At 62.7% G+C, this 225542-nt stretch carries 230 protein-coding genes, 3 pseudogenes and 1 riboswitch (1 of these 234 running past the window's edge); of the genes and pseudogenes, 114 read left to right on the forward strand and 119 right to left on the reverse strand.

The window, feature by feature from the left end; genetic code table 11:
* The first annotated feature begins 469 nt into the window (after window positions 1–469).
* Window positions 470–2179: a trimethylamine N-oxide permease gene (locus NKH89_RS16795; RefSeq protein ID WP_352482684.1), complete on the forward strand. Its 1710-nt coding sequence runs from the start codon at window positions 470–472 to the stop codon at window positions 2177–2179.
* Window positions 2180–2437: 258 nt separating this feature from the next.
* On the opposite strand, the gene NKH89_RS16800 is transcribed toward NKH89_RS16795, so the two are convergent.
* The 5 genes from NKH89_RS16800 to NKH89_RS16820 all read right to left on the reverse strand — a co-directional run bounded on the left by NKH89_RS16800 (window position 2438) and on the right by NKH89_RS16820 (window position 11052).
* The gene (locus NKH89_RS16800; RefSeq protein ID WP_023716755.1) at window positions 2438–3925 is read right to left on the reverse strand and encodes an aldehyde dehydrogenase family protein; all 1488 of its coding nucleotides are present in this window, start codon (window positions 3923–3925) and stop codon (window positions 2438–2440) included.
* A 70-nt stretch (window positions 3926–3995) separates the two neighbouring features.
* Window positions 3996–7130: an efflux RND transporter permease subunit gene (locus NKH89_RS16805; RefSeq protein WP_352493975.1), complete on the reverse strand. Its 3135-nt coding sequence runs from the start codon at window positions 7128–7130 to the stop codon at window positions 3996–3998.
* A gap of 208 nt (window positions 7131–7338) precedes the next feature.
* Complete coding sequence (locus NKH89_RS16810; RefSeq protein ID WP_352909364.1) at window positions 7339–8490, reverse strand: efflux RND transporter periplasmic adaptor subunit; 1152 nt, start codon at window positions 8488–8490, stop codon at window positions 7339–7341.
* 62 nt (window positions 8491–8552) lie between these two features.
* Window positions 8553–9161 carry a TetR/AcrR family transcriptional regulator gene (locus NKH89_RS16815; protein WP_023716752.1) on the reverse strand — a complete coding sequence of 203 codons (609 nt, stop codon included), beginning with the start codon at window positions 9159–9161 and terminating at the stop codon, window positions 8553–8555.
* A gap of 250 nt (window positions 9162–9411) precedes the next feature.
* Window positions 9412–11052, reverse strand: a complete 1641-nt coding sequence (locus NKH89_RS16820; RefSeq protein ID WP_352493974.1) for an acyl-CoA synthetase — start codon at window positions 11050–11052, stop codon at window positions 9412–9414.
* 188 nt (window positions 11053–11240) lie between these two features.
* On the opposite strand from NKH89_RS16820, the gene NKH89_RS16825 reads away from it, so the two are divergent.
* Both NKH89_RS16825 and NKH89_RS16830 read left to right on the forward strand, forming a co-directional pair.
* Window positions 11241–12206 carry a sugar-binding transcriptional regulator gene (locus NKH89_RS16825; protein ID WP_352482687.1) on the forward strand — a complete coding sequence of 322 codons (966 nt, stop codon included), beginning with the start codon at window positions 11241–11243 and terminating at the stop codon, window positions 12204–12206.
* A gap of 85 nt (window positions 12207–12291) precedes the next feature.
* Window positions 12292–14346, forward strand: a complete 2055-nt coding sequence (locus NKH89_RS16830) for a bifunctional aldolase/short-chain dehydrogenase (protein WP_352482688.1) — start codon at window positions 12292–12294, stop codon at window positions 14344–14346.
* Between the two features lie 73 nt (window positions 14347–14419).
* Here NKH89_RS16830 and NKH89_RS16835 read toward each other — a convergent pair whose 3' ends face one another.
* The 4 genes from NKH89_RS16835 to NKH89_RS16850 form a co-directional block, all read right to left on the reverse strand.
* Entirely contained in the window at window positions 14420–15265 is an 846-nt protein-coding gene (locus tag NKH89_RS16835; protein ID WP_352909365.1) for an acyl-CoA thioester hydrolase/BAAT C-terminal domain-containing protein, read from the reverse strand.
* A gap of 156 nt (window positions 15266–15421) precedes the next feature.
* The gene (locus tag NKH89_RS16840; RefSeq protein WP_023716747.1) at window positions 15422–16477 is read right to left on the reverse strand and encodes a substrate-binding domain-containing protein; all 1056 of its coding nucleotides are present in this window, start codon (window positions 16475–16477) and stop codon (window positions 15422–15424) included.
* Window positions 16478–16523: 46 nt separating this feature from the next.
* A complete protein-coding gene (locus tag NKH89_RS16845) occupies window positions 16524–17519 on the reverse strand; it encodes an ABC transporter permease (RefSeq protein WP_352909367.1) in 996 nt (331 codons plus the stop codon).
* A gap of 83 nt (window positions 17520–17602) precedes the next feature.
* A complete protein-coding gene (locus NKH89_RS16850; protein ID WP_352909369.1) occupies window positions 17603–19114 on the reverse strand; it encodes a sugar ABC transporter ATP-binding protein in 1512 nt (503 codons plus the stop codon).
* A gap of 137 nt (window positions 19115–19251) precedes the next feature.
* Between NKH89_RS16850 and mtnK the strand changes: the two genes are divergently transcribed.
* The 10 genes from mtnK to dhaL all read left to right on the forward strand — a co-directional run bounded on the left by mtnK (window position 19252) and on the right by dhaL (window position 29961).
* Entirely contained in the window at window positions 19252–20523 is a 1272-nt protein-coding gene (gene mtnK, locus NKH89_RS16855) for an S-methyl-5-thioribose kinase (protein ID WP_352909370.1), read from the forward strand.
* Complete coding sequence (gene mtnA, locus NKH89_RS16860; RefSeq protein ID WP_352590250.1) at window positions 20520–21614, forward strand: S-methyl-5-thioribose-1-phosphate isomerase; 1095 nt, start codon at window positions 20520–20522, stop codon at window positions 21612–21614. The genes mtnK and mtnA overlap by 4 nt, the downstream gene beginning before the upstream one ends.
* 183 nt (window positions 21615–21797) lie before the next feature.
* Window positions 21798–22682: a helix-turn-helix domain-containing protein gene (locus tag NKH89_RS16865; RefSeq protein WP_352909371.1), complete on the forward strand. Its 885-nt coding sequence runs from the start codon at window positions 21798–21800 to the stop codon at window positions 22680–22682.
* A gap of 131 nt (window positions 22683–22813) precedes the next feature.
* Entirely contained in the window at window positions 22814–23473 is a 660-nt protein-coding gene (locus tag NKH89_RS16870) for a 2Fe-2S iron-sulfur cluster-binding protein (protein ID WP_023716741.1), read from the forward strand.
* A 3-nt stretch (window positions 23474–23476) separates the two neighbouring features.
* Window positions 23477–24463, forward strand: coding sequence for an FAD binding domain-containing protein (locus NKH89_RS16875; protein ID WP_023716740.1), 987 nt, complete (start codon window positions 23477–23479; stop codon window positions 24461–24463).
* A 71-nt stretch (window positions 24464–24534) separates the two neighbouring features.
* Window positions 24535–25005: a nuclear transport factor 2 family protein gene (locus NKH89_RS16880; RefSeq protein ID WP_352482698.1), complete on the forward strand. Its 471-nt coding sequence runs from the start codon at window positions 24535–24537 to the stop codon at window positions 25003–25005.
* 97 nt (window positions 25006–25102) lie between these two features.
* A complete protein-coding gene (locus NKH89_RS16885; RefSeq protein WP_352909373.1) occupies window positions 25103–27412 on the forward strand; it encodes a xanthine dehydrogenase family protein molybdopterin-binding subunit in 2310 nt (769 codons plus the stop codon).
* Window positions 27413–27539: 127 nt separating this feature from the next.
* Window positions 27540–27686, forward strand: a riboswitch (FMN riboswitch).
* A gap of 76 nt (window positions 27687–27762) precedes the next feature.
* Entirely contained in the window at window positions 27763–28236 is a 474-nt protein-coding gene (locus NKH89_RS16890) for a 6,7-dimethyl-8-ribityllumazine synthase (protein ID WP_352482699.1), read from the forward strand.
* Window positions 28237–28299: 63 nt separating this feature from the next.
* Window positions 28300–29313, forward strand: a complete 1014-nt coding sequence (locus NKH89_RS16895; RefSeq protein ID WP_352909374.1) for a dihydroxyacetone kinase subunit DhaK — start codon at window positions 28300–28302, stop codon at window positions 29311–29313.
* Window positions 29314–29322: 9 nt separating this feature from the next.
* Window positions 29323–29961 (forward strand): dihydroxyacetone kinase subunit DhaL, encoded by a 639-nt coding sequence (gene dhaL, locus NKH89_RS16900; protein WP_023716735.1) that lies wholly within the window; start codon window positions 29323–29325, stop codon window positions 29959–29961.
* On the opposite strand, the gene derI is transcribed toward dhaL, so the two are convergent.
* From derI to NKH89_RS16915, 3 genes are read right to left on the reverse strand one after another with little or no spacing between them, the layout of a single operon-like run.
* Window positions 29958–30401 carry a D-erythrulose-4-phosphate isomerase gene (gene derI, locus NKH89_RS16905; RefSeq protein ID WP_352547512.1) on the reverse strand — a complete coding sequence of 148 codons (444 nt, stop codon included), beginning with the start codon at window positions 30399–30401 and terminating at the stop codon, window positions 29958–29960. The two genes, dhaL and derI, sit on opposite strands and share 4 nt — an antisense overlap.
* A 26-nt stretch (window positions 30402–30427) precedes the next feature.
* Window positions 30428–31186 carry a triose-phosphate isomerase gene (locus NKH89_RS16910; RefSeq protein ID WP_352482707.1) on the reverse strand — a complete coding sequence of 253 codons (759 nt, stop codon included), beginning with the start codon at window positions 31184–31186 and terminating at the stop codon, window positions 30428–30430.
* An 11-nt stretch (window positions 31187–31197) separates the two neighbouring features.
* Window positions 31198–31962 (reverse strand): DeoR/GlpR family DNA-binding transcription regulator, encoded by a 765-nt coding sequence (locus NKH89_RS16915; RefSeq protein WP_031193326.1) that lies wholly within the window; start codon window positions 31960–31962, stop codon window positions 31198–31200.
* 262 nt (window positions 31963–32224) lie between these two features.
* Between NKH89_RS16915 and fba the strand changes: the two genes are divergently transcribed.
* Entirely contained in the window at window positions 32225–33289 is a 1065-nt protein-coding gene (gene fba / locus NKH89_RS16920) for a class II fructose-bisphosphate aldolase (RefSeq protein ID WP_352493967.1), read from the forward strand.
* Between the two features lie 46 nt (window positions 33290–33335).
* On the opposite strand, the gene NKH89_RS16925 is transcribed toward fba, so the two are convergent.
* The 10 genes from NKH89_RS16925 to NKH89_RS16970 all read right to left on the reverse strand — a co-directional run bounded on the left by NKH89_RS16925 (window position 33336) and on the right by NKH89_RS16970 (window position 45073).
* Window positions 33336–34274, reverse strand: a complete 939-nt coding sequence (locus tag NKH89_RS16925; RefSeq protein ID WP_023716731.1) for a sugar phosphate isomerase/epimerase family protein — start codon at window positions 34272–34274, stop codon at window positions 33336–33338.
* Window positions 34274–35791 carry a glycerol-3-phosphate dehydrogenase gene (locus NKH89_RS16930; RefSeq protein WP_352590270.1) on the reverse strand — a complete coding sequence of 506 codons (1518 nt, stop codon included), beginning with the start codon at window positions 35789–35791 and terminating at the stop codon, window positions 34274–34276. Before NKH89_RS16930 ends, NKH89_RS16925 begins: the two co-directional genes overlap by 1 nt.
* A 19-nt stretch (window positions 35792–35810) precedes the next feature.
* Window positions 35811–36851 (reverse strand): 2-hydroxyacid dehydrogenase, encoded by a 1041-nt coding sequence (locus NKH89_RS16935; RefSeq protein ID WP_023716729.1) that lies wholly within the window; start codon window positions 36849–36851, stop codon window positions 35811–35813.
* 7 nt (window positions 36852–36858) lie between these two features.
* Window positions 36859–38421, reverse strand: coding sequence for an FGGY-family carbohydrate kinase (locus NKH89_RS16940; RefSeq protein WP_352909376.1), 1563 nt, complete (start codon window positions 38419–38421; stop codon window positions 36859–36861).
* Complete coding sequence (locus NKH89_RS16945) at window positions 38421–39545, reverse strand: ABC transporter ATP-binding protein (protein WP_352909378.1); 1125 nt, start codon at window positions 39543–39545, stop codon at window positions 38421–38423. Before NKH89_RS16945 ends, NKH89_RS16940 begins: the two co-directional genes overlap by 1 nt.
* Entirely contained in the window at window positions 39542–40660 is a 1119-nt protein-coding gene (locus NKH89_RS16950; protein ID WP_023716726.1) for an ABC transporter ATP-binding protein, read from the reverse strand. Before NKH89_RS16950 ends, NKH89_RS16945 begins: the two co-directional genes overlap by 4 nt.
* Window positions 40661–40664: 4 nt before the next feature.
* Entirely contained in the window at window positions 40665–41522 is an 858-nt protein-coding gene (locus NKH89_RS16955) for a carbohydrate ABC transporter permease (RefSeq protein WP_023676025.1), read from the reverse strand.
* 9 nt (window positions 41523–41531) lie between these two features.
* Window positions 41532–42455: a carbohydrate ABC transporter permease gene (locus NKH89_RS16960; RefSeq protein ID WP_023716724.1), complete on the reverse strand. Its 924-nt coding sequence runs from the start codon at window positions 42453–42455 to the stop codon at window positions 41532–41534.
* Window positions 42456–42608: 153 nt separating this feature from the next.
* Window positions 42609–44054 carry an ABC transporter substrate-binding protein gene (locus tag NKH89_RS16965; RefSeq protein ID WP_023716723.1) on the reverse strand — a complete coding sequence of 482 codons (1446 nt, stop codon included), beginning with the start codon at window positions 44052–44054 and terminating at the stop codon, window positions 42609–42611.
* Between the two features lie 44 nt (window positions 44055–44098).
* A complete protein-coding gene (locus NKH89_RS16970; RefSeq protein ID WP_023716722.1) occupies window positions 44099–45073 on the reverse strand; it encodes a sugar-binding transcriptional regulator in 975 nt (324 codons plus the stop codon).
* A 228-nt stretch (window positions 45074–45301) separates the two neighbouring features.
* On the opposite strand from NKH89_RS16970, the gene NKH89_RS16975 reads away from it, so the two are divergent.
* From NKH89_RS16975 to NKH89_RS17005, 7 genes are all read left to right on the forward strand, one after another.
* Complete coding sequence (locus NKH89_RS16975; protein ID WP_352909380.1) at window positions 45302–46345, forward strand: LacI family DNA-binding transcriptional regulator; 1044 nt, start codon at window positions 45302–45304, stop codon at window positions 46343–46345.
* 38 nt (window positions 46346–46383) lie between these two features.
* Window positions 46384–47652: an ABC transporter substrate-binding protein gene (locus tag NKH89_RS16980; RefSeq protein WP_352845855.1), complete on the forward strand. Its 1269-nt coding sequence runs from the start codon at window positions 46384–46386 to the stop codon at window positions 47650–47652.
* 76 nt (window positions 47653–47728) lie between these two features.
* Window positions 47729–48574 (forward strand): carbohydrate ABC transporter permease, encoded by an 846-nt coding sequence (locus NKH89_RS16985; RefSeq protein WP_023716719.1) that lies wholly within the window; start codon window positions 47729–47731, stop codon window positions 48572–48574.
* Window positions 48571–49410, forward strand: coding sequence for a carbohydrate ABC transporter permease (locus NKH89_RS16990; protein ID WP_352493961.1), 840 nt, complete (start codon window positions 48571–48573; stop codon window positions 49408–49410). The genes NKH89_RS16985 and NKH89_RS16990 overlap by 4 nt, the downstream gene beginning before the upstream one ends.
* A gap of 21 nt (window positions 49411–49431) precedes the next feature.
* A complete protein-coding gene (locus NKH89_RS16995) occupies window positions 49432–50472 on the forward strand; it encodes an ABC transporter ATP-binding protein (RefSeq protein ID WP_352482714.1) in 1041 nt (346 codons plus the stop codon).
* 38 nt (window positions 50473–50510) lie between these two features.
* Window positions 50511–51791 carry an amylo-alpha-1,6-glucosidase gene (locus tag NKH89_RS17000; protein WP_352909382.1) on the forward strand — a complete coding sequence of 427 codons (1281 nt, stop codon included), beginning with the start codon at window positions 50511–50513 and terminating at the stop codon, window positions 51789–51791.
* 82 nt (window positions 51792–51873) lie between these two features.
* Window positions 51874–53289: an FAD-binding oxidoreductase gene (locus NKH89_RS17005; RefSeq protein ID WP_352493960.1), complete on the forward strand. Its 1416-nt coding sequence runs from the start codon at window positions 51874–51876 to the stop codon at window positions 53287–53289.
* A gap of 35 nt (window positions 53290–53324) precedes the next feature.
* On the opposite strand, the gene NKH89_RS17010 is transcribed toward NKH89_RS17005, so the two are convergent.
* The 13 genes from NKH89_RS17010 to NKH89_RS17070 form a co-directional block, all read right to left on the reverse strand.
* A complete protein-coding gene (locus NKH89_RS17010; RefSeq protein WP_352909450.1) occupies window positions 53325–54254 on the reverse strand; it encodes a pseudouridine-5'-phosphate glycosidase in 930 nt (309 codons plus the stop codon).
* 10 nt (window positions 54255–54264) lie between these two features.
* Entirely contained in the window at window positions 54265–55374 is a 1110-nt protein-coding gene (locus NKH89_RS17015; protein ID WP_352515636.1) for a carbohydrate kinase, read from the reverse strand.
* Between the two features lie 84 nt (window positions 55375–55458).
* Window positions 55459–56976: a zinc-binding dehydrogenase gene (locus NKH89_RS17020; protein WP_352909384.1), complete on the reverse strand. Its 1518-nt coding sequence runs from the start codon at window positions 56974–56976 to the stop codon at window positions 55459–55461.
* A 10-nt stretch (window positions 56977–56986) separates the two neighbouring features.
* Window positions 56987–57424: an SRPBCC family protein gene (locus tag NKH89_RS17025; RefSeq protein ID WP_023716711.1), complete on the reverse strand. Its 438-nt coding sequence runs from the start codon at window positions 57422–57424 to the stop codon at window positions 56987–56989.
* Between the two features lie 81 nt (window positions 57425–57505).
* Window positions 57506–59692, reverse strand: a complete 2187-nt coding sequence (locus NKH89_RS17030) for a flotillin family protein (RefSeq protein ID WP_352493957.1) — start codon at window positions 59690–59692, stop codon at window positions 57506–57508.
* A gap of 79 nt (window positions 59693–59771) precedes the next feature.
* Complete coding sequence (locus NKH89_RS17035; protein WP_352493956.1) at window positions 59772–62027, reverse strand: ABC transporter permease; 2256 nt, start codon at window positions 62025–62027, stop codon at window positions 59772–59774.
* Window positions 62020–62805: an ABC transporter ATP-binding protein gene (locus NKH89_RS17040; RefSeq protein ID WP_352493955.1), complete on the reverse strand. Its 786-nt coding sequence runs from the start codon at window positions 62803–62805 to the stop codon at window positions 62020–62022. The genes NKH89_RS17035 and NKH89_RS17040 overlap by 8 nt, the downstream gene beginning before the upstream one ends.
* A gap of 27 nt (window positions 62806–62832) precedes the next feature.
* The gene (locus NKH89_RS17045) at window positions 62833–64080 is read right to left on the reverse strand and encodes an ABC transporter substrate-binding protein (protein ID WP_352493954.1); all 1248 of its coding nucleotides are present in this window, start codon (window positions 64078–64080) and stop codon (window positions 62833–62835) included.
* 46 nt (window positions 64081–64126) lie between these two features.
* Entirely contained in the window at window positions 64127–65152 is a 1026-nt protein-coding gene (locus NKH89_RS17050) for a branched-chain amino acid ABC transporter permease (protein ID WP_352493953.1), read from the reverse strand.
* Window positions 65149–66150 (reverse strand): branched-chain amino acid ABC transporter permease, encoded by a 1002-nt coding sequence (locus NKH89_RS17055; RefSeq protein WP_023716705.1) that lies wholly within the window; start codon window positions 66148–66150, stop codon window positions 65149–65151. Before NKH89_RS17055 ends, NKH89_RS17050 begins: the two co-directional genes overlap by 4 nt.
* 74 nt (window positions 66151–66224) lie before the next feature.
* Entirely contained in the window at window positions 66225–67565 is a 1341-nt protein-coding gene (locus NKH89_RS17060; protein WP_352493952.1) for a metal-dependent hydrolase family protein, read from the reverse strand.
* A gap of 54 nt (window positions 67566–67619) precedes the next feature.
* On the reverse strand, window positions 67620–68399 hold the full coding sequence (locus tag NKH89_RS17065; RefSeq protein WP_352493951.1) for an alpha/beta fold hydrolase: 780 nt from the start codon (window positions 68397–68399) through the stop codon (window positions 67620–67622).
* Window positions 68396–69274, reverse strand: a complete 879-nt coding sequence (locus NKH89_RS17070; protein ID WP_352493950.1) for a fumarylacetoacetate hydrolase family protein — start codon at window positions 69272–69274, stop codon at window positions 68396–68398. The genes NKH89_RS17065 and NKH89_RS17070 overlap by 4 nt, the downstream gene beginning before the upstream one ends.
* 21 nt (window positions 69275–69295) lie before the next feature.
* Between NKH89_RS17070 and NKH89_RS17075 the strand changes: the two genes are divergently transcribed.
* Window positions 69296–70141: a FadR/GntR family transcriptional regulator gene (locus NKH89_RS17075; protein WP_245278491.1), complete on the forward strand. Its 846-nt coding sequence runs from the start codon at window positions 69296–69298 to the stop codon at window positions 70139–70141.
* A gap of 43 nt (window positions 70142–70184) precedes the next feature.
* Here the strand turns inward: NKH89_RS17075 and NKH89_RS17080 are convergent, their stop codons facing one another.
* Window positions 70185–71033, reverse strand: a complete 849-nt coding sequence (locus tag NKH89_RS17080; protein ID WP_023716700.1) for a MurR/RpiR family transcriptional regulator — start codon at window positions 71031–71033, stop codon at window positions 70185–70187.
* Window positions 71034–71249: 216 nt separating this feature from the next.
* Between NKH89_RS17080 and murA the strand changes: the two genes are divergently transcribed.
* The 9 genes from murA (at window position 71250) to NKH89_RS17125 (ending at window position 81885) form a co-directional block, all read left to right on the forward strand.
* Complete coding sequence (gene murA, locus NKH89_RS17085) at window positions 71250–72506, forward strand: UDP-N-acetylglucosamine 1-carboxyvinyltransferase (RefSeq protein WP_352493949.1); 1257 nt, start codon at window positions 71250–71252, stop codon at window positions 72504–72506.
* Entirely contained in the window at window positions 72503–73393 is an 891-nt protein-coding gene (locus NKH89_RS17090; protein WP_352493948.1) for a glucosamine kinase nucleotide-binding domain-containing protein, read from the forward strand. The genes murA and NKH89_RS17090 overlap by 4 nt, the downstream gene beginning before the upstream one ends.
* 186 nt (window positions 73394–73579) lie before the next feature.
* Window positions 73580–74485 (forward strand): N-acetylmuramic acid 6-phosphate etherase, encoded by a 906-nt coding sequence (gene murQ, locus NKH89_RS17095; protein WP_502896899.1) that lies wholly within the window; start codon window positions 73580–73582, stop codon window positions 74483–74485.
* Between the two features lie 99 nt (window positions 74486–74584).
* The gene (locus tag NKH89_RS17100; protein ID WP_352493947.1) at window positions 74585–76105 is read left to right on the forward strand and encodes an ABC transporter substrate-binding protein; all 1521 of its coding nucleotides are present in this window, start codon (window positions 74585–74587) and stop codon (window positions 76103–76105) included.
* Between the two features lie 34 nt (window positions 76106–76139).
* Window positions 76140–77099, forward strand: a complete 960-nt coding sequence (locus NKH89_RS17105; RefSeq protein WP_352482735.1) for an ABC transporter permease — start codon at window positions 76140–76142, stop codon at window positions 77097–77099.
* Window positions 77099–77938, forward strand: coding sequence for an ABC transporter permease (locus NKH89_RS17110; RefSeq protein WP_023716694.1), 840 nt, complete (start codon window positions 77099–77101; stop codon window positions 77936–77938). Before NKH89_RS17105 ends, NKH89_RS17110 begins: the two co-directional genes overlap by 1 nt.
* Window positions 77935–79683: an ABC transporter ATP-binding protein gene (locus NKH89_RS17115; RefSeq protein ID WP_352493946.1), complete on the forward strand. Its 1749-nt coding sequence runs from the start codon at window positions 77935–77937 to the stop codon at window positions 79681–79683. The genes NKH89_RS17110 and NKH89_RS17115 overlap by 4 nt, the downstream gene beginning before the upstream one ends.
* Window positions 79684–79753: 70 nt before the next feature.
* Complete coding sequence (locus NKH89_RS17120; protein ID WP_352482740.1) at window positions 79754–80755, forward strand: serine hydrolase domain-containing protein; 1002 nt, start codon at window positions 79754–79756, stop codon at window positions 80753–80755.
* A gap of 5 nt (window positions 80756–80760) precedes the next feature.
* Complete coding sequence (locus NKH89_RS17125; protein ID WP_352909386.1) at window positions 80761–81885, forward strand: anhydro-N-acetylmuramic acid kinase; 1125 nt, start codon at window positions 80761–80763, stop codon at window positions 81883–81885.
* On the opposite strand, the gene NKH89_RS17130 is transcribed toward NKH89_RS17125, so the two are convergent.
* Both NKH89_RS17130 and NKH89_RS17135 read right to left on the reverse strand, forming a co-directional pair.
* On the reverse strand, window positions 81886–82314 hold the full coding sequence (locus tag NKH89_RS17130) for a GNAT family N-acetyltransferase (RefSeq protein ID WP_352482743.1): 429 nt from the start codon (window positions 82312–82314) through the stop codon (window positions 81886–81888).
* Window positions 82315–82363: 49 nt separating this feature from the next.
* Window positions 82364–83545, reverse strand: coding sequence for an MFS transporter (locus tag NKH89_RS17135; protein WP_352493945.1), 1182 nt, complete (start codon window positions 83543–83545; stop codon window positions 82364–82366).
* 48 nt (window positions 83546–83593) lie between these two features.
* On the opposite strand from NKH89_RS17135, the gene NKH89_RS17140 reads away from it, so the two are divergent.
* The 3 genes from NKH89_RS17140 (at window position 83594) to NKH89_RS17150 (ending at window position 85749) form a co-directional block, all read left to right on the forward strand.
* Entirely contained in the window at window positions 83594–84133 is a 540-nt protein-coding gene (locus tag NKH89_RS17140) for an Lrp/AsnC family transcriptional regulator (protein WP_352482745.1), read from the forward strand.
* Between the two features lie 337 nt (window positions 84134–84470).
* Entirely contained in the window at window positions 84471–84809 is a 339-nt protein-coding gene (locus NKH89_RS17145; RefSeq protein WP_352909387.1) for a dihydrofolate reductase family protein, read from the forward strand.
* Window positions 84810–84831: 22 nt separating this feature from the next.
* Window positions 84832–85749, forward strand: a complete 918-nt coding sequence (locus tag NKH89_RS17150) for a sigma-70 family RNA polymerase sigma factor (protein WP_352482747.1) — start codon at window positions 84832–84834, stop codon at window positions 85747–85749.
* A 74-nt stretch (window positions 85750–85823) separates the two neighbouring features.
* Here NKH89_RS17150 and NKH89_RS17155 read toward each other — a convergent pair whose 3' ends face one another.
* Genes NKH89_RS17155 through NKH89_RS17180 form a run of 6 tightly spaced genes read right to left on the reverse strand, consistent with a single transcriptional unit; the run spans window position 85824 to window position 90197 of the window.
* A complete protein-coding gene (locus NKH89_RS17155; RefSeq protein WP_352482748.1) occupies window positions 85824–87083 on the reverse strand; it encodes an ABC transporter substrate-binding protein in 1260 nt (419 codons plus the stop codon).
* A 48-nt stretch (window positions 87084–87131) separates the two neighbouring features.
* Window positions 87132–87560: a DUF4440 domain-containing protein gene (locus NKH89_RS17160; protein WP_023716686.1), complete on the reverse strand. Its 429-nt coding sequence runs from the start codon at window positions 87558–87560 to the stop codon at window positions 87132–87134.
* An 8-nt stretch (window positions 87561–87568) separates the two neighbouring features.
* Window positions 87569–88624 (reverse strand): aldo/keto reductase, encoded by a 1056-nt coding sequence (locus NKH89_RS17165; protein WP_352482750.1) that lies wholly within the window; start codon window positions 88622–88624, stop codon window positions 87569–87571.
* The gene (locus NKH89_RS17170) at window positions 88621–88974 is read right to left on the reverse strand and encodes a TIGR04076 family protein (RefSeq protein ID WP_352482752.1); all 354 of its coding nucleotides are present in this window, start codon (window positions 88972–88974) and stop codon (window positions 88621–88623) included. Before NKH89_RS17170 ends, NKH89_RS17165 begins: the two co-directional genes overlap by 4 nt.
* A complete protein-coding gene (locus tag NKH89_RS17175; RefSeq protein ID WP_352909389.1) occupies window positions 88975–89463 on the reverse strand; it encodes a DUF3830 family protein in 489 nt (162 codons plus the stop codon).
* Window positions 89460–90197: a GntR family transcriptional regulator gene (locus NKH89_RS17180; RefSeq protein ID WP_084642406.1), complete on the reverse strand. Its 738-nt coding sequence runs from the start codon at window positions 90195–90197 to the stop codon at window positions 89460–89462. The genes NKH89_RS17175 and NKH89_RS17180 overlap by 4 nt, the downstream gene beginning before the upstream one ends.
* A gap of 125 nt (window positions 90198–90322) precedes the next feature.
* Here NKH89_RS17180 and NKH89_RS17185 point away from each other — a divergent pair, with 125 nt between their 5' ends.
* The 6 genes from NKH89_RS17185 to NKH89_RS17210 all read left to right on the forward strand — a co-directional run bounded on the left by NKH89_RS17185 (window position 90323) and on the right by NKH89_RS17210 (window position 95263).
* Window positions 90323–91120, forward strand: coding sequence for an ABC transporter ATP-binding protein (locus tag NKH89_RS17185; RefSeq protein WP_352482755.1), 798 nt, complete (start codon window positions 90323–90325; stop codon window positions 91118–91120).
* Complete coding sequence (locus NKH89_RS17190; protein WP_023716680.1) at window positions 91117–91866, forward strand: ABC transporter ATP-binding protein; 750 nt, start codon at window positions 91117–91119, stop codon at window positions 91864–91866. The genes NKH89_RS17185 and NKH89_RS17190 overlap by 4 nt, the downstream gene beginning before the upstream one ends.
* The gene (locus NKH89_RS17195; protein ID WP_352482758.1) at window positions 91863–92771 is read left to right on the forward strand and encodes a branched-chain amino acid ABC transporter permease; all 909 of its coding nucleotides are present in this window, start codon (window positions 91863–91865) and stop codon (window positions 92769–92771) included. Before NKH89_RS17190 ends, NKH89_RS17195 begins: the two co-directional genes overlap by 4 nt.
* The gene (locus NKH89_RS17200; RefSeq protein ID WP_352482888.1) at window positions 92768–93751 is read left to right on the forward strand and encodes a branched-chain amino acid ABC transporter permease; all 984 of its coding nucleotides are present in this window, start codon (window positions 92768–92770) and stop codon (window positions 93749–93751) included. The genes NKH89_RS17195 and NKH89_RS17200 overlap by 4 nt, the downstream gene beginning before the upstream one ends.
* Window positions 93748–95040, forward strand: coding sequence for an NAD(P)/FAD-dependent oxidoreductase (locus NKH89_RS17205; RefSeq protein ID WP_352482760.1), 1293 nt, complete (start codon window positions 93748–93750; stop codon window positions 95038–95040). Before NKH89_RS17200 ends, NKH89_RS17205 begins: the two co-directional genes overlap by 4 nt.
* A gap of 76 nt (window positions 95041–95116) precedes the next feature.
* Window positions 95117–95263 carry a hypothetical protein gene (locus NKH89_RS17210; protein ID WP_352465989.1) on the forward strand — a complete coding sequence of 49 codons (147 nt, stop codon included), beginning with the start codon at window positions 95117–95119 and terminating at the stop codon, window positions 95261–95263.
* A gap of 51 nt (window positions 95264–95314) precedes the next feature.
* Here NKH89_RS17210 and NKH89_RS17215 read toward each other — a convergent pair whose 3' ends face one another.
* From NKH89_RS17215 to NKH89_RS17240, 6 genes are all read right to left on the reverse strand, one after another.
* Window positions 95315–96151 (reverse strand): GNAT family N-acetyltransferase, encoded by an 837-nt coding sequence (locus NKH89_RS17215; RefSeq protein ID WP_352482761.1) that lies wholly within the window; start codon window positions 96149–96151, stop codon window positions 95315–95317.
* 5 nt (window positions 96152–96156) lie between these two features.
* Entirely contained in the window at window positions 96157–96897 is a 741-nt protein-coding gene (locus tag NKH89_RS17220) for an aspartate/glutamate racemase family protein (protein ID WP_023716674.1), read from the reverse strand.
* Window positions 96898–96899: 2 nt separating this feature from the next.
* Window positions 96900–97718 carry an ABC transporter permease gene (locus tag NKH89_RS17225; protein WP_023716673.1) on the reverse strand — a complete coding sequence of 273 codons (819 nt, stop codon included), beginning with the start codon at window positions 97716–97718 and terminating at the stop codon, window positions 96900–96902.
* A 4-nt stretch (window positions 97719–97722) separates the two neighbouring features.
* Window positions 97723–98634, reverse strand: a complete 912-nt coding sequence (locus tag NKH89_RS17230; protein WP_352909391.1) for an ABC transporter permease — start codon at window positions 98632–98634, stop codon at window positions 97723–97725.
* 197 nt (window positions 98635–98831) lie between these two features.
* Complete coding sequence (locus NKH89_RS17235) at window positions 98832–100121, reverse strand: ABC transporter substrate-binding protein (protein ID WP_023716671.1); 1290 nt, start codon at window positions 100119–100121, stop codon at window positions 98832–98834.
* Between the two features lie 36 nt (window positions 100122–100157).
* The gene (locus NKH89_RS17240; protein WP_352909393.1) at window positions 100158–101246 is read right to left on the reverse strand and encodes an ABC transporter ATP-binding protein; all 1089 of its coding nucleotides are present in this window, start codon (window positions 101244–101246) and stop codon (window positions 100158–100160) included.
* A 258-nt stretch (window positions 101247–101504) separates the two neighbouring features.
* On the opposite strand from NKH89_RS17240, the gene NKH89_RS17245 reads away from it, so the two are divergent.
* A complete protein-coding gene (locus NKH89_RS17245; protein WP_352845821.1) occupies window positions 101505–102218 on the forward strand; it encodes a GntR family transcriptional regulator in 714 nt (237 codons plus the stop codon).
* A 7-nt stretch (window positions 102219–102225) separates the two neighbouring features.
* Here the strand turns inward: NKH89_RS17245 and NKH89_RS17250 are convergent, their stop codons facing one another.
* Window positions 102226–103323, reverse strand: coding sequence for a lactonase family protein (locus tag NKH89_RS17250; protein WP_352909395.1), 1098 nt, complete (start codon window positions 103321–103323; stop codon window positions 102226–102228).
* Window positions 103324–103512: 189 nt separating this feature from the next.
* On the opposite strand from NKH89_RS17250, the pseudogene NKH89_RS17255 reads away from it, so the two are divergent.
* The 3 genes and pseudogenes from NKH89_RS17255 (at window position 103513) to NKH89_RS17265 (ending at window position 106392) form a co-directional block, all read left to right on the forward strand.
* Window positions 103513–104065 (forward strand): annotated as a pseudogene (locus tag NKH89_RS17255) (MaoC family dehydratase).
* A 3-nt stretch (window positions 104066–104068) separates the two neighbouring features.
* On the forward strand, window positions 104069–105229 hold the full coding sequence (locus tag NKH89_RS17260; RefSeq protein ID WP_352909397.1) for a CaiB/BaiF CoA transferase family protein: 1161 nt from the start codon (window positions 104069–104071) through the stop codon (window positions 105227–105229).
* A 20-nt stretch (window positions 105230–105249) separates the two neighbouring features.
* Window positions 105250–106392 carry an extracellular solute-binding protein gene (locus NKH89_RS17265; RefSeq protein WP_352909451.1) on the forward strand — a complete coding sequence of 381 codons (1143 nt, stop codon included), beginning with the start codon at window positions 105250–105252 and terminating at the stop codon, window positions 106390–106392.
* A gap of 218 nt (window positions 106393–106610) precedes the next feature.
* On the opposite strand, the gene NKH89_RS17270 is transcribed toward NKH89_RS17265, so the two are convergent.
* A complete protein-coding gene (locus NKH89_RS17270; protein WP_352909398.1) occupies window positions 106611–107447 on the reverse strand; it encodes an amidohydrolase family protein in 837 nt (278 codons plus the stop codon).
* A 67-nt stretch (window positions 107448–107514) separates the two neighbouring features.
* The gene (locus tag NKH89_RS17275; protein WP_352482774.1) at window positions 107515–108303 is read right to left on the reverse strand and encodes an IclR family transcriptional regulator; all 789 of its coding nucleotides are present in this window, start codon (window positions 108301–108303) and stop codon (window positions 107515–107517) included.
* A 158-nt stretch (window positions 108304–108461) separates the two neighbouring features.
* Between NKH89_RS17275 and NKH89_RS17280 the strand changes: the two genes are divergently transcribed.
* From NKH89_RS17280 to NKH89_RS17315, 8 genes are all read left to right on the forward strand, one after another.
* On the forward strand, window positions 108462–109781 hold the full coding sequence (locus NKH89_RS17280; protein WP_352715849.1) for a type 2 periplasmic-binding domain-containing protein: 1320 nt from the start codon (window positions 108462–108464) through the stop codon (window positions 109779–109781).
* A 142-nt stretch (window positions 109782–109923) separates the two neighbouring features.
* Window positions 109924–110820 carry a carbohydrate ABC transporter permease gene (locus NKH89_RS17285; RefSeq protein WP_352482776.1) on the forward strand — a complete coding sequence of 299 codons (897 nt, stop codon included), beginning with the start codon at window positions 109924–109926 and terminating at the stop codon, window positions 110818–110820.
* A gap of 2 nt (window positions 110821–110822) precedes the next feature.
* The gene (locus tag NKH89_RS17290; protein WP_352482777.1) at window positions 110823–111689 is read left to right on the forward strand and encodes a carbohydrate ABC transporter permease; all 867 of its coding nucleotides are present in this window, start codon (window positions 110823–110825) and stop codon (window positions 111687–111689) included.
* A gap of 1 nt (window position 111690) precedes the next feature.
* A complete protein-coding gene (locus tag NKH89_RS17295; RefSeq protein ID WP_023716655.1) occupies window positions 111691–112788 on the forward strand; it encodes an ABC transporter ATP-binding protein in 1098 nt (365 codons plus the stop codon).
* A gap of 4 nt (window positions 112789–112792) precedes the next feature.
* Window positions 112793–113905: a mandelate racemase/muconate lactonizing enzyme family protein gene (locus NKH89_RS17300; RefSeq protein ID WP_352909400.1), complete on the forward strand. Its 1113-nt coding sequence runs from the start codon at window positions 112793–112795 to the stop codon at window positions 113903–113905.
* Window positions 113906–113914: 9 nt separating this feature from the next.
* On the forward strand, window positions 113915–114244 hold the full coding sequence (locus tag NKH89_RS17305) for an L-rhamnose mutarotase (RefSeq protein ID WP_352482780.1): 330 nt from the start codon (window positions 113915–113917) through the stop codon (window positions 114242–114244).
* Window positions 114237–115313, forward strand: a complete 1077-nt coding sequence (locus tag NKH89_RS17310) for a Gfo/Idh/MocA family protein (RefSeq protein WP_352909402.1) — start codon at window positions 114237–114239, stop codon at window positions 115311–115313. Before NKH89_RS17305 ends, NKH89_RS17310 begins: the two co-directional genes overlap by 8 nt.
* A gap of 49 nt (window positions 115314–115362) precedes the next feature.
* Complete coding sequence (locus NKH89_RS17315) at window positions 115363–115794, forward strand: MaoC/PaaZ C-terminal domain-containing protein (protein ID WP_352482890.1); 432 nt, start codon at window positions 115363–115365, stop codon at window positions 115792–115794.
* A 239-nt stretch (window positions 115795–116033) separates the two neighbouring features.
* On the opposite strand, the gene NKH89_RS17320 is transcribed toward NKH89_RS17315, so the two are convergent.
* The 9 genes from NKH89_RS17320 to NKH89_RS17360 form a co-directional block, all read right to left on the reverse strand.
* On the reverse strand, window positions 116034–116990 hold the full coding sequence (locus NKH89_RS17320; protein ID WP_352909403.1) for a C-terminal binding protein: 957 nt from the start codon (window positions 116988–116990) through the stop codon (window positions 116034–116036).
* Window positions 116991–117002: 12 nt separating this feature from the next.
* Entirely contained in the window at window positions 117003–117761 is a 759-nt protein-coding gene (locus NKH89_RS17325) for an HpcH/HpaI aldolase family protein (protein WP_352493921.1), read from the reverse strand.
* A 43-nt stretch (window positions 117762–117804) separates the two neighbouring features.
* On the reverse strand, window positions 117805–118518 hold the full coding sequence (locus tag NKH89_RS17330; RefSeq protein WP_352482785.1) for a hypothetical protein: 714 nt from the start codon (window positions 118516–118518) through the stop codon (window positions 117805–117807).
* Between the two features lie 26 nt (window positions 118519–118544).
* On the reverse strand, window positions 118545–119855 hold the full coding sequence (locus NKH89_RS17335; RefSeq protein WP_352482787.1) for a TRAP transporter large permease: 1311 nt from the start codon (window positions 119853–119855) through the stop codon (window positions 118545–118547).
* Window positions 119856–119858: 3 nt separating this feature from the next.
* Entirely contained in the window at window positions 119859–120371 is a 513-nt protein-coding gene (locus tag NKH89_RS17340) for a TRAP transporter small permease (protein ID WP_023716647.1), read from the reverse strand.
* Window positions 120372–120450: 79 nt separating this feature from the next.
* A complete protein-coding gene (gene dctP / locus NKH89_RS17345; protein WP_352895233.1) occupies window positions 120451–121428 on the reverse strand; it encodes a TRAP transporter substrate-binding protein DctP in 978 nt (325 codons plus the stop codon).
* 91 nt (window positions 121429–121519) lie between these two features.
* The gene (locus tag NKH89_RS17350) at window positions 121520–122065 is read right to left on the reverse strand and encodes a flavin reductase family protein (RefSeq protein ID WP_352909405.1); all 546 of its coding nucleotides are present in this window, start codon (window positions 122063–122065) and stop codon (window positions 121520–121522) included.
* Window positions 122065–123159: an LLM class flavin-dependent oxidoreductase gene (locus NKH89_RS17355; RefSeq protein ID WP_023716644.1), complete on the reverse strand. Its 1095-nt coding sequence runs from the start codon at window positions 123157–123159 to the stop codon at window positions 122065–122067. Before NKH89_RS17355 ends, NKH89_RS17350 begins: the two co-directional genes overlap by 1 nt.
* The gene (locus tag NKH89_RS17360; RefSeq protein ID WP_352482791.1) at window positions 123159–123875 is read right to left on the reverse strand and encodes a GntR family transcriptional regulator; all 717 of its coding nucleotides are present in this window, start codon (window positions 123873–123875) and stop codon (window positions 123159–123161) included. The genes NKH89_RS17355 and NKH89_RS17360 overlap by 1 nt, the downstream gene beginning before the upstream one ends.
* Window positions 123876–124358: 483 nt before the next feature.
* Here NKH89_RS17360 and NKH89_RS17365 point away from each other — a divergent pair, with 483 nt between their 5' ends.
* Entirely contained in the window at window positions 124359–124589 is a 231-nt protein-coding gene (locus tag NKH89_RS17365; protein ID WP_352547441.1) for a hypothetical protein, read from the forward strand.
* 43 nt (window positions 124590–124632) lie between these two features.
* Here the strand turns inward: NKH89_RS17365 and NKH89_RS17370 are convergent, their stop codons facing one another.
* The 5 genes from NKH89_RS17370 to NKH89_RS17390 form a co-directional block, all read right to left on the reverse strand.
* Entirely contained in the window at window positions 124633–124851 is a 219-nt protein-coding gene (locus NKH89_RS17370) for a hypothetical protein (protein ID WP_352482793.1), read from the reverse strand.
* 3 nt (window positions 124852–124854) lie between these two features.
* A complete protein-coding gene (locus tag NKH89_RS17375) occupies window positions 124855–125034 on the reverse strand; it encodes a hypothetical protein (RefSeq protein WP_031193315.1) in 180 nt (59 codons plus the stop codon).
* A gap of 138 nt (window positions 125035–125172) precedes the next feature.
* Entirely contained in the window at window positions 125173–125460 is a 288-nt protein-coding gene (locus NKH89_RS17380) for a hypothetical protein (protein WP_352482795.1), read from the reverse strand.
* Between the two features lie 19 nt (window positions 125461–125479).
* Complete coding sequence (locus tag NKH89_RS17385) at window positions 125480–125917, reverse strand: GFA family protein (protein WP_352482796.1); 438 nt, start codon at window positions 125915–125917, stop codon at window positions 125480–125482.
* Window positions 125918–125944: 27 nt separating this feature from the next.
* Window positions 125945–126163, reverse strand: a complete 219-nt coding sequence (locus NKH89_RS17390) for a hypothetical protein (RefSeq protein WP_352547439.1) — start codon at window positions 126161–126163, stop codon at window positions 125945–125947.
* 145 nt (window positions 126164–126308) lie between these two features.
* On the opposite strand from NKH89_RS17390, the pseudogene NKH89_RS17395 reads away from it, so the two are divergent.
* Window positions 126309–128611, forward strand: a pseudogene (locus NKH89_RS17395) (FdhF/YdeP family oxidoreductase).
* 60 nt (window positions 128612–128671) lie between these two features.
* Here the strand turns inward: NKH89_RS17395 and NKH89_RS17400 are convergent.
* Both NKH89_RS17400 and NKH89_RS17405 read right to left on the reverse strand, forming a co-directional pair.
* Entirely contained in the window at window positions 128672–129031 is a 360-nt protein-coding gene (locus NKH89_RS17400; protein WP_352493917.1) for a response regulator, read from the reverse strand.
* Complete coding sequence (locus NKH89_RS17405) at window positions 129028–132132, reverse strand: CheR family methyltransferase (protein ID WP_352590363.1); 3105 nt, start codon at window positions 132130–132132, stop codon at window positions 129028–129030. Before NKH89_RS17405 ends, NKH89_RS17400 begins: the two co-directional genes overlap by 4 nt.
* 148 nt (window positions 132133–132280) lie before the next feature.
* On the opposite strand from NKH89_RS17405, the gene NKH89_RS17410 reads away from it, so the two are divergent.
* Both NKH89_RS17410 and NKH89_RS17415 read left to right on the forward strand, forming a co-directional pair.
* On the forward strand, window positions 132281–132478 hold the full coding sequence (locus NKH89_RS17410) for a hypothetical protein (protein ID WP_352493915.1): 198 nt from the start codon (window positions 132281–132283) through the stop codon (window positions 132476–132478).
* Between the two features lie 49 nt (window positions 132479–132527).
* On the forward strand, window positions 132528–133076 hold the full coding sequence (locus NKH89_RS17415; protein WP_352547433.1) for a response regulator: 549 nt from the start codon (window positions 132528–132530) through the stop codon (window positions 133074–133076).
* A 29-nt stretch (window positions 133077–133105) separates the two neighbouring features.
* On the opposite strand, the gene NKH89_RS17420 is transcribed toward NKH89_RS17415, so the two are convergent.
* Window positions 133106–133378 carry a hypothetical protein gene (locus tag NKH89_RS17420; RefSeq protein WP_023716631.1) on the reverse strand — a complete coding sequence of 91 codons (273 nt, stop codon included), beginning with the start codon at window positions 133376–133378 and terminating at the stop codon, window positions 133106–133108.
* A gap of 238 nt (window positions 133379–133616) precedes the next feature.
* Between NKH89_RS17420 and NKH89_RS17425 the strand changes: the two genes are divergently transcribed.
* From NKH89_RS17425 to NKH89_RS17460, 8 genes are read left to right on the forward strand one after another with little or no spacing between them, the layout of a single operon-like run.
* The gene (locus tag NKH89_RS17425) at window positions 133617–134723 is read left to right on the forward strand and encodes an NAD-dependent epimerase/dehydratase family protein (RefSeq protein ID WP_352909409.1); all 1107 of its coding nucleotides are present in this window, start codon (window positions 133617–133619) and stop codon (window positions 134721–134723) included.
* Window positions 134720–135799: an NAD-dependent epimerase/dehydratase family protein gene (locus NKH89_RS17430; protein ID WP_352482802.1), complete on the forward strand. Its 1080-nt coding sequence runs from the start codon at window positions 134720–134722 to the stop codon at window positions 135797–135799. The genes NKH89_RS17425 and NKH89_RS17430 overlap by 4 nt, the downstream gene beginning before the upstream one ends.
* Window positions 135796–137088, forward strand: a complete 1293-nt coding sequence (locus NKH89_RS17435; RefSeq protein ID WP_352482803.1) for a TIGR04295 family B12-binding domain-containing radical SAM protein — start codon at window positions 135796–135798, stop codon at window positions 137086–137088. The genes NKH89_RS17430 and NKH89_RS17435 overlap by 4 nt, the downstream gene beginning before the upstream one ends.
* Window positions 137073–138173: a glycosyltransferase family 4 protein gene (locus NKH89_RS17440; protein ID WP_352909411.1), complete on the forward strand. Its 1101-nt coding sequence runs from the start codon at window positions 137073–137075 to the stop codon at window positions 138171–138173. The genes NKH89_RS17435 and NKH89_RS17440 overlap by 16 nt, the downstream gene beginning before the upstream one ends.
* 2 nt (window positions 138174–138175) lie before the next feature.
* On the forward strand, window positions 138176–139306 hold the full coding sequence (locus NKH89_RS17445) for a CgeB family protein (RefSeq protein WP_352482805.1): 1131 nt from the start codon (window positions 138176–138178) through the stop codon (window positions 139304–139306).
* Entirely contained in the window at window positions 139303–140397 is a 1095-nt protein-coding gene (locus NKH89_RS17450; RefSeq protein ID WP_352482806.1) for a CgeB family protein, read from the forward strand. The genes NKH89_RS17445 and NKH89_RS17450 overlap by 4 nt, the downstream gene beginning before the upstream one ends.
* On the forward strand, window positions 140394–141503 hold the full coding sequence (locus tag NKH89_RS17455; protein ID WP_352482807.1) for a CgeB family protein: 1110 nt from the start codon (window positions 140394–140396) through the stop codon (window positions 141501–141503). Before NKH89_RS17450 ends, NKH89_RS17455 begins: the two co-directional genes overlap by 4 nt.
* A 23-nt stretch (window positions 141504–141526) precedes the next feature.
* Window positions 141527–142573 (forward strand): UDP-glucuronic acid decarboxylase family protein, encoded by a 1047-nt coding sequence (locus NKH89_RS17460; RefSeq protein WP_352493912.1) that lies wholly within the window; start codon window positions 141527–141529, stop codon window positions 142571–142573.
* A 251-nt stretch (window positions 142574–142824) separates the two neighbouring features.
* Here NKH89_RS17460 and NKH89_RS17465 read toward each other — a convergent pair whose 3' ends face one another.
* Entirely contained in the window at window positions 142825–144657 is a 1833-nt protein-coding gene (locus tag NKH89_RS17465; RefSeq protein WP_352493911.1) for a hypothetical protein, read from the reverse strand.
* A 159-nt stretch (window positions 144658–144816) separates the two neighbouring features.
* Here NKH89_RS17465 and NKH89_RS17470 point away from each other — a divergent pair, with 159 nt between their 5' ends.
* The 10 genes and pseudogenes from NKH89_RS17470 (at window position 144817) to NKH89_RS17515 (ending at window position 153407) form a co-directional block, all read left to right on the forward strand.
* Window positions 144817–145920 carry an inositol-3-phosphate synthase gene (locus NKH89_RS17470; RefSeq protein ID WP_352493910.1) on the forward strand — a complete coding sequence of 368 codons (1104 nt, stop codon included), beginning with the start codon at window positions 144817–144819 and terminating at the stop codon, window positions 145918–145920.
* Complete coding sequence (locus NKH89_RS17475) at window positions 145917–146513, forward strand: histidine phosphatase family protein (RefSeq protein WP_023716620.1); 597 nt, start codon at window positions 145917–145919, stop codon at window positions 146511–146513. Before NKH89_RS17470 ends, NKH89_RS17475 begins: the two co-directional genes overlap by 4 nt.
* A gap of 14 nt (window positions 146514–146527) precedes the next feature.
* Entirely contained in the window at window positions 146528–147631 is a 1104-nt protein-coding gene (locus NKH89_RS17480) for a CgeB family protein (RefSeq protein ID WP_023716619.1), read from the forward strand.
* A complete protein-coding gene (locus tag NKH89_RS17485; protein ID WP_023716618.1) occupies window positions 147631–148431 on the forward strand; it encodes a nucleotidyltransferase family protein in 801 nt (266 codons plus the stop codon). Before NKH89_RS17480 ends, NKH89_RS17485 begins: the two co-directional genes overlap by 1 nt.
* Before the next feature lie 2 nt (window positions 148432–148433).
* Window positions 148434–149195 carry a TIGR04290 family methyltransferase gene (locus NKH89_RS17490; RefSeq protein WP_023716617.1) on the forward strand — a complete coding sequence of 254 codons (762 nt, stop codon included), beginning with the start codon at window positions 148434–148436 and terminating at the stop codon, window positions 149193–149195.
* Window positions 149188–150120, forward strand: coding sequence for a glycoside hydrolase 5 family protein (locus NKH89_RS17495; RefSeq protein WP_023716616.1), 933 nt, complete (start codon window positions 149188–149190; stop codon window positions 150118–150120). The genes NKH89_RS17490 and NKH89_RS17495 overlap by 8 nt, the downstream gene beginning before the upstream one ends.
* A gap of 20 nt (window positions 150121–150140) precedes the next feature.
* Window positions 150141–151205: a glycosyltransferase gene (locus NKH89_RS17500; protein ID WP_352493909.1), complete on the forward strand. Its 1065-nt coding sequence runs from the start codon at window positions 150141–150143 to the stop codon at window positions 151203–151205.
* A 7-nt stretch (window positions 151206–151212) separates the two neighbouring features.
* Window positions 151213–152202, forward strand: a complete 990-nt coding sequence (locus NKH89_RS17505) for a GNAT family N-acetyltransferase (protein ID WP_352493908.1) — start codon at window positions 151213–151215, stop codon at window positions 152200–152202.
* Between the two features lie 158 nt (window positions 152203–152360).
* A pseudogene (locus tag NKH89_RS17510) lies at window positions 152361–152966 on the forward strand (class I SAM-dependent methyltransferase); the annotation flags it as partial.
* A 222-nt stretch (window positions 152967–153188) separates the two neighbouring features.
* Window positions 153189–153407, forward strand: coding sequence for a hypothetical protein (locus tag NKH89_RS17515; RefSeq protein WP_352494027.1), 219 nt, complete (start codon window positions 153189–153191; stop codon window positions 153405–153407).
* 367 nt (window positions 153408–153774) lie between these two features.
* Here NKH89_RS17515 and NKH89_RS17520 read toward each other — a convergent pair whose 3' ends face one another.
* Window positions 153775–154359, reverse strand: a complete 585-nt coding sequence (locus tag NKH89_RS17520) for a sigma-70 family RNA polymerase sigma factor (RefSeq protein WP_036244131.1) — start codon at window positions 154357–154359, stop codon at window positions 153775–153777.
* Window positions 154360–154649: 290 nt separating this feature from the next.
* Between NKH89_RS17520 and NKH89_RS17525 the strand changes: the two genes are divergently transcribed.
* The 3 genes from NKH89_RS17525 (at window position 154650) to NKH89_RS17535 (ending at window position 155644) form a co-directional block, all read left to right on the forward strand.
* Window positions 154650–154853: a hypothetical protein gene (locus NKH89_RS17525; protein WP_023676144.1), complete on the forward strand. Its 204-nt coding sequence runs from the start codon at window positions 154650–154652 to the stop codon at window positions 154851–154853.
* Window positions 154854–154980: 127 nt separating this feature from the next.
* Window positions 154981–155274, forward strand: coding sequence for a DUF982 domain-containing protein (locus tag NKH89_RS17530; protein ID WP_352493907.1), 294 nt, complete (start codon window positions 154981–154983; stop codon window positions 155272–155274).
* A gap of 70 nt (window positions 155275–155344) precedes the next feature.
* Entirely contained in the window at window positions 155345–155644 is a 300-nt protein-coding gene (locus tag NKH89_RS17535; RefSeq protein ID WP_352482820.1) for a DUF982 domain-containing protein, read from the forward strand.
* Between the two features lie 29 nt (window positions 155645–155673).
* On the opposite strand, the gene NKH89_RS17540 is transcribed toward NKH89_RS17535, so the two are convergent.
* From NKH89_RS17540 to NKH89_RS17555, 4 genes are all read right to left on the reverse strand, one after another.
* Entirely contained in the window at window positions 155674–156171 is a 498-nt protein-coding gene (locus NKH89_RS17540; protein WP_352493906.1) for a hypothetical protein, read from the reverse strand.
* 85 nt (window positions 156172–156256) lie between these two features.
* The gene (locus NKH89_RS17545; protein WP_352494026.1) at window positions 156257–156847 is read right to left on the reverse strand and encodes a LysE family translocator; all 591 of its coding nucleotides are present in this window, start codon (window positions 156845–156847) and stop codon (window positions 156257–156259) included.
* Between the two features lie 49 nt (window positions 156848–156896).
* The gene (locus tag NKH89_RS17550; protein WP_352482822.1) at window positions 156897–157082 is read right to left on the reverse strand and encodes a hypothetical protein; all 186 of its coding nucleotides are present in this window, start codon (window positions 157080–157082) and stop codon (window positions 156897–156899) included.
* Between the two features lie 84 nt (window positions 157083–157166).
* Window positions 157167–157997 carry an SIR2 family NAD-dependent protein deacylase gene (locus NKH89_RS17555; RefSeq protein WP_502895875.1) on the reverse strand — a complete coding sequence of 277 codons (831 nt, stop codon included), beginning with the start codon at window positions 157995–157997 and terminating at the stop codon, window positions 157167–157169.
* Between the two features lie 211 nt (window positions 157998–158208).
* Between NKH89_RS17555 and NKH89_RS17560 the strand changes: the two genes are divergently transcribed.
* From NKH89_RS17560 to NKH89_RS17605, 10 genes are all read left to right on the forward strand, one after another.
* Window positions 158209–158985, forward strand: a complete 777-nt coding sequence (locus NKH89_RS17560; RefSeq protein ID WP_023716604.1) for a heme-binding protein — start codon at window positions 158209–158211, stop codon at window positions 158983–158985.
* A gap of 62 nt (window positions 158986–159047) precedes the next feature.
* Window positions 159048–160850, forward strand: a complete 1803-nt coding sequence (locus NKH89_RS17565; RefSeq protein ID WP_280940404.1) for a methanol/ethanol family PQQ-dependent dehydrogenase — start codon at window positions 159048–159050, stop codon at window positions 160848–160850.
* Entirely contained in the window at window positions 160831–161700 is an 870-nt protein-coding gene (locus tag NKH89_RS17570) for a substrate-binding domain-containing protein (RefSeq protein ID WP_352482827.1), read from the forward strand. Before NKH89_RS17565 ends, NKH89_RS17570 begins: the two co-directional genes overlap by 20 nt.
* On the forward strand, window positions 161697–162230 hold the full coding sequence (locus tag NKH89_RS17575) for a c-type cytochrome (RefSeq protein WP_352638931.1): 534 nt from the start codon (window positions 161697–161699) through the stop codon (window positions 162228–162230). Before NKH89_RS17570 ends, NKH89_RS17575 begins: the two co-directional genes overlap by 4 nt.
* Before the next feature lie 38 nt (window positions 162231–162268).
* A complete protein-coding gene (gene coxB / locus NKH89_RS17580) occupies window positions 162269–163243 on the forward strand; it encodes a cytochrome c oxidase subunit II (protein ID WP_352482828.1) in 975 nt (324 codons plus the stop codon).
* On the forward strand, window positions 163240–165216 hold the full coding sequence (gene ctaD / locus NKH89_RS17585) for a cytochrome c oxidase subunit I (protein ID WP_352482829.1): 1977 nt from the start codon (window positions 163240–163242) through the stop codon (window positions 165214–165216). The genes coxB and ctaD overlap by 4 nt, the downstream gene beginning before the upstream one ends.
* Window positions 165213–165818, forward strand: a complete 606-nt coding sequence (locus NKH89_RS17590) for a cytochrome c oxidase subunit 3 (RefSeq protein WP_352909413.1) — start codon at window positions 165213–165215, stop codon at window positions 165816–165818. The genes ctaD and NKH89_RS17590 overlap by 4 nt, the downstream gene beginning before the upstream one ends.
* A 1-nt stretch (window position 165819) precedes the next feature.
* Entirely contained in the window at window positions 165820–166161 is a 342-nt protein-coding gene (locus NKH89_RS17595; RefSeq protein ID WP_023716597.1) for a hypothetical protein, read from the forward strand.
* Window positions 166158–167036, forward strand: coding sequence for a cytochrome c oxidase assembly protein (locus NKH89_RS17600; RefSeq protein ID WP_352482832.1), 879 nt, complete (start codon window positions 166158–166160; stop codon window positions 167034–167036). Before NKH89_RS17595 ends, NKH89_RS17600 begins: the two co-directional genes overlap by 4 nt.
* Window positions 167017–167430: a c-type cytochrome gene (locus tag NKH89_RS17605; protein ID WP_352482833.1), complete on the forward strand. Its 414-nt coding sequence runs from the start codon at window positions 167017–167019 to the stop codon at window positions 167428–167430. The genes NKH89_RS17600 and NKH89_RS17605 overlap by 20 nt, the downstream gene beginning before the upstream one ends.
* A gap of 3 nt (window positions 167431–167433) precedes the next feature.
* On the opposite strand, the gene NKH89_RS17610 is transcribed toward NKH89_RS17605, so the two are convergent.
* From NKH89_RS17610 to NKH89_RS17650, 9 genes are all read right to left on the reverse strand, one after another.
* Entirely contained in the window at window positions 167434–168237 is an 804-nt protein-coding gene (locus tag NKH89_RS17610) for a lanthanide ABC transporter permease protein PedC (RefSeq protein WP_023716594.1), read from the reverse strand.
* Window positions 168234–168959, reverse strand: a complete 726-nt coding sequence (locus NKH89_RS17615) for a lanthanide ABC transporter ATP-binding protein PedB/LutE (RefSeq protein WP_023716593.1) — start codon at window positions 168957–168959, stop codon at window positions 168234–168236. Before NKH89_RS17615 ends, NKH89_RS17610 begins: the two co-directional genes overlap by 4 nt.
* The gene (locus NKH89_RS17620; RefSeq protein WP_352909414.1) at window positions 168956–169924 is read right to left on the reverse strand and encodes a PQQ-dependent catabolism-associated beta-propeller protein; all 969 of its coding nucleotides are present in this window, start codon (window positions 169922–169924) and stop codon (window positions 168956–168958) included. The genes NKH89_RS17615 and NKH89_RS17620 overlap by 4 nt, the downstream gene beginning before the upstream one ends.
* Window positions 169912–171090 carry a lanthanide ABC transporter ABC transporter substrate-binding protein PedA1 gene (locus NKH89_RS17625; protein ID WP_352493903.1) on the reverse strand — a complete coding sequence of 393 codons (1179 nt, stop codon included), beginning with the start codon at window positions 171088–171090 and terminating at the stop codon, window positions 169912–169914. The genes NKH89_RS17620 and NKH89_RS17625 overlap by 13 nt, the downstream gene beginning before the upstream one ends.
* A gap of 192 nt (window positions 171091–171282) precedes the next feature.
* A complete protein-coding gene (pqqE, locus tag NKH89_RS17630) occupies window positions 171283–172428 on the reverse strand; it encodes a pyrroloquinoline quinone biosynthesis protein PqqE (RefSeq protein WP_051409553.1) in 1146 nt (381 codons plus the stop codon).
* Window positions 172398–172694, reverse strand: coding sequence for a pyrroloquinoline quinone biosynthesis peptide chaperone PqqD (gene pqqD / locus NKH89_RS17635; RefSeq protein ID WP_023716589.1), 297 nt, complete (start codon window positions 172692–172694; stop codon window positions 172398–172400). Before pqqD ends, pqqE begins: the two co-directional genes overlap by 31 nt.
* Entirely contained in the window at window positions 172691–173431 is a 741-nt protein-coding gene (gene pqqC, locus NKH89_RS17640; protein ID WP_352493902.1) for a pyrroloquinoline-quinone synthase PqqC, read from the reverse strand. The genes pqqD and pqqC overlap by 4 nt, the downstream gene beginning before the upstream one ends.
* A gap of 14 nt (window positions 173432–173445) precedes the next feature.
* Window positions 173446–174378, reverse strand: a complete 933-nt coding sequence (gene pqqB, locus NKH89_RS17645) for a pyrroloquinoline quinone biosynthesis protein PqqB (RefSeq protein ID WP_023716587.1) — start codon at window positions 174376–174378, stop codon at window positions 173446–173448.
* 87 nt (window positions 174379–174465) lie between these two features.
* Window positions 174466–174564, reverse strand: a complete 99-nt coding sequence (locus NKH89_RS17650) for a pyrroloquinoline quinone precursor peptide PqqA (protein WP_352482840.1) — start codon at window positions 174562–174564, stop codon at window positions 174466–174468.
* 443 nt (window positions 174565–175007) lie between these two features.
* Between NKH89_RS17650 and NKH89_RS17655 the strand changes: the two genes are divergently transcribed.
* From NKH89_RS17655 to NKH89_RS17670, 4 genes are all read left to right on the forward strand, one after another.
* Complete coding sequence (locus NKH89_RS17655) at window positions 175008–175637, forward strand: M20/M25/M40 family metallo-hydrolase (RefSeq protein WP_352909416.1); 630 nt, start codon at window positions 175008–175010, stop codon at window positions 175635–175637.
* A complete protein-coding gene (locus NKH89_RS17660) occupies window positions 175634–176092 on the forward strand; it encodes a hypothetical protein (protein WP_352909418.1) in 459 nt (152 codons plus the stop codon). Before NKH89_RS17655 ends, NKH89_RS17660 begins: the two co-directional genes overlap by 4 nt.
* A 166-nt stretch (window positions 176093–176258) precedes the next feature.
* Entirely contained in the window at window positions 176259–176534 is a 276-nt protein-coding gene (locus NKH89_RS17665) for a hypothetical protein (protein ID WP_352482842.1), read from the forward strand.
* Window positions 176535–176615: 81 nt separating this feature from the next.
* Complete coding sequence (locus NKH89_RS17670) at window positions 176616–177137, forward strand: ferritin-like domain-containing protein (RefSeq protein ID WP_352482843.1); 522 nt, start codon at window positions 176616–176618, stop codon at window positions 177135–177137.
* Between the two features lie 311 nt (window positions 177138–177448).
* Here NKH89_RS17670 and NKH89_RS17675 read toward each other — a convergent pair whose 3' ends face one another.
* The 9 genes from NKH89_RS17675 to NKH89_RS17715 all read right to left on the reverse strand — a co-directional run bounded on the left by NKH89_RS17675 (window position 177449) and on the right by NKH89_RS17715 (window position 183853).
* Complete coding sequence (locus NKH89_RS17675; RefSeq protein WP_352493901.1) at window positions 177449–178363, reverse strand: hypothetical protein; 915 nt, start codon at window positions 178361–178363, stop codon at window positions 177449–177451.
* Complete coding sequence (locus tag NKH89_RS17680) at window positions 178360–178755, reverse strand: phage holin family protein (RefSeq protein WP_352493900.1); 396 nt, start codon at window positions 178753–178755, stop codon at window positions 178360–178362. The genes NKH89_RS17675 and NKH89_RS17680 overlap by 4 nt, the downstream gene beginning before the upstream one ends.
* A complete protein-coding gene (locus tag NKH89_RS17685) occupies window positions 178752–179480 on the reverse strand; it encodes a hypothetical protein (RefSeq protein WP_245278485.1) in 729 nt (242 codons plus the stop codon). The genes NKH89_RS17680 and NKH89_RS17685 overlap by 4 nt, the downstream gene beginning before the upstream one ends.
* A gap of 270 nt (window positions 179481–179750) precedes the next feature.
* A complete protein-coding gene (locus tag NKH89_RS17690) occupies window positions 179751–180224 on the reverse strand; it encodes a DUF2269 family protein (RefSeq protein ID WP_352493899.1) in 474 nt (157 codons plus the stop codon).
* Complete coding sequence (locus NKH89_RS17695; protein WP_502896902.1) at window positions 180224–181522, reverse strand: SDR family oxidoreductase; 1299 nt, start codon at window positions 181520–181522, stop codon at window positions 180224–180226. Before NKH89_RS17695 ends, NKH89_RS17690 begins: the two co-directional genes overlap by 1 nt.
* 24 nt (window positions 181523–181546) lie before the next feature.
* Window positions 181547–181885, reverse strand: a complete 339-nt coding sequence (locus tag NKH89_RS17700; RefSeq protein ID WP_352493897.1) for a hypothetical protein — start codon at window positions 181883–181885, stop codon at window positions 181547–181549.
* A complete protein-coding gene (locus NKH89_RS17705; RefSeq protein WP_352493896.1) occupies window positions 181885–182247 on the reverse strand; it encodes a hypothetical protein in 363 nt (120 codons plus the stop codon). Before NKH89_RS17705 ends, NKH89_RS17700 begins: the two co-directional genes overlap by 1 nt.
* Window positions 182247–183467: an NRAMP family divalent metal transporter gene (locus tag NKH89_RS17710; protein WP_352909423.1), complete on the reverse strand. Its 1221-nt coding sequence runs from the start codon at window positions 183465–183467 to the stop codon at window positions 182247–182249. Before NKH89_RS17710 ends, NKH89_RS17705 begins: the two co-directional genes overlap by 1 nt.
* A complete protein-coding gene (locus NKH89_RS17715) occupies window positions 183464–183853 on the reverse strand; it encodes a hypothetical protein (RefSeq protein ID WP_245278505.1) in 390 nt (129 codons plus the stop codon). Before NKH89_RS17715 ends, NKH89_RS17710 begins: the two co-directional genes overlap by 4 nt.
* A gap of 227 nt (window positions 183854–184080) precedes the next feature.
* On the opposite strand from NKH89_RS17715, the gene NKH89_RS17720 reads away from it, so the two are divergent.
* Both NKH89_RS17720 and NKH89_RS17725 read left to right on the forward strand, forming a co-directional pair.
* Window positions 184081–184293 (forward strand): DUF2934 domain-containing protein, encoded by a 213-nt coding sequence (locus NKH89_RS17720; protein ID WP_352909424.1) that lies wholly within the window; start codon window positions 184081–184083, stop codon window positions 184291–184293.
* A 6-nt stretch (window positions 184294–184299) separates the two neighbouring features.
* Entirely contained in the window at window positions 184300–184428 is a 129-nt protein-coding gene (locus NKH89_RS17725; RefSeq protein ID WP_280940403.1) for a hypothetical protein, read from the forward strand.
* 182 nt (window positions 184429–184610) lie between these two features.
* Here NKH89_RS17725 and NKH89_RS17730 read toward each other — a convergent pair whose 3' ends face one another.
* The 6 genes from NKH89_RS17730 to NKH89_RS17755 form a co-directional block, all read right to left on the reverse strand.
* Complete coding sequence (locus tag NKH89_RS17730) at window positions 184611–185372, reverse strand: GntR family transcriptional regulator (protein WP_352493893.1); 762 nt, start codon at window positions 185370–185372, stop codon at window positions 184611–184613.
* 70 nt (window positions 185373–185442) lie between these two features.
* Window positions 185443–186225 (reverse strand): SDR family NAD(P)-dependent oxidoreductase, encoded by a 783-nt coding sequence (locus NKH89_RS17735; RefSeq protein WP_352493892.1) that lies wholly within the window; start codon window positions 186223–186225, stop codon window positions 185443–185445.
* A 99-nt stretch (window positions 186226–186324) separates the two neighbouring features.
* The gene (locus NKH89_RS17740) at window positions 186325–187239 is read right to left on the reverse strand and encodes a PfkB family carbohydrate kinase (protein ID WP_352909427.1); all 915 of its coding nucleotides are present in this window, start codon (window positions 187237–187239) and stop codon (window positions 186325–186327) included.
* The gene (gene uxuA / locus NKH89_RS17745) at window positions 187236–188435 is read right to left on the reverse strand and encodes a mannonate dehydratase (protein WP_352909429.1); all 1200 of its coding nucleotides are present in this window, start codon (window positions 188433–188435) and stop codon (window positions 187236–187238) included. Before uxuA ends, NKH89_RS17740 begins: the two co-directional genes overlap by 4 nt.
* Window positions 188436–188592: 157 nt before the next feature.
* Window positions 188593–189252 carry a ThuA domain-containing protein gene (locus NKH89_RS17750; protein WP_352493889.1) on the reverse strand — a complete coding sequence of 220 codons (660 nt, stop codon included), beginning with the start codon at window positions 189250–189252 and terminating at the stop codon, window positions 188593–188595.
* Window positions 189253–189263: 11 nt separating this feature from the next.
* Window positions 189264–190361: a Gfo/Idh/MocA family protein gene (locus NKH89_RS17755; RefSeq protein ID WP_352909431.1), complete on the reverse strand. Its 1098-nt coding sequence runs from the start codon at window positions 190359–190361 to the stop codon at window positions 189264–189266.
* 265 nt (window positions 190362–190626) lie between these two features.
* On the opposite strand from NKH89_RS17755, the gene NKH89_RS17760 reads away from it, so the two are divergent.
* The gene (locus NKH89_RS17760) at window positions 190627–191535 is read left to right on the forward strand and encodes a dihydrodipicolinate synthase family protein (RefSeq protein ID WP_352590435.1); all 909 of its coding nucleotides are present in this window, start codon (window positions 190627–190629) and stop codon (window positions 191533–191535) included.
* On the opposite strand, the gene NKH89_RS17765 is transcribed toward NKH89_RS17760, so the two are convergent.
* From NKH89_RS17765 to NKH89_RS17790, 6 genes are all read right to left on the reverse strand, one after another.
* Window positions 191536–191937, reverse strand: coding sequence for a DUF1801 domain-containing protein (locus NKH89_RS17765; RefSeq protein ID WP_352482862.1), 402 nt, complete (start codon window positions 191935–191937; stop codon window positions 191536–191538).
* An 89-nt stretch (window positions 191938–192026) separates the two neighbouring features.
* Window positions 192027–192497: a DUF1801 domain-containing protein gene (locus tag NKH89_RS17770; RefSeq protein ID WP_023716564.1), complete on the reverse strand. Its 471-nt coding sequence runs from the start codon at window positions 192495–192497 to the stop codon at window positions 192027–192029.
* A gap of 4 nt (window positions 192498–192501) precedes the next feature.
* Entirely contained in the window at window positions 192502–192732 is a 231-nt protein-coding gene (locus tag NKH89_RS17775) for a hypothetical protein (protein WP_023716563.1), read from the reverse strand.
* A gap of 86 nt (window positions 192733–192818) precedes the next feature.
* Window positions 192819–193211: a VOC family protein gene (locus tag NKH89_RS17780; protein WP_352482865.1), complete on the reverse strand. Its 393-nt coding sequence runs from the start codon at window positions 193209–193211 to the stop codon at window positions 192819–192821.
* A 78-nt stretch (window positions 193212–193289) separates the two neighbouring features.
* Window positions 193290–193691 (reverse strand): SRPBCC family protein, encoded by a 402-nt coding sequence (locus NKH89_RS17785; RefSeq protein WP_502896903.1) that lies wholly within the window; start codon window positions 193689–193691, stop codon window positions 193290–193292.
* Window positions 193692–193696: 5 nt separating this feature from the next.
* On the reverse strand, window positions 193697–194020 hold the full coding sequence (locus NKH89_RS17790; RefSeq protein WP_352482867.1) for an ArsR/SmtB family transcription factor: 324 nt from the start codon (window positions 194018–194020) through the stop codon (window positions 193697–193699).
* Between the two features lie 324 nt (window positions 194021–194344).
* Here NKH89_RS17790 and NKH89_RS17795 point away from each other — a divergent pair, with 324 nt between their 5' ends.
* The 4 genes from NKH89_RS17795 (at window position 194345) to NKH89_RS17810 (ending at window position 195739) form a co-directional block, all read left to right on the forward strand.
* Window positions 194345–194587, forward strand: coding sequence for a type II toxin-antitoxin system Phd/YefM family antitoxin (locus NKH89_RS17795; protein WP_352845763.1), 243 nt, complete (start codon window positions 194345–194347; stop codon window positions 194585–194587).
* Window positions 194587–195012 (forward strand): type II toxin-antitoxin system VapC family toxin, encoded by a 426-nt coding sequence (locus tag NKH89_RS17800; protein WP_352855283.1) that lies wholly within the window; start codon window positions 194587–194589, stop codon window positions 195010–195012. The genes NKH89_RS17795 and NKH89_RS17800 overlap by 1 nt, the downstream gene beginning before the upstream one ends.
* Before the next feature lie 99 nt (window positions 195013–195111).
* Window positions 195112–195342: an AbrB/MazE/SpoVT family DNA-binding domain-containing protein gene (locus NKH89_RS17805; RefSeq protein ID WP_023676182.1), complete on the forward strand. Its 231-nt coding sequence runs from the start codon at window positions 195112–195114 to the stop codon at window positions 195340–195342.
* Complete coding sequence (locus tag NKH89_RS17810) at window positions 195332–195739, forward strand: PIN domain-containing protein (RefSeq protein ID WP_352856208.1); 408 nt, start codon at window positions 195332–195334, stop codon at window positions 195737–195739. Before NKH89_RS17805 ends, NKH89_RS17810 begins: the two co-directional genes overlap by 11 nt.
* 84 nt (window positions 195740–195823) lie before the next feature.
* On the opposite strand, the gene NKH89_RS17815 is transcribed toward NKH89_RS17810, so the two are convergent.
* The 9 genes from NKH89_RS17815 to NKH89_RS17855 all read right to left on the reverse strand — a co-directional run bounded on the left by NKH89_RS17815 (window position 195824) and on the right by NKH89_RS17855 (window position 204840).
* Window positions 195824–197080, reverse strand: coding sequence for an RNA polymerase sigma factor (locus NKH89_RS17815; RefSeq protein WP_352816945.1), 1257 nt, complete (start codon window positions 197078–197080; stop codon window positions 195824–195826).
* Window positions 197081–197198: 118 nt separating this feature from the next.
* Window positions 197199–197558 (reverse strand): YciI family protein, encoded by a 360-nt coding sequence (locus NKH89_RS17820; protein WP_352909435.1) that lies wholly within the window; start codon window positions 197556–197558, stop codon window positions 197199–197201.
* 399 nt (window positions 197559–197957) lie between these two features.
* Window positions 197958–198740 carry an ABC transporter ATP-binding protein gene (locus NKH89_RS17825; RefSeq protein ID WP_352482875.1) on the reverse strand — a complete coding sequence of 261 codons (783 nt, stop codon included), beginning with the start codon at window positions 198738–198740 and terminating at the stop codon, window positions 197958–197960.
* Between the two features lie 10 nt (window positions 198741–198750).
* A complete protein-coding gene (locus NKH89_RS17830) occupies window positions 198751–199548 on the reverse strand; it encodes an ABC transporter permease (protein WP_245278504.1) in 798 nt (265 codons plus the stop codon).
* A gap of 97 nt (window positions 199549–199645) precedes the next feature.
* Complete coding sequence (locus NKH89_RS17835; RefSeq protein WP_352547393.1) at window positions 199646–200647, reverse strand: ABC transporter substrate-binding protein; 1002 nt, start codon at window positions 200645–200647, stop codon at window positions 199646–199648.
* A 215-nt stretch (window positions 200648–200862) separates the two neighbouring features.
* Window positions 200863–201594 carry a histidine utilization transcriptional repressor HutC gene (gene hutC, locus NKH89_RS17840; RefSeq protein WP_352547392.1) on the reverse strand — a complete coding sequence of 244 codons (732 nt, stop codon included), beginning with the start codon at window positions 201592–201594 and terminating at the stop codon, window positions 200863–200865.
* A gap of 31 nt (window positions 201595–201625) precedes the next feature.
* On the reverse strand, window positions 201626–202648 hold the full coding sequence (locus NKH89_RS17845) for a zinc-dependent alcohol dehydrogenase (protein ID WP_352895219.1): 1023 nt from the start codon (window positions 202646–202648) through the stop codon (window positions 201626–201628).
* A gap of 15 nt (window positions 202649–202663) precedes the next feature.
* Window positions 202664–203986 carry a histidinol dehydrogenase gene (hisD, locus tag NKH89_RS17850; protein ID WP_352482878.1) on the reverse strand — a complete coding sequence of 441 codons (1323 nt, stop codon included), beginning with the start codon at window positions 203984–203986 and terminating at the stop codon, window positions 202664–202666.
* Window positions 203987–204066: 80 nt separating this feature from the next.
* The gene (locus NKH89_RS17855; RefSeq protein ID WP_023716546.1) at window positions 204067–204840 is read right to left on the reverse strand and encodes an SDR family NAD(P)-dependent oxidoreductase; all 774 of its coding nucleotides are present in this window, start codon (window positions 204838–204840) and stop codon (window positions 204067–204069) included.
* 197 nt (window positions 204841–205037) lie between these two features.
* On the opposite strand from NKH89_RS17855, the gene NKH89_RS17860 reads away from it, so the two are divergent.
* Window positions 205038–207098 carry a N,N-dimethylformamidase beta subunit family domain-containing protein gene (locus tag NKH89_RS17860; protein ID WP_352590449.1) on the forward strand — a complete coding sequence of 687 codons (2061 nt, stop codon included), beginning with the start codon at window positions 205038–205040 and terminating at the stop codon, window positions 207096–207098.
* 55 nt (window positions 207099–207153) lie between these two features.
* Here NKH89_RS17860 and NKH89_RS17865 read toward each other — a convergent pair whose 3' ends face one another.
* Window positions 207154–208008 (reverse strand): SDR family oxidoreductase, encoded by an 855-nt coding sequence (locus NKH89_RS17865; RefSeq protein ID WP_352493880.1) that lies wholly within the window; start codon window positions 208006–208008, stop codon window positions 207154–207156.
* A 194-nt stretch (window positions 208009–208202) separates the two neighbouring features.
* Between NKH89_RS17865 and NKH89_RS17870 the strand changes: the two genes are divergently transcribed.
* From NKH89_RS17870 to NKH89_RS17905, 8 genes are all read left to right on the forward strand, one after another.
* The gene (locus NKH89_RS17870; protein ID WP_245278483.1) at window positions 208203–208490 is read left to right on the forward strand and encodes a winged helix-turn-helix transcriptional regulator; all 288 of its coding nucleotides are present in this window, start codon (window positions 208203–208205) and stop codon (window positions 208488–208490) included.
* A gap of 280 nt (window positions 208491–208770) precedes the next feature.
* Window positions 208771–209124 carry a hypothetical protein gene (locus NKH89_RS17875; protein ID WP_023716542.1) on the forward strand — a complete coding sequence of 118 codons (354 nt, stop codon included), beginning with the start codon at window positions 208771–208773 and terminating at the stop codon, window positions 209122–209124.
* Between the two features lie 104 nt (window positions 209125–209228).
* Window positions 209229–209591 (forward strand): ArsR/SmtB family transcription factor, encoded by a 363-nt coding sequence (locus NKH89_RS17880; RefSeq protein WP_023716541.1) that lies wholly within the window; start codon window positions 209229–209231, stop codon window positions 209589–209591.
* Entirely contained in the window at window positions 209572–210090 is a 519-nt protein-coding gene (locus tag NKH89_RS17885; RefSeq protein ID WP_352590452.1) for an SRPBCC family protein, read from the forward strand. Before NKH89_RS17880 ends, NKH89_RS17885 begins: the two co-directional genes overlap by 20 nt.
* Before the next feature lie 344 nt (window positions 210091–210434).
* Complete coding sequence (locus NKH89_RS17890) at window positions 210435–210848, forward strand: hypothetical protein (protein ID WP_352590455.1); 414 nt, start codon at window positions 210435–210437, stop codon at window positions 210846–210848.
* Between the two features lie 103 nt (window positions 210849–210951).
* The gene (locus NKH89_RS17895; protein ID WP_023716538.1) at window positions 210952–212166 is read left to right on the forward strand and encodes a glycosyltransferase family protein; all 1215 of its coding nucleotides are present in this window, start codon (window positions 210952–210954) and stop codon (window positions 212164–212166) included.
* A gap of 1 nt (window position 212167) precedes the next feature.
* Window positions 212168–213412 (forward strand): glycosyltransferase, encoded by a 1245-nt coding sequence (locus tag NKH89_RS17900; protein WP_352482310.1) that lies wholly within the window; start codon window positions 212168–212170, stop codon window positions 213410–213412.
* Window positions 213409–214605 carry a glycosyltransferase family protein gene (locus NKH89_RS17905; protein WP_352482311.1) on the forward strand — a complete coding sequence of 399 codons (1197 nt, stop codon included), beginning with the start codon at window positions 213409–213411 and terminating at the stop codon, window positions 214603–214605. The genes NKH89_RS17900 and NKH89_RS17905 overlap by 4 nt, the downstream gene beginning before the upstream one ends.
* Before the next feature lie 129 nt (window positions 214606–214734).
* Here NKH89_RS17905 and NKH89_RS17910 read toward each other — a convergent pair whose 3' ends face one another.
* A complete protein-coding gene (locus NKH89_RS17910; RefSeq protein ID WP_031193291.1) occupies window positions 214735–215406 on the reverse strand; it encodes a class I SAM-dependent methyltransferase in 672 nt (223 codons plus the stop codon).
* Window positions 215407–215595: 189 nt separating this feature from the next.
* Here NKH89_RS17910 and NKH89_RS17915 point away from each other — a divergent pair, with 189 nt between their 5' ends.
* The 4 genes from NKH89_RS17915 to NKH89_RS17930 all read left to right on the forward strand — a co-directional run bounded on the left by NKH89_RS17915 (window position 215596) and on the right by NKH89_RS17930 (window position 220172).
* Window positions 215596–215856, forward strand: a complete 261-nt coding sequence (locus tag NKH89_RS17915; protein ID WP_156947991.1) for a hypothetical protein — start codon at window positions 215596–215598, stop codon at window positions 215854–215856.
* A gap of 17 nt (window positions 215857–215873) precedes the next feature.
* Window positions 215874–218588 carry an ABC transporter transmembrane domain-containing protein gene (locus NKH89_RS17920; protein ID WP_352909440.1) on the forward strand — a complete coding sequence of 905 codons (2715 nt, stop codon included), beginning with the start codon at window positions 215874–215876 and terminating at the stop codon, window positions 218586–218588.
* Between the two features lie 157 nt (window positions 218589–218745).
* Window positions 218746–219195, forward strand: a complete 450-nt coding sequence (locus NKH89_RS17925; RefSeq protein WP_254023581.1) for a cyclic nucleotide-binding domain-containing protein — start codon at window positions 218746–218748, stop codon at window positions 219193–219195.
* 122 nt (window positions 219196–219317) lie between these two features.
* Window positions 219318–220172 (forward strand): MBL fold metallo-hydrolase, encoded by an 855-nt coding sequence (locus NKH89_RS17930; RefSeq protein ID WP_352482314.1) that lies wholly within the window; start codon window positions 219318–219320, stop codon window positions 220170–220172.
* A 90-nt stretch (window positions 220173–220262) separates the two neighbouring features.
* On the opposite strand, the gene NKH89_RS17935 is transcribed toward NKH89_RS17930, so the two are convergent.
* Window positions 220263–221039 carry a polysaccharide deacetylase family protein gene (locus NKH89_RS17935; RefSeq protein ID WP_352590461.1) on the reverse strand — a complete coding sequence of 259 codons (777 nt, stop codon included), beginning with the start codon at window positions 221037–221039 and terminating at the stop codon, window positions 220263–220265.
* The gene (locus NKH89_RS17940; protein ID WP_352855291.1) at window positions 221036–222124 is read right to left on the reverse strand and encodes a glycosyltransferase family 4 protein; all 1089 of its coding nucleotides are present in this window, start codon (window positions 222122–222124) and stop codon (window positions 221036–221038) included. Before NKH89_RS17940 ends, NKH89_RS17935 begins: the two co-directional genes overlap by 4 nt.
* A 92-nt stretch (window positions 222125–222216) precedes the next feature.
* Between NKH89_RS17940 and NKH89_RS17945 the strand changes: the two genes are divergently transcribed.
* The 3 genes from NKH89_RS17945 to NKH89_RS17955 form a co-directional block, all read left to right on the forward strand.
* Window positions 222217–223377 carry a DUF3095 domain-containing protein gene (locus tag NKH89_RS17945; RefSeq protein WP_352909454.1) on the forward strand — a complete coding sequence of 387 codons (1161 nt, stop codon included), beginning with the start codon at window positions 222217–222219 and terminating at the stop codon, window positions 223375–223377.
* 107 nt (window positions 223378–223484) lie between these two features.
* Window positions 223485–224828: a nucleotide sugar dehydrogenase gene (locus NKH89_RS17950; protein ID WP_352909442.1), complete on the forward strand. Its 1344-nt coding sequence runs from the start codon at window positions 223485–223487 to the stop codon at window positions 224826–224828.
* A gap of 51 nt (window positions 224829–224879) precedes the next feature.
* Window positions 224880–225542, forward strand: partial view of an adenylate/guanylate cyclase domain-containing protein gene (locus NKH89_RS17955; protein ID WP_023716526.1) — the 5' portion only. The gene runs 678 nt beyond the window's last position; 663 of the gene's 1341 nt are visible here — the first part of the coding sequence; its start codon is at window positions 224880–224882; its stop codon lies off the right edge, out of view.

Consider the following 225542-nt stretch of genomic DNA (forward strand, 5'->3'; position numbering starts at 1 on the left):
AGCCTCCGCCAAGCTCAACTGGCCCGTCTGCTTCACTGCCATCGCGATTCCCTCAGACCGTCCACCTCAGAGAATCACAATCAGCGAATTACGCAACAGGCCCCTTGTGGGAGAAGGTGGATTGGCGCGCAGCGCCAAGACGGTTGAGGGGCGCTGGACGAAGTGCGGTTTTGCCAAGCTGGAACACCCCTCATCCGACCGAGCTACGCTCGGCCACCTTCTCCCACAAGGGGAGAAGGAAAGACCGCACCCGTTGGCAGCGCCAACGAAGCTCGACTGTTTCACAAGCGCAATGTGCACAGCGTCACAAACCGCTTGACGTGAAAGCGCGTTGGGTCAATCTTCACTGCCAAGAATAAAATACTACTGAGCGGAAAACGCCTGGGCAGTTCAACGTGAGCGTCGATGACGCCTCGCGAGATTGCGGCTGTTGCCGATAGGGAACATCAAAAATGGGGAATCCACGTAAATGAGCACGATAGTCACCACCTTGGTGCCGCCTGCCGAAGGGCAGCTGCACCGGAACATCGATTGGCGCGGCGCCTTTTGGGTGGCAAGCGGCGTTCCGGCCCTTGTCCTGTTTTCGATCGGCGGCATTGCCGGCACCACCGGAACGCTGGCCTTCATGATCTGGACCGCATCCATGATCATGGGCTTCCTGCAATCCTTCACCTATGCGGAAATCGCCGGCCTGTTCCCGAACAAGTCCGGCGGCGCCTCGATCTATGGCGCCACCGCGTGGCTGCGCTATTCGAAATTCATCGCGCCGCTTTCGGTGTGGTGCAACTGGTTCGCCTGGTCGCCGGTGCTGTCGCTCGGCTGCTCGATCGCCGCCGCCTATATCCTCAATGCGCTGGCGCCGGTGCCGCTGTTCACCGACACTTCGCCGGAAGTCGCCGCCTATATCGCGGCCCATGCCGGAACCAGCGCCGCCGACGCCATCACCGCGGTCACCACTGCGGCGACGCCGGCGATCCGCAACTGGACGCTTTACGGTCATACGCTTGGCCCGGTTTCCTTCACCTTCAATGCCACCTTCTTCATCGGCGCGGTGCTGATGCTGATCATCTTCTCCATCCAGCATCGCGGCATCCTTGGCACCGCCAACGTGCAGAAATATATCGGCCTGCTCGTCATCATCCCGATGCTGATCGTCGGCGTGGTGCCGATCGTCACCGGCCAGATCGACTGGGCAAACTTTTCGCCGCTGGTCCCGCTCGCGGCAGCCTACGCGCCGGAGCCCGGCGCGTGGAACATCGCAGGCTGGACGCTCGTTCTCGGCGGCATGTTCATCGCGGCATGGTCGACCTACGGTTTCGAGACCGCCGTCTGCTACACCTCCGAGTTCAAGAACCCGGGCACCGATACCTTCAAGGCGATCTTCTATTCCGGCCTTCTGTGCATGCTGCTGTTCATCCTGGTGCCGTTCACCTTCCAGGGCGTGCTCGGCTTGAACGGCATGCTGGCGACGCCGATCGTCGACGGCTCCGGCGTTGCCGATGCGCTGGCTGGCATGGTCGGCGGCGGACAGCTGATCCACAGCCTGCTGGTCATGCTGATGATCCTGGCGCTGGTGCTCTGCATCATGACGGCGATGGCCGGCTCTTCGCGCACGCTCTACCAGGGTTCGGTCGACGGCTGGCTGCCGCGCTACCTCAGCCACGTCAACGAGCACGGTGCGCCGACGCGGGCGATGTGGACCGACTTGATCTTCAACCTGATTGTGCTGGCCATCGCTTCGGCCGACGCGACGAGCTTCTTCTTCATCCTCGCCGTGTCGAATTGCGGCTACATCATCTTCAACTTCCTCAACCTCAATGCCGGCTGGATCCACCGCATCGACAATGGCCACATTGCGCGGCCATGGAAGGCGCCGAGCTGGCTGCTCGGCCTCGGCGCTATCTTTGCCTATGTCAACGCGGTCTTCATGGGCGCCGGCGCCAAGGTCTGGAACCCGATGGCATTGTGGGCCGGGCTGATCACGGCCGCCTTGATCATCCCGGTGTTCTGCTTCCGGCACTACATCCAGGACAAAGGCAAGTTCCCCGACCACATGCTGGCCGATCTCGGCATGAACTCGTCCGACCTCGCAGTGCGAAAGGCGGGCATGCTGCCCTACCTGACGCTGATCGCCGGCGTCGCGGTGATGCTGCTCGCCAACTGGCTGTTCGTCATCTGAGGCTTGCCTTGAGAGCAATTCCAGGAAAAGGTGTGAACGGTTTTCCGGCCGGAATTGCCTCAAAACAAAAAATAGAGCGGTTCGGCGTTTCCGTGAAACGATGAACCGTTCTACGGATTGGGCGCGCGATGCGCGCTCGATCGCTTGCATTTTGTTCTTGCTTTGTGCCGGCAGCTATGCTACTAATCCCGCCATGGTGCTGATTCGCCCCGAGACCCGCCGCTGAGGCGGGTTTTTCGTTTCTGGGCCTATTCTGGCTCAATCGATCTTGATGAACACGCCCTTGGTGTTGAGATATTCGTCAAGGTGTTCGGCGCCGCCCTCGCGGCCGTAGCCGCTCATCTTGTAGCCGCCGAAGGGCACGGCCGGATCGATGGCGTGATAGGTGTTGACCCAGACCGAGCCGGCGCGGATCTTTTGCGACAGCCGGTGGGCGGTGGCGAGATTTTGGGTGAAGACCCCTGCAGCCAGGCCGTAAGGCGTGTTGTTGGCCCGCTCGACCGCCTCGTCCAGCGTATCGAACGGCAAGGCTGAAATCACCGGCCCGAAGATCTCCTCGCGCGCGATCTTCATATCGTCCGAGACGCCGGCAAAGACAGTCGGCGCGACGAAATTGCCGGCGGCAAGCGCGCCTTCCACAAGCCGGGTGCCTCCGGTGACGAGTTTCGCCCCTTCTGCAGTACCGGCCTCGAGGTAACCGGTGACCCGTTGCAACTGCTTTTCGGAGACGAGCGGGCCGATCTCGGTCGCCGGGTCGATGCCGTCGCCGACCCTGAGACCCTTGGCGTATGCCGCGAGACGCTCGATGAACTCGTCATGGACCGCGCGTTCGACGAAAAGGCGCGAACCGGCGATGCAGATCTGGCCGGAATTGGCGAACACCGACATCGCGGCCACCGGCACCGCTTTGTCGAGATCGGCATCGGCGCAGACGATGACCGGCGACTTGCCGCCAAGCTCCAGCGAGACGCGCTTGAGGTTGCCGGCCGAGGCGCGCACGATCGACTGGCCGGTCGCCGTCGAGCCGGTGAAGACGATTTTGTCGACGCCCATGTGCTCGGCGAGTGCGGCGCCCGCCTCGGTGCCGGTGCCGGTGACGATGTTGACGACGCCTTCCGGGACGCCGGCCTCGTTCATGATGTCGGCGATCAGCAGTGGCGTCAGCGGCGCCTCTTCCGATGGTTTCAGCACGATGGTACAGCCGGTCGCCAGCGCCGGGCCGATTTTCCAGATCGACGCGGCGGTCGGCGCGTTCCAGGGAATGATGGCGCCGACGACGCCGACCGCCTCCTTGCGGGTGAAGGAGACGATTTCGCCGGGCAGCGAGTTCTCGATCGTCTCGCCGTGCAGCGCCGTCGCCATGCCGGCATAATAGCGCAGCATGCCGATGACGCGGTTGCGATTGGCGCGGGTGCGCACGATCGGCATACCCATGTCGGTGGTGTCGGAGAGGCTGATCTCTTCCCAGTTCTTTTCGAAGAGATCGGCGATCCTCAGCAGCAGTACCTGCCGCTCGTAAGGTTTGAGCCGGCTCCACGGTCCTTCGAACGCCTTGCGGGCGGCAGTCACCGCCAAGTCGATGTCGAGGCGGTCTCCGCGCGGCACCGTGGCGATGACCGCGCCGGTGGCAGGATTGCGGGTCTCCATGGTCCGGCCGGAGCGGGCATCGACCCAGCCACCGCCGATGAACATCTGGCGATGGCGTCCGTCGATCGGCAGCCGCAGCGGTGCCTGAGCTATGGTCATGACGGTCCTCCTCCGGCACCTACGCCTGGTGGGCGGATTAAACCGCCGGAGGTCACATTTGCCAACAGCTCTATTCGGCCGCCAGGGCCAGTTGCGGCCTTTCGTTCTTTTCTTCCGTCTCGGCCGGCTGCTCCACCACCTTCTTGGGCTCCCGGCCGAAGAACAGCGCGTAGGCTGCCGGCAGGACAAGGATGGTCAGCACCGTGGCGACCAGGATGCCGCCCATCATGGCATAGGCGAGCGGCCCCCAGAAGACGCCGCGCGAGATCGGGATCAGCGCCAGCACCGCCGTCAGCGCCGTCAGCACGATCGGCCGGAACCGGCGAACGGCCGAGCCGATGATGGCCTCGGAGCGCTCCACGCCGGCGGCGATGTCCTGGTCGATCTGATCGACCAGGATGATCGAGTTTCGCATGATGATGCCGAGCAGGGCGATAACACCGAGGATGGCGACGAAGCCGAACGGCGCACCGCTGATCAAAAGTGCCGCCGCCGCACCGATGATGCCGAGCGGACCGGTCGCCAGCACCAGCATCGCCTTCCCGAAATGCTGCAGCTGGATCATCAGCAGCACGACGATGACCGCCAGCATGACTGGAGCTTTCGCCGCAATCGAGGCCTGGCTTTCGGCCGCATCCTCGGCGCCGCCCTGGATCTCGATCTTGTAGCCGGGTGCGAGGCCGGCGCGCAGGCCCGACATCTCGCCATACATTTTCATGGCGACATCGTTCGGCTGCACGCCATCCGGCAGCGTGGCGCGTACGCTGATGGTCGGCAAGCGGTCGCGCCGCCATTCGACGCCTTGCTCCAGCACCGGGACAATCTTGGCGACCTGCGACAGCGGCACGGAGCCACCGAAATCCGTCGGGATATAGACGGAATCGACCGCCGACAGCAGGTGACGGCTTGCCTCCGGTTCGCGGGCGACGATCGAAACCGTCTCCTCGCCGTCGCGGAAGTCATCGAGCGGCGCTCCCGACATGGTCGCCTGCAGCATCTGGCGGATGCGCTGCGAGGTGACGCCGAGCGCACGGGCGCGATCCTGGTCGATCACCAGCTTCATCGCCGGCACCGGCTCCAGCCAGTCGTCGTGGATGGCGCCGAGCAGCGGATTTGCCTGGAACTTCGCCTTCACCTCGTCGGCGATGCGGCGCACCTCTTGGCGATCCGGACCCATGACGCGCATCTGCACCGGCCAGCCGGTCGGCGGACCAAGGAACAGGCGGTCGACCTTGGCGCGGATCGACGGGAAATCCTCGGCCAGGATGGTGCGCAGCTTGACAATCAGCCGCTCGCGGGCCGGTTCGTCATTGGCCATCACCAGAAGCTGGGCGAAATTCGGATTGCGAAGCTGCTGGTCGAGCGGCAGGAAGAAACGCGGCGCGCCTTCGCCGATATAGGTGGCGATGAAGCGCTTGTCCTTGTCGTCCATCATCCTGGCTTCGAGCGCCTTGGCCTGTGTCTCGACTTCCTTGATGCTGGTGCCTTCCGGTAGCCAGAGGTCGACAAGGATTTCCGGGCGCGACGATTGCGGGAAGAAATTCTGCGGGATGAACTGGAACGCCCACAGGCTGGTGGCAAAGGTCATCATCGTCATCACCAGCACGATGATGCGATGGCGCACGGCCCAGGTCACGGTCGAGCGAAGGCGACGGTAGAAGCCCGTGTCGAAGACATCGTGATGGCTGCCGGCGTGCTTGCGCTGCTTCAGGATCATGTGGCCGAGCCATGGCGTGAAATAGACCGCCGCGAACCAGGACACGACCAGCGCGATACCGACGACGTAGAACAGGGTGCGCACATATTCGCCGGCCGTCGAGGCGGCGAAACCGACGGGGATGAAGCCGGCCGTGGTGATCAGCGTGCCGGTCAGCATCGGGAAGGCGGTCGAGGAATAGGCGAAGCTCGCCGCCTCGACCTTGACCAAGCCTTCCTCGAGCTTTCGCTCCATCATTTCGACGACGATCATCGCGTCGTCGACCAAGAGGCCAAGGGCGATGATCAGCGCGCCGAGCGAGATGCGCTGCAGGTCGATGCCGAGCTCGTACATGATGGCGAAGGTGGCGGCCAGGACCAGCGGAATGACGATCGCGATCACCAGACCCGAACGCCAGCCGATCGACAGGAACGAGACGACAAGCACGATCAGCAGCGCTTCACCGAGCGCTTCCATGAACTCGGCCACCGCATCCTTGACGACTTCCGGCTGGTCGGAGACCTGGTCCACCGACACGCCATAGGGCAGCGCCTCCTCGAAGCGCTTGTAGGTCGCTTCGACGTCCTTGCCGACGTCGGTGACGTTGAAGCCCTTGGCCATGACGACGCCGAGCTGGACGCTGTCATGGCCGTTGAAGCGGTATTTGCGCTGATAAGGGTCCTCGAGGCCGGAGGTCACGGTGGCGATGTCGCCGAGGCGCGTCACCTGGTTGCCGGCCCGCAGCCGAAGCTCGCGAATGTCGGCCGCCCTGGCCACGTCGCCTTCGACCGAGATGCGCACCGAACGCTGGCCGGTGTCGACCGAACCTGCCGGGTCGACATTGTTCTGGCCCCTGATCGCATTCTGCAGGTCGGTCAGCGTCAGGCCGCGTTCGGCAAGCACCTTGGATGAAACGTCGATGTAGAGCTTTTCCGGCTGGTCGCCGATGATCACGGCTTTCTCGACGCCGGGCGTCGTCAGCAGCATGTCGCGTGCCTGGATGGCGAATTTCTTCAGCTCGGGATAGCCGTAGCCATCGCCGCTGATCGAATGCAGGGTGATGAATGTGTCGCCGAATTCGTCGTTGAAGTAGGGCCCGAGCAAGCCCTGCGGCAGTTCATTCGAGATATCGCCGACCTTCTTGCGCACCTGATAGAACGCATCCGCGACCTGCGCGGGACTGGTGTCGCCCTTGACCTGCAAGGTGATGATGGCGCTGCCGGCGCGGGTGTAGGAGCGGACGAAATCGAGATGCGGCGTTTCCTGCAGCTTGCGCTCGATCTTGTTGACGACCTGGTCCTCCATCTCCTTGATCGAGGAGCCCGGCCAGATCGCCTGGACGACCATGACGCGGAAGGTGAAATCGGGATCTTCCTTCTGGCCCATGCGCATCAGGCCGAGCGCACCGGCGACGATGATAAGCCCGAACAGGAAGCGGGCAATGCTCGGATGGCCGATTGCCCAGCGCGAAAGATTGAAAGACCGCTTTTCAGTGGTGTCGGTGGTCATCGGCGTCAGTCCGTTTCAATTTGATCAACAGAGCACGCGCTTTCGCATGCCCAAGGAACTTCCGATGTGGGCTTCCGAGCGGCGAGGCTTTCCGAGTTGAGAGATCTACATCGCGGTGGGACACGAGGATCGATGTGGGGGTTACATCGACCTGAGATCTCGAAAATCGGGGGCGCCTGCCGCCCGGAAACCGTGAATTGCCTGGCCGTCAGCGCAAGCGCCTTGCGGCGTCATCATCGGCCGAGGCCGACTGTTGTGCTGCATCACCGGTAAGCTTGACTTTCAGATTCTCGGTCATGAACTGCGTGCCGGCAGCGACGACCACATCGCCCGGCTTCAGCCCGTCGGCGACACTGACGCCGTCAGGCGTGAAGGCGGCGACCTTGACCGGATGCGCATGAACGGTACCGCCACTGCGGTCGACGGTCCAGACGATCGATTGGCTGTCCTTTTGTGCCAATGCGCTCAGCGGGATCGACACCAGCTGCTGCCGGTTGCCCGCCGCGGCTTCGATGGAGGCCGTCATGCCAAGCAGCACGTTCGGATCGTTGGGCAGGCTGACGCGAACGGCAAAGGTGCGCGACTGCGGATCGGCGCTGCCGGCGACTTCGCGGACCTTGCCTTCGAGCGTCAGCGCCTCATCGGACCAGAAACCCGCCTTGACGGTCTTGCCCGGCTTGAACTCGGCGATATCGGTTTCGGGAACAGCGATCAGGACTTCCTTCTCGCCGTCGATGGCAACGGTCACCACCGGCGTGCCTGAGCCGACCACCTGGCCGACATCGGCGGCAACGGCGGTGACGATGCCATTCTTGTCCGCCTTGAGATCGGTATAGCGGACCTGGTTCTGTGCCTGGGCAAGCTGCGAGCGGGCGGAGTCGCGCGTGGCGACCGCCTGATTGTAACTGAGCGTCGCCTGCTCGAGCTGCGACTTCGGTGCGAAATTCTTGGCGTAGAGCTGTTCGGCGCGCTTGCGCGTAAGCTCGACTGTCTCGACCTGACGGTCGGCGGCATCGAGGCTGGCCTGGGCGCTTCTCACCGAAAGCTCGTAGTCGGTGGGATCGATGCGGGCGAGAACGTCGCCGGGCTTGACGCGGTCACCGATGTCGACAAGGCGCTCGGTGATCTTGCCGTTGATGCGAAAGCCGAGATTCATCTCGGTGCGGGCGCGCACCGATCCGGAATAGGAGAGCTGACGGGTATCGCTCGCCTTGGCGATCTCGACCACCTTGACCGGGCGGATGATCTCCTTGACCTCGGCTTTCTCCTGCGAGCAGCCGGCGAGGCCGAGAGCGGCAACGACAATCAGTGCCAGGCCGGCGGCCGGTAGCCTGTAGGTGGTGGACTTGGACAAAGACACTTTTCGTACTCCCGAACTGTGGGGATGAATTGCCGACATCACCGCCCGACGGGCGGCAACGGTCATTTCTTCAAGGCTCTGATGGCAAACTCGGTAAGCTCGTCCGGCGTCGCCCGGTTCTTCTTGGCGAGGCATTGGGCCATCATCTGCGGATGACAGAGGCTGATAATAGCAGCGCCGAAACACCTGGACGCGATCACCGGATCCTGATCGACGAACTCGCCGGTGGCGATGCCCTCGCGGATCACTTCCGCGACCAATTCGTGGATGCTGTCGATGTGCTTTTCGATGACATGCCAATCGCGTTCGATGGCGACGATGACCATCTCGTGCACTTTCTCCTGGTCGATCATGGTCTCGAGCGTCCACTGATAGTGCGTATGCACATAGCGGCGGAGCTTCTCGCTGGCGGTGCCGGGACCATGGCAGGCTTCGTAGGTCAACCGGTAGCAGGTGGCGAGCATACGGCCGCAAACCGCCTGGTGAATTTCCACCTTGGAGGCGAAGAAGCGATAGATGTTGGCGGTCGACATGCCAAGTTCGCGCGCTATGTCGGCGACGTTGGTCTTGCCGTAGCCGTAGTGGCGGAACAATCGCTCCGCGCAATCCAGGATGCGCGTGACATTTTCCTGGCGGGCGGAATCGGCGGTGGTGTCTAAGGTTTCAAGCATCTCGTTGGCCAAAATTTACGACTGACGAATTTAGAATTTCGTCACTCGTAAATTGAAAACCATCACCTGTCAAGACATGATTTCGGCCAGCTGACGCCGCTGATGACAGATGGTGACATCTCTGGACGGAGTTGGCCCATGAAGCGCATGTGGTTCCCGCCGGGCGCGCCTGCAACACCGCGCGTCTTTTTGAACGCACAGGATTTTGAAATGATGCCTCCCGAAATCGGTTCCGTTTTCGGGTCAGGCGCTAAGGCTGCTTCGCCATCTCCCGCAGCCGGAACTTCTGGATCTTGCCCGTCGAAGTCTTAGGGATTTCTGCAAAGATCACCGCTTTCGGCACCTTGAAGCGGGCGAGCAGCGCGCGGCAGTGCTCAATGATTTCGGCCTCGGTCGCCGCCTTGCCCGGCTTCAACTCGACATAGGCGACCGGCACCTCGCCCCATTTGTCGTCGGATCGGGCGACAACGCCGCAAGAAGCGACGGCAGGATGCTTGTAGAGTGCCTCCTCGACCTCGATCGAGGAGATGTTTTCGCCGCCGGAGATGATGATGTCCTTGGAACGGTCCTTGAGCTGGACGTAGCCATCCGGGTGCATGACGCCGAGGTCGCCCGAATGGAACCAGCCGCCGGCAAAGGCCTCATCGCTCGCCTTGCGGTTCCTGAGATAGCCCTTCATGACGATATTGCCGCGGAACATCACCTCGCCGATCGTCTCGCCGTCGGCCGGCGTCTCTTGCATCGTCTGCGGGTCCATCACCGTCAGGCCTTCGAGCGCGGCATAGCGTACGCCTTGCCTGGCCTTCTTTGCCACCCTCGCCCCTTTCTCCAGCCGGTCCCAATCGCCATGCCATTCGTTGACGACGGCCGGGCCATAGGTTTCGGTCAGGCCGTAGAGATGGGTGACGGCAAAGCCCGCATCGGCCATGCCCGACAGCACCGCCTCGGGCGGCGGCGCCGCGGCGGTGTTGAAGGTGACGGTCTGCGGGAACTGCCGCTTGTCCTCGTCCCTGGCGTTGATCAGCACCGACATGACTATGGGTGCACCGCAGAGATGGGTGACGCCGTGATCAGCGATGGCGTCGTAGATCGGCTTCGGCCGCACCCAGCGCAGGCAGACATGGGTGCCAGCCTGCACGGCAAGCGTCCACGGAAAGCACCAGCCGTTGCAGTGGAACATCGGCAACGTCCAGAGGTAGACCGGGTGCTTGCCCATGCCGGCATGGATGGTGTTGGCATAGGCCATCAGTGCCGCGCCGCGGTGGTGGCAGACGACGCCCTTCGGATTGCCTGTCGTGCCGGAGGTGTAGTTGAGCGATATGGCGTCCCATTCGTCGTCCGGCATCGACCAGGCGAAATCCTCGTCGCCGCCGGCGACAAACGCCTCGTAGTCGAGCGTGCCGATCCGCAGGCCCTTGGCATAGGGCGCGTCGGCGGCGTAATCGGGATCGTCGTAGTCGATCACCAGCGGCTTGACCTTGGCCAGCGTCAGCGCTTGTCGAACCACGCCGGCGAATTCGCGGTCGACGATCAGCACCTTGGTTTCGGCATGCTCGAGCTGGAAGGCAATGACCGCGGCGTCGAGGCGGGTGTTGAGCGAATGCAGCACCGCCTTGGTCATCGGCACGCCGAAATGCGCTTCCAGCATCGGCGGCGTGTTGGACAGCATGACGGTAACGGTGTCGCCCCTGCCGATGCCGCGCTTCGCCAGCGCCGAGGCAAGCCTCAGCGAGCGCTTCCAGAAATCGCGATAGGTCGTGCGCTGGCGGCCATGGATGATGGCGGTCTGGTCGGGAAAGGTTTTTGCCGCCCGTTCAAAATAGGTCAGCGGCGTCAGCGGCTGGTGGTTGGCCGGGTTCCGGTCGAGGTCCTGTTCATAGGGATTGCCCATCCCGTCCTCCGCAATGTGTTCGTCGAGAACTTTAGCTACCGGCTTCCGGCCCGTCACCACCAACGATGCCATCATAGACCGCGCTTGGCACAAGAATGGTCTAGATTCGGCGAGCGCAAGGGCATCTATGCCTTCCTCCCAATTTGACTTTTGTCGAGAGCCGTGACTAATGTCAGCGAGGAGATGGTATGGCGATCCGACCGGCAGAACAGCTTATCCACAAGGCCGCCTGGCTTTACTATGCACACGGCCTGCGCCAGGACCAGGTGGCCAGCCAACTCAAGATTTCCCGTGCCTCGGTGGCCATGTATCTGCGCAAGGCGCGCGAGACCGGCATCGTCAACATCTCCACCTCGACCCAGCTTTTCACCGACGACGTGCTGGCACGCAAGCTGGAAGACGCGCTTAAGCTCGACGCGGTCTGGATCGCGCCGGAAAACGGCTATGTCGCCGATCCGTCGACCGACATCGCGGTGCTGGCGGCAAGCGTCTTTCTTGAGTTGGTCAGGAAGGGCGACCGTATCGGCGTCGCCTGGGGGCGGACCATCTACACGATCGCCGACATCATGTCCTATGCCGACCTGCAGGACGTGACGGTGGTGCAGCTCTGCGGCAATCTGGGAGCACCCTATTCGTACCGGCCGGACCAATGCACCATGGAAATCGCGCGCCGGCTCAATGCCAAGGGGCTGAATTTTTACGCGCCGCTGGTGCTGACGACGGAAGAACTGGCACGCGGCCTGCGCGCCGAACCGGTGATCCGCGAGCAGTTGTCGGGTATCGGTGACTGCGACCTGGCGCTATACTCGGTTGGCTCGGTGGATACCGACAGCCATCTGGTCAAATGCGGCGCGCTGACGCCAAGCGAAATGGCTGCATTGCGCAAGGCGGGTGCAGCCGGCGTCATTGCCGGGCAGATCATCGATACCGAAGGCCAGGCGCTCGACTGCAGCTACAACCGCCGGCTGATTTCGGCAGAGCTGTCATCGCTGCGCCAGATCGAAAAGCGCCTTGTGGTGGTGCAGGAAGAGAGCAAGTTCGAACCGCTCGTCGCGGCGATCGCCGGCGGGCTCTGCACCCATCTCGTCGTCGGCGCGCGCATGGCGCGACGGCTGCTCGACCATGCCGGAGCAGTAGCAGAAAAGGTCGCCTGATACCTAGTTTCAGTCGCCGACGCATTGTCATCAGGGCGTCGCGGCATTCCTGTTCACAACAAAAGAGAAATCGGACGAAGCTGACATGAAGAACCTGTGGAATGACGGCGACGCGGAGAAGCTGGTCGCCGACTATGCAAAGAAGGGTGTGGCCCGCGACCTGGCGCTGCGCGTCTATACGACCAGGCTGCTGGGCGGCGAGCCGCGGCTCGTCCTGCATGGCGGCGGCAACACCTCGTGCAAGACCAAGGCCACCGATCTTGTCGGCGACGAATGGGACGTGCTCTGCGTCAAGGGCAGCGGCTGGGACATGGGCGTCATCGAGCCGCAGGGCCTGCCGGCGGTCAAGCTCGGCGCGCTGTTGAAGGCGCGGTCGCTCAAGAAGCTCTCCGACGAGGACATGGTCGCGCTGCAGCGGGCGAACCTGATCGATCCGTCCTCGCCCAACCCTTCGGTCGAGACGCTGCTGCACGCCTTCCTGCCGCACAAATTCGTTGACCACACGCATTCGACCGCAATCCTGGCCATCGTCGACCAGGAGGACAGCGAGGCGCTGAGCAGAAAAGTGTTCGGCGAGAAAATGGGGTTCGTGCCTTACATCATGCCGGGCTTCGATCTGGCGAAGGCTGCCGCCGATGTTTTCGACGCCGACCCGACGGTCGAAGGCCTGATCCTCGACAAGCACGGCATTTTCACCTTCGGCGACGATGCCAGGCAGGCCTATGACCGGATGATCCATTATGTGAACGTCGCCGAGGATTTCATCGCCAGCCACGGCAAGCCGCGCACCGAAAAAGCGGCCTTGCCGGCCAGATTGGCCAAGCCCGCGGACATTGCGCCGATGCTGCGCGGCGCGGTGGCGGTGGCACGCGGCGAAGGCCGCTTCGACCGCATGGTCAGCGATTTCCGCACCTCGGATGCGATCGTCGATTTCATCAATTCGGCTAGAATTGCCGACTATGCCGGACGCGGCGTGTCGACGCCCGACCTGTCGATCCGCATCAAGACCGGACCGATGGCACTGCCGGCGCCCGACGCGGACAATGTCGGCGACTACAAATCCGTCATCCGCCAGCATGTCGAAAAATTCGCCAAGGACTATCGCGCCTATTTCGAAACCAACGATGCGCTCGACGACGTGAAGCGCACCATGCTCGACACGATGCCACGGCTGACGCTGGTGCCCGGCCTCGGCATGTTCGGCCACGGCCGCACGCTCAAGGACGCGAAGATCGCCTCCGACGTCGGCGAAATGTGGATCGAGGCGGTACGCGGCGCCGAAGCCGTCGGCGATTTCCGCCCGCTCTCCAAAGCCGATCTGTTCCCGCTCGAATACTGGTCGCTGGAACAGGCCAAACTCGCCGCCAACAAGCCGAAGCCGCTGACCGGCCAGGTGGTACTGGTCACCGGCGGCGCCGGCGCGATCGGTGCTGCCACGGCAAAGCTATTCGCCGACAACGGTGCCCATGCGGTGGTCGTCGATGTCGACGGGTCAAGAGCTGCCGAGGCCGCCAAAAAAGCCGGTAACGGTTCGATCGGCATTGGCGCCGACATCACCGATCCGGAGCAGATGCGCGCTGCGTTCGACAAAGCCGTCGCCGTCTTCGGCGGCCTCGACATTCTCGTCTCCAATGCGGGCGCAGCCTGGGAGGGCCGGATCGGCGAGCTCGACGACGCCACTTTGCGCAAAAGTTTCGAACTCAATTTCTTCGCCCACCAGTCGGCGGCGCAGAATGCCGTGCGCATCATGCTCGAACAGGGCACCGGCGGCGTGCTGTTGTTCAATACCTCCAAGCAGGCGATCAATCCGGGACCGAAGTTCGGCGCTTACGGCATCCCGAAGGCGGCAACGCTGTTCATGTCCAGGCAATATGCGCTCGACTACGGCGCGCAAGGCATCCGCTCCAATGCCGTCAACGCCGACCGCATCCGTTCGGGGCTGTTGACCGACGCCATGATCGCCAGCCGCTCGGGCGCGCGCGGCGTATCGGAGAAGGAGTACATGTCCGGCAACCTGCTCGGGCAGGAAGTGACGGCCGAAGACGTCGCCCAGGCCTTTCTGCATCAAGCGCTGGCCGATCGGACCACAGCCGATGTGACGACGGTCGACGGCGGCAACATCGCGGCGGCGCTGCGGTAGGCGGAACCGGCCGAGACAGGCACGCAACTCGGAATTTTGCGACACGGCCATGGAAGGCATTCTCGAACTGCTACTACAGCAGGCCTCGGATGCCTTCCCAAGCCTTTCTGCCCAGCTTTGAATCGGCCTCGTCATTGCCTCCATGTGCGTGCAATGTCGAGCGTGGTGTGCTCTCGCCTGGCAACAGAATGCGGTGTCCCGCATCCGGCGACGAAATGAGATGAGTGACCTTACCTGCTTCGCCGCGCCGCCTAATAATATCTCGGGCGAACGATAGGGAAGGCCACAGCGCATCGTTGCCACCGGCGACAAGCAGAAGCTCGGCCGATATGGTCTCAACGGGGATGGTCGCCGCATTCGCTTCGCTCTTGAAGGTTTTCAAACAGCATTCGAAAAGCCCCCTGTAAGATACCAGGCCATCCACATACTCTCGTGTCCAATCTGGATCTGCCGGCACAAACGGCAGCGCGATACCGTTGAGCGACCATGAGGATCGTTCAGGCCAACTGGCACCATCCCGGCCCGCACCGATATTCCCCCAAACTACCGATGACGGGCTGATCGCGACCACCGCGTTGATTCGCTGGTCATGGACCGCGGCAAGCAATGAGGCCTCGGCACCTTTGGATGTGCCGACATAAACGATGCGACGGCACCCTGTTTCAATGAGATAGTCTGTTGCTGCAAAGAACGTTTCCAGGGGAATTTCACATATTCCCGGAATCTGGCCCTCGCCGCCAAACCACTGCAACGCCAAGGCCGACGTACCGGCATCTGTAAAAAGCCGCGCGCGCCCGACATCAACACGACCACTCGATCCACCCAACACCACAACGCCCGTGGTGGCCTGCGAGCGTCGGAAAAATGTTCCGGCGACGACACCGGTCGGACTTTCCTCTCTTACCGCATGCGCCTCCATGTACCCGTCGAATCCTGGGTTCAACCGTCCAATCGGCCTGCAAATCGGAGACTGCGACAATTGAAATTCGGCAGTCCGGCGCGCCAGACATCTTCGACAAAAAAGCCGCCTGCAGCAAGCTGCTGCAGGCGGCTATTGTTTTGCTCGTGCCGAAAGTTACTTCGCGTTCGGGTTCGGCATCCAGGCCGGCATGGCGACATCGGCATGGGCGAACTGCGGCAGCTTGGCCGAGAGGTCTTCCATGTTCTTGATGTCCTTGTCGAGCAGGTCCTTCTGGGTGATCAGCGTCGGTGGCACGATGACGTTGTGGCCGGGATCTTCGCCGGCCAAGAGCTGCGCCAGCGCACGCACCGAGACCTGGCCGACGACGGCCGGGTTGGTGGCGGCGGTTGCCGCCCAGGCGCTGTCGGGCTCGCGCATCGCGGCGATGTCGGAGGTCGAGATGTCGGCCGAATAGATCTTGATATCCTTGTTCAGCCCGGCCTCGTCGACGGCGATCTTTACGCCCTTGGCGAATTCGTCATAGGGCGCGAACATCACCTTGATGTCGGGATGAGCCGACAACACCGAGCGAGCCTGGTTGGCAACCGAATTGGCGATCGGATTGTCGAGCGTGCCGAACATGGCGGCTTCGTTGATGCCCGAATATTTCTTCTTGAATTCGACCCAGGTCTCGTTGCGGCGATCGAGCGGGGCGATGCCGGCGACATAGACATAGCCGGCCTTCCAGCTCTCGCCATTGTCTTTGACCGCCTGTTCGAGCGCCAGGCGCGCGAGGTCGCGGTCGGACTGTTCGATCTGCGGGATCTTGGGGTTTTCGACATTGACGTCGAAGGCGACGACCTTGATGCCGGCATCGACGGCACGCTGGGCGGCGTCCTTCATCGATTCCGTCAATCCGTGCTGGATGATGATGCCCTGGACGCCGAGCGCGATGGCCTGGTCGACCATGTCCGCCTGAAGCGCCGCGTCCTGACGGCTGTCGAGCACGCGCAGGTCGACGCCGAGCGCCTTGGCCTGCGCCTCAACGCCGGAGAGATAGGCCTGGAAGAAGTCGCCGGTCGAGAGATAGCGGACCAGCGCGATCTTGACGGCACCCGGCTTGTCGAACGGCGCCGGCCTGTCCTGCGCAATTGCCGGCAACTGCATCAGCAATGTTGCGCCGGCAAGCCCGAGCGCTGCTTTCCCCAAAAGTCTTCTTGTGATGTTCACGTCGTTTCCTCCACTTGTTGAACCCAAAATGTGACCCGGTCGAACCCTATCTCCTGCCCCTGCCGGACAGGGCGAAGGTGAAGACAAGGGCGACCACGAGAACCACGCCCTTGACGAAATCCTGCGTGTAGTAAGGCGCGTTCATCATCGTCAGGCCCTGCAGCAGCACGCCGACAAACACCGCGCCGACGGCCGTGCCGAAGGCGTTCGGTTTGGCGGCGCCGAGAACCGCGTAACCGATGAGTGCCGCAGCCACCGCGTCGAGCAACAGATTATTACCCGAGGCGATGTCGCCGCGTCCAAGCCGGGCGGCGAGCAAAATGCCGCCGATCGAGGCAAAAACCCCAGAAATAACGTAGGCCCAGATTTTGTATGCCTTGACAGGCGCGCCGGCGAGTTCGGCAGCGCGCTCGTTGCTGCCGACGGCGTACATCATGCGGCCGAAACGGGTGTATTCGAGAAAGAACCAGATCAGCACCGCCAGCACGAGCAGGACGACGACCGACACCGGAATGAGGTTCGGGATGAAGAAATCGAAGCGATGGCGGCCAAGCGCCAGGAACGCGGCGCCGAAGCTGCCGTTGGCGACCGAGCCGTCGGGCATGGTCATGCCGGTGGCGATCGAACGGCCCTCGGTAGGGATGCGCTGCAGGCCGACGAGCAGGAACATCATGCCGAGCGTCGCCAAAAGGTCCGGCACCCGCATATAGACGATCAGCCAGCCATTGATGAGGCCGACAATGGCGCCGATCACAAGACAGGCGACGACCGCCACGACGGCATTCTGCTCCAGCACCACCATGACGTAGGCAGCCGCCATCATGGCGCTGGTGGCGACCGAGCCGATCGACAAGTCGAAGCCGCCGACGACCAGCGTGGCGGTGACGCCGAGCGCCAGAACGCCGGTGATGGCGACCGACTGGAAGATGAAGACGGCGCTTTGCGGCGACACGAAGCCATCGGCGGCAATGGCGAAATAGGCGATCAGACCGAACAACAGGACGATGAAGCCATACCGGATGGCACGGTCGCGCAGGATCATTCAGCGCTCCCGCACGCTGGCACTGTCTTTACCCAACCTGAACTCATGCCCTCTCCATTCCAATTCTCATCGTCTTCCTGCCGTCAGGCTGCGCTGTGCAACGGCCCGCCCGCCACTTCGGCCAGCAGCCGCTCGAGATCGACATCGGTGTTGCGGTGCTCGCCGACGATCGTCTGCTCCGACATCACCAGAATGCGATCGGCCGTCTCCAGGGCTTCGTCGAGTTCGGTGACGAACAGCAGCGTCGCGCGGCCGCTGGCGCTGGCCCGCAGCTTGGCGGCGATATCGCGCCTGGCCGAAATGTCGACGCCCTGAAATGGCTCGTCGAGGATGAAAAGCCTTGCGGTCTGCGATATCCAGCGGGCGACCATCACCTTCTGCTGATTGCCGCCGGAAAGCGACGACATCTCGTCCTTCTCCGAGCGGCAGACGATGCCCAACTCCTGGATCTGCTGGCGGGCAATGGCGCGTTCGATGCGGCGCTTGAGGACGCCGAGACGCGACATTCGCCTGTGGAACGGCAGGCTGATATTTTCCTGGATGTTGAAGTCGCCGACGATGCCGTTTTCGCCCCGGTCCTTGGCGACGAGAAACACGCCGGCGGCAATCGCTTCGCCCGTCGACGCCGGAGCATAGGGTTTCCCGTTCAGCACCATGGTCCCGGACAGCGGCTGGCGCAAGCCGAACAGCGTCTCGGCGAGCGCGGTCTTGCCGACGCCGACGAGGCCGGTGATGGCGACGACCTCGCCGTCGCCGAGCGTCAGCGAAATCGGCCTGGCGCCTTCGGCAATCCGCAAACCGTCGGCAGTAAAAATTGCTTTGGCCGAATTCCTGGCGACGATCCGCTCGAGTTGGATCTTGCGGCCGAGCATGGCGTTGACCGCACCTTCAAAATCCAGCGGCTTCCTGTCGAAGATGCCTGAGATGACCCCATCGCGCATCGAAATGATGCGGTCGGCAAGCCGTCTGATGTCAGACATACGGTGCGAAATGTAGAGAATGGCTACGCCTTGCTGGCGAAGCCGGTCGAGCAATGCGAACAGCCGGTCGGCTTCGGCACTGGACAGCGAGGAGGTCGGCTCGTCGAGGATCAGCACTTTCGGCCGGTGCGCCATGGCGCGGGCGATCGCCACCATCTGACGATCGGCCAGCGAGATATGGCTGATGCGGGCCTTGAGGTCGATGGCCAGCCCCATGCGGTTGGCAACCGCCTTGGCCTCACGGCGCACCCGGCCCGGCTTGAATAGCGTCGGCACGCCGCTGCCGCTCAGCCTGTCGAGGGTGAGGTTGGTTGCGACGTCGAGGTCGGCGACGACCCCGTCATTGATGTTCTGGTGGACGGTGACGACGCCGGCGCGGATCGCCTCGGCCGGCGTTCTCGGCACAAAGTCCTGACCGGCAAGCGACATCGAGCCGCCGCCATGGTCGTAGACGCCGCTGATGATCTTGACGAGGGTGGATTTGCCGGCGCCGTTGGCACCCATCAGCACGGTCACTTCGCCGGCATGCAATTCGAGCGAGACGCCGCCAAGCACCTCGATATGGCCAAAGGATTTCCTCAGGCCGTCGACGCGGAACACGGCATCATTGCCCATTCGTTCCTCCCTGACCGTGACGCTATGGGCTATATATCGGCAATTGTCAACACGATTGACAATTGCCAGCAGGCTTCCTAGCTTGGCCCGACCGCCATGACTCCGCTATCATCGGAGCACATAAGCGGGAGGTGAGGATGACTGGAAAATCGCCGTTCGAAGCACTGTCGGTCGAGACACTGGGGGGCCGTCTCGGTGCCAACGAGGCCCTTTGTTCGCAGATCGGCAAGGATACGAGCCACTGGAAGGTTCGTGAAGTCGGCGACGGCAATCTGAACCTGGTGTTCATTGTCGCGGGTGCTGAGGGTGCGGCCGTGGTCAAGCAGGCCCTGCCCTACGTCCGGCTGGTCGGCGACAGCTGGCCGCTGCCGTTGAAGCGCTCCTTCTTCGAATATCATGCGCTGACGCGGCAACAGGCGCGGGCGCCGGATTCCGTGCCTGATATCTATCACTTCGACGAAGGCCAGGCGCTGATCATCATGGAATATCTGTCGCCGCACATTATCCTGCGGCGGGCGCTGATCGAGGGCCGGCAACTGCCCAACATCGCGAAAGACATCGGCCTGTTCATGGCCCGCACGCTGTTTCGCGGCTCCGACCTCAGCATGGCGACCAAGGACCGCAAGGCCGATCTGGCGCTGTTCGCCGACAATGTCGAACTCTGCGACATCACCGAGAACCTGGTTTTCTCGGACCCGTATTTCGATGCCAAGATGAACCGGCACACCAGCCCGCAGCTCGATGGCATTGTCGCCGAACTGCGCGCCGACCGCGACCTCAAGGTCGAGGCGCAGCGGATGAAGCACCTCTTCGCCGCCAATGCCGAGACGCTGCTGCATGGCGACCTGCATTCCGGCTCGATCATGGTCACCGACACCGAAACGCGGATGATCGACCCCGAATTCGCCTTCTACGGGCCGATCGCCTTCGATGTCGGCATGCTGCTCGCCAATTTCTGGATGGCGTTCTTCTCGCAGCGCGGCCATGAGCAGAATGGCAAGCGCGACGCCATGCGCGCATATCTGCTCGACGTCACGGTCGAGACATGGTCGGCATTCCGCGCCGAGTTCTCGCATCTGTGGCGAACCGAGCGTGACGGCATGCTCTACCAGAAGAGCCTGTTCGAGGATCAGGGCGACAGGCTTGGCGCCGAGCAGGCGCTCGACCACATGCTGTATTCGATCTGGACCGATCTGCTCGGCTTTGCCGGCGTCGAGGTTCACCGGCGAATTCTCGGACTTGCCCACAATGCCGATTTCGAGACCATTGCCGATCAGGATCTGCGCGCCAGATGTGAGGCAAAGGCGCTGAAATTCGGCCGTCACCTCGCCGTCAACCGGCGCCAGATCCACAGCATCGACGAGGTCAACCAATTGGCCGCGCTGATCGAACGGGAGAGCAGGATTTGAACGTCGGTGACCGCCACTACCGCACGATCTGGCCGAGTGACGACGGGCGTTCGGTGGAGATCATTGACCAGCGCTGGCTGCCGCATGATTTCCGCATCGAAAAGATCGATACCGTCGCCGGCATCGCCACGGCAATCCGCGACATGTGGGTGCGCGGGGCGCCGCTGATCGGCGTCACTGCCGCCTATGGCGTCGCCATACAGATGGCCGACGATCCGTCGGATGCGGCGCTCGACGCCGTCTGGGCAACCCTGCACGAAACGCGCCCGACGGCGATCAATTTGCGCTGGGCGCTGAATGAAATGCAGCGCTTCCTGCTGGCGCTTCCCCTGGCAGAACGTGCCGCAGCCGCCTATCGGCGTGCCGGCGAGATCGCCGACGAGGATGTCGGCCTCAACCGCGCAATCGGCGCCCATGGGCTCGAAATCATCAAGGTGATCGCGGCGCGCAAGCAGCCGGGCGAACCGGTCAATATCCTGACCCACTGCAACGCCGGCTGGCTGGCCACCGTCGACTACGGCACCGCCACCGCGCCGATCTATCTGGCGACGGAAGCCGGCATTCCAGTCCACGTCTATGTCGACGAAACGCGACCGCGCAACCAGGGCGCCCAATTGACCGCCTGGGAGATGGCCGGCCACGGCGTGCCGCACACGCTGATCGTCGACAATGCCGGCGGCCATCTGATGCAGCGCGGCCAGGTCGACATGGTCGTCGTCGGCACCGACAGGACCACCGCCGACGGCGATGTCTGCAACAAGATCGGTACCTATCTCAAGGCACTGGCCGCCGCGGACAACGACGTGCCGTTCTATGTCGCGCTGCCGTCGCCGACGATCGACTGGACGGTGGGGGACGGGTTGGCCGAAATCCCGATCGAGCAGCGTTCGCCCGACGAGGTCTCGCTGGTCTGGGGCAAGACCGCTTCCGGCGAGATTGCCCAGGTCCGCGTGTCGCCGGAAGCCACGCCGGCGGCCAACCCTGCCTTCGACGTGACGCCGGCGCGGCTGGTCACCGGCTTGATCACCGAACGCGGCGTCGCCACGGCCTCGCGCGAAGGCCTGAAGGCGATGTTTCCCGAGCGCGGATGATCCGCTTTGGAGTGCCAGGAGGAGCCCTGGATTTTGCCTGATCTCACGATTTCTTGAACACGGCGCGGTTAAAAACGTCCGTTGCCTGTCCCAGATGGACGGTCGTATGCGTAGCGGCGGGGCGGCGCAACGCTCAAGCCGGGGCTGACCACGGCTCGGCGAGTGAACCAGCGGGATGCCGCGATGTCATTCAGACCGCTGCTTGGTGACGGACGGGTTCGGAGCCAGGAGGAAAAGTCGGAGCCCCTGCAAACCGCGTCATGGGTCAGCTCCTCGATCGTTTTCGACAACCGGCGGTGGGCGTGCCGGGAGGCGGAGCTCCGCTGGACAGCCCCTCATCATCTGATCGTGCTGACCGAAGAAGGCGGCACGTCCCATACGTCTATCCGGCACGAGGCAAGATCCCTCTACGACGGAATGGATCGTCCCGGAGCCCTCACCTTCGTCCCGGCAGGCGCGGAGCGACAGGGCTTCTATCGCGATGTAAACCTCTCCTATTCAGCCCTGTGGATCGATCCCGATATCGGGCTTCCCGGATGCGAACGCCTGAGGAACCTGCCGATACTGGTAAACAAGAAGGACGCGGTCGTCGCCACGCTGCTGAGTTCGCTTCGCGACGAGATGGCCCTCGGTCACAAGCCGGACACTGCCTATGTCGAGCATCTGGTGGCCCTCGTCAGCCTCCGCGTGGCCAACCTGAGCCGCGAGCAACAGCCGCTCGTACGTCACGGCTGTCTCAGCCGCGGAGCACTTGGTCGAGTTCGGGATTATATCGATGCACGTATGAATTCCGACATTTCGCTAAGCGAGCTTGCAGCTGTCGCCGACTTGGCCGTCGACAGTTTTGCGCGGCGCTTCAAGGCGACGACCGGTCTTGCCCCCTATGCCTATGTAATCGAGGAACGGGTGCGGCGAGCGGAGGCACTGTTGCGCGAAACGGGTTTGTCGATCAGTACCATTGCCTTTCGGCTCGGCTTTTCAAGCCAGAGCCACTTCACCACGACGTTCCGGCGTCTCAGGGGCATGACGCCTCGTGCCTATCGGGTGAATTCTTCTCCAGAATCCTGATAGTGCCGCCGGTTTCTTGAAAGAAAGCCGCTGCGTGCGCCCCCACCTCCAGTGTCGATGACCGAACCCGAGGGTCCGCTGTCGGGGTCAAATTGCCGTCTGCGTCCTTCATTGCGACTGGGAGATCTTGCATGGCCAAAACAGACAACAGGAGGGGGCCAACGCGTCGAACCGTGTTGGAGGGCGGGGTGGCGACCGGGGTGCTCCTGGCTACCGGGATACCGGTCGGCGCCGAGCCGGCCGACACCGTCACGGCGACGGCATCTGGCACGCCGGTACCGACGATGCCGATATCGTTGCGGATCAACGCGAAGGACCTTGCCGTCGAACTCGACCCGCGGACGACGCTGCTCGATGCCCTGCGCAACCATCTCGGCCTCACCGGCTCGAAGAAGGGCTGCGATCACGGCCAGTGTGGCGCATGCACGGTGCTTGTCGATGGACGCCGGATCAATTCCTGCCTGACGCTTGCCGCAATGCATGATGGCGACGAGATCACCACGGTCGAGGGCCTTGCCGAGGGTGACCGGCTGCATCCGGTGCAGGCCGCCTTCGTCGCCCGCGACGGTTTCCAGTGCGGCTACTGTACGCCAGGCCAGATCTGCTCGGCGGTCGGTATGCTGGGCGAAGCCAAGGCCGGCTGGCCGAGCCATGCGAGCGCCGACGTGGCAGCGGCTTCCGTCGCTCTCAGCGATGCCGAGATCCGCGAGCGGATGAGCGGCAACATCTGCCGTTGTGCCGCTTATCCGAACATCGTCGCTGCAATCCGCGACGCGGCAGAGGAGGCATGAGCAATGCAGTCCTTCACTTATGAACGTGCAACGAGTGCCCAGCAGGCGGCCGCCGCGGTCGCGGCCCGGCCGGACGCCAAGTTCATCAGCGGCGGCACCAACCTGCTCGACCTGATGAAGCTCGATATCGAGCGCCCAGCGCATCTCGTCGACATCAGCCGGCTGCCGCTTGATCGGATCGAGGAGACGGCAGAAGGCGGGCTTCGGGTCGGCGCCCAGGTCCGCAACAGCGATCTTGCCGCCGACCCGCGGGTGAGGTCCCGCTATCCGATGCTCACACAAGCGCTGCTGGCGGGAGCGTCCGGCCAGATACGCAACAAGGCCTCGACCAGCGGCAATCTCCTGCAACGCACGCGCTGCCCCTACTTCTACGACCGCAACATGCCCTGCGACAAGCGCCAGCCGGGTTCGGGCTGCGCGGCGCTTCAAGGCTTCAACCGCATGCACGCTGTACTGGGCGCGAGCGAAGCCTGCATCGCGGTCCATCCTTCGGACATGGCGGTCGCCATGTCCGGGCTCGACGCCAGGATCGAGACCGTTTCGCCCGGCGGCGAGACCCGCACGATCCCGATCGGCAATTTCCATCGATTGCCCGAGACGATGCCCCATGTGGAGACCGTGCTCGGCCACGGCGAAATGGTCGTCGCGGTTACCCTGCCGCCGCCACCACCCGGCCGGCAGCTTTACCGCAAAGTGCGCGACCGAGCTTCCTACGCCTTCGCGCTGGTGTCGGTGGCAGCAATCGTCGAAAAAAGCGGCGATCGTATCCGAAGCGCTCGGATCGCCATGGGCGGCGTGGCAGCGAAACCCTGGCGCGCGACGGAGGCGGAGCGCGGGCTGGCAGGCGCAGCGGCGTCCGACGATACCTTTACCGACGCTGCCGAAGCCGCGCTCGCCGGAGCCGTTGGGCATGGCGCCAATGACTTCAAGATCCCGCTGGCGAAACGAACGGTGCGGCACACACTCGCTGCTGCCGTCGAGAGTGCGTGAGGCGACACGATGACAGAGACGACGACCCCGAACAGCGGTTCCCAGATGCAGGCGACGAGCAGGAGATCGATATGAAACTCACGCGACGCGCCGTTACCGCCGCGGGTGGCGGCCTTTTTGTTTCTGCCGCCGCAGCTTGGGGCGCCACATCCGACCCGGGAGCTCGTCACGTGCTCGAGGCCGCCGTCGACGCCTTCTTTGCCGGCTGGGCCTCCGGCGACTGGACGGCATTCCTTGATTGTTGCGATGAGACGATGACCTTCCAATTCCCTGTCGGCGAGCAACGAGGCCGACACGGACCGCCAGACGGCAAGCCGGCACTCGCAGCCTGGACCGCCGCGCATCAAGCGCAAGGAAACAGGATCACGAAATCGACCGTCGATCTCAAGCTCTTCGCCGCCGACTGGGTCATCGTCTGCGATCGCGGGAGCGGGACAATCAGCGGCGCGCCCTACACTGGCCTGCATGCGATCTTCATGCGCGCCGGCCCGACAGGGAAGCTGGTCGAGTTTCGCGAGTATTTCGGCGAGATCGCCGCGTGAGCTCCGGCCGCCGCGCGACGAACATGAAGGTGCGAGGGAGAGGCGTCGTCGCGGCCTCGATGCTTCCGAACTCCAAATGAAAATCTTTAGGTGACTTATGAACGAGACCATACCCGGACTGCCCGGCTCCGCCACCCATTCAAGGGTGAAACCTCGTCCCGATGCTGGCATCATCGGGCGGCCGATCGACCGCATCGACGGTCCGCTCAAAGTGACGGGCAATGCCACCTACGCCTACGAGAATGTGCTGGAAGGTACAGCCTATGGCTATGTTCTCGGTGCCGCCATCGCCAAGGGGCGCATCGCCGAGATCGACACGGCCGAAGCCGAACGGGCGCCGGCGGTGTTGCTCGTCATGACGCACCGGAATGCGCCGGCCCAGCCGGATTTCGGCCCGGCGGTCACGCCGACGGTGCCGGAGGTCTTCACCCGCGCCCGGCCCGCGCTCAACAGCGATCGGGTGCGGTATTACGACGAGCCCGTCGCGCTGGTCGTCGCGGAGACGTTCGAGGCTGCACGCGCTGCTGCGGGCCTCGTTAAAGTGCGCTACGACAAGGAGCCGGGCCTCTACGATCTGACGGGGCATAAGGCCGAGGCCTATGCACCAAAGCGGACAAATGCCGGCTTCGAGACCGACAGCGTGGTCGGCGACTTCGAGAGCGCCTTTGCGGCCGCCCCGGTCAAGATCGATGCCGCTTACCGGACTCCCTTCGAACATCACAATCCGATGGAACCGCATGCGACGCTCGCCGCCTGGTCAGGCAACGGGCTGACGATCCATACATCGGCGCAGACCCTCGCGAACTTCCGGGCCGGGGTCGCCAGCACGCTTCGCATCCCGCTCGAGCGAGTGCGCATCGTGAGCCCTTTCACCGGCGGGGGCTTCGGCTCCAAGCTGATTGCCCATGCCGATACGATCCTGGCCGCACTTGCAGCGCAGGTCCTGCAGCGCCCCGTGAAGATCGCGCTGACGCGGCAACAGATGTTCGCCAATGCCGGTCATCGCGCAGAGATGATCCAACAGGTACGTCTCGGCGCGGATACCGATGGGCGGCTCACCGGGATCGCGCACGATGTCTGGTCCGCGACGTCCAGCTTCGAGGAGTACTGCGAACAAACGGCAGTTTTTGCGCGCTCGCTCTATGCGGCGCCGAACCGTCTCACCCGCCATCGCCTGGTTCCGCTGGACATCAACCGCGGCGAATGGATGCGCTCGCCCGGCGAAGCGCCCGGCATGCTGGCTTTCGAATGCGCAATGGATGAACTCGCCGAGCAGGTCGGCCTGGACCCGATCGAACTCAGGATCCGCAACGAACCGGCTCAGGATCCCGAGCGCGGAGTGCCGTTCTCCACCCGCAATCTCGTCGCCTGCATGGAGGAAGGCGCCCGCCGTTTCGGTTGGGAGCGGAGAAACCCGACACCGGGCCGAACCCGGGAGGGCCGGAAGCTCATCGGCTACGGCATGGCGGCGGCGATCCGTCCGAACTACATCGGCGCGGCGACGGCGCGGGTTGCGATCGACCGGGACGGTCGGGTGACGGCGCGGCTCGACATGACCGACATTGGGACCGGCACCTATACGATCCTGACCCAGATTGCTGCCGAGAGCCTCGGCGTGCCGATCTCGTCCGTCAAGGTGGAGCTCGGCGACAGCCGCTTCCCGCGTACCGCCGGCTCCGGCGGGTCCTGGGGCGCGGCGAGTGCGGGTTCGGCCCTGTATAATGCGTGCAACGCCCTCAAAGGACGGATCCTGGACGCGGCGCAGTCGAGCGAAGCGTCACCGTTGCGCGGCGCGAACGCCACCGAGGCAAACTTTGCCGACAGCGAGGTCAGGATCGGCCAGCGATCGGCGAGCCTGGCCGATCTCATCGGGAGGATCGCTCCCGACGGGTTCGAGGCCGAAGGCTCCGTAGCCGCAGGCGCTACCACCGAGTCATACAAGACTTATTCGCAGCATTCGTACGGAGCGCATTTCGCCGAGGTCGCTGTCGATTGCGATACCGGTGAAATCCGCATGCGCCGGATGCTGACTGTGATCGGCGCGGGCCGTATCCTCAACGCCAAGACCGCGCGCTCGCAAATTATCGGCGGCATGACCTGGGGGATCGGTGCGGCGCTGATGGAGCAGACGGTGCTCGATCCGCGCTATGGCCACTTCGTCAATCACGATCTTGCCGAATATCACGTCCCGGTCAATGGCGACGTCCCCGAGATGGAAGTCGTCTTCCTCGAGGAAGATGACGACAAGGCCAATCCACTTGGCGCCAAGGGTCTCGGCGAGCTCGGCGTCTGCGGTGCGGGGGCTGCCGTCGCCAACGCCATCTACAACGCGACCGGCGTGCGAGTGCGTGAATTCCCCATCACCTTGGACAAGGTGCTGCCCGCCTTGCCCGTGATCGCCATTTGACGCTGCAACTTATCAGCGCCTCCCTCGCCCTCAAGGTGACCAACTCGGAACGGATCGCCATTTCTGCGCCATCGGCGACGACGTCGGCGGTTGACAGCGCTATCCGGTCCTTCCATACAAACGCCGTCAATGTTCTCAGGGCGGGGTGAAAGTCCCCACCGGCGGTAAGGGTCTCGGCCCAAGCCCGCGAGCGCTTTCCGGTTAGCCGGAGGGGTCAGCAGATCCGGTGAGATTCCGGAGCCGACGGTCACAGTCCGGATGGAAGAGAACGAATGGAAGACGGTCCGCTTTCGCGGTTCGGACTCCGTATCGTGCGTCCTGATTCTGGTTCGAAACGGAAGGATGGACCCATGAATCAGCATTCCCAGAACGACTATGAAACGATCCGCGTTGCCGTCATTCGGGCGCGCTGGCACGCCGATATCGTCGACCAATGCGTTGAAGCATTCGAGGCGGAACTGGCGGTTGTCGGGGAGAAACGCTTTGCCGTCGATGTCTTCGATGTGCCGGGCGCCTTTGAGATTCCCCTGCATGCAAAGATGCTTGCCGAGACCGGCCGCTATGCCGCTATCCTCGGCGCCGCGTTCGTCGTCAATGGCGGCATCTACCGGCATGAGTTCGTGGCGAGTGCGGTCATCGACGGCATGATGAACGTGCAATTGTCGACTGGCGTGCCGGTGCTTTCGGCGGTGCTGACGCCGCACAACTACCATGACAGCGCTGACCATCACCGCTTCTTCTTCGAGCATTTCAGGGTCAAGGGCAAAGAGGCGGCCGGTGCCTGCGTGCAACTGCTGGCGACACGCGAACGCATCGCGGCGTGAAATCTCCGTCGCCGGGTGGAAATCCCGGTAAGGCGCTGTAGTATCTCACGAAAACTAGGGAGGATGCCGGTGCAGACCAAGAAGATCATCAATGACGGCAACCGCTCCGTCGACGAGATGCTGGAGGGCATTCTGGCCGCGCATCCGCGCCATCTCCGAAGTGCGGACGGCAGCCCCCGCTCCATCATCGCCCGCGACGGGCCGCGCCCAGGCAAGGTCGGCCTTGTCATCGGCGGCGGCTCGGGCCACGAGCCGACCTTCCTTGGCTTCGTCGGCAAGGGGCTTGCCGACGCGGCCGCGATCGGCAACGTTTTTGCCTCGCCGCCGCCGGACCCGATCCTCGAATGCGCCAAAGCGGCCAGCGGCGGTGCCGGTGTGCTGTTCATGTACGGCAACTATGCCGGCGACGTGATGAATTTCGACATGGCCGCCGAAATGGCGGCGATGGACGATATCGAGGTGCGCACCGTGCTGACCACCGACGATGTCGCCTCGGCGCCACGCGACCAGAGGCAGAAGCGGCGCGGCGTCGCCGGCAATTTCTTCATCTTCAAGGCTGTCGGTGCCGCATGCGACCGGATGCTGACATTCGATGAATGCGAGCGTATCGCCAGGAAGGCCAACGATCACACCTTCACTATGGGCGTGGCGCTGTCGCCCTGTTCGCTGCCGCAGACCCGCCGGCCGAATTTCGAGATCGGACCGGACGAGATGGAGATCGGCATGGGCATCCATGGCGAGCCGGGCATCGCACGCGGAAAACTAAAGACGGCCGACGAGATCACCGACGAGATGCTGGACAAGATCCTCGACGAAATGGCGCCGACGCGCAGCGACAAGGTCGCCGTGCTGGTCAATTCGCTCGGTTCGACGCCGCTGATGGAGCTCTACATCATGAACCGGCGGGTCAAGCAGAGGCTCGACGACATGGGCGTTTCCGTCCACGCGACCTGGGTCGGCAATTATTGCACCTCGCTCGAAATGGCCGGCGCCTCAGTGACGCTGATGCATCTCGACGGCGAATTGCAGGAGATGCTCGACCATCCCTGCGACTGCGCCATGTTCCGCGCCGGCTGAGAAAGCATCATGACCTCGATCGACTCAGCCGGCTTGAAAAGAATGTTCGATGAGATCGCGGCGGCGATCGACGCCGACAAGGACAGGCTCTGCCAACTCGACGGCGTCATCGGCGACGCCGACCACGGCATCGCCATGGCGCTCGGCTTCGGCGCGGTACGCGAGGCGCTGGCGCAACTCGACCTCGCGGCGACCGGACCGACGGCGCTGCTCAATACCGCGGCAAAGTCGTTCCTCAACGCCGTCGGCGCGTCGTCAGGCCCACTCTATGCGACCGCCTTCATGCGCGCTGCCGCCGCCGTCAAAGGCAAGGCAATTCTGGAGGATGCTGACATCATCGCCATGCTCCGGGCGATGGCGCAAGGCATCCAGGATCGCGGCAAGGCCGAGCTCGGCGAAAAGACCATGGTCGACGCCTGGCTGCCGGCAGCACAGGCAGCGGGCGCCGCGCAGGAAGCCGGCAAGACCCTGTTGGAGAGCTTGGAAACTGCACTCGCCGCAGCCGAACGGGGCGCCGAGGCAACCAAGAACATGATCGCCTTCAAGGGCCGCTCCTCGCGGCTCGGCGAACGATCGCTCGGGCATATGGATCCCGGCGCTGCCTCGGCCGTCACGATCATCAAAGCGATACGGGACAGTCTGGCTTAACGGACCTTCGCCGCGTCGAGCCTATCGATGGCCTGGACATTGCCGGCCGACGGTCCCTTCTCATCGAATTCCGAGGCAAGCCATGCATCGACGATCGACTTGGCCAATTCCGGGCCGATGACGCGCGCGCCCATGGTGATGATCTGGGCGTTGTTGGATTTTGCAGCGCGCTCGGCCGAATAGGTGTCGTGGGTGAGTGCGGCGCGAATGCCGGGAACCTTGTTGGCGGAAATGGATACGCCGATGCCGGTGCCGCAAAACAGGATGCCGCGATCGTTCTCGCCGTCCAGGATGGTCTGGGCGAGCTTCTGTGACAGGTCGGCGTAGAAGCCCGTCTGGCTGAGATCGCTGACCGTGAGGCCGGGCTTGGTGGCGAGGTGAGCGGCGATGACATCGAGCAGCGGTTTGCCGGCGCTGTCGGCTCCAATGGCTATTTTCATGTTCGGTTTCCTTCCTGTTCGATGGTTCAGATCGCCGCTGAGGCGCGTTTGAGGATGTCTATATAGCCGTCCGCCTGCCAGGCGGAACGGCCGATGAACAAGCCGTCTATATGAGACTGTCCGATCAGTTCGGCGGCATTTTGCGGATTGACGCTGCCGCCATAAAGCACCGGCGGCACGGCCGGCAGCAGGTCGCGCGCGATTTTCTTGATCAGCGCCTGCTGTCTGCCGGCATAGTCCGAGCTTGCCGGCACGCCCTTGTCGCCGATCGCCCAGACCGGCTCATAGGCAAACAGGATCGTCGCCGCCCTGGCCGCGCCTTCGAGAAACTGCAGCGCGCCGTGCACCTGCAAGGCCAGCACCGTATCCGCCTGCCCGCTGTCGCGTTGAGCCAAAGTCTCGCCGACGCAGATCAGTGGCACGAGACCGTGCTTCACCGCCGCTGCGGTCTTCAGCCCGACAGCCTTGTCGGTCTCGCCGAAATACTCGCGCCGTTCGCTGTGGCCCAACTCTACCATATCAAGTTCGCAGTCTTTCAGCATTACCGGCGAGATCTCGCCGGTCCAGGCGCCGGCGTCAGCCCAATGCATGTTCTGCGCGCCGACCTTGATGCGCGTCGGCGACAGCGCTTTCTTGACCTCGCGGACCGCCGTGAAGGGTGGGATGACGAAGGGCTGGATGCGCTCGTCGAAACCGGGGACGAACTCGGCCAATGCCCTCGTGAAAGCCATCGCCTCGGCGAGCGTCTTGTTCATTTTCCAGCTGGTGCCGACCCAGTAAACCATGCGTGCTCCTCCTACTCTGCGACCACTGTCAGCGACACGCCGGCACCATCCAGCGCCGCACGCATCTGCGGCTGCGGCTCGCGGCCGGTGAAGACGGTATCGAAAGCCTTGAGATCGGTCAGGAAATGCAAGGCTGTGCGGCCGAACTTGCCGTGATCGACCAGCAGATATTTGCGCGCCGCAGCGGCCATCATCAGCCGTTTGGTCTGGACCACTTCCTGATCCTGGTGAAAGGCGGAAGCGCCGTGGATAGCCGATGACGACAGGAAGGCGACATCGGCGCGCAATGATTTCAGCGTGTCCTCGGCGAGCAGGCCGAAGAAGCCGTGAAACTTCTTGCTGTACTGGCCGCCGAGCGCAATCAGGTTGATGCCGGCAACGCCCGCCAAATCCTGGATGACAGCCAGATTGTTCGAGATCACCGTCAGCGGACGCAGATCGGCGAGATGCCGAGCAACGCCGCCCGCGGTCGAGCCGTCGTCGATGATCACCGTCTGACCCGGTTCGATCATCGTCACGGCAGCGGCGGCGATGCGCTTTTTCTCGTCGCCGGCCAGTCTCTGGCGGTAGCGGAAATCGCTCTCGAAAAGGCTGCTCGGCTGAATCGAGGCGCCGCCGCGTACCTTGCGCAGGAAGCCGCCCTCCTCGAGCTCGTCGAGGTCGCGGTGGACGGTCATCTTGGAGACGCCGAAGCGCGAGGCAAGATCGTCGACACTGGCGGTGCCGGTGTCCATCAGAAAATCCATGATGCCTTGCCGACGGCCGTCGCTCTTCATTTCCGCGGCTTCCTCGTGCAATCCGAACCACGTTCCGAGATATAACAGGAGACGTCGCATAGCCACCAGTATTTTTGTGATAATGTTATATCTGCCTGGGATATCATGACGCTTCTGACGGCGTGCCGTAACAAGAATTGCTGTCGGCCGGGCGTCCAGCGGTTGCGGTGCAGCGGAAATCCGGCCAGAAGCTTTAGCGGGCTCGACAATAGCCGAACAGCCCGCAAACACTGGCTCGAAACCGGATACGGGAGACTACTGAGTGGCTCGCATCACACTGAGACAATTGCTCGATCATGCCGCCGAATACGGTTATGGCGTGCCTGCCTTCAACATGAACAATATGGAACAGGGCCTCGCCATCATGGAGGCAGCCGAGGAGACCAAATCGCCGGTCATCCTGCAGGCGAGCCGCGGCGCGCGGGCCTACGCCAACGATGTCGTGCTGGCCAAGCTGATCGACGCGCTGGTCGAAATCCATCCTGATATCCCGGTCTGCATGCATCTCGACCATGGCAACAACGAAGCGACCTGCGTTACCGCAATCCAGTACGGCTTCACCTCGGTGATGATGGACGGATCGCTGAAGGAAGACGGCAAGACGCCGGCCGACTACGGCTATAATTCCGATATCACCCGCCGCGTCGTCGATATGGCGCATTGGGGCGGCGTGTCGGTGGAGGGCGAGATCGGCGTTCTCGGATCGCTGGAGATGGGCGGCGGCGAACAGGAGGACGGCCATGGCGTCGAGGGCGTCATCAGCCACGATCAGCTGCTGACCGACCCGGTTCAGGCCGAACAGTTCGTGCGCGACACCCGTGTCGATGCGCTGGCCGTCGCCATGGGCACCAGCCACGGCGCCTACAAGTTCAGCCGCAAGCCGGACGGCGCGGTGCTTGCCATGAACGTCATCGAGGAAATCCACCGCCGCTTGCCGAACATGCACCTCGTCATGCACGGCTCGTCCTCGGTGCCGGAGGAGCTGCAGGAGATCATCAACAAATATGGCGGCCAGATGAAGCCGACATGGGGGGTGCCGGTCGAGGAAATCCAGCGCGGCATCAAGCATGGCGTGCGCAAGATCAATATCGATACCGACAACCGCATGGCGCTGACCGGCGCGATCCGCAAGGTGCTGACCGAGAACCCGAGCGAATTCGATCCGCGCAAATATCTGACGCCGGCGATGGCCGCCATGCGGAAGCTGTGCAAGGAGCGTTTCGAGCAGTTCGGCACTGCCGGCAACGCACCGAGGATCAAGCCGCTGCCGGTCTCGGAAATGGCCAAGCGCTACAAGTCGGGCAGTCTCGATCCGAAATTCGGCTGACATATTCCGGTTCTGAGCAGGAGCCGCGTCGGCACCTGCTCATCCATCATGCTTTCGGCAAAAGACCGGCCCTGCCGGCCTCGATGAAGGGCGCCCAATAGTCGACCGATTCGCGGATCATGGCGACGACCTGGTGGTCGACGGGCTCGCGTTCGCGGAACGACAATTCGAGGCAGATCTCATTGTCGACGCCGCCGCCACGGCGAACAGTGTCCAGCAGCTTTTCCGGCGTGATGCGGCCGTCCTTGTTGTAGGCGGCAATGAACGGCCAATGGCCACCCTTGTTCATTGAGGATTGCTTGACGTGGATGATCGGCGATTCCTTTGGAAAGGCTTCGGCCCAGGCATAGGGGTCGATGTCGTCCGGATTGCTCGACGTCACGTCGCCATGGTCGATATCGACCATCATCTTGAGCGGGATCGCCATGCCGGCCGCATCGATCTCGCTCTGCAGCGTCCGGCAGCTTTCGATCGTATGGCCGAACTCGCGGCCGACCGACATCGGCTCCCAGAACAGGTAGGTCAAGCCGGCCGCTTTGGCGTGCTCGGCGACCGCGCGCCAGCATTCCAGCGCGATCTCGAAAAGCCGCGCGCGACGCTCGGGATCGTCATAGTCACGATGAGTGAAGATCGCGAATTGCGTGCCCATGCCGCGGGCGCCGAGCTCGGCCGAAATTTCGGCAAAGGTCTTGAACCAGTCGACATAATAGCGCCGCACGTCGGCATCGGGATGGCCGAAATGATTGAGCCGGCCGTAGGGGCCGGTCATCGCGGAGGTCACACGCACGCCGGTGCGGTTGAGAGCGGAGCGGAACAGGCGGATGAATTTGGCGATCGTCGCCGCCGGCCAACCGGGATTGACGAATTCATGCGTGAGCTGCACGTCGCGGATGCCGATGTCGTACGCGATCGCATCGATCAGATCGTCCGGTTCGGCGAAACGATTGACCAGCGGGTTGGTGTTGAGGGACAGCGTAAAGGCCATCAGCCTGCCTTCGCCAGCCGGCTCGAGCACCAGTCTTCGAAGGCGGTTCTTTCTGCGGCGGACAGATGCAGTCCGTGTTTGGTGCGCCGTTCGAGAATATCGGCGGCCGTCTCGGCCCATTCATGCTCGAACAGGTAATTGGCTTCGCGCTCGAACAAATCCTTGCCGAAGCGCCGCCCCAGTTCAGCGAGCGAACCGGCCGCGCCGACCAGATCACGCGTCCTTGTGCCGTAGAGCCGGCCATAATGCTTGACCAGCGAGGCCGGCATCCAGGGATGTTCGTGGCCGAGGTCACCGAGGAACTGCTCGAAATCGGCATTGGCGATATCGCCGCCTGGCAGATGTCCTTTCGAGGTCCACGGCTTGCCCATCTTCGGGAAGAACGGGGCGATGCGGTCGAGCGCGTGCTCGGCCAGCTTGCGGAAGGTGGTGATCTTGCCACCGAAGACGGAAAGCAGCGGCGCCTGTCCCGCCGCCACGTCGAGCTCGAAAATATAGTCGCGGGTGACCGCGCTCGGATTGTCGGCATTGTCGTCATAAAGCGGCCTGACGCCGGAAAACGAGTAGACGACGTCGCTGCGCGCAAGCTGGCGCTTGAAGTAGCGGTTGACCACCTTAATCAGGTAGTCGACCTCGCTGGCGTCGGCGGTCACGTCTTCCGGCCGCCCGTCATAAGGAATGTCGGTGGTGCCGATCAGCGCCAGATCGTTCTGGTAGGGATTGATGAAGATCACGCGCTTGTCGCTGTTCTGGACGAGATAGGCTTGCCGGCCTTCCCAGAATTTCGGCACGACGATGTGGCTGCCCTTGACCAGGCGCACGTTGCGCCTGGAATTCTGGCCAGCGACGCGATTGATGATGTCATTGACCCAGGGGCCGGCGGCGTTGACCAGCGCCCGTGCCCGAACCGTGGTCCTGACGCCGGTTCGACCGTCGCGCATCTCCACCGACCACAGGCCGTTTTCGCGGCGGGCGGCGGTGCAGGCAGTGCGGGTGAATATCCTGGTCCCACGCTCCGCGGCGTCGAGCGCGTTGATGACGACCAGGCGGGCGTCGTCGACCCAGCAGTCGGAATATTCGAAGCCGCGTTTGAAGCTGTCCTTGATCGGCGCGCCCTCGGGTGCGGTGCGCAGGTCAAGCGTGCGAGTGGCCGGCAGCCGCTTGCGGCCGCCAAGATGGTCGTAGAGGAACAGGCCGAGCCGGACCAGCCAGGCCGGCCGATCATCCGGGCTGTGCGGCAGCACGAAGCGCATCGGCCAGATGATGTGCGGCGCGGATTCCAGCAGCACCTCGCGCTCGATAAGCGCCTCCCGCACTAGGCGGAACTCGTAGTATTCGAGATAGCGCAAACCGCCATGGACGAGCTTTCCCGATCGCGAACTGGTGCCTTCGGCGAGATCGTCTTTTTCGCAGAGGATGACCGACAGCCCCCGGCCTGCTGCATCGCGCGCAATGCCGGCGCCATTGACGCCGCCGCCAATGACGAAGAGATCGACGATTTCGCTGTCACCGCTCATCTCGCTCTATGCCCTGTCGTCAGCATGGATTGACCGGCGGCAGGCCGGCGATGAAGCGGCGCACTTCCTCGGCCGCCTGCTCGGCAGCATAAGTCACCGTGCGTACCGACGCGCCGGCGATATGCGGCGTCAGCGTCACATTCGGCAGCTGCAGCAGCGGCCAGTCGGCCGGCACCGGCTCGACGGCGAACGTCTCCAGCATGGCACTGCCGATCTGCCCCGAGACGAGCCCCTCGTAGAGCGCATCGTAGTCGACCAGCGGTCCGCGCGCGGTATTGACGAAGATCACGCCGGGCTTCATCCGGGCAATGGCGTCCTTGCCGATCAGGCCGCGCGTCTCCTCGGTGACCCGGGAATGCAGCGTGACCACATCGGAGCGCGACAGGAGATCGTCCAGCGCAACCAGCTCGACGCCGGCATTGCGGTCCTCGACGCTCAATTGCACATAGGGATCGGAGACCAGGATGCGGCAGCCGAATGCGCGCAGCAGCCGAACCAGCCTGGTGCCGATATTGCCATAGCCGATGACGCCAACGGTCATTTCGTTGAGCTCGCGGCCGGTGCGGTCGGCGCGGTAGAGATCGCCGCGCCACTCGCCCTTGCGCAAGGCTTCGTGGCCGACGCGGATCAGCCGCGTCTCGGCGAGAATGGCGCCGATGGTGAACTCGGCCACCGCGCTGGCGTTGCGGCCGGGCACATTGACCACGGTGATGCCATGGGCGTTGGCGGCAGCCATGTCGATGTTGATCGGCCCGCCGCGCGACACCGCAACCAGCCTGAGCGCCGGCAAGCGCTGCATCATGGTTTCGGAAAGCGGCGCAAGCTGGGTGACGAAGATTTCGGCATCGCCGATAAAATCGACCACCTCGTCCGGATCACCGAAATATTCCTTGACCTTGTCGAGGCCGAGCGCCGCATTGCCGAATTCCATCGGCTCGTCGGGCCATGCGGTCTCAATGGTGCGGATGTCGAGATTATCGCCGCAGGCCGCTTCGATTTTCTCGCGAAACACTTCCGGAAGCATGAAGCGGTCGCCGATGATCGCAATTTTGTTGGGCATGCTCTTCTCAATTCACGTCAGTTTGTCTGGATGCGGCCAGCGAACGCCAGACCGGCCGCAGCGCCTCATGCGCCAATGTGTAGGACGGAACAATCGCCTCGTAGGCAGCGGCAAGTTTTCGGTCGCTAGGTTCGGCCGCACGGAGCAAAGGCGTGACCCATTCACTGACGCAATCGTCCATTGATGCGTACTGGCCGACGCAGACCGCAGCAATCATCGCAGCGCCCGCAGCACCGGCCTCCTCGCGCTCGCTGGTGCGAATGTCGGCGCCGACCGCAGCACCCAGGATCTTGCGCAGAGCCGGGCTCCTGGCCGCTCCACCAGTCAGGCGGATTTCCTCGGGCAGCGGCCCCATGGCGGCGTAGCAATCGCGTGCCGCGAAAGCCAGCCCTTCGAACACCGCACGAACCATGTCGGCATAGCCGTGCCTGGACGAAATGCCGACGAAACCGGCCCTGGCATTGGCATCGACGAACGGGCCGCGCTCGCCCGCCTCGGAGACATAGGGCTGGTAGAGCAGCGAGCCTGGCTCGGACGACGATATCCACTGGTCGACCAGCGCGATCATCTCGCCATTGGTCCGCGTGATACCTTGCGAGGCGAGAATGCCGGAGGCGAGGCCGAGGACCCAGTCGATGTTGAGCGTTGCCGCCATGTTCGACTGCATCTGCGCAAAGACGCCCGGTGCCGGCATGGTCATCGTGTAGCCGGTTGCAGCTTCGTTGAGCAGAACCTCGTCCGGCGTCTCGGCAAGCCGCATATGCATTCCGGTGGAGCCGATTATCGAGCATCCCGGCTTGTGCTCGCGATCGAACAGGCCGGCGCCGAGCGCCGTGCAGGCGACATCGACATAGGCCAGAACGACCGGCGTGCCGGCAAGCAGGCCGGTCGCATCGGCTGCTGTCGCCGACAGTGCGGTGCTTTGCCTGGTGCCATCGACGATGGGCGGCAGCAGATGCCTGAGATCGGTGACGCCGAGCACCTCAAGAACATCGTCGCAATAGCTGCGCGTGCGGAAGTCGCCGAAGGTGAAGGTGCCTTCGGACGGGTCGGTGGCGCGTTGGCCGGTCAACTTGAAATAAAGCCAGTCCTTGCAGTGGAACGCCGTCGCTGCATTGGCAAGCATCGCGGGCATGTGGCGCTTCATGAAGACGAATTGCGACCCCTGCTGGCAGGCAGCGAGCCCGCTGCCGGTCTTTTCGAAGCGCAGCCGGTCTTCGGGCCGCGCGCGGATCTCCTCGACGACGGCGGCAGCGCGCGCGTCGAGCCACAGCCAGCCCTTGGCCACCGGCTCGCCATCCTTGTCGATCAGCCAGGTGCCGTCGCCCTGCCCGGTCACGGCGATGGCAATGGTCCGGCTGGCGAGATCCGGCACCTTGTCGGCCAGTTGGCGCAAGGTCGTCGCGGTATCGGCCCAGGTGCGGACTAGGTCCTGCTCGGCGCCGCCACCCGGCAGTGTCTCGTATCTGTTCGGCAGCGCGGCTGCCGCGATCTGCCTGCCCGCCGTGTCGAAGGCGACGGATTTGATAACAGACGTGCCGGCGTCGATGCCGATCAGCACATCCCGCATCAGGCAAGCTCCGTGCCGTGCGAAATGGCGTCGCCGCTCGCCTGATCGAAGACGTGCAGGTTTTTTGGATCGATGCTGACCTTGATAGGCGCCCCGAGTTCCAGGCGAGTCCGGTCATGTTCGACCAGAACCAGCGAGCCGCCGGCGAAGTCGGCGGCGATATGGGTCTGGTCGCCGAGCCATTGATTGGCCGAAACCGTGGCCGGCACACCGTCCTTGGAGCGGCGGACGGCATAGGGCCTGACACCGATGACGACGCGTTGCCGGTTGAGCAATTCATCGCGAACTGGGCTGCTGAACGCGTCCTTGTCGTAGTCGAGCGAAAGCCCGTCGGGCAGCTTGAGACTGATCTTGTCGGCAGCCGTGCCGACATAGGCCTCGAAGACATTCATCGGCGGCTCGCCGACGAAGGTGCCGGTGAACAGGTTTGCCGGCCGTTCCTTGAGCCTGTCAGGCGTATCGAACTGCTGCAGCACGCCGCCCTCCATGACGGCGATGCGATCGGCCAGCGCATTGGCCTCGGTCTGGTCGTGCGTGACCAGGATCGCGGTCAGGCCACGCTCCTTGATGAAATGCTTGATGCGGCCGCGCAGCACGGCGCGAAGCTGCGGCTCGAGCTGGCCCATCGGCTCGTCCAGCAGATGCAGGTCGGCCTCGCGGATCAGCGCCCGGCCGAGGCTGGCGCGCTGCTGCTGGCCACCGGAGATCGAGTTCGGATAGCGCTCGAGAATGTCCTCGATCTCGAGCAGCTTGGCGATGTTGGCAACCTTTGCATCGACCGCACTCTTCGCCAGCCTGGCCGCCTTGAGGGCGAAGGCCATGTTCTCGCGCACGGTGAGGGGCGGATAGAGCGAATAGCCCTCGAAGGCCATTGCGACGTTGCGCCTGACCGGCGGCAACGTGTGCACCTTGCGGCCGGCAACCGCGATGGTGCCGCGCGAGACCTCTTCGAAGCCTGCGATCATACGCAATGTCGAGGTCTTGCCGCAACCGGACGAGCCGAGCAGCGCCACGATCTCGCCCTTGGCGATTTCCATCGTCAGGTTCTTGACCGCATGCACACCGCGGTCGATCGGACCGTAGAACTTGTCGACGCCTGAGAGGGTGATTGCGCTTGGGCTCATGCCGCTTCTCCACTGCGCAAATTGACGACGTTTTTCGAGCCAATGCGCTCGCCGCTCGCGCGATCGAACAGCAGGGCGCTTTTGCTGTCGACGGCTATATGCGCCCTGCCCTCGGATTGGCCAGGTGTCCCGGACGGACGCGAGACCAAGATTTCACGGCCGCGCACGGTTCGCGCCAGGGTGACGATCTTCTCGTTGAGCGGCGTCTCAGCCTCGACCGTCACCGGGATGGCGCCGGGCGTGCCTTCATCAACAAACGCCAGAGCCTCCGGCCGCAGGCCGATCACGCAATCACGGCCGACCGCCGCCTCATGCGCGCCGGCAAGATGGACCTGGACGTTGGACAGGCCGACATAGATGCCCTTGGCGTCCCGCGACGGCTTGACGTCCAGAAGGTTGATGGTCGGGTCGCCGAACAGCCGGGCAATCTCGACATTGGCCGGCTCGCGATAGATCTGCTCGGGCGTGCCGAGCTGTTTGACGACGCCTTGCGACATCACCGCGATGCGGTCGCCGAGCGCCATCGCTTCCTTGTAGTCTTGGGTGACGTAGATGACGGTCGCGCCACGATCGGCGAGCAGCCTTGGCAGCTCGAGGCGCATTTCGAAGCGCAATTTGGCATCGACGTTGCGCAAGGGATCATCGAGCAGCAGCAGCGGCGGCGAGCCGACCAACGCGCGGGCAAGCGCGGTGCGTTGCTTCTGGCCGTTGGACAGCGCCCGCGGCTTGTGGCTGAGCACATGGCCGATTTTCAACAGCTTAGCGACGCTCTCGACGCCGGTCTTTATCGTGCCCTGCGATGAGTGCTTCGCCTGCAGAGGCGTGGCTATGTTGTCGAACGCCGTCATATGCGGGAACAGCGCGAAGTTCTGGAATGCCATGCCGACGCCGCGGAACTCGGCGTCGAGATCGGTCATGTCCTCGCCGCCGATGAGGATCTTTCCCTCGTCGGGGTCGATGACCCCGGCCACCAGCCGCAACAGCACCGTCTTGCCGGCGCCGGACGGTCCGAACAGGACCAGCGTTTCGCCGTCGGCGACGGTCAGCGACAGATTGTCGAGAACGGTCTGGCTTTTATAGCGCTTGACGATGTTTCGCAGTTCGAGGCTTGCCATCGGACTATCCTTTCACCGCGCCAAGCGACAGGCCTTCGACCAGATAGCGTTGCGCATAGAGAGCGAGCGCCAGGGTCGGCGTGATCGACAGCACGATCGCCGCCGAAATCTGGCCATACTGGATGCCGGAGGACGTGATGAAGGCGAGCGCGCCGACCGTCACCGGCTGCTTGTCGGCCGAGGCGAGCACCAGCGCAAAAACGAAATTGTTCCAGGCAAAGATAAAGGCGAGCAGGCCGGCAGCGGCAATGCCTGGGCCGGCGAGCGGCAGCGCGATCTTGCGGAAGGTAGCAAACCAGGAATGTCCGGCAATGCGGTAGGCGTATTCGATGTCGGCCGGTATATCCTCGAAATAGCCGCGCACGATCCACAGGATCAGCGGCAGGCAGATCAGCTGGTAGACCCAGATCAGCCCGATATAGGTATTGGCCAGCCCGAGCTTCTGGAAATAGAGGGTGAGCGGCAAAAGCACCAGCAGCGCCGGCGCGAAACGGAACGACAGCAGCGTGAAGGCAATGTCCTCCGAGCCGCGAAACTTATGCCGCGCAAACGCATAGGCGGCCGGCACGCCGAGCAGCAACGCGACGGCAACCGAGGTGACCGACAGGAAGACGGAATTCCAGAGATTGCGCATGAAGGCGATGTCGAGCGTGCCGGCCGCCGTCATCAGCTTGCCGGTGATCAAGGCGGTGTAGTTGGCGAGCGTCGGCTCGAAGACAAGCTGTGGCGGAATCCGCAGGATTGTCTCGTTGGTCTGGAATGACATCATCAGGATCCAGACGATCGGGAACATGAAGAAGATCACGACCAGCGCCAGGGCTATGCCGCGCAGGATGCGTTCGAGAAGGGAGGTATGTTCCATGCCAGCCTCCTATGCCTGGCCGCGGGCGCGTTCGCGCAGCCGCAGCCAGTTCTTGATGAAGATGTTCGAGAGGAAATAGGTGATCGCCCACAGGATGATCATCAGCGCCGCCGAGCGGCCGACATTGGTCGACTGGAAGAAGTTGAGATAGGCCTCGACCTGGAACACGGTCAGCGTGTCGCCCGGACCACCCTGGGTCATGGCGTAGATGATGTCGAACTGCTGGATGGAATCGAGCAGGCGGAACAATGTCGCCGTCAGGATATAGGGGGTTAGCATCGGCAGGGTGATGCGGAAGAACACGAAGCTGCGCGGCACGCCGTCAAGTGCTGCCGCCTCGAAGGGCTGCGTCGGCAGGCTGCGCAGACCGGCAAGCAGCAGGATCATGATGAAGGGCGTGTAGACCCAGATGTCGACAAGCACGACGGTGAGCAGTGCCGTCGAGGGCGACGAGGCCCAGCGGAAATCCTGCAGCCCGATCAGGCTGGCGAGATAGCTGAGCACGCCAAAGCCGGGATTGGTCATCAGCTTCCACATCAGCGCGGCGAGCGCTGGCGCCGTCATCAGCGGCATCAACAGCATGATCGAGATGAAGTTGTTCAGCGTCGAGCGCTTTTGCAGCAGCATGGCGATGCCGAGACCGAGAAGCAACTCGAGCACGACGGTGATGCCGGCGTAGAGCAGCGACACCTGCAGCGTGTTCCAGAACTTCGGGTCGGTGAAGAACGAGATATAGTTGTCGCCCCAGTTGAATTGCCGCGCCCAAGGCTGGCTCAATCGGTAGCGCTGGAAAGAATAGACCACCGATGTGAAGAACGGGATCAGGATGCCGATGCAGACCAGCAAGGCCGGCAAGCTAAGGAGATAGGGCAGCACCCGCTTGCTGATCCTGAAGCCCGACGGCCTGTTTCTTTGTATTGTCGCCGCAGTCATCTGCTGCTCCGTCATTCTGTTGCTTCGCCGTCCCGGCCGCCCAAGGGAGCAAGGCGGCCGGTCGGGCGAGCAGGCGGTACCGCTCGGCACCGCGTCGCAAACGTATCACATCTCAAAGGCTGACCCGCGGACGGGCCAGCCTTGGCCGCGGCTTTAGCCGAGCCCGGCTTCCTTGAGCTGGCTGTTGATGCTCTCGGCCAACTTGTCGAGGCCTTCGTCGACCGGCACTTCCTTGGCCACCATCTTCTGCAGCGTCGCCGCCCATTCGGTGGTGAGATCGAAGAACAGCGGCTGCGGTGTGAACTTGATGCTGGCGCCCGGCGCCGAGACGTCGAACATCTCGACATAGCCCGGATAGCTCTTGTTCAGCTTCTCGCGGAACATCTCGTCGTTCCAGACCGACTGACGCACCGGATTGACGAAGTCCATCTTGGTCGCACCGAACAATGCATGCTCGGGTCCGGATGCCCATTGCATGAAGTACCAGGTGGCGTCCTTGTCCTTGGAGAAGTTGGACATCGACAGCGACCAGATCCAGATATTGGGCGTCGGTGCCTTGGCGGCGGGATTGGCCTTGAACGCCGAGAAGGCGAGCTTGCCGGCCATCTTGTTGTCGCCGCCATTCATGAAGTAGCCGAGGATATCGGCGTCGAAAATCATCGCCGAAGCGCCTGCACCGAGATCGGTGCCGACCTGATACCAGGTGTAGGTCGACCAGTCCTTGGGGCCGCTCTCCTGGATCATCTGCACCCACTGCTTGTGGAAAGCCTTGGATTCGGCGGTGCTCATCGCGGCCGACAGCTTGCCATCAGCCGAGACGTTCAGGTCCTTCTGGTCGAAATTGGCATAAGCCGACAGGAACCCCGGGTGGATGGTCGCCCAGGAGCGCGAGCCACGCACGCCGATGCCGTAGACGCCGCCACCAACATCCTTGGTAAGCTTCGCCGCCGTAGCGACCATTTCATCCATATTGCCGGGAACGCTGACGCCGACCTTGTCGAACATGCCCTTGTTGTAGGTGATGTTGTTCTGCTCGAAGCCCCACGGAATGCACCATTGCTTGGCGTCTTCCGAACCGAGCGCGCCGCCCGGCTGGCCGTTCCAGGCGCAAGAATTCTTGACGCCGGGCAGGAAGTCGTCCCAGGCATATTTCGGGTTGGTCTTGGCCGGATCCTTGATCCATTCGTTGAGATCGGTGATCCAGCCGGCCGGGCCGTAGGTCCAAGTCATGTAGGCGCCGGTCATGAAGGCATCGTATTCGGGCGAGCTGGCCGACAGCGCGGCGGTAACCTTGTCGAAATAGACGTCTTCGGGGAACACGTCATAGACGACTTCCATGCCGGTCAGCTTCTTGAAGTTGTCGAGGTTGGCAATCATCGCATCGGCGTACGGATGCTTGTTGAGCAGCAGCTTGATGGTCTTGCCCTTATGCGCCTGCCAGTCGAAATCAGCTGCCAGGGCGCGGGTCTGCCCGAAATTGAGCAGTGTACCGGCGGTGCTGGCGGCAAGGCCCATTGCACCGAGGCCCTTGATCAGCCCACGGCGGCCGACTTGTCCACGCAGGAACGCGTCGATGAGGTCTTTCTCTTTCTCATGCATTTCTCTTCTCCTCCACAGGGTAGTTTCAACGAAATGGTTGCCGGCTACCCGACCGGCGTCTGTTCCACGAGCGATCGCGCCGTCCGCTCGTCGGTTATCAGGCCTTTGAGATAGCGGCCCTCCAGCACTGACTTGATGGCGCGAACCTTCACCTTGCCGCCGGCGACGGCGACAATCCTGCGGTTGCTGATGTCTTCGCGCGCCAGTGCCAGCGCCCGGTCGGAAAGCGTCGTCGCGACGGCCTTTCCGGCATCGTCGAAGAAATGGCCGAGCAGTTCGCCGACGCCGCCGTTGCGGCGGATCTCCTCCATCTCGCCCTTTTCGATCATGCCGGTGGCGACAAGCGAGGCCTCACGCTCGGCGGTGCCGATGCCGGCAATGAGCAAGTCGGCGGTCTTGGCGAGGTCGAAGACATCGCTGACGCCCTTCTGCCCGAGCAGCACCGTTCGATCCTCGACCGTGTTGGCGAACATCGGCACCGGCATCACATAGGCCTCCGCGCCGGTCCGTTCGGCGACGCGGTGGATGACGTCATGCGGATTGGCGGAGAACTTGCGCGTCAGGCCGCCGAGCAGCGAAACGAAACGGATCCTGCCGGCCGATATGCGCGGCAGATATTCGACGCAGGCGGCAAGCGTGCGGCCGTGGCCGACGCCTATCAGCGCCTCCTCGCCGCGTTCGATCTCGCGCTTGAGAAACTGCGCGCCGGCAATGCCGAGCGCCTTGAGCGGCAGGTCTTCGGCATCGAAGTCCGGGACCACCTCGCAATAGTCGAGGCCGTAACGGCCGGATAACTCGTCCTCGAGTTCCACGCATTCTGAGACTTCGCCATCGATATAGACTTTGACCAGGCCCTCCTGATTGGCCTTGGTGATGAGGCGGTGCGCCTTGAGGCTGGTCAGGCCGAGCCGCTTGGCGACTTCCGACTGGGTCAGGCCGCCGGCATAGTGAAGCCAGGCAGCGCGGGCTGCCATCCCGGTCTCATCGTCGCGCAGCAGGCCGTTGCCAAAACCAACCATTTCCGCCCTTTGATATTTTTATCAGTTGCTGTAAAATTTTTCACAAGGCGCCGTCCGAGTCAAGCAACCGCTGCGTTTAAATCTCCGTCCGGAAGCTTGCCGGCCCGGGGCCGAACAGGGCCGCGCGAACCAACGGGCAAGAAACAACACCGATCGCGCGCATTTAAAACGTTTGCAATTTCGCTTGGACCTGATTACAAACGTTTCAAACTTCGTTCGAGAGGAACGATGCCGGCCCGCGTTACCACCCTCAAGGAACTAGCCGCACAGCTCGGCCTGTCGATCACCACCGTTTCGCGCGCCCTTGCCGGCCACGAGCAGATCGCATTGAAAACGCGCCAACGTGTCACCGAGGCCGCGCGCCAGGCCGGCTATGTGCCGAACACGGCAGCCCGCACGCTAGTCTCCGGCCGCAGCGGTTTTGTCGGCATGGTGCTGCCGATCCGTGGCCCCAATCTGGTCGATTCCTTCCTCGGCGAATTCGTCACCGGGCTCGGCGAAGGGTTGGTTTCGCACGGCTCCGACCTGATCCTGGCCGCAGCGGCGCAGGGCCAGTCGGAACTTTCCGTGCTTCGCCATGTTGTCGAATCCGGACGCGCCGATGGGGTCGTCGTCACCCGCATCGCCGAGGTCGACGAGCGGCTTGCCTACCTGCGTCAACGCAATTTTCCGTTCGTCGCGCATGGCCGGCTGCTCGACGGTGACTTTGCCTATCATTGGCTCGATACCGATGGCGCGCACGCATTCGGCGAGGCCTTCGACATGCTGTACGATCTCGGACACCGCCATTTCGGCCTGTTGACGATTTCCGAGCCGATGACGTTTCGCCATCTTAGGCAGGATGGGCTCGCTGCCGCGATCGCCCGCCGGGGCGATCCGTCGGTCAGGCTCGAGGTGGCGACGGCGCCGCGCTTCGACCGCGGTGCCCGCATCCGGGCCATCAACCGGCTGCTGCATGCCGCCGAGCGGCCGACGGCCATTGTCGCGCTGTTCGACGAGCTGGCGCTGACGGTGATGGAAGAGGCTGCCCGAGCCGGCCTTGCCATTCCTCGCGACCTTTCGGTGATCGGCTTCGACAACATAGCCGCCTCAGCCTATGCGCCGCCGGGGCTAACCACTTTCGACGCCTCGATCCGCCAGTGCGCGCGCGAGATCGGCGAGATGCTGCTGACCGTCATCGGCAACAGGCCGGACGCGCCACTGACGCGGCTGGTCCGGCCGACACTTGTCTCGCGGGCAAGCCATGGCCCAGCACCCACAAGACAGAACTGACGCCCGCTTCGCGGCGCAACCCAGGGAGGAAGATGACGATGAATGCTTTGCGGATATTGGCCGGCGCCGTGCTGGCGCTGTCGCTCGCTGCCGGCGCAGCGCAAGCCCAGCAGGTGTTGTTCTGGTCGACACAGGCGCGACCAGTGGAAGAGACACAGAAGATGCGCAGCGAAGTGCTGAAGGGGTTTGACGGCCAGGTCGACTATCAGGTCGCCGAGGACGGGCCCTGGCTCACCCGCCTTCAGGCCGAACTGCAGGCCGGCTCCGGCACCATAGGCGTGCTCGGCGGCCTGCACGGAGACTTCTCCACCGTCGGCGCGGACCTTGTCGATCTCTCTGGCGTCGATCTCGGTGGCGTCAAGGTCAACGAGACCTACAAGAAGCTCGGCATGCTCGGCACCGGCGAGCAGAAGTACCTGCCATGGATGCAGGCCACCTTTCTGATGGCGGCCAGCAAGCAGGCGCTGCAATATCTGCCGGCCGGCACCGATCTCAACACCATCACTTATGACCAACTGATCGAGTGGGCGAAAAACATCGCTGAAAAGACCGGTTCGCCCAAATTCGGTTTTCCGGCCGGCCCGAAAGGGCTGAAGCACCGTTTCTTCGAGGGTTTTCTCCTTCCATCGTATACCGGCTCGATGGTGACCAAGTTCCGCTCGGCGGAGGCCGAGACGGCGTGGAACAAGTTCAAGGAATTGTGGCAATACACCAACCCGAATTCGACCAACTATGCCTTCATGCAGGAGCCGCTGTTGACCGGCGAAGTCTGGGTGGCATTCGATCACGTGGCGCGCCTCGCCGACGCCTTCAACCAGAAACCCGATGACTTCGTCGCCTTCCCGGCGCCGGCCGGCCCGGCAGGCCGCGGCTACATGCCGGTGGTCGCCGGCGTCGCTATCCCGAAGACCTCGCCCGACATGGACAAGGCCAAGGCACTGGTCGCCTATATGCTGAAACCGGAAACCCAGATCGCGACGCTCAAGGCGACAAACTTCTTCCCCATCGTCGACGTCAAGCTGCCCGACGACATGCCGGCCTCGGTGAAGGCCTTCAGCCCAGTGATCGCCACCATGACCGGAGCCCCGGATGCGCTGCCGGCGCTGCTGCCGATGGGACTTGGCGGCCTCGGCGGCAAGTTCAATCAGATCTACACCGACAGCTTCGAGCGCATCGTGCTCGGCGGCGAGGATGTGCACGGCGTGCTCGACGAACAGGCGACGGCGCTGAAGGCGATCATCGACCAGGCGAAAGCGCCGTGCTGGGCGCCCGACAAACCATCGCAAGGCGCCTGTCCCGTCGATTAAGAATCCTCCCCGGGCGTCCGGATTTCCAGCGCGCCGGGCGCCCACCCCTTTTGAAGCTTCGAATAGAGAGCACTCCATGCACGGCAAGGCCCTGCCCTATCTGCTGCTGACGCCGGCGACGCTGTTCCTTTGCGTCTTCTTCCTCTATCCGTTTGCGCTGGTCGCCTTCGAGGCGTTCACCCGCGACGGCGGCTTTACGCTCGACAATTTCCGCACCATGACCAGCAGCTGGAAATTTCCGGTCACGGTTCGCAACACGCTGCTTCTCAGCGCCGTCGTCGTGCCCATCCAGCTGGTCATGGCGCTGCTGATGGCAACGATGGTGTCGCGACTTGCGGCCGGGCGCAGCGCAGCGCTTTATATCTTCGCTATTCCGCTCGGCATCTCCGATCTCGCCGCTGGGCTGATCTGGCTCGCCATCTTCGACCAGTCCGGCTTCCTCAACACCTTGCTCTCCAATCTCGGCGTCATCGACAGGCCGGTCATGTTCCTCGGCTACCAGAGCAAGCTGACGATCTTCATCGCCGTGGCGCTGGCCGAGATCTGGCGTGCGACCGCCATCATGATGGTCATTCTGGTCGCCGGCATGGGGCTCATCCCCCGGGAATATTACGAGGCGGCGGAGGTTTTTGGCGCTAGTCCGTGGAAGCGCTTCATCAAGATCACGCTGCCTCTGCTGCGCCCCAGCCTGCAGACGGCGATCATCCTGCGCGTCATCCTTGCCTTTGAGGTCTTTGCGGTGGTTGCAGCACTCGGCGGCACCAATCTGCCGGTGCTGATGGGCGAGACCTACAATTGGCAGTTCACGCTGCAGGACCGCAATGTCGCCGCCGCCATGGCGCTGTTCATCCTCGCCATATCGATCGGTTTCACGCTGTTCTTCCTGCGGGTGCTGCGTGTGCCGAAGGAGGCGCGGATATGAGCACGGTGGAGCTGTCGATCGCCGCGCCTGAGGCCCGCAAAGCCGGCAACTGGTTGCTGGTCGCCACCGTCATCCTGCTTTGCATCTGGGTGCTGCTGCCGATCTATCTGTTGATCGTCAACGCGCTGTCGTCGCCGGAAGAGGTGACCGCCTTTCCCAAGCGCTTCTTCCCGTCATTCGATTTCGGCAGCCTTTCTTTCTTCATCAATTTCGCCGGCGTCGCCAGGGCGCTGTGGAACTCCGTTCTCGTCGCCACGCTGACGATGCTCCTCTCGATCGGCTTCGGCGCACCCGCGGGCTACGCGCTGTCGCGCTTCGAATTCCCGGGCAAGGAAACGTTCCGTTTCCTCGTGCTGATGACCCGCGCCTTCCCACTGCCGCTGCTGGCGCTACCGCTGGCGGTGATGTTCATCCGCACCGGCCTCGACGACACCGCGATCGGGCTGGCGCTGGTCCACACCACGCTGGCGCTGCCATTCGCGGTGCTGATCACGTTCTCGCTCTTCTCCGGCATTCCAGTCGAGCTGGAGGAAGCGGCCTGGACGCTCGGCTGCACGAGATTGCAGGCATTCCGAAAAATCATTCTACCGCTGGCGCTGCCGGGCATCGCGGCGTCGGCGGTATTTGCCTTCACCATCTCCTGGAACGAAGTGTTTGCCGCCGCCGTGCTCACCATCGAGAACCGGACGCTGACCGCCTTCCTGCTGCAGAGCCTCGGCGAATCGCCGCTCTACCTCAAATTCGCCGGTGGCGCGGCACTGGTCATCCCGGCGCTGATCTTCATCTTCGCCGTTCGCAAATATCTGTTCGCCATGTGGGGGATCGCCAACCGATGACGCGCACAAAAGAGAACGCCGATGGCTGAGATCGCCATCAAGCAGGTCGCAAAACGTTTTGGTGGCTTCACCGCGCTGCATTCGATCGACCTGACCATCGCCGACCAGGAATTCATGGTGCTGCTTGGCGCCTCGGGTTGCGGCAAGACCACGCTGCTGAGGATGGTCGCCGGGCTGGAAACGCCAAGCCAGGGCGAGGTCTGGATCGGCGGCCGTCGCGTCGACCATCTGCCGCCGCGCGAACGCGGCATCGCCATGGTGTTCCAGAATTACGCCGTGTTTCCGCACCTGACCGTGTTCGAGAACATCGCCTTCGGCCTGCGCATGAAGAAGCTGCCGCAGCAGGAGGTCGAGGGGCGCGTCAACCGCACCGCGGAGCTCATGCACATCGAGCAGCTTTTGAAGCGCTATTCGGGCCAGCTTTCCGGCGGCCAGCGCCAGCGCGTGGCAGTCGCTCGGGCACTTGCGATGGAGCCGGACGTGATCCTGATGGACGAGCCGCTGTCGAACCTCGATGCGCTGCTGCGGCTCGAAATGCGCGCCGAGCTCAAGGGCGTGCTCGCCGCGTCCAAGACCACCACCATCTATGTCACTCACGATCAGGTCGAGGCGATGAGCCTCGCCGACCGCATCGCCGTCATGCATCAGGGCCATATCGTCCAGGCCGCCTCGCCGGTAGAGGTCTATCGCAATCCGGCCGCACGCTTCGTCGGCTCCTTCATCGGCAACCCGCCGATGAATTTCATCCTGGCGACGAAGGCGGCAGACGGCAGCTGGACCGTCGCCGGGCTGACGCTGCCCGGCCCCAAATCGGACAAGCAGACGATAGAATTCGCCATTCGCCCCGAGGATGTCGACACCGGCACCGAAGGGCTGCACGCCACCGTGCGCGTTGTCGAGCCGCTCGGACCGCACACGCTGGTCACCTGCGATGTCGAGGGCGGCCTGTTCCGCGCCATCCTCGAATCGAATGCCACGGTCGCCGTCGGCGATCACCTGCGGCTCTTGCCCAAACCCGACCGCATCCGCTGGTTCGACCCCGAAACCACCAACGCGCTTTGATCCAAACGCCCTTCGATCCTGAAAGTACGACCGCCCCCATGATATCTCTTGCTGTCGACGAAACCATCGCCCGCGCCGTAGAGGTGCTCAGGGAAAACGACCAAGGCACCTACACCATACCGACCAAGGGCCTCTACCCGTTCCAGTGGAACTGGGATTCCTGCCTGACCGCGCTCGGTCTTGCCCACTACGATGAGGCTCGAGCCTGGACCGAGATCGATACGCTGTTCGCCCACCAGTGGCCGGACGGCATGGTACCGCACATCGTCTTCCATGTCTGGAGCGACGGCTATTTCCCGGGACCGGAGGTCTGGCGGACGGACCGCCCGACCGCCACCTCGGGCATCACCCAGCCGGCGGTCGCCGGCTTTGCCGTGCGCCGCTTGTTTGACCAGGCCAAGGACAAGACGCTGGCGGCCGAGCGTGCCCGGGTGTTGCTGCCGAAAATCGATGCCTGGCACCGCTGGTTCTACGAAAACCGCGACCCGAACGGCGAAGGGCTGGTCGCCATAATCCACCCATGGGAGTCCGGTCGCGACAACTCGATCGACTGGGACGAGGCGTTTGAGCACGTGCCGACCGAAGGCGTCGAGCCCTACACCCGCCGCGACATCCTGCACGCCGATCCGGCGCATCGTCCAACCAAGGCACAGTATGACCGCTATATCTGGCTGCTGCAGCATTTCCGCGGGCTTGGCTGGGATAATGCCAGGCTGCACGATGCCTCGCCGTTCCAGGTCGTCGATCCCGGCTTCAATGCCATTCTGATCCGTTCCGCCGCCGATCTTGCCGATCTCGCCGAGGCACTTGGCGAAACCGAAATGGCAAAAGCCAACCGCGCCCGTGCCGAAAACGGGCTTTCAACGATGGAACGGCTGTGGAGCGACACACATAGCCAGTACATTTGTTTCGACCGAGTGGCCGGAAAGCACGTTGACAGCGCGTCGGTCGGCGGCATTCTGCCGGTGTTTTCGGCTATTCCGGAAAGCCGGGCAGCGGCCATCGCCGCAACGATCGAGCGCATCGCCGGCAAAGCGCGTTACATCGTCCCCTCGCACGATCCTGGCGATGCGCGCTTCGACGCCAAGCGCTACTGGCGCGGCCCGGTCTGGCTGGTGGTCAACTACATGATCGCTAATGGCCTTGCCGCCGCCGGCCACAGCCAAATCGCACAACGGATCACCCAGTCCAGTCTCGACCTGATCGCCGAGAGCGGCTTTGCCGAATATTACGATCCCCTCAGCGGCGAGCCGCTCGGCGGTAACCGTTTCACCTGGACCGCGGCAATGGTGATCGAGTTTTTGAAGGGTCGAGTCTGAAGGCCGGCCACGACTGGCAGTCCCGCGTGGGTTTGACAAACAGCAGTCCGTGTCTATCGTCTGCCTGTTACAGGAGCGGCGCATGACGACACCATCCGTGAGCGCTCTGTCCCCACTGACCGGCGAACTCCTGTCGCGGCTGGAGAAGCGGCTGGACCGGTCGGCGATCGTTTCGGCCGATGAGGCCGGGCCGCGTTACAGGGAAGACCCCGACGGCAAAGCCGGCGTATCGCCGGAGTTCGTGCTGCGTCCACGTACGGCCGGCGAGGTGTCGGACATACTTCGCCTGTGCAACGAGGCCGGACAGAGGCTTGTCATCCAGGGTGGCCGGACCGGGCTCGCCGGCGGCGCTCGCGTCCAACCCGGCGAAGCGGTGCTGTCGCTGGAGTGTATGACTTCCGTTGAAGCCCTCGACCGTGAAGCGGCGACCATCATCGCCGAGGCCGGCGCGCCGCTGCAAACGGTGCAGGAAGCCGCCGATGCGGCCGGCTTGCTGTTCGGCGTCGACATCGGAGCGCGCGGCGCGGCGACCGTCGGCGGTAATGTCGCCACCAATGCCGGCGGCATCCGCGTGCTGCGCTACGGCATGTACCGGGCGCAGGTGCTTGGCCTGGAAGCGGTGCTTGCCGACGGCGGCATCCTGACCTCGCTCAAGGGTTTGGCGAAGGACAATTCCGGCTATGACCTCAGCCAATTGTTCATCGGCAGTGAGGGCACGCTCGGCGTGGTCACCCGCGCATGCCTGCGGCTGCACCCGAAGCCGGCCACCGAGATCAACGCCTTCTGCGCGCTTGCTTCGCTCGACGCTGCAATCGCGCTGCTGGCGCTGCTCAGGCAGAAACTCGGGCCCTCGCTCTCGGCCTATGAGGTGAATTTCGCCCCGCTCTATGGCGCCATGATCGCCGGCATGGACGCGCCGGCGCCGCTGCCCGCGGGCTCGCCCGTCTATGTGCTTGCCGAGATACAGGGCAGCGAGCCCGACCGCGACGGCGAACGCTTTGCCGCGACGCTGATGCAGGCGGTCGAGGAGGGCGTGATCGACGACGTGGTCGTCTCGCAATCGCCGCGCGAATTCCGGGCGCTCTGGGCGGTGCGGGAGGAGGCCAACCGTTTCCTGTTTTCGATGGCAGGCCTGATTGGCGTCGATATCAGCATCCCACTGGCGAGAATGGCGACTTTCCTGGACGAAACAGAAGCCGCCATCAAGGCCGTCGACCCCGGCGCCGACATCTACGTCTTCGGCCATCTCGGCGATGGCAATCTGCATTACCAGATCCGCACGGTGGATCCGGCAGCCGCATACGGCACCGTCTACCGCGGTGTGGCCGCCGCCGGCGGCGGCGTTTCGGCCGAACATGGCATCGGCCTTGACAAGAAGGAGTGGCTGCATCTGGTGCGCAGCGATGCAGAGATTGCGGCCATGCGGCGCCTGAAAGCAGCCTTCGACCCGAACAACATCCTCAATGCCGGGCGCATCTTCGACCTTGCGACGGGCTGAAATCGAAGGCCGGTAGCGCTGGCCGGGTGCTGCCTCTATCTGGTCACGCCTTTCAATTTCGCATGCACCACCGCGATGCGGGCGGCGAGCGCGGCGTTGTTGCGGACCAGCGCGATGTTGGCCTTCAGGCTGCGGCCTTGCGAAAGCTCGTTGATGCGGGCGAGCAGAAACGGCGTCAGTTCCTTGCGCCCGATGCCGCGCTGCTCCGCTTCGGCTACCGCCGCTGCGATCGTGCCGTCGATGAATGCCGGATCGAGCGCGTCCGCTTCGGGGATAGGGTTGGCGACGAGAATGCCGGTGCCGGATTCCATCTCGTCATGCAGCAGCATGGCTCGCGCGATCTCGTCGGGGGTATCGAGGCGATGATCGGCCTTGAGCCCGCTGGAGCGGGTGTAGAAAGCCGGAAAATCATCACTCCCATAGGCGATCACCGGCACACGCTGGGTTTCCAGATATTCCAGCGTCTTCGCAATATCGAGGATCGACTTGACTCCGGCGCAGACGACAGTCGTGCCGGTTTGGCTGAGTTCGGTCAGGTCGGCCGAGATGTCGAAAGTCGCTTCGGCGCCGCGATGCACGCCGCCGACGCCGCCGGTCGCAAAAATGCCGATGCCGGCGAGTGCCGCGATCCGCATCGTCGCCGAGACGGTGGTTCCGGCCGAGCCGCCGTGCACCATGATGGCGGCGAGATCGCGCCCGGAAGCCTTGACCACGCCCTTTGCCGCTGCCAACTCTTCCAGTTCACGGTCGTCGAGGCCAACCTTGATCTTGCCGGCGACCACTGCGATCGTGGCGGGCACGGCGCCGTTCTCGCGTACCACGGTTTCGACGTCGCGGGCCGTCTCCAGATTGGCCGGATAGGGCATGCCGTGGGTGATGATCGTCGATTCCAGTGCCACCACCGCGCGGCCTTCATCAAGCGCGGTAGCGACTTCATCGTTCAGGTGGACAAGGGAAGGTTTCATCATCTCGCTTTCAGGCAGGAATGCGGTACATGCCGGCGGCAAGGAAGCGCGGCGATAGATCGGGGTGGACGCTGGATTCGCTCTCCGTGGTCAGCGTGGCGAGCAGTGCGCCGGTGCGGACGGCATGAGCTACCGGATCATCCGAAAGCACCTTGTACAAAGTGCCAGCGATCATCGCGTCACCGGCGCCGGTGATGTCGACGGCCTGCGCCGGGACGGAGCGCATCGTCGTAACACCGCTCTCGGTCGCAACGGCAAATCCATGCGCGCCTGCGGTTACGATCACCGTGCTGGCGCCGGCCGCGCGCAGCGCTGCTGCTGCTTCCTTCGGCGTTAGCCGCTTGTCGGCATCCGTCATGCCGAGCATCGTATTGGCCTCGTCATGGTTGGTGAACAGAAGGTCGATGCCGGTCAGATCCTTAGGCAGGCGCGCTGATTTCGGCGACGAGACTGTGTCGACGGCGAGCTTGAAGCGCGCGCCCTGCTTGCGCGAGATCAGTGCTGCGATGGTCGAAGCCGGCAGATTGCAGTCGATGAACACCCATGTCGCCGAAGCCAGATGCGGCCAGAAGCGGTCGAGATAGGACGACGAAAACAGATCGAAGATCTCCATGTCGGCAATGCCGAGCACCAGATCATTGTTGCGGTCGAGGATGGCGGCATATTCCGCCGTCGGCCGTTCCGTGGTGGTGATGACCTGGCTGACATCGGCGCCAAGATCGCGCAGGTGCCGCACCAGCGAGCGGCCGGTTTCATCGTCGCCGACGATCGAGACGAAGCTTATGTCGACGCCGAGGCGGGCAAGGTTTTCGGCTACGTTGCGGGCGACCCCTCCGAAGCTGCGATAACCGTCGACCGGGTTCGACGTCTCGAAAATCAGATCCTTCTTGGCGTGGTATTTGCGGTCGAGCACCGCGCCGCCGACGCAGACCATGCGCTTGGACGTCGGCAAGACGTAACCACGGCCGAGAATATAGCCCTTGTTGACGAGTTGCACGATGTGGGCCGCGACCGTCGAGCGGGCGATGCCGAGCGCCGTTGCTATGTCCTGCTGGCCGGCGAACGGGTTCGCCGCAATGAGGTCGAGAACCGCTTGTTCCTGTGCTCCAAGGTCGTCCATTGTCCCGCCCGGCCGTCAAATTCGAGGCTGAACGCTTTCGCAACAACAGATGACATTGTCAACATCTGTTTCGACGAGTGTCGGCTATGGCACCAGCACCAATGCGCCTATTGTCCGCCTGGCCTCAAGGTCGCGGTGAGCATCGCCGGCGTCGGATAGGTTATAGCGCTTGGGCGGTTCGATCCTGACGACGCGCTGTCGCAGCGCGGCAAAGAAACGCTCGACGTGCGGGGCTAGTTTTTCCGGCGTGTCGGTGTAATGCGCATAGTTGGGACGCGATACGGTGATCGACTTCGATGCAAAGCGGCCGATGTCCCAATTGCCGATCGGCCCTGACGCCTGACCGAAACTGACGAGGTGACCGCGAATGCGGAGCGCCGCCAGCGAGCCGCCGAACGTATCCTGGCCGACCGCATCGTAGACCACATCGGCGCCGACGCCTCCCGTCAGCCGCATGACGGCCTCAGTGAAATTCTCACGCGAGTAGACGATGACATGATGGGCACCGAGGCGTTCGACGATGCGCGCCTTGTCGTCGCTCGACACCGTTGCAATGACCGTTGCGCCGAGATGGCGTGCCCATTGCACCAGAAGCTGGCCGATGCCGCCGGCGCCGGCATGGACGAGAACGACGGAGCCCGGCTGCACCGCATGGACATCATGCAGCAAAAAACTCGCACTGACGCCCTTGAGCAGACCCGCGGCCGCAATCTCGTCGGGAATATCGTCGGACAGGCGAACCAGCAGATCGGGCGCCACGTTGCGCCGCTCGGTATAAGCGCCGACCGGCGGGCAGGCATAGGCGATGCGGTCGCCGACCGAGAAACCGGCAATCTCCAAACCGACCGCTTCGACGACGCCGGCTGCCTCCATGCCAGGCACGCCCGGTGGTTGCAAAAGGTCGAAATAGCCGGTGCGGCAATAGACGTCGATGAAGTTGACGCCGATCACAGTATGGCGGATCCGCACCTCGTTCGGCGCCGGCGGCGGCAAGCCGATCTCCTTGAGTTGCAGCACCTCCGGACCGCCATAGCGCTCGACCACAATAGCCCTGGTTGTTGCTGACTGGCCGAACGATGTTGTTGCGGAAGAGACCGGCGAAGCGATCAGCGGCGGGGCTGACGGAGGTGCCGGCGTTGGCGCTCTTGCCTTGGCAGTCAGAACCCTTCCTCGCAAAAGGCTACGGATCGCCGCGAAGCCGGCCTGATAAATGCCTTCGGAGACGAGCTTGACCAGTTCGTCGCGGCGGTGCGTAGGTGGATGGAATTCGGAACGCCATTCCCAGAAGGTCGCGTTGCCGTCGGTCACCGGCTTCAGCTGGATCGATGCGACATAACCCATCAGCGGCAGCGGCGCTTCGAGCAGGCAATAGGCGAGCCGAAAGTCCTTGTCGGACAGCGCCAGCAGCTGTTCGCGCAACTCGCCGCCATCGGCCAGGCGGAAACGACGAACCGAACCGACCGCGTCGACCGGGTCGCCACCTTCGATTTCGCTGAACGAGATCGCCGGGTGCCAGCGTTCATGGCCGTTGAAATCGCGCAGAATCGACCAGACATCATCGATCGGCGCATCGATGATGGTGCTCTGGCGGACTTGAACCATCGCGGGAATGTCAGCGCCCGAAGCGCTGCTTGAGTGCGCTCAACGCCGCCTGGAAGACGCCGGTGCCGATCTGATGCATAAGTGCTGCTTCGCGCTCAGGCGCACAGTCGAACTCCGCCTCCCATTCGGCCAGAGTGAGATTGCCGTCGGTGATCGGCGTCAGCGACAGCGTGGCGATATAATTCTCCACCGCCATCGGGCTTTCCAGGATAGCGTAACTGCACGACAGATCGTAGTCGGACAGTGCCAGCAATTTTTCGCGAATCCGCCCGCCATCCCTGAGCACAAAGTTGCGGATGCAGCCGATCTGGTCGGCCGGTGCGTTCTGTTCGACGCGGCTCTCCGCAACGAATGGCGCCCAGGCGGGAAGGCCGTTGAAGTTGCGCACGAGCTTCCAGACTTCCGCAGCCGGCGCAGGGATGACCGAGGACACATAGACCTTGGTCATGCCCCACCGCCCGCATCGAACGAGCGGCCGGTGCCGAGGCATCGCCACTCATTCGCACAGCACACCGCCCACCGGACCTGGTCAGCGGTCGCGGTCGTCATCGTCGTCCTTGCTGACCTTGCCTTTGCCTTTCTTGTCGCGGGTCAGGCTCGATATGTCCTTGGCATCGCGCAGCACGTCGGTCATGCGGCCGAGCGAGCCGCCCTCGATGCCGATCTCCTTCATCAGATTATCGATCATCGGCGCCTGGACCCGGTAGCGCAGCGCCGAATCGATCACCTCGTCGGTGACGTTGCGGTTGCCGCCCTGCCCGCCATTGATGCCGTCGACGTGCAGGATCTTGATGCCGTCGATTTTCTCCATCGGCTTGACGCTTTCGCGGATGATGCCTTCCATGTGGTCGAGCAACTTGCCGCGCAGGCGACCGGCACGAGCCTCGTTGGAGAGCAGATTGTCGGCCTCGTTGAGCTGACGATGGCCGGCGGCATCAACCTCGTAGCGCTGGGCCGCCGCAAGGGCGTGGATCTTCTCCGCCTCGGCCGCGGCAACAGCGGCGATCTTCTGCGCTTCGGCCAGGCTCTTGGCCGCCTTCATCTCGGCATCTGCGGCCGCGGTTATGCGCAAGGCCTCGCGCTCGGCCTCACGAGCCGCACCGATCAAGTCGGTCAGCTTGCGGCGCTCGGCGATCTCGCGCTCGCGCGCTGTGAAGGCCTGCTCCTCAGCCTGGATGGCCTTGGCGCGCACCGCCTCGGATGCCGCGATAGCGGAGGAACGCTCCTGCGTCTTTTTGGCGATGTCGATGGCCTTCTGGATTTCGGCTATCTCGATCTTCTGGTCGCGCTCGACGCCGAGCTGGCGGATGTCGCGGTCCTTGATCAGCCGCGCCTCCTCGATGCCGCGCTCGGTGGTGATGCGAGCGCGCTCGACCTCTTCGCCGGCCGATATTTCGGCTTCCTCGAAAGCCTGGCGCTTGGCGACTTGCAGCGCCTCGAGGTGACGCTCGCGTGCAATCCTGACCTCGTCGATGGCACGCTCCTGCCCGATCCGCGCTGTTTCGGTCGCCTGGTTCTCGACAATTTCGGCGCGGCGCTTTTCTGCCTCGGCCCTGGTAACCTCCAATGCCTTTTCCGCCAGCGCGATCTGGCGTTCGAGCTCGGCGATTTCGAGGGCTTTCCTGCGCTCGATCTCGAGCTCGCTCTGCGTGCCTTCGCGTTCGATCCTGGCCTTTTCCAGGGCGAGCTCTAGCGCGATCTGCTCGCGCTCGGTCAGTTCGCGCATTTTCATTTCCGTCTCATCGAGGGCGCGGCGGCGCGCAATCTCGCGGCGCTGCGTGTCTTCCTCGCTCTTGATGCGCTCCTCGGTAATGTTGCGCTCCTGGTTGAGGCGCGATTTCTCGACGGCCTCGCGCGCCGACAGTTGCGCCTGCTCGGCCTCCTGGTCGCGGATCGCCCGCTCCCTGGCGAGTTCGGAGCGCTGCGAGGCGCGACGTATCTCGACCTCGCGCTCCTGCTCGAGGCGGGCGTATTCGGTGTCGCGGTCGATCTCCAGCACCTTGCGCTGGGTGTCGAGGTTCTGGTTGCGGATGTCGACCAGCGTGCGCTGCTCGATCTCGTTGCGCATCCTGCGGCGCGTCTCGATCGATTCCGTCAGTTGGGTGAGGCCTTCGGCGTCGAAGGCATTGGACGGATCGAAATATTCGAGGCTGGTCTGGTCGAGGTCGACGATGGCGACGCTTTCCAGCTCCAGCCCGTTGGCGGCGAGCGATTCCGAGGCAAGCTGCCGGACCCTGGCCGCATAGTCGCCGCGCAGCTCGTGCATCTCTTCCAGCGTCATCTGGGCGGCAACGGTGCGCATGGCACCGGCGAACTTGCCCTCCAGCAATTCGCGCAGGCTGTCGGGCTGCAGCGTGCGGCGCCCGAGCGTCTGGGCTGCGGCGGCGACCAGATCGCGGCCGGCGCCGACACGGACGAAGAACTCTGCGACCAGATCAACGCGCATGCGGTTCTTGGTGATCAGCGCAAAGGCATCCTCGCGGCGCACTTCGATGCGCAGGACGTTCATGTTGACCGGCGTGATCTCGTGCAGCACCGGAATGACGAAAGCGCCGCCGTTCACCACCACCTTCTCGCCCATGAAGCCGGTGCGCACGAATGCCGTCTCCTTGGTCGACCGGCGATAAAGCCATCGCAGTATGTAGACGGCGATCACCACGACGATCGCGGCAATGATTAGCCACAAAAGGAAAGCGCCCAAGGTCTGCGCGGCCATCTTTTCTACCCTCCCAAATAGAATGCGGTCAGCCACAGGCTACCGGCACCGATTTTACAATTGCGCGTGCTCGAAGCCATTATGCTCGCCTCTGCAGTTTCGGCGTGATCGCGCGGAACGCATTGACCGCCGCATCGACGAAGAGCGCGTCATTGATGTTCGCACCCACACGCTCGAGATGGCGCTGCGGCGTCTGGCGAACGGTCTTCTCGATCGCCTCGAACAGGGCGTGGTCGGCCTCCGGATCGTGAAACGGCTGGCCTGGTGCATCGAGCGTCGAGACACCGCCCTCCGGCAACAGGAACCGCACCGGGCCATTCATGGCATTGAGCCGCGCACCGATCCATTCGCCAAAGGCGCGGTTCTCGTCGCGGGTTGTCCGCATCAGCGTGACGTTCGGATTATGGATGACGAATTTGCGGCTTCGAAATTTCTCCGGCACGCTGTCGCGCGGGCCGAAATTGACCATGTCAAGCGCGCCGGTCGAGCCGACATAGGGCAAGCCGGTGCGGATTGCGGCGCCAAAGCGGTCTTCAGTCGCCGGAAAAACACCGCCGACGATCATGTCGGCCACTTCCGTCGTGGTCAGGTCGAGGAAGGCCGAGAGCAGCCGCGAATCGCCGAGCTTCTCCATTGCCCGCCCGCCGATGCCGGTGGCGTGGAAAACGAGACAGTCGTAGTCGGCCTCGAGCAGTCTGGTCACCGCCTGCACTGCTGGCGTTGTTACGCCGAACATGGTGATGCCGACTGCGGGGCGCGCCAGCTTGCGCCTGGCCTCCCAGGCTTCGGCATTGGGCAGCTGCGCGACCATGCCCGCCATCGCATGCGCGGCGTTCGACAGCACCTGTTCGGTGATCGAATTCAACCCCTGAACGTCGGCGACCGAATGGAACATCATGATATCGGCACCGCCGACATATTTGGCGACGTCGCCGGCTGCCACGGTCGACACCATCAGTTTAGGGATGCCGACGGGCAGCACGCGCATGCCTGCTGTTGCCAGCGTGGTGCCGCCGGAGCCGCCGGCCGAGATGACGCCGCCAATGCGCGGCTCGCGCTCGATCCAGCGCGCGAAGGCTTCCGCCATAGCGCTCACCGAGCCGCCGCGATCATTGGTGAAAACGGCCGCCGATCCCCGCATATGCATTCCGGCTACCTGCATGGCAGGAACGTCGGCGCTCGACGGTTTTCCGGAGGTGGAGAGGTCGACGGTGCGAACCGGAATGCCGAGGGACTTCAGCCGGTCGGCGACGAACCGCAATTCCTTGCCCTTGGTATCGAAAGTGCCGGCGACGAGCACTGTTCTTCCAATGCGTTCGGCGAAAGGAATTGCAAAGACCTTCTTCAAATCGTCCTGTGGCGCGGCCCTCTCGATAGCCGCTTGCCGCATGGCCGTGACCGGCACGTTCCAGCGGTTGGGCAGTTCGGTGACCGGAAGGTAGGTTCCATTCTGGGTCATCGGTTCGGAACCGGTAGCCGTCCGGTCGATGCGGTAGACTTCAGCCAACTGGTCCTTCGCCTGTGCCGCGGCTGCCGGCGTGACGGACGTCTCGTCGGCATGGCGTCCGACACCAAGCAGCCGTTGCTGCAATTCCCGGTCTGCCGCGAGCGCTGCCGCGTCCATCAGCCGATTGATGCGGCCGTTGACCATGATGGCGACCTGGTTGGAAACCGCGGTCGCCACGCCGATATTCTGCTCGATGACGAGGATCGCCATCTCACCTTCCTCGGCCAAGGTGACCAGCATCCGCTCAACCTGGTCGACAATGATCGGCGCAAGGCCTTCGGTCGGCTCGTCCATGACCAGCAGCTTCGGGTCGCTGAGCAGGGCACGCGAGATCGCCAGCATCTGCTGTTCGCCGCCGGAGAGCTGCGAGCCGCCATTGGTGCGGCGCTCGGCGAGGCGCGGAAATGTCTGGTAGATGCGTTCGACGGTCCAACTCGCATCGCGCCGATTGCCGGCAGCGAGACGGAGATGCTCATCAACGCTCAGGCTTGGCCAGACGCGCCGCCCTTGCGGCACATAACCGACGCCGAGGCGATGGATCTCGTGCGGTTCGAGCGCAGTGATCTCGCGGCCGTCGACGCGGATCGAGCCGGAGCGCGCGCGCTTCAGGCCGACGATGGTGTTGCAGAGCGTCGACTTGCCCATGCCGTTGCGGCCGACCACCGACAGCACGCCGCTTTCCAGCGCCAGCGAGACGCCCTGAAGGGCATGGCTTTCGCCGTAATAGACCTGCAGATCCTCTATTTTGAGGATCGCCTTGCCTATTTTGCCGGAAGAGGCTGGGCCAGAAGGGAGCGTTCGGCCGAGGGGAACGGGGCGCTCAGCCATGCTTGCCCCCGAGATAGATCTCCTGGACCTCCGGGTCGGCCTCGATCTCTTGCGGCGTGCCTTCCTTGAACAGACGGCCGTTGTGCATCATCGACACATATTCCGAAACGCGCAGCGCGACATCCAGATCGTGCTCGATGATAATATAGCCGATATGCTTGGGCAGCGCATTGAGGATCGCCACCAAGTCGCGGCGCTCGGTCGGCGACAGGCCGGCCGCCGGCTCGTCGAACAGGATGAAGCGTGGCGCGCCGGCCAGCGCCAGCGCGATCTCCAACTGCCGCTGCTGGCCATGGCTGAGTGTCGCCACCAGCAGGTCGCGATAGGCCTCGAGATGCACGGCATTGAGGATCGATTCCGCCTGCACCATGTTGACGTCGGTGGCCTTTGGGCGGAGCAGCGAGAACCGTCGGCGTGAGACGCCGCGGCAAGCGAGAAAGATCGAGTCGAGAACCGACAAGCCTTTGAACAGCTGCGAGATCTGGTAGGTCCGCCGCAAGCCCCGCCGGATGCGTTCATGCGGCGGCAAGTCGGTGATGTCCTCACCGAAGAAGCGGATGCGGCCAGCCGTCGGCAGGAAATCGCCGGTCACTGCATTGAACAGCGTGGTCTTGCCGGCGCCGTTAGAGCCGAGAACCGCGCGCCGCTCGCCAGCCGCGATCCTCATATCAATGCCGGAGAGCGCCACCAAAGCGCCGAAATGCCGCGCAACGCCATCGAGTTCCAGCGCAAAGGCGCCGGAGCTTTGGAGACGGTTCGCGGCAAGAGTTTCGGTCACGGGCGGATATACTCGCAAGCCACGCGGTTACGGGCAGCTCGGATTGTCGCGGCTGACAGCCCCAAGCTTGGTGAACTCGTCTTCGGGAATGCCCAGCGTCTGGTTGACCTGCGACACGACTTTGACGAGCTTGTTCAAAAGATTGCCGTCCGGCCCCTCGGTCACCTCGGTCAGGTAGATGTCGGCAATCGCGTTGCGGTTCTTGTCCAGTGACACCTTGCCGGTCGGCGTGTCGAAAGACAGTTTCGAGAGTGCGTCACGCAGTTTGGCGCCGCCATCGGAGACATCGCCGCCGACCTGTTCGAGACCGAGCAATGTCGCCTTCATGTTGACGTAATAGCCGTGGGCGAAGAGCGACGGCGAGGGAAAGGCACCTGGCTGCTTCTTGTAGGCTTCGACGAAAGTTTTCCAACTAGGCGCGTCGTTGGTGTCGGCGGTTGGTCCGGCGGAAGGCGTGCCGACCAGCACGTCGCGCAGCTTGCCCTTCGAGGTCAGCACCGTCTGGTCGACGGTGATCGAGCCACCAATCAAGGGGGCCGCGCCGCCGCCCTGCTGATACTGGGTCAGGAAGTTCACGGCGTCGGCGCCGCCAAGCGCGACGTAGATTGCATCGACGTCATCGGGAATGGCCGCGATAACCGACGAAAAATCCTTGTTGCCGATCGGCACCCAGGATTTGGACGGCACCTTGCCGCCTGCCTTGCAGAACTCGGCCATGAAGCCGAAGACCTGCGTATACGGGAAAGAATAGTCCTCGGCGACCGTAGCGACCCGCTTGTAGCCTTTGTCGTTGAAGGCATAGGTGCCGAGACCCGCCATCCACTGCGCGCCGTCGGTCGAGAAGCGGAAGAAGTTTTCCGCCGGATTGCGCAGCGTCGTGTCCTGCGCCGCCGAGGTGCCATTGATGAAGGTCACGGTCGGCTGGGTCTTGGCATAGTCCTTGACGGCGAGGCCCTCATCGCCCGAAAGCGGGCCGACCAAAACCTTGACACCATCCTGCTCGACCAGCTTGCGCGCAGCGCGCACGGCGCTATCAGGTGAAGCGTCGGACGAGCCTTTGACGATTTCGATCTTCTTGCCGGCAACCATGCCGCTGACCTCGTCGAGCGCCGTCTTCGCGCCGCGCTCGCCGTCTTCGCCGAGCACCGTGAACGGTCCCTCGAAAGTGGCGAGCAGGCCGATCTTGATCGTGTCGTCGGCGGCTAGCGCCAGAGACGGAGCTGTCAGCCCGGTGGCAAGCGCCAGCGCAAGCAGTGTGCGTCGATGTATTCTCATTTTTTCCTCCCTTTGATTGATTGATGCAGTTCATTCCGCTCCGGCGTCACGGACCGGAACGCAAGGACTCCTGAGCTAGCTGCGGTCTGATCCTCCCCCACAACCCAAGAATTCCATCCGGCGAGATGAAGACGATCACCAGGAACATCAGCCCGATCAGCGTGTTGAAACGCTCGGCTCCGACAAGGTCGATGGCAAAGGTCTGCATCAGGACAACGACGAGCGCGCCGAGAAAAGGCCCGATCGGGTGGCGCAAACCGCCGATGACGGCGATGATCAGCACGTCGATGGCTGCATCGACGCCGATCGTGCCGGGTGAAACGCGCCCATTGAACCAGACCAAAAGCACGCCTGCGACACCGGCAATGATTCCAGCCAGGAACCATGCGAAGACCTTGTGTGCGGTGACGTGATAGCCGAGCGCGCGCATGCGACGCGGATTGTCGCGGATTGCCTGCACGGTCATGCCGAAGGTCGAGCGGGCGCCGTAGAGTATCCCCGCGTAGGACAGCACCGCCGAACCCAGGCAGAGATAATAGAAGGCCTTCGGGTCGCGCCAGTTGACGCCCCAGAACACCGGCGCGCGAATGCCGGCATAGCCGGAATGGCCGTTGAAGATCGCGTAGTTTTGCTGGGCGAAATAGAAGGTCGCGGTGGCGATCGCCAACGTGATCATGATGGTATAGATGCCTTCGGTGCGCACCGAGATCCAGCCGATCAGCGCCGATGCCACCGCAGCTGCCAGAATGGCGAAGGGTGCTGCGATCCACCACGGCCAGCCGAGGCCGAGCACGTTCGAATTGTTCTCGCCGAGGATGGCGATGGCATAGGCGGCGATGCCGGCGACAGTGATCTGGGCAAGGCTGACCATACCGCCATAGCCGGCCAGCATCATCAGCGACAGTGCGAGCATGCCGAAGATCAGCGAATAACCGCCGATCTGCGTCAGGAAGAAATCGGATGCCACCAGCGGGTAGAGAACCAATGCTACGGCAAGGATGATGTGACCGGCGCCGAGCTTCTCCAGCCAGTTCTGTCGAGGCGCGGCGCCTACGGCGACGGTCAGGCTCATCGCGCTTTCCCCATGATGCCTTGCGGCCGCACCGACAGCACTACCACCATGATGACGAAGGTGAGCACGATGCCGTAGGTCGGGAAATAGACGAGGCCGATCTGTTCGGCGAGGCCGATCAGCAGCGCGCCGATTGCAGCACCGGTAATCGAACCCATGCCGCCGACGATGACGACGACGAGCGAGGCCAGGAGATAGCGGACGTCCTCGCCGGGCGCAACCGACAATGCCGAGCCGCCGACGACGCCGGCAAAGCCGGCAAGCCCGGCGCCGACGGCAAAGACGATAGCAAAGACCGCGTGTACGTTGACGCCCGAGGCCGACAGCATGGCGCGGTCGTCGACGCCGGCGCGGACCATCATGCCGACGCGCGTCTTGTGCAGCATCAGCCAAAGGCCGATGCCGATAACGATCGCAGCCGCCAGCACGACGACGCGATAAAGCGGGTAGGTGAGAAACACCGAGACGCCGTTAGACCGCACGGCCGTGACCACCGGTAAGGTCAGTGCACCGTCGAGCCATTCCGGCACCGGGATCTGATAGGTGCCGCCGGCCCAGACCGCCAGCATCAGGTCGGCGGCGACGATCGAGATACCGATGCTGACCAGGGTCTGGCGAAGGTCGTCGCCTTCCAGTCGCCGGAAGACGAAGATCTGCATGACGACGCCGACAAGGGCCAGAACGATAAAGCCCGCGGCGACACCCAGCAGCCAGTAGCCGGTGCGGTTCGCCACCTCATAGCCGATATAGGCGCCAAGCAGATAGAGCGAGCCATGCGCCAGGTTGACGTTGCGCATCAGGCCGAAGATCAGGGTAAAGCCGCTGGCGACCAGGAAATAAAGGCCAGCCAGGGTGATGCCGTTGAGGATGGCGCTGACGAATGCCTTCTTGGAAATCAGGATGGCGTTCAGCCAGTCCGGCCAGACGGCAAAGACCAGCCATGCAATGACGGCAGCTGCGAGGAGCCAGAAAAGACCCCACGCCTGTCTGCGCGTCATGCCGCCGCCAGAAATCTCGAGCCCCGAAGTCTTAGGCCGCGAAATGTCGGGCGAAGATGGCCGGTCCAGAATGCTCATGCGGTCAGCCGGCGGCGCTGCTCATTCAAGCGCGGCGCCTTGTGGAACTTGCCGTCCTTCATGATGGCGAGGATGCGGTTCTTGTCCTGCAGGATGCGCACGTCCGATATCGGGTCGCCGTCGATCAACAGCAGATCGGCGAGATAACCTTCCTTGATCATGCCGAGCTCGTCGCCCATCCCCATGATCTGTCCGCCATATTTGGTCCCGGCCTGGATTGCCTCCATCGGCGAGAAGCCAAGCATCTCGACGAAGGTCTGGATGTCCTTGGCGTTGGTGCCTTGCGGCGTCCAGGCAAAACCGTAGTCGCCACCGATGCAGACGCGGATGCCGCGTCGATGCATCTTCTTCATCGTCTCGATGCACATTTCGAGCTCACGCTCATATTCGAGCGAAAGCGGCGAACCAGGCTTGATGCCCCATTGCTCGGCATGGCGCGCGGTGTTGATCAGCCAGGCGATGCCGGGGGCCACGAAATGCTTGTCCTTGGCCGCCTCGAGCATGTCCAGAGCTTCCTCGTCGGCAAACGAAGCGTGGTAGATGTTCTGGATGCCATGACGGACGCACTGCTTGACCGAGCCGGATGAGCGCGCATGTGCCGACAGCACCTTGTTGCGGCACCGCGCCTCGGAGGCGGCCATGGCGACCTCTTCCTCCGACATTGGCGTTTCTTCGGCGCCCATGCCGGTGATGCTTTCGCCTGACAGATTGAGCTTGATGGAATCGACACCGTATTTGATCAGCTGGCGCACCGTGCGGCGGATTTCCTCGGGACCTGAGACGACGATGCCGAGATTGAGGCCTTCATGCGGAATGTGCGAAGGCGCGGAATCGCCGAGGCCGCCGACCGTCGTGATCTCGGGACCGGCGGCGAGGTAACGCGGTCCGGGAAAACGCCCCTGATTGATGAATTTCTTGCACACCACGTCGAGCCGCGGCTTGGCGGCTGCGGCGCCGCGGCCGGCAGTGAAGCCGGCGTCGAGTACCAGCTTGGCCATCTCCATGGTGACCAGCATGTGCTCTTCCACCTCCATCATCTGGATCGGGTCGATGCCGGGCGCGTTGTTCCAGGAGAGATGCAGATGCGCGTCGATCATGCCCGGCATCAGCGTCGCGCCCATGCCGTCGATCGTTGTGACACCGCCTGACAAGCCGCTGTAGGAGGACGACACAGCCGGCGAGCCGAAACGCGACGAGCCCTTGGTGATCTGCTTGATACGGTTGCCCTGAACCAGCACTTCGCCGGTGTAGGGGTATTCGCCGGTCGCATCGAGCACGCGCACATTGGTAAAGAGCGTGCTGCCCGGACCGTTTCCGTTCCAGCCGTCGTCTGCCATCAGAAAACCTCCCAAACTGTCGGGCGCACTGTTTTTACGCCCGAATTCCGATCCTCACCTATCAACGCGTCTCAAAAAATCGGCGAGCCTTTGGCTGCTTTCGCGGGGGCACTCCACCGTGGCCCAATGTCCGCACCGATCGAGAGACAAGAATATCGCTCCCTTTATCCTGTCGGCAAGCGCCTGGCCGACGCTCATCGGATTGACCGTATCGGCGTCGCCGGTAACCAAAAGGGTCGGCGCTGAAATCCGGCGCGTATCCACAGCCGTCGCCTTGGCCAGGGCTTCGCAGCTGCGGGCATAGGCTTCCGGGTCCTGCCTGGTGATGGATTCGCGCACGAAGGCGACGGCGGCCAGCGAGGTTTCCCTGGTATGTGCCGACAGCGCATTGGTGACGATCTGGTCGGCGATGTCGGCGATACCGCCCGATCGCGCCAATCGCGCCCGGTTGGCAAGGCCTTGCCGCGTCGCCTCGGCCGGCTCGGCGAGAGCACCGAACAAAACCAGCGACCTGACCAGCGACGGCTGCATCGCTGCGACCAACTGACAGACGATCGTGCCCATGGAGTGGCCGACGAAATGCGCCCGGGTGACGCCCATGCCCGCCATGGCGCGGATGACGGCGTCGCTCATTAGCTCGATCGTCAATGGATCGAGCGGCCGCGGCGAGCGGCCGGATCCAGGCAGGTCGAGGCGGATGACCCGGTAGGCCGAGAGCGCCTCCAGCTGCGGCTGGAACATGTTCGAGGTTCCGCCGAGACCGTGGATCATCACCACCGGCTCGCCCTCGCCGGCGACTTCCGCGACAATCGGACCGACGGTGACAGTTGTCATTGCACCCGCTCCACGATCCGGTTCTCCAGCGTCCCGATGCCGTCGATCTCGACCCGCACAATGTCGCCGGCTTTGAGATATTTCGGCGGATCAAAGCCGATGCCGACACCGACCGGCGTGCCGGTGGCGATGATGTCGCCCGGCTTCAAGGTGATGCCTTGCGAAAGCGTCGATATGATCGTCGGAATATCGAAGATGAGCAGCGATATTTTGGAATTCTGGCGGAGGTCGTCATTGACGAAACAACGTACCGAAGCGTTTTCCAGGTCGAGCTCATCCTTGGTGATCGCCCATGGCCCCATCGGGCAAAACGTATCCTGCGACTTACCGATTAGCCATTGGCTATATTTTCCCTGCAGGTCGCGGGCAGTGACGTCGTTGACAATCGTATAACCCCAGACGTGATCGTAAGCCTCGGCTTTCGAAATGCCGCGTCCGCCCTTGCCGATAATGACCGCCAGTTCCGCCTCATAATCGATCGCAATCGATATGGAAGGGTCGATCAGCACGTTCGAATGTGTTGCAACGACCGATTCGGGGACCTTCGAGAAAATGATCGGATGTTGCGGAATGGCGCCGGCACCGGCGCTCGAATCGAAGCCGCTGCGGGCAAACTCGTGGGCGTGTTCATAATAATTCTTGCCGACGCAAAAGATGTTGCGGGCAGGCAAAGGTATCGGCGCCTCGATCTCGACCTGCGCCAGCGGAACCGGCGACAGCGTGCGCGGCATCCCGGCGCCGTTGCGCCGCAACAGCGCCAGCACGCCAGACAGCGCCTGGTCAACAGGGATATCGAAGGGGGCGACCGACTGATTGTCGACATCGACAACGCCGACGCGACGTTCGCCTGCAATCGAAAACGTCGCGACCTTCATTCGTTCCTCCCTGAACCTTTTATGAGCCAATATAAGCTCTTTCGTTACACGCTATCGCCGATTGGTTTAGGCTGCAAGAGGGTTTTCGTCACTTGTCGCGGTAAATCGGGCCTTGACCTCATCAGGTACTGGACCGGCAGGGCGCCGGCTGATAGTATTGGTTCAACATTGGATCAGATTAAAAGCTCTCAACAAATGCCCAAGCTCGTCGCCAACGACATCGCCACTGTGCTGAAAAAACGGATTTCGGCCGGCGAGTGGCTTCAGGACGGGCGGATGCCGCCCGAGCGCGACCTTGCGGCCGAGTTCGGCGTGGCGCGCAATACGGTGCGTCGTGCCGTCGGCTTCCTGGAGGAGGACGGAACGGTTGTCCGGCATGTCGGGCGCGGCACTTTTCTGACTGCGACCAATCCCGATTCCATCGCGGCGACGGTCACGCGGATGGAAGGCACCAGCCCCGCCGACATGATGGAGATCAGGCAGTTGCTGGAGCCAGCGGCGGCGGCCTTCGCCGCCACAAATGCCAGCATGGCGGAACTAAACGCGGTTCGCGAAGCGCATCAGACCGCATGCGCTGCCGAGGACATGCCGGACTTCGAGCATTGGGACGCCGAGTTCCATCACTGCGTCTTCGCCTGCTGCCGCAATGACTTCCTGAAAGAGATTCACAATCTCATGCGCACGATCCGCAACCAATCGCCGTGGTTCGAAATGAAAAAGCGCTCATTCTCGGAGGAGCGCAGGCGCGTTTATTGCGACGAGCATCAGACAATATTGGACGCATTGCTGCGCCGCGACCCGGAAAGCGCCAACCAGGCGATGCTCGCCCATCTCAAGACAGTCGAGCGCAACCTTCTGGGCCGCTAATAGACGCGCGGCTCAAGGAGAGCGGGTGAGATGCGTCCAACGACTAAGCCTTCAGTACCGAGACGGCCAGTTCGCTGTTGTGGACGTATTCGTTGGCGTCAGGCTGCTTCTGCACGAGCAGGATGAACAGCAGGTCGGTGAGCGTCAGTTGTGCGTCGCGCGCGGTTATCGACGAAGAGCGCGCGCGCTCTTCATCGGCGATCGTGTGGAGGCGAATGTCGGCAACGCGGCTCAGCGGATTGTCGCGAAGTCCAGTGACGGCGATCACGGTGGTGCCACGTTTGCGAGCCAGTTCGGCTATCCGCAGGGTTTCGATGCTCGCCCCGGAATAGGAGAGCGCGAACAGCACGTCGCCTCGTCCAAGCGTCGAGACATTGGCCATTTGCACATGGCTGTCGCTGTCGTGCAGCACGTTGCGGCCGAGCTTCATCAGCTTGTAGGAGAAATCGCGCGCCACGAGCGAGGATGCGCCGACGCCGGCCAGATGAATGCGGCGCGCCCCGTTCAACGCTTCGAGGGCTTTGCCGATTTCCTGCTCGGTGTTGGCTGCGACGGTCTGTTGCATCGACAAGAGCTTGCTGCCGATCAGCTTGCGCAAGATGACCAGATAGCTGTCGCCGACCTCGATCGAACCGTGGATCATGCCGGCCGGCACGTGCCATTCCTGCGACTTGGCCTCGCTGACGGCGAGCTTGAGCTCCTGATAGCTGGCATAGCCGAGCTTCTGGCTGAACTTGACGACGCTCGACTGACTGCGGCCGATTTCGGCGGCGAGCGCCGCCGTCGACAGGCGCAGCATCTGGTCGGGATTGTCGACGATGTACCGCCCGATCTCGCGATCGCCGGGCGCCATGATCTCGAGCTTGGCCTCGATCTTCTTCAGGACGGACATGCGTTCCCCTGTTGCCAGTCATCGACAATGCCAAGCCAAGGAATAAATTATTCCGTTCCTGATTGACAGCCAAGAATGATCTATCAAATCTCGACCCGTGCGGTTTCGGCCTGGCCTTTCGCCCACACCAACGATTCGGACATGCACGGGAATTCGGACATGAAAGATCGCCTGCAAGCGCGTAGACTCGCCGACACCTTGGATTAGGGCAGAGCCATGGATAGATTGCGGATCGTCGGCGGGCACAGGCTTGAGGGCGCGGTGACGATCTCCGGCGCCAAGAACGCGGCCTTGCCGCAAATAGCGGCAGCTTTGCTCAGCCCCCACCCGCTGCAGCTGACCAACCTGCCTGAGGTGACCGATGTCGACAACATGCTTGGCGTCGTCGGCCTTCATGGGGCTGAAGTCACCAGATCGGCGCATGCCGCCACAATCGATGCCAGTGCTGCCGTCTCTAGGGAGACAAGCTACGACACAGTCAGGCGCATGCGCGCGACGGTGCTGGTTCTCGGTCCGCTGCTTGCCCGCTTCGGCCATGCCCGGGTCTCGCTGCCTGGCGGATGCGCGATCGGCGCACGGCCGGTCGACATGCATGTCGCCGCGCTTGCGGCACTTGGCGCCGACATTGCCATCGAAAACGGGCTGATCGTCGCGTCTGCGCCGGGCGGACTGAAAGGCGCGCGCATCGTTTTGAGCTCGCCGTCGGTCGGCGCGACCGAAACTGCGATGATGGCGGCGACGACTGCACACGGCGAGACCGAGATCCTCAACGCGGCCCGCGAGCCGGAGGTGGCCGATCTTGCCGCCTGCCTGAACGCCATGGGCGCGCGGATCGAGGGCGCCGGCACGCACCGCATCCTGATCGCGGGCCGCACAGACTGGCGCGCCGCCACGCACGACATCATCCCGGACCGGATAGAGGCCGGCACCTATGCCGTCGCAGCGGCTATCACCGGCGGTCAGCTCGAGCTGACCCACGCGCGGCTCGAGCACATGGCATCCGTCGTCCAGCTGCTCGAAGCAGCCGGTGTGAAAATATGGCCGGGCGACCGCGGGCTGATCGTGTCGAGAGACGGGCCACTCGAGGCGGTCGACGTGACGACGGAGCCCTATCCGGGCTTTCCGACCGATCTTCAGGCGCAGTTCATGGCGTTGATGTGCTGTGCCGAGGGCGCTTCGCTGTTGCGCGAGACGATCTTCGAGAACCGTTTCATGCATGTGCCCGAACTGATGCGGCTCGGCGCCAATATCAAGCTGCAAGGCACCATGGCGCTGGTGCGCGGAGGCGAGAAGCTGAAGGGCGCGCAAGTGATGGCGACCGACCTGCGCGCCTCCGTCTCGCTGGTGCTGGCGGCGCTGGTGTCCGAAGGCGAGACAACGATCAACCGGGTGTACCACCTCGACCGTGGCTATGAGCAGCTGGACCGCAAGCTCCGCCTGTGTGGCGCCCAGATCGAGCGGATAAGTGGATGAGTGCCGGCGCGGTGTCTCCGCATTATTTCCTGGGCGTCGATGGCGGCGGAACCGGCTGCCGGGCGCGTATCGAAGACGAGGCAGGAACTGTGCTCGGGCAAGGCCTGTCGGGCCCGGCGACAACGCGGCTCGGTATAGAGGCGGCCTGGGCCTCGATTGCCAAAGCCTTTGGCGCGGCGATCGAAGAGGCAGGGTTCGCGGCGGTGGAAATCGCCAGGATCCGCGCCGGCATCGGTCTTGCCGGCATCGGCCGCAAGGGTGTGCTCGAGGCGTTTCGTGGCATCGAACATCGCTTTGCGAGCATCGACTTCGTCAGCGACGGCGTCGCGGCTTGCCTTGGCGCTCATTCGGGTCAAGACGGCGCCATCGTCATAGCCGGGACCGGTTCGATCGGGCTCGGCTTTGTCGAAGGGCGCGACCTGCGCGTCGGCGGCTACGGTTTTCCGATTTCCGACGAGGGCAGCGGCGCCGATCTCGGACTAAAGGCAGTGCAGCTTGCCTTGCGTGCCCATGACGGCCGGCATGAGCGGACGGCGCTGCTGACCGAGGTGATGCAGCGCTTCAGGGACGATCCGTTCGAGGCGGTGGCCTGGATGGACCGCGCCAGCGCGACCGACTATGCCGCCTTGGCGCCGATGGTGATCCGCCACGCCGACCAGGGCGATCCGGCCGGACGGCGCATCGTGCAAGGTGCTGCCGAGCAGGTCGACACGTTCGTGCGGGTGCTGTTCGAAAAGGGCGCGCCGCGGGTTACGCTGCTCGGCGGTCTGTCCAGCCCGCTAGAGCCATGGCTCGCTCCCGACGTCCGCCGACGTCTGAAGCCGGCCGATGGCGATGCGGTTTCGGGAGCCATAATCCTGGCTAGGAAATCCCTGTGTCAGCGATAGTGCTCCTGCCTTAAGGAATATTATATTCCTAGAATCCGTTGACACGAGGAATATCGAATTCTAAAAAGTTAACCAAGCAGAAGCAAGTTGCCGGTCGCCGGCTGCGGGCACTGGACGTCGGCTGGCACCGCATCACATTCCTGCTCACAGCAGATTGAAAGCAAGCAAGTGGTCGAACACGGGTTGATGTCGGAGCTGGAGCGATTGGTTTCCGAGGACCGGAATCCGAAGACGATGGACATCGATCTGTTGCCGACCCTCGAGGTGCTGCGCAAGATCAATGACGAGGACAAAGGCGTTGCGGCAGCCGTCGAGAAGGTCATCCCCGACATTGCTGCGGCCGTGGACCGGATCGTGAGCGCGTTCCAGAAAGGTGCACGCCTTGTCTATATGGGCGCGGGCACGAGCGGCCGGCTTGGCGTCCTCGACGCCTCGGAATGTCCGCCGACCTTCGGCGTGCCCGAGGACATGGTGATGGGCCTGATCGCCGGCGGCGTCGACGCGCTGGTGCACTCCGCGGAAGGCGCGGAGGACGATCCGAAGCAGGGAATAAAGGCGCTGCAGGACATCAAGCTGACCGCCGGCGACGTGGTGGTCGGCATCGCTGTCAGCGGACGCACACCCTATGTCATCGGCGGCTTGACCTATGCCAAGCAGGTGGGAGCCACCACCGTGGCGCTGTCCTGCAATCCGCGATCGACCATTGCCGGAATTGCCGATATTGCCATCTCTCCGGTGGTTGGACCGGAGGTCCTCACCGGCTCGACCCGGCTGAAATCGGGAACCGCGCAAAAGCTGGTGCTCAACATGCTGTCGACCGCCAGCATGATCCGCATCGGCAAGAGCTATCAGAACCTGATGGTTGACCTCAATCCAAGCAACAAGAAGCTGATCGCCAGGGCGGTCAGGATCGTGATGCAGACGACCGGCTGCGCGGCGCAGCAGGCACGACAGGCACTCGACCAGACCGGCAATGACGTAAAACTGGCAATCCTGGTGACGATCACCGGCATGGGCGTCGAAGAAGCACGTAAGGCGCTTGCCAATGCGGGAGGTTTCCTGCGCAAGGCGATAGGCGAAAAGACGGTGTAAGACCGCATGGATGCTGGGCCGATGTTCCGGGGCGTGTGTCCCTTTGAAGCGGTCCGGGGAACTGCAAGGCATCAGGTTTAACAATAATGGGAGACGACAATGGTACGGCACATTGGCAAGAAACTGCTTTCCGGGATGACGCTTGCGGCAATGCTGGCCATTGCCGCGGCACCGGTGCAGGCGAGTGCGGCGACGCTGCACATGGCCTGGTCGCAGGACGCCACCGGTCTTGATCCGCACAAGCAGACGGCATTCTCCTCGCTGCGGTTGCTGGAGCTGATCTATGAACCGCTGGTACGGCTCGACGCCAATCTGCAGATCACGCCCGCGATTGCCGACTCCTGGCAGTTCTCGGCGGACGGCAAGGAGCTGAGCTTCAGGCTCAATCCGAAAGCAAAATTCCAGAACGGCGCCGCCGTGACCTCGGCCGACGTCAAGGCATCTTTCGAGCGCATACTCGACGAGAAGACCGGTGCGGCCGCCCGCGCCAACTTTCTCTCGATCGCCAGCATCGACACGCCCGATCCAGCCACCGTCGTGTTCCACCTCTCGCAGCCGGATGTGCCGATCCTGACGGCGATGAGCGACGTCAATGCCGCGATCGTCCCGGCAAGCGAAATCACGGCCGGCTCGATCGGCACGACGACGGTCGGCTCGGGTCCGTTCAAGCTCGAAAAGTGGGATCCTAATTCCAAGGAAGTGCTTGTCGCCAACAAGGATTGGGCGGGCGGCGCGACCGGTGTCGACGGCATCGAGATCAGCGTGCTGCCGGACGAAACGGCGATCCTGGCGGCGATGCGCACCAAGCAGATCGACTTCGCCCTGCTCAACGATCCACTTGTCGCCACGCTGGTGCCCAAGGAGGCCAGCCTGCAGTTGAACCGCGTGCCGGTGCTTGCCTACCACGTGCTGCAGCTCAATCCGTCCCGCAAGCCGATGACCGAACTCAAGGTGCGTCAGGCGATCTCCTGCGCCATCGACCGGCAGGAAGTGCTGGACACCGCCTCGCTCGGCGAAGGCAAGGTCACCGGCCCGCTGACCATCCCGGCGCTGGCGACCGATCCGAGCCAGTTGTTCTGCTACAAGCGCGACGTCGAGAAGGCCAAGCAACTGATGACTGAAGCCGGCTATGCCGACGGCTTTTCGGCGACCGTGATCGGCGCCACCGGCGAGCCGCCGACAGCAGCGGCGGAAGCCCAGGTCATCCAGTCGCAGCTCGCCGAAATCGGCGTCAAGCTCGACATCAAAATGATGGAGCTCAACGTCTATGTCGATGCATGGCTGAAGGGCGATTTCGACATGGCCGTCGCGCTGAACGGCGGCAGGGCCGATCCCTACACTATGTATAATCGCTACTGGACCAAGACCGGCAATCTGCAGAAGGTGGCGAACTATATCGACGATACGCTGGACGGCCTGATGCAGAAGGGCCGCACCGAGACCGACCCGGCGGCGCGCAAAGCGATCTTCGCCGACTTCGAGAAGCACATCACTGAGATGTCGCCCTGGATATGGCTCTACACGTCCTACAGCTACACGGCCCAGCAGAAGAATATCGCGGGATTCGAACCGGTGCCGACAGGTTCGCTGTTCAGCCTCGCCAAGGTGACGATCCAGTAGCTGCTTCGATGCCGGACGAGAGGATATTCTTCGCGTGAACTATCTGATGCGGCGACTGGCGACCTTCCCTCTCGTCCTGCTTGGCGTGTCCATCGTGGTGTTCCTGGCAATCCGGATGGTTCCGGGCGATTCGATCACGGCGATGCTGGGAAGCGAAGCCGGCCTGCTGACGCCTCCTCAGCGCGACGCGCTTGCGGCCTATTTCGGCATCGACCAGCCCTGGTTCATCCAGTACTGGCGTTGGCTGCTTGGTCTTTTCCAAGGCAATCTCGGCATTTCGTCCACCTATGGCAGGCCGGTGCTCGGCGTTATTCTCGAACGCTTCCCGCTGACGCTGGAGCTTGCGCTGCTGTCGATGATCATCGCCCTTGTCGTCGGCATGCCGGCCGGGATCTTTGCCGCCACCCACAATGAGAAGCTTTCCGATCTCGGCGTGCGCGTTGTCGCAATGATCGGACAATCGACGCCGAACTTCGTCCTTGCACTGCTGATCATCTACACGCTGTCGGCGGGGTTTGGCGTTTTGCCGGCGATGGGCGAGTTTTCGCCGCTGTGGCGGGATCCGCTGCGCAATCTCAGCCAGCTGTTGCTGCCGGCCGTCACGCTCGGTTTCGCCTTCGCGGCGTCGGTCACCCGTATATCGCGTTCGGCGATGCTCGACGTGCTGAGCGACGATTACGTCAGGACCGCGCGCAGCAAGGGCGTCTCGGCGCGCGGCGTCATCTGGCGGCATGCTTTGCCCAATGCGCTCATCCCGGTCGTGACGCTGAGCGGCATAGAGTTCGGCTATCTCCTGGGCGGGGCAGTCATCGTCGAGCAGATCTATGCGCTGCCCGGTCTCGGCCGCATGGTGCTGGACGCCATCCTGCAGCGCGACTATGCGCTGGTGCAGGGAAGCGTGCTGTTCATCGCCTTCAACTTCATGATCGTCAATCTCCTCGTCGACCTCGCCTATGTCGCGCTCGACCCGCGTATTCGGCTAAGCGAGCACTGATGGCGACATTGCGGGCCATACTTGCGCACACCAGCGGCCGCATCGGCGGTGCCATCGTTGCGCTTTATCTGCTGCTTGCCGTACTTGGCATGCTGGGGCTGACGCCGGACAATCCGCTGACGCAGCACCGGGTCGAGCGGCTGCATGCGCCTGACAGCACTTACTGGATGGGCACGGACCTGTTCGGCCGCGATGTCGCAAGCCGGCTGATGACCGGGATCGGCCAGTCCTTCCTCGTGGCCTTCTTTTCGGTCGCCTTCGCGACACTGGCCGGCACCGTGCTCGGGCTGGCGGCAGCCTGGTTCGGGCGCCGCTGGGACGGCCTGGTGATGCGCATCATGGATGTGCTGCTGGCATTCCCGGCGATCCTGCTGGCGCTGCTGATCGTCGCGGTTGCGGGACCGGGAACCTGGACCAGTGTCGTCGCCATTGCCATCGTCTACACGCCGATCTTCACGCGCGTGGTGCGCGGCCCGGCTCTGTCGCTCAAGGCGCGTGAGTTCGTCGACGCGGCCCGCACGTTCGGCAGCAGCTCGAGCTACATCGTGACACGGCATCTGCTGCTCAATCTGGTCGCGCCGTTGACCGTTCAGGTGACGCTGGCGCTGGCCTGGGCACTGCTCACCGAAGCCGGCTTGAGCTTCCTCGGGCTCGGCACGCAGCCGCCCGCCGCGTCGCTCGGCCTGATGCTGAGCGACAGCCGCAACCTGATGGAGACAGCTCCCTGGTTGATGATCTTCCCGGGGGTGGCGATCATGATCAGCATCCTCGGTTTCAACCTGCTCGGCGATGCGTTGCGCGATGTGCTCGACCCGAAGACGCGGAGATCGATCGCATGATCCCGCTGCTGTCCGTCAGCGGTTTGCGCGTCGGCTTCGGCCGAAAGCCGTCAGCCAATGAGGTCGTGCGCGGCGTCAGCTTCGATCTCGCTGACGGCGAAACGCTGGCCATCGTCGGCGAAAGCGGCTCGGGCAAATCGGTGACGGCGCTCTCGATCAATCGCCTTGTCGATTATGGCGGCGGCCGCATCACCGCGGGCTCGATCAAGCTGAAGCGGGCCGACGGCAGCATGTTCGACCTGACCGCCGCGGCCGAGCCGCAGCTGACGAAGATCCGCGGCGGCGAAATCGGCATGATCTTCCAGGAGCCGATGACCTCGCTCAATCCGGTGCTGACCATCGGCAGGCAGATCGAGGAGTCGTTTCGCCTGCATCGCGGCCTGACCGGCCGGCAAGCGACGGCGGCGGCCAAGGACGCGCTCGACCGTGTGCGCATTCCCGACGCAGCACGGCGGCTGAAATACACGCCCAACCAGCTTTCGGGCGGCATGCTGCAGCGGGTGATGATCGCCATGGCGCTCGCCTGCAACCCGCGCCTGCTCATTGCCGACGAGCCAACGACGGCGCTGGATGTTACGGTGCAGGCGCAGATCATGGCGTTGCTCGCCGAGTTGAAGCAGGAAACCGGGATGTCGATGATCTTCATCACCCACGATATCGGCTTGGTTGCAGGTATCGCCGACAAGGTGATGGTGATGCAAAGCGGAGAAGCTGTCGAGCAAGGCGCGCTGAACCAGATATTGGACGATCCGCAGCATCCCTATACGCGGCATCTGCTTCATGCGGTGCCGCATTTCGCCGGCGGCAGTGCGACACGCAAAGACATGCAACGCGAAAAGCAAAAAGCTACCGAGCCGGCGCTGAAGGTCGATGGCCTCGTGGTGCGATTTCCCGTCAAGGGTGGCTTTTTCAGCCGCGCCAGCGGTGCCGTGCATGCGGTGGACGGTGTGGATTTCGACTTGATGCCGGGCGAAACATTGGCCGTCGTCGGCGAGAGCGGTTCCGGAAAATCCACCGCCGCCCGTGCGATTCTGGGGCTGGTGCGCTCGACGCGCGGCACAATCTTGGCCAGCACGCGCAAGGCCGCCGCCGGGCAGAGCGCCCTTCCCGTGCAGATGGTGTTCCAGAATCCCTATGGCTCGCTTAATCCCAGGCTCGCCATCGAAAGCATTCTTGCGGAACCGGTGATCGCCACGGGCGGGCGGATAACTGCTGAGACGCGAGCGAAAATGGCCGCGCTGCTGAACCGCGTCGGCCTGCCGGAAAACAGCCTGCAGCGTTATCCGCACGAATTCTCCGGCGGCCAACGCCAACGGCTGTGCATTGCCCGTGCGCTGATGCTCAATCCCTCCGTTGTCGTCCTCGACGAAGCGGTTTCGGCGCTCGACGTATCGGTGCAGGCCAGAGTGCTGGAGCTTTTGATCGAGCTGCAGAGTGAATTCGGGCTGGCCTATCTGTTCATCTCGCATGACATGGCTGTGGTCGAGCGGATCGCCCATCGCATCGCGGTCATCTATGCCGGCCAGATCGTCGAGATCGGCGATGCCAGATTGGTGCTCTCGGAGCCGAAGCACTCCTATACCAAACAGCTTATCGCGGCCGTTCCCACCATAGACCGGCGGCATGAACGTTTCGAGCTGGACACGCGCCAGGTTCCCTCGCTCGTGCGTCCGCTGGGATTTGAGCCGGGCCCGGCAAAATGGCAGCAGTTCGGGCCGGATCATAGAGTACGGGTGGAAGTGTGATGATTGTCGCCCGAAAGCATGCAGAGGCAGACGGACAGCTCCCTCGCTGCCTTTCAGACGGACGCCGCAATTGATCGATCCCGATCTCTTCTCCCGCGCATTCGCCCCTCTCGAAGCGGCAGTGGCTGCGGCGCGCATTCCGGGCGGCGTGCTCGGCATGGTCGACCGGGACGGCGAACGCATCGTCCGGGCAATCGGCTCAGCCCAAGTCGTGCCGAAGATAAGGCCGATGCATGTCGGGACATGGTTCGATCTGGCATCCCTGACAAAAATCATCTTCACCACACCGCGCATTTTGGCGCTGGCGGAAGAGGGGGTCATCGACCTCGACGCGCCGCTGATTTCGGTCCTGACCGATCTTCGCCAATATGACGAAAAGGCCTGGGAGCGGACGGTGACGTTTCGCCAGTGCCTCGGCCATCAGACACCGTTTCCCGCCGTCGCGCCGATCTACACCTATGGGCGTGACCCCGAGCTGTTGCGCGCCTTTGTCTTGCAGCGCGAGTGGCAGGTCGGGGAGCCGGTCTATTCCGATATCAACTTCATTCTGCTCGGCTTCGTCCTGGAGCGCCTGTCCGGCAAGACCATTCGCGACATGGATCCCGGTCCTGGCTTCGCGTTCTCCGCCGAACCGGGTCAAGCGGCGGCCACAGAAGATTGCACATGGCGCCATCGCGTGCTGTCAGGCGAGGTCCACGACGACAATTGCTCGGCATTGCAAGGGGCCGGTCACGCCGGGCTGTTCGGAACGGCAGCTTCGGTCCTCGACTTTGCGCGAGGGCTGCTGGACGGGACCGGCGCGTCGCAGCGTTCGATAGCGCTGATGCGCACGCCCTTGTCGGCAACCCGCACCCATGGCTGGGAGCGACCCTACGAAGGCTGGTCCGGCGGCCGGCTGTGCAGCCCCGAAACCATCGGGCATACCGGCTTCACCGGCACCGGGCTTTGGGTCGACTTCGACAAAAGCAGAGCGTGGACCTTGCTCACCAACCGGATCCATCCGACACGTCATTTCAACAGCGGGATCGCAGCGCTTCGCCAAGCGGTCGGCGATCTCGTCAACGGAGCCTGACAATCATGAAAAATGGCGAACCAATGTGGGCCGTCGGCTTGATGACCGGCACCGTGCTGGACGGCAATATCGACGTCGCGCTGATCAAGACCGACGGCGAGCGGATCGCGGATTTCGGCACCTACACGCTGGCCCCCTACCCGCAGTCGATCCGGACCTTGCTGGAAGAGACGCTTAGGCAGGCAAGGAACTGGAATTTCACCGGGCCGGAACCGGCAATCTTCCACGAGGCAGAGGAGGCGCTGACGCGCGCCCAGTCTGCGGCGGTCAAGGATCTTGTCGAAAGCCACGGCCTGACCATGGCCGACATCGGCGTCGTCGGCTTTCATGGCCAGACCGTGCTGCACCGTGCCCCGCAAGTAGGCCGACTGGGCCAGAGTCGCCAGCTCGGTCATGGCGAGCTGATGCATGCCATCCTGGGCACCAAGGTCGCCTATGACTTCCGCTCGGCCGACATGCGCGCCGGCGGCCAGGGCGCGCCGCTGTCGGCGGCCTATCACGCCGCGCTGCTGCGCGAAGCCGACGCCAGCGGCGACACGGCGGTGCTCAATCTCGGCGGCGTCGCCAACATCACCTGGTGGGACGGCAAGGACAATGTCATCGCTTTCGATACCGGACCCGCCAACGCGCCGCTGAACGACTTCATCAAGTCGAAGGGGCTTGGCGAAATGGACCGCGACGGCGCGCTGGCTCGCGTCGGGACGGTCGATGAGGCACGGTTGGCCAAGCTCCTGCAGCACCCGTACTTGACCAAGCCATACCCGAAATCGCTGGACCGTTTCGATTTCGGCGCCTCGATGGCGGAAGGGATGAATGCCGAGGATGGCGCTGCCCTGCTGACGGCCTTCACCGCGGCCGCGGTCGGCAAGGCGCTCGATCTTCTGCCGCGCCGGCCGAAGCGGCTGGTGGTCAGCGGTGGCGGTCGCCACAACCCAACGATCATGGCCATGCTTGCCAGCCGCGCCGGCGTCGAAGCCGTGCCGGCGGAGGCGCTTGGCTGGAAGGGCGACGCGGTGGAGGCGGAGTGTTTTGCCTTCCTGGCTGTGCGCGTGCTTAGGGGCTTGCCGATCAGCTTCCCCAGCACGACCGGCGTGCCACAGCCGATGTGCGGCGGACGCCTTGCCGGCTAGTTAAGCCACCAATTTCTTCTGCAGGAAGATACGGCTTCGGCCAATGGGAAAGTCGGCGAGCGCACCGAACGGTCGATAACCTTGGCGCTCATAGGCCTTGGCGGCCTTGGGATTGAACGTGTCGATCCAGGCGCCGTGACAGCCGCGCGCCATCGCCTCCCTCTCGGCTGCCTCGAGCATCCGGCCGGCCATGCGCTGGCCGCGCAGCTTTTCATCGACCCAGAGCCATTGCACATAGAGCCAGCCCCAGGCGGTGTATCCCGAGATGCCGGCGACAATCGCGCCGTGCTCATCGCGCACGAACACGGCCAATGTCTTCCTGCCGGAGGCGCCGACATCGCTGTCGTTGAACGCCGCAAGCCGCTCTCCAAGAAAAGCCAGCTCGTGCGGCAAGGGATTGGCGGTTGTCTCAAGCGTTGTATTGTCCATCCAACGAGCATCTATCGAAGGACCGGGCCGAGACGCAAGCCTTGCTGCGCTATAGCTTCGGCGAACGCCACGCCACTGCCGCAGCAGCGATCAGCATGAGCAAGGCTGCAACCACCGCCGATGCCGCAAACCCGAACGTGGAATAAAGCGGCCCGAACGCCGTGGTGCCGACGAACACCGCGAGATAGGTCACCGCGCTGTTCAAACCCATGATCGTGCCGCGGCGCGCAGGGTCGAGCGCCGATAGGCGCATCACCAGGACGTTCAGCCCGAAATGATTGGCAAGGCCCCAGACGGCTATCATCGCTATGGTCAGGCCGAAGCTGCCACTTGCCGCAGCAATCGCGACATAGACGAGCGCGACGAGCAGATAGGCAAACGGCATGACCCGCCGCGCGCCCAGACGATCGATGACGCCGTCAAGAAGTGCCGCCGTGCCAAAGCCGGCGCCATAGGCGAGCGCGGCCAGCCCGTTGGCACTGACCGGCCGTCCCAGGCCGTTGTGAAGGTGATCGCCGAGATAGCCATAGACGCCATAAAACGCCGTCATGAAGGCGGCGCAGGCGACCAGAAGCGGCACTATGCCGGGAATACCCAAGGCGCCCAGCGGCGTCGGTGCCGGACCGCTCTTCCTGACGTCGCTGAGCAACGTCAACGTGAGGCTGGCCAATGCGAGTGTTGCGAGCACCGCGACCGCCGCGAACACGGCGCGCCAATGCACCAGGTCGGCAAGTACGGCCGACAGCGAAACGCCGGCGACCATGCTCAGCGTCCAGCCGGTCAGCACGACGCCGATGGTCCCGCTTTCACGACCGGGCGGCGCAATCGCGGCGGAGCTGGCATAGATTGCCGGCATGGCGACACCCGCAGCAATGCCGGCGAGAAGCTGGGCCGCGACCAGCGCCGTCACCGTCGGCGCCGCAGCGCTGGCGACGAGCGCTATTGCCAGCAGCAGCAACGCTCCCTGCAGCATGCGGCGGGCGCCGAGCCGGTCGATGTAGCGCGCCAGGAACAAGGCGCTTGCCGACGTACCGAGCCCGAACGCGGCGGACGCGATCATGACCGCCGGCACGCTTGTGCCGAACGACGCGGCCACCGCCGGTGCAATCGGACCGAGCACAAGCGAGTTCGAGCCGATCACGGCAATGCACCCGGTCAGCAGGTAAGCGAGTGCCGGGATTGGCGGCTTGGGGGCCGCTGCGAATGTGGCGACTTGATCACTGTTCGACATATGGCAATAATGGCCGTATTAAATTCTGCTTCAATCGGGAATTTTAATATGGATGAAGAAACAGATGGCATTCCGCAGAACAGGCCTGCCGCCCGCGATATCGATGCAATCGACCGAAAAATATTAGGCGTCCTGGTCGACGACGCGACGATCAGCTATGCCGAGCTCGGCGACCGCGTCGGCCTTTCGCCGCCGGCAGTCCATGAACGCGTCAAGCGCCTGCGGCGGAGTGGCGCCATCCGCAACACCGCGGCCATCATCGATCCCAAGGCGGTACACAAGCCGCTGCTCGCCTTCGTCCATATCGATACCAAGGGGTGGGGAAAGACGCCGGAGCTGATGGCGATTTCCGAACATCCCGAAGTCGAGGAGATCCATTCGGTGGCCGGCGACACATGCATGCTGATCAAGGTCCGCACCGAGGACACGCGGGCGCTCGAAGGCCTGCTGTCGCGCCTCTACGAAACACCCGGCGTCACCTCGACGCGAAGTTACGTGGTGCTATCGACCTATCTGGAGCGGCCAGTGCAGCCGGGGATTACGACGGAGTGGCCGACGCCCCGGCACATGGCCAAGCCGCTCTATTAACTCAAACGATCCTCACGCGTATCCAAAGTCGAACCGGGAACGTCCTAGAGACTGCATCCTGTGGTTATCCATCGGGCCGTTTCGTTTTCGTCGGTTCTTGGGTCTCACGGGACGCCTGTGCGCAACCGGAGATATGCGATGAGAAAATTGATAGTGGGCAGCTTCATTTCGCTGGACGGCGTCATCGAAGCGCCAATGGAATGGGCCTCGCCCTTCTTCGACGAGGAGATGAAGGAGCACTCCTATGAAAAGGCCGGCGAGGCCGATTTTTTCCTGCTCGGCCGCATCACCTATGAAATGTTTTCGGCGCTGGCCGCAGGTCAAAGGCAGCAAGTACATGGACCGCATGAACGGACTGAAGAAGCTCGTTGCGTCGCGCAGCCTCAAGGAGGTGAGCTGGAACGCATCGCTGATCGAAGGCGACGTCGCTGCCGAAATTGCCAGGATCAAGCAACAGGCCGGCGGCAACATACTGAAGTATGGAGTGAGCAATCTCGACCAGACGCTGCTCGCCAACAGGCTTGTCGACGAGTATCAACTCTCGATCGTGCCGACCCGCGTCGGGCATGGCAAACGCGCTTTCCAGGATGTCGACCCATCCCTGGTCAAGCTGGAGCTTATAGATACGCACCGTTTCAAGAACGGCGTCATTACGCTGACCTATGTCCCGCTGTGATCCGCCGCCGAATTGAATGCCCATGAAGATGCAGCCAAGACTTGACCCGACCGGGCTTTTCGACGTCCGCTACGCCGGCTTCCTGGAGACAGTCGCGCATTTGCGTGGGCGGCTGCACCGCTACTGTGCACGCATGACCGGTTCGACGCTCGACGCCGAAGACGTGATGCAAGAGGCGCTGTTCGAGGCCTATCGGAAGATCGAGAAGCTGGACGATGCGAGTGCTCTTCGCCCCTGGCTGTTTCGCATTGCACATAATCGCTGCATCGATTTCCTGCGAAGCCGGCAGGTGCGTCAGCATGCGGAGGCCAATTTCGTCGAAGACGAGATCATCCTGCCGGTCGAGCCGGTGGGCAACGGCGCGGATCGCGCGATCGAACGGCTGGTTATCCACCTGCCGCCCAAGGAACGCGCCTGCGTCCTGCTCAAGGATGTCTTCGACTATTCGCTGGAAGAGATCGCCGATCTCGTCGGCTCGACCGTGGGTGGCGTCAAGGCCGCGTTGAGCCGTGGCCGCTCCAAATTGGCCGCCTTGTCAGGCGAGCCAATCGTCCGTTCGGAGCCCCAGCGCGATCCGGAACTTCTGGAATTGCTCAGCCGCTATGTCGAACTGTTCAATCGCCGCGACTGGGACGGGGTACGGGCGCTGACCAGCGCGGATGCCCAATTGCAAGTCGCGGATTGCTTCAAGGGAAGGCTATCGGAATCACCTTACTTCGTTGAATACGAAAGAGCCTCGACGACCTGGAAAATGGCGATTGGCATAATCGATAGCGAGGCGGTGCTGCTCGTGCTTCACCATGGCGAAGACGGTTGGAAGCCGGCCCATCCGGTTCGGATCGAAGCCGCTGGCGGGATCATAAATCGCGTCACCGATTACTATGCCTGCCCCTGGATCATGCCGGCCGCTGGTGCGGTGGTCGTTTCCGGGCCGGCCTAACCGGCAGCAGGACCTGCAAGTGTCCGGCATCGACCTCAATGAAATGGGATCGATGCCGGACGGGGCATAGGCGCTTACTGAAGTTTCGCCTGCAAGGCGTTGACGTCATCCGTCGTCATTTCGCCGTCGGTCGTCACCTTGCCGTCGATGATCTTCCAGAGCCGGAACGGGCCGGTGATGTCGCCATACTTATCGAAGGCGACCGGACCGATGACGCCTTCGTAGCGGATCGGCTTGCCCTCCTTGATCAGGCCGAGCGCCTTGGCGAACTCGTCCTTGCCGGCATAGATCGGCGTGCCGGCCGGGTCGACCGCCTTGTACATCGCGTCCTTGATCTTGGCCGGATCCTCAGAGCCGGCAATGGCGATGGCCAAGCCGACGATGGCGCCGGCATCATAGGATCGATCGGCCGCCGGGTTCGAGGGTTCGATGCCCGAAAATTCCTTGTAGTTTTTGGTGAAATACTCGGTCGATGCGGTCGGGCTGGTGCCGGAGGAAGTGCCGTACGCATCCTTCAGGTAATCCGCGCCAACGGATTCGATGAAGTCCGGGCTGTTCATGCCGTCATTGAGCAGGAACTTCTGGACACCGCCCTGCGAAATCCAGGTGCGGGCGATGGTCGCGCCGTCGACAGGCGTGCTGACGAGATAAAGCCCGTCCGGTTCGCCGGCCATCGCCGCGGTCACTTCCGAGGCATAGCTCGACTGCTTTTCATTGTAGGGCGTGTCGGAGACGATGGTGCCGCCGAGCGCCTTATAGGCGCGTGAGAATTCCGCCACCATGTTAACGCCGAAGTCGTTGTTGACGTGGATGACCGACAGCTTCTTGAAACCCTTGTCGATGGCGTATTTGGCGGCAGCGACACCCTGCAGCGCATCAGATGTGATGGTGCGGAAGAAGATGCCGTTGGTCTTGCCGTCGCGCCCAAGCGCCGTCAGCGTCGGCGACGAGGAAGCAGGCGACACCTGGACGATCTTGGCCGGAGCGGTGACCGAGGTCAGGATCGGGATCGACACCGAGGAAATGATGCCGCCGATGATCACCGGCACCTTCTTGACCTGCACGAGTTGTGTCGCGGCATCGACCGCGATGTTGCCTTGGCTCTGGCTGTCGCGGGTGTCGGTTGCTAGGTCGCAGCCGCGCACGCCGCCCGCCTCGTTGATATCGCGGAAGGCCATTTCGACCGATTTTGCGCCGGCCTGGCCGTATTCGCCGGCGGGACCGGTCAGTTCCATGACGAGGCCGACCGTGATCTTGCAATCCGCGGCCTGCGCTGCACCGGCCGCTGTCACCAGAGCCAGCGCAGTGGTGATCTGAAGTATGGTCTTTTTCATTGTTGTTCCCCTTTCGTTACACGACTCTCATTGACGCCTTGAACCTGTTCAGTCTTCCGGCATCTGCAGCCAGGTTTCATGCAGATGTCGCCATTCGACGCCGTTGGGCGCCGATGAGCTGGTGGTGAAGACCGCACTCGAGCGGCGGCGGCTGTGCTTGCCCCCGCGCTGCTGTGCTTCGATGTAACAGACGACGATCGTGTCGTCTGACTGCCAGCCGGCCCGGATATCCTCGATCGAGATACTGAAATCGCCATCAGAGGTGGCGCGGCTTGCCCTGACATGGTCGAGCACCGCGTCACGATCGAGGACCTGACCGTCCGGCGCAACCATGCAGAAGCCTTCGCCCATGACGCGTTCGAAGCGGCTGAAATCTGCATTGTCCGCACTCGCCGCATTGAACCAGTCGACGAAGAAGCGGTGGAGATCGACCACTTCGGCACTGGCGCGGGAAAGCAAGGAGGGCTTCTCGTCCATGGCCGCGCTCATTTCCTGCCTGCATTCAAATTGTAATGCATGATCGAGCCGTGGCGGCCGTGACGGTCGCGTTCCAATGTGTAGACGTCGCCCAGCGGCCCACGGCTTTGCGCGATCACGGCAGCGATCCTCGCCCGGTCGTCGGCATCGAGCGCGATGTCCATGATTCTGGCATTGGCAAGGGCGTGCGCCTGGTTGCGGGCGCCGACGATGACGGCCGCCACTTGCGGCTGCTCCAGCACCCAGGCGCTGGCGATGGTGGCAATGTCGACGCCGTGGTGGTCGGCGACGGCCTTCAGTGTGCGAAGCAACTCCTGGAAAAGCTCCCAACCGCCAAAGTCGTCGATGATCAGCTTGTATTTGACCAGCGACCGGTTTTCGAGTGGCGTTTGTGGCTCGGCAACGCCTAGCCATTTTTCGCTGAGGAAGCCGCCCGCCACCGAACCGTAGCAGAGGAAACTGACGCCGTGCTGGCTGGCGAGCGCCGCAAGGCTGTTGGCCGGCCGCTGGTCGAGTACCGAGTATTGCAGCTGTTGGCTGACCAGCGGCACGCCGGCGGCCAGGATCTCGGCCAGCCGCGGCGTGTCGAAATTGGTGGTGCCGATGTTGCGCACCTTGCCTCGGAGACGCAGGTCGTTGAGCCAGCCCATCGCATCGACGTAGCCCGGCAGCGCATAGTCCCACCAATGGAACTGAACGAGATCGAGCCGCTCGGTCTTCAGCCGCCGCAGCGACTGGTCGACGATGCTGCTGATGTAGTCGCGGCTGATGCTGGAAAGCCTTTCGAGGTCAGGCACCAGCTTGGTGTGCACCTTCATCTTGGCGGCGGCGTCGAGGCCGCGCTCATTGGCAAGCCGCAGGCGCGCGGCACCGATCAGTTCCTCGACGCCGGTATAGATGTCGGCACAGTCATAGGTCCCGATGCCGGCGTCGAACGTGGCGATCAGGTCGGTTACCGCCTGTTGGCGGTCGATCGCGCCGTGCCCGCCGGCAAGCTGCCAGCCGCCACGAATGACGCGCGAGATCGTGTAGCCGGGGCTGAGCTCGAACGCCTTGGCGGTCATCTCTGGTCAGTCTCCTTGGGCAGCGGCACAGCCGTGGTTTCTGAATGACTGAACCACCGCTTGCCGGTCCTGACGATCCTGAGCCGGCTGGCGCAATTGGGATCTGGACAGGCGATCTCGGCATCCGAAGTCATCCAGTCGTTCCTGTGGGTCGGGCGTTGCTTTGCGGCCAGAAGCGGCAACACTGCCGCAATGGAATAGATCGAGAAGCCCTGCCCCGTCGGCATCGACAGCATCTCGCCCTTCAACTCGAAATAGTCGCCGGCCTTGGCACCGCAATAGATCGGCTTGCCCTCAGGGACGACCGCCTCGACGCGAAGGTCGAAGAGTTCGAAACTGTCGTCGGCCATTCAGATCTCCACCCGGGTGAAGGTGATGTCACAGGCGCCGTTGCGGCGGATCGCGCCACAGGCGGCAGCGAATTGATCGCGCTCTTCGGGACGCACCTGCGCGACGATGCTTCCGGCAAGCCAGCCGATCGGGAACAGCAAGCGCGCGCCCGGTCCATAAAACAAGCCGATGTCGAAGATGGCATTCGGGTTGCCGCCCCACATGCGCGGCGGCACGTAGGACAACACGATGTCACCCGGCTGCGGCGTTAGCGTTGCGTTCTCCGCCGGCAAGGGCCTGGCATAGGTTTGGCCCTCAAGTTCGGCTGATGGAACCGGGCAGGAGATTTCCGGCCCGGTCCACATCGCATGGATGCCGGCAACGACGCGCGGCTGCTCGAGATAGGCCAGCAGGAAGGCGGCGTTGTCGGGCGCCTTTTCAGGCAACAGCAGCGCGGTCACGGAAAGCTTCGAGCGTGGCTCGGTGATCCTGATGCCAGGCGTCGTCATGCCCTCAATCCTTCTTTGCTTGCGGATTGGAGCTTGTCGCGCAGGAAGGCGAAGGGCCGGCTGATGTCCGCCACCAGCGCCTCGCGCGCTGCCTGGGCATCCTGCCTGGAAAGCGCTGCGACGATACTACGATGGTAGTGGGCGGTATCGACTTCACCGGCATCGGAAAATGCGTAAATGGCCACGCGAATGCACGGCCCGGATTGCAGCCACAGGCTCTCGATCATCGGGATCAGCACGGCGGAGCCACAGCATCGGTAGATCTCGAAGTGGAAGCTCTGGTTGAGCGTCGCCTCGCGGTCGATATCCTTCTTGTGCTTCAGCGCCCGCATCTCGTCCCATTGGCCCAGCATGGCTTCGACCGTGGCTATCTGGCGCGAATTCATGCGTGTAGCGGCAAGTGCTATCGCTTCGCCCTCTATGAGGGAGCGGGCGCGCAAGAGGTCGTCGATACGCTCCAGCGTGATAGGCGGCACGCGCACCGAGCGGTTGGGAAGCGCCTCCAGCGCCTTCTCGGTGATCAACCGCCCGAGCGCCTCACGCACCGGCATGGTACTGGTGATCAGCGCGTCGGCGAGGCCACGGATGGTCAGCACCTGACTCGGCTCAAAAAGGCCGCCGATCAAGGCACGGCGCAGCTCCGAATAGACGCGATCCTGCACGGTTTCGCGGCCGACCGGCGTAAGCTGGGCTGCGATCGTTTCGTTATTCCGTTCGATGGCGGCCTTCTGCATGGCGTTCCCGGTGGCCATTCGGCCCGTTTTCGGCTTGCGGAAGAAATTAAAGCCGAATAGCGTGATCAAAGCAAGTGTGATCACAAATCATAGGCGGCGAAGATCGCTTTAGGCCAGAGGGATTGATGGGCGACACGACAGAACGGCAGGAGGAGATCCGCACGCCGGTTCTGACGGCCAGGAACGTCGTCAGACGCTTCGGCGGCCTTGTCGCGGTCAACAATGTCTCGTTTGACGTCCAGCCAGGCGAAATACTCGGCCTTATCGGCCCGAACGGCGCCGGCAAGACGACGATGTTCGACCTGCTGGCCGGCAGCATCCTGCCGACCAGCGGCGAAATCCTTCTCAACGGCGTATCGGTGTCGGGGGAAGCTGCCCATCGCCGCATCGGCCGCGGCCTTGGCCGCACGTTCCAGATCCCCCGGCCCTTGCCCAATCTGACACTGATCGAAAACGTCATGCTGGCCGCGCAGGGGCAGGCCGGAGAAAGACTGCTCGCCAATTTCCTGACGCCGCGGCGGGTCGCCACCGAAGAGCGGGCGGCCGAGACGAGAGCCATCGAATTGCTTGAGCTCGTCACGCTCGCCCGCCTGGCGCACGAGCCGGCGCGCGTGCTTTCGGGCGGCCAGCGCAAGCTGCTCGAGCTGGCCCGCGTCATGATGGCCGATCCGGCAATCATCCTGCTCGACGAACCTGCGGCCGGCGTCAATGCGACGCTTCTTGAAGTCATCATCGACCGCATCCGCGATATCAACAGAAGCGGCATCACCTTCCTGCTGATCGAGCACAATATCGACATGGTGACGCGGCTCTGCCACCGGGTGCTGGTCATGGCAAGCGGCCAGCTGCTGTGCGAGGGCACTCCGGACGAGGTTGCGCGCGACCCGCGCGTCATCGAGGCCTATCTCGGAGGCGCTGCATGAGCCAAACGGTACTCGACGTCCGCGGTCTCGAAGCCGGCTATGAGCCCGGCGTGCCGATCGTGCGCGGCGCTTCGATCACCGTCGACCAGGGCGAGATCGTCGTCGTCCTCGGTCCCAACGGCGCCGGCAAGTCGAGCCTTATCAAGGCCATCGCCGGCCTTGTCCCGATCACCGGCGGCACCGTGCTGCTGGACGGCAAGGACATCACGGCGGCGCCCGCCCACACCATGGTCCGCCTTGGCCTTGCGTTCGTGCCGCAGACCGAAAACATCTTCCCGCTGATGTCGGTCGAGGACAATTTGAAGGTCGCCTGCGGCATCCTGAGGCCGCGCGAGATCCCTGCCCGCATCGAGGAAATGTATGCGGCCTTTCCCGATCTCGCCCGTCAGCGCAGAACGGCCGCGGGCAATCTCTCGGGCGGACAGCGGCAGATGCTGGCCGTCGCCCGGGCGTTGATCGTCCATCCCACGGTGCTGGTGCTCGACGAACCCTCGGCCGGCCTGTCACCGAAATTCGTGGCGATGGTGTTCGAGATGCTGGCCGGTATCCGCAAATCCGGCGTCACCATTCTGCTGGTCGAACAGAACGCCAAGGCAGCGCTTGCGATCGGCGATCGCGCCTACGTGCTGGTCGAGGGCAAGGACCGGCACCAGGGCATCGCCTCCGAGCTCTGGAACGATCCTGTCGTCGCCGAGCTCTATCTTGGCCAGCGCCGCCCCGACCTTGGAAAAGGAGGCGCGGCATGAACCTGCAATTCGTCGCCGACGGGCTGCTGGCAGGCTCGATGATCGGCCTCGGCGCCATCGGCGTGACGCTCACCTATTCAATCCTGCGCTTCTCGAACTTCGCCCATGGCGACTTCATGGCCTGGGGCGCCTATGCGACGCTCGCCGTGGTTGGCGCTATCGGCGCGATGTTCGGCAAGATCGCGCCGATCGCACCCCTCTCCTTCGGCTGGCCGCTGATCGTCGCGCTCATCATCGGCATGGCGGCCACCGGCCTGCTGGCGCTGGCGCTCGACATGGTGCTGTTCGCGCGGCTGCGCGCCAAGGGCCAGGCGATCATCGTGGTGATGGCGAGCTTCGGCGCCTCGATGGCGCTGAGAAGCCTGCTCGAATTCATCTTCACCTCGCGTCCGACCTATTTCAGCCGGGCGATCCAGATCGCCATGCCGATAGGCTTCGGCATTCGCATCACCCCGGACCAAATCGCGCTGCTGCTGCTGACCGCCGTTCTGGTGCTCGGCGTACATCTTTTGATGACGCGTACCCAGACCGGCCGCTCGATGCAGGCGTTGAGCCAGAACGCGGCACTTGCCCGCATTGTCGGTATCGACGTCGCCAAAGTCGTGCGCGTCACCTGGATCATCGGCGGGGGGCTGGCCTGTGTCGCCGGCGTCATGATCGGCATTCTCATTCAGATCCGCCCGTTCATGGGTTTCGAGATGCTGCTGCCGATGTTCGCGGCCGCCATCCTCGGCGGCATCGGCAGTGTGCCCGGCGCCGTTCTCGGCGGCTTGATCATCGGTTTGGCCGAAGCCGGCGCGGTGCAATTGATCGGCGCCGAATGGCGGGCGGCCATCTCCTTCATCATCCTGATGGCGGTGCTGTTCGTGCGGCCTATCGGCCTTTTCGGAGTGGGGGAACGCTGATGGATCTGCTCGGCTACGGCGCTTTCTTCCTGACCACCGCGCTGATTTTTTCGCTCGTCACGCTCGGGCTCAATTTGCAATGGGGGCTGACCGGGCTTTTCAATGTCGGGGTCGCCGGCTTCGTTGCCATCGGCGCCTACACCTCGGCACTGCTGACCACGCCCGACGATGCCGCGCGACTCGGCGGCTTCGATCTGCCGATCCTTGTCGGCTGGCTCGGCGCCATGCTGGTGGGCGGTGTCGCCGCCGCCATCACCGGCATCGCCACGCTGCGCCTGAGATCGGACTATCTGGCGATCACCACCTTTGGCGTCGCCGTCGTCGTGCAATTGGTGGCTCTCAATGCCCAGACGCTGACCGGCGGCCCGTTCGGCATCGGCTTCATTCCGCGTCCGTTCGGCGGTCTTGCCGAAACCCCATTACTGTTCAACCTGTCGAATCTTGCCGTCGTCTCGGTGGTGACGCTGATCGTCTATCTCGCGCTGGAGCATCTGTCGCGCAGCCCGTGGGGGCGCGTGTTGAAGGCGCTTCGCGAGGATGAGCGGGCCGCGATATCCCTGGGAAAAAGCGCGCGGTTCTACCGGGTCCAGGCCTTTGCCGTCGGCGGCGCCATCATGGGGCTGGCCGGTGCGCTGCAGGCGCATTTCACCGGCTTCATCGCCCCGGACAATTATTTGCCGGCGCTGACTTTCCAGGTCTGGGTGATGCTGATCGTCGGCGGCTCGGGCAGCAATATCGGCGCCGTCATCGGCAGTATCCTGGTCTGGGCGATCTGGGCCGGATCAGGAGCCTTGACGAGTGTGTTGTTCTCGCCCGAACAGCAGGCCCGCGCCGCCTCACTGCAGATCGTCGCCATCGGCGTGATGCTGTGCGTCATCCTTCTGGTCAGGCCGAACGGCCTGTTCGGCGACAGGCCGCGACGCGCAAGGTTCGGCAAGGGCGCGAAAGCGGCTCCGGACGAGAGCGCTGCACGGTCATGAGCAACGTTGCCGTGCCACGCGGCCTTTCGCTATGGCACGCCGTCGGCCGCAACCGCCGCGACCGGCCGGCGCTCGAAGGTGCACTCGATGTCGATCTGGCGATAGTCGGCGGCGGATTTTCGGGCCTTTCAACCGCGCTGCACACCGCCGAAAGAGGCATCTCGGTGGCCGTCCTCGAGGCGGAAATCATCGCCTGGGGGGCAACCGGCAGGAACGCCGGCTTCGTCGTGCCGAATTTCGCGAAAAGAGACCCCGACGATATCATTGCCCAGCTTGGGCCCGAACGCGGCGAACGCCTTGTCGATTTCGCCGCCGGCAGCGCCGACCTCGTCTTTGCCCTGATCAAGCGGCATGCCATCGAATGCGATGCCGTCCAGAGCGGCTGGATACAACCAGCCCATTCACCGGCCGCTTTGCAAAAGACCAGATCGCGCGCCGAACAATGGGCACAACGCGGAAGACAGACTGTCGCGCTGGACAGACAGGCGGTCGAAGAGCTGACCGGGGTTCGCGGTTATCTCGGTGGCTGGATCGACAGATCGGGTGGCGTCCTCAATCCGGTCGAATATGCGCGCGGATTGGCCGACGCGGCGGAAAAGGCCGGTGCGCGCATCTTCGAACATACGCGGGTTAAATCGATCGAGCGGACAGGGGGTGGCTGGACTCTGAAGACGGCCTCCGGTTCGGTCCGTGCCGAAAAAGTGCTGGTCGCCACCAACGCCTATGGCGGACAGCTCGAGCGTACGCTCCAGCGAACCTACTTCCCACTGAAGATCTTCCAGATCGCGACGGCGCCGCTGCCGCGCGAATACCGCACCCGGTTGCTTCCGGGCGGGCAAGGCGTCGGCGACACCAGGCGCAATCTTTTCACCTTCCGCTTCGATGGCGAAAACAGGCTGATAACCGGCGGCATGCATGTTTTTGGCCCCGGTGCCGACACGCGGGTGCCGCGGGCGATCTGGCGACGGCTTGCCAGGCATCTCGATCTCCCGGGAATGCCGCCGATCGACTACAGCTGGTCGGGCATGGCTGCAGTCGAGCCCGACTTCCTGCCGCGCCTCGTCGATCTCGGCCCCGGCCTGGTTGCGGGCTTTGCCTGCAATGGGCGCGGCATCGCCATGACGACTGCCATGGGCAAGGTGCTTGCCGACTGGGCTGATGGAACAAAGCCTCAGGATTTGCCGCTGCCGTTTGGACCGTCGTCGCCGATCCCGTTCCACAGCCTGATGCGGCATGCACCAAACATGGTGCTCCCCTGGAGCATGCTGCGCGACCGGCTGGATGGCTGATCGACGCGCGTGTCCGTCCGTCGTCCTGATACCCGAACTGCTAGACTCGCTCACATCATGTTGTTAACGACAGCGGATGAAGCAGAACTATCTTTATCTCATCATCGGCGCTTTGGCCGTCGCCGTCATTGCCTTGGGCATCTATGTTTATCGCGAGGAGACTAAGCCGAAAGGCGTGGAACTTCGTATCGACGATTCCGGCATTTCGGTTCAGGAAAAATAGACCAGATATTCGTGTTGCCCGACTTTACGCTAGACGTCGGCTTGCACCGTTTCAGCCAAGCTCCAACGTCGTTATCGCAAAAACCCCGGACTGCATGAGCTGCGGCGCCCTTCCCTTGTACATCCGAGCTGTCTCGAAGCCGGGTTGAAGGCCGGCGGACGACAGCAAATCTGCAAATTGCCCGCTGGTCTCGGGCACGTCGAGATGGACGTTTCCGGGACCGGACATGTGCGCGAGTGCGGCGAAGAGACGGCTCGCTGCATCCAGGCTGTCGGCAAAGAGCGGGCCGATCTTGCAGCCGTCCCGGCATTGGCGCGCGACGCCATATCCTGCAATGGCGCCGTGCTTGACGATCGCATGGGCCATATGCGGCGGGCGCAGCCAGTGCTCCAGGAAGGATCGCCTCGGGCCGGGAAAGAAGCGGCGGTCATAGTCCAGTATGTCCGGCACGAGTTCCGGCCCTACGGCGCGAATGTCGCTGCCGGCGGCTGCCGGGGCATTCGACGACCCCATGAGCCGTATCGTCCGGTAGGCCGGCGCAAAACCCATGCTGCGGTAGTTGGCCTGTTGTTCGACGACGCCGTCGAGGCCGATCGTGCGGTTGTCGAGCCGCGCCATGCCGGCATCCCAAACGGCCTTACCATGGCCTTGGCCACGCCTGTCCGGCCGGCAGATATACAGGCCGATGAAGCCGAATTCCTCGCCATAGGCAACGGCTGAAATGCCGGCCGCCATCTCGCCGTCGATAAAGGCGCCGATGAAGCCCTGCGGGTCGGCTGTCTGGAACAGCGCTGCGTCGCTGAGGCCGGGGTTCCAGCCTTCCGCCGCCGCCCAATCGACAAGGGTTTGCATTTCTTCACGTGCGAGCGTTCGGATCGTTCGGGGCATTGCGATCACTCGGCGGCATCAGGCGCGAAGGACTTCAACGCACCATGATAGGGCTTTGCCAATGGGCTTGCATAGGCGCCGCGCTTGGATGTCGTCAGGCCAAGCGTTATCAAGGCCTCGGCCTGCTTGACTGCGGCGCCGACGCCGTCGATGACCGGAAGCCCGAATTCCCGCTGCAGCGCGGCCGCCAAGTCGGCCATGCCGGCACAGCCGAGCACGATCGCTTCGGCGCGATCCTCGTCGATGGCGCGCGCAATCTCGTTGCGCAGCTTCAGGAGCGCATCGGATGCCGGATCTTCGAGGGCAAGAACCGGGATATCGGCAGCGCGCACGCGCGCGCGCCCCGCCATGCCATAGCGCTGCACCAACCCTTCGACCGGCACGTGCGAGCGTCCGGTGGTGGTGACGACGGTGAAGCGCTGGGCGATGAACGAGGCCGTGCTGAGCGCTGCCTCGCAAATGCCGATGACCGGAATGTTGGCCATGGCGCGTGCGGCGTCGAGGCCGGTGTCGTCGAAACAGGCGATGATCGCAGCCTGCGCGCCTGAGCGCTCGCCGGCAGCGATCTCGACCAGCAGGCCGGGTACGGCAAGCGCTTCATCGTAATAGCCTTCGATCGAAACCGGGCCCATCGTCGAGGTGACGGCAACGATCTTCGTCGATTGACCAGCGACCGATCGGGCCGCCGCCGCAATAGTCTCGGTCATGCTGGCGGTGGTGTTTGGATTGACGACGAGGATCTGCACTGTCAGGCACGCTCCCGGCGGCGGCCGACATAGACGATTGCGCCGAGCGTCAGCAGGATCACCAGAAAGGAAAACACGGTCGTCACTGTACCGAGCGCATAGAGCACCGGCGTCGTCACATTCGTCGTCATGCCGTAGATTTCGAGCGGCAGCGTGTTGAAGGTCCCCGAGGTCATCAGCGTGCGGGCGAACTCGTCATATGACAGAGTGAAGCCGAACAGGCCGACACCGATCAGGCTGGGCGCGATCATCGGCAGAACGACATGGGCGAAGGTCTGCCACGACGATGCTCCGAGATCCCGCGCGGCTTCCTCATAGGCCGGCGAGAACCGGTTGAAGACCGCGAACATGATCAGCACGCCGAAAGGCAAGGTCCAGGTCAGATGGGCGCCGAAAGCAGACGTGTACCAGGCGGGGCGGAAGCCGACCTGCTGAAAGACGACGCCGATGCCGAGGCTGATAATGATCGACGGCACGACGAGGCTGGCGACGGCCAGATAGAACAAGGCAGTTGCGCCGCGAAATTTCTGCCGGAAGGCAAGGCCGGCAAGCAGCGACACGACGACCGTGACGATCATCACCATCAGGCCAAGGACGAGCGAGCGTTTGAAACTGCCGCCGAAATCGCCGACCGCCTGGCGCTCGAACAGATTGGCGAACCAGTGCAGCGAAACGCCGTTCAACGGAAACGTCAGACCGCCATTCTCGCCCTGGAAGGACAGGATAAGGATCGCCGAAAGCGGGCCGTATAGGAATAGCACGAAAAGCGCGAAGAAGGCCGCCAGCACGTAGAATTCGAAGGTGCGCTTGTCGTGGCTCATCGCCTCACAGCTCCTTGCGAATATCGACGATGCGCAGGATGCCCGCGACCATCAACAGCACCAGCACCAGCAGCACGACGGCGTTGGCGGCGGCTGCCGGATATTGCAGCAGCGACATCTGGTTTTTCATAATCAGCGCGACAGAGGCGCTCTGGCCGCCGGACATCACCTGCACCGTCGAAAAGTCGGCCATCACCAGGGTGACGACGAAGATGGTGCCGATCGCCATGCCGGGCTTGGCAAGCGGGATGACGACGTTCCACAGAACCTGCCAGCCGGAAGCGCCGGCGTCGCGCGCGGCCTCGATCAGCGATTTGTCGATGCGCATCAGCGTGTTGAAGATCGGCGTCACCATGAACAGCGTATAGAGATGCACCATGGCCAGCACCACGGCGAATTCGGAATAGAGCAACCATTCGATCGGCTTCGGGATCAGCCCCATCTGCACCAGCGTCGAGTTGACCAGGCCATTGCGGCCAAGCACTGGAATCCACGAGATCATGCGGATGATGTTGGAGGTCAGGAACGGCACGGTGCAGACGAGGAACAGCACCATCTGCATGGCTGTGGTTCTGATGTGGAAGGCGAGGAAATAGGCGACCCAGAAACCGATGAACAGCGTCAGCGCCCAAACGATGGCGGCGTATTTCAGCGTGTTCAGATAGGTTTTCCAGGTGACCCAGGAGCCGAGCGTGTCGGCATAGTTGGTGGTCAGGAAATCCGGATACATCGCCGCGAAATCGTAGTCCCAGAATGAGACCACGGCGATCATCAGGATCGGCAACAGGAGGAACGCGCCGAGGATCAGCGCCAGCGGTGCCGCCTGGAGATAGGGTGCGACGCCGGCAAAGGAGCGCCTAGGTCTGGCCGGCTTCGCAGACGTAACGTGCGTGGATTGTTCGAGCGCTACTGCCATCTATCTCTCGGTCCAAGTCGGCGATGCGACTGAGGGGTGTTCCCTTCTCCCCGTGTGGGAGAAGGTGGCCGAGCGAAGCTCGGTCGGATGAGGGGTGTTCCAGCTTGGCACCAACAGTGCTCCGTCCAGCACCCCTCAACCGTCTTGGCGCTGCGCGCCAATCCACCTTCTCCCACAAGGGGAGAAGGCAGAGGGCATCAAGCAGCGATGAACTCGTTCCAGCGCTTTACCATATAGCGGTCCTCGTCCATGACCGAGTTCCAGCAGGCGACCTTGCCCATGCGCTCTTCGAACGAGCCGCCGTCACGCACGGCGCCTGCCTTTTCCATGACCTTGCCGTCCGGCGACAGGATATCGCCCTTTGCTGGCTTACCTTCGATCCAGTAGCCCCATTCGTCCTCGGACATGAACTTCTTGGCCGACACCATGTTGGCCGAGTAGTAGCCCTGGCGATTGAGGTAGCCGCCCACCCAACCGGACGTGTACCAGTTGATGTATTCATAGGCGGCATCGAGTTCGGCGCCGGAGAGATGGGCTGCCAGGCCAAGCCCGCCACCCCAGGACCGGTAGCCTTCCTTGAGCGGCTGGAACCGGCACGCGATGCCCTTGGAGCGGACCGCGGCCACGGCCGGCGACCACATCGACTGGATCACCACTTCGCCTGAAGCCATCAGGTTGACGCTTTCGTCGAAGGACTTCCAGAAGGCACGGAACTGGCCGTCCTGCTTGGCCTTGATGAGGAAATCGATCGTCTTGTCGATCTCCTCCTTGGTCATGTTGCCCTTGTCGGCATATTTGATATTGCCAGTGGCTTCCATGATCATCGCCGCATCCATGATGCCGATCGACGGGATGTTGAGGATGGCTGTCTTGCCCTTGAAGGCCGGATCCATGATGTCGGCCCAGGTGGTGATGTCACGGCCGACGAGGTCGGGGCGGATGCCGAGCGTATCGGCATTGTAGATCGTCGGCACCATGGTGAACCAATTGGTCGGCGCCTTGGCGAATACCTTGCTGTCCTGCGCCTCGACGTAACCGACCGTGTGCGGCGCGGTGCCCTGGGCGATGACGCTGTCCGGCGTCAGCTTGCCGGTTTTGAACAGCGGCACGAGCTCGTCGTAGTATTTCAGCTTGGTGACATCCATCGGCTGCAGGACGCCTGTCGGAAACACCTTCTTGCAGATCCAGTATTCGATATCGGCGATGTCGTAGCTGTCGGGTTGCGTTACCGCGCGCTGGGCGGCGGCATCGGAATCGGTTGCCGTCATCTCCAGCGTGATGCCGAGATCCGCCTTGCACTTGTCGGCGATGGCATTGAGGTTGGACACGCCGGTGCCGAACTGGCGCAACGTGATGTTCGATTGCGCCCAGATGGTCGGAAAGCCTGATATGGCGCCGGAACCGGCGGCAAAACCGACGGCGGCGGCGCCTGTCTTGAGCAGCGAGCGACGCGATATTCCAGTCTTCTTGTCTGTGGTGTTGGTCATGTTCAGTTCCCCTGTTTTGGTTGGTTATGCTGGATTTCAGGAATCGAGACGGCCAAGGACGATCGCGTCCTCGGCGTCCCAGGCGATCGGCACTGCGTCGCCGACGGCAACCGGGCTGGCGAAGAAGCTGGTGTCGTCGACGATCACCGTGAAATCCTCGATGCCCGCGCCATTGACCGAGAGCTTCACGGTCGAACCGCGGTACTCGACGTTTGAAACGATGCCGGTGAAGCCGAGCCCCGCCGCCGGCGGCTCGCCGATCCGCACGTGGTCGGTGCGAATGGCGATGTCGATGGGCTCCCCGGTCGCCCTGCCCTGCCCGCTGGCGGCGAGCGTGACACCGCCGGGCACATCGAAAACAACCATGCCGTCACGACTACCGGTGACGCGGCCGGAGATGACATTGTGGTCGCCCATGAAACGAGCGACGAAGGCCGTGGCCGGCCGCTCGAACACCGTGCGAGGGTGCGCCGCCTGCTCGATACGGCCGTCGTTCATGACCACGATCAGGTCGGCCAGCGCCATCGCCTCTTCCTGGCTGTGGGTGACGTGGACGAAAGTGATGCCGAGCGACGTCTGCAGCTTCTTCAGTTCGGCCCGCATGCGGATCTTCAGGAACGGATCGAGCGCCGAAAGCGGTTCGTCGAGCAACAGCGCCTCGGGATCGGTGATCAGTGCGCGCGCAAGAGCAACGCGCTGCTGCTGGCCGCCCGAAAGCTGCGCCGGACGGCGGCTGGCATATGCCTCCATCTGCATCAGCTTCAGCATGTCGAGTGCCTTGGCGCGGCGCTCCTCCTTGCCGACGCCTTTCATCTTCAGGCTGAACGCGACATTGTCGATCAGGTCGAGATGCGGAAACAGCGCGTAGGATTGGAACATCATGGCAGTGCCGCGCCTGGCCGGCGGCAGGTCGGTGACCACTGTGTTGCCGAGCCGCATATCGCCGCTCGATATGCTCTCGTGCCCGGCGATCATGCGCAGCGTCGAGGTCTTGCCACAGCCGGACGGACCGAGCAGGCAGCAATAGGTTCCCGCAGGGATTTTCAGGCTGATGCCTTCGACGGCAGTCGTCGCGCCATAGACTTTCGAAACGGACACAATGTCGATTTCGGCGGCTTTGGACATCCAGCTTCCCCTTTGGTCGGATTAGCCAAAGCATCATGCGTGCCAGTTCCGCGCCGCCGCACCAACCGACTGAATCCTCGAAGAAATCAGGGCTGCATCGACATGGCTGCCGATATGGCATCCTTGTGCAATGCACAAATTATAGGCGATCGCCGCCGATCCTCGCAAAAATCGCATGCAATCTTTTTCATCCCTGTATTCACTTTGTCTCTCGTCCAAGCGATGCGATTCAGGGTAGAAGTACGCAGGATCACCGCCATGAACATTGCCGACCAGACTTTCCCTGCTATCGAGGCCGCCAACGAGGATCGCGCGCAGGCGATCCGCGACCAGTTGCGCGACGCGATCGTCGATCGCCGGCTGGCGCCCGGAACCAAGCTTTCCGAAGGCGAAGTCGGCACGCTGTTCGATGTCAGCCGCACCGTGGCGCGCGCCGCACTGCAGATGCTTTCCTTCGAGGGATTGGTGCGCACCGAGCGCAATCGCGGCGCCTTCGTCGCCAATCCGTCGCCGGAGGAAGCGCGGCAGGTCTTTGCTTCGCGCCGGCTGATCGAACCCGGCATCGCGATTGCCGCCGCCGGGCGGATGACGCCGGCGCATGTCGTTGCGTTCAAGGCCCAGCTCGATGAAGAGGGCCGTTTCATCGCCGAACGCGGACCGAACGCAAGGCGATCGGAGATCAAGGCGTCGGGGGATTTTCACCTGCTTCTGGCGTCGGTCGCGGGAAACGTCATCCTGCAGCGCTTCATGGAGGAATTGGTCGCTCGTTCATCTCTGGTGATCGCGCTCTATGGCCGCTCGGGTATCTCGAGCTGCGGCCACAACGAGCACACGCAGATCCTCGATGCGCTGGAAAATGGCAATGCCGAACGCGCCAGCGCGCTGATGCTGCACCACATCGACCATATCGAGGCCGACCTCGATTTGCGCGTCAGGAGCGGCCCGGCACTCAGGCAGGCGCTCGAGTTCTGAGATCGCGTCAACGCACGATCCTCACGCACATCGGCGTGCCGATGCCGATAGATCGGCCGGTGTCGGTCAGCCGGCCGGTTGCGGCATCACGGGCGAAAATCGAGATGCGGTCGGCATTCTGGTTGGCCGAGAACAGATGGCCGCCCGAGGGCGTCAGTGCCAGATTGCGCGGCGTGGCACCGCCGCAAGGCGTATAGTCGACAAGGGCAAGCCTGCCGGTTTGCTGGTCGATCGAAAACACCACGATGCTGTCATGACCGCGGTTGGAGCCATAGAGGAAGCGGCCGTCGGGCGAGATCTGGATATCGGCGCAGTGATTGACCTCCCGCGCCTCGGCCGGCACAGCCGGCTTGCTGTCGACCACTGTAAGCTTGCCTGATGCTTCGTCCAGCGCCAGCAAGACGACCGTCGAATCCAGTTCGTTCATGACGAACACGAAGCGGCCGCCCGGATGCAGCGCGAGATGGCGCGGACCTGCGCCGGGCGCAAGCGCCGACTCGGCCAGTTTGGTCAGGCTGCCGTCTGAGCCGATGCGGTAGGACACCAGCCGGTCGATGCCGAGGTCGGCGACGATCGCAACACCGCCGGCAATCGTCTCGGTTACGCTATGGGCATGCGGCCGCTCCTGGCGTGCGAGGTCTGGTCCGGTCCCGCTATGGGCGACGCTCGACAATGGCGCGGTCAGGCCGCCATCGTCGCGCAGCCCGAAGACCACGACCGAGCGATCGGGGCCACCCTCGCCCATGCCGTAATTGGCGACCAATAGCTTCGTCCGGTCGCGCGTGATGGTGTTGTGCGCCGTTATGCTGCCCAGCGTGGGCTGCTTATTGATGTAGGACAGCGTGGCGGCCTGCCTGTCGAAACGGTAGGCCGAGACCACGCCTTCGCGCCAGGTGAACACTTCGGAATTGGCGTAGATGTAGGAGCCATCCGGCGTCACCGACAGGAAGGTCGGATTGTCGATGCCTCCCGTCTCGGCCAGTTTCTTCGTCTCCAGCGCCCCCTCGTCGAAACTATAGACGCCCAGCCCGACGCCGCGCGCGCCCTGAAAATATGGGGCGTCGCGATTGAGGCTGCCGACGAAAACCAGACAGGCATTCTGCATCATTTCCTCCTGTTCCGCCGGCGTTGGCCGCCGCGGATCGCAGCAAAATTTCGCCGAGACTCGCTTGCAACACAACCCCATATGTGAAAATACTATTCACAAAAGAAGATTGACGGGAGGATCGATCATGCATTTCGCTGGTCTGCGGCGCGCCCTGATGGACGATTCCCGCTGCCCGGGAAAGTCGTCATGAGCGGTTTCGCGCCAACCGTGGGCGTGGCATCGACACACCCCGCCAACATGCCGAAGGAACACGCCGACCTTCCCGTCTGGAACGCGGAGAACTGGTTCTACGAAGACTGGCCGGTCGGCCAGAAGATCCGTTCGCTGCGCCGGACCATTGCCGAGGGCGACAGCCAGTCTCTTCAATACGCTGGTGCTCGACATCCATCCATACGTGCAGGACCAGATGTTCGCCGAAACGGAAGGCATCTTCGGCAAGCGGCTGGTCGCCGGCGCCTTCGTGTTCTCGGCCGGGCTCGGGCTCGTCGCCACCAATTGCATCAACGCCTTTTCGTATGGCTACGACAAATTGCGCTTCATCAAGCCGGTGTTCATCGGCGACACGATTTATTCGATCCGCTCCAACCTCGACAAGAAGCCGAAATACAAGGAAATGGGGCTGATCCGCGCCAGCTATGAAGTCTTCAAGGGCGAAGGCGAGCTCGTGCTTTATTGCGAGCACCTGCAGACGGTGAAGTACCGCAATCCGGCCGATTTCGCCGGCAAGACGGAGAGATAGGCAATGGCGGCCATTGCCGAACTGCCGCTGACCGGGCTCATCGTCGTCGATATGAGCCAGTTCCTGTCCGGGCCTTACTGTTCACTTAGACTGCTCGACCTCGGCGCCCGCGTCATCAAGATAGAACGGCCGGATGGCGGCGACCTGTCGCGCCGGCTTTATCTCAGCGACACCGAGATCGGTGGCGATTCCACCATTTTTCATGCCATCAACCGCGCCAAGGAAAGCCTTGCCATCGACTTGAAGGACGAGGCCGATCTTGCGGCGCTGCGCGGCCTGCTGGCCAAGGCCGACGTGCTGATCCAGAATTTCAGGCCCGGCGTCATCGAACGCCTGGGCTTCGATTACGAGGCGGTGCGCAAGATTAATCCGCGCCTGGTCTATGCCTCGATCAGCGGCTATGGCGAGGAAGGCCCCTGGGTCAAGCGGCCCGGTCAGGATCTGCTGGCGCAGGCCCGCTCCGGCGTGATGTGGCTGAACGGCGACGAGGACCAGGGGCCGGTGCCCTTCGGGCTGGCCATCGCCGACATGCTGGCCGGCTCCGCCGCCGCGCAAGGCATCCTTGCCGCACTGGTGCGGCGCGGCGTGACCGGCAAGGGCAGCCATGTCGAGACCAGCCTGCTCGAAGCACTGGTCGACTTCCAGTTCGAGGTGCTGACGACGCATCTCAATGACGGACGCCGGCTGCCGCGGCGGTCATCTTTCCGCAGCGCCCATGCCTATCTGTCGGCGCCCTACGGCGTCTATCCGGCCAAGGACGGTTATCTGGCGATCGCCATGACGCCGATATCGAAGCTGGCCGATCTTCTGGGCCTCGAAGAGCTTGCGCCCTACCGCGACCAGCCGTCGACCTGGTTCACCGCCCGCGACGAGATCAAGGCGATCATCGCGCAAAAGATCGGAACCAAGACGGTCGACGAATGGCTTGCCATCCTCGAGCCCGCCGACATTTGGTGCGCCAAGGTTTTGACCTGGCCGGAAATGATGGCCAGCGAAGGCTTCAAGGTTCTCGACATGCTGCAGACGGTGACGCGCGAGGATGACGTTTCGATCCTCACCACGCGCTCGCCGCTCAGGGTCGACGGCATCCGCGCCAAGGTCGAGCGGGCCGCGCCACGCATCGGCGAGCACAGCGCAAAGATCCGCGAGGAGTTCGGGCTGTGAGCGACGTGACGCTCAAAGGCATGACCTGGAGCCATCCGCGCGGCTATGATCCGATGGTCGCCTGTTCGGCGCTGTGGACGGAACGCACCGGCGTCGCCATCGAATGGGACAAGCGCTCGCTGCAGGATTTCGAATCCTTCCCGGTCGAGGAATTGGCCCGTGCCTATGATCTGATCGTCATCGACCATCCGCATGTCGGCCAGATCACCGCCGAGAATTGTTTGACGCCGCTCGATGCGGCCGGCCGGGACGCCGAACGTGCAGCACATGCGACGGGCAGCGTCGGCCGGTCCTATCCGAGCTACAACTGGCAAGGCAGGCAGTGGGCGTTTCCGATCGACGCGGCCAGCCAGGTGGAGGCCTGGCGGCCGGACATGCTTTCGGCTGCACCGGCGAACTGGGCCGATGCGCTCGATCTGGCCCGGCAAGGCCACGTGCTGTTGCCGCTCAGGCCGCCGCATGCGCTGATGGTGTTCTACACGCTTGCCGGCAATCTCGGCCGGCCCGCCGGCGAAGGCCCCGGCGACCATGTGGATCCGGCAACGGGCAAGCAGGTTTTCGAGATGATGCGCGAGATCGCGGCCCTCGTCGATCCGGCATGCCTTGGCATGGATCCGATCGCGGTTCTGGAGCAAATGGCCGGATCGGGATCACGGATCGCCTGTGCACCGCTGATCTATGGCTATGTCTCCTATGCCATCGCCGGGTTTCGACCCAACCGCCTGGCTTTCGCGGATATCCCGGCCGCGGGCAATGCCGGCCCCAAAGGCTCGGCGCTCGGCGGGACCGGCATTGCGGTGTCAGCTTTTTCGAAGGCCAGGCAGGCGGCCATCGACTTCGCCTACTGGATCGCCAGCGGTGACGTGCAGCGCGGCCCTTACGCCTCGGCCGGCGGCCAGCCCGGCCATGCGGCAGCCTGGGAGGATGTCGCCGTCAACGCTGCCACCGGCAATTTCTACAAGGACACCCGAGCCACGCTCGAAGGTGCCTGGGTCAGGCCGCGGCACGACGGCTACATGTCCTTCCAGCAGGCGGCGTCAGATCGCATCAATCTCGGCCTGAGCGAAAGGCACAATGCCGCTCGCGTCGTTGCCGATCTCAATCGCCTGTTTCGGGAAAGCCTTTCGACGCAGGTGTCCGGCGTTGCCGGCGGAGGAGCCTGAAAACAACCGAACGGAGGAGAACATGAACAGCCTGATCCGCGGCCTTATGGCCGCAACCGCACTTGCATCGGTCACGACCATAGCCTGCGCACAGGACGTGTCCTGATCGGGCTCGGCTTCCGGCCTTCGACCGTGCAGGCGGCACTTGGCCTGGTCATCGTGCTCCTGGTTTCGCTCTACGGCCGCGAGCGGCACGTGTCGGCGACGATCTGAGCCGCTTACAACCTCCACAGCCGCTTGGCGTTGCCTGACAGCAGTTTTTGCCGCTCATCGGCGCTGGCACCGCTGAGCAGCGCGTGCGTTGCCGCAATCCAGGTCGCAAGCCCGCCGCCGAGCGTGCAGACCGGCCAGTCGCTGCCCCACACGACGCGGTCCCAGCCGAAGCATTCGATGGTGTGCTCGACGTAGGAACGCAGCGTTTCGACAGTCCAGGATCCGGCATCCGCATAGGCGACCACACCAGAAATTTTGCCGACGACGTTCGGGCGCCGCGCGATCTCCGCCATATGCTCGCGCCAGGGGTGCTCGGCACCGCCCTTGATGTCGGGCACGCCGCAATGGTCGAGCACGAACTGCACATCCGGCGCGAGATCGGCGAGTGCGATCGCCTTGGGGATCTGGTGCGGCAGAACGACAAGATCGAAGGTCAGGCCGCTGCCGGCTAGCCGCTTGATGTTTTCACGAAACAGCGCGCCCTCCGACAGCTCATCGGGCATGACGTGCAGCACACGGCGAAAGCCCTTGACGAAAGGATCTGCGCGCTGCGTTTCCAAATAAGCGGCAAAGCCGGGCTCCTCCGGACGGCAGGAGGCAATCGCTCCCCTCAGCAAACTGCCCTTTTGCCGCGAGAGCGCTTTGACATGGCCGGTTTCGGCCTCGATATCGGCTGGATCGACATCGACCTCCATATGGAACGCGCCGTCGATGCCAGCGCGACGGGCCTGGACTGCATATTCGTCGTAGGGGAAATCGCGGTTGAGCGCCGGCACGCCGGCCAGCCATGGATAGCGCAGGGCGGACTGGTCGATCAGGTGCAGATGGGTGTCGACAATCATGGCGGCGCGCTCCTCCTTGGCGACTTCGAGATCATCTCACGGAGAAATTCTTCATTCAAATAAGAATTCATCGCGATTGCTTGACAGTCGATCCCGCCAGTTGCGACAGCTTTTCGGTCGCTGCCAGCAACAGCTCTATGGTCCTGGTGATGTCGGGCGCCTTGGGTGCGTTGACCAGGGTTATGTACGGGATCGACAGTGCGGCGATCGCCTTGCCGTCCGAGCCGAGAACGGGCGTCGACAGGTTGAACACGCCGGCCGTCTGCATCGACGCCATCATCTCGTAGCCGCGTTCACGAATCTGGTCGAGGCGGGCGAAAAACTCTGGCGATTGCGGTGGCTTGTCGGTGCTGCGCAGATGTTCGGAGATCATCATCTGCCGCTCTTCCGACGGGCGGAACGCCAGCAACACATGGCCGGACCCGGTGTCGAACAGGCTGATATGCGAGCCGACGCGGATAGAGATGCCCCAGTAATCCGGCGCCTCCTGCTGGGCAATAACCACCGCGGAGCCGCGATCGAAGACGACGAGCTGGTTTGCCTGCTGTGAGGTTTCGGCCAGCTCGCGCATCAGCGGCGTCGCATAGGAAACCAGCCGGCGCACCGGCGCGTGCAGCTGCGCCAGGCCAAACAGCTTGAGCGTCAGCGAATAACGGTCGCCATCAGGACGCGTGACGTAGCCGCGCCGCACCAGCCGATCCAGCATGCGATAGAACTCATTCGGGCTACGGTCGAGTTTCTTGGCGATTTCCGCCTGCGTCAGGCCGCCGTCGACGCCGGCCAGCAGCTCGAGGATGTCGAGCCCCTTGTCCAGCGCCGGGGCTCGATACCGGTCGTCTTCCTCGTCCTCTGCCATTGCGCCTCTCCAGTGAATTTCACTTTTCATATACGCAACAGCCTTGCTTCCGAAAGAACTTTCGGCTTGACGATCCTATAAATGTTTTGTTTGTATATGAATGAAGCTGCCGATCGACCTCGCTACGCGATCGATGCAGGCTCTTTGGGAGGATACCAATGACGAAACTGTTTTGCGGCCTGTCGGCCGGCGTAACGCTACTCGCGTTTGGTGCTAGTGCTGCCCTTGCTGCCGAACTGCCCGGCAAATTCGACGGCGTCACCATCGACGCCAAGCTGATCGGCGGCCAGCAATATGAAGGGCTCTACGCGCGGATCGGCGAATGGGAAAAACTGACCGGCGCCAAGGTCAACGTGATCTCGAAGAAGAACCACTTCGAGCTCGACAAGGAGATCAAGTCGGACATCGCCTCCGGCAGCATCAACTGGTGCGTCGGCTCGAACCACTCGTCCTTCGCGCCGCAATATCCTGATATCTACACCGACCTGAACAAGCTGCTGCCGAAGGAGGAGATCGACGCCTTCGTGCCGTCGACGATCAAGGCCTCGACGCTCGACGGCAAGCTGGTCATGCTGCCGCGCGCGCAGTTCGATGTCTCGGCGCTCTATTACCAGAAGAGCCTCTACCAGGACGAAGCCAAGAAGGCCGCCTACAAGGCCAAGTACGGCAAGGAACTGACACCGCCCGACACCTGGGACGAGGTCGCCCAGCAGGCGGAATTCTTCGCCAGCCCGCCCGATTTCTATGGCACCCAGTTCGCCGGCAAGGAAGAGGCGATCAACGGCCGTTTTTACGAGATGCTGATCGCCGACGGCGGCGAATACCTCGACAAGGACGGCAGGCCCGCTTTCAACTCGGAGGCCGGCGTGCACGCGCTCGACTGGTTCGTCAATCTCTACAAGGCCAAGGCGGTGCCGGCCGGCACCACCAACTATCTGTGGGACGATCTCGGCCAGGGTTTTGCCTCGGGCACCGTCGCCATCAACCTCGATTGGCCTGGCTGGGCAGGCTTCTTCAACGATCCAAAGTCGTCGAAGGTCGCCGGCAATGTCGGCGTGAAGGTGGCGCCGAAGGGATCGGCCGGCATTCGCACCGGCTGGTCGGGGCACCACGGGTTTTCGGTCACCGAAAACTGCGCCAGCAAGGAAGCGGCCGCTTCGCTGGTCTGGTTCCTGACCAATGAGGACAGCCAGAAGCTCGAGGCGGCAAGCGGACCTCTGCCGACCCGCACGGCGGTGTGGGACTGGGACATCCAGCAGGCGGCAAACGATCCTTACAAGAAGGAAGTGCTGGCGGCTTTCCAGGAAGAGGCAAAGCACGCTTTCGCCGTGCCGCAGACACCTGAATGGATCGAAATCTCCAACGCCGTCTATCCCGAATTGCAGGCCGCCATCCTTGGCGACAAGACCTCCAAGCAGGCGCTGGACGACGCTGCCGCCAAGGCCACCCAGATCCTCGAGGACGCCGGCAAGCTTTGACCATTCTCCCAAGGGGGCGCCGCGCTCATTGAAGAGCGGCGCCCCCGAACTTTTTTCGAACCATGCGCAACCCGCTTTGTCTTGATCCCAGCTCGCCGATGGCGGGCTTCGGTGTCCGGGCACCAACCAGAACCGGATCGTCATGAAAGGCTGGAGACCCTCGCCACCATTGCTGCTCCTGCTGCCGGCGGTGATCGTGCTGGCGGCCGTGGTGGTGGTGCCGTTGCTGCTGTCGCTCTACTCCAGCTTCACGCCGTTCCGGCTGACCAGGCCTGAGACGTTCTGGGTCTTCATCGGCGCCCGCAACTACGTCACCATCCTGACCAGCCGCGATTTCTGGATCGCCTTTGCCCGTACTGTGGTGCTGCTGACGGTGGCGCTCAACCTGGAAATGCTGATCGGGCTCGGGCTGGCCCTGCTGGTGGAAAAAGCCTCGCGCGGCCAGCGAGTCCTGCGCACCATCATGATGTTTCCGATGATGTTTTCGCCGATCCTCGTCGGCTTCCAGTTCAAATTCATGTTCAACGACAATATCGGCCTGGTGAACAACGCCCTGCAGGCGCTCGGCCTGACCGATCGCGCCATCCCGTGGCTGATCGACGGCAATCTCGCCTTCATCGCCATCCTGACCGCCGAGATCTGGTCGTCGACTTCGGTGTTCGCGATCCTCATCCTGGCCGGGCTGCTGGCGATGCCGCGCGAACCCGTCGAGGCGGCCCGCGTCGACGGCTGCACGCCATGGCAGACATTCCGCTATGTCACCTGGCCGTTCATCATGCCGTTTGCCTTCATCGCCATGACCATCCGCTCGCTCGACGTCGCGCGCGCCTACGACATCGTCAAGATCATGACCGACGGCGGCCCTGCCGGCCGCACCGAGCTGGTCTGGACGCTGGTCGCCCGCACCGCCTATGGCGATGCCAGAATGGGCATGGCCAATGCCATGGCCTATTTCTCGATCCTGCTGTCGATCCTGTTCACCGTCTATTTCTACCGCAAGCTCGCCGCGGCGCGCACGCAGATCGCGGCGGAGTGGTGAGGATGGACCAGAACAGCCTGCATCGCGCCGGCAACAAAGCGCTCCGGATCGTCCATGGCATCGGGCTGTTCCTGGCCATGCTGGTCATCTGCCTGCCCGGCATCTGGATCGTGCTGTCGTCGCTGCGGCCGACTGTCGAGATCATGGCCAAGCCGCCGGTGTGGATTCCGCAGCAACTCTCGCTCGATGCCTACGTCGCCATGTTCAGCGGCGTCGGCAAGGGCGGCATTCCGGTGCTCGACTATTTCCGCAATTCGCTGATCATCTCGGTGACCTCGACGCTGATCGCCATCGCCATCGGCATGGCGGGCGGCTATGCCTTTGCGCGCTATCGCTTCCAAGCCAAGTCGGCGATGTTTCTCGGCCTGATGCTGACGCGCACGGTGCCCGGCATCGCACTGTCCCTTCCGCTGTTCTTCGTCTTTGCGCGGCTCGGCATCATCGACACGCATTTCGGGCTGATCCTGGTCTATGTCGCGCTCAATGTGCCCTTCACCATCTGGCTGATCGACGGCTTTTTCCGCCAGGTACCGAAAGACCTTGCCGAGGCGGCGCAGATCGACGGCTGCACGCGCTGGCAGGCCTTCTGGCAGGTCGAGTTTCCGCTCGCCGGGCCCGGCATCGCCTCGGCCGGAATCTTTGCCTTCCTCACCTCGTGGAACGAGTTCGCGCTGGCCTCGCAGCTGACACGCTCGATTAACTCCAAGACCCTGCCGGTTGGCCTGCTCGACTATACGGCCGAATTCACCATCGACTGGCGCGGCATGTGCGCGCTCGCCGTGGTCATGGTCATACCGGCGCTCACGCTTACCTTCATCGTCCAGAAACACCTCGTCGGCGGCCTCACTTCCGGCGCGGTGAAAGGCTGACATGGCAACCGTATCGCTCAAGAATCTCACCAAAAGCTACGGCCCGGTGGCGGTGGTGCACGGCATCGATCTCGAGGTCGCCGACCGCGAGTTCATCGCGCTGGTCGGGCCGTCCGGTTGCGGCAAGTCGACAACCCTGCGCATGATCGCCGGCCTCGAGGCGATCAGCGACGGCGTCATCGAGATCGGCGGCCGCATGGTCAACGACCTGCCGCCGCGCTCGCGCAACATCTCGATGGTGTTCCAGTCCTACGCGCTCTATCCGCATATGACGGTGCGCGAAAACCTCGGCTTCTCGCTCAAGATCGCCGGCGCCGCGAAAGAAGAAATGGACCGTCGCGTCGCCGAAGCGTCCGGCATTCTCGGCCTCGACCAGTTGCTCGACCGCCGGCCGTCGCAGCTGTCCGGCGGACAGCGCCAGCGCGTGGCCATGGGCCGCGCCATCGTGCGCGATCCCGATGTCTTCCTGTTCGACGAGCCACTTTCCAATCTCGACGCCAAGCTTCGGACGCAGATGCGCACCGAGATCAAGAAGCTGCACGCCAAGGTCAAGTCGACGGTGATCTACGTCACCCATGACCAGGTCGAAGCGATGACATTGGCGGACCGCATCGTCATCATGCGTGACGGTTTTATCGAGCAGGTCGGCACACCCGACGAGGTCTTCCGCCGGCCGCAGACACGCTTCGTCGCGGGCTTCATCGGCTCGCCACCGATGAACCTGCATGAGGCGGTTGTCGACGACGGACAGCTGCTGTTCGCCAGCGGCGAGAAGCTGCCTCTGCCCAGCCAGTTCAAAGCCAATGTCGAAACCGGCGACAAGGTCGTGTTCGGCCTCAGGCCCGACGACATCTATCCGACCGGACACGGCATCAGCTCCGGCGAAGATGTCGACGTCCACCAGGTCGAGTTGCCGGTGACCGTCACCGAGCCGCTCGGCAATGAGACGCTGGTGTTCGCCGAATTCAACGGCAGCGACTGGGTATCACGGATGCTCAATCCAAAGCCGCTCAAAGCCGGCGACCGGGTCAAGATGAGCCTGGACCTGTCGCAGGCCCATCTGTTTTCTGCTGAAACGGGCAAGACATTGCGAGGTTAAAATCATGGCAAAGATCGAGAAAGTCGAACTGCGCATGGTCGACTTGGTGCCTAAGGTCAAGCGCACCGATGCCATCCAGAGTTTTGTCAGCCAGGAAACACCGATCGTCACCATCACCGATGCCGACGGCGCGGTCGGCTCCGGCTACAGCTACACGATCGGCACCGGCGGCTCGTCGGTGATGCGACTGCTGGCCGACCACCTTGCGCCGCGGCTGATCGGCCGCGACGCCGACATGATCGAGGCGATCTGGCGCGAGTTGGAGTTCGCCACCCATGCCACGACGATCGGCGCGATCACGGCAATCGCGCTGGCGGCCATCGACACTGCTCTTTGGGACCTGCGGGCGAAGAAACAGAGACTGCCGCTGTGGAAGCTGGCCGGCGGCGCCAAGGACCGCTGCCCGCTCTACACGACCGAAGGCGGCTGGCTGCATATCGAGACCGAGGCGCTGGTCGCGGATGCGCTGGCCGCCAAGGCCAAGGGTTTTCGCGGCTCGAAAGTCAAGATCGGCAAGCCGCACGGTTCCGAGGATCTTGCTCGGCTGACGGCGGTGCGCCGGGCGGTCGGAGACTCCTACGAGATCATGACCGACTGCAACCAGGGCTTTTCGGTCGACGAGGCAATCCGCCGGGCCGAGCGCCTGCGTGAGCTCGACCTCGCCTGGATCGAGGAGCCGCTGCCGGCCGACGACATTGACGGCCATGCGCGGCTGTCGAGTGCCACATCGACGCCGATCGCCATCGGCGAGTCGCTCTATTCGATCCGGCATTTCCGCGAATATATGCAAAAGGGCGCTTGCTCGATCGTGCAGGTCGATGTCGGCCGCATCGGCGGCATTACGCCGTGGCTGAAGGTCGCGCACGCGGCCGAGGCGTTCGACATACCGGTCTGCCCGCATTTCCTGATGGAACTGCATGTCAGCCTGACATGCGCCGTTCAGAACGGCAGATATGTCGAGTATATTCCCCAGCTCGACGAGCTGACCGGCAAGAAAATGCGTATCGAGGACGGGCACGCGTTGGCGCCGGACGAGCCAGGCATCGGCATCGACTGGGACTGGGATGCGATCAAGGCGAAGAGCATCGCGGAATTCACCACGACGATAGCGAAATAGGAGGCGGACATGCAGCGAATCGGAATGGTGCTCGGCCTCAAGCCGGAGAAAGTCGCCGAATATGTGCGGCTTCACGCTGCTGTGTGGCCGGACGTCCTCAAGATGATTTCCGCCTGCAACATCAAGAATTATTCGATCTATCTGAGGGAGCCGGAGCACCTTTTGTTCAGCACCTTCGAGTACCATGGCACCGATTTCGCCGCCGACATGGCCAAGATGGCCGCCGATCCCACGACGCAGGAATGGTGGGCGCTGTGCATGCCGTGCCAGGAGCCGCTGCCGACCCGCAAGGAGGGCGAGTGGTGGGCGTCGATGGACGAAGTTTTCCATTATGACTGATGACATTTTCGATCCTGCCTCGCTTTCCCAGGCCTGGGCACAACCGTCAAAGCCCAGGCCGATCGTGATTTTCGGCGCCGGCTCGATCGTCGGCGATGCGCATTTCCCGGCCTATGGGAAAGCCGGTTTCCCGGTTGCCGGGCTGTTCGACCCCGACCTGGCCAAGGCCGAAAAACTGGCGCAGAAATGGGGCGTCACCGCTTACCGGTCGGTCGAAGAAGCTGCGTCAATAAAGGACGCCGTCTTCGATCTGGCGACACCGCCGGCCTATCATGCCAGCGTGCTCAGGGCGCTGCCCGATGGTGCGGTGGCGCTGATCCAGAAGCCTATGGGGAGCAATCTCACCGAGGCGACTGACATCCTCGAAATCTGCCGCTCCAAAGACCTCAAGGCCGCGGTGAATTTCCAGCTGCGGTTCGCGCCGATGATGCTGGCGCTCAAGGATGCGATCGCCAAGGGCTGGTTGGGCGACGTGGTCGATTTCGACGCATGGCTGGCGCTTGCGACACCCTGGCAGCTCTGGGAATTCCTGTTGCAGGCGCCGCGCGTCGAGATCGCCATGCATTCGATCCATTATCTCGACCTGATCCGGCAATTGCTCGGCGACCCCAAGGGGGTTCACGCCAAGACGCTCGGCCATCCCGGCCATAAGGTTGCGCAAACGCGCACCAGCGCGATCCTCGACTATGGCGACACCGTGCGCTGTGCACTGTCGATCAACCACGATCACAAATTCGGTCGAAAACACCAGGCCTGCGAATTCCGCATCTGCGGCACCGAAGGCGCCGCCTACCTCAAATTGGGCGTCAACCTCGACTATCCGCGCGGCGAGCCGGACATCCTCGAAATCTACCCCAAAGGCGGCAAGGACTGGATTGCGGTTCCACTCGTCGGCGCATGGTTTCCGGACGCCTTTGCCGGCCGCATGGCCAATGTCCAGCGCTACGCGTCGGGCGAGGACGCCGAGCTTGTCAGTTCCGTCGAGGACGGCTGGAACACCATGGCGCTGGTCGAAGCCGCCTACCAATCGAGCGCGGCGCCGGCAACACCGATCGCGGCGAGGCCCTGACTTGGAGCAGACTGTCTATTTCGAGGACTACCAGATCGGCTCGTCGCGCATGACCAGCGGGCGCACCATCACCGAGACCGATTTCGTCGTCCATGCCGGCCATACCGGTGATTTCTTTCCCCATCACATGGACGCCGAGTTCATGAAGACGACGCCGTTCGGCCAGCGCATCGCGCACGGCACGCTGGTCTTTTCGGTCGGCGTCGGGCTGACAGCAAGCGTCGTCAACCCGGTCGCCTTCTCCTATGGCTACGACCGGCTGCGCTTCATCAAGCCGGTGTTCATCGGCGATACGATCAGGACCCGCACCACCATCTCGGCCAAGGAAGACGACCCGAAGCGACCCGATTCAGGCCGGGTCGTGGAACGCTGCGAGGTGATCAACCAGCATGGCAACGTGGTGCTGGTCGCCGACCACATCTACATCGTCGAGCGCCGCAACAAGCCGAGCAGGGCCTCGACGGACGGCGCTGAAACCTGAAACAAAAAAAACCGCCTTGCGGCGGGTCCTCGGTGCGAATCAGCACCATACGTAAATTAGTAGCATAGCTGCCGGCACAAAGCAAGAACAAAATGTGGCGCTGTCGGCAAAAAATGCGAATTCACTTCACCCGTTCCCGTCTTTATCCGCTTGCCGAGGTCGCGTTCAAGGCTGCCTGCCCCGGAACGTTAAGGTGGAACTGTCGGCAGGCAGCGGATGGTGCCGGCATCGGGAATTGGTCACACCCGGTTGACCGGATATACCGCCTTGCCGCCGCGCAGGACCGCTGCGACGTCGGCAAACACCTTGTTGCGAACCTCCGCGTAAGACTGCGTCGAGTAGTGCGCCGCGTGTGGACTGACCAGGACGGTGTCCAGCGCCAGCAGCGGATTGTCGGGCGAAGGCGGCTCCTGCTCGAACGTGTCGATGCCCGCGCCTGCCAGATGGCCGCGCCGGATCAGATCCGCCAACGCGACCTCGTCGACGAGGCCGCCGCGGGACACGTTAATGAATATCGCTCCTTCCTTCATCCGCGACAGGGCATCCGCCGACATGATGTTTCTGGTCTCCGGTGTCGCTGGAACGTGCAGCGAGACGATGTCGGCCCTGGCTAGCAGCTCGTCGAAGCCGACCGGTTCGGCACCGCCGGCCGTGATGCGCTCTGCCGGCATATGCGGGTCGTAGGCGATGATATGATAGCCGAAGACCCGCGCCCGCTCGGCAGTCAGGCGCCCGATCTGGCCGAAGCCGATCAGCCCGAGAATCTGCCTGTCCGGCCGCATGATGCCGGCACCGTCGGTCATCGCCGCCCAGCGGCCGGCGCGCACCGCGCTGTCGAACTGCTTCAGCCTGCGCGTCAAGGCCAGGATCAGGGCCATGGCGTGGGTGCTGACTTCCACCAGATTGGCATCCGGCACGTAGGTTACCTGAACACCGGCACGGCTGGCGGCCTCGACATCGATCGAGTCGAGCCCTACGCCGAACCGCCCGATGACCTTGAGGTTCTTCAGTTCGGCCAAAACGCGAGCCGTGATCGGCTCCCGCAATACCATCAATGCGTCGGCGTCGCGGCAGTGTTCGATCAGGGCATCTTCCGTGAGCAGCGTCTTTTCGACAAACTCGGCGTTCAAGCCGTCGAGGTAGCGTAGCTGCTCTTCCTCGACTGACAATACGCCGTCGGTCTTGATGATCTTCATGCCGGACTCTTGCTATGAGGCGTTGCGCGCCGAGACGACACCGGCGGCAAGGCCGGCGCCGAGAAACATCGTGTCGCTGGCGAGCATGTAGAAGCTGATGCCGTGCCGCGACCATTTGCCGACATCATCCGCCGAAGGGCGAAAGATGCCGACGGCCTTGCGGGCCGCGCGCGCAACGGCCGCAATCCTGACGATAGCGGCATTGAGCTTGTCCTGGCCGGCCGGCCCCATGGCGTCGATCGAGACCGACAGGTCGCCGGGGCCAATGAAGACCACGTCGACGCCGTCGACCTGGACGATGTCGTCGATGTTGGCGAGGCCCTCTGCCGTCTCGACCTGGATGGCGACCGTCAGGACCTCGTTGGCCGATTTGAGGTAGTCCGGAATCCTGTAGCCATAGCCGGCGGCGCGGCCCGGGCCGACACCGCGTGCGCCGACCGGCGGGTAACGGCAGGCCATGACCACCATGCGGGCTTGCTCGGCCGTCGAGACGCGGGGTACCAGGACGCCCGACGCGCCGGCGTCGAGCGCGGCCGCCATCCATTCCGGCGTGTGGCCGGGAACGCGCACCATCGCGGGAACCTTGTGGACATCGGCGGCGCGAACCAGATCCTCGAGCCGTTCGCGGCCGATCTGCGAATGCTCCCAGTCGATGCACAGGAAATCGACCCCGCTGGCGGCCGCCACTTCGACCGCCACCGGGTGCGGGATGGCGCAGAACGTGCCGATGAGGCGATCGAGAGAGACACATTTCTTGCGAAAGTCGTACATGAAATCTCCAGAGATTTTTCGGCGTCGGCAAAACCTGTTTGCGCTATGTGGCCCGCGGCAAAGGATGCACGGCTTCCGTCGACATCGGGAAATGCCGGCTGCCGCCTGAAAACGGCGGGAAAGTCTTGTAGTCGGCGCGCATCTCCAGCCGCGCCGGCGACTGCAGGGCGTGCGTCAATGCCGCGGGGCTGTCGAACATGACCCGGTTGCGCTGCATATGGTCGATGCGCGGCCAGGGCAGCGAACCGCACCAATCCAGTCGCGACAGAACCTCGATGTGGCGAATGCCGGGGAAGCCCCGCATCAATTGCGGATGATGCGTCACATAGTGGTAGAGCCAGACATTCATGTCTTCGGCCGGCCCGGGATAGTGGACAAGATAGCTGCAGGGGAGCCCCGACGTCTGGACGCCAGCGTCGTCGACGGGAAACGGACGCACGCACATAGCCTGTTGCGTCGGCCTCGAACCGGCGACGCTCGACAGCATACCCGGTGCGGCAAGCGCCTGCAGATGGCCGGACGGCGCCAGCGCCGCCTCCATGTCCGCCAATTCGTCGAAATAGAGCTGGAAGCCAAAGACCGGCGGTGGGCCATCCTTGTTGAACATGTCCGTCGCCACTTCGGGCAGATAGATGTTTGCAAGCGCAAGGCCCGGCGTCGATGCAATCACCCCCCGCACGGCATCAACGTCTTCACCGGCGATGGCCAAATTTGCCTCGCGGTCATCATGGAAGAAAGCAAGATAGGCAAAGCGCATTTGGACACCTGCTGGATCGAGTTCGACTAGATCAAATTCGGAAGAAAGAGAGCGATCTGCGGAAAGAGGACAATCAGCAGGATCAGCAAAAGCGTCAGCGCGATGTAGGGTGCCGCTGACATGGCAACCGTCTTGAGCGATGTGCCTTTCGGCGCAACACCGATCATGATGAACAGCAGCAGACCAAACGGCGGCGTGGTGAAGCCGACCTCGTAGGCGAGCAGCAGGATCAGCCCGAACCATACCGGCTCGTAGCCGAATTGGTGGGCGATCGGCAGGAAGATCGGCAGCGTGATCAGCATCATCGAGACCTGATCCATGAACATGCCGAGCAGCAGGATGACGAGCACCATCATGAGCAGCATGGGATACGGTCCAAGATCATAGCCGACGATGAACTGGATAAAGCCGTTGGAGGCGCCGGAGAAGGCGAATATCTGCGAAAACGTCGTCGAAGCCGAGATGATCAGGAAGGTCATGCCGGTGACCTTCATCGCATCGTCCAGCGACTTCCAGACAACCGACCAGCTGAACCGCCGGTAGACAAACAACAAGGCGAACACGGCGGCACAGCCGAGCCCCGCCGATTCCGTCGGCGTCGCTATTCCAAGGATGATCGTGCCAACCACCATGAACACGATGACGCTCATCGGAATGATGTTGACGGCAACCGCCCTCACCTTCTCGGCCGCAGGAACGGCGGGCACCGGATAGTGCGGAGCGGCGTCCGGATCGATCTTCGTCTGTGCGAAGATCAGCGCCGCGTACATGACAACGAGGAGCAGCCCGGGCAAAGCCCCCGCTATGAGCAGCGCGCCTACGTCGATCTGGGCCAGCGAGCCGAGCAAGACGGCCAGCGAGGATGGCGGGATGATGACGGCAAGGCTTCCGGCGCCAAGCACCGGGCCGTAGGCCATATGCGGCTTGTAGCCCCGCTTCAGCATCTCCGGCACCATCAGCGAACCCATCATGCCGGTATTGGCGAGGCTCGAGCCCGACAGCGCGGAAAAGATGGTGCCGGCGGCGAGAACGACATAAGCGAGGCGTCCGCGCAGATTGCCGATGCACAGGTCGAGCGCGTAGATGACCTTCTCGCCGAGGCCGGAGCGGAAGAACAGGCTGCCCATGACAAGAAACATCGGCAGCGGAGCGAGCGCATAGGTCGAGACGGCGTCGGAGAAGTTGGCGACCATCTGCGTCACGCCGATCGAACCGCCGAAGAACAGGTACAGCCCGATCACATTGGTGACGAAGAAAGCGAAGGCGACCGGCAGCCCAAGCCCCATCAACACGAGGATGGTGCCAACAAGCACGGCGAATGGAAACAGCCAGGCCACCGGTCAGAGCCCTTCCATTTCCAGCGGATCGAGCGTGTACAGCGTGTCACGGCCGAGGAGATATCTGAGCCATTCCAGCGCAGAGAGGTAGAAGGCGAGCATGATGGGCAGAAAGACCAGCCATTTCGGCATGTCGAAACTGCGCGTTTCATATTCGCCGCCCGCCACGGCGCTTGTCAGGGAAAACAAGGCGACGCTGCCAAGGTAGAGGCTGACGCCGATGCAGGCGAGATAGACCAGTTTTTCAAGCACCGCCCGAGCCCGCATCGGCAGCGCCTTGCGCAGGAACTCGACGAAGACATGGCCCTTGCTGTGGACCAGCCAGGGCATCGGCAGGAATGCCGCGTAAAGCAGGCCGTATTCCGTCGCCGATACTGCCCAGGCAAGCGGCCTCAGGCCCAGATTGCGGACGCATACATCAGCAACCACCGCGACGATGATGAGGCCAAGCACCACTTTTGCCGTCGCCGCCAACGCAAGGCTCAGCTTCGCAATCGCTGCAAACAATCTGTCCATGTCCGACGACCCTCATGTCCACCGTTGCCCCGCTTTTGCCCAGCTTTGATGGAGGGCTTACAAGGCAGCCTCCGCTCGGCTACTGGAAGAATTTCTTCAACTGATCGATGTTGGTGGGATCGCGTTTGGCCATTCTCGCCCAGCTCGCCTGCGTGGCAGCCGCCAGGAATTTGTCGCGGCCGGCACCGGTCAAGCTGATCACCTTCTGCCCGCCGTCGATCATCGCCTGTGCCTGCTTTTCCGACTCGGCAAGATTGGCGTCATAGCTCGCGCGCTCGTATTCGACGGCCGTGTCGGCAAGCAGCTTCTGCGCCTCGGGCGACAGCGTGTCCCATTTGGCCTTGTTGATCGAGATCAGCACGTCGGTTTTGAAGAATTGCGGGTCGACACGGTATTTGGTGAACTTGTCCCAGCCGAACGACGCATAGCCAAACACGGTATAGGCGTTGGCATTGACGACGCCGCGCTCGAGCGAGGTGTAGACGTCCCCTGGCGCTTGCACGATCACCGTTGCGCCCAGGGATTCAAGGAAATCGCGATAGAGCGGCGACGAGCGGATCTTCAGGCTGCTCCAGTCGATGCTGCCTTCGCTGTTGAGCTTGGGTTCGTCGATGGTGAAGACGTTGAAGCCCGAGCCCGCGTCGACATGCGCCAGCAGATGGGCATTGGCCTTCTTCTCGAAAATTCCGCTGATGAAGTCCCAGCCGCCATTCTCGCGAACCTCCCACGGCGTCTTTGTCGATGCGGAGAACACCTCGCCTTCGGGCACGAGCTCGAGGAACTGCCCTGCCGGCGTGTCGATCACGTCGATCAGGCCGCTCCTGAGCGCCCCGCCCTGCTGGATCGGCGGAATGACCTCCGGCCCGCCACGCACGTTGATCTGGACCACGCCCTTGCCCTTTTCGTTCACCTTCTGAACGAACTTCAGGAAGCTCTGGGCGTAGCCGTTCTGCGTCGGCGTAAAATGCACCGCGTTGAGGACGACCTCGTCGGCCGTGGCGATACCCGCCACACCCGACATGAGTGCAGCCAGAACAAGGGATTTCCAAATGCGCATTGCCGTACTCCCTTTGATAGTTCGCCCATGATCCGGCCCATGATCGGGCCGATCTGAAATTGCAATCGCTGCGCCGCCACGCGAACGGCGGTTAACTGGAATCATCTCCTACTGTCAGGAACCGTCCATGCGCGTAGAAGACCGGCGATCGGTGAGCGCGATCCAGCGCGACGCCTGAGACGACGCCGATGACGATTATGTGCGACGCCCGCACGATGGTTTCGGCCACCCGGCATTCGAACATTGCCCGCGCGCCGACAAGCAAGGGCGCGCCGGTTTCGCCACGCACCCATGATCCGGACGAGAACCGCGCGGCCCCCTTGGCTTTGGTCATGCCGCCAAAGGCACGCACAACGTTCTCCTGGTCGCCGGCTGGCAGATTGACCGAAAAGGGCAAGCCTTCGCGAATGGCCGAGGCAAAGGTGCTGCTGCGGTTGACGCAGGCCAGCAGCGAAGGCGGCTCGGCACTGAACGAGCAGAGTGCTGTCGCCGTGATGCCGCAAAAGCCGATCTCGTCATGTTCCGACGCGAGGATGGCGACCGAGCCCGCCACGGCCCGCATTGCCTGCTTGAAGGCGCGCGGATTGATGGCGTCGTGTCCATCCACCCACGGCGTCGGAATGGCGGCCGCCGGCATCAATTTACTCGAAGCCCGGCCTGGCGCATCAGCGGCAGCACGCGGTCGCAGAAGAAGGGCAATTCGTAGGTATAGTTGACGAATGTGAGGGCGGCGCCGGAATAACCCTGGTCCATGATCGCAGTGAGGTCGTCGACGATCTTTTCCGGCGTGCCGATGAGCGGGAAAGTTCCAGCACCGCCGGCGAACCTTTGCCGATATTCGGTGAAGGCCTTCGCATCATGCGAGTTCGCGAATTCCTTCTTCTTGCGCATATGCTCGTCGACGGCGCCCTCGTCCGCGCATTCCAGCGCGTAATGCCGGTAATAATCCTCGGCTTCCTGCTGGGTTTCCCGGCAGACGACGTGACAAACCGTATAGACGCCGACTTCGCGTCCGACTTCGGCCGCTCGGTTGGTGATGTCGACCACATGCGCACGGCCGTCGGCAATTTCGGAAAAAGTCGAAAACAGGTAGTCGCAGTGGCGCGCCGCATAGTTGCGCCCCGGCGCGCCGAAGGCGGCGTTCATGGTCACCGGTCGCGGCGCCTGCAGGCTTGGCGGGCGGCTGACGACCCCCTTCAGATCGTAGAACTCGCCGCTGAAGTCGAACGGCTCCCTCGATTGATAGGCACGCACGATGATGTTGATCCATTCCTCGGCCTGATCGTAGGTCCGCTCGCCGACCGTCTGCCCGAACATGGCGAACTCGTCCGGGTTCCAGCCGCAGACGATGTTCAAGCCGGCACGCCCGTTGGAGATGTGGTCGACCGTCGCCAGCGCTTTTGCAGCCTGCAGCGGATGAACCAGCGGCACATGCACCGTCATGAACAGGCCGATGTTTTCGGTGGCGACAGCAAGACCCGCCGCCCAGGTGAACGTCTCGAACGACCATTCCCGCACATGCGTCAAACCGCCGAAGCCGCGCCAGCGGGCGATCGGCAGCAGAAACTCGAGGCCGGCGCGATCGGCGATGCAGGCGGAGTTGAGGTTGTCTTCCCAGCGGGCACGCCAGCGCTCGGGGACGGTGGTCATTGCCAGGCCGCCATCGGCGTTCATGGAAAAGACGCCGAGCTTGAACCTGTTCGGCCCTTTCAGCGGGTGCTGCTTCCTGATCATGATTTCCCCCGCCGTGACATGCTCTTGCCCTCGCCGTCGGAGTTTTGAAACGGTGGGCTCAGCTTCATGAAACGCTCCTCGGCGTTCTGAATGAAGTGCGTCATGCAGTCGTAAGCGGCGACGGCGTCGCGCTTGACGAATGCCTCGTAGATGGCGCGCATGCCGGCCACGATCACGGCCTGCGTCGGCTGGTGCGACAGCGTCCTTAAACGGACGACGAGTACATGGTCGGCGAAGCGGGCAATCGTTTGTGAAAGACGCTCGTTCGCGACCGCGCCAAGCCAACAATTCCTGAATGCCGAATTGGCCTGGAAAAAGCGGTCGGCATCGCCATCTGCGGCCGCAGCCTCTGCCTCCCGGAGCGCGGCTGCCAGGGTCTTGAGGCCAGCGGCGTCAAGTGTCCGTGCGGCGTGCGCGGCGGCCCGCGGCTCGAGCAACCGGCGGACCTCGAAGATGTCGGCGACATCCGTTGCGGTAAGCGTGGGCAGCGTGAAGCCGCGTGTGGTGCCGACGAGATAGCCCTCATGCACCAACTGCATCAAGGCGTCGCGGACAGGCATTCTGGAAATGCCGAGCCGGGCGGCAATATCGACATCGACCAGCTTCTGGCCAGGCGCCAATTCGCCATGCTGTATCGTCAGCCGGACTTGTTGATAGACCTGGGCACGCAGATTGCCATCGCCAACCCGTTTGAGCTCTATCGTTTCCGTCATCCACGCCTTCCCATGCGAAGATTTCGTATATCGTTTGAGGCTGTGATCTCGCAGTCGTGCCGTTGAAATGCAGCCATATATCGGCAGAAATCGACCTGTCAGCCATGTTCCCGGCTCAAGTGGAGCACAGGCTGGATCACCTGGCAAGATATTTCAAGTCTATAATGTATACTGTTTGAGCTCGCTGTCCGGAGGGCAGAGGATCGCGCCGTCTGTGCTGCCGCGCCGCGCGACGGCGGGGACAGCTAACGATCCGCGCGGTTCGGTAAAAAACGTACAGACGTTTTTCCGTGACACATCGAAGTCGGCGGATTTAACTAAAATTACTTGCGATCTGCGCGCGCCGGCACGCCCACCCCCGATCCCCTCGCCGGTGCGCATTACTGGATCGCCCGCCGTATCGAAAGGTGCGGCGGGCTTTTCGTTTCGTTTGGCGGGGAGGCGCTTATGCGAGACTTGCCCAGGAATATCGACGCCGACGTCGTGATCGAAATCAGCAAGTTGCTCGACGACCGGGCGAAGTCCGTGCCGGTGCCGGTGCACAAGCTGGCGGCGATGATCCGGCTGGGCGTCGAAACCCTTCTGACCGATCACTCCATCGAGGAGCTGATCGTGGAAATGGCCGCGACGCGGGGGCTTCCGATGCTGTTCGATTTGCCGGTGATCAATGTCGACAACGTCGTGCCGATTGCCTTGGCGCGCCGTCCCCGCTGACATTTCGCTCGAGCCCCATCGGTAGTCGCGTCGCCGCCCGACTTCACTTGTCCTGATGCGCCGGCCGAGTGTCGCCTTTCTTTTCGGGGTCATGGGTATGGTGGCTGTCGCGTTCGCCGCCGCCGCCGGAGACCTTGCTGTGGCTGCGCAGGTCTGAATCGGCCGGCGGCTTTTCGACGCTCAGCGGCTTCTTGGCGTTTTCGTGCGCGGCGCCGGGACCGCCCTGGCGGATGCTGGCAGGAGTTTTCTTCGACGTGGACATGGCCTAGCGATCCTGGACGTTGCCTTGATGAGTGGTGTTGACCTTCGTATTGCCTTGCTGACCCTGCTTGTCGGGATCGGGGACGGTGGATTGCGGTGCCTGGTCGGCTGCTACCGATTTTTTGTCACCGGCGCCCTTTGGGCTCAGATTCTTCGGCGGCACAGGGGGAGGTTTCGTGCTCATGGCGTTTCTCCTTCCGCCACCCAAACAAGCGGCTCGGGAGAAAGGTTCCCGAGGGTCCGATACGAACGGCGATTGCCGCAACGAGCCGGGTCCACAGGCCGTGGCTTGGGGCCGGCGGGGTGCCCGCACAATCCAGGATTATTTCTTGATGATGTTTCCGTTGTTCAGATCGAAGGCCTGGGCACCGAACGCCTGCCTGAAGAAGTCCTCCTGCAGATCGCCCCATTCGCCGAGATAGGCGCCGCAATTGCTGCAATAGATCGGTGTGGAATCCTTCGGGTTGTCGGGAATCTCCATCAGGATCGTCCCGCACGCCTTGCAATCGAGCTTGTCATCCAAACGGCGGCCCATTGACACATGATCGCGCGTTTTCAGCCGCGCGCCAATTGTTGTTTTCGTACGAAGCCCGAATGGCGCGTTTTCCAACCAGCAAGGGGATCGAAAGCTAGCGTTCCGCCGGATTTCCGAAGGCCGGATCTCGCCGCCTCGAATACATCCCCACCCGCGGCAGCTCGTCTGGAAAGTCGACCCAGGGTAACCTCATGTCCCAGTATGCGTGGGCCTGTGGCGGAAACCGTTCGGGGTGATCGAGAAAGCCGATCGCCAGATAGAGTTCGTCGGGCAGGCCCTGGTCGACATAGCCGATCGATGTTCCGCAATCCGCGCAGAAGGACCGGAGCACACCGGGGGTTTTCGAAAAGGTCTTCGGTATGCCGGTGAGCAAGGTGAATTCAGAAGGCCGATAACCGACCCACACCGTTAGCGGGCTTCCTATCGCCTTGCGACAGTCGTCGTCGTGATCGGAGCAAACCCAGAACGGCTCGCCGCGCATTTGCGCCGTTATGGCGCCGCAAAAACAGGAACCCGTTTCAGTTCGTGGCATTGGCTAACTTCATGGCTGGACTCGCCTTCACTGCTGGCCCGGCATTTCGGTATTTTCCTTGGGGTTCTTCTTGATGCCGGCGGCAGGCGAGGTATCGGCCGGAGCATTGCCACCCTGGTTCTGTTCAGCGGCTCTTTTGAGCGGCGAAGTCTGCCAGCCCATATCGCCGTACAAAAAGCCTATGAGGAAGCCGACGATGATGATGGCCGAAATCACAATTGCAATTAACGCGTTACGTCGCTCCATTTCGCACGGCTCCTTTCTTTGAGCCGAACAAACGATGGCGGAAATGGTTCCGGTTAGACGGACTGCGTGACGGGACGGAGCCGGCCGGGAACATTCAGCCTCACGGCGGGTTCGTATGAGTGCTCTTCTACAGGGAGTGGCTTGCATGAAACCCGCGGTAACCGATCGCATTGAAACCAAGAAATACGACCACCCGACAGGCGGCTGGGATCGCTCAAATCGCTGGTCCGCAAGGCGCGTGGCGAAGGCCTGCTATTGTCCGGGATATGGAGCACGCTGCTCAAGCAGAACAAGGCCGACGGCTATATGTGCGTGTCTTGCTCATGGGCGAAGCCAGCTCAGCCGAGGCCTTTCGAATTCTGTGAAAACGGCGCCAAGGCGACGATGTGGGACCAGACCAAGCTGCGCTGCGAACCCGCTTTCTTCGCCGAGCATTCGGTGGCGGAATTGCTCGATTGGCCGGACGACGATCTGGAGAAACAGGGCAGGCTTACGGAGCCCATGCGCTACAATGCCGCCGTCGACCGTTACGAACCGGTTTCCTGGGACGATGCATTCCGCGACATAGCTGCCGAATTGCGACGGCTCGATCCCAAATCGGTGGTATTTTACACGTCCGGCCGCGCCTCGCTCGAGGCCTCGTTCATGTATCAGCTTTTTGCGCGGATCTACGGGTCTTCGAACCTGCCCGATTCGTCCAACATGTGTCATGAATCGACCTCGGTCGGCTTGCCGGAATCGATCGGCTCGCCGGTCGGGACCGTGCAGCTCGAAGACTTTGCGAAATGCGACATGATGTTCTTCTTCGGGCACAACACCGGGGTGACGGCGCCGCGCCTGTTGCATCCGCTGCAAGAGGCACGTCAACGCAACGTGCCCGTCTTCACTTTCAATCCCTTGCCCGAGCGGGGACTGAAGCGCTTCAAGAATCCGCAAAACCCCATCGACATGCTATCGCCCGGACCGGGCACCAAAATGTCCAGCGACTTCTTCCAGGTCCGTTCGGGCGGCGACATCGCCACGATAACGGGTATCGCCAAAGCGTTGCTGGCGCTCGACGATGCCGCCCGCGAAAGCGGCAGGACGCGTGCCCTCGATACGGCTTTCATCGCCGAGCACACGCATGGCTTCGCCGAGTTCGAAGCCTTCCTGCGCAACACCCAGTGGAGCGATATCGTCGCCCGATCGGGCATTGCGCAGGCCGATCTGGAGCATGTCGCCGAGGTCTACAGCCATGCCAACGCGGTGATCGGCAATTACGGCATGGGCCTGACCCAGCATCGGCACGGCACCGAGAACGTCCAGATGCTGTGCAACCTTTTGATGATGCGCGGCAATATCGGAAAACCCGGCGCCGGTATTTCGCCGCTGCGCGGCCATTCCAATGTCCAGGGACAGCGCACCGTCGGCATATCGGAAAAACCCGAGCTCGTCCCGCTCGACAAGTTCGCCGAATTCTACGCCTTTGAACCGAAGCGTGAGAAAGGTCTCGATACGGTCGAGACCTGCGAAGGCGTCATGGACGGATCGGTCAAGGGCTTCGTCGGGCTCGGCGGCAATTTCGTGCGGGCCGTGCCGGAAACCGGCCTGGTCGAGAAAGCCTGGCGTGGGCTCGACCTGCATGTCGAGATCGCGACCAAGCTCAACCGCAGCCACCTCATCGCCGGCCGGACAACCTATCTGCTGCCTTGCCTGTCACGGCTGGAAAGAGATCATCAGGCGAGTGGCGATCAAAGGGTGTCGATAGAGGATTCCACTGCCTGTATCCATGGTTCGTTCGGATCGCGACCTCCGGCTTCGCCGCATCTGCTTTCCGAGCCCAGGATCGTCGCCGAACTTGCCAAGGCGACGGTGCCGGGCAGGAGTTCGATCCCTTGGGATGAATGGGTTGGCGACTACTCCCGCATCCGTGACGAGATCGAGCGCTGCTACCCCCAGCATTTCCGCGACTTCAACAAGCGCTTCCTGACGCCCGGCGGCTTCCATCGCGACATCAAGGCGAGCAAGCGGGTGTGGGAGACGCCGAACAAGAAGGCCAATTTCAAGCTGCCAACTGGCCTTGAAACCGATCCTGACATCGATGTCGTCGGCCGCGATGTGCTGACACTGATCACGGTCCGCCGCTCCAACGATCAGTTCAACACGACCGTCTACGGCTACAACGACCGGCTGCGCGGCATCAGCGGCACACGCATGGTGCTGTTGATGAACGAGAAGGATATCCAGCGCCTCGGCTTGAGCGCGGGACAGGAGGTCGATCTCGAAGCCAATGCGCAGGATGGCGTGGAGCGCCGCGTGCGCGGGCTGCGCATCACGCCTTTCTCAGTGCCGGAGGGAAATTGCGCCGGTTATTATCCCGAGCTCAACCCGCTGATTCCTCTCTGGCACAGAGCCGAGAAGGCTCATGTCCCGGCCGCCAAATCGGTACCGGTGCGGATTGTTGCCTAGGCGTTCGTTGTTCGCGGCAGGCACGCACTATGCGGATGTGGCTTGGTTCAAATCATGACCTCAGCCGGCTCGCGCGAGTTCGTCCACGGCATTCAGGATCGCACTCTGGCTCGCCGGCTTCTGCACGATCCTGCAAGCGCGGAACCCGGCCGGAATCTCGCGTTCGCCATACCCGGAGAGGAAAGCGAACGGCACGCCTCGCCCCCGCAATGCCTCCGCGACCGGATAACTGGTTTCATCGTTCAACTGGATATCCAATAGCGCCGCGTCGATCCCGCCTTCGCCAACGAGCCGGAGGGCCGCCGTCACCGACGAAACCGGCCCAACCACCTGATGGCCGGCCTTGCGCAGGTAAGCCGCCGCGTCGTCGGCGATCAGCCATTCATCCTCGACGATCAGCACACGCACCTTTCCGGTCACGACGAGCCCTCGCGGGTCAGAGGGAATGCAATTTCCACCTCCAAACCATTTGAGCGGAAACTTGTTTCAACTTTTCCGCCCAGCCTGTAACCGATTTCTCCACGCAGAAGGGTAAGGCCGAAGCCGCTGTCGGTTGGCTCCTTGATGCGGGGGCCGCCCTTCTCGCGCCAGACGAGCTTGAAGGTGCCATCCGCCACCGACCATTTGACAACTATCCGCCCGGCAGGTTTCGACAGTGCGCCATATTTGGCGGCATTCGTCGCCAGCTCATGAATTGCCATGCCGAAGGAGAGCCCTTGCACAGGCTTGAGGCTTACCCGCTTGCCATCGAGCTCGAACCGTTCGGCCCCAAAGGGATCGAGTTCATGGCGCAGCAGTTCCTCGACGGAGGCTTCCGTCCAGCTTTCTCGCGAGAGCAGACTGTAGGCTCGTGACATCGCCTGCAGCCGGCCGATCAAGGCTTCGGCGAACTCGTCTTTCGAGGCCGAGTTTTCACGCGTCCGGTTGGTGATGCTGGCGACGACCGCCAGCATGTTCTTGACACGATGGTTCAGCTCCGAGATGAGCACCTGCTGACGCTCTTCAGCCTGCGCCAGCGTCGTCACGTCGATCAGGGTCACGACCACGCCCTGGATGCTGCCGCCTTTGTCCCGGTAAGGGTTGATGCGAACCAAGTAGAACCGGCCCTTGTCGTCGCGCGCAAGGTGATGGTTCAGGGTCTCTCCCGTCTCGAACACCGCCTGGATGTGCCGCTTCAACTCGGGGTAGTCGAGCTGGCTCGAAAGATCGGTCAGCGGTCGGCCGACATCGGACGGACGCAAGTTGAAGAACGACGACGCGGCGGGAGTGAAGGTCCGCACCACAAGATTGCGGTCGAGGAAGATGGTGGCGATTTCCGTGCTTTCGAACAGGTTTCTGAGATCGCTGTTGGCGCGGTCGAGTTCCTCTATCTTGCCAGTCAGCTCTGCGTTGATGGTGTTGAGCTCTTCGTTGAGCGACTGCATCTCCTCCTTCGAGGCCTCAAGCTCCTCATTGGTCGACTGCGCCTCTTCATTGACGGAGACGAGTTCCTCGTTCGAAGACTTTACTTCCTCCAGCGCGGTCTCGTATTCCTCGATGGTCGACTGCAGCCGCTCGCGCGTGTCGCGCAACTCCCGTTCGAGATCGGTCGTATCTTCGGCGCCGCGGCTTTCGCGTGCCGGATCGGAGCGGATCTGGGCCTGTCCCACCGGATTGAACAGGACGAGGTAGAGGGGCTCGCCATTGCCGCGTTCCGTGTACGGCTCGACCATCAGTGTAATGAACTGAAGCTGTCCGTCGTCTTCTTCGACCGCTATGTTCTCCCGAACGACCGTGCGGCGCGTCGTGGCTGCCTCCCGCAACGCGGCGCGCAGCTCAAGTCTCAGCCCGCGGCGGGCCAGTGTCAGCAACTGCCGGCTCGGGGCGCCTTGCGGTGCTTCCAGATATTTGCCCGTCCTCGCCGAATAGTAGACGATGTCGCCATCGCCATTGACCAGAACGTGAGGCGGGGCGAACCGCTCCAGCACCTGAGCCTCGATCGCCTGGCGTAGTGAATGGCTGGCGGTATCCTTCGTCGAGCCGCCGCGTCCGACCGGAAGGGCACCCGTGGGGCCATTGCCGATCAGAACCAGCGGCCGCGGCGTGGAATGTTCCCGCGCCTGGAAAATCCGATGCTTCTTGTCGACCGTGGCAAAAAGGTCGCCGTGCTGACCGACGCTTTCCGAGGTGCCGAGGAACAGATAGCCGCCCGGCCTCAGCGCGTAATGGAAGATTGGAATCACCCGGTTCTGGATCTGCGGGCCGAAATAGATCAGCAGGTTGCGGCAGGAAATCATATCCATGCGCGAGAAGGGAGGATCGCGGATAATGCTGTGCGGCGAAAAGATGCACAGTTCGCGCACCTCGTTGCCAAGCACGTAGCTCGCGCCGTCGCTGTTGAAAAAGCGTTGCCTACGCTGTGGCGAAAGCCCGTGCAGCAGCGCTTCGGGATAACGCGCCGCACGCGCCACCGCGAGCGCCGGCTCGTCGATGTCGGTCGCGAATATCTGGACGCGCGGCGGCGCGGAAAGCTTCTCCATACGTTCGCGCATCAGCATGCCGATCGAGAACACTTCCTCGCCGGTGGCGCAGCCGGGTACCCAGACACGCACCGCATCGGAGGCGTTCTTGCCTTCGAAAATCTGCGGTAGGATCTTGTCCTCCAGCAATTTGAACGCTTCGGCGTCGCGGAAAAAGCTGGTGACGTTGATGAGCAGGTCGCGAAACAGCTTCGCCACCTCGTCGGGATCCCTCTTCAGCCGTTCTATGTAGGTGGTGATCGACTGCAGCTGCGTGATCTGCATGCGCCGCTTTACGCGACGCAGGAACGTCTTGGTCTTGTAGCCGGAAAAGTCGTGACCGGAATGGCTGCGCAAAATGGCGTAGATTTCATCGCGGGCCCGATCCATCCCGGCCTTGTGTTCGTCGTCCGCCTCGGTCAGTCCGTGCAGCACATCGAAGCCGCGGGCAAACGCCTGAAGCTTTGCACCGATCTGCTCGGCGGGCGCCGCTATGTCGATCAGGCCGCTCGAAATCGCGCTCTGCGGCATGTCCGGATTGCGTGGGGCGGAACCGTTGGACGCCTGGGCAATGGTCAGCCCGCCATGCTCCTTGATTGCCCTGGCGCCGAGCGTGCCGTCCGAATCACCACCCGACAAGATAATGCCGACGGCATACTCGCCCTGGTCCTCGGCCAATGCGCTGAAGAAGATGTCGATCGGCTTGCGCTCGCGGTTGAGCGTGTTCGGCCTGCGCAGCGAAAGCGCGCCCTTGCGGATGGTGAGGACGACGTTTTGCGGCATCACATAGACCTGGTCGGGTTGGACCGCTGCGCCCTCCTCGGCCACGACGACCGGCATTTCGGTATAACGTCGGATGACCTCGTGCAGCAGGCTTTCCCGCTCCGGGCTGAGATGGGTGACGACGACGAACGCCATGCCGGTGCCGCCGGTCAGTCCTTTGAACAGGCCCTCCATCGCGGGAATGCCGCCGGCCGATGCGCCGACACCGACAATGGGAAATCTTCCATTCTGGGATGCCACGCCACGCCCCTGACAACCGCCGCGAACACAAAGCCGCCAAATCGGGCCTTAGACTAAGACCGCGCCGAGCCTCCGGCCAGCGAATAGTCTACCAACGGAACAAAGCACCGTCGGTGGGCATTAACATTTGACTTTGGAGGCGGTTCCAATGGCAAAACGACCACCTGAAATAAAGCCGGCCAAGCGCATCCTGTTGCCCTCGCCGGACCTGACCAAGTTCCCGGTGTCTGAGAACATTCCGCCTCGCCTGCTCGCGCTCGCGGAACGGTTGCAAGAGGTTCTGGCCCGTCACTTTGAACAAGTCTGCGCCGACAGCCGTAAAACCCGCAGGAAGAAGGATCAATGAGGTGCGCGACCTGCAAGGCTTGCATATCCTGATCGTCGAGGACGAATGGATGCTGGCGGGCGATCTTGCACGTTATTTCAGCAAGATGGGCGCCGTCGTACTTGGCCCCGTGGCGACGGTCGAACAGGCGTCGAAACACACGGAGGAGGCGGAAGCTGCGATCCTGGACGTCAATCTCAACGGAAGACGGGTATTCCCGATAGCGGACGAACTGATGCGCCGTGGCGTGCCGTTCGTGTTTTTCAGCGGCGATGAAGACATCGTTATTCCTGAGCGCCTTCGATATGCCAGCAGCCTCAGAAAGTCCTCGGACGGCCAGGCTGTTTTCGACGCTCTTTTTCCGGCCGAGACGTCGGCATCGAAAGGAGGCCGAGCGTCCGAGCCCTCAGACGACGTATTTTCGCTTCTGCCTAAGCTCCGGCTCGCGGCACGTCTGCTGCTGGGAGACATGGATGCTTCCGACCGGCTGGTCGAGCGAACGCTCGAGCAGGCCATCGGCGAAATCGACAACAGACGATCTGGTTCCTCGACAGAGGATTGGCTCAACGGCATCATGCGAAACATCGTCAAGGCACGTGGAGCAAACCTGCTGCACTAACCACGGCCGCCGCCGGCAACTAGACGATGTTAGCTTTTCCGGCTGCGCTCGACGAATTTGTTGAAGCGGCTGGTCTTTCCGCCGCTGGTCTCATCCTGGTAGAGGAAGGCCAGTTCGTTCTCATCGAAGATCCTGAAGAACTCGTCCCATTCAACGGGCTCAAACGTCTCTTCAGGCTCGCCGAAGTCGATGCGCAATATGCCGCCCTCGCCCTTGGTGCGCACCACCGCCGGCCGCCCGTCGCGGTCCTCGGCCCAGCGGCGGATTTCGTCGTGATCGGTGGTCGTCTTCGATTCAGACATCGCAATCTCCCTTCGATTCCACCGCGAGATCCCCCGCGTTGCACAACCAGCAGATGCATCGCTGCCCGGCATGTGCGCGCGGTTGGTCGAACATGGCTCCTAACACCAAGCAGCCTTCGATGTTCCCACGCCTGGTTGAAACCTACCCCGGCGAGCCTCCTGAACTTTGTTGAAGCAAGGGAACAAACCTTTCGCCCGGAAGTTTGGGGCGGCAAAGCCATTCGTATGAGGAGCTGTCGTGAAACGTATACTGGTCACGGGAGGCTGCGGTTTCATCGGCCGCCACGTCGCCCAGGAACTCGTTGAACATGGCTATGGGGTTTCAATTCTCGATGCGCTGCTGGATCAGGTGCATGGCGGCGAGGCAATCAGCCTGCCGCCAGGTGCCAAGCTGATCAAAGGCGACGTTCGCGATCGCGACGCCATCGCCGAAGCCGTCGAAGATGTCGACTCGATCATTCACCTGGCGGCTGAAGTGGGCGTCGGCCAGTCCATGTACGAGATCGCCCGTTATGTCGGCGCTAACGACCTCGGCACTGCCACGTTGCTGGAGGCGCTGATCAAACGCCCGATCGAACGGATCGTCGTTGCGTCATCGATGAGTGTCTATGGCGAGGGTCTCTATGCCACGCCGGACGGCCGGCGCATCGACAATGCAAAACGGCAGCCGGACGACATCCGCAGCGGCCAATGGAATCCCCTGTCGCCGGAAGGTGAAGTCCTGTCGCCGTTGCCCACCGACGAGCAAAAACCGGTCGACCTCGCCTCGATCTACGCGCTGACAAAATATGCCCAGGAACGTGCCGTGCTGATCTTCGGCGAAGCCTATGGCGTCGACGCGGTGGCGCTGCGCCTGTTCAATGTCTTCGGCGCAGGACAAGCGCTCTCGAACCCATATACCGGCGTGTTGGCGAACTTCGCCTCCCGCATCGCCAATGGCCAGCGGCCGCTGATTTTCGAAGACGGCGAACAGCAGCGCGATTTCGTTCATGTACGCGATGTTGCCCTCGCCTTCCGGCTGGCGCTGGAACAGCCCAAGGCGTGCGGCCACGTCATCAACATCGGCAGCGGGCGCGCCTACGCGGTCAGCGAGGTCGCCCGGCTGCTTGCCGAGGCGATGGGCGTGCCCGGCCGCCAGCCGGAAATCCTCGGCAAGGCACGCTCCGGTGATATCCGCAACTGCTTTGCCGATATCTCGAAGGCGCGCGAACTGCTCGGCTTCCAGCCGCAGTACCGGCTGGAGCATTCGCTCGGCGATTTCGTCGCATGGGTGCGTAACACGGTCGCCATCGATCGCAGCGCCGAGATGAAGCGGGAACTCGAAGTGCGAGGGCTGGTGTCATGAGACCGGATTCACGCAATTTTCGCGAAGCGCCCATCGCCATTATCGGCGGCAGCGGCTTTATCGGCTCGAACCTCGCCGACAGCCTGTTGTCGGACGGCGAGCCGGTGCTGGTCATCGACAATCTGAGCCGTCCCGGCGTCGAGCAGAACCTCGAATGGCTGACGCAAAAGCACGGCAACCGCCTCGCCGTCGAAATCGCCGATATCCGTGACGCAAAGGCGCTCACGCCGCTGGTCGCAGGTTCGAAGGCAGTTTTCCACCTTGCCGCGCAGACCGCCGTCACCACGAGCCTGGTTCGGCCGGACGAGGATTTCGACATCAACCTGCGCGGCACGTTCAACGTCCTGGAAGCCGCTCGCTGCAGCGGCAAGCGCATCCCCGTCGTTTTCGCCAGCACCAACAAGGTCTATGGCCGCCTCGCCGACCTCGCCATGCGCGAAGAGGACGGCAACTACGCGCCTTGCGATGCGGGCATCCGTGTGCACGGCGTCGACGAGACGCGCGGCCTCGATTTCTGCACGCCCTATGGCTGCTCCAAGGGCGCGGCGGACCAGTATGTCCTCGACTACGCCAAGTCATACGATCTGCCGACCGCGGTGCTGCGCATGAGCTGCATTTATGGACCGCGCCAATTCGGGACGGAGGATCAGGGCTGGGTCGCCCATTTCCTGCTTAGCGCGTTCTCCGACCGGCCGATCACCATCTATGGCGATGGCAAGCAGGTGCGCGACATCCTGCATGTTGCCGACGCGGTCGCGGCTTATCGCGCTGTGCTGGACCGGATCGAGGCGGTCAAGGGCCAGGCATTCAATCTCGGCGGCGGACCGGAAAACGCTGTCAGCCTGCGCATGCTGCTGAAGGAGATCCGCGACATAACGAAACGGGACGTTCCGATTCGTTATGACCGCGAACGCACCGGTGACCAACCGTTCTTCGTCGCCGACACGCGCGCGATCGAGGCGGCGCTGGGGTGGAAAGCGCATGTCTCGTGGCAAAACGGCATCCGCGACCTCGCCGACTGGCTGCAGCGTCATCGCCTCGACCCGCATCCCGAACCGGCGAGGTACGTGGCATGAAGGTCGCCCTGGTCAATCCGTCCTGGACCTACCAGGACAGCATCTATTTCGGCTGCCGCCAGCCGCATCTGCCGCTCGAACTCGGCTATTCGAAAGCGCTGCTCGAAGCTGCCGGCCACGAGGTGCTGATGCTGGACGGGCAGATCCAGAAGCTCGACAACGCCGCGCTCGCCGATCGCGCCGCCGCATTCGAGCCTGACATAACCGTCGTCAGCACCGCGCCGACCTACCTGTTCTGGCGCTGCGCACCGCCCGAGTTGCGCGTGCCGGCCGATTTCCTCAATCATCTTGCCGGGCGCGGCGGTCGCACCGTCGCCGTCGGGCCGCATGGCTCGGCGACGCCGACGCCGACTTTGCGCAAGCTTGGCGTCAACATTGTCGTGCGCGGCGAATGCGAGGAAGTGGTCGCGGAACTTGCCCGGCGCGACGACTGGACCGCGGTGCCGTCCACCGCCCATTTCGAGGATGGAGAACTGGTCTCGAACGGCGGCGTGCATGCGAGCTCGTTCATCGATCACCCGCCGCTCGAATGGCCATCGGACTGGATTGCCGCGCATTCGCACCACCATCACCGCTTCGACGACAACCAGGTCGGTTTTGGCGCGGAGGTCGAGGCGTCGCGCGGCTGCCCGTATAATTGCAGTTTCTGCGCCAAGATCGATTTCCGCGATGCCTATCGCCGCCGGAACCACGAAGCAGTGATCGCCGAGATCGACCGGCTGATCGCACAGGGTGTCGGCTACATCTACTTCATCGACGAGATCTTCCTGCCGCAAAAGGCATTGCTGGAGGCGCTGGTCGATCGCGATGTGAAGTTCGGCGTGCAGACCCGTATCGACCTCTGGAAGCCGGAATTGCTGAAGCTGCTCGGTGCCGCCGGCTGCGTCTCGATCGAGGCGGGCCTCGAAAGCCTGACTGTGGAAGGCCGCGCCATGCTGGCAAAACGCTGCCGGCTGGGCACCGAGGAGCTGGCCGCGCTGCTGGTCGACGCAAGGCGCCACGTGCCGTTCGTGCAGGCCAATCTGATCGGCGTGGTCGAGGACGATCCCGCGCTCGTCGATTATTGGCGAAAGCACCTGATCGACAACGGCGTTTGGGCCAACGAACCGGTGCCGCTCTATCCTTATCCGAGTTCGCCGAGTTACCGCGAACTTTGGGGCGAGCCCGACGACCTCGCCTGGGAGCGCGCGCATGAACATTACCTCGCATCCTTCCGAACGTTCAGCGACATCCAGGAGAAGCGGCCGCGTCCGCTGGCCGAATTGGAGGCCACATGTTGCGGACACTGAGCCCGCCGCGTCGCATACTGATGACCGTCGATGCCGTCGGTGGCGTCTGGCGCTATACGCTCGATCTGGCCGGGCAACTGGTCGCCGGCGGCGACAGCGTCGTGCTTGCCGGGCTTGGTCCGGAACCGTCCAGGCAGCAGGCCGAGGAGGCCCAGTCTTTCGCGGCGCTGACATGGCTCAACACGCCGCCGGACTGGATGACCCGCAGCGAGCACGTTCTCGACACATTGCAGCAGGAGCTGCGCCCACTCATACGTGACTACGCTGTCGACGTCGTCCATCTCAATGCGCCGACGCAGGCGGCGGCGCTCGACGTGCCCTGCCCCATCGTTGCGGTATCGCATTCCTGCGTCGTGACATGGTTCCACGCCGTCAAGGGACAGGCGGCGGACGGCGAGTGGGCCTGGCAAAAGGACCGTAACCGGCGCGGTTTCGACAAAGCAGGCATGGTCGTTGCACCGAGCCGCAGCCATGCCGACATGCTCGAAATCTGCTACGGGCCGATCGCGCGGCTGAGCGTCGTCGGCAACGGCGCACGGCCGGGCGCGAAGGGCGAAAGGCGGGAATCGGTGGTTTTCGCCGCCGCGCGCTGGTGGGATGAAGGAAAGAACGCGGCGGTGCTTGACCAGGCCGCCTCCCTAACGCAATGGCCGGTCTTCGTCGCCGGTTCGCTGCAAGGGCCGGACGGCCAGCATGTTGGCTTCAGCCACGCCGTTCCCGTCGGGCCGGTACCACACGAGGAAGTGCGCTCACTGATGGCGCGGGCCGGCATTTTCGTATCGCCGTCGCTCTACGAACCGTTCGGCCTGGCCACGCTGGAAGCCGCAATGTCGGCGACGCCTTTGGTGCTTGCCGATATCTCGACCTACCGCGAATTGTGGGACGGGGCGGCCATGTTCTACGACGCGCGCGATCCGGGCGATCTCGCCAGATGCATCAATGGTCTTTGCAGCGACACGCAGCGCCGGCGAGAACTCGGTGAGGCAGCCGCCCGCCGAAGCCGCAGATTTTCATTGGCAAGACAGGCGACCGCCATGCGCGGCGTCTACGACAAGGCGGCCCTGGCCACCATGGCGGATAGTTGATTATGCGGTTTTTATTCTACACCCATTCGATCGTTTCCGACTGGAACCACGGCAACGCACATTTCCTGCGCGGCATCATGCGCGAGCTGGTCGCGCGTGGGCACCAGGCGATTGCGCTGGAGCCCGCCGACGGCTGGAGCCGGTCGAACCTGCTGGCCGAGAAAGGGTCCTTCGCGATCGAGCGATTCCGGAAAGATTTTCCGGAGTTGATGACGGTCACCTATGACGCCGCCTTCGACCACGAAGCCTGGATCTCCGATGCCGATGTGGTGATCGTGCACGAGTGGACCGCGCCGGACCTTGTCGCGCGGCTGGGCAGGGCGAAAGCAATTGGCGGCCGTTTCACGCTGCTGTTTCACGACACGCACCATCGCGCCATCTCGGCCACGCAAGCGATTTCCGCCTTGCAGCTTGAACATTACGATGGCGTGCTCGCCTTCGGCGAAGCGCTGCGGGAAAGCTATCTTCGCGCCGGATGGGGCAAGCGGGTCTTCACCTGGCACGAGGCAGCCGATGACCACCTGTTCCAGCCGCATCCTGAAATCGAGCGTAGCGCCGACCTGATCTGGATCGGCAATTGGGGCGACGACGAGCGCAGCACCGAAATCAGGGAGTTCCTGGTCGACCCGGTGCATGAACTTGGCCTGAGCGGCACTGTCCACGGCGTCCGCTATCCACGCGAGGCGCTCGCCGACCTCGCCACCGCCGGCCTGCGCTACGAAGGCTGGATCGCCAATGCCGACGTGCCGAAGGCATTCGCGGCGAACCGCATCACGGTTCACATCCCGCGGCGTCCATATCGCGAAAGCCTGCCCGGCATCCCGACCATCCGCATGTTCGAGGCGCTCGCCTGCGGCATCCCACTCGTTTCGGCGCCGTGGTCCGATGTCGAACGTCTGTTCAGGCCGGGCACCGATTTCCTGTTTGCAAACACCGGCTTCGAGATGCGGCATCATCTTCGCGCCGTGCTGCGTGACGCGGATCTCGCCGCTTCTCTGGCGACATCGGGCCTCGAGACTATTCGCTCACGGCACACGTGCCGGCATCGGGCGGATGAATTGTTCGGCGTGCTCGCCGAATGCGGGCACCGCCAAGCCGCCGATACGATCCTTGCAAAGGAGGCCGCCGAATGAAGATCGCATTTTACGGGTCGAGCCTGCTGTCGTCCTATTGGAATGGCGCGGCGACTTATTACCGCGGACTGCTCAAGGCTCTGGCCAGGCTCGGCTACGACATCATCTTCTATGAGCCGGACGTCTACGATCGCCAGAAGAACCGCGACATCGAGGCGCCGGACTGGTGTGCCGTCGTCGTCTACGAGGCCACCCCGAATGCGCTCATGCAGGTGGCGGCGCGGGCGGCCGACGCGGACATCGTCGTCAAGGCGAGTGGCGTCGGTTTCGCCGACGACGCGCTGCTGCGGGCGGTGCTCGATCACGCCCGTGCCGATGCGCTGACCGTGTTCTGGGATGTCGATGCGCCGGCGACACTTGGCCAGTTACGCGACGAGCCCGACCACCCGCTGCATCGCGCGCTGCAGGAAATCGACCTGGTGCTGACCTATGGCGGCGGCGATCCCGTGGTCTGGGCCTATCGGGCCATGGGGGCCGCCGAATGTGTGCCGATCTACAATGCGCTCGATCCGGAAACGCATCATCCTGTCGGCAAGGATATGCGCTTTGCCTGCGATCTCGCCTTTCTCGGTAACCGGCTGCCGGACCGCGAGGCGCGCGTCGAGGCCTTCTTCCTCGACCCGGCCAGCCGCCTGGCCGATCAGCGCTTCCTGCTCGGCGGATCGGGCTGGGGCGACAAGCAGATGCCCGCCAATGTCCGGTGGCTCGGCCATGTCGGCACGCGTGACCACAATGCACTGAACGTCACGGCCAAGGCGGTGCTGAACATCAGCCGCGACAGCATGGCGGCCAACGGTTTTTCGCCTGCGACGCGGGTTTTCGAGGCCGCGGGCGCCGGCGCATGCCTCATCACCGACGCCTGGCTCGGTGTGGACCTGTTCCTGAAACCTGGCGAGGAAATCCTGGTCGCGCGCGACGGCAGGGATGTCGCCGAGATGATGCAAAGCCTTACCGCCGAACGAGCCAAGGCGATCGGGGCATCTGCGCTTCGGCGGGTGCTTGGCGAACATACCTATACGACACGGGCCGTTTTGGCCGATGCCATTTTCAGGCGCCATTTCGAGCGCCCGACCGTGGAGGCCGCCGAATGACGAAGCCACTCGACATCGTCTTTCTTGGCCTGTCGCTCTCCTCATCGTGGGGAAACGGCCACGCCACGACTTTTCGGGGGCTGCTTAGAGGTCTCCACGAGCTCGGCCACCGCGTCACCTTTCTCGAACGCGACGTGCCGTGGTACGCAAGTCACCGGGATCTGCGCGATCCCGATTTCTGCGCCTTGCGCTACTATGAAACGACCGATGATCTTCGCCGCAATTTTGCGCGCTGCCTGCGCGAGGCCGATATCGTGGTCGTCGGCTCCTTCGTTCCGGAAGGCCCTGAAATCATCGACATCGTGGCGTCCCTGTGCACGGGTCAGTTCTGCTTCTATGATATCGACACGCCGGTTACGCTGGCGAAACTTTCAACCGATGATTGCGAGTACATTGCCAGGCGGCAGGTCCCGTATTTCGACGTCTATTTCTCGTTCACCGGCGGACCGACGCTTGCCCGTCTGACGGCGGAATTCGGCGCGAGGCGGGCCGAGCCGCTCTACTGTTCCGTCGACCCGGAACGGCATCACGGAACCGGTGATCCAATCCGCTGGGATCTCGGCTATCTCGGCACCTACAGCCCCGACCGCCAGGCGACGCTGGAGGCGCTGCTGTTCGAACCGGCGCGTCGCATGCCGGAGCGCCGCTTCGTCGTGGCCGGCTCGCAATATCCGCGCGAAATTGCCTGGCCGGACAATGTCGATCGCATCGAACACCTGCCACCGGCAGATCACGCAGTCTTCTATAGCCGCCAACGCTACACGTTGAACGTCACGCGCAGTTCCATGATCGCGGCCGGATGGTCGCCCAGCGTGCGCCTCTTCGAGGCAGCCGCCTGCGGCACCGCGATCATCAGCGACTGCTGGACCGGATTGGACAGCCTGTTTCCGGAGCGGACAATCCACACGGCGCGCAGGACCGAGGACGTGATCGGCATCCTGTCTGGGGAATCCGACGGTGCCCGGCTTGCCATGGCCAGGCACGCGCGCGCGCTCGTCCTGGCAGCCCACACAAGCACCGCGAGAGCCCGCGAATTCGTTTCGCTGCTGGCGCGGGCCAAATCGCCACGTTCTGCTCTCGATCTGGATGTCGAGAGTGCAGCATGACCCGCAGACGGGAGAAAATAGAGATGCAGCTATCAAGGAAGGCGGAACGGACCAGGACCGTGCTTGTCGCCGGCGGCGCAGGCTTCCTCGGTTCGCATCTTTGCGAGACATTGCTCCAGGCCGGCTGGCGCGTGATCTGCGTCGACAATTTCCTTACCGGCCGCATGGAGAACATTGCATCGATCGCCGATCGTCCGGATTTTCGGCTGATCAAGCAAGACATTTGCCGGCCCTTGGAGCTTGGCGAACCTGTGGACCGCATTTTCAACATGGCGTGCGCGGCCTCGCCACCACGCTATCAGGCCGACCCGGTCCACACGACGCGGACTTGCGTCATCGGGACGCTCAATCTGCTGGAGCTCGCCGCCCGCAACGGCGCCCGTTTCCTGCAGGCGTCCACCAGCGAAGTGTATGGCGATCCAGAACAGCATCCGCAAAAGGAGGACTATGTCGGCCACGTGAACTGCATCGGCCCCCGCGCCTGCTATGACGAAGGCAAGCGCACCGCCGAAACATTGTGCTTCGATTATTTGAGAATGGGAAAAGCCGATATCCGTGTCGCGCGCATCTTCAACACCTATGGTCCCAGGATGGACCCTGCGGACGGACGGATTGTTTCCAATTTGATCGTGCAGGCACTCGAGAGACGGCCGCTGACGATATTCGGCGACGGGCTGCAGACCAGGTCGTTCTGCTACGTTTCCGATCTGGTCGACGGCTTGATCCGGTTGATGGAGGTCAATCCCAGCCCGCGCCAGCCCGTCAATCTGGGCAATCCGGGGGAGTTCACCATCCTGCAATTGGCGGGCCTGGTGAGGCGCATGACCAGAACCGGATCGGCCTTGAAATTCCTGCCGCTGCCGCAAGACGATCCTCGTCGTCGGCAACCCGACATTTCCCGTGCAAAGAAGCTTCTCGGCTGGTCGCCAAAAGTGCCGCTCAGGCAAGGTTTGATGCATACAGTCAGCTATTTTACCGAGCTTGAGACGACGCAGACGGTCGACAGAACACGGCGAATTGCCACCAGCGTGCATTCTGCATCAGGCCGGCTGCAAAATCTGCCGGCCTGACGGCAGTATTTGCCACGTTCCCCTCGGAGATCACGGTCGTTTCGCGCCGATCGTCGGTCACTTTTTCTCGTCGCGGGAACAACCCGTCCAGCTTCCGGTTCGGCCAGGGTACCGGCACGGAGACGATTTGTGCATCCGAAGCGATCCGCCAAAGACATCGAGCAAATGGCCGCAAGAGAGACGGCTGCCTTCCTGCGGCGCGCTTCCATCACCTATCTGGAATGTTGCGTGAGCCTGATGCTGACGCATCTTCAGCGGGAAGAGGTAGCCGCCATCCTCGAAAAGGAAGCGGATATGCTTCGCCGGCTGGACTGATCCTGCTCGAAGGGCCGCAGGTGCCCTTGGGTATCCAGGAACCGAAGCAACATCGCCGTATAACGTCTTGCCGCGGCCGCCAGCCGGATCTGTTCCCGATCATCGCCAGATCGTAAAGCCATGCTCCACAAGCCAAGCTGGAAGGCGAGATAGCAGGGCTCGTAGTAGTGGGCCAGATTGGCATCGACGGGACGGGAGGCTCTCGCTTCCACAGCCTTGCAAAGCGCCGCAGTCGCCGCGTCGGAGAGGCTGTATTCGACGCGGGCGCCGGCAATGTCCCAGGCGATGTCCTGACAGCCGACCAGATCGTGCGACCGGCAATGGTCGAGGGCGTCCGTCTTGATCAGCGTTCCGCCTCGCGAAAGGATGAACTCCCACCGATGAAGCCGCCCGTCGATCTCGACCCGCTGCATATTCTTGGGTGGAGCCTGTGTCGAAAACCAGTTCTGCAGCTCCGCCGCGCGGCTTTCGCCCAGCGCCTCACTTGTATTCCGCACCGCCATGTCGGCAAGCGCCTCCAGCGAGGCGCCCGGCTCAGAGGCGGGCAGATTGGCTGCGCGCCAGGCTAGATAGCGCGCGAGATGTGCGACCACTTTTTCTTTCGAAAGCCTTGCCCGGTCCAGCGTTGTACCGTCGATCCAGCGTTCGACGAGAAAGCCATGGCACAGCCCGGCGACTTCCGGGCCAAAGCCTGCATCGTGCAGCCTCCTGGCGGTCTCGGCCTTGTGCATTCCGATTTCGCCCAGGCCAACGAACTTGACCGACCATTTTTCCCGGCCTGCAGAAGCGAGGAACTTTCGCCGCTCGAAGCCGCGGTGAACGGGTGGCCAATGGTCCTCCGTCCTGTCTCGAAAGCGACGCCACTCTCCGCCGGATATTTCGGTCAGGCTGACCGCTGTGCTGCCGATCGTCAGGGCTACCCAGTCCCGCAGCGTCGGGACAGCGGATCCAGCTGGGAAAGTGCGTTCAAAGTTGGCGGTATGTTTCTTGCAGTGCATCCATGCCTCACGACTGTCCGCCGAAGCCTCGGGACCCGCGCCACCCGAATGGCTGGGGAACAGATGGATGCGCCCGGCCCCGATGCCTAGCCCCTGCAGCCATGCGACGACGGCGTGGAACGAACTGCCGGACAGGCCCGGGCCTTCGTCGACGATGGCAAAGCGGGCCGATGGCTTCGTCATCCAGCCACCGATCAGCTCCGGATCGGCGGCAAGCCGCCTGCGAAACGGGTGGCCGGTCGGACGGACGCTGACGGGTGCTGGCGTGCCGATGGCTGCAGCCACCATCGCTGCAAGCCCCAGGCCGATGCTGCGGATGCCGATTACGCATGTGTTCGCATCGAGACCGGAATGCCGCGCGGCGACGAAATAGCTTTCCGGATAGAGCGCATAGTGAGCATATCCCTCAGCCGTGCCGGTGAGGATTTCGCCATCGCATTCGAGTTCGGCCAACATTCGCGGCACGTCAGCATCGACTGGGCCATCGATCGTGAATCCGGCGTCCCACGATCTACCCACGTGCCGGGCCAAGCCGACCAGGAGATTTGCGCCCGCGATCCGGTATCGGGAATTCCTGTCCGTGCCGTTGGCCTCGAATTCAGCATCGGCAAGACCCTGGACCAGTTCCGAGGCCGTGATGAACAGGCCGACCAAGGCTGCGTGGCGTTCGATCCCACTTGGCATGTCGGCAATGTGCTCGGCCGCTTTGCACGCTGAGCCGCGAACATGTTGCGCGCTCTGCATTCGCTTGTGGTCGCCATAGACGATCATTGTCCCGTCCCGGTTGGCCTCACCCTTCGCTGCACAACTCGGCGGGCGCTACTTTGATCCACTATCGGTTGCACGATTTTTGCAGCCGGCAAGGAACAATCCGGGAGGAAGGCGGTTTGGCACGAAGAACTTACCTTCAACAGCATAGGCAGCGGTTTCGTGGGATCGAAGAAAGTTCGAATCGGTATAGTCGGCGTCGGCAACTGCGCTTCCTCCCTTGTTCAGGGCATCACCTATTACCGCGACGCAAGGAGCAATGAGCCCATACCCGGGCTGATGCACGCCGATCTTGGCGGCTACCATGTCAAGGACATTGAAGTGGTCTGCGCATTCGACGTCGCCAAGGGCAAGGTCGGACGCGATGTGGCAGACGCGATCTACAGCGCGCCGAACAATACTTTCCGCTTTGCCAATGTGGCGCCTACCGGCGCTCGCGTCGAACGCGGACCGACGCTGGACGGCATCGGCAAATATCTGCGCGACGAGATCGAGGAGGCCGACGAGCCGGTCGCCAATGTCGGCAAGATCCTCGCCGACAGCGGCGCCGAAATCCTGGTGTCCTATCTGCCAGTCGGCTCGGAGGAGGCAACGCGCTTTTATGCCGAGTGCGCGCTCAATGCGGGCTGCGCCTTCGTCAACTGCATACCAGTCTTCATCGCCTCGCGGCCGGAGTGGCGCCGCCGCTTCGAGCAACACGGCCTGCCGCTGATCGGCGACGACATCAAGAGCCAGGTCGGTGCGACGATCGTACATCGTCTGCTTGCCAACCTGTTTCGTGAGCGCGGCGTGCGTATCGATCGCACCTACCAGCTCAATTTCGGCGGCAACACCGATTTCCTCAACATGCTGGAGCGCGAGCGGCTGGAATCGAAGAAGATCTCAAAGACGCAATCCGTCACCAGCCAGATCGATGTTCCCTTGGAGCCCGGCAACATTCACGTCGGGCCGAGCGACCACGTGCCGTGGCTGACCGACCGCAAGTGGGCCTATATCCGGGTCGAAGGCACGACCTTCGGCGGTGTGCCGCTGAATGCCGAGCTCAAGCTGGAAGTGTGGGATTCGCCCAACTCGGCCGGGGTCGTGATCGATGCGGTGCGTTGCGCCAAGCTGGCGCTCGACCGCGGCATCGCAGGCGCGCTGACCGGTCCCTGCAGCTATTTCATGAAATCGCCGCCCGAGCAGTTCACCGACGCGGAAGCCCGCCAGCGCACGCTCTCTTTCATCGCCGGTAAGGACGAGCCGATGCTCGATGCCGCGGAATGACGACGACGTTCTTTCTGGTCCGCCACGCCGCGCATGACAATGTCGGCTGTTATCTTGCCGGACGGATGGCGGGCGTTTGCCTCGGCGAAGCCGGCAGGGCACAGGCCTCGCATCTGGCTGACCGTATGGCACGCGAGGCGATAGCGGCAATCTTTTGTAGCCCGCGCGAACGCACGCAGGAGACGGCCAATCCGATTGCACTCGCCTGCAATGCCGGTGAAATCGTGATCCGCGAGGAACTCGATGAGATCGACTTCGGCACCTGGTCGGGAAAGACCTTCGAGGAACTGAACCAGGATGCCGACTGGCGGGTGTGGAACGACCAGCGCCAGCAGGCGAGAACACCGAGCGGCGAGACCATGCTGGACGTGCAGCAACGCGTCGTCTCGCTGATCGAGCAGGTCCGCGGAACATACCAGAACCAGTGCGTTGCACTGGTCAGCCATGCCGACGTCATCAAGGCCGCCGTGTGCAAAGTGCTCGGCCTGTCGCTGGGGAACTGCTTTCGTTTCGATATCGACCCAGCGTCGATCACCACGGTTGTTTGGGGAGACTGGGGGTCGAAGCTGATCAGACTCAACGAAGCTGCCTGACGAGGAATTGCCGGATGCGCATGGTCATTTTCGGTCTTACCGTGACATCGTCGTGGGGCAACGGGCACGCCACGCTGTGGCGCGGATTGATCCGGGCGATGGCCGGGCTGGGCTGGTCCATCACCTTCTTCGAACGCAACACTCCCTATTATGCCGGGACGCGCGACCTCGACCAGCTGGATGGCGGCAGCATTGTCCTTTATCCGGACTGGCAGGACATCCAGAGCGCTGCCGAGCAGGCGGTGAATGAGGCCGATGTCGTCATCGTCACCTCCTATTGCCCCGATGCGGTGAGCGCGTCGCGCTTTGCCCACCAGGCCTGTCGCGGGCTGAAGGTCTTCTATGACCTAGACACGCCGGTGACGCTGGCGCGAATCGAACAAGGTGAGCCTCCGGCCTATTTCGGGCCGGAAGGGCTTCGGGATTTCGACCTCGTGCTGAGCTACACGGGAGGAACCGCGATCGATGCGCTGAAGACGATGCTGGGCGCGCGCCGCGTCATGCCACTCTACGGCCATGTCGATCCAGAGCGACACCGGCCGGCCCCGCCCAAGCCGGAGTTTGCCGGCGACCTTTCCTATCTCGGGACGTATGCGGCAGACCGCCAGACCGGGGTCGAAAGGCTGCTGGTCAGTCCGGCTGCGCGCCTGCCGGATCGCCGTTTCATCATTGGCGGCGCACAATATCCGCAAGAATTCCCGTGGAGCGACAATATTTTCTTCGTCCGTCACCTGCCGCCCGCCGAACACCCCGCCTTCTTTTCATCATCACGGCTGACCCTGAACGTGACCCGCGAGGCGATGGCCGAAAGGGGCTGGTGTCCTTCCGGCCGGCTATTCGAAGCCGCCGCTTGCGGTGCTGCGATGGTGAGCGACACGTGGCCGGGACTGGAGGCCTTCTTCCGGCCCGGCGAAGAGATCGTCGTGGCCAACAGCACCGACGACGTGGTCGCCGCGCTCGACCTGCCCGACGCCGAGCTTGACGCGATCCGCCGCCGAGCGCGCGAGCGGGTGCTGGACGAACACACCTCGGCGCGGCGGGCGAAGGAATTCGACCGCATCCTGTCCGATGCACTGCACGGCTCCACGCATGGCGAGCCGTTGAAGGAGGCAGTTTGATGTTGGGCATCGTGCCCGCAGCCGGACGGGGAAGCCGCATCCAGCCGCTCGGCTTTTCGAAGGAGCTTCTGCCGGTCGGCAGCCGCATCGACGGCAATACCGAGCGGCCTTGCGCGGTCAGCGAATACCTGGTGCGCCGCATGGTGCGCGCGGGGGCTGACAAGATCTGCTTCGTCATCGGCTCGGGTAAGTCGGATATCCTCGAATATTATTCTGCCGGCTATGCCGATGCGGCCGCTCTGTTCGTGGTGCAGCCCTCTCCAGTCGGCCTTTGCGACGCCATCTTCCGCGCCGCACCACTCGTCGCAGCCGACGAGACCGTTCTGGTCGGGTTGCCCGATACGATCTGGTTTCCCGAAGACGGCTTCTTAGCGCTTCCGGACGACGGCCTGTCCTTCCTGCTGTTTCCGGTGGACCAGCCGGAATTCTTCGATGCCGTCGTTGTCGACCAGAACAGCCGGGTGAAGCAAATCCAGGTCAAGCAGCAGAATGCCGCGTCGAACTGGATCTGGGGTGCGTTCAAGATGCCCGGCCACACCCTTCACCGGCTTGCCGCGCTGTGGCGGGAGCGGGACCGGTGCGACGAATATATCGGCACGCTGGTCAATGCCTATCTGGCCGCCGGGGGTGAAGCGCATGGCATCAAGGCTGGCACCGCCTATGTCGACGTCGGCACCTTCAACGGCTATCGCACGGCACTTCGGCTGCTCGAAAGCGCCGCCGGTACCAAGGACGACCAAGCCGCCATGACGCTGCCCGGCCACCAGCACGTCCCTATCCTCGCAGGCGAAGGAGGCTAGCCATGCTGCATTCCGATGCCGAAATCCGCCGCCGCATCGATGCGCTCGGCCCATGGTTCCACAATATGGAGCTGGCCGGCGTGGAAACGGCTCCCGATCATTTCCTCGGCAATTACCCGCTGATCAAATGGCGCAAATTCGCCGACGCCATTCCCGCCGATCTTTCCGGCAAGGCGGTGCTCGACATAGGCTGCAATGCAGGTTTCTACTCTATCGAGATGAAACGCCGCGGCGCCGGTCGCGTGCTCGGCATCGACTTCGACGAGGCATACCTTGCGCAGGCGCGCTTTGCCGCTGAGGTTGCGGACTGCGACATCGAATTCCAGCAGCTCTCGGTCTACGACGTTGGCGCGCTGCGTGAGCGGTTCGACATCGTGCTGTTCATGGGAGTGCTCTACCATTTGCGCCATCCCTTGCTCGCTCTCGATCTGATCCGGGAGCACGTTGCCGACGACCTGATGATTTTCCAGTCGATGCAGCGCGGCAGCACCGACGTGCCGGCACTCGAGCAGAATTATCATTTCTGGACGCACGACCTGTTCGACCGGCCGGAGTTCCCAAAGCTGCATTTCATCGAGCATCGTTATGCCGACGACCCGACCAACTGGTGGATTCCCAATCGCGCCTGCACCGAAGCCATGCTGCGCAGCGCCGGCTTCGAGATCGTGCTGCAACCCGAGCAGGAGGTCTATTTCTGCCGCACCGCCGACGTACCGGCCGGCGGCGGCGCCATCTACCCGTCGAAAGGACAGATAAATGATTGAAGCCGCGATGATCTGGAACGAGCCAAACAACAAATCCCACTGGGATCCAGAGCTCGATCCCGACTGGAGCCGCTTCGCCAACATGGCAATCCTGGCCGCCGACGCGATAGCGTCGGAGAATCCGGCCTTGACCAAGGTCCTTGGCGGCATCTCGCCGATCGACGCCGCCTTCATAACACGGATGCAGGAATTCGGCGTGCTCGATCATGTCGACGCGGTCGCCGTGCACGGCTTTCCGCTCGACTGGAACCTCTGGCAGATCCACGAATGGCCGCAGAAGATTGGCGAAATTTCGGCTGTCACCGATCTTCCGGTATGGGTCAGCGAGGTCGGCGTGTCGACCTTCGGTGCCGAGGAGGTACAGGCCTGGGGCCTGCGCCGGACAGCGGAACTGCTGATCGGCAACGCACCGCGCATCCAATGGTATAGCCTCTACGACCTGCCGCGCGAATGGGAAGCGACGACGCGCCATCGCGAGGCGGAAGGCTCTTCCTACTACCGCCATTTCTACATGGGCCTGCTGCGCCAGGACGGCACGCCAAAGCCCGCGCTCGAGGAATTCCTGCACCACGCGCCGGCAATGGGACTGGTGCAGTGGTTCCATTTCGAAGATCACCGGCTGGATGACGCCGTCGCCTGGATGAAACGGCTCGGCGTCACCAATCTGCGCACCGGGCTTTCCTGGGCCGACAGTTTCAGGCCGAACGCACTTGACTGGTTCGACCGGCAAATGGAGGCGTTGGCCGACTTCGACGTGACGGTCACCTTCTGCTTCACGCCGGAACACCGCGGAATGATGCCGCACCACGCCAGCCCGCCGCTGGTGCCGGCGGAATTCGCCGAATTCTGCGCGGCAATGACGCGCCGCTATGCCGGCAGCATCGCTGCCCCTTCCGCCGGCAGGCAGCGCGCCTCCGCAGCGTGAGGAGCTTCGGCTCGCCAGCCATGACGCTCACCGTCCTCAACGTCGCCTATCCCCTCGCCCCGGTCGGGCCGGATGCGGTCGGCGGCGCCGAGCAGGTGCTGTCGATGCTCGATCAGGCGCTCGTACAGGCCGGACACCGTTCGATCGTGATCGGCTGCCAGGGCTCGCGCGCTGCGGGTGTCCTCATCGAGACGCCGGCCGAACCGGGCGTGCTCGATGAAGCGGCGAAGCGCCGGGCCCAGCGTGCTCATCGCGCAGCAATAGCTACCGCACGCGCACGCTGGCCAATCGACGCGGTTCATTTGCATGGCATCGATTTCGATGCCTATCTGCCGGGCGATGGGCCGACATTGGTGACCTTGCACCTGCCGCTCGACTGGTATCCGGCCGATGCTCTCAGTCCGGCGCGAGAGGATCTGTGGCTGCATGCGGTATCGGCGGCTCAGCAACGAACCGCGCCACCGGGCGCCAGGCTGATCGGGCCGATCCCCAACGGAGTGGACATCGACGCGCTGAGCGAGCCACAGGTCAAGCGTGAGTTTGCGCTCGTGCTCAGCCGAATCTGCCCGGAAAAGGGCATTCATCTGGCGCTTGACGCAGCCAAGAAGGCCAACGTACCGCTGGTCATCGGCGGCAAAGTCTATCCCTACGAAACCCACACAGCGTATTTTCGCGACGAGGTCGAGCCGCGGCTGGACAGTCGGCGCCGCTTCCTCGGTCCGCTCGGCTTTGTCGCCAAGCGGCGCCTGCTCAACACAGCCCGCTGCCTGGTCGTCCCGAGCCTTGCCGCGGAAACCAGTTCTCTCGTCGCCATGGAGGCACTCGCCTGCGGCACCCCCGTGGTGGCCTTCCCGAATGGCGCACTGCCGGATGTGGTCGAGCATGGCAAGACGGGGTATCTCGTCAGAGATGTCGACGAAATGGCGGAAGCCATCGTTGCCGCACCCGGCCTGGACCCTGAGACCTGCCGGGCCGAGGCGCGGCGCCGCTTTTCACTCGACCGCATGGTCTCCTCCTACATGGACGCCTATCGGGCGCTGGCACGGCTCGGCACAGACAGCGGACAGCTCGCGGCGGCGAAGTGAGCGGGACATGCTCCGCAGCGAGATCATCGACGATGCGGCGGGCCTCGAAGCCCTCGCGCCACACTGGTGGGAACTCTGGTCGCGCAGTCCCTCGGCGACGCCGTTCCAGTCTCCCGCATGGCTGGTGCCGTGGTGGCGGACATTCGCTCCTGGTGAGCTTGCGACGGTCGCCGTCTGGAGTGGCGATGACCTGGTCGGCTTGGCGCCACTCTATCTGGAACACCGGGAAGCCGGCGCGCGATTGCTTCCGCTCGGGATTTCGTTGAGCGACTATCTGGACCTCCTTTGTCTTCCCGAGATCGCCGAACCGGTCGGCGCCGTCATCGCCGGCTCGGTTCTTTCCATCGGCTGGTCACAGTGGATCTTGCCGGATCTGCCGGCCGGCGGTGCCGGCCTCGCCATCTGCCATGCCGCGCTCGAAACAAGCCAGGCTGTCAGCCACGCTGCTTGCCCGGTGCTTTCCCTCACGGGCGATGAGACGCTTCTCAGCTGTGTTCCGGCGCGGCGACGGCGCCAATTGCGCCGCGCCCATAGAGCTGCTTCGAGACGTGGCCGGGTCGCCATCGAACCCGTTTTGTCCGATCCGCAGACATTCCTCGATCATTTGATCCGCCTCCACCGCGCGCGCTGGGCCGGAAACGGCGACGGCGTCCTGTCCGATACCCGCGTGGAAGAATTCCACCGTCAGGCGCTGCCGCTGTTGGCTGCTCAGGCACTTGCCCGATGCTGGCTTGTCGCCATCGGTGGCGCGATCGTGGGCGCCTATTACGGGTTTCATCATCGGGGCCGCGCTTACGCTTACCTCGGTGGCTTCGATCTGGCCTATGCGGAGGAAAGTCCCGGCGCGCTGCTCATCGGCCAGGCGATAAGGCAGGCGATCTGCGAAGGCGCGGAAGAGTTCGATTTTCTGCGCGGACAAGAGGCCTACAAATACAGCTGGGGCGCCGTCGACCGGTGGACGATGCGCAAGATCTGGACGCGGAGCAAAGGGCGATGAGCGCGACCCAACCGGGATCTCGGTGGTCGACATCAGCAAGGCGGGTGCTGGAGGAATGCATGGCAGATCGTGCCGGCGTCGAAGCCGTCATCGCCAGGCTGGCTCTCCGTTTCGAGACAGGAATCGAAGCCGCAGAACTGGCGAAGATTGCGCAAGACATGCACTCGGCCGAACCGCGAAAGACGGCAAAACTACAGCGGATTGCCGACCTGCTTCAGCGCAGGCCCGAGATCTTCGCCACGCTGCGCAAAACGGGTGCTGCCGTTCGGCACGAACGCGGTGAGGGAGAGACCGGCGATGCGGTCGTCAAGCGGCTGGCAGCCGGGTTTGACGCGGCGGCGGCGATCTCCCCGGCGGCGAGCGTCCAGCTGTCGTCGCTGGGCAACGAGGAAAAGCTCTCGGCCGCTACTGCTGAGATCGTTGCATGGCTGGAGAGGCGAGGTTTTAGCGGCGCAAATAACGACATCCTGGATATTGGCTGTGGTATCGGTCGCTTCGAACAGGCGCTCTCCGCTCTATCGCACCGGATCGTCGGCATCGACATATCCGCGGCGATGATCTCGATCGCTCGCCGGCGATGCGCCGGGCTCGGCAATGTGGAATTTCGCCCTACCCAAGGTTTCGATCTTGCCGATTTCGGCAATGCGAGCTTCGACCGCGTGCTGGCCGTCGACAGCTTTCCCTATCTGGTGCTGGCCGGCCTCGCCGAACGGCATTTCGTGGAAATCGGGCGCGTGCTGAAGAGGCCGGGCATGGCCGTGCTTTTGAATTATTCATATCGCGGATCGCCGGCGCTGGATCGCGCCGACGTTCATAACTTCGCCAATGCAAATGGCATGCAAATCCTCGTCGACGGCGAAAAGCCGTTCCGGCACTGGGACGGCGATGCCTTCCTGCTTACGATTTCCAGCGGAACATTGTGGCCCAACGCTGGTTCGGATGCCGAACAGGAAAAGCCGCTATTCGACAGTATGAAGGAGGATAAGATGGCGTCCGGCAGCAAGAAGCACATCGGTCGCGGCAGTCATGGCAAAGGCGCTGGCGCTGGCGCAATGACCGATCTTCCCAAGGACAAGATCGGAGAGAACGCTGTTCTGTCCAACAGAGACAAGAAGCAGCACAGCAAGGAGCGTGGGCTCGACGGCAATCGGGTCAAGTCCGAGCAGTACCAGGATCATTCAGCGGATCGACGGCCTGAAGACTGATCGTTGCGGCAGCATGTGGCTTGCAGCCGGTGAGCAATTGAAAACGCAGCGAGAGCCAACCGCTGACGAAGCTGTGCAAGGACCGAAGCCGGTCGCATGGATAGCTTGCAAATTCTTGCAAACTCGCACTGTTGCCACCAGAGTGAGGTGAAGGGACTAACATTTGCCAAGAGAACGCGATGTCTCGCTCAAGGGAAGATTCCGTCAGCACGCGTGCCGATCTGAGGATAGACCGGGAAATCGCTTCCTTGCTTGCGGCCATCGAACAGGAAAGGGTTCCTGACCGGCTGACCAAACTTGCGATTGAATTGCAGAACGCGCTTGTGGAAAGACGATTGCGCGAAACCAGCAATTAGCGTGACATGTATTAGCGGCGCCTCTCGGCTTCGAAGTCCAATTGTCCTTCGGATAGATAGCTGCGCCTTTCCATCAGCGTTTGCGAGGAACTTTCGCCAAGGTATTCCAGCACGCCGGCGCGTGCGCGGTTGAGCCGGCTTTTCACGGTTCCCACCGCGCAACCGCATATTTCGGCAGTCTCCTCATAGCTGACGCCCAGCACGCCTATCAGCATCAGAACCTCGCGCTGGTGCTCGGGAAGGCTCTGGATGGCCTGGTGGACTTCCTTGCCCTGTACGGACCATTCCTGCGTCGCTTCCGAGATCGGCCGCAGCGAAGCGCAGTCGAGCAGGCCAGGCGCTTCCCTCACTGCGGCTCTGACACGCGTGTAGTAGGTGTTGCGCATGATGGTGAAGAGCCATGACTTCATGCGCGTTCCAGCCTCGAACTTGTCGATGTTGGCCAGTCCCTTGGTCAGCGTCTCCTGGACCAGGTCGTCTGCATCATCGGGGGTGCGGCAGAAAGTACGCGCGAAAGCCCTTAAGGCGGGTATGAGGTGGACGATGGAAACTTCTTCGGTTTCGCGGGTCGCGAAGGCGTAGGCTGTGGGTGGCAATGGTCCAGCTCCCGTCCAGAATGAGTTCGTGAGCGCAGACCAGTTAAATGCATTGGGCGAAAGATCGTTCCGGCTGGCGAAAATCACCCGGCTCCAGAAACCGGAGAGGCTTGGCTGGGCACTCCAGCCGGCGGCGATATTTTTGACGGAACAACCACCGGTATCGCGGAGTTCGAATCGAGGTCGTCCGAAAATCCGGGGGACCGCCATTGGCGCGTCGAAACGCGATTCGCAGCGAGCCTTGGCCGCCACCTCAAGGACAGTCCGCCACCTCAAAACAGGAGGAATCCATGACAGGAAACAAGCACGCCAAAGGCAAAACGCCGGCCGATAGCGACCTTGCCAACGATCCCGGCATCGGCAGTTCCAAGGGCACGATCAAGGAGGGCGACCGGCTCGATCAGGGCGACAACACGTTCGAAGGCGATGTCGAGAACGACACCACGCCTCAAGGCGGTATCAATCCCCGGCAAAAGATGCGGACCAACAAGTGACGCCAGCATCGGCCGGCGCACGATCGAACAAATCCGCTGCAACCCGTGCACCAATCCCGCGTTAACGGGCATCGGCCTCGTGTCCGCATCGAGCGTTGATGCGACAGGCACTTTCGCGGAGACACAGATGACAAAAAGCTCGTTTGGCCGCCCCGTTCCAATTCTTGTCGGCCTTGGTTTCCCTCGCCATGTCGAAAATATGTGGCAGGCCTATGACGTCTTAAACGAATGGCCGAGCCGCGGCCCGGCGCACATGGCGGCGTTCAACGCCTGTCGCGCCGGGCTGGCTGACGAGGTCGATGCCGAGACGGTGCGCGCGGCGTTCGAAGCATTCGCCCAAAAAGCGGGCATTCTGGCGCACGATGTCGCCGCCGAAATACCAGCAGGCACCAATCCCACTGAGGTTCGCGATGTCGGCTAAAATGCCCAGCAGGCCATGTGACCCGCTGAGGCTAATTTATATCAAGGGTGGTTAAATCGGGAGGACCGCCATGCTGGAGATAAAGTTCGATGCTCCGGTTTGCATCTACTTCGGCAAGCCGGGCCGATCGCGAATGGTCAGCTCCGTTTTCGAGGCTTCTTACTGCCTCAAAAGCGAGAAATGGCCTGCCCGCAATGCCCCGTTGTCGCTGATGGCGGCAGATGCATTGGATGGCGCCCAGATCGGCCAGATTACGGCAGCGGAAGCCCGCGAAGCATTTATCGACGCGGCTTTGGAAGCGAAGATTCTTGTCGAAGGCGAGCCGCATGACACGCATGCCCCGACAGCCTTCATGCCGGACGGCGGGTGAGCTGGCAGGCTGCTTCCCCGCAGTGCCGTTTATCGCGAATGGCTGGCTTCCTCGGCCTTTTTCTTCCGCTGCTGCCTGAGGACCTCGTCGGTTCCGACCAGCTTCTTCGATCCGCCGGGGATCGCGGTGGAAACAACAGCCGGCGGGTCGCTTGCCGGGAAAGAATCCTCCAGACCCGCCTGCAGCTGGTCTTCTAGCGTCTGCGGCTCCTCCGAGCGGCCAGGGGTCCTTCGGGTGTCTACATTCTCCAGCGGCTGTGTCATGTCCGGTGAAGACCTGACTTCTCGAATCCAGCCATAGAGCTGTTCGATGGCAAATTCCTTCATTGTGTCGAAATCGGCCTTTTCGTCACGCGATGCCTCGATTTGGTCGACCATGGTCTTTTCGAACCGTTCGAGGCTCTCGCTTCCACACGCCCGGCAGAGACGCACCAGTGCCTCGCGCAATATGAGCGGCGCAAAGTGCGCTGTCGCCTCGAGCCTGAGCTGCTGCAAACGCTCCGGGGTGGCGGCTTGGACCTTCGACATGCTCGACCTCTTCGCCTTGTGGAGCATGTCAACGAAAATTGTCGGCGGATGTTCCATGACGCACCGCCGGTGCATCGCTCGATCCTCAGCGGTGTGCGCCACCACCGAGTGCCATGCGGATACCGAGACCGACGACGAAGCAGCCTGCCACGCGCTGCTGCCAGAGCCTTACCTTCGGTCGCCTCATGATCCAGGCCCCGAGCGTGCCGGATGCGAGCGCATATGTGCCCAGCACCAGCACACCGGTCATCTTCTGGGTGCCTCCGAGCAGCAGCAATTGCAGTGTAACCGATCCGCGAGCCGGATCGACGAACTGTGGAAGGAAAGCCACCATGAAGGTTATCGGCCAGGGATTTACCAGATTGGCGATCATCCCTTCGCGCGCAGCCGCGAGCGGCCCGACGGCCGCAGGCTTCTCGACTTCGACCCCGTCCGACGGCAACAATACCAAACGTGATCCAAGCCAAACGAGATAGGCCGCGCCCATCCAGCGAAGCATGGCAAAGGCAAGGGGCGACGCCTGGAGCAGCGACGATATGCCGAGGGCAAGGAGCGGCAACTGGACCATGCCGGCGCCGAGGGTCATGCCCAGAACGGTTAACAGGGCAACCTCCCGGCCCTGCCCGATGCCACGCGCCATCACCAGCAGACTGTCAGGCCCCGGCGGCATCTGCATCAAGATGACCGTCCCGAGAAAGGCCGCCCAAGAGGCGGGATCCATGCCGCTACTTCGCCCAGGTTTGGTAAGATGCCTTCGCGCTATCCTTCAACCGACCGGCATCTCGCATCATCTTGAGCGCTTCATCCCTGGTCAGGCCGCATTTGCGGGCAAAGAAATTGATCTCATAGACCTGCTCGGCCGACAGGCCATGTTTGATATGCACTCTTCGTTTGTGTTTGCGTTCGTTCATACAGGCTTGATCCCGTGAGACTTAGCCTCCCCAACTCACATCGGGCCGGCCGGTTCCCCACAGCTTCGTCACGGCGCAGGCTTTTCAGGCGCCGTCTGGCCGGCCGACCCTGTCCTTGAGTTCGTTCAGGAATGCGAGCAGCGCGTCCTCCGGATCGTCGGCCTCTTCGGTCAGCATATCGATGCCCCAGCGGCCGAGAACAGCCTCCTGGACGATGCTCGGCTGCGACATGAAGATGAAGGATTTCGGACGGCTCTTCTCGTAGCCCGACCGCTGCCAGGTCTGCCAAAGCCTATGCAGCAGCAGACGGATGTTCATGTCGGACATGCTGTAGCCGATGAACAGGATGGTGCGCCCCAGCGCGTCGGCCCGAAATTTCACATCGAGCGGCGAATCGAACGACAGCCGTTCAAAATAATCGGTCTCCGCCAGAACCAGCGATTTGTCGTCGTCGAAATCGCCGTGGAATTTGATGATCTGGGTGACCTCGCCTGTTGTCTTGGGCAAGTCCTTTGCATTGGCCACTTTCACAAAGGGCCGGCCATGGATCTCGAAGGCAACCTCGAGGTTGCGATCATAATTGGTGGTGTAGATGATCGGAAAATCGAGCGACACGATAAGCTTGTGGATCGCCGAGCCCCGCACTTTTTCCCGCGATACGCTCCATTCGCGATCCATCCAGCTGCGCAAAGGGCCGAGGCTCCCCTGCTTCAGCCGGTAATATTCGGCAAGGGCCTGATAGTTGGCCTCCGGTGCGCCGATCATGTCCTCGTCGAGGCCGAGCTCGTTTTGCATGTGCTCGATGAGCTTTTGCCAGGACGGTAAGCCGACGCTCATCGATACTCCGGCGCCAACGAACAAGACCGCTCGCCGCTCTTTCACCGATTGAGCCAGTTGCTCGACTGCAGACAGCATCCGACACAACTGCGAACAGCGCCCTCCGTTCCGGCCGAGCCCGACCACCGCGGGAATAACTCCGATTTGCGGTTGAATGAGAACGCCCGGATCAACTATCCCGAGCGCCGGCCGCCGAGTTTGGCCGACGGAATCCGACATTTATTTCATTCCATTTGGCACTTCTGCGCCTCTCGCGCGTTGGGAGTGTTCAACAAAGACGGCGCAGCTAATGGATCGCCATCGGATTGTCTCAGTAGCATTATGTCTGTTCCTGCTTACAATCGGCGCCGTCCAGCAAAAGGCTTGGGCTCAAGCACCTTGCCCGGCCGACCATGACAAATTGCTGGCCGCCCTCAAGGCCAACGTCAAAGCCAGCGGCGGCCCCGGCAATGGCGGCTTCGATACCAATGAATGGGCGGCAATCGTGGCTCGCGACGGAACTGTCTGCGCCGTCGCCTTCAGCGGGCCTACCGCCGACGCCCAGTGGCCCGGCAGCCGACTGATCGCCGCCGAAAAAGCCAATACGGCCAACGGGCTCAGCCTCGCGCAGATGGCTTTGTCCACCGCGAACCTCTACGCGCCGGTGCAGCCCGGCGGTCCTCTATTCGGCCTCCTGGCCACCAATCCGGTCAATCAGGCGGCAGCCTATGCGGGCGATCCTTCTACGTATGGAAGTTCCAGCGATCCATTGCTGGGAAAGCCCATCGGCGGTGTCGTCGTGTTTGGCGGTGGCCTGGCTCTCTACGACGGCAAGGGGATCGTCGGGGCCCTCGGGATAAGCGGCGATTCCTCTTGTGCCGACCACAATGTCGCCTGGCGGGTGCGGGCCGCACTCGGGCTGGACAAGGTACCGGCCGGCGTCAACCCAAACCGCAAGGACGCTATCATTTTCGACCTCGATCCCGGCGGCAAGAGCGCTTCCGGCTGGGGCCATCCATTGTGTGCCGGAACCGAGGCGGACGTAGCCGCAGAGCTTGGCGCCGGTGTCGGCGGGTCGATACGCTAATGAGGCAAGTGCGACAGGTGGCAGCGAAAACCAGTGTGTCAGCCAAAAGGGGAGAAAGGCCAATGGCTGCGATGCTGGGATGGACGCTGCTGGCAGGCTTCGCGCTAGTTACCACGGCGGTTGCTCAGTCAACGTCAAGCTTTGCGATAAATCCGCCGTCCGCAGCTGCTCCGCCCGACGACGGCCAGTGGGCGATGCCGGCAAAGAACTACGCCTCGACCCGCTACAGCGAACTTGCGGAAATCACCGAGGACAACGTCAAGAACCTGCAGGTGGCCTTCACATTCTCCACTGGCGTCAACAAGGGCCAGGAGGCTGCGCCCCTGGTCGTCGGCAACACGATGTACATCGTGACGCCGTTTCCCAACATCCTCTACGCGCTTGACCTTACCAAGCCCGGCGCGCCGATGAAGTGGAAATTCGAGCCCAATCCCGAGCCTGCGGCGCAGGGCGTTGCCTGTTGCGACGTGGTCAACCGCGGTGCGGTCTTCTTCGACGGGCGCATCTATTTCAACACGCTCGACGGCCATACCATCGCCGTTGATGCAGCCACCGGCAAACCGGTCTGGAACACCCATATCGGCAACATCAATATCGGCGAGACCATCACCATGGCGCCGCTGGTGGTCAAGGGCAAGGTGCTGGTCGGCAATTCCGGCGGCGAAATGGGCGTGCGCGGCTGGATCAAGGCGCTCGACGCCGGCGACGGGCACGTCGTCTGGACGGCCTACAACACCGGCCCGGACGCCGAGGTGCTGATCGGCCCCGATTTCAAGCCGCATTACGACATGGACAAGGGCAAGGATCTCGGCGTGACGTCATGGCCGCCCGATGCGTGGAAGATCGGCGGCGGCAATGTGTGGGGCTGGATCTCCTATGATCCGGATCTGAACCTTATCTTCCACGGCACCGGAAATCCCGGCCCGTGGAATCCGGATCTGAGGCCCGGCGACAACAAATGGACCGCCGGCATCTTTGCCCGCGATCCCGACACCGGCGCAGCCAAATGGTTCTATCAATGGACCCCGCACGACCTCCATGATTACGACGGCATCAACGAGCAGGTGCTGCTCGACATGACTTGGCAGGGCAAGCTCCGCAAGGTCCTGGTCCGACCGGAACGCAACGGCTATGTCTATTTGCTGGACCGCACGACGGGGGAGGTATTGTCGGCGGTGCCGTTCGGGCCTGTCAATTCCAGCAAGGGCGTCGACCTCAAGACCGGCCGGCTGATTGTAAATCCCGACAAAAAAACCGGCACCGGTAAGGTCGTGCGCGACATCTGCCCCACCGCATCCGGGCTAAAGGACTGGCAGCCTTCGGCGTTCTCGCCAAAGACCGGCCTGCTCTACATTCCGCACAATAACATGTGCATGGACGAAGAAGGCGTCGAGGTGAATTACATCGCCGGGACGCCCTATGTCGGCATGAACGTGCGCATGATTCCGGGGCCGGGCGGCAATCGCGGCGCTTTCACCGCCTGGGATGTCGCCGCCGCCAAGCCGGCGTGGAGCCTGAAGGAGAACTTTCCGGTGTGGAGCGGCGCCGTCGCCACCGCCGGCAATGTCGTGTTCTATGGCACGATGGAAGGCTGGTTCAAGGCGGTCAGCGCCAGGACCGGCGCGCTGCTTTGGCAGTTCAAGACGTCGTCCGGCATCATCGGCCAGCCGATCACCTATCGCGGCCCAGACGGGCACCAATATGTCGCGGTCCTTTCGGGCGTCGGCGGCTGGGCTGGGGCGATCGTATCCGGCGATCTCGACCCGCGCGACGCCACCGCCGCGCTGGGCTTCGTCAACGTCATGAAGGATCTGAAGGATGTAACCACGCCGGGAGGTACGCTGTATGTGTTCCGGCTGCCTTGAGACGATCGGCCGAGTTGCGCGGCCACGGAGAACGCGACCGCGGCGGCTTGCCGCCGCGGTCGGTGCACTGGCGCTCTCGCTTGTTGCCCCCCTTGCCGATGCGCGCGAATTGAGAATCTGCGCCGATCCCAACAACATGCCGTTCTCCAATGCCGCCAGGGAGGGCTTTGAAAACAAGATTGCCGAACTCGTCGCCGAGGAGCTTGGTGCGACTGTTTCCTACACATGGTGGGCACAGCGGCGCGGCTTTGTGCGCAACACGCTGAAAGCCGGCCTGTGCGATCTGGTGCCCGGCACACCCGCCAATCTCGAAATGCTGCGCACCACCGCGCCCTACTACCGGTCTTCCTACGTCTTCGTGACACGAAAGGATGCGCCGGAAATCACGTCCTTCAACGATCCTCGCCTGCGCGATCTGCACATCGGCGTCCAGCTGATCGGCGACGACGGCGCCAACTCGCCACCCGTCCAGGCGCTCGGGCGCCGCGGCATCGTCGGCCATCTCATCGGCTTCCCGGTCTATGGCGACTATTCCGCGCCGAACCCGCCAGCGCGCATCATCGAGGCGGTGGCGAATGGCGACATCGATGTTGCCGTCGTCTGGGGACCGTTGGCCGGCTACTTCGCCGCCAGGCAAAAAGCTCCGTTACGAATTACGCCGGTTGCGCCGCGTATCGACGGTCCGCTGCTGCCGATGATCTACGACATCTCGATGGCCGTGCGCCGCGACGACGATGCACTGCGCGGTGAGGTAGACGCAGCTATTGCCAAACACCGCGCCGAGATCGATACGATCCTGGCGGAATATGGCGTGCCTCGCCTCGACGGCGCCGGGGCGGCAGTGCGATGAACCGCGGCCTTCCATGCTTGCTGTCGGCGATGCTCGTCCTTGCCGCTTGCCAGCGCGAGGAACGCGACACGCGTCCACAGTCGGTGCTCGGCTCGGGCAACCAACCGGCGGCTGTGACGGCCCTCGAGCCGGGCGGCCAACGGCCGGCCTCGTCCGACAACAAGGCCGGCGTGTTCGAGGCCAACGCCTTCCACCTCAGCGAGGGCAAGCGTCTGTTCAACTGGTTCAACTGTTCCGGCTGCCATGCCAATGGCGGCGGCGGCATGGGCCCGGCCCTCATGGACCAGAAGTGGCTCTATGGCAGCTCGATCGAAAGCATCCACGCCACGATCAGGGACGGCCGGCCGAACGGCATGCCGAGCTTCCGCGACAAGATCCCTGACGACCAGATCTGGGAGCTTGCCGCCTTCGTCCGCGCGCTGAGCGGCAACGCGCCAAAGTCCGCTGCGCCGAGCCGCGACGACGACATGATGCCCCATCCATCCGAAAATCGCCTGCCGGACGCCGCGACGCTGGGGAAGTCGCCGTGAACCGCCTTCTTTGCAGGGTGTGCTGCAGCACAGCCTGCATGCTGCTCCTTGCAGGATGCAGCGGCTGGCAATCCGCGCTCGACCCGAAAGGCCCGGCCGCGGGCGAGCTTGCATGGCTGATCTGGTTCTTCACCGCGCTGTGCACGGCGGTCTGGCTTCTGGTGATGGCCGTGCTGATTACGCCATTGGCCCGGCGCCCGGCGCCGCTCGGCGATCCGCTTGTCCTCGACGCTGCCGCCGAGCGCAGCAAGATGCGAATTGTCGTCGCCGCACTCGCCGCTACCGCCCTGATCCTGGTCGGCCTGACGCTGCTGAGCTACTTCGCTAACCGGACGCTCGCCGCCATCGGCTCGGATGCGGCGCTGACGATCCGGGTGACCGGGCATCAATGGTGGTGGGAGGTGCGCTACGAAAACGATCAGCCGAACCGCATCCTGACGACCGCCAATGAAATCCACATCCCGGCGGGGGAGCCGGTGCGGCTTGTCGTGACCTCGACCGACGTCATCCATTCCTTCTGGGTGCCGAACCTCTCGGGCAAGCTGGACCTCATTCCAGGCCACGAGAACGTTCTCGATCTGAAGGCGGACAAGCCCGGCGTCTATCGCGGCCAGTGCGCCGAGTTCTGCGGCGCGCAGCATGCCAATATGAGCACCTTCATCGTCGCCGAACCCCGGCCCGTCTTCGACGCGTGGCTGAACGATCAGCTGCGGCCGGCGGTCGCTCCTGCCTCTGGCGAGGCAAAAGCCGGCCATGACCTATTCCTCAAACGGCCTTGCGTGATGTGCCACAAGATCGGCGGCACCATCGCCGGCGGTACGGTCGCTCCCGACCTTACACATATCGCAAGCCGGCAGACGCTCGCTGCCGGAACGCTGGCGATGAGCCGCGGCAATCTCGCAGCCTGGATAGCCGATCCGCAAGGGATCAAGCCAGGTGCCCACATGCCCGTGGTGGGACTAAACGGGGACGAGCTGAATGCGATCGTAGCCTATCTCGAAGGCCTGAAATGAGCAGCGCCGACCTAGCCCATGAGCGTGACCTCGCCCAGCAACGCGCCGCAGCACAAAAGGGTGACCTAGCTCCCGAGCACGACGGTCCTCGCGATACCGGCCTCGACGACGCCAGCCTTGACCGCTGGCTGGCGCGGACATGGCAGACGGCACCGGGCATCATCGGTGCGCTCTCGAGCGTCGACCACAAAATTGTCGCGCGGCGCTACCTGATCACCGCCTTCTTCTTCCTGTGCCTCGGTGGCCTCAGCGCCGTTGCCATGCGCATCCAACTGTCGGGGCCGGAGCGCGGGCTGATCGGGCCCGACCGCTACAACCAGCTGTTCACCATGCATGGCGTAACCATGATGTTCTTGTTTGCAGTGCCGATCGTTCAGGCGACTGGCATCTACCTCGTGCCGCTGATGGTCGGCACCCGCAACATCGCCTTTCCGCGCCTCAATGCATTCAGCTTCTGGATTTATCTCTCCGGTGGCCTCTTCGCCTGGGTGTCGTTTGCACTCGACATGGCGCCCGACGTCGGCTGGTTCTCCTATGTGCCGCTGTCCGGCCCTGAATTCGGGCCAGGCAAGCGTTCCGACGTGTGGGCGCAGATGATCACCTATACCGAAGTGTCGTCGTTGGCGGTCGCGGTTGCCACCATCGTCACCGTGCTGAAGCAACGCGCGCCGGGCATGTCGCTGGACAAGATTCCGCTCTACGTCTGGGCGCTGCTGGTCACCTCCTTCGTGATCGTGTTCGCCATGCCGGCGGTCATGATCACGTCGACGTTCCTGATCCTCGACCGGCTGGTCGGCACCCATATCTTCAATCCCGCCGAGGGTGGCGACGTACTGCTCTTCCAGCACCTGTTCTGGTTCTTCGGCCACCCCGAAGTCTACATCATTTTCCTGCCGGCCACCGGCATGGTGTCCTCGATCATCGCCGCTTTCGCCCGGCGTCCGGTATTCGGCTATCTGGGCATGGTTCTGTCGCTGATTTCGGTCGGCTTTCTGTCGTTCGGCCTGTGGGTCCACCACATGTTCGCAACCGGCTTGCCGAAGCTCGGCGCGAGCTTCTTCACCGCGTCGAGCATGCTGATCGCCATCCCGAATGGGCTGCAGATCTTCTGCTGGCTGGCGACATTGTGGGACGGAAAGCCGATAGTCAGGACGCCGCTGCTGTTCGTGTTCGGCTTCTTCTTCACCTTCGTCGCAGGCGGCCTGACCGGCGTGATGCTGGCCTCGGTCCCATTGGACCTGCAAGTGCACGACACCTATTTCGTGGTCGCGCATTTCCATTACGTGCTGATCGGCGGGTCGGTGTTCCCGCTGCTCGGCGCGACCTATTTCTGGTTCCCCAAGATCACCGGCCGGATGATGAACGAGCGTCTCGGACGCTGGCACTTCTGGCTTGCCTTCATAGGCTTCAATGCGGCGTTCTTTCCGATGCACATTGTCGGGCTGTGGGGCATGCCGCGCCGGGTCTACACCTATCCGGCGGAGCTCGGCTGGGGCAACATCAACCTGTGCATCACAGCCGGCGCGGTCGTCCTGTTCCTGAGCTTCGTGCTGTTTACCATAAACCTGGTTCACAGCGCCTTGAGGGGCGCGCCGGCCGGGGACAATCCCTGGAATGCGGGCACTCTGGAATGGGCGACAATGTCTCCGCCGCCTAACTACAATTTCGCCCATATTCCGGTGGTTACACATGCCGAGCCGCTGTGGGCCGAACGCGATACGCTGCCGGTGGCGACTGGGCTTCGTGTCGACGTGCGCGAACTTGTTATTTCGACCGTGGCAGAGGCGCATCCCGATGTGCGCGAGAAGTCGGCGACGCCATCGATCTGGCCGTTATTCGCCGCCCTCGCCGTGGGCGCCACCTTTCTCTATTCGATCTTCAGCCCGTGGGCGGTGGTCTGGGGAGCCGGGCCGATCGCCATCACCTTGATCGGCTGGTTCTGGCCGAAAGGCGATCCGGAGGACGAGGAATGAAACAGCGCCCGGCCGCGGATCTTTCCGAACTCCCGACCTTCGGGCTCGGACCGCGCAGCCCGACCTGGTGGGGCACCCTCGCCTTCATGGCGCTTGAGGGCACTGGTTTCGCGCTCGCCGCAGGCGCCTATCTCTACCTTGCCTACCTGTCCCCCGAATGGCCGCTCGGCGTGCCGCCGCCCAACCATTGGCCGGGCACCATCGTCATGCTGTTGCTGCTCGCCAGCGTGGTGCCCAACCACATACTGAACCGCTACGCCGAAGCCTGTGCCATGGTGCCGGTGCGCATCGGCCTGCTGGTGATGTCGCTGCTCGGCATCGCACCGCTTGTCGTGCGCTGGTTCGAATTTCCGGCCCTCAACATTTATTGGGATACCAATGCGTATGGCTCGATGCTGTGGGTGCTGCTCGGTCTCCACACCACACATCTGATCACCGATGTCGGCGACACGCTGGTGCTGACGGTTCTGATGTTCACGCGCCATGGCTATAGCGGCCGGCGTTTCGGGGATGTGGGCGACAACGTCTTCTACTGCGATTTCGTGGTCGCGACCTGGATCCCGATCTATCTGTTTATTTACTGGACGCCGAGGCTGGGTTGAGATGCGTGCGGTTCGGTACGGAACTTCCTGGGGTGGGCTGTTGTCGGGGCCATTGGCCTGGGCGGTATCGACGCAACTGAACTACGCGGTTGTCGAGTGGCAGTGCGCTCACAGGATTGCGATCATCCCCGTCATTGCGTTGGTGTTGGCGGTGCTGGCCTTGCTCGGCGGCGCGCTTTCGTGGCGGGCGCGACAGCAAGGCGGCGCCGCCTTCAAACCGGAGCGTACGCGCGGCACCGAAGATTTCGTCGCCAATGTCAGTATTCTAAGCGCGGTGCTGTTTACGCTGGTAATCGTCATGCAGGGCGCTGCCTCGCTCATTCTTGACGGCTGCATACGATGAGCTTCGAGGCGCTCTTCTCGACCTCCATCTGCTACGGTGCCGGCGCCCCTCAGGCCGGTTGGACGCTGGCGCTGCCAATTACGCTGCCGTTGGCAGCGATCGCACTGCTTTACACCGCTGGAGCCGCTCGGTTGTGGCGGCGGAGTGCTCGCAGCCGCCCGTTGCGGCTGTGGCAAGCCCTGCTGTTCGCGGCCGGCTGGGTCATTCTGGCAGCAGCGCTGGTCAATCCGCTCCATGCATTGGGTGAGCGCGTTTTCACCGCCCATATGATCGAACATGAGCTGCTGATGGCGGTGGCGGCGCCCTTGCTGGTCGCCTCCTGTCCGGCCGCGGCGATGATGTGGGCATTGCCGATCAAGCTGCGGCAGGCGCTGGGCACAGCCGGGCACGCCAAGATGCTGCGAGCGGTTTGGGTCGCCATCAGCCGCCCTGCAGCCGCCACCGTCCTGCACGGCGTCGCGATATGGGCGTGGCACGTTCCGGCCCTGTTCGAGGCAGCGCTTGGACAGGGTGCCCTGCACTATGCGCAACATGCCAGCTTCCTCGGTAGCGGCCTGCTGTTCTGGTGGGTGCTGCTGCCGCGCCCCGGCCGCGAACAAGCCTATGGCAGCGCGGTCATGCACCTTTTCTTCACCTCGCTGCACACCGGCCTGCTCGGAGTGCTGCTGCTGGTCTCGCCAAGGCTGTGGTACCCGGAAAACGCCGCCGGCGCAGAATTGTGGAGCCTTAGTCCGCTCGAGGACCAGCAACTCGCCGGTTTGGTGATGTGGGTTCCGGCCGGCCTGATCTATGGCGGCGCGGCGTTGCTGCTGGCCGGCCTGTGGATCCGCTCGAGCAGCCGAAAGGAGGCGCCGCATGCGCTTCACGCTGTCTAAAGCCATAATCGGCGCTGCGGTAATTGTCGTGCTCGTTGCAGCCCTGGCCGGGATTGCGTTGTACTTCGAGCAAAGCCGTCGGGTCGAGCAGAAGGCCGACGATGCGACCGGCGGTGTCGGCGCCCGCGCCATACCGATCATGATGGCCAATGGCTGCGCCGGTTGCCACACCATCACCGGCGTTCCCGGAGCGCAAGGGCTGGTCGGCCCGCGCCTCGACGCCAGCTTGGCCAACCGGGTTTACGTCGGCGGCGTCTTGTACAACAAGCCGGAAAACTTGATCCGCTGGATCCGTGCGGCAAGGGAGATCAGCCCGCATACGGCAATGCCTTCGACCAGAATTTCCGAGCAGGAGGCGCGGGACGTGGCTGCCTACCTCTATTCGCTCAAATGAAAGTCATTGCTCGCCGCGTCGCGACCACAGGCCACGACCGGGATCATAAGCGGCCGCCGCGGCGAGGAAGAACACGACGAGGCAGGCCAGAACTACTTGGCATGAGACCGGCTCGAAGCGCAGATAGAGCGCGAAGCGGATCAGCTCGACTGCATGGCTGAACGGGTTCAGCGCTGCGACCGTCGCAAGCACCGGACCAGCCTCGGCAAGTCGCCACAGTGGATAGAGCGCGGTCGAGGCGAAGAACATCGGAAAGATGACGAAGTTCATCACCCCGGCGAAATTCTCCATCTGGGCCGATACTGACGAGACGAGCAGGCCGAAGGCGCCAAGCATCAGCCCGGACAGCACCAGCGCCGGCAGAACCGCGAGATAGCCGAGCATCGGTGGCCGCACGTCCCAGTAGCGCGCGATCAGCAAGAACAGGTACACGAGCGGCAGGCCGACGACCACACTGGCGAGCAGGCGAGCGCCGAGCAGATACCAGCGCGGCAGCGGCGCGGTCAGCAACAGACGCATGCTGCCCATTTCGCGGTCATAGACCATTGCCAGCGAACTGGCCATGGCGTGGAACAGCAGCATCATCGCGGCCAGCCCGGGCACCACATAGACTTCATACAGCACATAAGTCTGGTAAGGCGGCGTGATCGACAGGCCGAGCACGGAGCGGAAGCCGGCGGCGAAGATGGCCAGCCATACCAATGGCCGGGCAATCGCCGAGATCAGGCGGCCGCGCTGGCGCAGCGTGCGAAGCAGTTCTCGCTGCAAGATGCCGATGAGCGCCCGCAGCGCATGACGGGTTATCATGCCGACTCCGTCAAGCGAGCGAACGCGTCTGCCATGCTGCCGACGCCGAGTTCGGCGGTAATGCGATCGGCGCGGCCTGCCCATCGCACACGGCCGCCGTGAAGCACGACAACATCATCTTCGGCAGTCACCTCCTCAAGGAAATGCGTCGCCCACAATACCGCAATGCCGCGTTCGCGGCATAAGCCGCGAACATGCTGCGCCAGTGCCCGGCGCCCGGGCACGTCCAGTCCGGTGGTCGGCTCGTCGAGCAGGAGAAGGCGCGGCTGGTGCATGAGCGCACGGGCGATCTCGACACGCCGCCGCTGGCCGCCCGACAATGAGCGGATGGGATCGCCGAGCCTGTCGAGGACTTCGAGGCGGCCGAGTTCCTCGCGTGTTCGGACCTTGGTAACGTCGGCGGCAAGACCATGCAGGGCGGCGTGATAGCGTAGGTTCTCGCCCGCCGTGAGATCGAGATCGAGCGTCTGCTGCTGGAAGACGACGCCCATCTGGGCGAGCGCGGTCGCAGGGTCGGTGCGCATGGCGTGTCCGAACACTTGCACCGAGCCAGAACGAGCGTGATAGAGACCGGTAATCAGCGAGAACAAGGTGGTCTTGCCGGCGCCGTTGCGACCAAGCAGGATGCACATCCTGCCCTGCTCGACCGAGAAGGAGATAGCGTCGAGCACCCGCCGGTCCTTGAAACTGTGCCCCAGATTGTCGAGCGACAGCGCTTTCATGGCCCAACCACGACGCCCCACGGACCGCGCCCGACCGGCAGCGATGAGACCACCTCTTCATTCTCAAGGTCGATGACCGAGATATCGCCGGAATTGCCGTTGGCGCTGAATAGGCGTCTCTGATCGTCTGCCAGCGCGACGTGCCATGGCCGCTGGCCGACAAGATAAAGGCGGCGCACCGCCAGCGTGGCCGTGTCAATCTCGGCGATCCGGTTTGCGGGACCCAGCGCGACATACGCAGTGCCGCCGTCACGCGACATCTCGATGCCGACGGCCTGGACGCCTTCGCGGCGAATACCCGGCACCTCAAACTGGACCTTGCCGGTTTCAGCCCGTGTTAAGGTGTCGAAGACCGTCACCGTGCCGCGGATCTCGGAAGAGACCCAAAGCCGCTTTGCGTCCGGGGAGAACGCCGCGGCGCGCGGTCGCGTGTCGACCAGCAAATTATCCACGAGATCGAGCGTGCCGGCGTCGATGAGATGCAGCATGCTCGTCGTCTCCGAGGTGCAGGCGACGTAACGGCCGTCCGCGCTGACCGCCATTCCCTCGGGCTCGACACCGACATCGACGTTGCCGATGACCTTGGCCGAGGCGATTTCCACTACCGAGACCAGATTGTCGTTCTCATTGGCCACAAACAGCCGCTTGCCGTCGGGATGCACGACGAAGAATTCCGGATCGGCTCCCGAAGGCAGTTGGCCGACCACTCGTCTCTTGGCAAGGTCGACGACATCGATGCGATTGTCGTCGCCGACAGCGACAAAGAGGGTCTTCTTGTCAATGGAAAGCGCCAGTCCGCGCGGCCGCCGTCCGACGTCGATCGTTGCCGAGAGGCTCATACTTGCCCCGTCGACGACGGCAACCGCATTGTCCTGTTCGTTCGACACGTAGACGGTTTCGGCAGCAACAGGACCGACCGAGATAAGCACGGACACCACCAGGAGGATTGCGGTCAAAAGCGGCATGCGCTCTCCTCGAGATCGATGCCAAGCGTGTCGAGCGGCGTCCGCTGATGCAGGAAGCCGGGCTGCGGCGAGGCGGAGACCAGCAGGCGAGGCCCAGCAATCAGGATCGGCTGCCGCAGTTGCCCGTCCCATGGACGAAAATTGAGCCCTTGGCCTTTGAAACCGGGGAGAAGAAAATCGTCGCCGCGCACGTAGCCGGCGATGGCTGACGGATCGACGCTGCGCAGCCGCGTCGCGGCCTCGCCGACGCTGCGCACGGCGAGCCAGGCGGCATAGTCGCTCGGCGTCATCCATCGCCCCGCCTGCTTCCGGAAGCGGTCCTGCAACTGCGTCGCTCCCCATTCCTCGGTGACGGCGCTCCAACCGGCCGCAACCAGCCCTTGCGTGCCGGCGACCGGTCGCGGCAGTGCCGTGCGGTCATCGAGATAGGCGCCGAATTCGTCAGCCTCGTCGGCGACGACCAATACATCATAATCGGCGACCTGCGTGGCGGCCGGTATTTCTGACTGCAGCGTGACATGGCCGGTATCAGCGCGTCCGTTCGCCGGACGGAACGTCCATGGCTGGTCGACGGTGATTTCGGCCCCGAAACGTTGCGCCGCGCGGCGAAAAGCGGCGGCCATCGCCTGGTCGGCAGAATGCGTGCCGACAAGCAGGAACCAGCGCTGCCAGCGCTTCCACACCAGGTACTGCGCCAGGCCGTCGGCGAGCATGGCGCGGCTTGGAATGGTGTGTAGCAGGTTCTTCCTGCAGTCCTGCTGGCGCAGCGCATCGTCGGTAGCGCGGCTGTTGAACAGCAGCATCTTCTCGGCGCCAGGCGCCGCAAGCGCCTGCGTGAGCGGCACAGCGTCAAGATCGGCGACGACAAACGCAAGGCCGGCGCCAGCGAACTGGCCTATCGCGTCCGATGCCGCCTCGGCGGGCTTCAGCACTCGCTCCTCCAGCCGGAAATGCTGGCCGAGAAAGCGCCCGGTCGTATTGTCGTCGGCGATGCCAAGACGTGCGCCTTGCAGCCCGTCATCTGTCGCGAACTGGTCCAGCGGACCCAACTGTAAGGGCGGCTTGCGCGACTGGCCGAGATAGCCGATTACCACCGTCTGAGGCTCGGCAAGACCGGGAGCAGCGACGAAAAGCAACAGGGCAAGAACAGCAAGCGCCAGCCTCATTCCGCTGCAGCTCCCTCTCCCGCAGTGACTGACCGAGGCGGAGTTGGATTAATTCCCCGCCATTGAAAAGGTTCCACTCTGGATATTCACGGCCTTGTGGTGACGGCTGGTCAGATCTGGATCGGCCTCACCTCGACTGTTCCTTCCAGCCGCCGAGTGAGAACGAGGGTGGCCCCGGACTCTTGATCGAGATCATGTGCGGCCGATACGGCGAAAGGCAAAGGGCGGGATGAGGTCTCCGCCGGTCCTCGCATCGGACGGCGGAAGCGTCTCCTCGAGCAGCATCGCCATCCGGGCATGGAGGGGCGACCTGACGCATACGGGATCGGCCGCCGCAGCATCGCCGGCCAGCGCCAGCGCCTGGCAACGGCAGCCGCCCCAGTCGACATCACGGCGCTCGCAGCTGCGGCAGGGTTCCAGCATCCAGTCCGTCCCACGGAAGGCGTTGAATGCCGGCGAGTCCCGCCAAATGTCGGCCAGCGGCCGAGAGCCGAAGCGCTCGAATCGCAGCGATGGAATGGTCATCGCAGCATGACAGGGCAGCACCAAGCCGTCCGGTGCGATGACGAAAGCATCGCGCCCCCAGCCGCCCATGCAGGGCTTGGGATAGGTCGCAAAATGATCCGCCACCACGAAATCGATCTCCAGCACGCCGACAAGACGTGCCCGTGCGGCCTCCACGGTCGCGACCTGATGCTCTATCGAGGCGCCGTCGGGCAGCAGATAGCGACGATTGAGCAACGCCCAGCCGGCATATTGCACGTTGGCAATCTCCAGCCGCTCGGCGCCGAGCGAGAGCGCCAGGTCGATGTAATCGGGAATTTCCGCGATGTTGTGCCGATGGATCGGCGCATTGATCGTCAGCGCCAGTCCGAGGGCCCGCGCATGTCTGGCGGCAGCGAGCTTTTGCGCGTGGGCGCCGGAATGGCGTCCGATCCGCGCGGTGGTTTCGGCATTGGCACCCTGGAAGCTCACCTGAACATGGTCTAGCCCCGCGCTGGCAAGTGCTTCCAGACGGATGCCGGCAAGGCCGACGCCGGCCGTGATGAGGTTGGTGTAGACACCGGTTTGCGACAGCGTTGACACGAACTGTTCGAGGTCCCGGCGCAGCGTCGGCTCGCCGCCCGAAAGATGCACTTGAAGAACGCCCATAGCCGCCACTTGCTCGAACACGTCGAGCCAGCGTTCCGTCTCCATTTCACGGTCGGCTTTCAGCAAATCAATGGGATTGGAGCAGTAGGGGCACTGCAGAGGGCAGCGATGCGTCAGCTCAGCCAGCATCGCGATCGGAGGGAACGGCGCCTGCGTCACAGCCGCACCAACAGCCGGTCTGCCCATTCCTGCAGGAAGGCGCCGACGTCGGCGTCGATTTCCTGGCCCTGACCGTCATATTCGCAAGCAAGCTCCCTCACGATGGCACTGATTGACGTCTTGCCGTCACAGCGCCGGAGGATGTCCAGTCCGATTGCATCGGGCCACAGAACGCGCTCGGGTGCCAGCACCGCCCAGGCATTCCGGACGGGATCGAAACGCAGGCGTACATAGGGCGCGAGGCGCGGGCGAGATTGCGCCGATACAATCCCTCTCCGGCGGTCCGCTGTCATCCGTTGGTCTCCGGCCGGAAGCAGCCAGGGGGTATGACGCCGTCACGCCCATATGCGTAGTCGAGCGCGTCGAGCATCGCCCAGAGCACATCGCACTTGAAGACCAAGGCGTCGACAACCTTCTGCTGACGTTCCGGCGTATCGGCGTAGCGAAGCACGTAGCCCAGCGCGAAATCGGAATCGCGTGCGGCCTGATCGGGCCGCCGATCGAAATAGGCGAGCGTGTCGGCCCTGACGAAGTCGTATCGCGCCAGCATCGCTGGCACGCGTTCTGCGATAATATCGGGCGAGAAGAGTTCGGTGAGGGAGGAAGCAACTGCTTCGAGCAGCGTATGGGACGCGCAGAAATTGACATACGCCTGCACCGCGAAGCGTGTTGCCGGCAGCGCCAGCCTTTGGCTTTTCACCTCTTCCGACTCAAGGCCGAGCGACGTCGCGAGATGCAGCCAGCGCGCAATTCCGCCACTCCGGCCGTCCTCGCCGTCATGGTCCTCGATGCGCTTGCGCCATGCGGCCCTGAATGCCGGATCCTCGGCGTAGGACAGGATGGTGGCGTCCTTGCGCGGGATGGCCGCCTGATAGCAGTAGCGGTTGAGCGCCCAGGCCTGCAGCTCGGTCTTCGACATCGCTCCCTCCACCATTCTGCGATGGTAGGGGTGTCGGTTGTGATAACGCTCGCGGCCGACCTGCAGAAGGACTGTGCGCAAATCTTGTTCATTGAGGCCGCGGCCGACCACGTCGGAAAAATCGTTCACAGCATGAGCTCCATCCGGTCTTGCGCAATCTCCCATCCAGCTGCGCGCACCGCCGCGTGTTCGGGCGATTCCTCGTCCAGAACCGGATTTGTGTTGTTGATATGGATGAAAATCCGGCGGTCGACCGGCAGGTGGTTCAGACATGCGATCGCACCGTTCGGTCCGGACATGGCGATGTGTCCCATGCGCGCGCCGGTCTTCACGCCCACGCCGGCCGTGATCAGCTCGTCGTCCGTGAACACTGTGCCGTCGAGGAGAACCATGTCGGCGCCGGCAATCCGTTGCCGCAGCGATTCATCGACGGCTGTACAAGCGGGAATGAAGAGCAGCGAGCGGCTCCCCTCCATCAGACGAACCCCGATCGTGCCGCCATCGGCGGAACGGAGCTCCGGATCCTGTCGGCCGCCATCTTCAAGAAAGAGCGCCACCTTGCCAGGAACGGAAAACACCTCGATGCGGATGCCGATTTCCGCGCCCTCGGCATCGCAAAGATCGATGAAGCCTTCAGGAGGAAGGCAGCGGCGCGAAACAATCTGAGCATCGAGGACATCGAAGATCGAATTGGAGGCGATAACCGCCAGAACCTGCTCCGTTGCATAAAGAGCGAAGGGTTGCCGCTCACGCAAGCTGAGGAGCCCCGAAATCTGGTCGATCTCGGCGCCGGTCAGGACGACGGCTGCCAGCGGTGTGGCGCGTGCCGACATCTCCGGATGCGGTTGGAGTTCAGGGTTTTCAGCAATCTGCTGGCGGATATCGGGAGAGGCATTGAAAAGCACCCAGCGTCGCCCGTCTGGAGATGCCGCAACACTCGTCTGAAGACGCGGGCGGACCCCAGGATTACCCGCCCGCGCGGCCCTGTTCAGCCTGTCGTTGGCGTTCCACTGAGGAAAACCGCCACCCGCGGCGGAGCCGATGATCCTAATCCACACGCCGTGACAAACTCCGCGTTTCTCTATTCCAGCAATGTCGCGAACCGGTCGAGCACAGCCGATGCCGTACCCGCCGGTTGCGTAATGTCATTTCTTTGTGGTGATTTCGGCAGGCAAATAGCGCGATATCTCCATTCCCGCCGCGACTTCGCACATGACGGGCTTCTTCCAAGTCTTCTTCTTCATGTCTTTCTCCGATCTGGCTGCCTTGGAAATACCGCAGCCAATCCCATAAGCACGCAGCCCAAGCTTTGTTCCCGACAGGGTATGCGAGGGATGCTCTTTCGGATTGGGCGTCGGACGCTCGCGTCAAAGAAAGACAGATCAACCGAAAGCGGAACCGGGGTGGCGGATGTTCGCGCGAGCATCGGCCGGCCACCTGTGACCAGAAGCAAGCCCCGGTGAAACAACCGGCTTCTGACGAAGCCAGGAGGATGTAAGCCGGCGCAACGCAACTCTTGAGGAAATCGCCCTGCTGGCGCTAAGCTCGTTCTCCTGCATCTTGTATCGGGCACAATGATGAACGGTGAGGCGAAAAGCAGCCTGTCCGGGCGCGCCATGCGCTGGGCCATCGCATTGACCGAGCAGAAGAGCGTCACCGGGACCGGCGGCGAAGCCTCGTTCGGCCCGTGGCTGGCAGACGAGTTACGCCGCGAAGCCGCGTTTCGCCACGCGGAACCTGGACCATAGAGGTCGAGCCGGAAGATGGCCGCCATTGCGTGGCGATGCTGGTCCGCGGTACTGGCCGCGCCACCATCGTGCTGACCGGTCACTACGACACCGTCACGACGCGCGACTATGGCGATCTGGAGGATCTGGCCACCCAGCCGCAACAACTCACCCAAGCGCTAAGAAAAACTTTGGCCATGGCCGAGGCGCCTGCCGTGAGGCGGGCGCGGGACGACTTCGCCTCGGGGGAGTTTCTCGCCGGCCGCGGGCTGCTCGACATGAAGGCCGGTTTGGCCGCCGGGCTGGCGGTTTGCGCCGCATTCGCCGAAAGCACCAACGCGGCGGGAAACTTTCTGTTTATCGCGGTTCCCGACGAAGAGAACAATTCTGCCGGTGCGCGCAAAGCGGCACAGGTTCTCACCGAGATAGCCGGCGAGCACGAGTTGGACATTTTCGCGGCGATCAATCTCGATGCGATCGCCGACGACGGGGACGGCAGCAAGGGTCGCGTCATCGCGCTTGGAACGGTCGGCAAGCTGCTTCCGACGGCCATGTCGTCGGCGTTCCCGCGCATAGCGGCTTTCCGTTGAGTGGCCTGAATGCGGCGACCATTGCCGCGGCCATAGCCGCCCGGGTGGAATGGGCATCGGAGCTGACCGACGACTCCCGGTCGCTTCCGGGTACACCGCCGAGTCTGCTCAGCATTCGCGACGGCAAGTCCGGCTATGACGTGACCACGCCGGCTGCGGCGTTCGCCACCTTCAACGTGCTGAGCTATCGCCGGACGCCGGATGAGGTGCTCGAACGCTTCGACCGGCTTTGCGCCGATGCTGCTTCGGCCTGCCTGGCGGAGTTGAAGCGGCGGCGGCACTTCCAGCACGGCAGCGCCGCGATCGATCTCCTCGAAACAATCCCCCTGCATCGTTACGAGGCAGTGCTGGACCGTCTCGACGCGGAGGCAAGATCGAGGCTTGGCGCCGTTGGGGCTTCGCTTGCCGCCCGCGATCTTCCACTGCCGGAGCAATGCCGGCTGGTCACCGACTAGGCATGGCGATTGAGCCGCTTGCCGGGACCGGCAATCGTCACCGGCTTCGGCTCGATACCTTACTTGCCGACGAACCTTTCGGACCGGCCGGCAGCGGCGCGGCTGCGGGCGATCGCTTCGGACGTCGCGGCCGACGCAAGCGCCCGCTATGGCTCGGCAATCGGCTGTGCGGATTTATTTCGCCGGCATCTCGGATATGAGCTTCTTTGGCGAGGCGGCCGAGTCCGGTCTCAAGGTCGTCGCCCGCAACACGCCGATGTGGCGGGACGGCATTCGCTGGCCGAAGTCAGGTGGGCTAGCCAACATTCCCACCATCAATATCGGTCCGTGGGGACGAGACTACCACACGCCGCCTGAGCGGCTTCACATCGGCTATGCTTTCGACGTCCTGCCGCAGGTCGTGAGCGATGTTTGTGCAGCGCTGCTTAAAGAGCAAGGATAGGTACGAGTCCATCAAATCTCGCCAGGAACAAATCGGCGAAGCCGAGGTTTGGTTCTACAAATCAAATCGCGAGGAAATCCTATGGACACTGACGTCAACTCCGAAACCCGTTCGATCTTCATTGTTGGGCTGCGCAACGCCCACGCCATGGAGAACCAGGCACTTTCGATCATGAAGCCTCAGGTCAAGCGGATCGAGAACTATCCGCAGGTCGCCGATCGCCTGCAGCAGCATATCACGGAGACCGAAGGGCAGATCGCCCGGCTGGAATCCATTCTGGATGGCCTCGGCGAGGACCATTCCACATTGAAAGACACGGCCATGTCGATGGTCGGCAGCATGGCGGCGATGGGACATTCCGTAGCCGGCGACGAAATCCTCAAGAACAGCTTCGCCAACTTTGCATTCGAAAATTACGAGATCGCCGCCTACAACTCATTGCTCGTACTCGCCGAAGCCGGAGGGTTTAGTCAGGCAACCAACTCTCTTCAGCAAAATCTCAGCGAAGAAGAAAAAATGGCCGACTGGTTGAAGCAGAACCTTCGCGCCGTCACCTTGCAATACGCCAGGCTGCGTGAGGCGGGAGAGACCGCCAAGAGTTAGGCCGCCCCGCTGGGGAAGAGGAATTCCTGACAACCACCCCAGCCGAATTGACGGGGTGGTTGTTTTTTCTGGGATCGGAAGTGCTGCTAAGGACCGCGCGCCACGCGTCGGCCAGACACGCTTCCTTGGAGCCCGAAGAACCGAACGGATTCAGAGCTAAGAATCCGAACGGATCGGAGCGCCCCGGTTCTGATGGCTTGAACGCCGCGATCCCATTTGTCTGCGGAAGGTTGCGGACTCCTGGCCGACTTCGATGTTCCCACCGCAAGGCGACCCGCGGTCGAAATCACCAGGAACGACCGGTGGCAGCGCTATGACGTCGATTTGGGAGCCTCGTCGGTCTCCGGCAAACGATCGCGAATGGCTTCCTCGGTTTTGCTTGCCGTCTTTTTCACGACTTTCTCGACGCGGTCGACCAACGTCTCGGCGTCGCCGCTGGAACCCTGTCGGTCAGCCTCTTCCTTTACAGTCTCATATGCTTCGGCGGCGACCTGCTTGGCTTGTTCCACGCCTTCTTCAAAGACTTCTTCGGCACTGTCACGAAGCTTGTCGCGGTAGGGGCCGAGTTGCGCGTCTTCCGCGGCGGTGTGAGGCAGCATCACGCCGATGGCGGTGCCCACGGCAAGGCCCACCGCGGCCATTGCCAGAGGTTCGCGCTGGAACAGGTCCTGCGCCGACTGACGCACCCGCCCCGTGATATCGGTGGCGGCCGAGCCGACCTGCCCGGCCGTGCTTGTCAATCTTTCTTTGGCGCCGCTCGCAACGTCTGCCACAGCCTCAGTCGCACCGCCTGCCACGGAAGCAACCGAACGAGCGGCATCGGAGAGCATGGAGCCGGCGGAACCTTCGCCCTCGGCACCGTACTCATCGCCGCGTGAGCCCTGCCAGGCCCCGCCCAAGCCCCTCTGGTCAGAGAAGTTTCGGGTGGCGTCATGTTCCCTGCCGGTCGAATAGGCACCAAGTGCTGAACTGTCTACCGACGTGCCCTTGCCAAGCATCAGCCAGGCCAGGCCCGCGCCGACCAATGTAAGCGGCAACGGATTGTCCCTGACCTGAGTCTTAAGATTGCTGAGCATGGCGGATCCCTCGCCGCTGAACATCCCGGTGAATTCGTCGATCAGTTGGCCCGGTGTCATCTTGCTGCGGATCGAGTCTGCGGTATCTGCCACTCTGGCGCGAGCAATATCAGCATCGCGTTCCAACTCGGCTGCGGATTTGTCGGTCATCTTATCTGTTCCTTGATCACGCGTGCGTCGCGTTTAAGTTGGTCTTGTGTCCGGTCGGGGGTCAACTCTGAGGGAGCCATGCTTGCCTTGCCGGACCGCAAGAGTACGACGCCCAGTACTGCCACCACGACGCCGACCAGCAGCGAGGACCATCCGGCCCCCAGCCCGGCGCTCGCCAAGGCAATCACCAGCGCCTGCAAAAGCACCATCAGGGCGGCAAGCAGGCAAATGACGCCTCCCATTACCTCCACGGCGCCGGCGCCGACCTTGCTTACCTTTTCCGACATTTCAGCCCGCAACAGCCTGCTTTCGGTTTGAAGCAGTGTTGTGACCTGCTGTGCCAGATCGCTGACAAGGGTTGTCAGGCTGCGAGTGTCCTGATTGTCAGTCATGGGTTTCGCTCCAGGCTTGCATTGGCCCAGTCATCGCCGGACTGATCGGATCCTAGCGGGGCCGGCTCAACTGCCTCTGCCGATTGCCATCCGAACTCATTCGAGCGAGGACCCGTCTCGGGCGCCCGGCCTGTTTCCGACTGGCCCGGTGCTCCGGTTTGGGCAGAGGGTGGCGAGCTCTTGATGAACCGCCCCAACGCGAGGCCTGCCAATACCGAACCGGCGATCAGCGCGCCCGAGTTTTCGCGGCCGAACGACTGAATTTCGCCAAGCACCTCGTCGAACGGTTTATCCTTCAGGGACGAGGAAAGCCGCTCGAGCCCGCCTGCGGCGTCAAGGGCGAATTTCGAAGCGGTCCGTTGATCATTGTTGGCAAGATGCTCGCTTGCCGCGCGCAATGCGCCGCTGAAGGCCTTGAGGTTGGCGCTCACGTCGCGCTGCGTTCCCTCCGCCTTGTTGAACAATGCTTGCTTTGCTTCCGATGCGTAATCTCCGGCTTTCCTGGTGATCTCGTCACGCGCATCGTGGAGCGCTTCCGTCGCGGTCTGCTTTTCCCGTTGTAGTCTTTCCGAAAGCTCGCTTCTGGCTGTCTCGAAATCGGCCGGCTGACGGCCCTGATCGTCCTGGTCCTGCATGGTGTCTCCTAGTGGAATCCGAGGAAGGAGAGGATCGCAAGCACGACGACGACGAGGCCGATGAGATAAATAACACTGTTCATGGCGCAATCTCCTCCACTGCGCACCGAACTTGCCTGTGCTTCCCGTGTTCCCTCGGACGTCATCTTTTTTGGTAAGCGAAGCCTAACCCGCCTCAAGACGGGATCTTGTCCTGTGCCGATGGCGGTGAGCGCGGTTGGAAATGATACGAGACCGGAGTCCGGCGCGACTTACAGGTCGAGACGCAGGTCCGTTCCGGCAGATATTCGCGCTGCATGGGCCGGGAATTTTTCCGCAGTGCTTTGACTGGGCATTATCGCAGTGGGACCTGCCTGCGACCTACCACTCAATCGCAGGCCGCGCGATCATCAGCCAGAAAATTCCGAGTACGGCAGCGAAGGCGGGGAAGCCGAAGGCGAACCACAGCCAGAAGAGCCGATGATACCGTGGCGGCAACGGCGCGCCTGCAGCGGCGGCTTGCGAGGCCAGCTTGCGCATCTCCATCTGCATCCAGACGACCGGGAGCCAGAACATTCCGGTGAAGATATAGAGCGTGATCGAAAGCACGATCCAACCTTCCGACAGCGAGTAGCCTGCCTGCCAGGCGAGCGCGGCGCCCGTCAGCGGCTGCGCGACGACGGCCGTCGCTGTGAAAAGAAAGTCGGCTACGACGACCATGCGCGCCACCGCCGCAACCGTTGACGTATTGCCCGTCCTGTGGGCGAGCAGCATGAAGAAAGCGATGCCGGCGCCGGTGCCAAGCAGCACGGCTGCGCCGATGACATGCAGAAATTTCAGCAGGAAATAGAGCATCAACGCTCCTCCAGCACTGCCAACGCCACAAAGTGCAGCACCAGAATCGGCAACACTTTGAGGAACGGCCCAAGCGGTTCGTTCCACAGCTCCGGGCGCAGGAAACTTCCGACGGCCAAGTAGAGGAGCGAGAGCGCGATGCCGCCATAGAGGCCTTTTCGCGTCGTCGACCGCCAAGCTATGAGCGCGCCGATGGCGATGTCGGCCAGAGCGCCGACGATCACGGTAGGTGCCGACAAGATGCCAGCCCCAGTGCTTTGCATCAGATCGATGCCACCGTTATAGCCGGTGGTCAGCGACACAACACCCGTCACGATCCAGAAGAAGGGCAGGACGACGAAGATCGCAGGCTTGATGAAATACAGGCGGGCAAACCATTTTTCCTGCACCGTTGCCGGATTGAGCGCGAGGAAACCCGCCAGGGTTTGCGACCGTATGCCGGTCAAGGCGGTCCAGTTGGAGGGATCTCCAACCGCCCCTCGGGCGATCTCCCTGGCCGCGTTGGTGCGCATTGGTGGGCGCCAGCCGAACATCGCGGCAAAGTCGCCGAGGCGGTAGAGGAGGCTCGCAAGCGGTTCCGGAAGCACAAACGTGGCCGCTGGGGCCCAGCCGAGCCATCGGCGATAGCTGCCGACGACCTCGTCCAGGGTCAGCTGTTCCGGACCGGCAAGTTCCAGCACGACGCGAGACGGACTGGCGGGAGCGAGAAGGAAGACGACGGTTGAGACCACGTCGTCGAGTTGTACCACCTGGAGCCGGCCGGTGCCGGGCATGGACGGCAGCACCGGCAGCGAGGCGAGACCCCGAAACAATGCGCTGGCTCCAAACACCGGCCGCCCGAGCACCACGGACGGGCGCAGGATCACCCAGTTCAGATCAAGCGCCATTAGCGCTTGGTCGCCGGCCAGTTTCGTCGCCGAGAACGTCGAAGGCTGCGCCCGATCGACGCCTATCGCCGAGAAGTGGATCACCCGAGCAACCCCTACCCTCGCACAGGCGAGGAAGAGTGCTGCCGCCGCATCGCGATGGACTTCCCGCGTCTTTTCACGGGGGCTGTCCTGCAGAACGCCGGCACAATTGACGACGGCGTCGATGCCCGTGAGATGCGGCAACCAGTCTTCGGGCTGCAGCGCCACCGCGATGTCCAGCACCAGCAACTGATAATTGCCGGCCCGGTTTGCGCCGGGGCTGCGGACCAAGCCGATCACCTCATGCCCTTCGGAAAGAAGGCGTGCGACGACCGAGGCACCGATCAGGCCGGTGGCGCCGGCAACCAGAACTTTCACACTGGACCCCATTCTCCGACGGCGGGACAGTATCGTTCATTCCCGCTTATCGCCCTCGATACTCCCCTTCATAGCGGAAAGTTCTTCCTTCGTGCATAACAACCGCGGCCGCGCCGGGTCGGAGATGTCGAGCTTGTCCCAGGGAATGCGGTACATGCTGTCGCGACTGCGCATTCGAAAGACGTCGAGGACCGCTGTGCCGATGGCAGAAGCGGACAGGCGCTCGAATGCTGCGTAGATGCCGACATGGTACTCGGTAACCACGAGGTCATCGCCATCCGGTTCGGCGCGTATCTCCTCGATATGGCCGATGCTTTTGCCGCGCTGCGAAAGCACATTCCTGCCAGCCAATTGCTCAAGATTGACGGTGGCCATCATCCAGCTCCCGGGATACGCCCAATGACATGATCGCGCAGCCAGTCCTGCCAGTCGAAAATCGCCGTTTCGCGGACGTCGATATCGAACTCGATGTCGACGCCGATGTCGCGCACCTTGTTCCATGCGATGCGGTGCGGCTCGGCATGGCGCCTGCCGCCGAGCCTTGCCGCAAGCCGCGCCATCCAGCGCCCGGGCCGCTGGCCAAGCCGGCGCGCCAGCGTGATCGAACCGAGCTCGACCGCAATAATTTTTGGCGGCTTGCCTGGCCCGAGTTCGGCCACCAGCCCGTCCACCTTGCCGATCTTGACCTGCTCGCGGTCGACCACTTGCTTGTCCAGGATGTCGCGCAGCAAATCCATCAAGTGCCTCCGAATATCTGTAAAGGAATAGTCACGACTGCGAGCACGAAACCGAGCGCTATGATGAAGATGACCGCTGCATTCGCGATCAGCCCATTGCGGTGCTCGCCGACATAACGCTCGTCGTTCAGCAGGAAGAGGAACGGAACCACGGTCAGCGGCAGGCTGGCGGCCGTCAGAGCCATGGAAAAGATGGTGAGCTTCAGCGGATCGAGACCCAATGCGATCGGAATGGCGGCGAGAAACAACGAGATCGTATAGACGGTGCTGAAGCCGGGATCGTCGCGCGGTTTCAGGTCCTCGCCCCAGGTCCAGCCGAAGCCCTGCGCCACAAGGTACGCTTGCTGCAGCCCGATTTCGAGCGCGGCACCGAAGCAAGCTATGCCTAGTGAAGCAACGAATAGGACGAACCCCCAGAAACCGAAGATCGGAATCAGCATCAGCGGCAGTTGGTGGTAGTCGTCGATCTGCTCAATGCCGTGCGCTGCCAGCACCAGTGCTGCCACGATCAACACACCGATAGCGATTGTGCCGCCAAAACACATGCCCAAGCCGGCAATGGCCCGATTGGCTCCGAGATAGCTCTTGTCCCATTGGTCCTCGATCGCTCCCGACGAATAGAACATGAACAAATAAGGCGAGATCGATGCACCAAGAATGCTGACCGCCATGAACCAGTAATTGGCCGCGTCGTGCTCGGGCAGAGTGGGCACGGCACCGGCCGCAACCTGCCCCCAATCGGGCTTCAGCATGACGGCGCCAACCACGAAGCACAGCGTGACCAGCCCGAGGACCGCGACACCTTTTTCGATGAATCCGAACGTGCCTTTCCAAAGGAACAGCCATGCCAGAAAAGCGACCGGCAGCGCCCACCACTGAAAGCCGATGCCGGTGGCGAGCTCGAGCGCAATGGCACCACCGCCGATTTCGGCTGCCATGACCAGGAAGTTGACCAGCAAAGTCGCAAGCAGCGGCCACAGAAAGGCGTTGAAGCCAAACCGTTCCCGGATCCCGTCGACGATGGTGTGATGGCTAACGGCGGCGAAGCGTCCGGCCATTTCGACCAGGAAGATGATGCAGATCGTGCCCAGGACGACGGCCCATATCAGCTGGAACCTGAACGCCGCGCCGGCCTGAGCTGCGGTCGCCATCGATCCGACCTCGAGAAAGCCGCCAACGCTGGTGACGACGCCGAGCGATATTTCGAGTAGCTTCTTCATGATTTCGGCGCGAAATATCTGGCGTAGGACGCGCTCAGATCGGCGGCGGCGGCCCGCAGATCCTGTTGCGCGTGTTCCACGTCCGAACGGTTGCCGTTCTGCACTGCGGTCGCTGCGCGTGTTACCGCCGCCGAAAGCTGTCCGACCGCCGTCGTCAGACCGGCTTGCTCGCTGGGCTCAGGCGACTTGGCGGACTGGATTTGCGCACCGGCATCGGCGAGCGCCTTGCCGACCGATTGCAACGTGCGCGACGTGTATTTCGAAGGGGCTGCCCCAGCGACCCAAGCCTCCAGGACCAGTGATGCGGTCTGTGTGGCGGAAGCCGCGATTTTCGACTGCTGCTCGACCTGGTCGGAAGACGTGCATGCCGTCAGTACAGATATCATCAGCAGCAAGCACAGGCGGTCTGGTCGAAGACCGACGGCTGTAACGGCATTTACAACACGTGCTTGTAGCGTTGCTGCCACACGATTGTTCTCCCCGCACCAAGCGACTTCGGCGTGAAGTTTGATCTAGAGCGCCCGGTAATCACGTCAACTGAACCGGATGAACGGCGCTGGCAGCGCGGAACAAACCAGCGATCGCCGGATTAGGTGATGAGGAGGCAAAGGCCATGGACAGGGAACAGCGTATCAGGCAGCGAGCCAATGAGATCTGGGAGCGCGAAGGCCGTCCGCAAGGACGCGAGCGCGAGCATTGGGATCAGGCCGTGCAGCAGATCGAAGCTGAGGGTTCCGAGGCCGAACGCGGTCCGGTCGTGCCCGATCCAACGGTCGGGGCCGGCTCCAATCCAGAGGCGCGCGGCAGCAAGCGGCGGGGGAAGTGAGGTCCAATGCCTCGTCTCGTCGCCTGGATCGTGGTCGTACTGGTCGTGCTGTTCGCCGCCTGGCTGATGATCGGACGCGACAGAACCAGTGGCGGAGCTCAGCCCACGCCGCATGCAATAGATCAGAATGGATAGGAGCTGACATGGCGGGAACCGATACTCATCCTGAACAGGACCCTGCCGAAGGATCGCGATCGACAGTGGAAAAGCAGCTCCGCAAGGAGCAAGGCGGCGAGGGTCAAAATCGCAAAGCCGAGCCAGCTTCCGACAAATCCGGCAGCAAGACCAAGACGCCTTCGGAAGCGCGCAAGAAAGGCTCAGGCTTGGATTGAGCCGGCTGACGGCGGGCTCACGCTGCCGTTTGCCTCGAAATAATAGGGATAGCGCTGCTGGACGATTTCGAGCACCTCGAAGATGTGGCGAAGATGCATTCGCATTGCTTCTTCCGCCGCAAGCGCGTCGGCCTGCTCGAGCGCATCGACAATCCGCCGATGCTGGCCGAGGACCACCGACATGCTGTCGAGGCGCGGAAAAGACAGGAAGCGGAACCGGTCCATGTGCAGCTTCGCCGCGCTGATGTCGGCCCAGATTCCGGGAAACCCGGCATGACTGGCGATATGCTGGTGGAACAGCTCGTCCGACTTGAAGAAGCGCCTGTCGTCCGCGATGGAGGCGAACGTCTCCTGGACCGCCAGTTCGCCTTTGAGCATGGCAAGCAGGTCGGCACGGTGCGGGCTCTCGACGGCGCGCTTGATCAGGCCGACTTCGAGCGATTCGCGCAGGAACTGCGACTTCTCGAGATTGGCAATACGGAGCGGCGCCACCATGCTGCCGCGCTGCGGATAGATGTCGATCAGGCCAAGACCGGCCAGCCGGGCGAGCGCCTCCCTGACCGGCGTGCGGCTCACCCCAAGGGCTTCCGACATCGCCTTTTCCGAGATCCCTTCATGCGGCTTCAGGCGGAAGGTCAGGATCTGGTCGAGCAGAACCTCGAACGTCCTCGCCGCGACCGACGCGCCGGGGCCGGATTCGCCCAACCGCCCCTCGGTGATGGTCCGCATTCCCAAAAGCCCTGCCATCGGCAATCCCCTTAAAGGCTCTGCAGTTTCAAGCCGTTCATGAAATGCCTGCGCAAGCAGCAGCCCGGCGTTACTCCGTGCGCGGAGAACCGCCGATGCGCGCCAGCAGCCCGCCATCGACGCGCACGACCTCGCCAGTGACGAAGGAGGCATCGTCGGACAGCAGGAAGGCAACGACTGCGGCAATCTCTTGCGGCTGGGCGGTACGGCCGAGCGGATGCATGTTGTCGAGGATGCGCAGTATCTCGTCGGGGTTGTCGTTGAGCTTGACCGCATCCCGCAGCATCGGCGTGTCGACGGCGCCCGGAGCGACGGCATTGACGCGCACGCCGAGGGGCGCGTAGTCGACGGCCATCGATTTGACGAGGCCGATCAGGCCGTGCTTGGCCGTGCTGTAGGCCAGAACCCCTTCCTGGCTGGCCAGGCCCTGCACCGAGCTCATATGGACGATGGCACCGCGGCTTTGGCGCAGCAGCGGCATCGCCGCACGCGACAACAGGTAGGCAGCCTTGAGGTTGACGTTCATCACCTCGTCCCAAAGCGCCTCGTCCGTAGTCTCCACTGTTCCGTAACGCTGGATGCCGGCATTGTGGGAGAGCATGTCGAGCCCGCCGAACACGGACCGGGCAAGCTCGACGGCGCGGCCGCAGGCTTCTGTGTCGGCGGTTGAGCCAAGCACGGTGCGCACGGTCACGCCGCGCGCCGAAAGCTGCGCCGCGACCTCATCCAGCTGATCGCCCGCCCGGTCGAACAGGATAAGGTCGACGCCTTGCTCGGCCAGCCTTTCGGCGACAGCACGGCCGATGCCCATGGCTGCCCCGGTGACCAGTGCGCGTTTTCTGAATTCAGCCATTTATCCTTCCAAGAACAGTTGCCGATCGATTACCATGGTAGTCGATCGGCGCCATTTGACGCGCTCTTTTCCGCGGAGCCGGCCCAAGCGTGTCCGGCATCATGCCGATCCTTGCATGAAAGCCAGTGTTTCCGCACGCGTCGGTGCGCCAAGACGTCCGCCAAAGCGCAGGCATTTCAGGGCGGCGGCGGCGCTGGCCACTGCAATGGCCCGCTCTTCGTCCCAACCTTCGGACAGACCGAGGGCGAAGGTGCCGTGAAACACGTCGCCTGCCGCCAGGGTGTCGACGGCTTCGACCCGCGGCGACGGCAGATGACGGACATCATTGCCGCCCGGGTGCTGGAATGCGGTGCCGTTCGCCCCATCGGTGACCGCGACGAAGGCGCCGGTCCGTTCGCCGAGAATGGCGACGGCGGAACCGGCGGATATCTCCGGACCGCAAAGGATGCGCGCCGCCGGCAGTGAGGCAACGACATGCGAGGCGAGCGGCAGCAGCCGGTCGAGCACCGGTCGCGACGCGACATCGGCGTCAAGGATCGCCGGAATGCCGCATTCGCGGGCTTTAGCAAGCGCCAGGGCGGCGGCTCCGGGCCAGCGGACATCAACCAGCACGGCGTCGAACCGGGAAAAATCCGCGGGCGGAAGACGGTCGGGATCGGCTTGCGTGACGGCATCGTAGAAGGGCACGATCATGCGCTCGCCGGCGGCATCGACCAGGATCGTGGCAATGGCCGAGCGGCCGCCCTCGACCCTGCGCACAAGCGAACAGTCGACCCGCTCCGCCTCCATCTGGCCAATGACATCGCGGCCGACGGCATCGTCGCCGACGCTTGCCCATAGCCAGACCTGCCCTCCCTGGCGGCTGGCCGACGCGGCGGCGCTTGCCGCCATGCCGGCCGCGATCTGCACGGCCTCGCTTGGCAGGAACTTGCCGGTGCCGGAGGGCAGGACATCGAGGCGCAAGATCGTGTCGTAGGTGAGCGCGCCGACGCAGAGCAGGCGGGGCGCCGTCATTGCAGCCGGTAGCCGCGCTGATGGGCAATCGCCGTCATCACGCCTCTCAGTTCGGCAAGGCCGCGAAGACGGCCGATCACGGGGTAGCCGGGATGGGTGTGCCGCGCGGCGTCATCGATCAGCTCGTGGCCATGATCCGGGCGAAACGGCAGCAGCGCCGCCGGTTCGCCGGCGTCGCGGCGGCGTTGCTGCTCGTCGAGCAAGATCGAGACCACCGAGACCATGTCGACATCGCCGCTCAGATGCTCCGATTCCATGAACGAGCCGTCCGGGTCCTTGCTGACGTTGCGGAGATGCACGAAGTTTATCTTGTGCGCAAAGCGCCTGGCGATGGCGGGCACGTCATTGGCCGGGTTGGCGCCCAGCGACCCCGTGCACAAGGTGAGGCCGCTATGGGCCGATGGCACCGCGTCCAGGATAAGGGCGATGTCGTCGGCGTTCTTGACGATCCGGCACAGGCCGACGAGATCGCGCGGCGGGTCGTCCGGGTGGATCGCCAGCGTGACGCCCGCCTCTTCGGCGGCCGGCAACACGTTTTCGAGAAAACGGACGAGGTTCTCGCGCAGCCGGTCGTGCGACAGGCTCGACTGCTCGGCAACCACTTCGCGCAATTCCGCTATGTCGTAGCGCTTGAAGGCGCCCGGCAGGCCGGCCATGATGTTGGCGAGCAGACGCTCTTTTGCCGTGTCCGGCGTCGTCTCGAACCATTCGCTTGCCCGCTGGAGAACATCGGACGCATAGTCGCGCTCCGATCCCTTGCGCTGCAGCATGTAGCAATCGAATGCGGCAAGCTCGTGCATGTTCATGCGGAGCGCCCGTCCGCCGCCCGGCAGCGGCGCAGCCAGGTCTGTGCGGGTCCAGTCGAGGATCAGCATGAAGTTGTAGCAGACCGTGCGCACGCCGCAGGCGCCGAGATTGCGCAAGGTCTGCCTGAAATTGTCGTAGAGCCGGTCAAGATCGCCGCGGCCGAGCTTGATGTCTTCGTGCACGGGGACGCTCTCGACGACGCTCCATTTCAGGCCCATCGCCGGATCCGCCTCGATCAGCGCCTGGCGGTGCCTGATGGCGTCGATCGGCCAGACTTCGCCGTAAGGGATGTCGTGCAGTGCCGTCACGATGCCGGTCGCGCCGGCCTGCCTGGCATGGGCAAGCGTTGCCGCATCGCCCGGGCCAAACCATCGCCACGTCTGCTCCATTCGGCCCCCAACTGCGGAATTCCCCGATGACCGGTGGTGTATTGGATGCTACCATGGCAGTCAATCGATTGCAGTTCGGGGACCCTGCGAGATACCGTCGGGGGCGGCTTTGCTCCTTGAAAAGACTGCAACGACACCTGGCGTTCAGATCGAACGGCTACGCAAGGTCCGAGTTTCGGCTGGCCCAAATCGCGCCGCGTTCGAACATCGTGCGCATTTGCGGCACGGCGAACTCATCGGCGGTGTGGCCGAGCGCGCTATAGAAGACGCGGCCCTTGCCGTAGCGGCGCTTCCAGACGACCGGCATGACGACGCCGGCGATGAAGTCGAGATGCTCGCCGGTAAACGTCGTTGTCGCCAGCACCGCGTTGGTCGGATCGACATGCATGTAATACTGCTCAGAACGGTAGGCGAAACTATCGATGCCTTGCACGATCGGATCGTCTGGCCTGGTGATATCGACGTGATAGTCGATGATGTTGCCGGGATGGGCGACCCACTGGCCGCCGGTCATGAACTGGTATTCCGGCTCGTTGCGGAAGCTGTCGCACATCGTGCCGTGAAAGCCCGCAAGGCCGGTGCCGGCCCCGACGGCGCTGGTCAGGTTTTGCAGCTCCGGCTTTTCGATCGTCGACATGGTGATCACCGGGACAATGAGATCGAGCTTGCCCAGTTGCGGATCGGCGAGTGCCGAGGTCCCCTGCTCCAGCCGCACGTCGAAGCCGTTGCCGGTCAGCATCTCCTTGACGATTTCGGCGCTTCGGGCCGGGGTGTGACCTTCCCAGCCGCCCCAGAAAATCAGTGCCGTCTTGCTCATCGCATTATTCCCTATTCCAGAATTCCGAAAGGCAGATCGGCGTGCATCGGCGCCGGCCGGGCGCAGCCATATCTCAGGTCGATACGCTGGCCTATCTCTGCTGAAGAGATGATCGATTCCATGATTTCCAGGACATGGAGGGAAAGATCGAGGCTGGCGCGGTGTTGCCTGCCGGAGACGATCGCCTGCGCCATGTCGGCGAGGCCGAAGCCCCGGTAATTGCCGTCGCCATAGGAATGGATCTGATCGGCCACCGTCCAGTCGCCCTTGCGCTGGCTCGTCCTGACGTCGCCCTGGAACTGGTTGGGGTCGGAGACGATCATCGAGCCGGTGGTGCCGTAGAGTTCGATGTGATTGTGTTCATGCTTCCAGACGTCGAAGCTGGTGGTGATCGAAACCGCCGCCCCGTTCTCGAATGCGAGCAGGCCGGAAATATGGGTCGGCACCTCGACCTGGATGGTTTCGCCCTGGCGCGGTCCAGAACCGATGGTACGAGTGGCATAGGATGACTTCGCCTGCCCGGTCACCGACTTTACCGGGCCTAGGAGATTGACCAGGCAGGTCAGATAGTAAGGTCCCATGTCGAGCATCGGCCCACCGCCGGGCTGATAGTAGAAATCTGGATTGGGATGCCAGAGCTCGTGGCCGGGCACCTGCATGAAGGCAGAGCCGGCGACAATGCTTCCAACGGTGTCCTCATCGACCAGCCGCCGCGCCGTCTGGTGGGAGCCGCCAAGAAAGGTGTCGGGTGCGCAGCCGATACGCACGCCCTTTTCGCGTGCGGCCGCGACGAGCCGCTCCGCGTCGCTGAGCGTCGTTGCTAGCGGCTTCTCGGAGTAGACGTGCTTGCCTTGCCCGACAGCCTGCAAACCGACCGGCACGTGATGCTGCGGCGTGGTCAGGTTGAGCACGATCTCGACGCGGGGATCGGCTAACAGCGCCTCGATCGGCATGGCAGCCAGGCCGTAGGCCGCTGCCTTGGCCTCAGCTGCCGTCCGGTTGATGTCGGTGACGCCGACAATGTCGAGCACCGGGAATTGTGGCGACGCCTTCAGATAGGCGTCTGAAATGTTGCCGCAGCCAATGATGCCGACACCGATCCTCCGCATGGGCTTCTCCTCAAAAGGCGGCATTGATGAAACAGCAGAACTCGTTTGTCACCCCCTTTTCGGCCAGGCGATGTTGTCCCGTGAAAAGGATTTACCTCGAGAGCCTCAGAACCGCGGCCCGATCACAATCGCGCGCCTATGCGCGAGCCGCTTGCTTTCGAGGTCGAACGCCCGGTACTCAGCAACACTGCTTCATGTAGCTTGCTCGACATTCTTGATGCCGGCGTTGAGCACTGCACCGATTTTCACCGGTAGAAGGACGCACATGATCCGCCCACAAGGAACCATCGCACCGATCCTGACGCCGTTCGAAAACGACGGCCGCATTGCCCGCGACCTCTGGATATCACACGCCAAGTGGGTGCTGGATCAGGGAGCGCATTTCCTGTCGCCGTTCGGTACCACGGGCGAGGCGTTGTCCGTCTCGTTGCGCGAGCGCATGCAAGCGCTGGAGTGGCTGGTCGAGGCCGGCATTTCGCCAAGCCATCTGATGCCCGGCACCGGTGTCACAGCACTTGCCGAAACCGTCGAGCTGACGGCGCATGCGGTCGGTCTCGGCTGTGCCGGGGTGATGGTGCTGCCGTCGTTCTTCTATACGGCCGCCGGCGACAACGGACAGGCCCGCTACTACAGCGAGCTGATCGAACGGGTGGCGAACCCGGCGATGAGGATGATCCTCTACCACATCCCGCAGAATTCCGGCGTACCGGTGAGCCCGGCGCTGACCGCCCGGCTGAGCGAAGCGTTTCCCGATGTCGTGGTGGCCTACAAGGACAGTGCCGGTGACTGGAACAACACCGCGGCGGTCATTGCGGCAGCCCCAAAGGTCGCGGTGTTTCCGAGCTCGGAAGCACAGCTGACGAAAGGCCTCGCCAACGGTGCTGCGGGGTGCATCTCGGCGACGGTCAATCTGAATGCGGCAGCGATCCGGGCCCTCTATGACGCAACGCTGGCGGGAGAGGACATTACTGACGCGGAGGCCGGCATCAAGGCGTTCCGCAAAATCATCCAGGATGCCGGCCTCATCGCTGCGATGAAGGCGGTCCTGTCAGCACGATCGGGCGACAGGCGCTGGCTGAACCTGCGCGCGCCGCACGAGAATGCAACGCAGACCAGCGGCGAAGCTTTGCTCGCCGCTCTCGGCCCGCTAGCCGACCATATCGGCCGGAGCTGACTATCGGGCAGCGTTCAGGGCGGCAGCAGCGCGTATCAGCGCCTTGAACGCATTCTCATTTATAGCCTCGCCCTCACGGATATCGATGGCGCGCCTGGTGTTGCCTTCGAGGCTGGAGTTGAACAGGCCTGAAGGGTCCTGCAGCGAGGCGCCCTTTGCGAAGGTCACTTTCACGACGTTCTTGTAGGTCTCGCCAGTGCAGATTATTCCGGCGTGCGACCACACCGGAACGCCTCGCCACTTCCACTCCTCGACCACTTCCGGGTCGGCCTGCTTGACGAGAGCGCGGACATGCGAAAGCGTCTGGCCTCGCCAATCGCCCAGCTCGCTGATCCTCGCATCTATCAGCTGAGAGGGAGAGTTGCCTGCATTTCCTTCCATCGAGCCACTCTTCATCGTCATTGTCGCTTTCCCTAGGGTTGTTGCCGCTCGCCCGTCACATGAATACCGCTAGTCGGCACCTGGTTTGCGGGAATGACTGGCATTCCCACTCACATTCGCTCGCCCGGCAATTGGCTGGCTTGCTTCACCCAGGCGGCCAGTTGAGTTTCGTCCAGCTGGTCGTCCTGGCGGATATCGAGGTAGCGCACGTCCTTGTGCTTGGACTCGCCTGGAGGGACAGGATGCAGCGACGCGCCGCGGAAGAAAGCCAGCTTGATGTACTTTGTGAAGCAATGGAAGTTGAGGAACCAGCCTTGACCCTCTACGCCATAGAAGGGCGAGTTCCATTTGACGGCCTTGCGCACGTTGGGCACGCTGCGCACGATGAGCGCGTCGAGGCGGCGCCCGACGTCGCGTTTCCAGCCCGGCATGGCCGCGATGTAGGCTTGCACAGGGGCGTCGCCATCGGCCTTCGCTATCTGCGGGTTGCCGCCTGCGAGGAGGACCGGCTTGGCAGCGGCAGGGTTGGCGGCGGGCTTCTTCGCGACCGCCAATGACCTGATGGACGTCTTGTTGGCCATGCGTTCACTCCAATGCGCCGGTGCCCCCTGCGTTGCGCCACTTGGGAGCGTAAGGCAGCACGAACATGTACAGACCGGTAAGCAGGAGCAAGCCGAGCGGAAACAGCGGCAAAAGGTATACCCAGTAGGCGGGTTCCTTGCCTGCTCCCAGGCTGATGAAGATAGCGGCGACGACCGCCGCAAAGATAATCGACAGCCAGCGGTGGATCTGCCGAACCCATTTGTTCCAATCCATTGAGACCTCCTCTGAAGACGAACCGAAGCGGATCGGCGGCCCGTTTGGCGACTCCCGCCGGGCAGCCACGCCACTGAACGCGTGCCTTACCAGCGCGCCAGCTGGGTGATTTGAACGACATTGCCGCAGCCGTCGTTCAGCTGGGCGATGGTCGAGCCGGTTACTTCGGTCGGCGGCATGGTGAATTCGGCGCCGCGCGCTTTGATACGCTCGTAGTCGCTCTTGATGTTGTCGCTGAAGAACATGACCGCGGGCTGGCCCTGCTGGAACATGGCTTTCTGGTAGGTCTTTGCGGCCGGGTTGTCATTGAGCGCGAGTTGCAGCTCGGCACCGTCCGGCTCGTCGGGTGATGCGACGGTCAGCCAGCGAAACGGCCCATTGCTGAAATCGGCCTTCTTCGTAAAGCCGAGCGTTTCGGTGTAGAAGCCAAGAGCCTTTTCCTGGTCATCCACGTATACTTTGGTCAACTTGATCTTCATTGGCTTGCTTCCATTATCGCCCCGTCGTGTGCCGCTCTGCAGTAACAGAGCCCCTGCTTGAATAGCCGCTGGCGGATCTCAGTCCGTTCGCGCCAGAACCTGCTCCAGATCGTCAAAGAACCTCGGCCAGCCGACTTTGGCACCCCGGAAGTAAGGCTGCTGATCCTGCCGGAAGCCCGACTGCTCCATGCGCAAGCGGACCCCGGTACTCGTGGGGGTGAGGGTCCAGGAGACGACACTCTTGAGATCCTTGGTATCCCACGTGTAAGTCAGCGTTCTGTTCGGCTCGACCGTCTGGACCTGACATTCGACGGAGCCCCAGGCTGCGTGAAGATTAAAACGGTGGTCCGCGACAGGCTTGAAGTCGTTTTTCATGAGCCACTCCTCGATCAAGTGTGGTTGCGTGAGCGCGCGCCAGATCTTCTCAGGCGGATAAGCGATCTCCCGTTCGACAATAACGGAGAGTGTTTCGGTCGCCATTTCGTTCACTGGTCCATCCTTTTGAGCAGGTCTTCGAGGTCGTCGAACCGGCTCTGCCAGAACCCGGTCATCTGGCTTGTCCAGTCGATCAGGGGGGCAAGCGCAGCAAGCTGCGCGCTATAGTGGGTCTGTCGTCCTGCATGGCGGTGGCGCACCAGCCCGGCCTGTCTCAAAACGCCGAGATGTTTTGACACGGCCGGTTGCGAAATTCCGGCCTGAGCCGTCAGAGCCCCGACCGTCTGCTCTCCCTCACGACACAGCCGCTCAAAAATAGCGCGCCGAGTCGGATCGGCAAGCGTTCTGAAGAGCACATCGTGAGCGTTTGGCATTGGGATCGATAACCCTTCGGCTATTGATCGATGTATAACCACCGGGATATGTATGAGTCAAGCGGAAAGCGGCATAATTCTCGTTGCAGGAGCGATCACCTGCTTCGCTCACGCAGCCAGTTGCTCATTCGCCTTCGCACGTTAGTGCAAGGATGCCGAGCGACACGATCAGGAAGGCGATCGCCCGTTTCAAGAAGTGGAATGAGAAAATGGTCGCGCCGCGACAGTCGCAGACCTGAGGGTCGGCCTTGTGCCAAAGTACTCTGCGCTGGAATTGTCAAGCGTGATGCGCTATATGACCATCTACATAGTCAGGAGCGTGACATGGACGCGGTCAATCTGGCGGACGCCAAGGCACATCTGAGCGAACTCGTTGACCGTGTCGAGGCTGGAGATTCGATCGACATCACCCGGCGTGGCAAGCCGGTCGCCCGACTCACAGCCGTGGCCCGCCCCCGCAGGCGGATCGACGCCGTCCTGCTCCAATCCCTGACCGCAACCATGCCTCTGCAGGCTCAGGCGGCCGCCGATCTGGTGCGATCGATGCGAGATGGCGATCGCTATTGATGCTCTATCTCGACACCTCGCTGATCGTAGCAGCGCTATCCAACGAAGCCATGACCGCGCGCGTTCAAGGCTGGCTGGCGGAGCAGGACCCAGCGCAACTTGTGATCAGCGACTGGACCATCACCGAGATGTCCTCCGCCATGGCGATCAAGCTTCGGACCGGACAGATGGACCTGGAGCAGCGCGCAGCAGCGCTCGCGATGTTCAACAAGCTGGTCGCCGAGAGCTTCACCGTGCTGCCGGTGACGGGCGGGCATTTTCGGGTCGCCGCGAAATTCGCCGATCAGCATACGCTCGGGCTTCGTGCTGGCGACGCCCTGCACCTCGCGACGGCATCCGAGCATGGCGCCACGGTGCGAACCCTCGACCAGCGGCTCGCCGAGGCAGGACCGATACTCGGCGTGCCGACGCAGTTGCTGGCATGATCAAGGCTCCTTCTTCAAATGCATATGTCCCGAGTTGCCTTGATCTCGACCACTTCTGGATATACATTTCTCTAGCGTATATCTAGGAGAGGAAGTGGCATGCAGGTCGCCAAATGGGGAAACAGTCTTGCGGTCCGCCTTCCCGCCGCTGTGGTCGAAGCGCTTGAACTCAGGGAAGGCGATGAGATCGAAATCCATGTCGCTGACGCCCGCCAGCTTGGCGTCGCGCGGAAGCCCGGGCGCGAGGAGTTGCTGAAGCGTCTCCGCGCCTTCCGTGGTCGGCTCCCCGCTGACTTCAAATTCGATCGGGACGAGGCGAATGCCCGTTAGTTTTTTTGATACCAATGTCCTTCTTTATATCGCGTCAAGCGATACGGCGAAGGCTGATCGGGCCGAGGCGGCCATCGCTGCTGGCGGGGCGATCAGCGTGCAGGTTCTCAACGAACTCGCCAACGTCGCGCGTCGGAAGATGCAAATGTCATGGACCGACACGCATGCGCTGCTGACCATGCTGCGCGGCCTGTTGACGGTTCATCCGCTCACGCTCGAGACCCACGAAACAGGATTGAGGCTCGCCGAGCGGTACAGCCTTTCCACCTATGACGCGATGATCGCGTCCGCGGCGATTCACGCTGGCTGCGATACACTTTTGTCAGAGGATATGCAGCACGGAATGGCGCTCGACGATGGCTTGCGCATCGTTAATCCCTTTCGCGTTGCGAGCTGATCGGCTTATTGAAGGAGCTCGCCGCGAGCGCACTGGCTGCTTTCGGTGATACCGAGCGGCGCTTCAGGCACGGAGAGCGATGCTTCAACCACAAGCGTCGGCGCGGGCGAGGAGAAAGGCCGCTTCACGTACGTTGCGGGTGAGCTTGGCCGCCGCCTCGAATTCGGCGCGGGCCTCGGCCAGCCGGCCGGCCCGAAACAGAAAGTCGCCCCTCGCTGCCGGCAATGGCGCATAGTTGCGCAGGGCGGCGGCGCCGGCAATCTCGTCTACCAGCCGCAGGCCCGCCTCAGGCCCGAAGGCCATGCTGTGGGCGACCGCTCGATTGAGATCGACCACCGGCGAGGGCATCACTGCTCGCAGCCGGTCGTAGAGCGCTGCGATGCGGGGCCAATCGGTATCGGCCGGACTGCGCGCCCGCGCATGGCAGACTGCAAGCGCGGCTTGTAACGCATAGGGGCCATCGCCCCCGAGAGCTTCGGCGCGGGCCAGCGCGTCAAGGCCTCGGCGGATCAGCAGTTGGTCCCAGCGTGCGCGGTTTTGCTCGGTCAGGGTCAAGAGGGCGCCGTCCGGCCCGATGCGTGCGGGCAGGCGCGATGCCTGGATTTCCATCAGAGCCAGCAGGCCGAACACTTCGGCATCCTCGGGCATCAGCCCCGCCAGCATACGGCCCAGCCGTTGTGCCTCCAGGCACAGGCCCGGCCGGACAAGGTCGTCGCCGGCCGTGGCAGCATAGCCTTCATTGAAGATGAGATAGATGACCTCCAGCACCGAGGACAGACGCGCCGCACGCTCGGCACCGCGCGGCACCTCAAAGCTGAGCCCGGCCTTTCCGATCGTCTTCTTTGCGCGGACGATGCGCTGGGCGATCGTCACCTCGCTCGACAGGAAAGCACGGGCGATCTCGTCCGTCGTCAGACCGCCGATGACACGCAGCGTGAGCGCCGCGCGGGCGTCGGCCGAAAGTACAGGGTGGCAGGCTGTGAAGATGAGGCCCAGCAGCTCGTCGCCAAGATCGTCGTTGATAGCCATTTCGATCACCTCGGCCGCGCCGTTGCACTCGCCGTCAAGCTCCCGCGCGATCTCCTCATGCTTGCGCCCGCGCATCTTGTCGCGACGGATCGCGTCGATGGCGCGGCGTTTGGCGGCCGTCATCAGCCAAGCGCCGGGATTGGCCGGCACGCCGGCCTTGGACCATTCGGACAGGGCTATGACCAGGGCGTCTTGCACCAGTTCCTCTGCAAGGTCGACATTGCGCACGAGGCGGACCAGACCCGCGATGAGTCGGGCCCGTTCAATGCGAAAAATCGCTTCGATCGCCTGGTGCGTCTCGCCTGCAGTCATGCTGCCTTGTCGGCCAAAGCCATAACGGAGGCAAGCAGATTGCGGCCGACAGTCTCGGTTGCCGCTGAGCTTCTCGCGCGTTCGGTCATGGATTTCCGTGACCTCCGGCATCAGATTTTCATTGCCAATCAGCCATCTCGTACAGCGGCCGGATTTCGATCTCGCTCGGTCCCGGCATGGGATTGGGGCAGCGCTTCACCCAGGCGACCGCCTCGTCCATATCCTTGACTTCCCAAAGCCAAAAGCCGGCGACCAGCTCGCGGGTCTCGGCGAAAGGCCCGTCGATGACGGTGCGGCGGGAACCATCAAACGCAAGGCGCTTGCCCTGCGAGGAGGGCTTGAGGCCGTCGGCGTCGAGCAAGATGCCGGCATTGCGCAGCTCATCATTAAATCTGCCCATCGCCTCCTTAGCCTCGGGCGTGGGGAGAAAGCCCTTTTCGCTGTCCTCGGTAGCCTTCACGAGCACCATCACACGCATCGTCTGTCTCCTTGTTTGAGCCGGCCTCATAGGCCGGCATCGGAACGACGAACGGAGTTTAGGAAATCGACATTGTCCTGCAAATTTTTTTCGACGGTTGAGGCGCGGGACGCCAATGGCCGCTTCCGGGTCAGGAATCGCGACGGTGCGATATTGAGATTGGGCGCTTGACGGGCGCCCGAGTCACAAGCTCGAACACGAGTTTCATGAACGCCTTGATCGGGCGAAGCTCCTGCTACCCTTCAGACGGCCGCGAATGAACCTGTGAACCGGCTTGTGATCGGCAATCCGTAGCGGCATCAGGCGTCATCCGGCTGAAACTCCGTCTTCCGAGACGATCCCCGCGCCCAGCCGCGTTCGTTGCGCTGCTCTTGGACCTGACACGCATGAGTGACCCGCCTAAACCATTTCGGGACGTTTTGAAGCCTCGCGGATCGCCTTGTGCACGCTGCGCTGCAAATCCATGAAAGCCGGGGTTTCCATGACCTCTTCCCGGCGCGGGCGCTCGATGTCGACATTGAAGGTCTGCATGATGCGTCCCGGGCCGATCCCCATCACAACGATGCGGTCCGACAGGTAGACCGCCTCTTCCACATCATGGGTGACGAAAAGCACGGTCAGCCTGTGCTCCTCCCAGATCTGCGTCAGGAGTTCCTGCATATGATGCCTGGTCAAGGCATCGAGCGCGCCAAAGGGCTCGTCCATCAGAAGCATTTTGGGTCGATAGGAAAGAGCACGCGCTATAGCCACACGTTGCTTCATGCCGCCCGAAAGCTCAGACGGATAGCGATTGGCGCTGTGCGGGAGCTTGACCAGATCGAGATGCTCGCGTGCTATCCTGCGGCAGGTCGCGCGATCATGACCCGCGGCCTTGAGCGCGAACTCGATATTCTGCTGCGCCGTCAGCCAGGGAAGCAGGGTGTAGGACTGGAAGACGACGCCGCGGTCGAGACCCGGCTGCAGGATCGGCGAGCCATCGATGGCAAGATCTCCCGCGTCGAAATCCTGCAGTCCGGCAACGATCGACAGCAGCGTGCTCTTGCCGCAACCCGACGTGCCTACCAGCGAGACGAACTCGTTGTCGGCAAGATCGAGATTGATATCGCGCAACACTTCCGTGCGCCGCGCGCCCGTGCCGAAGCTCTTGTGGAGACCTTTGATCCCCAATTTGGGCAAACTCATCGGCCCGGCCTCATTGCACGTGGCCCTCCTGCCGGAACAACACTTTTCCCAGTGCCTTCATGACCTGGTCGGTGATGAGACCAAGCACGCCCAGCAGCAGGATGTAGCCGATGATGGTGTTTGTCTGGAAATAGCGCTGGGACACGGTGATGCGGTAGCCGAGGCCTGATGTCGCCGCGACAAGTTCCGCCAACACCAGCCAGGTCCATGCCCAGCCGAGACTGATGCGCAGCGTATCCCAGATGCCTGGCAAGGCGCTGGGAACCACGATGCGCGTCAGGATCTTGCGATCCGGCAGGCCGAGCGTCCTGCCAAGGCCAATGAAATCAGCGGGAACCCGCTTCACATTGTCCATGATCATCAGCACCTGCTGGAAGAAGGTGCCGATGAAGATGATCAGGAACTTCTGCGCATCGCCCGTCCCGGACCACAGGATGGAGAGGGGCACGAACGCGACCACCGGCATGTAGCGGATGAAATCCACAAGCGGCTCGATCGCCGCTTCCCAGGTCCGGAAGCTGCCGATCAGCACGCCAATCGGAATCGCCAGGGCCGAGGCGATGAGGAAGCCAATGGAAATACGGTATATCGAGGTCCTGAGATCCAGCCACAGCGTGCCGTCACCCGCGAGCTTGCCGAGTTGGGTCACCACGCTTCCCGGCGAGGGCAGGAAAATCGGCTTTACCAGCCCCAGCCCCGTTGCCGCCCACCAGGCGAGGCCGAGGCCGGCAAAGACGGCCACCGCTATCATCAGGAAGCGCGAGCGTGCGATAGGCGCGCCGATCCCGGAGGATCGGCGACGGCGCATCGGCTGTTTGGTCACCGGCCCCGGTGCTGCGTGAGACGGGCTTGGCTTGGTCGCACGCTGCTCGGACATTTGCGTCACCACCGCGAGCCGGCCCTCGTCATTTCGCGGCCTTGACGAATGACGGGTCGATCATCTGCTCCGGCGTCACGTCCGCCTGAAGCAGCCCGGCGTTCTTGGCGGCCGCCTCGACATCGGCGAATGTCTTGGTGGAAAATTCGCCCGTCAGCGCATCCTTGTTTTCGGCGAGAGTATAGTAACGCACGCCATCAAAGGCGGTGTTGAGGTCTTCGACGCTCGAACCGACCGCCTTGGAGATGATCGCCCGGCCGTCGGGCGTGTCGGCGTTGTAGGCCTTCAGGGCCGCATCCCAGGTCTTGATCATGGCAAGCACCTGGCCGGGACGCGACTCGATCACCTCATCGCGCACCACGAACACGTCGCTGATCAGGCCGGGATCTTCGCCCGCGGTGAAGAGCAGCTTGACATCCTTGTTCTGCGCCCTGGCCGCGGTGAGATAGGGCTCATAGGTAACCGCGACCGGCACCTGGCCAGCGATCAACGCACTGCCGGCATCCGCCGCCGGCATCGGAACCGGCTGGACATCGGCGATGGACATGCCGTTCTTGGCCAGCGCGTATTTGAGCAGGATGTCGCTCGTCGTGCCTTCCTCGAAAGCGACCTGCTTTCCCTTGAGGTCAGCGACGGAGGCGATGTCCTTGCCGGCGATCATGGCGTCCGCCGTCATGCTGACGTCGAGCAGAAGCACGATCTTCACCGGCAGGCCGGCCGCAACCATGCCCATGGCCGTGTGGGTCGCGATATTGGCGGCATCGAGCTGGCCGCTGGCCAAGGCGGCGTTGATGTCCTTGTCCTCGGCGAAGTTCACGATCTGTACGTCGGACAGCCCGTTTGCCTTGAACAGACCCTTGGCTTCGGCGACGTGCCACTGGCCGTAGCCAAGCCATGGCTCGATGCCGATCTTGAATGTTCCTGCCTCAGGCGTCGCCGGAATGGTTGTATCGGCCGCGTAGGCCGCCGGGGCGAACCCGACGGCAGCAACCATAACGAGTGCCCGAAATTGTCCTGCTAGGTTACGCATCGTCTTGTTCCCCTTGATGATCAGGCCGCTTTTTTTGAACCAAACATCCGGCCTGGTGAGAATGCGGGCTTCTGCTCTTGCGGCACCGTGCCTCGGCATCTTAGCGTCAGTTCAACCGAAGTGCGACGACACTTCAACGTCAGCAACAGCGGATGTCAAGGCTAAATACATACATGCATATACAAGTCAGACCTCTCTGAATCGCTTCACTGCGATCAGGTTTTTTTGGACGGAGAATACCGACTGCCAAGCGAGTAGCGGCTTCCAACGTAAGTCAGCTTGCTGATCGTGGCAACGACGGCGCCCGTCCATGTCCGGCGATGCAGAAGCAGGCAGCAGCTGCCGGCATCGATGCCCAGATGCCGCGCCGTTTCGGCATCGGCAGGGGTCGCCGAAATGATATGCTCGACCTCCGTCACCGGGGTTTTCTGCATGAGATAGTCGTAGGTTGCTGTCCTGGAAAAATCCTGCTTGTCATAGTCGGGTATCAGGCCCGGGTTGACGAAGCGCTCTTCCAGTTGCACAGGCAGGTCGTTCTCGAAGTTGACGACAATGGAATGATAGATCGACGCGCGCTTTGCGAACTCGAACGAAAGCGCGAGTTCCTTTGTCGGCATGATCTCTTCGAGGACGATAACCGCGGAGCGATGCCTGTTTCCCCGCGCGACAATTTCCGCTGCGATGTTGTTGATTTCGATCAGTGCGGATTGCGGTCGAGGTGGCGCGATGAATGTGCCGACGCCCTGGAGCCGGATCAGAAAACCCGCAGAGGTCAACTCCCGCAAGGCACGATGGACCGTCATCCGAGACACGCCGAGTGTCGCCACGAATTCATTTTCGGACGGCAGCTTCCGATCCTTGCTCCATCGCCCCGTTCCGATGTTCGTCAGGATGTAGTCCTTGACCTTCTCGTAAAGAGGGCTGGCGGTGTCGGGCAAAGTGATCATTTCAAAAATCCTTTCCGGCAACGTTCGGAAATCACACGCGCCCGGCAGACCGCATCCGGATGATTGTTTTCAAGCTATCGCCCTGCCCCGCCAACAGCCGCTCATAGGCTGCGGGAACATCATCCAGACCGATCTCGCGGTCGATCAGTTCGACCATGGGCTCGGTCAATTCGCCGAGCATCCGGATGGCGTCGGGAAGCTCATCTGCAAAGGCGTGGCATCCCAGCAATGTGATTTCGCGTTCAACCAGGATGTTGGGATCGATATCGAGGCGCCCATGGAATATGCCGACCATCGCAACGGTGCCGCCGGCATCGAGAACGCCGAGCAGCTGGCTGAGTGCTGCGATACTGCCGGTCGCTTCGACGGCAGCGAGCAAGGGGGCATCCGCGGTCGCCGCGGCAATGGCGTCCCGGTTCAAGTCGACGATGCTGGCGTCTGTCACCCGCGCCACCCGGGCGCATCGGCCAGGGTTGCGATCGGCGACGAGCACGGTACCTGCGAAGGTTCGAGAGAGCAGCAGCGCGGCAAGACCGCCAATGGTGCCGCAGCCGACGACAAGAACGGAGCCGACCGTTTTCGGCAGACGCCGCACTGCATGCAACGCTACAGCCAGCGGCTCGGCCATCGCCGCGACCCGTTCGTCAAGCGCGGTATCGACGACGTGCAGCAGGCGTGCGGGCAGGACCGCTTGTTCGGCAAATCCGCCGTCGCATATTTCGCCAACAAAGCCCAGCGACGTGCAAAGATGCCGCCTGCCTGCATGGCATTGCGCGCACTCTCCGCACCAGAAGCGGGAATCGGCGACCACTCGGTCGCCAACAGCGACGGTATCCACGCCCTCGCCGATGGCGATCACCGTGCCTGTCAGTTCATGGCCTGCCGTCGAAGGCGACCGGCTTATCCACTGGCCCGTGCGGAAGTTGTGGAGATCGGAACCGCAGATGCCTGCGGCATCGACCCTCAGCTTCACCCAGCCCACCTCGGGAGCGCCTGGCGCGGCGATGTTCTCGACGCGCAAGTCGCCGGGTCCATGGAGTCGTGCCGCCCTCATCATCATCGTTTCCGCTCAGCCGGCGAGATAGCGATCGCGGATCTCCGAAACCGCGTTCTCGTGCGAGCTGAACCCTTCGTAACGGGCGAGCCTGCGGGCATGCAGTGCGAGTTCCGGATAGGCGGCCGAGGTCACATAGCCGACTGATGATCTCTTGACGAAATCCGTCACAGAAAGCGGTCCGAAGGTTCGCGCCCACCGGCTGGTCGGCAGCACCGCATTGGGCCCGAGGACGAAGTTGGCGAGGGTCACCGGGGTATGCGGCCCCATGAGGATCTCGGCGGCTTCTGTGATACGTCCGAGATGCGCAAATGGCTCCGTTGACAGAATCTCGAGATGCTCCGGCGCATAGTCGTTGATGAAGCGGTAGCTGTCCTCCAGCGATTCGGTCAGCACAATACCGCCGCGTTTTCCGGTGAGCACGGCGCGCGAGAACTCCACGCGCTGTTCGGTCATCCGGGACCAGTGTTCCGGTATCGCAATCAACGCGGCTTCGGCGACCTTGCGGCTGTGCGTCACCAGATAGGCGGACGAATCCGGCCCGTGCTCGGCCTCGATCAACAGGTCAAGAGCGGCCAGGCCGCCGTCGATGCTGTCATCGGCAAAGATGATCGCTTCGGACGGACCGGCGGGGAGACCCGTGTTGACGATCGGGGACAACACGCTCTTTGCCGCCACTACCCACGGGCTCCCCGGTCCGACGATCTTGACGGCGGGCTTCACAGTCTCGGTTCCATAGGCGACAGCGGCAACCGCATGGGCGCCGCCGCACTTGTACACGGTCTCCACGCCGGCGAGGCGGGCGGCAACCAGCGTCGCGGCATCGACGGAACCATCCGAAGTCGCAGGCGTCACGATCGCGATCTGCGGAACCCCGGCAATCACCGCTGGAACCGAGGTCATCATCGTCACCGAGGGGAAGGCGCCTTTGCCGCGCGGAACATAAAGCGCAACCGAAGCGATCGGTGTGTATCGGTCACCCGCATAGGCGCCAGGCCGAACTTCCTTGAGCCACATCGTCTCCGGGCGCTGCTCCTCGTGGAAATGCCTTATGTTCTCGATGCCAAACCGGATACTCTCCACGACATCCTTGTCGACCTTGTCGAATGCCGCATCGAACTCCGCTTCCGAAGCTTTCAGTCCACCGTCGGCAACATCGGCTTTGTCGAGCTCGCGCGCAAACCGGAGCAAGGCCGCGTCACCTTCATTCTTGACGGCCTGGATGATTGGACGGACCTTTTCGATGAAGGAAGACAGATCTCCTTCGGCGCGTTTAAGTAAATTGGCGCGCTGATCGACACTGAGGGATGACAGGCGGTGGAAGCTGACGTCAGACATGGCGGCTCCTTTTCTTAGTACGCAATCACGGTTAGCGCTTGTCGATCACTTCTGGGACACGTCTCCAGTCCCTGAAGCCTTCAAATCGATGCGAGAAAGCCTCCATCCACGGGAATGGACTGGCCCGTTATGTAGGCTGCCGCATCCGAAGCGAGGAACACCGCGATTCCGTGCAGGTCCGAGAGATCACCAAAACGGCGCTGCGGAATCTTGGCGAGCATCGATTGCTGCCATGCCTCGTTGCTGTAGAACACGTCTGTCATCGCTGTCCTGAAATAGCCAGGCGCGATGGCGTTGACCCGGATCCCGAGATCGGCCCACTCCGCCGCAAGCGCCCGCGTCATGCCGAGGAGGCCTGATTTCGACGAGCCGTAAGGCACCGCCGTGGGAATCCCGACCTCGGAGGTCAACGAGCAGAGATTGATAATGACGCCGGGCCGTCCGGCGTCTCTCATCTGCCGCGCGGCGGCTTGGGCGCAGAAGAAGGCGCCTTTGAGATTCGTATCGACAATCCTGTCCCACAAGGCCTCGTCGACATCGAGCGAGGGGCGGACCTCTTCCACACCCGCATTGTTGACGAGAATATCGAGACCTCCGAGCAGGCTGCCGGCCTCGGCTGTCGCCGCCCGGCATTGGTCGACATCGGTGACGTCCAGGGCGATGGCATGCGCGGCCCCGCCGGCAGTGCGGATGGCGGCCACCGTCTCCTCGAGCGAGGCCACGCTGCGCGCCGTGATCGCGACGTCGGCGCCGGCTGCGCTGAGCGCCTCGGCGATGCTGCGCCCGATGCCACGGCTTGCGCCGGTTACAAGCGCCTTCCTGCCTGACAGGTCGAAGAGAGATGCGTTGCGCATGTCATCCTCCTTGGTAATGTCGCGCTTGGACCGATCGCGTCGAGACTATCCGAATGCAGCTTATCTATACAAGCATGTACATCATGGCGGTAGTGCGCCATGCGGAACTTTGCTTGTCAGAGCGGCAGCGTATTGGCCGGCATCGGACCGGTCTGCGCGGTTCGCCGCAGCCCATCTGGAGTTCATCGGGAGGATAGATGAAGCGCGCAGTAGACCACGACGCGATGAGCGTGGTTGGTTATACCACCCCCTGGAGTGCCAAAGCAGGCCAGCAGATCAACCTCAGCCTGTCATGCGATCGGCCGATAAAGGCCACACGAATTTGCCGACTCGACAAGCCGGCTCCGGAATTTCTGGCCTGGCCCATCGAAGCGGTGGGTGAACCACGGCATCGGCATTTCGACCAAGGGTCGTTCCTGTTCGTGCGAGCCGGCGAACTGGCCAAAGTACAAGCCGTCCACGGCATTCGTTTTGAGCTGTTCCTCACGCGCAACGGAGGTGCGCGTACGATCCTGGAAGCAGGCGCCCTCAAGCTGCGCCTCCGCGACGGCGCATTTGCCCTGGAAATCGGCGGCGAAACCTTTGTCGAGAGGAAGGCGCCAACTGGTGTGTGGCTCACTGTCGAGTTGGATCTGCGGCAGGAGCAGCCGCGTCTGCGGATCAAATCGCATGATCTCCTCGCGCCTTACGAACTTCGTGAAGGTTTTGGCAGCCCTGCGCGGAACCTTCAAGCGCACGGCATCCATTTCGGCGCAAGTGCTACTCACCACGAACCTACCCTCAACGCGAAATTTGCCGCGATCCGGCTCGAGACACCGCAGGGGACCATTGCCTGGGATTTCCCGACGCTGTTACCAACGCAGCCGATCCTGTCGTCGGGCAGAGCAGATCCGCTGCTCCTCGATGTGATCAATCAGCCAGCCTTCTGCATGACTTCGGCACGCTGGGACGGATCGAGCTTCGAACCTCGCTTCGTGCCGTCGCACTACGACGCTATCCATTGCCACGACGACGACATCGGCCCGCTTGAGTGGCCGGCATCGCACTGCGTGACAATCCCTGAAAACGCACGCCCAGGCGTCTACGCGTTCCAGATCGAATGGGAGGATAGCTACGAACGCGTGGTGTTCTTCGTCACCTCATCACAGGTTTCGTCGCCGCTGTTGTATCTCGTGCCGACGGCCACCTATCTCGCTTATGCGGACGAATATCTCCCAGATCATCTTTATGAATGGAAAAGCGACGACCGGGGACATCGCTTCGCGGTCGCCAACAATCTGAAGTCTCTTTACGACTACCACTCCGACCTTAGCGGCGTTTCTATCTGCTCCTACAAAAAGCCGAAAGTGACGCTCAGGGACGATTACGATTATCCCCTCTGCGGCTGCCCACACAATTTGCCGGTCGATCTGCACTTCCTCCGATTCTGCCACGACAATGGAATCGTGTTTGACGTCATGACCGATCATGATTTGCACGAATGCGGTATAGACGGTCTGCGTGGACACCAAGCGGTCGTCACCGGCAGTCATCCCGAATATATGTCGATCGAGATGGAGCAGGCGCTGCGGCAGTTTGTGGCCGAAGGCGGCAGCATCGCCTATCTCGGCGGAAACGGCTTCGCCGCCACTGTGGCTTTCAAGGACGATCTGATGGAGCTGCGGCGCTCGCCGCTGGAGGCCGGCCGCACGTGGGACGGCCCGGTCGCCGAACAAGCGCTGTCGATCACCAACGAACCAGGCGGCTATCTCCGCTCCCGTGGCCGCGGCGAATTCTCGCTGATCGGTGGCGCGATCTCACTGATGGGATTCGAAGGCGCACGCCCCTTCACGCGCACTGACGAAAGCCATGAAGCAGGATGCGCATGGCTGTTCGAAGGCGTTGAAAATGCGACCTTCGGTTCGGACGGCATCGTGCTGGGCGGTGCCGCGGGCTACGAAGTGGATGCGACGGATCCAGCCCTCGGCACATCCGCGGACACCGTCGTGATCGCGCGTGCGACGGGATTTCCCGACAGCTTCTTCCAGGATCCGACGCGCTGGTGCGAGGGCGGGGATACGCAACGCATCGCCCGCCGCTGCGCCGAAATGACCCTGCGAAAGCTCGCAGCAGGCGGCTTGATCTTTTCGGCAAGCTCGGTTGCCTGGTGCGGCGCGCTGCCAGCCGCAGGCGCCATGAACGATGTCGGCAGGATCACGTTTAATCTGCTTAACCGCCTCGGCGCGACGAAAGGAGAACCCGGCCGAGAAAATCGATAAGCTGATTGGTCTCATTACGAGAAAGACCGCATCCTCAAGTCGCTGAGCCCAGCCTTCAACCGCGCAATGCGGCCGCGACGAGGCTTTGCATCGAAGTGGTCGGACGACCGATCAGCCGCCCGAGGGCGCCTCCGTCATCGAACAACGCTCCGCGTGAGGCTGCGGCGTCGGTATCGGCCAGAAGCGCAGCGAGGTCGGCCGGCAGCCCGGCCCCCGCCAACACATCCTGATAGGCGGCTTGGGAAAAATCGTTGTAGGCGATAGCCTTGCCCGACTGCCGCGAGACCTCCGCCGCAAGCTCGGCGAGCGTAAAGGCTTGGTCTGCGGCGAGCTCGTACGTCTTTCCCGCATGGTCGTCGGTCGTCAGCACCACGGCTGCGGCCTCGGCATAGTCCCGCCGTGCTGCGGACGAGAAACGCCCGTCTTTCGCGGCGCCGACGAAGGCGCCGTGCTCCAGAGCCGCCGGAAGCGCCAGCAGATGGTTCTCGGTGTACCAGCCATTGCGCAGGATGACGGCGGGAACGCCCAAGTCCGCGATGACCTCCTCCGTCTGCCGGTGCTCGATTGCGAGCGTTGCGGAAGACGTGTCGGCATGCAGCATGCTGGTGTAAGCGATCAGCGAAACTCCGGCGCGTTGGGTTGCCTCGATCACCGCCCGATGCTGCGGCAGGCGGCCGCTGACCTCGGTCGACGAAATCAGTAGCAGTTTCTGGACGCCGGCGAAGGCCGGGGCGAGCGTGTCGGGACGGTCGTAGTCCGCCTCCCTTACGATCACACCGAGCTCCGCCAGATCGCTGGCCTTTGCCGGATTGCGAACCGCCGCGACGATCCGGTCGGCGGGAATGGTCTTCAGCAGTGCCTCGATCACGAGACGGCCAAGCTGTCCTGTTGCTCCAGTTATTGCATACATCGTTCAGTCCATTTCGTGGTTGTGTGATTGGAGAGCCTTCGAATAGCGGCCATCGTTACCATTGGAAACCACGTATCTTGCGGTTACCGCCATTTTCCGGTAACCAACTGGAAACTCCTCGAGAAGGGTGTGCGATGGTTCTCAAGGCGCGAAAGAAGGTGAAGGCTCCCCCCGGCTGCCCCATGTCGAGATGCATGGCGCTGCTTGGCGGCTGCTGGACACCCGAGGTGCTCTGGTCCCTGAGCGAAGGCCCGCGTCGGTTCTCGGAACTCCGCCGCGATATCCCAGCCGTTTCGGCGAAGGTACTGACCAGCAGACTGCGGGATCTCGAGGAGCGCGGCGTCCTCGGTCGCAACGTGATGGCGACCTCGCCGCCGACGGTGGAATATGAGCTGACCTCGTTGGGGCAGGAGCTGCTGCCGGCTATCAGGTCTATCGTGGAGGTCGGGTCGCGCCTGCTGCTCGGTGATTCTGTTCTTTAGAGAATCGCGAGCACATCAGAGAATCGCGAGTTTGTGGCGTCGACACTACTTTCGGCCTGCGCTTAACAGCGAGGATGACGCTTGATGTGCGTGTTGATCTGGTGGTGGAGCAGTTCCGCCCGCCCAGGTCAGCGTTCAAAATAGATGGCCAACCTTAGCCTCGGGTCATCATTTCGGACTGAAAGATACGGAGCGCCAAAGGGTGGTAATGCGCAGTGACTTGGGCCCTCCAGGAGTCTAAGCTAGCATGCTTCTGCCAGCACGAAGAAAAAACCGCCGCATGCCCCGCTTTCTTGCCGTCTACACCATGAAGCCCGAAGACCTCGCCCGCTTTCGCAGCCTGCCTAAGCCCGAGCAGGATACGATTGATGCCGTCGGCTTACAGCTGTGGGCGGACTGGGAGGAGAGAAATGCCGCATTTTTCCCCGATCGCGGCGGCATGGTCGGTAAGACGAGGCGCGTTACCAGGGACGGCATCGCCGACGCCGTGAACCCTTTCTGCGGCTATATTGTCGTCGAGGCCGATACCATCGATGCCGCCGCCCGCCTGTTCGAGAACCACCCGCATTTCACCGTCTTCCCAGGAGACGGCGTGGACATCATGCCCTTCCTCACCGACCCTGCTCCGACTTGAACATCCGCTAATCGCTTGCGATTTACCAAAAGGGGCGGCCGGCAACGCAGCCCACTCGGTCTCCCCTTGCACGCCGCCAGCCCGTCTGTTAAATACTGAACCATATGGTTCAGTATTTAATGCCCCACCTCGATGCCTCATTCGCCGCGCTCTCGGACGCCACCCGGCGCGGCGTTTTGGAGCAACTCGGACGAGCAGACGCCTCGATCACGGACCTTGCCGAAAAGTTCCACATGACCCTCACGGGCATGAAGAAGCACGTCGGCGTCTTGGAGAAGGCGGGGCTCGTCACCACGGAGAAGGTTGGGCGCGTGCGGACCTGCAAGCTTGGCCTACGCGCACTGGAGGAAGAGGCGGCATGGATCGAGAGGCACCGCCAGCTCTGGGACGCACGCTTCAACGAGTTGGACAAGGTTGTCGAGGAATTGAAACGGAAGGAGAAAGTCGATGGACGAAACAAGAGCTAGTGAGCCCACCCCCATGCAGAACCGCACGATGGTGGAACGGAAGTCCGACCGGGAGCTGGTCGTTACGCGAACCTTTGACGCGCCGGCACGCACCGTGTTCGAGGCTTGGACCAAGCCCGAGCTGTTCATGCGGTGGTGGGCACCGAAGTCGATGGGCATGTTCCTGCGTTCCTGCGAGATGGATGTTCGTGTCGGGGGCAGGTACCGTTTGGTATTCGGCCACGATGCCTCAAACCCTGACGAGTTCTTCGGTAGGTATATCGAAGTGACACCGCACTCGCGCCTCGTCTGGACCAATGACGAAGGTGGTGACGGTGGACCCATCACCACGGTGACCTTCGAGGAAATAGGTGGCAAGACGCTGCTGGTCATGCACGAGCTCTATCCCTCAAAGGAAGCTCTCGACGCTGCCGGCACCGGGGCGGCGGATGCGATGGGCGAGACGTTCGAGCAACTGGACGAGCTTCTCGTCACGCTAGGCGCGAGCGTGCGACGGTGATGAAGTCGTCGATCTCCCGGTCGGCAGCCTGGATCTTCAACTAGGCGGAAGAGAACCCCGACGAGATCGTCGCCGCCCTCTGTGAACCTACGAGGCCAATCATCAAACTCATTGAGGTTTCGCCAACTATCGGGACCAATCGAGTGATTTTCGCACCTCGCGACGTTCGGCGACGCGCTCAGGTCGTCTCAAAAAGGACCGTCACCGCCCCAGCTAAGGCATTAGCCAGAGGCCATAGCGATCGACAAGTAACCGGTGTTGCACACACTCTGCCGCAGGCGGTGTGTTGTGAGCGCTGGCGTCCACTCGATTCCTGCCGAAATTCCGGCTAGCTTGGGCGATAGATGGCTCAGTTCTGGTCGGTGAATCATAATCAGACCGCCCGTCAAGAGATTGATGGGCAGCACTTTTGGTCCCCCAAGACCGAGAGCAATGGCGCGCGAAATGAGTTCTACAACAACATGCGCCGTGCGACGCCCGGTGACCCTGTCCTTTCGTATACCGATCAAGCAATTGACTATATGCGCAGGATAGCGGAATTCGCTTTCACCGCTCGGAAACCAATCAAGTTCGGAGAGGCCTTATTGGAATCAAGAGCGATGACTTCTGCCGATCTTTTGGACACCGCTTTCCCCTTCGATCCCCAAAACAACAACAGGGAGTCTCGACCCGCTCCCGCCGAGGCGATATTCGCCAATCCATCTAGTTTCGGACTCAGGCAATCAGAAAGTTATCTGACAGGCATTCCACAGAAGTAATACAAATTGAAAATCGCGGCCTCATGTTTCAAAACCAGGATGGTTTCGAAGCCGGCGGGTCGCTCACGGTCCTCAAAGCGAGAATTCTAAGAGACGTTCAACAATGACCCAGCACGCAGAAAACGCTCGAATTCTCATGTACAGCCACGACACGTTCGGGCTCGGCCATTTGCAGCGCTGCCGGACTATCGCGCATTCGCTGGTCGAGGATTTCCGCGGACTTCAGGTGCTTATCATTTCGGGTGCGACTATCGCTGGCGCCTTCGACTACCGCGCCCGTGTCGACTTCGTGAAGATCCCCAGCGTCATCAAGCTGCGCAACGGCGAATACACCTCGCTGGAAAAGGACATCGATCTGCATGAGACGCTAAGGATGCGCCAGTCGATCATCCGCCATACAGCTGAGACCTTCCGGCCGGATATCTTCATCGTCGACAAGGAACCGCTCGGCCTGCGCGGTGAGATCGAGGACACGCTGTCCTACCTCAAGACGCGGGGCACCACTCTCGTGCTTGGCCTGCGCGAGGTAATGGATGCGCCGCATCTGCTCGAAGCAGAGTGGGCACGCAGGGATGTGATGCGCAAGATAGGCCTGTTCTACGACAAGGTCTGGGCCTATGGCCCGCCGGATTTCTACGATCCGTTGACCGGCTTGGATGTGCCGCCGGCTGTCAGGGCAAAGATGAGGTTCGTCGGTTTCCTGCAACGGAGCCTGCAGCGGAACGAGTTGCCCGGCCACCGGCCCGAGGGCGACTATATCCTCGTTACTACCGGTGGCGGCGGTGACGGCGCCGAACTGATCCACGACGTCATCGATGCCTATCAGCAGGATCCGCAATTGCAGCATAGGGCCCTGATCGTGCTTGGGCCTTACATGCCGGCGCGCAAGCGCAACAAGCTGCTCAAGAAGGGGTCCAAGATCCCCTACATCAAGATCATCGAGTTCGACAACCGCATGGAAGACCTGATTGCCGGCGCCAAGGCGGTAGTGGCGATGGGCGGTTACAACACCTATTGCGAGATACTGTCTTTCGACAAGCCGGCGCTGATCGTGCCGCGCGTCGAGCCCCGCCAGGAACAACTGATCCGCGCTCGGCGCGCAGCCGAACTTGGCCTCATCGAGATGCTTTTGCCGGAGGAAGCCAAGGATTCCCAGCGGTTTGCCGATGCACTGGTGGCGCTGCCGGACCGGCCCCACCCATCACAGAGCAATCCGCATCTGACGCTGGAAGGGCTGCCTCATATTTCCGAAATCGTCGCGGAACTGCTCGACCGGCGGGCCGGCCATCACCTTTCGGTCATTGAAGGAATGACCTGAGTTGCAACATCGCAAGATCGTCGTGGTTCTGAAGGGCTATCCGCGGCTGTCCGAAACCTTCATCGCGCAGGAATTGCTCGGTCTGGAGCGTGCAGGGTTCGACCTGATACTCGTCGCGCTCAGGCGGCCGACCGACGAAAAACGCCACCCCGTGCATGACGAGATCAAAGCGCCGGTCCATTATCTGCCGGAATATCTGCATGAAGAGCCGCTGCGCGTGCTTCGCTCGCTGTTTGCCTATCTGCTGCGGCCGTGCTTCTGGCGCACGCTCGGATCGCTGGCTGCCGATCTCCCCCACGACTTTACGCGCAATCGCGCGCGCCGCTTCGGGCAAGCGCTCGTGCTGGCGGCCGAATGGCCGGAAGACGCGGGCTGGCTGCATGCACATTTCGCGCACACACCGGCATCGGTGACGCGCTATGCCAGCCAGCTTCGTGGCCTGCCCTGGACCTGCTCGGCCCATGCCAAGGACATCTGGACTTCGGCGGACTGGGATCTGGCCGGCAAGCTTTCCTCGGCGCGCTGGACGGTCACCTGCACGAAAACCGGCTTCGACCGTCTGAAAAAACTCGCTAACGGCAACTCGTCTATACATCTGAGCTATCATGGGCTCGACCTTGATCGCTTCGGCAGTTTCGGCGAGGCGCGAAAGCAGCATGACGGCTCGGCGCCGGACGAACCGGTTGTCGTTCTGAGTGTCGGGCGCGCCGTTGAAAAGAAAGGTTACGATACGTTGCTGCAGGCCCTTGCCCTGTTGCCCGGTGATTTGGCGTGGCGTTTCGAGCATATCGGCGGCGGCGAGGAACTGGAGCGGTTCAAGGCGCTGGCGCAAAAGCTCGGACTGGATGGTCGCGTCTCTTGGAAAGGCGCGCTTGCGCAGGAGGAAGTGCTTGAGCACTACCGCCGCGCCGACATCTTCGCCCTGGCCTGCAGGATCACCGCAAATGGCGATCGTGACGGTCTGCCGAATGTTCTGGTGGAGGCGGCCAGCCAGCGGCTTGCCTGCGTGTCGACCGATATTTCCGGCGTGCCGGAGCTTTTATCGCCGGATGAAACCGGGCTGCTGGTTCCGACGGAAAACCCAATTGCCCTGGCACAGGCGCTGGAGCGCCTGATCCGTGATCCCGTACTGCGCGCCCGCCTCGGCGACGCCGCAGAGCGGCGCGTGCGCGGCAATTTCGATCATATGGCAAGCATTGGACAGCTCAAGGAACTGTTCGAGCGGGAGTGGCGGGCCGCCGAATGAAGCGGCTGCGCGCTTTCTTCTATGTCCAGCACCTGCTCGGCATCGGCCATCTTGCGCGCGCCAGCCGCATTGCGGCGGCTCTGGTCGATGACGGGTTTGACGTGACCGTCGTGACCGGCGGAGCGCCGATCGCCGGGTTTCCGGGACTCGGTGTAAAATCTGTAATCCTGCCACCTGTCACCTCCGGTGATGAAGGATTTTCCGGACTTGTCGACCTGGAGGGCAACCCGATCGACGATGATTTCAAGAAATGGCGTTCAGAGATGCTGCTGCAGGCATTCCGGGATTGCAGGCCTGATATCGTCATTCTCGAGGCGTTTCCATTTGGACGCCGACAGATGCGTTTCGAACTCTTGCCGCTGATCGAGGCCATCGACGCGACGTCGCCCAGACCGCTGCTGGCGACGTCCGTCCGTGACATCCTTCAGGAGCGCGTCAAGCCGGGCCGAAACGAGGAAACGGTCGATCTCATCAACAGGCATTTCGACCTTGTTATGGTCCACGGCGATCCGGCGTTCGCAACCATCGACAAGACATTTCCGCTGGCTGGGACGATCAGGGCCGAGGTCACCTACACAGGGCTCGTTGCCGCGCCGCCCTCACCCGCGGCCTCCGAGCGCTTCGACGTTCTGGTGTCGGTTGGCGGCGGGGCTGCCGGAAAGAGCCTTGTCAGCTCCACGATCGCAGCGGCGCGGAATGCCAACAACGCTCGGAAATGGTGTTTGATCACCGGCCCAAACCTGCCGAAAGACGAATTTGACGCGATCGCACGCGATGCCACGCCGGGCCTGTCCATCTTCCGGTTCCGCGAGGATTTCGCCAGCCTGCTGACAGGCGCCCGCCTGTCAGTCTCGCAGGCGGGTTACAACACGGTCTGCGATGTCCTGCGCGCGGGTTGTCGCTCCCTGCTCGTTCCATTTGCAGCCGGCGGGGAAACCGAACAGACGGTTCGCGCCCTGATGCTCGAAGAACTCGGTCTTGCAACGGTGCTGATGGAAAAGGACCTAACGCCTGAAGGTTTGGCGCAAGCGATCGAACAGGCGCTTGTGAGACCGACGCCATCCGCGCATCGTCTCGATCTGGAAGGCGCGCGTCGCTCCGCGCAAATCCTGCACGAGCGGTATCGAACATGGTCCCTAAAAGTGGAGCCCGGTTTCGGAAAAGCTCATGATCAAACAGACGATAGATCCTAGTCCTACTGCGTTACTGACTCAGTAGGACTAACGCACGTCGCGTCTGGTGAGTTTCGTGCGACGCGCTTCAAGTCCTGTTTTATGCATGTCGTTGTCCGAAAACCGCTACGCACTTTTGGGCGAAATACATTAAACAGTTCCAATCAGCATGAAGCGCGTATAATTTTTTGTCGGCAGTTCGCCGGAGAACCGCACCTCCCTTAGCGCCGCCATTGCTTCGAAGGTTGCAAGTGAAGCCACGCAGTTGATGTGCGTCGGCTCGCTGAAATAATCGTTCGATTGCAGCAGTACATTCGTGCCCCGCGGAAGCAGAGCAAGCCAGGCGCGCAGATCGGCTATGTGTTCGCAGCTCGTATTGACTATCAGGTCGGGCCGGACGGCCGCATAGTCGAGTGCGTACATATCTGCCGTTAGCGCCCGGAACCGGTCGCCGGCTTCCCGGTTGAGGGTCCGGGCGACCGGCGCGACTTCGGGATCGATGTCGATGCTATCGACCGCCGCGATGTCGAAGCGGGCGTCGTTGAAAAGCATTGCCGGCAATACGCCGTACCATCCACCCAGAACCCATATGCGCCCGAACCGGCCGCCGCAGCTTTCGAACAGCCTGTCGAGCGCCCACATCTTGCAGGCGACCTGCTTGTGGTTGAAGGCGTTGGCGATATCGGCCTTCGGATGCTTGGTGACGACGCGCGCCAGCCCTGCCACGAGAGGGCAGTTGACATAAGCAGCAATTCCCCGCGTGAGGTCCAAGGCTTGCTCGTGCCAGTCCATACCGGCATTGCGTGGTTGCGTGACATCCATCATATTTGTCTTGTATGTTGGGATTTCGGGCGACACAACGCAATCTTGCCTCCCGCAAGACTGTTTGATTCCGCGGACGTGATTATGCTGCAAGCCGCTTGGCTATTGCCCGGTGCCGGAGAGAGCCTGTTGCATCTGTCCGGATCATCGGCGTCCATCCGCCAGCACCAGCCGCCCAGCTGCGGCCTCGTGCTGCTCGGCTATTCGCCAACGCCCTGCGGAAGCCGCGAACCGTCTGGCCAGCTGCCTTCTTCGCTGATCAACAATGCCCATGTCGTTGTCATCGACCATGCGCCGGAACTGGATCGCGCCGCCTCGCAGGTTCCTTGCATCGTTGAGCGCAGGACAATGTCCGTGCACTGCAGCTTCGACTTTGTCGTTGGCGACGAAGAAATTGCCGATACGCCATTCGCCAGCAGGTGCGTTTACATCCTGCATCCTTTCAACTGAAGGGTCCGCAGTCGCATATGGAACCCAGCCTAGCCCGCTACATCTGGACGCACACCAAGAAGCAGCAGCTCTGGATATTGATGATCGTCGTGCTTTCGATGGTCCCGTATTTCATGTCCTTCGACCTACCGAAGCTGATCGTCAACGGCCCGATCCAAGGTAGGGGCTTCGAGCAACCGGGCGCGACCCAGCCATTCATGAGGCTACACTATAACCTGCCGTTCATTGGAGAGGTCCAGTTCTTCTCCGGTTTTCAGCTCGACCGCAAGGAGACCCTGTTTGCCCTGAGCCTTGTGTTCCTCTTGCTAGTCGTCATCAACGGCCTGTTCAAATTCTACATCAACACCTACAAGGGCCGCCTCGGCGAACGCATGCTGCGACGTATCCGCTTCGATCTGGTGGACCGTGTGCTGCGTTTTCCGCCGGTCTACTTCAAGCGGGTGAAATCCGCCGAAGTGGCGACCATGGTGAAGGACGAGGTAGAGCCGCTGGGCGGCTTCATCGGCGACGCCTTCCTGCAGCCGGTACTGCTCGGCGGCCAGGCGGTGACGGCCATGCTGTTCATCATGATCCAGAACGTCTGGCTCGGAATGATAGCGGTCGTGATCGTGGTGATCCAGATCGTACTCATCCCGCGAATGCGGCGGCGGCTGATCGTGCTCGGGCGCCAACGGCAGTTGACGGCGCGCGCGCTTTCGGGCCGGGTTGGCGAAATCGTCGACGGCATCGGCGCGGTTCACGTCCACGATACATCAAACTACGAGCGCGCCGACATAGCTGCCCGGCTCGGGCTCATCTTCAAGATCCGCTTCGATCTTTACCAATGGAAATTCATGGTGAAGTTCCTCAACAATTTTCTCGCGCAGCTCACGCCCTTTCTGTTCTATATGATCGGCGGGTATCTGGTCATCCAGGGGAGGCTGGACGTCGGCCAGCTCGTGGCCGTGATCGGCGCCTACAAGGACCTGCCCGGACCGATGAAGGAACTGATCGACTGGGATCAGGATCGGCAGGATGTCCAGGTCAAATATCAACAGGTCGTTGAACAGTTCACCGTCGAGGGTCTCATCGCGCCGAAAATCGGGGCATTGACGATCGACGATCCTGATCCGATGACCAATCCCCTATCGGCGATCAATCTGTCTATAGCAGACGATGGCGGTGCAATGCTCCTCAACCGTATCTCCCTCCAGGTCAAGCCGGGTGAGACGGTGGCGCTGGTCAGTACCGCAACAGGTGGAGCGGAGGCGCTTGCAGAAGCCTTCGCGCGGCTGAACTGGCCGGACAGCGGAAGGGTCGCTTCGGGTACCGACGACCTGCTTGAACTTCCCGAGGCAGTGACCGGCCGGCGCATGTCCTATGCCTCGTCGGATGTTTTCCTGTTCCAGGCAAGCCTCCGCGACAACCTGCTCTACGGGTTGAAGCATGCGCCGCTGACATCGGTGCCTTATGACGGTGCCGCGGCAGACCAGCACCGCTGGAATATCCACGAGGCGCGCCGGTCGGGCAATCCGGATCTCGATATCCACAGCGACTGGATCAACTATGCTTCCGCCGGGGCTACCGGCCCGCACGACCTCTTTGAAGCCGTGCGCCGGGTGCTCGACGCGGTTGTTCTGTCGCGCGACATTCTGGATCTCGGCTTGCGCTCTTCGGCCGACCTCACGCGTCACACGGAGCTTGCCAGGCGGATCGTTGAACTGCGTGCGGCGCTGCGAACCCGGCTGGAACAAGAGGGGCTGAGCGGACTGGTGGTTCCTTTCGAACCGGGCGCCTACAACAAGGAAGCAACGATCGGCCAAAACCTGCTCTTCGGCGCTGCCGCCGGCCCCGAACTGGCCGACAGGGCCCTGGCGGCCAATCCCTATTTTGCTTCTGTGCTGAGGCAAGCCGGCCTCGACCGCACGCTCTACGAAATGGGCTTGGAGATCGCCAAACAGGCGATCGAGCTGTTTGCCGACCTGCCGCCCGATCACCAGTTCTTCCAGCAGCTCGCCTTCATGAGCGCCGAGGAGATACCCGCCTACGAAACCTTGCTACAACGGCTCAAGAACCGTCCTCACGAGGCGGTTTCAGAGAACGATCGCGCCATGATCGTCACCTTGAGCTTTGCCTACATCGAGCCCCGGCATCGCTTCGGCCTGCTGAGCGACGAGCTGATGAGCAAGATCGTCGCTGCACGCAGCCGGTTCTATGAAAACCTGCCGCCCGAACTGCAAAATGCGGTCGAACGGTATGACCCTGCCAAATACATTGCCGCGGCCACCGTCATGGATAACGTCCTGTTCGGGCGTGTGGGCAACAACCATCCCGACGCACCGGACCGCATACGCTCCATCGTCTATGACATTCTTGACGAACTGGGGCTTTATGCCGAACTTCTGGATGTCGGCCTGGACTTCAACGTCGGCTCCGGCGGCAGGCGGCTGACCGGTGGACAGCGACAGAAGCTCGATGTTGCCCGGGCCCTGCTCAAGCGTCCCGATTTTCTCATTCTCAACCGGCCACTTTCGGCGCTCGACCAGCGCATGCAGGATAAGGTGCTGCGAAACGTGCTCGAGGAAGCCAGGCGCGACGGCCATTCGCCGGCAATTGTATGGGTCGTGACGAATCCGGCAATGGCGATGATGTTCGATCGCGTTATCGTCTTCGACTCGGGTCAATTGGCGGAAGACGGAACACACGAGACACTTTTGGCAGGGAACGGTATCTTCAAGGAACTGTTGTCATAGAGCAACGGACATTCAGATGGGATCATTCTGCCGGTGCACGACATCGGGCTCGCCACCTTTCGCGTGGTTTGTCTCGCCGTCTCGAAAAGAGAATTGATTCCATCTGGGCGTCCGTTGCTCTAGTCTGGCAAACGCGAATTTTGGAAGGTTTGCGACAATGCTGCTCAAGGATGAAGTTGGAATGCTGCAACGCGTTCCCTTGTTCTCTGCCATCGAGCCGACAAAGCTCAAGCTGCTTGCGTTCACATCCGATCGTGTGAGCTACAGCGCCGGCCAGATCCTTTTCCGGCAGGGCGACGAGGGAGACGCCGCCTATGTCATCCTTTCAGGCAGGGCGGATATTCTTGTCGATTCCGACAGCGGACCGATAAAAGTTGCCGAACTGGAGCCAAATTCGATCGTTGGCGAGATCGCCATATTGTGCAACAGCTCCCGCACTGCCACCGTCAGAGCGGCAAGTCCGCTGGAAGTCCTGAGAATCCGCAAGGATCATTTCCTGAGGCTTATGAGGGAGTTCCCGGAAATGACCATCGAGATATTGCGGGTTCTTGCCGATCGCCTAAGCCATACAACCGCGGATCTGATCGACGCACGAAGCGCCAAATAACGAAGGACGTGCGCTCGATCCTCGCCGTCGTGACGGCACTGTCCTCTCGCTGAGAAGATCACCCGGAGAAAGCCTGTCTCGCCTAGCAGCAGTTGTTTGGATATGATGGGCGAAGGGGTAGCATGGACGACAACGTTTTCCTGGTCAGGTTTTGGGGTGTCCGCGGCAGCATTTCGGTATCAGGGCCAGAATTCTCTCGCTATGGCGGCAACTCAATCTGCGTCGAGATGCGATGCGGTAAGCATACGCTTCTGTTCGACGCAGGCTCTGGCCTACGGCCTGCCGGCGCGGCGCTTCAGGCGTTGGGCGTCACCGATTTCGACCTGCTTTTCACCCATTGCCATTACGATCACATCATCGGGCTGCCGTCTTTTGCGCCGATCTATGACCGGGGCGCCAAGGTTACGCTTTGGTCCGGGCATCTTGCAGGACACATGACCACCCGGCAGATGATCGATGAGTTCATGCGGCCGCCGTGGTTTCCGGTGAAACTGGAGATCAGCAAGGCAAGCCTCGACTATCGCGATTTCGTATCCGGAGACGTGCTTCGCCCGCGCGAAGGGGTGGTGGTCCGAACCGGCAGTCTTATCCATCCGGGCGGCTGCATAGGCTACCGGGTCGAATGGGGCGGCCGCGTCGTGGCGGTGATCACAGACACTGAGCACGAGCCGGACAAACTCGATCAGACGGTGCTCGGCCTGATCGAAGATGCCGACCTCGTCATTTACGATTGCACCTACACCGAGGAGGAAATGGAACGCCGCCGCGGTTACGGGCACTCGACATGGCAACAGGGCGTCAAGCTCTGTGAGGCGGCCGGTGCGCGGGGGCTTGCGCTGTTTCACCACGATCCGACACGCACCGACAAGGAACTGGACAAGATCGAGAAACTGGCCAAGGACAGGTTTACCGGCGCTTTTGCCGCGCGGGATGGCCAGACGCTCAAACTTCCAGTCTCATTGCGCAAAAAGCGCTGAGCTATTTTCCTCTAGAGCGCTTCACCGTTTCACAGAAACGGCGAAGCGCTCTATCTCTTTGTTTTGACGCAATTCCAGACGGAAAATCGTTCACACTTTTCCTGGAATTGCTCTACCGGCGCTGCGCCCGATCAATGTCCTGATCGGAAGCCATGCGCAGGCTTCAGTCCGTGCGGTGACGGCGAACAGCCGTTCGAGGAAAAGCCAGGCCGATTCATCGTGTACGAGATGGTGGGTGAGCAGACCGACCGGTTCGCCGCCATCGAATGCATGCTGCAATTGCGCGATGATAGCCTGAACCAATAGGCCGTGATCGCGGCAGCCGCGCGTGCCATGCCAATCCATGATGTCGACATTGCTGTTGATGACCGCCAGTGAAGCACGCCTCGGCGGCCCATAGACCGACAATGCCGCAAATCCTATCGATCCAAGGTCGGATACCAGGCCGGCGTCGATCCTGTTCCAGGGTGGCACCAGCATCGGAACGGTACGTGCGCCGTGCAGGCCGGTTACGTGCGACAGCCCGCGAGCCAGATCATTGAGCACCGCCTCGCGTGGCCGATGCGCGCCGAGCTCCTGCTTTTTCTGGTCCTCGGGCGCATGATTTCGGTGCGCCCAGCCATGGATGGCGACCGTGGCATGCGGCGCCTCGTCAAGCCGGACGACAAGCTTCTCATCAGTCAGGGCCGGAATGACGGCCAGAGTCACCGGAACCGCGAATTCACCGGTGAGGTCGAGCAGCCGATCAAGCGCAGGCGTCGGATCCACGGCGTCATCGTCGCGCAGCCAAAACTCTGCCTTGCGATCTGCCCGTTGCCGGCACGCCAGTTCTTCCACCAAGGGCTGCCAGATCTGATCGGATGTCATGAAACCGGGATCTTCGCAAGGAGTTCGGCCAGCCGCGCCACTGCAGCACCGAGGGAACGTTCTTCGAGGATGAAACGTCTGGCTTCCGCGCCCATGATGGTTCTTTCGTCGTTACGGGCCAGAAGCCTTTCAATGGCAGAAGCGAACGCCGCCACATCGCCCGGCGGGGTGAGAAACCCGGTCTGGCCATCCCGCACGACCTCCGGCACGCCGGCGATGTCCTGAGCCACCACCGGAAGGCCGGCGGCCTGTGCTTCAAGATAGGCAACGCCATAGGCCTCGCCGCAACCCGGCCAGACGTAGATTCCCCCACTGTAGAGGACATCCGGCACGGCGGCTGGCTCAATCGCGCCAAGCCATTCGATACGGGCGGCGGGCAAGCCGGCGAATTGCGCTTTGACCTCGTCACGGGCAGGCCCATCCCCGACGACCAACATGGTCCAGGGCAGGTGGCCGATCGGACCGAGCGCTTGCGCCAGCATGCGATAGCTTTCGACTTTGTCGCCCGGGCGCATCATGGCGACGGTAACGAGGCGCGTCGGACAACTCCGTGCCGGCGTTTCCCGGAATACCGATGTGTCGATGAAGGGCGAAAGCATGCCGAAAGCGGCGTCGGGAATCGCATCTGCCAGTCCCTGACGATCCCTTTGCGTGAAGCAGATGTTCAGCGCTGCCTGTTCGACGGCTCGCGCCACCAACGCTTGCGTATCGGCCCACAAACCGGTGTTGCGCCGCCTCGAATAGGAGGCTTCCGCTGTCACATAGGGGACACCAAAGGCCAACGCCAGCTCGGGCCCGATCAGGTCGGGCGCCTTGTAATAGGGATGATAGGTGAACCACAGACCGGGCTTGCCGTCACGATCCCAAAGCCTTGCCAGCCGCGCGGCTTCCTCCCGGGCCTCGATCTTGAGCGCGTCGAAACTTTTCGAATCCGGTTCGCGTAGATAGAAGCGTAATTCGGATGCTAGTTCGACGCTATGCCCTCCATGCTCCAGCGCCTTGACCAGCATCCGTGCCATCTGGCGGTCGCCGGAGGCAACGGGATGATTGGGCGACTTCAGCGGCGCGTAGAAGGCAATTCGCATCGCCGGACCCTATCATCGGAAAGCCAGCGCAAGTCAATTTCGAAGCATGATCGACTTCACCTTCAAGCAGTGGAATGTGCTATCTGATGCTCATGGAAACAGCTGCCGCGTCCGATCCGTTTGTCGCTTCCCTGCCGGTCTTCGCAAAGTTCGAAAGCGTTGCCGATATCGATAACTATCGGCCTCTCCCCGATGGCTGGGCGCTGGCCACCGCCGACATCGTCGGCTCGACCAAGGCGATCGGGGCTGGGCGCTATAAAACCGTCAATATGGCCGGTGCCAGCGTCATTTCGGCGCTGCTCAATGCGCTGGGTCGGCAAGATCTTCCCTTTGTCTTCGGCGGCGACGGCGCGCTCGTGGCATTTCCCGGCTCGGCGCTGGAGATCACCCGCAACGCGCTGGCGGCTGTCCAGAGATGGGTGGCGGACGAACTCGACCTGACCTTGCGTGCCGCAATCGTGCCGATAAAGGATATCAGAGCGCAAGGCCTCGACGTTCGCGTGGCGAGGTTCCAGGCCTCCGAAGCGGTCTTCTATGCCATGTTCGCCGGCGGTGGCGGCAGTTGGGCGGAAGCCGAGATGAAAGCGGGGCGCTACCGCATCGATCCAGCGCCGGCCGGCGCGCGGCCGGATCTGACCGGCCTCTCGTGCCGCTGGAACCCGATCGAAGCCCGGAATGGCGAAATCGTCTCGATCATAGCCATACCGGGGGCGTCGCGCGACTTGCGCGGTTTTCAGTTTCTGGTTTCCGACATCATCGCCCTTGCCGGCAGGCAGGAACGCGATGGCCACCCGGTGCCGATGAACGGACCGGACTACAGTTTGCTGCCCGCCGGCCTCGATATCGAGGCGCGCGCCACGGCGCCGGCAGGACGGCGATGGCTGTCGAAGCTGTGGATAGTGTTCCTGATGACGCTTACGGCTGTTACCGATAGATATGGCTGGACGATCGGCAAATTCGATCCGAAGATCTACAAACGCGACGTGGCCAGCAATTCGGATTTCCGGAAGTTCGACGACGGCTTGAAGATGACCATCGACGTTGACGCGGATGTGTTGCAACGGATCGAGAACCGGCTGAAACAGGCGGAAGAAGCGGGCATCTGCAACTATGGCCTGCACCGCCAGAAATCGGCCTTGATGACATGCCTCGTCGCCTCGCCGCTGCAGCGCGATCACGTTCATTTCATCGATGGCGCCGCCGGCGGCTATGCGATGGCTGCAGCAAGCCTGAAGGCGAAGGTGCCGGTCTGACAGCTTGCGGACATCGATTTTCCGCAATATGCCTCGGGGTTCTTGGGACCAAGTGAGCCTCGCCATGGAAGCGGACGGTCTGTCCGAATTAAGGGAAAGCAGATTTTTTGGACGCCTCACGATCGACATATGACCGTCTTCTGAACCGGATTTCGACGCGCGCCGCGCAAGTCGGCGTGATCGGATTGGGGTATGTCGGGCTGCCGCTGGCGGTTGCGATCGCACGCGCCGGCTTCCCGGTTTCCGGCTTCGACGTCGAAGCCCAGAAGGTCGAGAGCCTGAACAACGGCCAATCCTATATCGAGGCGGTGACCTCGACAGCCCTTGCCGGCCAGGTGGCGAGCGGACGGTTCCGCGCCACTGCGGATTTTGCTGAACTGGCCGTCTGCGATGTCATCACCATCTGCGTTCCGACACCGCTGACGAAAAACCGTGAGCCGGACCTCTCCTTTGTCAGGAACACGGCAGGCACCATCGCGAAGCATCTGCGTCTCGGCCAGCTGATCGTGCTGGAATCGACCACCTATCCCGGCACCACCGACGACGTGATCAAGCCCATACTGGAAGAAACCGGCTTGCGGTCGAAGATAGATTTCTTCCTCGGCTTCTCGCCCGAACGCGAGGATCCCGGCAACCGAAGCTTTGAAGTCGCGACGATCCCCAAGATCGTGGCAGGCGACGGCATTGAAGCGGCGACACTCGTTCAGGCTTTCTACCAGGGCGTGGTCAAGACCGTTGTTCCGGTTTCCACCACGGCGACCGCCGAGGCGGTCAAGCTGACGGAAAACATCTTCCGCTCGGTCAACATAGCCCTGGTCAACGAGTTGAAGGTCGTGCTCGGTGCGATGGGCATAGACATCTGGGAGGTGATCGAGGCGGCAAAGAGCAAGCCCTTCGGCTACATGCCTTTCTATCCCGGCCCCGGACTTGGCGGCCACTGCGTTCCGATCGATCCCTTCTACCTGACGTGGAAGGCGCGCGAATATGAACTGCCGACCCGCTTCATCGAGCTGGCGGCAGAGATCAACACGGCGATGCCGCGTCATGTGGTCGATGAACTGGCGAAGGCGCTGGACCGGCGCTGCGGCAAGGCGCTCAGCCGCTCGCGCATTCTCATCATCGGGCTCGCCTATAAGAAGAATGTGCCCGACATCCGCGAAAGCCCCTCATTGCGGCTCATTGAACTCATCGAGGAATGGGGCGGCAAGGCGGAATTCCACGATCCGCATGTTACGGAGATCCCGACCACACGGGAGCATATGGCGATCAAGGGGCGTCGCTCGGTCGAATTGACCGAGGCGGCCTTGAAGGATTTCGATGCTGTCGTCGTTGCAACCGACCACGACGCGATTGACTATCAGGCGATCGCGGATCACGCTCTTCTGATCGTCGACACACGCAATGTTTTTGGCCGCCTCGGGCTAACCCGAGAGACGGTGGTGAAGGCCTGACGGCGTCCGAGCCGGCGAATTTGTGGCGGATCAAGGAGATTTCGAGATAGCATGAGCACAGCGCAAGCAGAAATTTCTGCCATTCTCATGGATAAGGTTGCTGATTGGCTGACCCAATCGGCGCTGGCGGGCGACGACCTGGAAACATTGGTAAAGGGCTTTTGTGAACGGCTGGCTGCTGCCGGCCTGCCGTTGAGGCGGGTGCATTTGAGCTTTTCGATGCTTCATCCGCTTTATGACGCGCTTGGCTTCACCTGGCTCCGCGGCCAGGGCTTGGAAGTAGAAGGCTTCCGTCATGACGACGGCGTTCCTTCCGACAGATTCCTGACCAGCCCATACTACCATCTGCTCAGCCACAAACTCGACCATCTGCGGCGCCGGCTCGACCCGTCGGTGCCGTCTGAATTTCCTGTTTTCGATGACCTCAAGCTTATGGGCGTCACCGATTACATGGCTTTCGTCCATCCCTTCAGCGGCAACACCAGTCAGGGCATGATCGGGTCTTGGTCCACCGACAGTGCTGCAGGCTTCAGTGACAACATGATTTCGGCGCTGCTGCGGATCCAGAACCATCTCGCTATCGCAACCAAGATGGCGGTGCTCACCAAGCTCGCCGACAACATGATGACCACTTATCTCGGCGGCGACGCCGGCAGGCGGGTGCTGGACGGCCAGATCAAGCGCGGCGAGGGCGACACAATCCGGGCTGCACTG

The sequence above is a fragment of the Mesorhizobium sp. M0923 genome (genome assembly GCF_040319365.1).
In the GTDB taxonomy this organism is placed as follows: Bacteria; Pseudomonadota; Alphaproteobacteria; order Rhizobiales; family Rhizobiaceae; genus Mesorhizobium.

Bases quoted from the DNA above. Each gene is read 5' to 3' on its own strand.
- NKH89_RS16795 (WP_352482684.1), top strand. From the start codon at position 470: ATGAGCACGATAGTCACCACCTTGGTGCCGCCTGCCGAAGGGCAGCTG.
- NKH89_RS16800 (WP_023716755.1), bottom strand. From the start codon at position 3,925: ATGACCATAGCTCAGGCACCGCTGCGGCTGCCGATCGACGGACGCCAT.
- NKH89_RS16805 (WP_352493975.1), bottom strand. From the start codon at position 7,130: ATGACCACCGACACCACTGAAAAGCGGTCTTTCAATCTTTCGCGCTGG.
- NKH89_RS16815 (WP_023716752.1), bottom strand. From the start codon at position 9,161: ATGCTTGAAACCTTAGACACCACCGCCGATTCCGCCCGCCAGGAAAAT.
- NKH89_RS16820 (WP_352493974.1), bottom strand. From the start codon at position 11,052: ATGGGCAATCCCTATGAACAGGACCTCGACCGGAACCCGGCCAACCAC.
- NKH89_RS16825 (WP_352482687.1), top strand. From the start codon at position 11,241: ATGGCGATCCGACCGGCAGAACAGCTTATCCACAAGGCCGCCTGGCTT.
- NKH89_RS16830 (WP_352482688.1), top strand. From the start codon at position 12,292: ATGAAGAACCTGTGGAATGACGGCGACGCGGAGAAGCTGGTCGCCGAC.
- NKH89_RS16835 (WP_352909365.1), bottom strand. From the start codon at position 15,265: ATGGAGGCGCATGCGGTAAGAGAGGAAAGTCCGACCGGTGTCGTCGCC.
- NKH89_RS16845 (WP_352909367.1), bottom strand. From the start codon at position 17,519: ATGATCCTGCGCGACCGTGCCATCCGGTATGGCTTCATCGTCCTGTTG.
- NKH89_RS16850 (WP_352909369.1), bottom strand. From the start codon at position 19,114: ATGGGCAATGATGCCGTGTTCCGCGTCGACGGCCTGAGGAAATCCTTT.
- mtnK (WP_352909370.1), top strand. From the start codon at position 19,252: ATGACTGGAAAATCGCCGTTCGAAGCACTGTCGGTCGAGACACTGGGG.
- NKH89_RS16865 (WP_352909371.1), top strand. From the start codon at position 21,798: ATGTCATTCAGACCGCTGCTTGGTGACGGACGGGTTCGGAGCCAGGAG.
- NKH89_RS16870 (WP_023716741.1), top strand. From the start codon at position 22,814: ATGGCCAAAACAGACAACAGGAGGGGGCCAACGCGTCGAACCGTGTTG.
- NKH89_RS16875 (WP_023716740.1), top strand. From the start codon at position 23,477: ATGCAGTCCTTCACTTATGAACGTGCAACGAGTGCCCAGCAGGCGGCC.
- NKH89_RS16880 (WP_352482698.1), top strand. From the start codon at position 24,535: ATGAAACTCACGCGACGCGCCGTTACCGCCGCGGGTGGCGGCCTTTTT.
- NKH89_RS16885 (WP_352909373.1), top strand. From the start codon at position 25,103: ATGAACGAGACCATACCCGGACTGCCCGGCTCCGCCACCCATTCAAGG.
- NKH89_RS16890 (WP_352482699.1), top strand. From the start codon at position 27,763: ATGAATCAGCATTCCCAGAACGACTATGAAACGATCCGCGTTGCCGTC.
- NKH89_RS16895 (WP_352909374.1), top strand. From the start codon at position 28,300: ATGCCGGTGCAGACCAAGAAGATCATCAATGACGGCAACCGCTCCGTC.
- dhaL (WP_023716735.1), top strand. From the start codon at position 29,323: ATGACCTCGATCGACTCAGCCGGCTTGAAAAGAATGTTCGATGAGATC.
- derI (WP_352547512.1), bottom strand. From the start codon at position 30,401: ATGAAAATAGCCATTGGAGCCGACAGCGCCGGCAAACCGCTGCTCGAT.
- NKH89_RS16910 (WP_352482707.1), bottom strand. From the start codon at position 31,186: ATGGTTTACTGGGTCGGCACCAGCTGGAAAATGAACAAGACGCTCGCC.
- NKH89_RS16915 (WP_031193326.1), bottom strand. From the start codon at position 31,962: ATGAAGAGCGACGGCCGTCGGCAAGGCATCATGGATTTTCTGATGGAC.
- NKH89_RS16925 (WP_023716731.1), bottom strand. From the start codon at position 34,274: ATGGCCTTTACGCTGTCCCTCAACACCAACCCGCTGGTCAATCGTTTC.
- NKH89_RS16930 (WP_352590270.1), bottom strand. From the start codon at position 35,791: ATGAGCGGTGACAGCGAAATCGTCGATCTCTTCGTCATTGGCGGCGGC.
- NKH89_RS16935 (WP_023716729.1), bottom strand. From the start codon at position 36,851: ATGCCCAACAAAATTGCGATCATCGGCGACCGCTTCATGCTTCCGGAA.
- NKH89_RS16940 (WP_352909376.1), bottom strand. From the start codon at position 38,421: ATGCGGGATGTGCTGATCGGCATCGACGCCGGCACGTCTGTTATCAAA.
- NKH89_RS16945 (WP_352909378.1), bottom strand. From the start codon at position 39,545: ATGAGCCCAAGCGCAATCACCCTCTCAGGCGTCGACAAGTTCTACGGT.
- NKH89_RS16950 (WP_023716726.1), bottom strand. From the start codon at position 40,660: ATGGCAAGCCTCGAACTGCGAAACATCGTCAAGCGCTATAAAAGCCAG.
- NKH89_RS16955 (WP_023676025.1), bottom strand. From the start codon at position 41,522: ATGGAACATACCTCCCTTCTCGAACGCATCCTGCGCGGCATAGCCCTG.
- NKH89_RS16960 (WP_023716724.1), bottom strand. From the start codon at position 42,455: ATGACTGCGGCGACAATACAAAGAAACAGGCCGTCGGGCTTCAGGATC.
- NKH89_RS16965 (WP_023716723.1), bottom strand. From the start codon at position 44,054: ATGCATGAGAAAGAGAAAGACCTCATCGACGCGTTCCTGCGTGGACAA.
- NKH89_RS16970 (WP_023716722.1), bottom strand. From the start codon at position 45,073: ATGGTTGGTTTTGGCAACGGCCTGCTGCGCGACGATGAGACCGGGATG.
- NKH89_RS16975 (WP_352909380.1), top strand. From the start codon at position 45,302: ATGCCGGCCCGCGTTACCACCCTCAAGGAACTAGCCGCACAGCTCGGC.
- NKH89_RS16980 (WP_352845855.1), top strand. From the start codon at position 46,384: ATGAATGCTTTGCGGATATTGGCCGGCGCCGTGCTGGCGCTGTCGCTC.
- NKH89_RS16985 (WP_023716719.1), top strand. From the start codon at position 47,729: ATGCACGGCAAGGCCCTGCCCTATCTGCTGCTGACGCCGGCGACGCTG.
- NKH89_RS16990 (WP_352493961.1), top strand. From the start codon at position 48,571: ATGAGCACGGTGGAGCTGTCGATCGCCGCGCCTGAGGCCCGCAAAGCC.
- NKH89_RS16995 (WP_352482714.1), top strand. From the start codon at position 49,432: ATGGCTGAGATCGCCATCAAGCAGGTCGCAAAACGTTTTGGTGGCTTC.
- NKH89_RS17000 (WP_352909382.1), top strand. From the start codon at position 50,511: ATGATATCTCTTGCTGTCGACGAAACCATCGCCCGCGCCGTAGAGGTG.
- NKH89_RS17005 (WP_352493960.1), top strand. From the start codon at position 51,874: ATGACGACACCATCCGTGAGCGCTCTGTCCCCACTGACCGGCGAACTC.
- NKH89_RS17010 (WP_352909450.1), bottom strand. From the start codon at position 54,254: ATGAAACCTTCCCTTGTCCACCTGAACGATGAAGTCGCTACCGCGCTT.
- NKH89_RS17015 (WP_352515636.1), bottom strand. From the start codon at position 55,374: ATGGACGACCTTGGAGCACAGGAACAAGCGGTTCTCGACCTCATTGCG.
- NKH89_RS17020 (WP_352909384.1), bottom strand. From the start codon at position 56,976: ATGGTTCAAGTCCGCCAGAGCACCATCATCGATGCGCCGATCGATGAT.
- NKH89_RS17025 (WP_023716711.1), bottom strand. From the start codon at position 57,424: ATGACCAAGGTCTATGTGTCCTCGGTCATCCCTGCGCCGGCTGCGGAA.
- NKH89_RS17030 (WP_352493957.1), bottom strand. From the start codon at position 59,692: ATGGCCGCGCAGACCTTGGGCGCTTTCCTTTTGTGGCTAATCATTGCC.
- NKH89_RS17035 (WP_352493956.1), bottom strand. From the start codon at position 62,027: ATGGCTGAGCGCCCCGTTCCCCTCGGCCGAACGCTCCCTTCTGGCCCA.
- NKH89_RS17045 (WP_352493954.1), bottom strand. From the start codon at position 64,080: ATGAGAATACATCGACGCACACTGCTTGCGCTGGCGCTTGCCACCGGG.
- NKH89_RS17050 (WP_352493953.1), bottom strand. From the start codon at position 65,152: ATGAGCCTGACCGTCGCCGTAGGCGCCGCGCCTCGACAGAACTGGCTG.
- NKH89_RS17055 (WP_023716705.1), bottom strand. From the start codon at position 66,150: ATGACGCGCAGACAGGCGTGGGGTCTTTTCTGGCTCCTCGCAGCTGCC.
- NKH89_RS17060 (WP_352493952.1), bottom strand. From the start codon at position 67,565: ATGGCAGACGACGGCTGGAACGGAAACGGTCCGGGCAGCACGCTCTTT.
- NKH89_RS17065 (WP_352493951.1), bottom strand. From the start codon at position 68,399: ATGACAACTGTCACCGTCGGTCCGATTGTCGCGGAAGTCGCCGGCGAG.
- NKH89_RS17070 (WP_352493950.1), bottom strand. From the start codon at position 69,274: ATGAAGGTCGCGACGTTTTCGATTGCAGGCGAACGTCGCGTCGGCGTT.
- NKH89_RS17075 (WP_245278491.1), top strand. From the start codon at position 69,296: ATGAGCCAATATAAGCTCTTTCGTTACACGCTATCGCCGATTGGTTTA.
- NKH89_RS17080 (WP_023716700.1), bottom strand. From the start codon at position 71,033: ATGTCCGTCCTGAAGAAGATCGAGGCCAAGCTCGAGATCATGGCGCCC.
- murA (WP_352493949.1), top strand. From the start codon at position 71,250: ATGGATAGATTGCGGATCGTCGGCGGGCACAGGCTTGAGGGCGCGGTG.
- NKH89_RS17090 (WP_352493948.1), top strand. From the start codon at position 72,503: ATGAGTGCCGGCGCGGTGTCTCCGCATTATTTCCTGGGCGTCGATGGC.
- murQ (WP_502896899.1), top strand. From the start codon at position 73,580: ATGTCGGAGCTGGAGCGATTGGTTTCCGAGGACCGGAATCCGAAGACG.
- NKH89_RS17100 (WP_352493947.1), top strand. From the start codon at position 74,585: ATGGTACGGCACATTGGCAAGAAACTGCTTTCCGGGATGACGCTTGCG.
- NKH89_RS17110 (WP_023716694.1), top strand. From the start codon at position 77,099: ATGGCGACATTGCGGGCCATACTTGCGCACACCAGCGGCCGCATCGGC.
- NKH89_RS17115 (WP_352493946.1), top strand. From the start codon at position 77,935: ATGATCCCGCTGCTGTCCGTCAGCGGTTTGCGCGTCGGCTTCGGCCGA.
- NKH89_RS17125 (WP_352909386.1), top strand. From the start codon at position 80,761: ATGAAAAATGGCGAACCAATGTGGGCCGTCGGCTTGATGACCGGCACC.
- NKH89_RS17130 (WP_352482743.1), bottom strand. From the start codon at position 82,314: ATGGACAATACAACGCTTGAGACAACCGCCAATCCCTTGCCGCACGAG.
- NKH89_RS17135 (WP_352493945.1), bottom strand. From the start codon at position 83,545: ATGTCGAACAGTGATCAAGTCGCCACATTCGCAGCGGCCCCCAAGCCG.
- NKH89_RS17140 (WP_352482745.1), top strand. From the start codon at position 83,594: ATGGATGAAGAAACAGATGGCATTCCGCAGAACAGGCCTGCCGCCCGC.
- NKH89_RS17145 (WP_352909387.1), top strand. From the start codon at position 84,471: ATGGACCGCATGAACGGACTGAAGAAGCTCGTTGCGTCGCGCAGCCTC.
- NKH89_RS17150 (WP_352482747.1), top strand. From the start codon at position 84,832: ATGAAGATGCAGCCAAGACTTGACCCGACCGGGCTTTTCGACGTCCGC.
- NKH89_RS17155 (WP_352482748.1), bottom strand. From the start codon at position 87,083: ATGAAAAAGACCATACTTCAGATCACCACTGCGCTGGCTCTGGTGACA.
- NKH89_RS17160 (WP_023716686.1), bottom strand. From the start codon at position 87,560: ATGGACGAGAAGCCCTCCTTGCTTTCCCGCGCCAGTGCCGAAGTGGTC.
- NKH89_RS17165 (WP_352482750.1), bottom strand. From the start codon at position 88,624: ATGACCGCCAAGGCGTTCGAGCTCAGCCCCGGCTACACGATCTCGCGC.
- NKH89_RS17170 (WP_352482752.1), bottom strand. From the start codon at position 88,974: ATGGCCGACGACAGTTTCGAACTCTTCGACCTTCGCGTCGAGGCGGTC.
- NKH89_RS17175 (WP_352909389.1), bottom strand. From the start codon at position 89,463: ATGACGACGCCTGGCATCAGGATCACCGAGCCACGCTCGAAGCTTTCC.
- NKH89_RS17180 (WP_084642406.1), bottom strand. From the start codon at position 90,197: ATGCAGAAGGCCGCCATCGAACGGAATAACGAAACGATCGCAGCCCAG.
- NKH89_RS17185 (WP_352482755.1), top strand. From the start codon at position 90,323: ATGGGCGACACGACAGAACGGCAGGAGGAGATCCGCACGCCGGTTCTG.
- NKH89_RS17190 (WP_023716680.1), top strand. From the start codon at position 91,117: ATGAGCCAAACGGTACTCGACGTCCGCGGTCTCGAAGCCGGCTATGAG.
- NKH89_RS17195 (WP_352482758.1), top strand. From the start codon at position 91,863: ATGAACCTGCAATTCGTCGCCGACGGGCTGCTGGCAGGCTCGATGATC.
- NKH89_RS17205 (WP_352482760.1), top strand. From the start codon at position 93,748: ATGAGCAACGTTGCCGTGCCACGCGGCCTTTCGCTATGGCACGCCGTC.
- NKH89_RS17210 (WP_352465989.1), top strand. From the start codon at position 95,117: ATGAAGCAGAACTATCTTTATCTCATCATCGGCGCTTTGGCCGTCGCC.
- NKH89_RS17215 (WP_352482761.1), bottom strand. From the start codon at position 96,151: ATGCCCCGAACGATCCGAACGCTCGCACGTGAAGAAATGCAAACCCTT.
- NKH89_RS17225 (WP_023716673.1), bottom strand. From the start codon at position 97,718: ATGAGCCACGACAAGCGCACCTTCGAATTCTACGTGCTGGCGGCCTTC.
- NKH89_RS17230 (WP_352909391.1), bottom strand. From the start codon at position 98,634: ATGGCAGTAGCGCTCGAACAATCCACGCACGTTACGTCTGCGAAGCCG.
- NKH89_RS17235 (WP_023716671.1), bottom strand. From the start codon at position 100,121: ATGACCAACACCACAGACAAGAAGACTGGAATATCGCGTCGCTCGCTG.
- NKH89_RS17240 (WP_352909393.1), bottom strand. From the start codon at position 101,246: ATGTCCAAAGCCGCCGAAATCGACATTGTGTCCGTTTCGAAAGTCTAT.
- NKH89_RS17245 (WP_352845821.1), top strand. From the start codon at position 101,505: ATGAACATTGCCGACCAGACTTTCCCTGCTATCGAGGCCGCCAACGAG.
- NKH89_RS17250 (WP_352909395.1), bottom strand. From the start codon at position 103,323: ATGCAGAATGCCTGTCTGGTTTTCGTCGGCAGCCTCAATCGCGACGCC.
- NKH89_RS17260 (WP_352909397.1), top strand. From the start codon at position 104,069: ATGGCGGCCATTGCCGAACTGCCGCTGACCGGGCTCATCGTCGTCGAT.
- NKH89_RS17265 (WP_352909451.1), top strand. From the start codon at position 105,250: ATGACCTGGAGCCATCCGCGCGGCTATGATCCGATGGTCGCCTGTTCG.
- NKH89_RS17270 (WP_352909398.1), bottom strand. From the start codon at position 107,447: ATGATTGTCGACACCCATCTGCACCTGATCGACCAGTCCGCCCTGCGC.
- NKH89_RS17275 (WP_352482774.1), bottom strand. From the start codon at position 108,303: ATGGCAGAGGACGAGGAAGACGACCGGTATCGAGCCCCGGCGCTGGAC.
- NKH89_RS17280 (WP_352715849.1), top strand. From the start codon at position 108,462: ATGACGAAACTGTTTTGCGGCCTGTCGGCCGGCGTAACGCTACTCGCG.
- NKH89_RS17285 (WP_352482776.1), top strand. From the start codon at position 109,924: ATGAAAGGCTGGAGACCCTCGCCACCATTGCTGCTCCTGCTGCCGGCG.
- NKH89_RS17290 (WP_352482777.1), top strand. From the start codon at position 110,823: ATGGACCAGAACAGCCTGCATCGCGCCGGCAACAAAGCGCTCCGGATC.
- NKH89_RS17295 (WP_023716655.1), top strand. From the start codon at position 111,691: ATGGCAACCGTATCGCTCAAGAATCTCACCAAAAGCTACGGCCCGGTG.
- NKH89_RS17300 (WP_352909400.1), top strand. From the start codon at position 112,793: ATGGCAAAGATCGAGAAAGTCGAACTGCGCATGGTCGACTTGGTGCCT.
- NKH89_RS17305 (WP_352482780.1), top strand. From the start codon at position 113,915: ATGCAGCGAATCGGAATGGTGCTCGGCCTCAAGCCGGAGAAAGTCGCC.
- NKH89_RS17310 (WP_352909402.1), top strand. From the start codon at position 114,237: ATGACTGATGACATTTTCGATCCTGCCTCGCTTTCCCAGGCCTGGGCA.
- NKH89_RS17315 (WP_352482890.1), top strand. From the start codon at position 115,363: ATGACCAGCGGGCGCACCATCACCGAGACCGATTTCGTCGTCCATGCC.
- NKH89_RS17320 (WP_352909403.1), bottom strand. From the start codon at position 116,990: ATGAAGATCATCAAGACCGACGGCGTATTGTCAGTCGAGGAAGAGCAG.
- NKH89_RS17325 (WP_352493921.1), bottom strand. From the start codon at position 117,761: ATGTACGACTTTCGCAAGAAATGTGTCTCTCTCGATCGCCTCATCGGC.
- NKH89_RS17330 (WP_352482785.1), bottom strand. From the start codon at position 118,518: ATGCGCTTTGCCTATCTTGCTTTCTTCCATGATGACCGCGAGGCAAAT.
- NKH89_RS17340 (WP_023716647.1), bottom strand. From the start codon at position 120,371: ATGGACAGATTGTTTGCAGCGATTGCGAAGCTGAGCCTTGCGTTGGCG.
- dctP (WP_352895233.1), bottom strand. From the start codon at position 121,428: ATGCGCATTTGGAAATCCCTTGTTCTGGCTGCACTCATGTCGGGTGTG.
- NKH89_RS17350 (WP_352909405.1), bottom strand. From the start codon at position 122,065: ATGCCGGCGGCCGCCATTCCGACGCCGTGGGTGGATGGACACGACGCC.
- NKH89_RS17360 (WP_352482791.1), bottom strand. From the start codon at position 123,875: ATGACGGAAACGATAGAGCTCAAACGGGTTGGCGATGGCAATCTGCGT.
- NKH89_RS17370 (WP_352482793.1), bottom strand. From the start codon at position 124,851: ATGTCCACGTCGAAGAAAACTCCTGCCAGCATCCGCCAGGGCGGTCCC.
- NKH89_RS17375 (WP_031193315.1), bottom strand. From the start codon at position 125,034: ATGAGCACGAAACCTCCCCCTGTGCCGCCGAAGAATCTGAGCCCAAAG.
- NKH89_RS17385 (WP_352482796.1), bottom strand. From the start codon at position 125,917: ATGCCACGAACTGAAACGGGTTCCTGTTTTTGCGGCGCCATAACGGCG.
- NKH89_RS17390 (WP_352547439.1), bottom strand. From the start codon at position 126,163: ATGGAGCGACGTAACGCGTTAATTGCAATTGTGATTTCGGCCATCATC.
- NKH89_RS17410 (WP_352493915.1), top strand. From the start codon at position 132,281: ATGGCAAAACGACCACCTGAAATAAAGCCGGCCAAGCGCATCCTGTTG.
- NKH89_RS17415 (WP_352547433.1), top strand. From the start codon at position 132,528: ATGCTGGCGGGCGATCTTGCACGTTATTTCAGCAAGATGGGCGCCGTC.
- NKH89_RS17420 (WP_023716631.1), bottom strand. From the start codon at position 133,378: ATGTCTGAATCGAAGACGACCACCGATCACGACGAAATCCGCCGCTGG.
- NKH89_RS17430 (WP_352482802.1), top strand. From the start codon at position 134,720: ATGAGACCGGATTCACGCAATTTTCGCGAAGCGCCCATCGCCATTATC.
- NKH89_RS17435 (WP_352482803.1), top strand. From the start codon at position 135,796: ATGAAGGTCGCCCTGGTCAATCCGTCCTGGACCTACCAGGACAGCATC.
- NKH89_RS17440 (WP_352909411.1), top strand. From the start codon at position 137,073: ATGTTGCGGACACTGAGCCCGCCGCGTCGCATACTGATGACCGTCGAT.
- NKH89_RS17445 (WP_352482805.1), top strand. From the start codon at position 138,176: ATGCGGTTTTTATTCTACACCCATTCGATCGTTTCCGACTGGAACCAC.
- NKH89_RS17450 (WP_352482806.1), top strand. From the start codon at position 139,303: ATGAAGATCGCATTTTACGGGTCGAGCCTGCTGTCGTCCTATTGGAAT.
- NKH89_RS17455 (WP_352482807.1), top strand. From the start codon at position 140,394: ATGACGAAGCCACTCGACATCGTCTTTCTTGGCCTGTCGCTCTCCTCA.
- NKH89_RS17460 (WP_352493912.1), top strand. From the start codon at position 141,527: ATGCAGCTATCAAGGAAGGCGGAACGGACCAGGACCGTGCTTGTCGCC.
- NKH89_RS17465 (WP_352493911.1), bottom strand. From the start codon at position 144,657: ATGATCGTCTATGGCGACCACAAGCGAATGCAGAGCGCGCAACATGTT.
- NKH89_RS17475 (WP_023716620.1), top strand. From the start codon at position 145,917: ATGACGACGACGTTCTTTCTGGTCCGCCACGCCGCGCATGACAATGTC.
- NKH89_RS17480 (WP_023716619.1), top strand. From the start codon at position 146,528: ATGCGCATGGTCATTTTCGGTCTTACCGTGACATCGTCGTGGGGCAAC.
- NKH89_RS17485 (WP_023716618.1), top strand. From the start codon at position 147,631: ATGTTGGGCATCGTGCCCGCAGCCGGACGGGGAAGCCGCATCCAGCCG.
- NKH89_RS17490 (WP_023716617.1), top strand. From the start codon at position 148,434: ATGCTGCATTCCGATGCCGAAATCCGCCGCCGCATCGATGCGCTCGGC.
- NKH89_RS17495 (WP_023716616.1), top strand. From the start codon at position 149,188: ATGATTGAAGCCGCGATGATCTGGAACGAGCCAAACAACAAATCCCAC.
- NKH89_RS17500 (WP_352493909.1), top strand. From the start codon at position 150,141: ATGACGCTCACCGTCCTCAACGTCGCCTATCCCCTCGCCCCGGTCGGG.
- NKH89_RS17505 (WP_352493908.1), top strand. From the start codon at position 151,213: ATGCTCCGCAGCGAGATCATCGACGATGCGGCGGGCCTCGAAGCCCTC.
- NKH89_RS17515 (WP_352494027.1), top strand. From the start codon at position 153,189: ATGGCGTCCGGCAGCAAGAAGCACATCGGTCGCGGCAGTCATGGCAAA.
- NKH89_RS17525 (WP_023676144.1), top strand. From the start codon at position 154,650: ATGACAGGAAACAAGCACGCCAAAGGCAAAACGCCGGCCGATAGCGAC.
- NKH89_RS17530 (WP_352493907.1), top strand. From the start codon at position 154,981: ATGACAAAAAGCTCGTTTGGCCGCCCCGTTCCAATTCTTGTCGGCCTT.
- NKH89_RS17535 (WP_352482820.1), top strand. From the start codon at position 155,345: ATGCTGGAGATAAAGTTCGATGCTCCGGTTTGCATCTACTTCGGCAAG.
- NKH89_RS17540 (WP_352493906.1), bottom strand. From the start codon at position 156,171: ATGTCGAAGGTCCAAGCCGCCACCCCGGAGCGTTTGCAGCAGCTCAGG.
- NKH89_RS17545 (WP_352494026.1), bottom strand. From the start codon at position 156,847: ATGCAGATGCCGCCGGGGCCTGACAGTCTGCTGGTGATGGCGCGTGGC.
- NKH89_RS17550 (WP_352482822.1), bottom strand. From the start codon at position 157,082: ATGAACGAACGCAAACACAAACGAAGAGTGCATATCAAACATGGCCTG.
- NKH89_RS17555 (WP_502895875.1), bottom strand. From the start codon at position 157,997: ATGCTGTCTGCAGTCGAGCAACTGGCTCAATCGGTGAAAGAGCGGCGA.
- NKH89_RS17560 (WP_023716604.1), top strand. From the start codon at position 158,209: ATGGATCGCCATCGGATTGTCTCAGTAGCATTATGTCTGTTCCTGCTT.
- NKH89_RS17565 (WP_280940404.1), top strand. From the start codon at position 159,048: ATGGCTGCGATGCTGGGATGGACGCTGCTGGCAGGCTTCGCGCTAGTT.
- NKH89_RS17570 (WP_352482827.1), top strand. From the start codon at position 160,831: ATGTGTTCCGGCTGCCTTGAGACGATCGGCCGAGTTGCGCGGCCACGG.
- NKH89_RS17575 (WP_352638931.1), top strand. From the start codon at position 161,697: ATGAACCGCGGCCTTCCATGCTTGCTGTCGGCGATGCTCGTCCTTGCC.
- coxB (WP_352482828.1), top strand. From the start codon at position 162,269: ATGCTGCTCCTTGCAGGATGCAGCGGCTGGCAATCCGCGCTCGACCCG.
- ctaD (WP_352482829.1), top strand. From the start codon at position 163,240: ATGAGCAGCGCCGACCTAGCCCATGAGCGTGACCTCGCCCAGCAACGC.
- NKH89_RS17590 (WP_352909413.1), top strand. From the start codon at position 165,213: ATGAAACAGCGCCCGGCCGCGGATCTTTCCGAACTCCCGACCTTCGGG.
- NKH89_RS17595 (WP_023716597.1), top strand. From the start codon at position 165,820: ATGCGTGCGGTTCGGTACGGAACTTCCTGGGGTGGGCTGTTGTCGGGG.
- NKH89_RS17600 (WP_352482832.1), top strand. From the start codon at position 166,158: ATGAGCTTCGAGGCGCTCTTCTCGACCTCCATCTGCTACGGTGCCGGC.
- NKH89_RS17605 (WP_352482833.1), top strand. From the start codon at position 167,017: ATGCGCTTCACGCTGTCTAAAGCCATAATCGGCGCTGCGGTAATTGTC.
- NKH89_RS17610 (WP_023716594.1), bottom strand. From the start codon at position 168,237: ATGATAACCCGTCATGCGCTGCGGGCGCTCATCGGCATCTTGCAGCGA.
- NKH89_RS17615 (WP_023716593.1), bottom strand. From the start codon at position 168,959: ATGAAAGCGCTGTCGCTCGACAATCTGGGGCACAGTTTCAAGGACCGG.
- NKH89_RS17620 (WP_352909414.1), bottom strand. From the start codon at position 169,924: ATGCCGCTTTTGACCGCAATCCTCCTGGTGGTGTCCGTGCTTATCTCG.
- NKH89_RS17625 (WP_352493903.1), bottom strand. From the start codon at position 171,090: ATGAGGCTGGCGCTTGCTGTTCTTGCCCTGTTGCTTTTCGTCGCTGCT.
- pqqE (WP_051409553.1), bottom strand. From the start codon at position 172,428: ATGGGCAGACCGGCTGTTGGTGCGGCTGTGACGCAGGCGCCGTTCCCT.
- pqqD (WP_023716589.1), bottom strand. From the start codon at position 172,694: ATGACAGCGGACCGCCGGAGAGGGATTGTATCGGCGCAATCTCGCCCG.
- NKH89_RS17650 (WP_352482840.1), bottom strand. From the start codon at position 174,564: ATGAAGAAGAAGACTTGGAAGAAGCCCGTCATGTGCGAAGTCGCGGCG.
- NKH89_RS17670 (WP_352482843.1), top strand. From the start codon at position 176,616: ATGGACACTGACGTCAACTCCGAAACCCGTTCGATCTTCATTGTTGGG.
- NKH89_RS17675 (WP_352493901.1), bottom strand. From the start codon at position 178,363: ATGACCGACAAATCCGCAGCCGAGTTGGAACGCGATGCTGATATTGCT.
- NKH89_RS17680 (WP_352493900.1), bottom strand. From the start codon at position 178,755: ATGACTGACAATCAGGACACTCGCAGCCTGACAACCCTTGTCAGCGAT.
- NKH89_RS17690 (WP_352493899.1), bottom strand. From the start codon at position 180,224: ATGCTCTATTTCCTGCTGAAATTTCTGCATGTCATCGGCGCAGCCGTG.
- NKH89_RS17695 (WP_502896902.1), bottom strand. From the start codon at position 181,522: ATGGGGTCCAGTGTGAAAGTTCTGGTTGCCGGCGCCACCGGCCTGATC.
- NKH89_RS17700 (WP_352493897.1), bottom strand. From the start codon at position 181,885: ATGGCCACCGTCAATCTTGAGCAATTGGCTGGCAGGAATGTGCTTTCG.
- NKH89_RS17705 (WP_352493896.1), bottom strand. From the start codon at position 182,247: ATGGATTTGCTGCGCGACATCCTGGACAAGCAAGTGGTCGACCGCGAG.
- NKH89_RS17710 (WP_352909423.1), bottom strand. From the start codon at position 183,467: ATGAAGAAGCTACTCGAAATATCGCTCGGCGTCGTCACCAGCGTTGGC.
- NKH89_RS17715 (WP_245278505.1), bottom strand. From the start codon at position 183,853: ATGATATCTGTACTGACGGCATGCACGTCTTCCGACCAGGTCGAGCAG.
- NKH89_RS17720 (WP_352909424.1), top strand. From the start codon at position 184,081: ATGGACAGGGAACAGCGTATCAGGCAGCGAGCCAATGAGATCTGGGAG.
- NKH89_RS17725 (WP_280940403.1), top strand. From the start codon at position 184,300: ATGCCTCGTCTCGTCGCCTGGATCGTGGTCGTACTGGTCGTGCTGTTC.
- NKH89_RS17730 (WP_352493893.1), bottom strand. From the start codon at position 185,372: ATGGCAGGGCTTTTGGGAATGCGGACCATCACCGAGGGGCGGTTGGGC.
- NKH89_RS17735 (WP_352493892.1), bottom strand. From the start codon at position 186,225: ATGGCTGAATTCAGAAAACGCGCACTGGTCACCGGGGCAGCCATGGGC.
- NKH89_RS17740 (WP_352909427.1), bottom strand. From the start codon at position 187,239: ATGACGGCGCCCCGCCTGCTCTGCGTCGGCGCGCTCACCTACGACACG.
- uxuA (WP_352909429.1), bottom strand. From the start codon at position 188,435: ATGGAGCAGACGTGGCGATGGTTTGGCCCGGGCGATGCGGCAACGCTT.
- NKH89_RS17750 (WP_352493889.1), bottom strand. From the start codon at position 189,252: ATGAGCAAGACGGCACTGATTTTCTGGGGCGGCTGGGAAGGTCACACC.
- NKH89_RS17755 (WP_352909431.1), bottom strand. From the start codon at position 190,361: ATGCGGAGGATCGGTGTCGGCATCATTGGCTGCGGCAACATTTCAGAC.
- NKH89_RS17760 (WP_352590435.1), top strand. From the start codon at position 190,627: ATGATCCGCCCACAAGGAACCATCGCACCGATCCTGACGCCGTTCGAA.
- NKH89_RS17765 (WP_352482862.1), bottom strand. From the start codon at position 191,937: ATGACGATGAAGAGTGGCTCGATGGAAGGAAATGCAGGCAACTCTCCC.
- NKH89_RS17770 (WP_023716564.1), bottom strand. From the start codon at position 192,497: ATGGCCAACAAGACGTCCATCAGGTCATTGGCGGTCGCGAAGAAGCCC.
- NKH89_RS17775 (WP_023716563.1), bottom strand. From the start codon at position 192,732: ATGGATTGGAACAAATGGGTTCGGCAGATCCACCGCTGGCTGTCGATT.
- NKH89_RS17780 (WP_352482865.1), bottom strand. From the start codon at position 193,211: ATGAAGATCAAGTTGACCAAAGTATACGTGGATGACCAGGAAAAGGCT.
- NKH89_RS17785 (WP_502896903.1), bottom strand. From the start codon at position 193,691: ATGGCGACCGAAACACTCTCCGTTATTGTCGAACGGGAGATCGCTTAT.
- NKH89_RS17790 (WP_352482867.1), bottom strand. From the start codon at position 194,020: ATGCCAAACGCTCACGATGTGCTCTTCAGAACGCTTGCCGATCCGACT.
- NKH89_RS17795 (WP_352845763.1), top strand. From the start codon at position 194,345: ATGGACGCGGTCAATCTGGCGGACGCCAAGGCACATCTGAGCGAACTC.
- NKH89_RS17800 (WP_352855283.1), top strand. From the start codon at position 194,587: ATGCTCTATCTCGACACCTCGCTGATCGTAGCAGCGCTATCCAACGAA.
- NKH89_RS17805 (WP_023676182.1), top strand. From the start codon at position 195,112: ATGCAGGTCGCCAAATGGGGAAACAGTCTTGCGGTCCGCCTTCCCGCC.
- NKH89_RS17810 (WP_352856208.1), top strand. From the start codon at position 195,332: ATGCCCGTTAGTTTTTTTGATACCAATGTCCTTCTTTATATCGCGTCA.
- NKH89_RS17815 (WP_352816945.1), bottom strand. From the start codon at position 197,080: ATGACTGCAGGCGAGACGCACCAGGCGATCGAAGCGATTTTTCGCATT.
- NKH89_RS17820 (WP_352909435.1), bottom strand. From the start codon at position 197,558: ATGCGTGTGATGGTGCTCGTGAAGGCTACCGAGGACAGCGAAAAGGGC.
- NKH89_RS17825 (WP_352482875.1), bottom strand. From the start codon at position 198,740: ATGAGTTTGCCCAAATTGGGGATCAAAGGTCTCCACAAGAGCTTCGGC.
- NKH89_RS17830 (WP_245278504.1), bottom strand. From the start codon at position 199,548: ATGCGCCGTCGCCGATCCTCCGGGATCGGCGCGCCTATCGCACGCTCG.
- NKH89_RS17835 (WP_352547393.1), bottom strand. From the start codon at position 200,647: ATGCGTAACCTAGCAGGACAATTTCGGGCACTCGTTATGGTTGCTGCC.
- hutC (WP_352547392.1), bottom strand. From the start codon at position 201,594: ATGATCACTTTGCCCGACACCGCCAGCCCTCTTTACGAGAAGGTCAAG.
- NKH89_RS17845 (WP_352895219.1), bottom strand. From the start codon at position 202,648: ATGAGGGCGGCACGACTCCATGGACCCGGCGACTTGCGCGTCGAGAAC.
- hisD (WP_352482878.1), bottom strand. From the start codon at position 203,986: ATGTCTGACGTCAGCTTCCACCGCCTGTCATCCCTCAGTGTCGATCAG.
- NKH89_RS17855 (WP_023716546.1), bottom strand. From the start codon at position 204,840: ATGCGCAACGCATCTCTCTTCGACCTGTCAGGCAGGAAGGCGCTTGTA.
- NKH89_RS17860 (WP_352590449.1), top strand. From the start codon at position 205,038: ATGAAGCGCGCAGTAGACCACGACGCGATGAGCGTGGTTGGTTATACC.
- NKH89_RS17865 (WP_352493880.1), bottom strand. From the start codon at position 208,008: ATGTATGCAATAACTGGAGCAACAGGACAGCTTGGCCGTCTCGTGATC.
- NKH89_RS17870 (WP_245278483.1), top strand. From the start codon at position 208,203: ATGGCGCTGCTTGGCGGCTGCTGGACACCCGAGGTGCTCTGGTCCCTG.
- NKH89_RS17875 (WP_023716542.1), top strand. From the start codon at position 208,771: ATGCCCCGCTTTCTTGCCGTCTACACCATGAAGCCCGAAGACCTCGCC.
- NKH89_RS17880 (WP_023716541.1), top strand. From the start codon at position 209,229: ATGGTTCAGTATTTAATGCCCCACCTCGATGCCTCATTCGCCGCGCTC.
- NKH89_RS17885 (WP_352590452.1), top strand. From the start codon at position 209,572: ATGGACGAAACAAGAGCTAGTGAGCCCACCCCCATGCAGAACCGCACG.
- NKH89_RS17890 (WP_352590455.1), top strand. From the start codon at position 210,435: ATGGCTCAGTTCTGGTCGGTGAATCATAATCAGACCGCCCGTCAAGAG.
- NKH89_RS17895 (WP_023716538.1), top strand. From the start codon at position 210,952: ATGACCCAGCACGCAGAAAACGCTCGAATTCTCATGTACAGCCACGAC.
- NKH89_RS17905 (WP_352482311.1), top strand. From the start codon at position 213,409: ATGAAGCGGCTGCGCGCTTTCTTCTATGTCCAGCACCTGCTCGGCATC.
- NKH89_RS17910 (WP_031193291.1), bottom strand. From the start codon at position 215,406: ATGGATGTCACGCAACCACGCAATGCCGGTATGGACTGGCACGAGCAA.
- NKH89_RS17920 (WP_352909440.1), top strand. From the start codon at position 215,874: ATGGAACCCAGCCTAGCCCGCTACATCTGGACGCACACCAAGAAGCAG.
- NKH89_RS17925 (WP_254023581.1), top strand. From the start codon at position 218,746: ATGCTGCTCAAGGATGAAGTTGGAATGCTGCAACGCGTTCCCTTGTTC.
- NKH89_RS17930 (WP_352482314.1), top strand. From the start codon at position 219,318: ATGGACGACAACGTTTTCCTGGTCAGGTTTTGGGGTGTCCGCGGCAGC.
- NKH89_RS17935 (WP_352590461.1), bottom strand. From the start codon at position 221,039: ATGACATCCGATCAGATCTGGCAGCCCTTGGTGGAAGAACTGGCGTGC.
- NKH89_RS17940 (WP_352855291.1), bottom strand. From the start codon at position 222,124: ATGCGAATTGCCTTCTACGCGCCGCTGAAGTCGCCCAATCATCCCGTT.
- NKH89_RS17945 (WP_352909454.1), top strand. From the start codon at position 222,217: ATGGAAACAGCTGCCGCGTCCGATCCGTTTGTCGCTTCCCTGCCGGTC.